178 protein-coding genes, 3 pseudogenes and 1 riboswitch (1 of these 182 cut by a window edge) are annotated in these 230,686 nt (G+C 72.8%); of the genes and pseudogenes, 129 read left to right on the top strand and 52 right to left on the bottom strand.

Translation table 11 applies throughout. The features are described 5' to 3' along the window. A protein-coding gene (locus ACIA8F_RS11330) for a glutamate ABC transporter substrate-binding protein (protein WP_399378045.1) crosses the window boundary here: on the bottom strand, positions 1-82 show its beginning. The gene continues 773 nt to the left of window position 1, outside the view; only the first 82 of its 855 coding nucleotides appear in the window; its start codon is at positions 80-82; its stop codon lies beyond the left edge, outside the window. A gap of 103 nt (positions 83-185) precedes the next feature. After that, the gene (locus ACIA8F_RS11325; protein ID WP_399378044.1) at positions 186-971 is read right to left on the bottom strand and encodes an amino acid ABC transporter ATP-binding protein; all 786 of its coding nucleotides are present in this window, start codon (positions 969-971) and stop codon (positions 186-188) included. A gap of 284 nt (positions 972-1,255) precedes the next feature. Between ACIA8F_RS11325 and ACIA8F_RS11320 the strand changes: the two genes are divergently transcribed. The 3 genes from ACIA8F_RS11320 to ACIA8F_RS11310 all read left to right on the top strand — a co-directional run bounded on the left by ACIA8F_RS11320 (position 1,256) and on the right by ACIA8F_RS11310 (position 4,728). Next, a complete protein-coding gene (locus tag ACIA8F_RS11320) occupies positions 1,256-2,029 on the top strand; it encodes a response regulator transcription factor (protein ID WP_399378043.1) in 774 nt (257 codons plus the stop codon). Between the two features lie 12 nt (positions 2,030-2,041). After that, positions 2,042-3,460 (top strand): ATP-binding protein, encoded by a 1,419-nt coding sequence (locus ACIA8F_RS11315; protein ID WP_399378042.1) that lies wholly within the window; start codon positions 2,042-2,044, stop codon positions 3,458-3,460. A 350-nt stretch (positions 3,461-3,810) separates the two neighbouring features. Beyond that, complete coding sequence (locus ACIA8F_RS11310) at positions 3,811-4,728, top strand: ROK family protein (protein WP_399378084.1); 918 nt, start codon at positions 3,811-3,813, stop codon at positions 4,726-4,728. Positions 4,729-4,737: 9 nt separating this feature from the next. Here ACIA8F_RS11310 and ACIA8F_RS11305 read toward each other — a convergent pair whose 3' ends face one another. Beyond that, positions 4,738-5,733, bottom strand: a complete 996-nt coding sequence (locus ACIA8F_RS11305; RefSeq protein WP_399378041.1) for a TAXI family TRAP transporter solute-binding subunit — start codon at positions 5,731-5,733, stop codon at positions 4,738-4,740. A 112-nt stretch (positions 5,734-5,845) separates the two neighbouring features. On the opposite strand from ACIA8F_RS11305, the gene miaB reads away from it, so the two are divergent. Next, positions 5,846-7,357 carry a tRNA (N6-isopentenyl adenosine(37)-C2)-methylthiotransferase MiaB gene (miaB, locus tag ACIA8F_RS11300; protein WP_399378040.1) on the top strand — a complete coding sequence of 504 codons (1,512 nt, stop codon included), beginning with the start codon at positions 5,846-5,848 and terminating at the stop codon, positions 7,355-7,357. A 261-nt stretch (positions 7,358-7,618) separates the two neighbouring features. After that, positions 7,619-8,332, top strand: coding sequence for a hypothetical protein (locus ACIA8F_RS11295; RefSeq protein WP_399378039.1), 714 nt, complete (start codon positions 7,619-7,621; stop codon positions 8,330-8,332). 96 nt (positions 8,333-8,428) lie between these two features. On the opposite strand, the gene ACIA8F_RS11290 is transcribed toward ACIA8F_RS11295, so the two are convergent. After that, entirely contained in the window at positions 8,429-8,674 is a 246-nt protein-coding gene (locus ACIA8F_RS11290; protein ID WP_399378037.1) for an antitoxin, read from the bottom strand. A gap of 22 nt (positions 8,675-8,696) precedes the next feature. Next, positions 8,697-8,915, bottom strand: a complete 219-nt coding sequence (locus ACIA8F_RS11285) for a gliding motility protein (RefSeq protein ID WP_399378036.1) — start codon at positions 8,913-8,915, stop codon at positions 8,697-8,699. A 173-nt stretch (positions 8,916-9,088) separates the two neighbouring features. Here ACIA8F_RS11285 and miaA point away from each other — a divergent pair, with 173 nt between their 5' ends. The 6 genes from miaA to hflX all read left to right on the top strand — a co-directional run bounded on the left by miaA (position 9,089) and on the right by hflX (position 17,128). Continuing rightward, the gene (miaA, locus tag ACIA8F_RS11280; protein WP_399378035.1) at positions 9,089-10,027 is read left to right on the top strand and encodes a tRNA (adenosine(37)-N6)-dimethylallyltransferase MiaA; all 939 of its coding nucleotides are present in this window, start codon (positions 9,089-9,091) and stop codon (positions 10,025-10,027) included. A 132-nt stretch (positions 10,028-10,159) separates the two neighbouring features. Further along, complete coding sequence (locus tag ACIA8F_RS11275; RefSeq protein ID WP_399378082.1) at positions 10,160-10,681, top strand: hypothetical protein; 522 nt, start codon at positions 10,160-10,162, stop codon at positions 10,679-10,681. A gap of 48 nt (positions 10,682-10,729) precedes the next feature. After that, complete coding sequence (gene dapF / locus ACIA8F_RS11270; RefSeq protein ID WP_399378033.1) at positions 10,730-11,605, top strand: diaminopimelate epimerase; 876 nt, start codon at positions 10,730-10,732, stop codon at positions 11,603-11,605. A 140-nt stretch (positions 11,606-11,745) separates the two neighbouring features. Further along, positions 11,746-13,836, top strand: a complete 2,091-nt coding sequence (locus ACIA8F_RS11265; protein ID WP_399378032.1) for a RelA/SpoT family protein — start codon at positions 11,746-11,748, stop codon at positions 13,834-13,836. Between the two features lie 134 nt (positions 13,837-13,970). Beyond that, positions 13,971-15,419: a M1 family metallopeptidase gene (locus tag ACIA8F_RS11260; RefSeq protein ID WP_399378031.1), complete on the top strand. Its 1,449-nt coding sequence runs from the start codon at positions 13,971-13,973 to the stop codon at positions 15,417-15,419. Between the two features lie 200 nt (positions 15,420-15,619). Next, on the top strand, positions 15,620-17,128 hold the full coding sequence (hflX, locus tag ACIA8F_RS11255) for a GTPase HflX (RefSeq protein WP_399378030.1): 1,509 nt from the start codon (positions 15,620-15,622) through the stop codon (positions 17,126-17,128). A gap of 80 nt (positions 17,129-17,208) precedes the next feature. Here the strand turns inward: hflX and ACIA8F_RS11250 are convergent, their stop codons facing one another. Beyond that, positions 17,209-18,378: a hypothetical protein gene (locus ACIA8F_RS11250; protein WP_399378029.1), complete on the bottom strand. Its 1,170-nt coding sequence runs from the start codon at positions 18,376-18,378 to the stop codon at positions 17,209-17,211. A 535-nt stretch (positions 18,379-18,913) separates the two neighbouring features. On the opposite strand from ACIA8F_RS11250, the gene ACIA8F_RS11245 reads away from it, so the two are divergent. From ACIA8F_RS11245 to ACIA8F_RS11225, 5 genes are all read left to right on the top strand, one after another. After that, positions 18,914-20,230 (top strand): diaminobutyrate--2-oxoglutarate transaminase family protein, encoded by a 1,317-nt coding sequence (locus tag ACIA8F_RS11245; protein ID WP_399378081.1) that lies wholly within the window; start codon positions 18,914-18,916, stop codon positions 20,228-20,230. Between the two features lie 4,619 nt (positions 20,231-24,849). Continuing rightward, complete coding sequence (locus tag ACIA8F_RS11240; RefSeq protein WP_399378028.1) at positions 24,850-26,655, top strand: IucA/IucC family protein; 1,806 nt, start codon at positions 24,850-24,852, stop codon at positions 26,653-26,655. 31 nt (positions 26,656-26,686) lie between these two features. Beyond that, entirely contained in the window at positions 26,687-27,418 is a 732-nt protein-coding gene (locus ACIA8F_RS11235; protein ID WP_399378027.1) for a GNAT family N-acetyltransferase, read from the top strand. 143 nt (positions 27,419-27,561) lie between these two features. Beyond that, positions 27,562-29,442, top strand: a complete 1,881-nt coding sequence (locus tag ACIA8F_RS11230; RefSeq protein ID WP_399378026.1) for an IucA/IucC family protein — start codon at positions 27,562-27,564, stop codon at positions 29,440-29,442. Positions 29,443-29,494: 52 nt separating this feature from the next. Continuing rightward, positions 29,495-31,465 (top strand): ATP-dependent DNA helicase, encoded by a 1,971-nt coding sequence (locus tag ACIA8F_RS11225; RefSeq protein WP_399378025.1) that lies wholly within the window; start codon positions 29,495-29,497, stop codon positions 31,463-31,465. A 108-nt stretch (positions 31,466-31,573) separates the two neighbouring features. On the opposite strand, the gene lexA is transcribed toward ACIA8F_RS11225, so the two are convergent. Continuing rightward, on the bottom strand, positions 31,574-32,365 hold the full coding sequence (gene lexA, locus ACIA8F_RS11220; RefSeq protein ID WP_356514215.1) for a transcriptional repressor LexA: 792 nt from the start codon (positions 32,363-32,365) through the stop codon (positions 31,574-31,576). Between the two features lie 484 nt (positions 32,366-32,849). Between lexA and nrdR the strand changes: the two genes are divergently transcribed. From nrdR to ACIA8F_RS11170, 10 genes and pseudogenes are all read left to right on the top strand, one after another. Next, positions 32,850-33,359, top strand: a complete 510-nt coding sequence (nrdR, locus tag ACIA8F_RS11215; RefSeq protein WP_250748823.1) for a transcriptional regulator NrdR — start codon at positions 32,850-32,852, stop codon at positions 33,357-33,359. 144 nt (positions 33,360-33,503) lie between these two features. After that, complete coding sequence (locus ACIA8F_RS11210) at positions 33,504-36,398, top strand: vitamin B12-dependent ribonucleotide reductase (protein WP_399378024.1); 2,895 nt, start codon at positions 33,504-33,506, stop codon at positions 36,396-36,398. Between the two features lie 156 nt (positions 36,399-36,554). Further along, positions 36,555-37,379 (top strand): arylamine N-acetyltransferase, encoded by an 825-nt coding sequence (locus ACIA8F_RS11205; RefSeq protein ID WP_399378023.1) that lies wholly within the window; start codon positions 36,555-36,557, stop codon positions 37,377-37,379. Positions 37,380-37,411: 32 nt separating this feature from the next. Beyond that, positions 37,412-38,017, top strand: a complete 606-nt coding sequence (locus tag ACIA8F_RS11200) for a YdbC family protein (protein WP_250748831.1) — start codon at positions 37,412-37,414, stop codon at positions 38,015-38,017. 95 nt (positions 38,018-38,112) lie between these two features. Further along, the gene (locus ACIA8F_RS11195) at positions 38,113-38,772 is read left to right on the top strand and encodes a histidine phosphatase family protein (protein WP_399378022.1); all 660 of its coding nucleotides are present in this window, start codon (positions 38,113-38,115) and stop codon (positions 38,770-38,772) included. Between the two features lie 11 nt (positions 38,773-38,783). Beyond that, on the top strand, positions 38,784-39,698 hold the full coding sequence (locus ACIA8F_RS11190; RefSeq protein WP_399378021.1) for an ADP-ribosylglycohydrolase family protein: 915 nt from the start codon (positions 38,784-38,786) through the stop codon (positions 39,696-39,698). Positions 39,699-39,916: 218 nt separating this feature from the next. Continuing rightward, a complete protein-coding gene (locus tag ACIA8F_RS11185; protein ID WP_399378020.1) occupies positions 39,917-41,647 on the top strand; it encodes a DUF4173 domain-containing protein in 1,731 nt (576 codons plus the stop codon). A gap of 298 nt (positions 41,648-41,945) precedes the next feature. Then, a pseudogene (locus tag ACIA8F_RS11180) lies at positions 41,946-42,546 on the top strand (TetR/AcrR family transcriptional regulator). 122 nt (positions 42,547-42,668) lie between these two features. Next, complete coding sequence (locus ACIA8F_RS11175; RefSeq protein WP_399378019.1) at positions 42,669-43,379, top strand: ribonuclease HII; 711 nt, start codon at positions 42,669-42,671, stop codon at positions 43,377-43,379. 59 nt (positions 43,380-43,438) lie between these two features. Then, a complete protein-coding gene (locus tag ACIA8F_RS11170; RefSeq protein ID WP_399378018.1) occupies positions 43,439-44,044 on the top strand; it encodes a hypothetical protein in 606 nt (201 codons plus the stop codon). Positions 44,045-44,215: 171 nt separating this feature from the next. Here the strand turns inward: ACIA8F_RS11170 and ACIA8F_RS11165 are convergent, their stop codons facing one another. After that, on the bottom strand, positions 44,216-44,845 hold the full coding sequence (locus ACIA8F_RS11165; protein WP_399378017.1) for a hypothetical protein: 630 nt from the start codon (positions 44,843-44,845) through the stop codon (positions 44,216-44,218). A gap of 374 nt (positions 44,846-45,219) precedes the next feature. Here ACIA8F_RS11165 and ACIA8F_RS11160 point away from each other — a divergent pair, with 374 nt between their 5' ends. The 9 genes from ACIA8F_RS11160 to ACIA8F_RS11120 all read left to right on the top strand — a co-directional run bounded on the left by ACIA8F_RS11160 (position 45,220) and on the right by ACIA8F_RS11120 (position 59,650). Beyond that, on the top strand, positions 45,220-47,370 hold the full coding sequence (locus tag ACIA8F_RS11160) for a RecQ family ATP-dependent DNA helicase (protein ID WP_399378016.1): 2,151 nt from the start codon (positions 45,220-45,222) through the stop codon (positions 47,368-47,370). Positions 47,371-47,457: 87 nt separating this feature from the next. Further along, a complete protein-coding gene (locus ACIA8F_RS11155) occupies positions 47,458-48,483 on the top strand; it encodes a hydroxymethylglutaryl-CoA synthase (RefSeq protein WP_399378015.1) in 1,026 nt (341 codons plus the stop codon). 129 nt (positions 48,484-48,612) lie between these two features. Further along, positions 48,613-49,962 (top strand): DUF4192 domain-containing protein, encoded by a 1,350-nt coding sequence (locus tag ACIA8F_RS11150; protein WP_399378014.1) that lies wholly within the window; start codon positions 48,613-48,615, stop codon positions 49,960-49,962. Positions 49,963-50,492: 530 nt separating this feature from the next. Further along, positions 50,493-52,493 carry a glycogen debranching N-terminal domain-containing protein gene (locus ACIA8F_RS11145; RefSeq protein ID WP_399378013.1) on the top strand — a complete coding sequence of 667 codons (2,001 nt, stop codon included), beginning with the start codon at positions 50,493-50,495 and terminating at the stop codon, positions 52,491-52,493. Between the two features lie 95 nt (positions 52,494-52,588). After that, positions 52,589-53,335: an NUDIX domain-containing protein gene (locus tag ACIA8F_RS11140; RefSeq protein WP_250748883.1), complete on the top strand. Its 747-nt coding sequence runs from the start codon at positions 52,589-52,591 to the stop codon at positions 53,333-53,335. 206 nt (positions 53,336-53,541) lie between these two features. Continuing rightward, positions 53,542-55,383, top strand: a complete 1,842-nt coding sequence (locus tag ACIA8F_RS11135) for an ATP-binding cassette domain-containing protein (protein ID WP_399378012.1) — start codon at positions 53,542-53,544, stop codon at positions 55,381-55,383. Between the two features lie 225 nt (positions 55,384-55,608). Continuing rightward, positions 55,609-56,475: a FadR/GntR family transcriptional regulator gene (locus ACIA8F_RS11130; RefSeq protein WP_399378080.1), complete on the top strand. Its 867-nt coding sequence runs from the start codon at positions 55,609-55,611 to the stop codon at positions 56,473-56,475. 477 nt (positions 56,476-56,952) lie between these two features. Then, complete coding sequence (locus tag ACIA8F_RS11125) at positions 56,953-58,560, top strand: RNA polymerase sigma factor (RefSeq protein ID WP_399378011.1); 1,608 nt, start codon at positions 56,953-56,955, stop codon at positions 58,558-58,560. Positions 58,561-58,690: 130 nt separating this feature from the next. Next, positions 58,691-59,650, top strand: coding sequence for a serine protease (locus ACIA8F_RS11120; RefSeq protein ID WP_399378010.1), 960 nt, complete (start codon positions 58,691-58,693; stop codon positions 59,648-59,650). Between the two features lie 107 nt (positions 59,651-59,757). On the opposite strand, the gene ACIA8F_RS11115 is transcribed toward ACIA8F_RS11120, so the two are convergent. Continuing rightward, the gene (locus tag ACIA8F_RS11115; RefSeq protein WP_399378009.1) at positions 59,758-59,994 is read right to left on the bottom strand and encodes a hypothetical protein; all 237 of its coding nucleotides are present in this window, start codon (positions 59,992-59,994) and stop codon (positions 59,758-59,760) included. Positions 59,995-60,440: 446 nt separating this feature from the next. On the opposite strand from ACIA8F_RS11115, the gene ACIA8F_RS11110 reads away from it, so the two are divergent. From ACIA8F_RS11110 to ACIA8F_RS11100, 3 genes are all read left to right on the top strand, one after another. Then, positions 60,441-62,561, top strand: coding sequence for a type IIA DNA topoisomerase subunit B (locus ACIA8F_RS11110; RefSeq protein ID WP_399378008.1), 2,121 nt, complete (start codon positions 60,441-60,443; stop codon positions 62,559-62,561). 177 nt (positions 62,562-62,738) lie between these two features. Next, positions 62,739-63,287 carry a DUF485 domain-containing protein gene (locus ACIA8F_RS11105; RefSeq protein WP_399378007.1) on the top strand — a complete coding sequence of 183 codons (549 nt, stop codon included), beginning with the start codon at positions 62,739-62,741 and terminating at the stop codon, positions 63,285-63,287. After that, complete coding sequence (locus ACIA8F_RS11100) at positions 63,284-64,876, top strand: cation acetate symporter (RefSeq protein ID WP_399378005.1); 1,593 nt, start codon at positions 63,284-63,286, stop codon at positions 64,874-64,876. Before ACIA8F_RS11105 ends, ACIA8F_RS11100 begins: the two co-directional genes overlap by 4 nt. A gap of 25 nt (positions 64,877-64,901) precedes the next feature. Here ACIA8F_RS11100 and ACIA8F_RS11095 read toward each other — a convergent pair whose 3' ends face one another. Together ACIA8F_RS11095 and ACIA8F_RS11090 are read right to left on the bottom strand one after the other, a co-directional pair. Further along, on the bottom strand, positions 64,902-65,663 hold the full coding sequence (locus tag ACIA8F_RS11095; RefSeq protein ID WP_399378004.1) for a response regulator: 762 nt from the start codon (positions 65,661-65,663) through the stop codon (positions 64,902-64,904). After that, a complete protein-coding gene (locus ACIA8F_RS11090) occupies positions 65,660-67,291 on the bottom strand; it encodes an ATP-binding protein (protein ID WP_399378003.1) in 1,632 nt (543 codons plus the stop codon). The genes ACIA8F_RS11095 and ACIA8F_RS11090 overlap by 4 nt, the downstream gene beginning before the upstream one ends. 215 nt (positions 67,292-67,506) lie before the next feature. Here ACIA8F_RS11090 and ACIA8F_RS11085 point away from each other — a divergent pair, with 215 nt between their 5' ends. The 6 genes from ACIA8F_RS11085 (at position 67,507) to ACIA8F_RS11060 (ending at position 78,220) form a co-directional block, all read left to right on the top strand. Next, positions 67,507-71,799, top strand: a complete 4,293-nt coding sequence (locus ACIA8F_RS11085; RefSeq protein WP_399378002.1) for a discoidin domain-containing protein — start codon at positions 67,507-67,509, stop codon at positions 71,797-71,799. A 182-nt stretch (positions 71,800-71,981) separates the two neighbouring features. Beyond that, complete coding sequence (locus ACIA8F_RS11080) at positions 71,982-73,001, top strand: LacI family DNA-binding transcriptional regulator (RefSeq protein WP_399378001.1); 1,020 nt, start codon at positions 71,982-71,984, stop codon at positions 72,999-73,001. Positions 73,002-73,235: 234 nt separating this feature from the next. After that, positions 73,236-74,636: an ABC transporter substrate-binding protein gene (locus ACIA8F_RS11075; RefSeq protein WP_399378000.1), complete on the top strand. Its 1,401-nt coding sequence runs from the start codon at positions 73,236-73,238 to the stop codon at positions 74,634-74,636. 110 nt (positions 74,637-74,746) lie between these two features. Beyond that, the gene (locus ACIA8F_RS11070; protein ID WP_327304170.1) at positions 74,747-75,655 is read left to right on the top strand and encodes a sugar ABC transporter permease; all 909 of its coding nucleotides are present in this window, start codon (positions 74,747-74,749) and stop codon (positions 75,653-75,655) included. A gap of 15 nt (positions 75,656-75,670) precedes the next feature. Then, positions 75,671-76,546: a carbohydrate ABC transporter permease gene (locus ACIA8F_RS11065; RefSeq protein WP_399377999.1), complete on the top strand. Its 876-nt coding sequence runs from the start codon at positions 75,671-75,673 to the stop codon at positions 76,544-76,546. 66 nt (positions 76,547-76,612) lie between these two features. After that, positions 76,613-78,220 carry a glycoside hydrolase family 13 protein gene (locus ACIA8F_RS11060; protein ID WP_399377998.1) on the top strand — a complete coding sequence of 536 codons (1,608 nt, stop codon included), beginning with the start codon at positions 76,613-76,615 and terminating at the stop codon, positions 78,218-78,220. Between the two features lie 70 nt (positions 78,221-78,290). On the opposite strand, the gene ACIA8F_RS11055 is transcribed toward ACIA8F_RS11060, so the two are convergent. Next, positions 78,291-79,616 carry a citrate/2-methylcitrate synthase gene (locus tag ACIA8F_RS11055; RefSeq protein WP_399377997.1) on the bottom strand — a complete coding sequence of 442 codons (1,326 nt, stop codon included), beginning with the start codon at positions 79,614-79,616 and terminating at the stop codon, positions 78,291-78,293. A 55-nt stretch (positions 79,617-79,671) separates the two neighbouring features. On the opposite strand from ACIA8F_RS11055, the gene ACIA8F_RS11050 reads away from it, so the two are divergent. Next, positions 79,672-80,847: a citrate synthase gene (locus ACIA8F_RS11050; RefSeq protein WP_399377996.1), complete on the top strand. Its 1,176-nt coding sequence runs from the start codon at positions 79,672-79,674 to the stop codon at positions 80,845-80,847. A 20-nt stretch (positions 80,848-80,867) separates the two neighbouring features. Continuing rightward, positions 80,868-81,962, top strand: coding sequence for a CobW family GTP-binding protein (locus ACIA8F_RS11045; RefSeq protein WP_399377995.1), 1,095 nt, complete (start codon positions 80,868-80,870; stop codon positions 81,960-81,962). 18 nt (positions 81,963-81,980) lie between these two features. Here ACIA8F_RS11045 and ACIA8F_RS11040 read toward each other — a convergent pair whose 3' ends face one another. Together ACIA8F_RS11040 and ACIA8F_RS11035 are read right to left on the bottom strand one after the other, a co-directional pair. Beyond that, on the bottom strand, positions 81,981-84,041 hold the full coding sequence (locus ACIA8F_RS11040; protein ID WP_399377994.1) for a restriction endonuclease: 2,061 nt from the start codon (positions 84,039-84,041) through the stop codon (positions 81,981-81,983). 115 nt (positions 84,042-84,156) lie between these two features. After that, the gene (locus ACIA8F_RS11035; protein ID WP_399377992.1) at positions 84,157-86,613 is read right to left on the bottom strand and encodes a DNA topoisomerase (ATP-hydrolyzing) subunit A; all 2,457 of its coding nucleotides are present in this window, start codon (positions 86,611-86,613) and stop codon (positions 84,157-84,159) included. A 253-nt stretch (positions 86,614-86,866) separates the two neighbouring features. Here ACIA8F_RS11035 and ACIA8F_RS11030 point away from each other — a divergent pair, with 253 nt between their 5' ends. The 4 genes from ACIA8F_RS11030 to ACIA8F_RS11015 all read left to right on the top strand — a co-directional run bounded on the left by ACIA8F_RS11030 (position 86,867) and on the right by ACIA8F_RS11015 (position 91,708). Further along, the gene (locus ACIA8F_RS11030; RefSeq protein ID WP_399377991.1) at positions 86,867-88,234 is read left to right on the top strand and encodes a M16 family metallopeptidase; all 1,368 of its coding nucleotides are present in this window, start codon (positions 86,867-86,869) and stop codon (positions 88,232-88,234) included. 32 nt (positions 88,235-88,266) lie between these two features. Continuing rightward, positions 88,267-89,634, top strand: a complete 1,368-nt coding sequence (locus ACIA8F_RS11025) for a M16 family metallopeptidase (protein ID WP_399378079.1) — start codon at positions 88,267-88,269, stop codon at positions 89,632-89,634. A gap of 248 nt (positions 89,635-89,882) precedes the next feature. Next, positions 89,883-90,042, top strand: a riboswitch (cyclic di-AMP (ydaO/yuaA leader). A gap of 12 nt (positions 90,043-90,054) precedes the next feature. Further along, entirely contained in the window at positions 90,055-90,861 is an 807-nt protein-coding gene (locus tag ACIA8F_RS11020; RefSeq protein ID WP_399377990.1) for a M23 family metallopeptidase, read from the top strand. 181 nt (positions 90,862-91,042) lie between these two features. Next, positions 91,043-91,708: a GntR family transcriptional regulator gene (locus tag ACIA8F_RS11015; RefSeq protein ID WP_399377989.1), complete on the top strand. Its 666-nt coding sequence runs from the start codon at positions 91,043-91,045 to the stop codon at positions 91,706-91,708. Positions 91,709-92,015: 307 nt separating this feature from the next. Here the strand turns inward: ACIA8F_RS11015 and ACIA8F_RS11010 are convergent, their stop codons facing one another. Next, positions 92,016-92,297 carry an HPr family phosphocarrier protein gene (locus ACIA8F_RS11010; protein ID WP_383938072.1) on the bottom strand — a complete coding sequence of 94 codons (282 nt, stop codon included), beginning with the start codon at positions 92,295-92,297 and terminating at the stop codon, positions 92,016-92,018. A gap of 184 nt (positions 92,298-92,481) precedes the next feature. On the opposite strand from ACIA8F_RS11010, the gene ACIA8F_RS11005 reads away from it, so the two are divergent. From ACIA8F_RS11005 to ACIA8F_RS10950, 12 genes and pseudogenes are all read left to right on the top strand, one after another. Continuing rightward, on the top strand, positions 92,482-95,490 hold the full coding sequence (locus tag ACIA8F_RS11005; protein WP_399377988.1) for a GNAT family N-acetyltransferase: 3,009 nt from the start codon (positions 92,482-92,484) through the stop codon (positions 95,488-95,490). A 52-nt stretch (positions 95,491-95,542) separates the two neighbouring features. Then, positions 95,543-96,151 carry a DUF5998 family protein gene (locus tag ACIA8F_RS11000; RefSeq protein WP_383938079.1) on the top strand — a complete coding sequence of 203 codons (609 nt, stop codon included), beginning with the start codon at positions 95,543-95,545 and terminating at the stop codon, positions 96,149-96,151. Then, positions 96,151-97,359 (top strand): alkaline phosphatase family protein, encoded by a 1,209-nt coding sequence (locus ACIA8F_RS10995; RefSeq protein ID WP_399377987.1) that lies wholly within the window; start codon positions 96,151-96,153, stop codon positions 97,357-97,359. Before ACIA8F_RS11000 ends, ACIA8F_RS10995 begins: the two co-directional genes overlap by 1 nt. A gap of 57 nt (positions 97,360-97,416) precedes the next feature. Continuing rightward, positions 97,417-98,067 carry a thymidine kinase gene (locus ACIA8F_RS10990; protein WP_399377986.1) on the top strand — a complete coding sequence of 217 codons (651 nt, stop codon included), beginning with the start codon at positions 97,417-97,419 and terminating at the stop codon, positions 98,065-98,067. Between the two features lie 92 nt (positions 98,068-98,159). After that, the gene (locus ACIA8F_RS10985) at positions 98,160-98,345 is read left to right on the top strand and encodes a hypothetical protein (RefSeq protein ID WP_399377985.1); all 186 of its coding nucleotides are present in this window, start codon (positions 98,160-98,162) and stop codon (positions 98,343-98,345) included. Next, positions 98,345-98,893, top strand: a pseudogene (locus ACIA8F_RS10980) (putative T7SS-secreted protein); the annotation flags it as partial. The gene ACIA8F_RS10985 and the pseudogene ACIA8F_RS10980, both read left to right, overlap by 1 nt. Before the next feature lie 10 nt (positions 98,894-98,903). Beyond that, positions 98,904-99,047, top strand: a pseudogene (locus ACIA8F_RS10975) (putative T7SS-secreted protein); the annotation flags it as partial. Positions 99,048-99,059: 12 nt separating this feature from the next. Beyond that, complete coding sequence (locus ACIA8F_RS10970; protein WP_399377984.1) at positions 99,060-102,992, top strand: RHS repeat-associated core domain-containing protein; 3,933 nt, start codon at positions 99,060-99,062, stop codon at positions 102,990-102,992. Next, on the top strand, positions 102,989-103,816 hold the full coding sequence (locus ACIA8F_RS10965) for a hypothetical protein (RefSeq protein ID WP_399377983.1): 828 nt from the start codon (positions 102,989-102,991) through the stop codon (positions 103,814-103,816). The genes ACIA8F_RS10970 and ACIA8F_RS10965 overlap by 4 nt, the downstream gene beginning before the upstream one ends. Before the next feature lie 282 nt (positions 103,817-104,098). Continuing rightward, positions 104,099-104,506: an SseB family protein gene (locus ACIA8F_RS10960; protein ID WP_399377982.1), complete on the top strand. Its 408-nt coding sequence runs from the start codon at positions 104,099-104,101 to the stop codon at positions 104,504-104,506. After that, a complete protein-coding gene (locus tag ACIA8F_RS10955; RefSeq protein ID WP_399377981.1) occupies positions 104,506-105,072 on the top strand; it encodes a hypothetical protein in 567 nt (188 codons plus the stop codon). Before ACIA8F_RS10960 ends, ACIA8F_RS10955 begins: the two co-directional genes overlap by 1 nt. Before the next feature lie 186 nt (positions 105,073-105,258). Next, a complete protein-coding gene (locus ACIA8F_RS10950) occupies positions 105,259-105,774 on the top strand; it encodes a hypothetical protein (RefSeq protein ID WP_399377980.1) in 516 nt (171 codons plus the stop codon). Here the strand turns inward: ACIA8F_RS10950 and ACIA8F_RS10945 are convergent. Next, a complete protein-coding gene (locus ACIA8F_RS10945) occupies positions 105,737-106,333 on the bottom strand; it encodes an ankyrin repeat domain-containing protein (RefSeq protein ID WP_399377979.1) in 597 nt (198 codons plus the stop codon). The genes ACIA8F_RS10950 and ACIA8F_RS10945 overlap by 38 nt on opposite strands. Before the next feature lie 312 nt (positions 106,334-106,645). On the opposite strand from ACIA8F_RS10945, the gene ACIA8F_RS10940 reads away from it, so the two are divergent. The 4 genes from ACIA8F_RS10940 to ACIA8F_RS10925 all read left to right on the top strand — a co-directional run bounded on the left by ACIA8F_RS10940 (position 106,646) and on the right by ACIA8F_RS10925 (position 110,909). Next, positions 106,646-108,277, top strand: a complete 1,632-nt coding sequence (locus tag ACIA8F_RS10940; protein WP_399377978.1) for a DHA2 family efflux MFS transporter permease subunit — start codon at positions 106,646-106,648, stop codon at positions 108,275-108,277. 114 nt (positions 108,278-108,391) lie between these two features. Beyond that, positions 108,392-109,018 (top strand): TetR/AcrR family transcriptional regulator, encoded by a 627-nt coding sequence (locus tag ACIA8F_RS10935; protein ID WP_399377977.1) that lies wholly within the window; start codon positions 108,392-108,394, stop codon positions 109,016-109,018. A gap of 40 nt (positions 109,019-109,058) precedes the next feature. Then, positions 109,059-109,493: an ester cyclase gene (locus ACIA8F_RS10930; protein ID WP_399377975.1), complete on the top strand. Its 435-nt coding sequence runs from the start codon at positions 109,059-109,061 to the stop codon at positions 109,491-109,493. Positions 109,494-109,607: 114 nt separating this feature from the next. Further along, positions 109,608-110,909 (top strand): sensor histidine kinase, encoded by a 1,302-nt coding sequence (locus ACIA8F_RS10925; RefSeq protein ID WP_399377974.1) that lies wholly within the window; start codon positions 109,608-109,610, stop codon positions 110,907-110,909. 91 nt (positions 110,910-111,000) lie between these two features. Here the strand turns inward: ACIA8F_RS10925 and ACIA8F_RS10920 are convergent, their stop codons facing one another. The 5 genes from ACIA8F_RS10920 to ACIA8F_RS10900 all read right to left on the bottom strand — a co-directional run bounded on the left by ACIA8F_RS10920 (position 111,001) and on the right by ACIA8F_RS10900 (position 118,964). Continuing rightward, positions 111,001-111,447: a hypothetical protein gene (locus tag ACIA8F_RS10920; protein ID WP_399377972.1), complete on the bottom strand. Its 447-nt coding sequence runs from the start codon at positions 111,445-111,447 to the stop codon at positions 111,001-111,003. A 169-nt stretch (positions 111,448-111,616) separates the two neighbouring features. Next, complete coding sequence (locus ACIA8F_RS10915; RefSeq protein ID WP_399377971.1) at positions 111,617-113,707, bottom strand: DUF11 domain-containing protein; 2,091 nt, start codon at positions 113,705-113,707, stop codon at positions 111,617-111,619. 89 nt (positions 113,708-113,796) lie between these two features. Then, the gene (locus ACIA8F_RS10910; RefSeq protein WP_399377970.1) at positions 113,797-115,938 is read right to left on the bottom strand and encodes a hypothetical protein; all 2,142 of its coding nucleotides are present in this window, start codon (positions 115,936-115,938) and stop codon (positions 113,797-113,799) included. A gap of 80 nt (positions 115,939-116,018) precedes the next feature. Beyond that, entirely contained in the window at positions 116,019-117,380 is a 1,362-nt protein-coding gene (locus ACIA8F_RS10905) for a DUF11 domain-containing protein (RefSeq protein WP_399377969.1), read from the bottom strand. Positions 117,381-117,578: 198 nt separating this feature from the next. Then, positions 117,579-118,964: an MFS transporter gene (locus ACIA8F_RS10900; protein WP_399377968.1), complete on the bottom strand. Its 1,386-nt coding sequence runs from the start codon at positions 118,962-118,964 to the stop codon at positions 117,579-117,581. A 200-nt stretch (positions 118,965-119,164) separates the two neighbouring features. On the opposite strand from ACIA8F_RS10900, the gene ACIA8F_RS10895 reads away from it, so the two are divergent. The 3 genes from ACIA8F_RS10895 to ACIA8F_RS10885 all read left to right on the top strand — a co-directional run bounded on the left by ACIA8F_RS10895 (position 119,165) and on the right by ACIA8F_RS10885 (position 122,862). After that, entirely contained in the window at positions 119,165-119,524 is a 360-nt protein-coding gene (locus tag ACIA8F_RS10895) for an ArsR/SmtB family transcription factor (protein ID WP_399377967.1), read from the top strand. Between the two features lie 184 nt (positions 119,525-119,708). Continuing rightward, a complete protein-coding gene (locus ACIA8F_RS10890; RefSeq protein ID WP_399377966.1) occupies positions 119,709-120,215 on the top strand; it encodes an MgtC/SapB family protein in 507 nt (168 codons plus the stop codon). Positions 120,216-120,372: 157 nt separating this feature from the next. Continuing rightward, complete coding sequence (locus ACIA8F_RS10885; RefSeq protein ID WP_399377965.1) at positions 120,373-122,862, top strand: bifunctional serine/threonine protein kinase/MFS transporter; 2,490 nt, start codon at positions 120,373-120,375, stop codon at positions 122,860-122,862. Between the two features lie 12 nt (positions 122,863-122,874). Here ACIA8F_RS10885 and ACIA8F_RS10880 read toward each other — a convergent pair whose 3' ends face one another. Next, positions 122,875-123,669 (bottom strand): VOC family protein, encoded by a 795-nt coding sequence (locus ACIA8F_RS10880; RefSeq protein WP_399377964.1) that lies wholly within the window; start codon positions 123,667-123,669, stop codon positions 122,875-122,877. A gap of 185 nt (positions 123,670-123,854) precedes the next feature. Between ACIA8F_RS10880 and ACIA8F_RS10875 the strand changes: the two genes are divergently transcribed. Beyond that, positions 123,855-124,715, top strand: a complete 861-nt coding sequence (locus ACIA8F_RS10875; protein ID WP_399377963.1) for a sulfurtransferase — start codon at positions 123,855-123,857, stop codon at positions 124,713-124,715. 58 nt (positions 124,716-124,773) lie between these two features. On the opposite strand, the gene sepH is transcribed toward ACIA8F_RS10875, so the two are convergent. Beyond that, positions 124,774-125,793 carry a septation protein SepH gene (gene sepH / locus ACIA8F_RS10870; protein WP_399377961.1) on the bottom strand — a complete coding sequence of 340 codons (1,020 nt, stop codon included), beginning with the start codon at positions 125,791-125,793 and terminating at the stop codon, positions 124,774-124,776. A 538-nt stretch (positions 125,794-126,331) separates the two neighbouring features. Between sepH and ACIA8F_RS10865 the strand changes: the two genes are divergently transcribed. Beyond that, positions 126,332-127,165: a hypothetical protein gene (locus tag ACIA8F_RS10865; RefSeq protein ID WP_399377960.1), complete on the top strand. Its 834-nt coding sequence runs from the start codon at positions 126,332-126,334 to the stop codon at positions 127,163-127,165. 32 nt (positions 127,166-127,197) lie between these two features. On the opposite strand, the gene ACIA8F_RS10860 is transcribed toward ACIA8F_RS10865, so the two are convergent. Both ACIA8F_RS10860 and ACIA8F_RS10855 read right to left on the bottom strand, forming a co-directional pair. Continuing rightward, positions 127,198-128,532, bottom strand: a complete 1,335-nt coding sequence (locus ACIA8F_RS10860) for a D-arabinono-1,4-lactone oxidase (protein WP_399377959.1) — start codon at positions 128,530-128,532, stop codon at positions 127,198-127,200. Next, a complete protein-coding gene (locus tag ACIA8F_RS10855; RefSeq protein WP_399377958.1) occupies positions 128,477-129,739 on the bottom strand; it encodes an MFS transporter in 1,263 nt (420 codons plus the stop codon). The genes ACIA8F_RS10860 and ACIA8F_RS10855 overlap by 56 nt, the downstream gene beginning before the upstream one ends. 181 nt (positions 129,740-129,920) lie before the next feature. Here ACIA8F_RS10855 and ACIA8F_RS10850 point away from each other — a divergent pair, with 181 nt between their 5' ends. Beyond that, the gene (locus ACIA8F_RS10850) at positions 129,921-131,096 is read left to right on the top strand and encodes a ferrochelatase (protein WP_399377956.1); all 1,176 of its coding nucleotides are present in this window, start codon (positions 129,921-129,923) and stop codon (positions 131,094-131,096) included. A 45-nt stretch (positions 131,097-131,141) separates the two neighbouring features. Further along, positions 131,142-131,945, top strand: a complete 804-nt coding sequence (locus ACIA8F_RS10845; RefSeq protein ID WP_399377955.1) for an inositol monophosphatase family protein — start codon at positions 131,142-131,144, stop codon at positions 131,943-131,945. Between the two features lie 109 nt (positions 131,946-132,054). Here the strand turns inward: ACIA8F_RS10845 and ACIA8F_RS10840 are convergent, their stop codons facing one another. Further along, positions 132,055-132,228, bottom strand: a complete 174-nt coding sequence (locus ACIA8F_RS10840; protein WP_204357838.1) for a hypothetical protein — start codon at positions 132,226-132,228, stop codon at positions 132,055-132,057. A gap of 258 nt (positions 132,229-132,486) precedes the next feature. Here ACIA8F_RS10840 and ACIA8F_RS10835 point away from each other — a divergent pair, with 258 nt between their 5' ends. The 4 genes from ACIA8F_RS10835 to ACIA8F_RS10820 all read left to right on the top strand — a co-directional run bounded on the left by ACIA8F_RS10835 (position 132,487) and on the right by ACIA8F_RS10820 (position 136,031). After that, positions 132,487-133,140 (top strand): response regulator transcription factor, encoded by a 654-nt coding sequence (locus tag ACIA8F_RS10835; protein WP_112451148.1) that lies wholly within the window; start codon positions 132,487-132,489, stop codon positions 133,138-133,140. A 5-nt stretch (positions 133,141-133,145) separates the two neighbouring features. Continuing rightward, the gene (locus tag ACIA8F_RS10830) at positions 133,146-134,390 is read left to right on the top strand and encodes a sensor histidine kinase (RefSeq protein WP_399377954.1); all 1,245 of its coding nucleotides are present in this window, start codon (positions 133,146-133,148) and stop codon (positions 134,388-134,390) included. Positions 134,391-134,774: 384 nt separating this feature from the next. Next, positions 134,775-135,071, top strand: a complete 297-nt coding sequence (locus tag ACIA8F_RS10825) for a DUF4193 domain-containing protein (protein WP_112451146.1) — start codon at positions 134,775-134,777, stop codon at positions 135,069-135,071. A gap of 12 nt (positions 135,072-135,083) precedes the next feature. After that, the gene (locus ACIA8F_RS10820; protein ID WP_399377953.1) at positions 135,084-136,031 is read left to right on the top strand and encodes a hypothetical protein; all 948 of its coding nucleotides are present in this window, start codon (positions 135,084-135,086) and stop codon (positions 136,029-136,031) included. 42 nt (positions 136,032-136,073) lie between these two features. Here the strand turns inward: ACIA8F_RS10820 and ACIA8F_RS10815 are convergent, their stop codons facing one another. Beyond that, the gene (locus tag ACIA8F_RS10815) at positions 136,074-136,535 is read right to left on the bottom strand and encodes a DUF3093 domain-containing protein (protein ID WP_399377952.1); all 462 of its coding nucleotides are present in this window, start codon (positions 136,533-136,535) and stop codon (positions 136,074-136,076) included. A 58-nt stretch (positions 136,536-136,593) separates the two neighbouring features. On the opposite strand from ACIA8F_RS10815, the gene ACIA8F_RS10810 reads away from it, so the two are divergent. The 7 genes from ACIA8F_RS10810 to ACIA8F_RS10780 all read left to right on the top strand — a co-directional run bounded on the left by ACIA8F_RS10810 (position 136,594) and on the right by ACIA8F_RS10780 (position 143,366). Beyond that, entirely contained in the window at positions 136,594-137,178 is a 585-nt protein-coding gene (locus tag ACIA8F_RS10810; RefSeq protein WP_365919584.1) for a PaaI family thioesterase, read from the top strand. Beyond that, complete coding sequence (dut, locus tag ACIA8F_RS10805; protein ID WP_399377951.1) at positions 137,178-137,711, top strand: dUTP diphosphatase; 534 nt, start codon at positions 137,178-137,180, stop codon at positions 137,709-137,711. Before ACIA8F_RS10810 ends, dut begins: the two co-directional genes overlap by 1 nt. Before the next feature lies 1 nt (position 137,712). Further along, positions 137,713-138,504, top strand: a complete 792-nt coding sequence (locus ACIA8F_RS10800; RefSeq protein ID WP_399377949.1) for a DUF3710 domain-containing protein — start codon at positions 137,713-137,715, stop codon at positions 138,502-138,504. Positions 138,505-138,820: 316 nt separating this feature from the next. Next, positions 138,821-141,469, top strand: coding sequence for a DUF4118 domain-containing protein (locus ACIA8F_RS10795; protein WP_399377948.1), 2,649 nt, complete (start codon positions 138,821-138,823; stop codon positions 141,467-141,469). After that, the gene (locus ACIA8F_RS10790) at positions 141,466-142,152 is read left to right on the top strand and encodes a response regulator (protein WP_383938266.1); all 687 of its coding nucleotides are present in this window, start codon (positions 141,466-141,468) and stop codon (positions 142,150-142,152) included. The genes ACIA8F_RS10795 and ACIA8F_RS10790 overlap by 4 nt, the downstream gene beginning before the upstream one ends. Positions 142,153-142,176: 24 nt before the next feature. Then, positions 142,177-142,605 carry an OB-fold nucleic acid binding domain-containing protein gene (locus ACIA8F_RS10785; RefSeq protein WP_112451269.1) on the top strand — a complete coding sequence of 143 codons (429 nt, stop codon included), beginning with the start codon at positions 142,177-142,179 and terminating at the stop codon, positions 142,603-142,605. 2 nt (positions 142,606-142,607) lie between these two features. Beyond that, a complete protein-coding gene (locus ACIA8F_RS10780) occupies positions 142,608-143,366 on the top strand; it encodes a DUF3159 domain-containing protein (RefSeq protein ID WP_399377947.1) in 759 nt (252 codons plus the stop codon). A 193-nt stretch (positions 143,367-143,559) separates the two neighbouring features. Here the strand turns inward: ACIA8F_RS10780 and ACIA8F_RS10775 are convergent, their stop codons facing one another. After that, positions 143,560-144,222 (bottom strand): potassium channel family protein, encoded by a 663-nt coding sequence (locus ACIA8F_RS10775; protein ID WP_383938273.1) that lies wholly within the window; start codon positions 144,220-144,222, stop codon positions 143,560-143,562. Continuing rightward, the gene (locus tag ACIA8F_RS10770) at positions 144,219-144,887 is read right to left on the bottom strand and encodes a potassium channel family protein (RefSeq protein ID WP_399377946.1); all 669 of its coding nucleotides are present in this window, start codon (positions 144,885-144,887) and stop codon (positions 144,219-144,221) included. Before ACIA8F_RS10770 ends, ACIA8F_RS10775 begins: the two co-directional genes overlap by 4 nt. A gap of 241 nt (positions 144,888-145,128) precedes the next feature. Here ACIA8F_RS10770 and ACIA8F_RS10765 point away from each other — a divergent pair, with 241 nt between their 5' ends. The 3 genes from ACIA8F_RS10765 to ACIA8F_RS10755 all read left to right on the top strand — a co-directional run bounded on the left by ACIA8F_RS10765 (position 145,129) and on the right by ACIA8F_RS10755 (position 149,068). Further along, a complete protein-coding gene (locus ACIA8F_RS10765; protein WP_399377945.1) occupies positions 145,129-147,183 on the top strand; it encodes an APC family permease in 2,055 nt (684 codons plus the stop codon). 129 nt (positions 147,184-147,312) lie between these two features. After that, positions 147,313-148,647, top strand: coding sequence for a class I SAM-dependent RNA methyltransferase (locus ACIA8F_RS10760; RefSeq protein WP_399377944.1), 1,335 nt, complete (start codon positions 147,313-147,315; stop codon positions 148,645-148,647). A 124-nt stretch (positions 148,648-148,771) separates the two neighbouring features. Next, positions 148,772-149,068: a hypothetical protein gene (locus ACIA8F_RS10755; RefSeq protein ID WP_399377942.1), complete on the top strand. Its 297-nt coding sequence runs from the start codon at positions 148,772-148,774 to the stop codon at positions 149,066-149,068. Positions 149,069-149,086: 18 nt separating this feature from the next. On the opposite strand, the gene ACIA8F_RS10750 is transcribed toward ACIA8F_RS10755, so the two are convergent. Continuing rightward, positions 149,087-149,371, bottom strand: a complete 285-nt coding sequence (locus ACIA8F_RS10750) for a LuxR C-terminal-related transcriptional regulator (RefSeq protein WP_399377941.1) — start codon at positions 149,369-149,371, stop codon at positions 149,087-149,089. A 130-nt stretch (positions 149,372-149,501) separates the two neighbouring features. After that, positions 149,502-150,449, bottom strand: a complete 948-nt coding sequence (locus ACIA8F_RS10745; RefSeq protein WP_399377940.1) for a methionyl-tRNA formyltransferase — start codon at positions 150,447-150,449, stop codon at positions 149,502-149,504. A 264-nt stretch (positions 150,450-150,713) separates the two neighbouring features. Here ACIA8F_RS10745 and ACIA8F_RS10740 point away from each other — a divergent pair, with 264 nt between their 5' ends. The 8 genes from ACIA8F_RS10740 (at position 150,714) to ACIA8F_RS10705 (ending at position 170,944) form a co-directional block, all read left to right on the top strand. Next, positions 150,714-152,081 (top strand): lysine N(6)-hydroxylase/L-ornithine N(5)-oxygenase family protein, encoded by a 1,368-nt coding sequence (locus ACIA8F_RS10740; RefSeq protein ID WP_399377939.1) that lies wholly within the window; start codon positions 150,714-150,716, stop codon positions 152,079-152,081. A 103-nt stretch (positions 152,082-152,184) separates the two neighbouring features. Then, on the top strand, positions 152,185-153,273 hold the full coding sequence (locus ACIA8F_RS10735; protein WP_399378078.1) for a FecCD family ABC transporter permease: 1,089 nt from the start codon (positions 152,185-152,187) through the stop codon (positions 153,271-153,273). Beyond that, positions 153,270-154,343, top strand: coding sequence for a FecCD family ABC transporter permease (locus ACIA8F_RS10730; protein ID WP_399377938.1), 1,074 nt, complete (start codon positions 153,270-153,272; stop codon positions 154,341-154,343). The genes ACIA8F_RS10735 and ACIA8F_RS10730 overlap by 4 nt, the downstream gene beginning before the upstream one ends. A gap of 40 nt (positions 154,344-154,383) precedes the next feature. Beyond that, entirely contained in the window at positions 154,384-155,244 is an 861-nt protein-coding gene (locus ACIA8F_RS10725) for an ABC transporter ATP-binding protein (RefSeq protein WP_399377937.1), read from the top strand. Positions 155,245-155,350: 106 nt separating this feature from the next. After that, positions 155,351-156,412, top strand: coding sequence for an iron-siderophore ABC transporter substrate-binding protein (locus tag ACIA8F_RS10720; protein WP_399377936.1), 1,062 nt, complete (start codon positions 155,351-155,353; stop codon positions 156,410-156,412). Positions 156,413-156,414: 2 nt separating this feature from the next. Then, positions 156,415-158,202 carry an ABC transporter ATP-binding protein gene (locus tag ACIA8F_RS10715; RefSeq protein ID WP_399377935.1) on the top strand — a complete coding sequence of 596 codons (1,788 nt, stop codon included), beginning with the start codon at positions 156,415-156,417 and terminating at the stop codon, positions 158,200-158,202. Between the two features lie 57 nt (positions 158,203-158,259). Then, positions 158,260-169,254 carry an amino acid adenylation domain-containing protein gene (locus tag ACIA8F_RS10710; RefSeq protein ID WP_399377934.1) on the top strand — a complete coding sequence of 3,665 codons (10,995 nt, stop codon included), beginning with the start codon at positions 158,260-158,262 and terminating at the stop codon, positions 169,252-169,254. Further along, entirely contained in the window at positions 169,241-170,944 is a 1,704-nt protein-coding gene (locus ACIA8F_RS10705; RefSeq protein WP_399377933.1) for an ABC transporter ATP-binding protein, read from the top strand. Before ACIA8F_RS10710 ends, ACIA8F_RS10705 begins: the two co-directional genes overlap by 14 nt. Positions 170,945-171,053: 109 nt before the next feature. Here ACIA8F_RS10705 and ACIA8F_RS10700 read toward each other — a convergent pair whose 3' ends face one another. After that, positions 171,054-172,169, bottom strand: a complete 1,116-nt coding sequence (locus ACIA8F_RS10700; protein WP_399377932.1) for an alpha/beta hydrolase-fold protein — start codon at positions 172,167-172,169, stop codon at positions 171,054-171,056. A 186-nt stretch (positions 172,170-172,355) separates the two neighbouring features. On the opposite strand from ACIA8F_RS10700, the gene ACIA8F_RS10695 reads away from it, so the two are divergent. The 5 genes from ACIA8F_RS10695 (at position 172,356) to ACIA8F_RS10675 (ending at position 177,112) form a co-directional block, all read left to right on the top strand. Next, positions 172,356-172,568 carry an MbtH family protein gene (locus ACIA8F_RS10695; RefSeq protein ID WP_399377931.1) on the top strand — a complete coding sequence of 71 codons (213 nt, stop codon included), beginning with the start codon at positions 172,356-172,358 and terminating at the stop codon, positions 172,566-172,568. Between the two features lie 203 nt (positions 172,569-172,771). Next, entirely contained in the window at positions 172,772-173,809 is a 1,038-nt protein-coding gene (gene argC / locus ACIA8F_RS10690) for an N-acetyl-gamma-glutamyl-phosphate reductase (RefSeq protein WP_399378077.1), read from the top strand. Next, entirely contained in the window at positions 173,806-174,957 is a 1,152-nt protein-coding gene (gene argJ, locus ACIA8F_RS10685; RefSeq protein WP_399377929.1) for a bifunctional glutamate N-acetyltransferase/amino-acid acetyltransferase ArgJ, read from the top strand. The genes argC and argJ overlap by 4 nt, the downstream gene beginning before the upstream one ends. An 11-nt stretch (positions 174,958-174,968) precedes the next feature. Continuing rightward, positions 174,969-175,931: an acetylglutamate kinase gene (argB, locus tag ACIA8F_RS10680; protein WP_399377928.1), complete on the top strand. Its 963-nt coding sequence runs from the start codon at positions 174,969-174,971 to the stop codon at positions 175,929-175,931. Beyond that, positions 175,928-177,112, top strand: a complete 1,185-nt coding sequence (locus tag ACIA8F_RS10675; RefSeq protein ID WP_399377927.1) for an acetylornithine transaminase — start codon at positions 175,928-175,930, stop codon at positions 177,110-177,112. The genes argB and ACIA8F_RS10675 overlap by 4 nt, the downstream gene beginning before the upstream one ends. A 65-nt stretch (positions 177,113-177,177) precedes the next feature. On the opposite strand, the gene ACIA8F_RS10670 is transcribed toward ACIA8F_RS10675, so the two are convergent. From ACIA8F_RS10670 to ACIA8F_RS10650, 5 genes are all read right to left on the bottom strand, one after another. Next, the gene (locus ACIA8F_RS10670; RefSeq protein WP_399378076.1) at positions 177,178-177,663 is read right to left on the bottom strand and encodes a GNAT family N-acetyltransferase; all 486 of its coding nucleotides are present in this window, start codon (positions 177,661-177,663) and stop codon (positions 177,178-177,180) included. A 124-nt stretch (positions 177,664-177,787) separates the two neighbouring features. Continuing rightward, positions 177,788-178,420 carry a 4'-phosphopantetheinyl transferase family protein gene (locus tag ACIA8F_RS10665; RefSeq protein ID WP_399377925.1) on the bottom strand — a complete coding sequence of 211 codons (633 nt, stop codon included), beginning with the start codon at positions 178,418-178,420 and terminating at the stop codon, positions 177,788-177,790. An 83-nt stretch (positions 178,421-178,503) separates the two neighbouring features. Then, the gene (locus tag ACIA8F_RS10660) at positions 178,504-178,734 is read right to left on the bottom strand and encodes a hypothetical protein (protein ID WP_399377923.1); all 231 of its coding nucleotides are present in this window, start codon (positions 178,732-178,734) and stop codon (positions 178,504-178,506) included. Continuing rightward, on the bottom strand, positions 178,731-180,332 hold the full coding sequence (locus ACIA8F_RS10655) for an amidohydrolase (protein WP_399377922.1): 1,602 nt from the start codon (positions 180,330-180,332) through the stop codon (positions 178,731-178,733). Before ACIA8F_RS10655 ends, ACIA8F_RS10660 begins: the two co-directional genes overlap by 4 nt. Before the next feature lie 245 nt (positions 180,333-180,577). Next, entirely contained in the window at positions 180,578-181,027 is a 450-nt protein-coding gene (locus ACIA8F_RS10650; protein ID WP_399377921.1) for an Lrp/AsnC family transcriptional regulator, read from the bottom strand. A 136-nt stretch (positions 181,028-181,163) separates the two neighbouring features. Between ACIA8F_RS10650 and ACIA8F_RS10645 the strand changes: the two genes are divergently transcribed. Further along, entirely contained in the window at positions 181,164-182,174 is a 1,011-nt protein-coding gene (locus ACIA8F_RS10645) for an asparaginase (protein WP_399377920.1), read from the top strand. Positions 182,175-182,190: 16 nt separating this feature from the next. On the opposite strand, the gene meaB is transcribed toward ACIA8F_RS10645, so the two are convergent. From meaB to ACIA8F_RS10625, 4 genes are all read right to left on the bottom strand, one after another. Further along, complete coding sequence (meaB, locus tag ACIA8F_RS10640) at positions 182,191-183,174, bottom strand: methylmalonyl Co-A mutase-associated GTPase MeaB (RefSeq protein WP_399377919.1); 984 nt, start codon at positions 183,172-183,174, stop codon at positions 182,191-182,193. 5 nt (positions 183,175-183,179) lie between these two features. Then, the gene (scpA, locus tag ACIA8F_RS10635; RefSeq protein WP_399377918.1) at positions 183,180-185,366 is read right to left on the bottom strand and encodes a methylmalonyl-CoA mutase; all 2,187 of its coding nucleotides are present in this window, start codon (positions 185,364-185,366) and stop codon (positions 183,180-183,182) included. Further along, positions 185,363-187,219 (bottom strand): methylmalonyl-CoA mutase family protein, encoded by a 1,857-nt coding sequence (locus ACIA8F_RS10630; protein ID WP_399377917.1) that lies wholly within the window; start codon positions 187,217-187,219, stop codon positions 185,363-185,365. The genes scpA and ACIA8F_RS10630 overlap by 4 nt, the downstream gene beginning before the upstream one ends. 62 nt (positions 187,220-187,281) lie before the next feature. Then, the gene (locus tag ACIA8F_RS10625; protein WP_399377915.1) at positions 187,282-188,478 is read right to left on the bottom strand and encodes an ROK family protein; all 1,197 of its coding nucleotides are present in this window, start codon (positions 188,476-188,478) and stop codon (positions 187,282-187,284) included. Between the two features lie 956 nt (positions 188,479-189,434). Between ACIA8F_RS10625 and ACIA8F_RS10620 the strand changes: the two genes are divergently transcribed. From ACIA8F_RS10620 to ACIA8F_RS10585, 8 genes are all read left to right on the top strand, one after another. Continuing rightward, positions 189,435-190,373 (top strand): TauD/TfdA dioxygenase family protein, encoded by a 939-nt coding sequence (locus ACIA8F_RS10620; RefSeq protein WP_399377913.1) that lies wholly within the window; start codon positions 189,435-189,437, stop codon positions 190,371-190,373. Between the two features lie 110 nt (positions 190,374-190,483). Further along, complete coding sequence (ssuE, locus tag ACIA8F_RS10615; protein ID WP_399377911.1) at positions 190,484-191,041, top strand: NADPH-dependent FMN reductase; 558 nt, start codon at positions 190,484-190,486, stop codon at positions 191,039-191,041. Between the two features lie 124 nt (positions 191,042-191,165). Beyond that, positions 191,166-192,200, top strand: coding sequence for an ABC transporter substrate-binding protein (locus ACIA8F_RS10610; protein ID WP_399377910.1), 1,035 nt, complete (start codon positions 191,166-191,168; stop codon positions 192,198-192,200). 6 nt (positions 192,201-192,206) lie between these two features. Then, positions 192,207-193,046 (top strand): ABC transporter ATP-binding protein, encoded by an 840-nt coding sequence (locus ACIA8F_RS10605; protein WP_399377909.1) that lies wholly within the window; start codon positions 192,207-192,209, stop codon positions 193,044-193,046. Beyond that, the gene (locus ACIA8F_RS10600; protein ID WP_399377908.1) at positions 193,043-194,017 is read left to right on the top strand and encodes an ABC transporter permease; all 975 of its coding nucleotides are present in this window, start codon (positions 193,043-193,045) and stop codon (positions 194,015-194,017) included. Before ACIA8F_RS10605 ends, ACIA8F_RS10600 begins: the two co-directional genes overlap by 4 nt. Positions 194,018-194,154: 137 nt before the next feature. After that, the gene (locus ACIA8F_RS10595; RefSeq protein ID WP_399377907.1) at positions 194,155-195,504 is read left to right on the top strand and encodes an LLM class flavin-dependent oxidoreductase; all 1,350 of its coding nucleotides are present in this window, start codon (positions 194,155-194,157) and stop codon (positions 195,502-195,504) included. Then, positions 195,501-197,081, top strand: coding sequence for an FAD-dependent oxidoreductase (locus tag ACIA8F_RS10590; RefSeq protein WP_399377906.1), 1,581 nt, complete (start codon positions 195,501-195,503; stop codon positions 197,079-197,081). Before ACIA8F_RS10595 ends, ACIA8F_RS10590 begins: the two co-directional genes overlap by 4 nt. Then, positions 197,078-197,446: a 4Fe-4S binding protein gene (locus ACIA8F_RS10585; RefSeq protein WP_399377905.1), complete on the top strand. Its 369-nt coding sequence runs from the start codon at positions 197,078-197,080 to the stop codon at positions 197,444-197,446. Before ACIA8F_RS10590 ends, ACIA8F_RS10585 begins: the two co-directional genes overlap by 4 nt. Before the next feature lie 142 nt (positions 197,447-197,588). Here ACIA8F_RS10585 and ACIA8F_RS10580 read toward each other — a convergent pair whose 3' ends face one another. Further along, positions 197,589-198,509 carry an NADP-dependent oxidoreductase gene (locus ACIA8F_RS10580; protein WP_399377904.1) on the bottom strand — a complete coding sequence of 307 codons (921 nt, stop codon included), beginning with the start codon at positions 198,507-198,509 and terminating at the stop codon, positions 197,589-197,591. Positions 198,510-198,607: 98 nt separating this feature from the next. Continuing rightward, a complete protein-coding gene (locus ACIA8F_RS10575) occupies positions 198,608-199,327 on the bottom strand; it encodes a DUF2470 domain-containing protein (RefSeq protein WP_399377903.1) in 720 nt (239 codons plus the stop codon). A 194-nt stretch (positions 199,328-199,521) separates the two neighbouring features. On the opposite strand from ACIA8F_RS10575, the gene ACIA8F_RS10570 reads away from it, so the two are divergent. The 4 genes from ACIA8F_RS10570 to ACIA8F_RS10555 all read left to right on the top strand — a co-directional run bounded on the left by ACIA8F_RS10570 (position 199,522) and on the right by ACIA8F_RS10555 (position 202,453). Then, the gene (locus tag ACIA8F_RS10570) at positions 199,522-199,917 is read left to right on the top strand and encodes a cell division protein SepF (RefSeq protein ID WP_250742110.1); all 396 of its coding nucleotides are present in this window, start codon (positions 199,522-199,524) and stop codon (positions 199,915-199,917) included. Between the two features lie 265 nt (positions 199,918-200,182). After that, positions 200,183-201,454 carry an ATP-binding protein gene (locus ACIA8F_RS10565; RefSeq protein ID WP_399377901.1) on the top strand — a complete coding sequence of 424 codons (1,272 nt, stop codon included), beginning with the start codon at positions 200,183-200,185 and terminating at the stop codon, positions 201,452-201,454. Then, on the top strand, positions 201,451-201,843 hold the full coding sequence (locus ACIA8F_RS10560) for a nucleotide pyrophosphohydrolase (RefSeq protein WP_399377900.1): 393 nt from the start codon (positions 201,451-201,453) through the stop codon (positions 201,841-201,843). Before ACIA8F_RS10565 ends, ACIA8F_RS10560 begins: the two co-directional genes overlap by 4 nt. Positions 201,844-201,967: 124 nt before the next feature. Then, the gene (locus tag ACIA8F_RS10555) at positions 201,968-202,453 is read left to right on the top strand and encodes a DUF6099 family protein (RefSeq protein WP_399377899.1); all 486 of its coding nucleotides are present in this window, start codon (positions 201,968-201,970) and stop codon (positions 202,451-202,453) included. A 49-nt stretch (positions 202,454-202,502) separates the two neighbouring features. Here ACIA8F_RS10555 and ACIA8F_RS10550 read toward each other — a convergent pair whose 3' ends face one another. Next, complete coding sequence (locus tag ACIA8F_RS10550; protein WP_383949611.1) at positions 202,503-202,790, bottom strand: hypothetical protein; 288 nt, start codon at positions 202,788-202,790, stop codon at positions 202,503-202,505. A gap of 200 nt (positions 202,791-202,990) precedes the next feature. Between ACIA8F_RS10550 and ACIA8F_RS10545 the strand changes: the two genes are divergently transcribed. After that, on the top strand, positions 202,991-203,914 hold the full coding sequence (locus ACIA8F_RS10545) for an LLM class F420-dependent oxidoreductase (RefSeq protein WP_399377898.1): 924 nt from the start codon (positions 202,991-202,993) through the stop codon (positions 203,912-203,914). 13 nt (positions 203,915-203,927) lie between these two features. Further along, the gene (mmuM, locus tag ACIA8F_RS10540; protein ID WP_399377897.1) at positions 203,928-204,839 is read left to right on the top strand and encodes a homocysteine S-methyltransferase; all 912 of its coding nucleotides are present in this window, start codon (positions 203,928-203,930) and stop codon (positions 204,837-204,839) included. Here mmuM and ACIA8F_RS10535 read toward each other — a convergent pair. Then, a complete protein-coding gene (locus tag ACIA8F_RS10535) occupies positions 204,826-205,248 on the bottom strand; it encodes a hypothetical protein (protein WP_399377896.1) in 423 nt (140 codons plus the stop codon). The genes mmuM and ACIA8F_RS10535 overlap by 14 nt on opposite strands. Positions 205,249-205,378: 130 nt before the next feature. After that, positions 205,379-206,323: an SDR family oxidoreductase gene (locus tag ACIA8F_RS10530; RefSeq protein ID WP_399377895.1), complete on the bottom strand. Its 945-nt coding sequence runs from the start codon at positions 206,321-206,323 to the stop codon at positions 205,379-205,381. A gap of 103 nt (positions 206,324-206,426) precedes the next feature. Here ACIA8F_RS10530 and ACIA8F_RS10525 point away from each other — a divergent pair, with 103 nt between their 5' ends. The 7 genes from ACIA8F_RS10525 to argF all read left to right on the top strand — a co-directional run bounded on the left by ACIA8F_RS10525 (position 206,427) and on the right by argF (position 215,164). Then, positions 206,427-207,050, top strand: coding sequence for a TetR/AcrR family transcriptional regulator (locus ACIA8F_RS10525; protein WP_399377894.1), 624 nt, complete (start codon positions 206,427-206,429; stop codon positions 207,048-207,050). A gap of 104 nt (positions 207,051-207,154) precedes the next feature. Continuing rightward, a complete protein-coding gene (locus tag ACIA8F_RS10520) occupies positions 207,155-207,790 on the top strand; it encodes a VOC family protein (protein ID WP_399377893.1) in 636 nt (211 codons plus the stop codon). A 104-nt stretch (positions 207,791-207,894) separates the two neighbouring features. Continuing rightward, positions 207,895-209,400 carry a 3' terminal RNA ribose 2'-O-methyltransferase Hen1 gene (locus ACIA8F_RS10515; protein WP_399377892.1) on the top strand — a complete coding sequence of 502 codons (1,506 nt, stop codon included), beginning with the start codon at positions 207,895-207,897 and terminating at the stop codon, positions 209,398-209,400. Continuing rightward, on the top strand, positions 209,397-211,988 hold the full coding sequence (locus ACIA8F_RS10510; protein WP_399377891.1) for a polynucleotide kinase-phosphatase: 2,592 nt from the start codon (positions 209,397-209,399) through the stop codon (positions 211,986-211,988). The genes ACIA8F_RS10515 and ACIA8F_RS10510 overlap by 4 nt, the downstream gene beginning before the upstream one ends. A gap of 208 nt (positions 211,989-212,196) precedes the next feature. Then, positions 212,197-212,664: a hypothetical protein gene (locus ACIA8F_RS10505; protein WP_399377890.1), complete on the top strand. Its 468-nt coding sequence runs from the start codon at positions 212,197-212,199 to the stop codon at positions 212,662-212,664. 95 nt (positions 212,665-212,759) lie between these two features. Next, the gene (locus ACIA8F_RS10500; protein WP_399377889.1) at positions 212,760-213,989 is read left to right on the top strand and encodes an arginine deiminase; all 1,230 of its coding nucleotides are present in this window, start codon (positions 212,760-212,762) and stop codon (positions 213,987-213,989) included. 164 nt (positions 213,990-214,153) lie between these two features. Further along, positions 214,154-215,164 (top strand): ornithine carbamoyltransferase, encoded by a 1,011-nt coding sequence (argF, locus tag ACIA8F_RS10495; RefSeq protein ID WP_399377888.1) that lies wholly within the window; start codon positions 214,154-214,156, stop codon positions 215,162-215,164. Positions 215,165-215,237: 73 nt separating this feature from the next. On the opposite strand, the gene ACIA8F_RS10490 is transcribed toward argF, so the two are convergent. After that, positions 215,238-215,657, bottom strand: coding sequence for an ATP-binding protein (locus ACIA8F_RS10490; RefSeq protein ID WP_399377887.1), 420 nt, complete (start codon positions 215,655-215,657; stop codon positions 215,238-215,240). Positions 215,658-215,887: 230 nt separating this feature from the next. On the opposite strand from ACIA8F_RS10490, the gene ACIA8F_RS10485 reads away from it, so the two are divergent. After that, a complete protein-coding gene (locus ACIA8F_RS10485; protein ID WP_399377886.1) occupies positions 215,888-216,715 on the top strand; it encodes an enoyl-CoA hydratase family protein in 828 nt (275 codons plus the stop codon). 34 nt (positions 216,716-216,749) lie between these two features. Further along, a complete protein-coding gene (locus tag ACIA8F_RS10480) occupies positions 216,750-219,068 on the top strand; it encodes a bifunctional salicylyl-CoA 5-hydroxylase/oxidoreductase (protein ID WP_399378075.1) in 2,319 nt (772 codons plus the stop codon). Positions 219,069-219,086: 18 nt separating this feature from the next. On the opposite strand, the gene ACIA8F_RS10475 is transcribed toward ACIA8F_RS10480, so the two are convergent. The 4 genes from ACIA8F_RS10475 to ACIA8F_RS10460 form a co-directional block, all read right to left on the bottom strand. Next, on the bottom strand, positions 219,087-219,554 hold the full coding sequence (locus ACIA8F_RS10475) for a hypothetical protein (RefSeq protein ID WP_399377885.1): 468 nt from the start codon (positions 219,552-219,554) through the stop codon (positions 219,087-219,089). Then, positions 219,551-220,393 (bottom strand): GNAT family N-acetyltransferase, encoded by an 843-nt coding sequence (locus ACIA8F_RS10470; protein ID WP_399377884.1) that lies wholly within the window; start codon positions 220,391-220,393, stop codon positions 219,551-219,553. Before ACIA8F_RS10470 ends, ACIA8F_RS10475 begins: the two co-directional genes overlap by 4 nt. Positions 220,394-220,498: 105 nt before the next feature. Beyond that, positions 220,499-221,308, bottom strand: a complete 810-nt coding sequence (locus tag ACIA8F_RS10465) for a PaaX family transcriptional regulator C-terminal domain-containing protein (RefSeq protein WP_399377883.1) — start codon at positions 221,306-221,308, stop codon at positions 220,499-220,501. Positions 221,309-221,312: 4 nt separating this feature from the next. Continuing rightward, the gene (locus tag ACIA8F_RS10460; RefSeq protein ID WP_399377882.1) at positions 221,313-222,968 is read right to left on the bottom strand and encodes an AMP-binding protein; all 1,656 of its coding nucleotides are present in this window, start codon (positions 222,966-222,968) and stop codon (positions 221,313-221,315) included. 162 nt (positions 222,969-223,130) lie between these two features. Between ACIA8F_RS10460 and ACIA8F_RS10455 the strand changes: the two genes are divergently transcribed. The 3 genes from ACIA8F_RS10455 to ACIA8F_RS10445 all read left to right on the top strand — a co-directional run bounded on the left by ACIA8F_RS10455 (position 223,131) and on the right by ACIA8F_RS10445 (position 225,289). Next, entirely contained in the window at positions 223,131-224,309 is a 1,179-nt protein-coding gene (locus ACIA8F_RS10455) for an acyl-CoA dehydrogenase family protein (RefSeq protein WP_399377881.1), read from the top strand. Then, on the top strand, positions 224,306-224,704 hold the full coding sequence (locus ACIA8F_RS10450; RefSeq protein WP_399377880.1) for a RidA family protein: 399 nt from the start codon (positions 224,306-224,308) through the stop codon (positions 224,702-224,704). Before ACIA8F_RS10455 ends, ACIA8F_RS10450 begins: the two co-directional genes overlap by 4 nt. A gap of 189 nt (positions 224,705-224,893) precedes the next feature. After that, positions 224,894-225,289: a hypothetical protein gene (locus tag ACIA8F_RS10445; protein ID WP_399377879.1), complete on the top strand. Its 396-nt coding sequence runs from the start codon at positions 224,894-224,896 to the stop codon at positions 225,287-225,289. Between the two features lie 80 nt (positions 225,290-225,369). Here ACIA8F_RS10445 and ACIA8F_RS10440 read toward each other — a convergent pair whose 3' ends face one another. Then, a complete protein-coding gene (locus ACIA8F_RS10440) occupies positions 225,370-226,761 on the bottom strand; it encodes an aminopeptidase P family protein (RefSeq protein WP_399377878.1) in 1,392 nt (463 codons plus the stop codon). A gap of 203 nt (positions 226,762-226,964) precedes the next feature. Here ACIA8F_RS10440 and ACIA8F_RS10435 point away from each other — a divergent pair, with 203 nt between their 5' ends. Continuing rightward, entirely contained in the window at positions 226,965-229,358 is a 2,394-nt protein-coding gene (locus ACIA8F_RS10435; protein ID WP_399377876.1) for a collagenase, read from the top strand. Between the two features lie 59 nt (positions 229,359-229,417). Continuing rightward, positions 229,418-230,569, top strand: coding sequence for an NAD(P)/FAD-dependent oxidoreductase (locus ACIA8F_RS10430; RefSeq protein ID WP_399377875.1), 1,152 nt, complete (start codon positions 229,418-229,420; stop codon positions 230,567-230,569). The last annotated feature ends 117 nt before the right edge of the window (positions 230,570-230,686 follow it).

The following is a 230,686-nucleotide window of genomic DNA, read 5'->3' as shown; positions in this document are numbered from 1 at the left end:
CGCTGTCGCCGCCGCAGGCGGTCGCGGTCAGGGCGAGAGCAACGGCGATGGCGGCGGCCGCGCCGACCTTGGAGAGCTTCATGGTGGACTTCCCTCGAAGTGAGACGTGAGAAAGCAGTGAAGTGGGACGTGCGACGTGCGTGCTGGACGACGATCCGTCACCGGATCACTACCAGATGCGAAGGTCAGTGGTGCAGGATCTTCGAGAGGAAGTCCTTGGCGCGGTCGCTCCGCGGGTTGCTGAAGAACTGCTCGGGCGCGGCCTCTTCGACGATCTTTCCGTCGGCCATGAAGACGACCCGGTTGGCGGCGGAGCGGGCGAAGCCCATCTCGTGCGTGACGACGACCATCGTCATGCCCTCCCGGGCGAGCTGCTGCATGACCTCCAGCACCTCGTTGATCATCTCCGGGTCGAGGGCCGAGGTCGGCTCGTCGAACAGCATCACCTTCGGGTCCATCGCCAGGGCGCGGGCGATCGCCACGCGCTGCTGCTGGCCGCCCGAGAGCTGCGCCGGGTACTTGTCGGCCTGCGAGCCGACGCCCACCCGGTCGAGGAGGGACTTCGCCTTCTCCAGCGCCGCCGCCTGGTCCGCCTTGCGGACCTTGAGCTGGCCCAGCATCACGTTCTGCAGCACCGTCTTGTGCGCGAAGAGGTTGAACGACTGGAAGACCATGCCCACATCGGCACGCAGCTTCGCCAGCGCCTTGCCCTCCGACGGCAGTTGCTTGCCGTCGACGGTGATGCTGCCCGAATCGATCGTCTCCAGGCGGTTGATGGTCCGGCACAGCGTGGACTTGCCCGACCCCGAAGGGCCGATCACCACGACGACCTCACCGCGGGCAATGCTCAGATCGATGTCCTGAAGCACGTGCAGCGCGCCGAAGTGCTTGTTGACGTTGCTCAGCACGACCAGGTCGTCCGCGGCACCGGCCGCGTCCCGCACGTCCTTGGTCACTGATACTCCGCTCATCGGCTTGTGGCTCCGTCCTCCTCGGTTGGGAGGACAGTAGTGACGTGGCGCGCACAGCGTCAGTACATCTGAGGGAGAATTGAGCATAACGATCCGGCCTCGCGCCGATACGCTCCGTACGCACGGGCCCCGCGCACCGGCCGCGGCCGTACCGGGTCCATAACGGAACCCCCGACGGGCCGGAACCGCCTTGACGTGGGAGACGGCATCGGCGTGGATGCTTGGTGGCCCATGATGTCCGCCATGCGAACGCGAAGAGATCGAAAGATGGAGAGGGGGACGACATGAGACTGCTGCTCGTCGAGGACGACGACCACGTCGCCGCCGCCCTGTCCGCGATCCTCGCCCGGCACGGCTTCAAGGTCACCCATGCCCGCAGCGGCGAGGAGGCCCTGCAGGCCCTGCTGTCGGCGGGCGCCCCGCCGCTGGCCCCTCCCTACGGGGTCATCCTGCTCGACCTCGGCCTGCCCGACCAGGACGGCTACGAGGTGTGCGGCAAGATCCGCAAGCGCACCAGCACGCCCGTCATCATGGTCACCGCGCGGGCCGACGTGCGCTCCCGGATCCACGGGCTCAACATGGGCGCCGACGACTACGTCACCAAGCCCTACGACACCGGCGAACTCCTCGCCCGCATCCACGCGGTGGCCCGCCGCACCGGCGCCCCCGAGGAGACCGCCGCCGCCGGCCCCGCGGGCACGCCCGGCGTGGTCCGCCTCGGGACCGTCGGCATCGAGCTCTCCACCCGCCGGGTCAGCGTGGACGGCGTCGACGTGGCGCTGACCCGCAAGGAGTTCGACCTGCTGGCGCTGCTCGCGCAGCGCCCCGGCGTGGTCTTCCGCCGGGAGCAGATCATCAGCGAGGTGTGGCGCACCAGTTGGGAAGGCACCGGCCGGACCCTCGAGGTGCACGTGGCCTCGCTGCGGTCCAAGCTGCGCATGCCGGCGCTCATCGAGACCGTGCGCGGCGTGGGGTACCGGCTCGTCGTACCGCCCGCGCCGGCGGCTCCCGCCCCGCCCGCCGCCCCGCCCGCTGCCCCCGCCCCGCCCGCCGTCTAGCGGCCACCCCCCGTGCGCGCCCGGCTGCTTCCGCTGCTCGTCGTCCTGATGGCCGGCGTCCTGCTCGCCTTCGGCTTCCCGCTCGCGGTGGCCCTCGCGGCCGGGCAGCAGCAGCGGGTGGTCGTCGACCGGATCGACGACGGGGCCCGCTTCGCCGCGCTCGCCCAGTTCGTCATCGACGCCGAGAGCTCGAAGTCCAGCGGGGCCGGGGAGCGCCGCGAAACCCTCCAGCACGAACTGGCCCGCTACCAGGAGCTCTACGGGATCCGCGTCGGCATCTTCCGCCGGGACGACAACGCCATCGCCCGTTCGCCCAGCTGGTGGGAGCTGCCCGAGAAGGGGGAGGGGCGCGAGGCCTTCATCCAGGCGCTCGCGGGCCGGCGCAGCCACGACCCCGGCCAGGTGTGGCCCTGGCAGACCCACGGAAAACTCCTCGTCGCCTCCCCCGTCGTCCTCGACGGGGACGTGGTCGCCGTGGTCGCCACCGAGTCGCCCACCGACCAGATGCGGGCCCGGATCCTGCGGGGCTGGCTGGTCATCGCCGCCGGGCTCGGCGCGGCCATGCTCGTGGCCTTCGGCGCCGCCCTGCGGCTGACCAGCTGGGTGCTCAAGCCCGTGCAGACCCTGGACACCGCCGCCCACGGCATCGCCACCGGCCGGATGAACTCCCGCGTCGCGGCGGGCGGCGGCCCCCCGGAACTCAGGCGCCTGGCCCGCTCCTTCAACGAGATGGCCGACAACGTCGAAGAGGTGCTGGAACAACAGCGCGCCTTCGTCGCCGACGCCTCCCACCAGCTGCGCAACCCCCTCGCCGCGCTGCTCCTGCGGATCGAGCTGCTCGCCCTCGAACTCCCCGAGGGCAACGAGGAGATCGCCTCGGTACGGACCGAGGGAAAGCGCCTGACCCAGGTCCTGGACGACCTGCTCGACCTTGCACTGGCCGAGCACGCCGCCGCCGAGATCAGCCTGACGGACATCGCGGGGCTGGCCGCCGAGCGGGTGACCGCCTGGCGTCCGTTCGCCGAGGAGAAGGGTGTGCGGCTCACCGGGACGGGGCGCAGCGCCGCCACCGGCTGGGCCGATCCGATCGCGCTCTCCAGCGCGCTCGACGCCGTCATCGACAACGCCCTCAAGTTCACGCCGGAGGGCGAGGACGTCGAGGTGGCGCTCTCCGTGGCGGGCGACCGGGTGCTGATCGTGGTCGCCGACCGCGGCCCCGGGCTCACCGAGGAGGAGCTGCTGCGGATCGGGGACCGGTTCTGGCGCAGCGGACGCCACCAGAACGTCAAGGGTTCCGGACTCGGCCTGTCCATCTCCCGCATCCTGCTCGCGGCGGGCGGCGGGTCCCTCTCCTACGAGACGAACCCGCCGCACGGGCTGCGCGTGACGCTGGCCGTCCCGCGCACCGATCCCGCCGCGCTGCCCGACTGAAGCTGACGGCCCCCGCCGTCCTGCCCGTCGAGGTACCGGCGGACGGCGGGACCGAAGCCGTCCTCGAGCTGCGACCGCCGCTCGGCGCCCCCGGCGGGGAGGACCGGATCGTGGTCGAGGCGGTCTGCCAGGGCAGGATTGGCTGCGGTCCGGCCATTGCCGGCCACGTCAGCGAGGGATGAGGCCCCGTCCCGGGCGCGGCTGGAGCCCCGCGAGAGTGCGGCGCCGCCACCGGCCGCATACTGAAACCGACCCCTTCCTGGAGCGCCCCCGTGACCACTCCCACCCCCACCTCCGCATTCCCCGCCCCCCGCGCCGGTGCGCCGGCCGACGCCGGCCCGACGGTCGCGATCGACATCGGCGGTACGAAGGTCGCCGGAGCGCTGGTGGACTCCGACGGCGCCATGACGGCCACCACCCGCCGCCCCACCCCGCACGGAGCCGACGGCGACACCGTGTTCGCGGCCGTCGCCGAGGTCGTCGCGGAGCTCGCGCGGTCCCCGCTGTGGGACTCCGCCGTCCGGTGCGGGATCGGCAGCGCGGGCCCGGTGGACACCGCGCGCGGCACGGTCAGCCCGGTCAACATCGGCGCCTGGCGGGGCTTCCCCGTCCAGGCCCGGGTCGAGGCCGAGCTCGCCCGGCACGGCGCACGGATCCCGACGGTGCTGGCCGGCGACGGGGTGGCCATGACGGCCGCCGAGCACTGGCTGGGCGCCGCCCGCGGGCACGCCAACGCCCTCTGCATGGTGGTCTCCACCGGCGTCGGCGGCGGACTCGTCCTGAACAACCAGCTGCACGCCGGCCCCACCGGGAACGCCGGACACATCGGCCACATCAGCGTCGCCTTCGACGGGGAGCCCTGCGCGTGCGGAGGCCGCGGCTGCGTGGAGTCCCTCGCCTCCGGCACCGCGATCGCGGCCTGGGCCCTGGCCCAGGGGTGGGTCCCGGCCGGGGACGCCAGCGCGGCCGGGGTGGCCGTGGCCGCCGCCGCGGGCGACCCCGTCGCCCTGGCCGCCTTCGACCGCGCGGGGCGGGCCCTGGCCGCAGCCATCGCGGCCACCGCCACCCTCGTCGAGACCGACATCGCCGTCATCGGGGGCGGCGTCGCCGCCTGCGGGGACACCCTCTTCGGGCCGGTCCGCGCGCACCTGGCCTCGTACGCAACCCTGTCCTTCGTGCAGGACCTCCAGGTCGTCCCGGCGACGCTGGGCACCCACGCGGGCCTGATCGGGGCCGCCGCCGCGGCGACGATGCTGCTGCGGTCGTGAGGGGTCGGCTCAGGGCTTGACGGAGCGGTAGTAGCGGGCCGCGCCCTCGTGCAGCTGCAGGGGATCGGTGTAGATCGCCGTCCGCAGGTCCACGAGCTGGGCGGCGTGCACCTCGCCCCCGATCGTGTCCCGGCTGTCGATCACCGTGCGCGTGAACTGCTCGGTCAGCTCGGCGCCCGCGTCGTCCCGGGTCACCAGCAGGTTCGGCACCGCGACGGTGGACACGGCCGTGTTGCTGCGGGCGCGGTCGTAGGCGTCCGGGGGCATCACGGCCGCCCGGTAGTACCGCGCGGGGCTGCCGCTGGCCTGGAGCGCCTCCACCAGGTCGCCGAGCTGCACGAGCCGGATCTCGAACCGCTCCGAGAGCTCCTTCACGGCCGTGGTGGGCAGCCCGCCCGACCAGAAGAAGGCATCGATCCGGCCGGCCTCCAGCTCCGTCGGCACCGTGTCGATGCCGATGGCCACCGGGGTGATGTCGCGCACCGGGTCCAGCCCCGCCGCCGTGAGCATCCGCTCCGAGATCAGCCGTACCCCCGAGCCCTCCTGGCCGACGGCGACCCGCTTGCCCCGCAGGTCCCGGGTGGACTGCACGGGCGAACCGGCGGGCACCACGAGCTGGACGTAGTCGTCGTAGAGCCGGGCCAGGCCGCGCAGCCGTTCCGCCCCGGGCTTCCGGTCGACCTGGTACTTGGCCACCGCGTCGGCCGTCGCCACCGTGAAGTCCGCCTCGCCCGCGGCCACCCGCTGCAGGTTCTGCTGCGAGCCCTCGCTGGTCTCCAGCCGGACCCGCAACCCGGGCACGTCCTTGGCGAGCGCCTGCTCCAGCAGCTGGCCGTAGCGGTGGTAGACCCCCTTCTGGACACCGGTGCTGAAGGTGATCCCGCCCGTGAGCTCCGGCCGGCCGAAGGGCCGCAGCCACCAGACGAGGGCACAGAGCACCGCCACGACGGCCACCAGGGCCCGCAGGGCACGGCGCCTGCTGATCCGGGGCGGTACGAGAGGCATGGCCGCGATCCTGCCACCGACCAGCCCTCCTGTCACGGCCCGCCCGGCCCCGCGGACCCGCTCCGGCCCGCACCCGGACCGGGCCGCCACGCCCGACCCGTACCCTTGCTGGGTGAGTACCGAGAGCGGCGAGGCGACTGTTGTGAAAACGTACGAGGTCCGGACGTACGGCTGTCAGATGAACGTGCACGACTCCGAGCGGCTGTCCGGCCTGCTGGAGGACGCCGGGTACGTCCGCGCGCCCCAGGGCTCCGACGGTGACGCCGACGTCGTCGTGTTCAACACGTGCGCCGTCCGCGAGAACGCCGACAACAAGCTCTACGGCAACCTCGGCCGGCTCGCGCCCATGAAGACCAAGCGCCCCGGCATGCAGATCGCCGTCGGCGGCTGCCTCGCCCAGAAGGACCGCGACACGATCGTGGACCGCGCCCCCTGGGTCGACGTGGTCTTCGGCACGCACAACATCGGCAAGCTGCCCGTCCTGCTGGAGCGCGCGCGCATCCAGGAAGAGGCGCAGATCGAGATCGCCGAATCGCTGGAGGCCTTCCCCTCCACGCTCCCGACCCGGCGCGAGTCCGCGTACGCCGCCTGGGTCTCGATCTCCGTCGGCTGCAACAACACCTGCACCTTCTGCATCGTCCCGGCGCTGCGCGGCAAGGAGGAGGACCGCCGCCCCGGCGACATCCTCGCCGAGGTCGAGGCGCTCGTCGCCGAGGGTGTCTCCGAGATCACCCTGCTCGGCCAGAACGTCAACGCCTACGGCTCTGACCTGGGCGACCGCGAGGCCTTCTCCAAGCTGCTGCGCGCCTGCGGCGCCATCGAGGGCCTGGAGCGGGTCCGCTTCACCTCCCCGCACCCGCGCGACTTCACCGACGACGTGATCGCGGCGATGGCCGAGACCCCCAACGTCATGCCGCAGCTGCACATGCCGATGCAGTCCGGTTCGGACACGATCCTGCGCGCCATGCGCCGCTCGTACCGCCAGGACCGCTTCCTCGGCATCATCGAGAAGGTCCGCGCCTCCATCCCGCACGCCGCGATCTCCACCGACATCATCGTGGGCTTCCCCGGCGAGACCGAGGAGGACTTCCAGCAGACCATGCACGCGGTCCGCGAGGCGCGCTTCGCGAACGCCTTCACCTTCCAGTACTCCAAGCGCCCCGGGACCCCGGCCGCCGACATGGAGGGGCAGATCCCCAAGGAGGTCGTCCAGGAGCGGTACATGCGCCTGGTCGCCCTCCAGGAGGAGATCTCCTGGGACGAGAACAAGAAGCAGGTCGGCCGGACCCTGGAGGTCATGGTCGCCGAGGGCGAGGGCCGCAAGGACGGAGCCACGCACCGGCTGTCCGGGCGGGCCCCCGACAACCGCCTGGTCCACTTCACGAAGCCGGACGAAGAGGTCCGCCCGGGCGACGTGGTGACGGTCGAGATCACCTACGCGGCCCCCCACCACCTCCTCGCGGAGGGGCCGACGGGGGCGGTACGCCGTACCCGTGCGGGCGATGCCTGGGAGAAGCGCAACGCGGCACCGGCGCAGCCGAAGGGCGTCCTCCTCGGCATCCCGACCCTGGGCGTCCCGGCCCCCCTCCCGGCCGCCGCATCGGGCTGCGCCAGCCCCTCCTGACGCCACGGCCGGCCCGGCGCGGGGTCCGGTGGGCGGGTGCGGCCGGGTCGGCCCTGCGGGGCGAGGTCCCCTACCCGCCCTTCCACCGTTCCCCGGGCTGCGCCCGGACCCTTCCTGGGGCTCCGCCCCAGACCCCGCGCCCCAGACCCCGCGCCTCACATGCCGGCGAGGCTGGATCCAAGGGCGGGCAGGGGACGGCCCCGCAGGGCTCGACGACCGATCGAGGCACGCGCCGGAGGCTAGGCGACTAGGCTGCGGATCATGCTCGTAGCCGCCGCCGTCTGCCCCGCCCCGCCGATGCTCCTCCCGGAGCTCGCCGCGGGAGCCGCCGCCGAACTCGGCCCCGCCCGGACCGCGTGTTCCGACGCGCTGTCCGTGCTCGCCGCCTCCCGGCCCGATCTGCTCGTCGTCGTCGGAGCCTGCGATCCCGACCACCACGGCGCCTACCCCCAGGGCGCCCGCGGCACCTTCCGCGGATTCGGCGCCGGGGCCGGGGCCGACGTACGGCTGGGCGAGGGCGAGGAGGGGCCGCGGCTGCTGCCGGCCCCGCTCGCCGTCGGCGCCTGGCTGCTCGGCCGGGCGGGCTGGGGCGCCGCGCCCCTGGAGGGTTTCGGGGTCGCCGGGCCGCTGGACACCGAGCGGTGCCTGGAGGCCGGCCGGCAGCTCGCCGCGCGCGAGGACCGGGTCGCCCTGCTCGTCATGGGTGACGGCAGCGCCTGCCGCTCCCTCAAGGCCCCGGGCTACCTGGACGAACGCGCCGCCGCCTTCGACGCCGAGGCCGCCCGCGCGCTCGGCGCCGCCGACCTGCCCGCCCTGGCCGCCCTCGACGCGGAACTCGCCGCCGAGCTCCAGGCGGCCGGACGGGCCCCCTGGCAGGTGCTCGCGGGCGCCGCCGAGGGTGCGGGGCTGGACGGGCGGCTGCTGTACGAGGACGCCCCGTACGGGGTCGGGTACTTCGTCGCCGCCTGGTCGTAGCCGGAGCGGCGGCCGGACCGCACGCAGAAGGGGCGCGGCACCGAGTGGTGCCGCGCCCCTTCCGTCATGCCGGGGGTCCGGGGTCCCGGGACCGCGTCAGGAAGCGGCCGGCGGCGTCGGCCCGCCGGGCGCGTCCTTGTGCGCGATCTTGCCCAGGGCGTCCTTGGCCTTGTCCGCGCCGGTGGAGATCTGGCCGCTGTACTTGCCCTTGGTCTTGGAGTCGACGGCCTTGGCCACCTTCTCCAGATTCTGGCTGATCTTGCCCTCGTGCTGTGCGGCGAGGTCGCCGACCTTGTCCTTGGCGGGCGCGAGCTTGGCCTTCAGATTGTCCAGCAGGCCCATGGGTCACCTTCCAATAGCGAGGCTACGTGCGGGCACCCTCTGCGGCCTCGGTGTCCGCGGTGGCCTCCGCCGACTGCTGCTTCGGGATCCCGACGGCTTCCACCGCCGCGCTCTCCTCCGCCACAGCCTGCTCGGTCCCGGCCTCGTCGGCCGTCGCGGACTCCACCGTCGGATCCGCGGAAACGGCCTCTTCGGTCGTCTCCGGGGTCTTGCGGCCGAGAAGCCGGTCCAAAATGCCCATGTCTACTCCTATAACGTTACTCGTGTGAGTGAAGTTCCGCCGTGGGCGGGCCGCCGTACGGCAGGCGCGCGCCCGCCGGAACCCCGCCAGGGCAACGACCCCGGGCCGGTCGCGTCACGTCGCTCGATCGGGTACATGGCAGCGCCTTGACGTGGGGCTGCGAGACTGGTGCGGTGAGGAAAGCAGCCCCCGCCCCGCGGGTCATCGCCGTCGTAGGACCCACCGCGGCCGGAAAGTCCGATCTGGGCGTAGCCCTGGCCCGTCATTTCGACGGCGAAGTCGTCAACGCCGACTCGATGCAGCTGTACCGGGGGATGGACATCGGTACCGCCAAACTGACGACCGAGGAGCGCGGAGGGGTCCCGCACCGCCTCCTCGACATCTGGGACGTCACCGAGACGGCGAGCGTCGCCGAGTACCAGCGCCTCGCCCGCGCCGAGATCGACAAGCTGCTCGCCCAGGGCCGTACGCCGGTCCTCGTCGGCGGTTCCGGCCTCTACGTGCGCGGCGCGCTCGACGCCATGGAGTTCCCCGGCACCGACCCCGAGGTCCGGGCCCGCCTGGAGGCCGAGGTCACGCTGCGCGGCCCCGGCGCCCTGCACGCCCGCCTCGCGGCCGCCGACCCGGCCGCCGCGCAGGCCATCCTGCCCAGCAACGGCCGCCGCATCGTGCGCGCCCTGGAGGTCATCGAGATCACCGGGCGCCCGTTCACCGCCAACCTGCCCGGCCACGAGTCCGTCTACGACACGGTCCAGATCGGCGTGGACGTGGCCCGGCCCGAGCTCGACGAGCGGATCGCGCTGCGCGTTGACCGGATGTGGGAGGACGGGCTGGTGGACGAGGTCCGCACGCTGGAGGCCGCGGGCCTGCGGGGCGGAGTCACCGCCTCCAGGGCGCTCGGCTACCAGCAGGTGCTGGCCGCCCTCGCCGGGGAGTGCACGCAGGAGGAGGCGCGCGCCGAGACGGTCCGCGCCACCAAGCGGTTCGCCCGCCGCCAGGACTCCTGGTTCCGCCGCGACCCGAGGGTGCACTGGCTCAGCGGGGCGGCCGAGGACCGCGCGGAACTCGCCGGACTCGCGCAGTCGTTGGTCGAACGAGCGGTCACAGCCTGATCACGTGATGGCATCGGGACGCCCCGCACGCCCGTCCGGGGCCTGACGGCGTGCCATCATCAAACTTCCGACGGTGCCGTCACCGGCGGTGAACGGCGGCGTACGAAGTCCAAGTGGGGAGGGCGCGTGGCGATGGAGGCCGGCCCTCGTGACACCGGTCGGGACGACACCCGACGGGAAACGGACCCGACGCTTCACCAGGCACTCGCGGACGCCGACGCCGGTCTCGGACTGGGACTGCCCGCGGATCCCGCGCGGCTGACCCCCGACGGCCCGGACGCGCCGGACACCGCCGAGGCGGAGGCCGCCGCCGCCCCCGCGTTCGAGGTGGAACTGCGCCCGCAGCGCAGGCTGAGGCTGTGGCAGATCGCCCCCATCGTCATGCTGGCCGCGGCCGGATCCCTGATGTTCGCCTTCCCGCTCGCCTTCGAGTTCGGCGACGGTGGAGCGGTCGTCGCCATGCTCGGATTCCTCATCAGCTGCTGCGCGGGCGGCTGGGGCATGATGGCCGCGCGCCGCGTGGGCTACGCCCTGCCGGGCCTTCCGGCCCGCGGCTCGGGGCAGCGCCCCGACTGGCGCCTCGCCCTGCTGTACGCGCTGGTCGCCCTGGGTGTCGTGGCGCTCGCGGTGTACCGGGTGGCCCGGCTCCGCTAGTGCTGGGCGGCCCGGCTCCGTCCGTCGCCGGCTCGGTACCATGGGCGGGTGACGCAGACCAGCCTTTCCTTCCTCAAGGGCCACGGCACCGAGAACGACTTCGTGATCGTCCCGGACCCGGACAACGCCATCGAGCTGCCGGCCTCCGCCGTCGCGCGGCTGTGCGACCGGCGGGCCGGGATCGGCGCGGACGGCGTGCTGCACGTCGTGCGCTCCGCCGCGCACCCCGAGGCGGCGCACCTGGCCGGCGAGGCCGAGTGGTTCATGGACTACCGCAACAGCGACGGCTCCGTCGCCGAGATGTGCGGCAATGGCGTCCGCGTCTTCGCCCGCTACCTCCAGCACGCCGGGCACGTGGAGCCGGGCGACCTGGCCGTCGCCACGCGCGGCGGGGTCAAGCGGGTGCACCTCGACAAGACCGGCGACGTGACCGTCTCCATGGGCCGCGCCGAACTGCCCGAGGGCGAGGTCACCGTCTCCGTGGGCGACCGCTCCTGGCCCGCGCGCAACGTCAACATGGGCAACCCGCACGCGGTGGCCTTCGTCGACAGCCTGGACGACGCCGGGAACCTGCTGGACGCGCCCCCGTTCCACCCGGCCTCCGCCTACCCGACGGGCGTCAACGTCGAGTTCGTCGTCGACCGCGGCCCCCGTCACGTCGCCATGCGCGTCCACGAGCGCGGTTCCGGCGAGACCCGCTCCTGCGGCACCGGCGCCTGCGCGGTCGCCGTGGCCGCCATCCGCCGGGACGGCGCGGACCCGGCCGTCACCGGCGCGCCCGCCACGTACACCGTCGATCTGCCGGGCGGCACGCTGGTCATCACCGAGCACCCCGACGGGCGGATCGAGATGACCGGACCCGCCGTGATCGTGGCCGAGGGCGAGTTCGATCCCGCCTGGCTCACCGAAACGGCTTTCGTCTGAAGCTTCCCTCTAATGGGTGATCCGTTTCACGCTGAGCGAGAGGTGGACTGCGCCACGTGGTGGGGTCGGTAGCATCAGGCACCGGCCCTGCGGGCGCACCCCATGCCCACCACCGCCGGTCGAAGCCGTCGGAGGTGCCCATGAGTGCAGAGGCCACGAACCCCGAAGCACGTCCCGAAGCGCTCCCCGAACTTCGCAGACGCGGCCGGACCAGGCTTGACCTGCGACGACTCGGACGCGCTGCGCTGCTCGGGCCCACGCCCCGCGACCGGCTGCCGGACGCGATCGGCCATGTCGCCGAAGCGCACCGCGCCCATCACCCCGACGCGGACCTGTCGGTCCTGCGCCGTGCGTACCTCCTCGCGGAGACCTCGCACCGCGGTCAGATGCGCAAGAGCGGTGAGCCGTACATCACACATCCGCTCGCGGTCACGCTCATCCTGGCCGAACTGGGCGCCGAAACGACGACCCTGACGGCCTCGCTCCTGCACGACACCGTCGAGGACACGGACGTGACCCTCGATCAGGTCCGCGAGGAGTTCGGCGACGAGGTCTGCTTCATCGTCGACGGAGTCACCAAGGTCGAGAAGATCGACTACGGCGCCGCGGCCGAGCCCGAGACCTTCCGCAAGATGCTCGTCGCCACCGGCAACGACGTCCGCGTCATGTCCATCAAGCTCGCCGACCGGCTGCACAACATGCGCACCCTCGGGGTGATGCGGCCCGAGAAACAGGCCCGCATCGCCAAGGTCACCCGCGACGTGCTCATCCCGCTCGCCGAACGGCTCGGCGTGCAGGCCCTGAAGACCGAGCTGGAAGACCTCGTCTTCGCGATCCTGCACCCCGAGGAGTACGAGCACACCCGCGCCCTCATCGCGGCCCACGCGGGCGAGCGCGACCCGCTGCCCGCCATCGCCGACTCGGTACGGGCCGTCCTGCGCGAGGCGGGCATCGCCGCCGAGGTGGTGGTGCGGCCCCGGCACTTCGTCTCCGTGCACCGCATCTCCCTCAAGCGCGGGGAGCTGCGCGGCTCCGACTTCGGCCGCCTGCTGGTCCTCGTCGGGGAGAACGCGGACTGCTACGCCGTGCTGGGGGAGCTGCACACCTGCTTCACCCCGGTCATCTCCGAGTTCAAGGACTTCATCGCCTCCCCGAAGTTCAACCTTTACCAGTCCCTGCACACCGCCTTCGCGACCCCCGAGGGGTACGTCGCCGAGGTCATCGTCCGGACCCGGCAGATGCACCGGGTCGCCGAGGCGGGCGTGGTGGCCCTCGGCAATCCGTACACGGGCCCGCCCGCGGCAGACCAGATCGCCGCGGCCGACTGCGAGGAGGAGCGGGTCGACCCGACCCGGCCCGGCTGGCTCTCGCGGCTGCTCGACTGGCAGCAGTCGGCGCCCGACCCCGACACCTTCTGGAACGTCCTGCGCTCGGAGCTGGCCCAGGACCGCGAGATCACCGTGTTCCGGGCCGACGGGGGCACGCTGGGCCTGCCGGCCGGCGCCAGCTGTATCGACGCCGCCTACGCGCAGTACGGCGAGGCGGCCCACGGCTGTATCGGCGCCCGGGTCAACGGGCGCCTGACCTCCCTGTCCTCCCGGCTCGCCGACGGGGACACCGTCCAGCTCCTGCTCGCGCACGACGCCTCCTCGGGGCCCACCGCCGACTGGCTGGACCACGCCAAGACCCCGGCCGCCCGGATCGCCGTCAGCAGCTGGCTGGAGGCCCACCCCGACGGGGCCCGGCCCGCCGACGCCGCGCCCAGGGCGCCGCTGTCGGTGATCGGCCTGCGCAGCGGCGGGGGCAACGCCGTCGCCGACCTGCCGGACGCCACCGTGCGGCTCGCGGGATGCTGCACCCCGGTACCGCCGGACGCCGTCGAGGGGTTCGTCGTACGGGGCGGGGCCGTCACCGTGCACCGGGTGCACTGCGCGACCGTGGCCCAGATGCGGGCGGTGGGGCGCACCCCCGTCGCCGTGCACTGGCGGGCGACCGCGGACTGCCGGGTCACCCTGCTCGCCGAATCGTTCGGCCGCCCGCACCTGCTGGCCGATCTGACCGAGGCCATCGCCCGCGAGGGGGTCGAGGTGGTCTCCGCGACCGTGGAGCCGCCCGTCGAACAGCGGGTCCGGCACAGCTACACCCTGCAGCTGCCCGATGCGACGGGCCTGCCGGCCCTGATGCGGGCCATGCGGGACGTGCCGGGCGTCTACGACGTCAGCCGGGCGTAGGACCTCCCCGGGGGACCGGGGCCCGCCTCCGCGCCCCCGCTTCCCCGGGGAAACCGGCCCGCCCTACCCCCTTTCGGGTGGCCCCGTCGCGCGCCGTTCGCGGGCGCGTGCCGGGCGCTGATAAGCGGTGGGGGATGCAGCTCACCTCCCCGCGCCTGCGCGCCGCCCTGCTGGCCGCGGCCTCCCTCACCCTCGTCGCCGCCGTCGTGCCCCCGCCCCGGGCGCTAGGCATCGGCGACGTGCTGTTCCCCGAGCTCGGGAACCCCGGGTACGACGTGCTCTCGTACGACCTGTCCTTCAGCTACAAGGACAACAAGACCCCCCTCGACGCGGTCACCGTCATCGACGCCCGCAGCCTCACCCGGCTCGACACCGTCAACCTCGACTTCACCCACGGGAAGGTGGCCTCCGCCGAGGTCAACGGGGAACCGGCCGCCTTCGCGAGCGTCGGCGAGGACCTCGTGCTGACCCCCGCCCGGCCCGTGGAGCCGGACCTGCCGCTCCACATCACCGTCCGGCACACGAGCGACCCGCGCGGCCGCGGCGACGGCGGCTGGGTGGTCACCGACGACGGGCTGGCCATGGCGAACCAGGCCGATGCCGCCCACCGGGTCTTCCCGTGCAACGACCACCCCGCCGACAAGGCCTACTTCACCTTCCGGGTGAGCGCCCCGGCCGGGATGACGGCCGTGGCCAACGGGGTGCCGGGCGCACTGCCGGCCGGCCGCGCGGGCGCCGCCACCACGTGGACGTACCGGACGCTGCACCCGATGGCCACCGAGCTCGCCCAGGTCTCGATCGGCGACTCGGCCGTGATCCACCGCACCGGCCCGCACGGACTGCCGCTGCGCGACGTGGTCCCCGCGGCGGACCGGGAGCGGCTGGAGCCCTGGCTGAAGAAGACCGCCGGGCACGTCGCGTGGATGGAGGCGCGGGTCGGCCACTACCCCTTCGAGAACTACGGGGTGCTGATCGCGAAGGCCCGTACCGGCTTCGAGCTGGAGACGCAGACCCTCTCGCTGTTCGAGAGCGCCCTGTTCGCGGGCGGCGGCGGATACCCCGAGTGGTACGTCGAGTCCGTCATGGTCCACGAGCTGGCCCACCAGTGGTTCGGCGACAGCGTGAGCCCGCGCACCTGGTCCGACCTGTGGCTCAACGAGGGGCACGCCACCTGGTACGAAGCCCTGTACGCGGACGACCTCGGGAAGTACTCCCTGGAGCGGCGCATGCGCGAGGCGTACCAGCGCTCCGACCAGTGGCGCGCGGCCGGCGGCCCCCCGGCCGCACCCAAGCCGGCCGCCCCGGGCGAGAAGATCGGGCTGTTCCGGCCGGCGGTCTACGACGGGGCCGCGCTGATCCTGTACGCGCTGCGGCAGGAGATCGGGGTCAAGGCCTTCGACCGGGTGGAGCGGCGCTGGGTGGGGGAGCACCGGGACGCGATCGCCGGCACGGCGGACTTCGTACGGCTGGCCTCGCAGGAGGCGGGGCGGGACCTGGGGCCGTTCCTGGAGCCGTGGCTGTACGGGAAGAAGACCCCCGCCATGCCCGGGCACCCGGAGTGGAGCGCCCCGAAAAGCGTGTGACGCCCGTGGAACGGGCATGCCACCATCGACGAGGCCGTTGCGCCGGCGCCGGGCGTCACCGGGGGATCTCCGAAGTCAGGGGAATCCCAGGGGAGTGTCACGCGTTGGACGTGACAGTGTTATGTCACGCGCGGGAGTAGCTTTGGCCTTGGCTCCGCTTCACCTGACGCGGACGCATTCGAAAACGACGTAAGGATCCAATGACCTCCTCTTCTTCCCCTTCCCAGGACGCGCGGGACGACGCACAGGGTGCGCCGGATCCGCAGAGCTTCACCGAGAGCCTTCGGGCCGACGCCCTGATGGAAGAGGACGTCGCCTGGAGCCACGAGATCGACGGAGACAGGGACGGCGCCCAGTACGAGCGCTCCGAGCGCGCGGCCCTGCGCCGCGTGGCCGGCCTCTCCACCGAGCTCGAGGACGTCACCGAGGTCGAGTACCGCCAGCTCCGCCTGGAGCGGGTCGTCCTCGTCGGCGTGTGGACCTCCGGCACGGTGCAGGACGCCGACAACTCCCTCGCGGAGCTCGCCGCCCTCGCCGAGACCGCGGGCGCACTCGTGCTCGACGGAGTGATCCAGCGCCGTGACAAGCCCGACCCGGCCACCTTCATCGGTTCCGGCAAGGCCCGCGAGCTGCGCGACATCGTGATGGAGAGCGGCGCCGACACCGTCGTCTGCGACGGCGAGCTCAGCCCCGGCCAGCTCATCGCCCTCGAAGACGTCGTCAAGGTGAAGGTGGTCGACCGGACCGCCCTCATCCTCGACATCTTCGCCCAGCACGCCAAGTCCCGGGAGGGCAAGGCGCAGGTCGCGCTCGCGCAGATGCAGTACATGCTGCCGCGACTGCGCGGCTGGGGTGCCTCGCTGTCCCGGCAGATGGGTGGCGGCGGCGGTGGCGGCATGGCCACGCGCGGTCCCGGTGAGACCAAGATCGAGACCGACCGGCGGCGTATCCGCGAGAAGATGGCGAAGATGCGCCGGGAGATCGCGGAGATGAAGACCGGCCGCGACATCAAGCGGCAGGAACGGCGCCGCAACAAGGTGCCCTCGGTCGCCATCGCCGGATACACCAACGCCGGCAAGTCCTCACTCCTCAACCGCCTCACGGGCGCGGGCGTCCTGGTGGAGAACTCCCTGTTCGCCACCCTCGACCCGACCGTGCGCCGGGCCGAGACCCCGTCCGGCCGGATCTACACCCTGGCCGACACGGTCGGCTTCGTCCGGCACCTGCCCCACCACCTCGTCGAGGCGTTCCGCTCCACGATGGAGGAGGTCGGCGACTCCGACCTCATCCTGCACATCGTGGACGGCTCGCACCCGGCGCCGGAGGAGCAGCTGGCGGCGGTCCGCGAGGTCATCCGCGAGGTCGGCGCCGTCAAGGTGCCCGAGATCGTGGTGATCAACAAGGCGGACGCGGCCGACCCGCTGGTGCTCCAGCGTCTGCTGCGCATCGAGAAGCGCTCCATCGCCGTCTCGGCGCGCACGGGCCAGGGCATCGAGGAACTCCTCGCGCTCATCGACGACGAGCTGCCGCGGCCGGCGATCGAGATCGAGGCCGTGGTGCCGTACACGCGCGGCGGGCTCGTCGCCCGGGCGCACGCCGAGGGCGAGGTGATCTCCGAGGAGCACATCGAGGAGGGCACCCTGCTCAAGGCACGGGTACACGCCGAACTGGCCTCGGAGTTCGCTCCGTACGTACTCGCCAAGCACTGACGCCGACGCGCACCGGATGAACGACCGAGGGCCCCCGCAGCAGCGGGGGCCCTCGGTCGTGTGGTGGTGTACCGGTGCGGCTACTTGAACTTGCCGCTCACCGCGTCGAAGACGCCCTTCGCCTCCGGACCCAGCCGGGGCCCGGCCAGCCAGCCCGCCTTGGCGGGGCCGATGGAGGTGTTCGACACCAGCGCCGGCTTGCCGTCGGCGCCCGCCGCGACCCAGCCGCCGCCCGAGGAACCCCCGGTCATCGTGCAGCCGATGCGGTACATCGTCGGGTCCGTCGCGTTCAGCGACAGCCGGCCCGGCTTGTCGGCGCACTGGAAGGTCTTCTGGCCGTCGAACGGAGCAGCCGCCGGGTAGCCGGTGGCCGTGATCTTCGCGATCTTGGGCGCGGCCGCGGCGTTGAACTCCACCGGGAGCGCCGTACCGACCGTCTCCTCAAGGGACTTGCCGCCACCCTTCTCCGGGGTCACGTGCAGCACCGCGAAGTCGTACGGGGCACCCGCGCCGCCGGTCGGACCGCCGGTCGCGATCCACTGGTCGGAGGTCTGCGCCCAGTCGCTCCACCACACGCCGTACGGGGCGACTTCCTCGCGCGACGCGCCCTTGAGCGCGGCCGCGGACTTGCCGCTGTTGTTGTACGACGGGACGAAGGCGATGTTGCGGTACCAGCCGCCGGCCTTGCCCGCGTGCACGCAGTGGCCGGCCGTCCAGACCATGTTGGACTTGCCGGGGTGCGCGGGGTCCTTGACCACGGTCGCCGAGCAGACCATCGATCCCTCGGGCCCGTCGAAGAAGACCTTGCCGGAGGCGGGGACGCTCTGGTGGTAGGGCGGGGTCGCGGCCTTGGCGGCCACCGGCGCCGGGGTCGGGTCGGTGACGCCCTGGTCCTTGCCCGCGTCCGGGTCGACGGCGGGCGGCTGCGGCGTCTTGTCGGCGTCGCGCATCCGGTCCGGGTCCCAGAGGTCCTCGATGATTGGGTTGATGTAGTCGCCCGCCTCGCGGAGCCAGTCCTCCTTCTTCCAGTTCTTCCACTCACCCCCCTTCCACTTCTCCAGGTCTATGCCGTGCTCCTTGAGCTTGTCCTTGAGCCCGTCCGGGATCTTCACCCCGTCGAGGCTGGTGGGCAGGCTCGCCGCCACGGTCGGCTTGGCGTCGGTCTCACCGTCGCCGGGCCCGCACGCCGCGGCGGTCAGCGCGAGCGCGGCCGAGCACAGGATCGCGGTGACCGGTCGGATCGGTCGCATGTCGTGAATCCCCCTGGATGGTTCTTGGTTCGGGACGGTGCCTGGGCAGGCGGGCGCCTGGGTTGCAGCACCCCACTATGCCGCTGCCGTGGGGGACGGCACAGCCCGGGGCACCGGTTCCCTGCGGGCCGGAAGGGGATCCCCCGGGACCGGGGCGCGGTACTGCGGGTGTGGAGGGCCGTAGCCCGGGCGCGGGGCGCCGTACACCGGGCGGGGATTGCCGTACACCGGGCGGGGAGCGCCGTATACCGGGCGGGGAGCGCCGTATACCAGGCGGGGAGTGCCGTATGCCAGGCGGGGAGTGCCGTACCCCCGGGCCGGACAAGGATCTTGGGCCCACCCGTGATCCGTCGCCGCCACCGTCGTTGGTACGTACGGGGGATGGGGGAGCAGCGTGGGTGTTCGAAGCGCACCCCGGAAGGGCAACCGTGCGGGAGGAGCGACACTCGTGCCTTTGAGGGCTTGGACGGGCGAGCAGGCCACGGCAGGGGAGCAGGTCCCGGGGCAGGGGGACCGGGCCTGGGACGACGGGCAGTTGGCGGGGGCGGCCCCCGGCCCGGGTGCGGCCGCGGGCGAGGGGATCCTGCGCAGGCAGGCCCAACGGGAGTCCGCGGCGCGGACGTACGCGCGCTCCCTGCCCATCGTGCCCGTACGCGCACGGGGGCTGACCATCGAGGGGGCGGACGGGCGCCGCTACCTCGACTGCCTCTCCGGCGCCGGAACCCTCGCCCTGGGCCACAACCACCCGGTGGTACTCGAAGCCATCCGCGGGGTCCTCGACTCGGGGGCTCCGCTGCACGTGCTGGACCTGGCGACCCCGGTCAAGGACGCCTTCACCACCGAGCTGTTCGCCAACCTGCCCGCGGAGCTGGCCGCGGACGCCCGCATCCAGTTCTGCGGACCGGCCGGAACGGACGCGGTGGAGGCCGCGCTCACCCTCGTCCGCACCGCGACCGGCCGGTCCGGGATGCTCGCCTTCACGGGCGCCTACCACGGAATGACGGCGGGAGCGCTGGCCGTCTCCGGCGGGGCCACGGACGTACGGGTGACCCGGCTGCCGTACCCGCAGGACCACCGCTGCCCGTTCGGAGTCGGCGGGGCCGAGGGGGCGGAGCTGTCGGCCCGTTGGACGCGGAACCTGCTCGACGACCCCAAGAGCGGGGTGTCCGCGCCCGCCGCGATGATCGTCGAACCCGTCCAGGGAGAGGGCGGCGTCCACCCCGCCCCCGACGCCTGGCTGCGCAGGATGCGGCAGATCACGGCGGAGCGGGGGATCCCGCTGATCGCCGACGAGGTCCAGACGGGGGTCGGGCGCACCGGTGCCTTCTGGGGGGTCGATCACGCGGGGGTCGTCCCCGACGTCATGGTGCTCTCCAAGGCCATCGGGGGCAGCCTGCCGCTCGCGGTGATCGTGTACCGGGCGGAGCTGGACCAGTGGGCCCCCGGCGCCCACGCCGGCACCTTCCGCGGCAACCAGCTCGCCATGGCGGCGGGCACCGCGACGCTGGCCTACGTCCGGGAGAACGGCCTCGCGGAGCGCGCCCGAACCCTGGGCGCGCACATGCTCGCCGCCCTGCGCGGCCTGATCCCGTCGCACCCGTGCGTGGCGGACGTACGGGGCCGCGGGCTGATGATCGGCGTCGAACTGGCCGACCCCGAGACCGGGGAAGCCTCGCCCGAGGTGGCCGTGGCCGTCCGCCAGGCCTGCCTGGACCGCGGCCTGATCGTCGAACTCGGCGGCCGCCACTCCAGCGTCGTCCGCCTCCTCCCCCCTCTCACCCTGACCGACGAACAGGCCGCGGCCGTCCTCGACCGCCTCGCCGACGCCCTCACCGCCGCCACCCGCCGCTAAGGACCCCAATGCCCGCCCCCCTCCACCCCACCTCCCCACCCCCGCCCACCAACGCCCCGACACCGGGCACGGGGGCTTCCGGCCCCGCGGTTTCCGGTGGTCTGATGTCCGGCACCGCGGTTTCCGGTGGTCTGGCTTCGGGCGCCGCGGTTTCCGGCACTGGGGCTTCCGGCACGGCGGCTCCCGGCCCCGCGGTCTCTGGCGGTCTGGCTTCCGGCCCCCCGGCTTCGGGCGCCGCGGTCTCTGGCGGTCTGGCTTCCGGCCCCCCGGCTTCGGGCGCCGCGGTCTCTGGCGGTCTGGCTTCCGGCCCCCCGGCTTCGGGCGCCCCGGTCTCCGGCGGTCTGGCCTCCGGCACTCCGGCCTCGTCCCTCCCCCCGACCGCCCCCGATGCGCTTCCGCCCGGCGGCCTGGGCCCGACCGTCCGGTCGAGCCCGCCAGACACCTCGGGCCCGGCGCTCCCGGCGACCGCCCCCGAGGTGCTGCCGCCCGGCGCGCCGGGCCCGGCTCTCTCAGCGACCCCGGCCCCGGCCCCGCCCGGCGCCCCGGACCCGGCTGCCCGGTTGGCCGCGCCTACGGTGCTGCGGCCCGATGCCTCGGCCTCGTCCCTTCCGCTGGCCGCCCCTGCGGTGGTGGTGTCCGGCGGCGGGGGACCGGCTCTCTCGGCGGCCCCGCCCGCGTCGGGCATCTCGGCTCCGGCCCTCTCACCGACCGTGCCCAGTGTGTTGCGGCCCGACGCCCAGACCGCAGCCCTCCCGGCGGCCGCCCCCGTGGTGGTTGCGTCTGGTGGCTTGGGCCCGTCCGTCTCGTCGACCCCGCCAGGGACCTCGGGCCCGGCGCTCCTGTCCGACGCGCCGACGGCGATGTGGCCCGGTGGCCTGGACCCGGTCTTCCCGTCGCCCCCGCCCCCTTCCGGCATCTCCGGCCCGGCTTGCCCGACGGACCCGCCTACTGCGCTGCCGCCCGGGGCCCTGGGCGCTGACCTCTCGCCGGCCCCGGCGCCATCCGGCGCCTCGGGCCAGGCCTTCCCGGCGGCGGTTCCCACACTGCTGCGGCCCGGTGTCTCGGATCCCGGCCTGCCCGCGGTCCCGCCGCCCTGCGCACCGAGCTCCGCCCTTCCGGCGGCAGCCACGGCGCCGCCGCATGGGGCCTCGGCCCCGGCACACCGTTCGACCTCGTCCGCAATGCCTACGGTCCCGCTTCCCCCAGCACGGGACTCCGCCCTCCCCACGGTGGCCTCCGCAGTGCCGTCGCCCGGGGCCCCGGGCTCCAACCTTCCCGCGGCCTCGCCGCCTTGCGCCTCGGACTCCGCTATCTCGCCTGGGGCCACCCCTGTGCCGCCGCCCGGCGTCTTGGACCCCACCCTCCTGTCGCAGACCCCGACGGTGCCGTTGCCCGAGGCCTTGGGTCCCACCCTTCCTGTGGTTCCGCCGCCCAGCGGCTTGGAATCCGGTCTCTCGCGGGGGCTTCCCGAGGTGTCCTCGCCTGGCGTCTCGGGCCTCACTGAAGCCTCGGCCTCGTCCAAGGTGCAGTCGGTCCTGCCCTCCGATGCGTTGGACCCCGCGCTCCCGATGTCCACTCCGAGGGAGCCATCGCCCAGCGCCTCGGGTCCCGTCCTTCCTGCGGCCCCGCCGCCCCGCAGCTTGGACTCGGCCCTCTCGTCCGGGGCCACTGTGATGCCGTCGGCTGGTGGCTCGGGCTTCTTTCAACCGTCAGTCCCGTCCACCATGCCGACGCTGCTGCCGTCCGCTGCGCTGGACCCCACCCTTCCGCCGACGGTGCTCCCACCCAAGTCCTCTGGCCCTGAGCGCCCGTGGGCGCCGTCCGCGGTGTCACCGCCCGGAGCTTTGGACGCCGGCCTTCCTCCCCTTACCCCCACGGCGCCGTCGGCCCCGTCCGTCACTCCCATGGGGTCCGCCCTCCCGCCGCGCTCCTCCGTGCAGCCACGTGTCAACCCGCCACAGTTGCCACAGACTCCAGCCGCCGCTGCCACGGCCCCGCCCCCGGCTCCGTTCGGCTCCCCACCACCGTCGGCCTCCGCTGCGGCCGCGCCCGATCCGCTCGCCACTTCGCCCGGGTCCCCACCCCCTCAGGCCGCGTCCAACCCGCCGCCGGTGCCCACCTCACCGCCTCGTTCCCCGCGGGCTCCCGCCGAGCCCGCGCCGATGCCCGTCGACCCATTGGCCTCTCCCGGCTTCCGGGCAGCCCCTGTCCCTGCGGCGGCTTCAGCGCCCCCCGCGTCGGTGGCTGCCGATCCGTTGGGGCCGTCCCCCTTCGCTCCGGCCGGCCCCACGCCGCCGCCGATGCGACCCGGGCCGATGGCGCCAGCGGCCTCTCCGATTGCCCCCGCCCCTCCGCAGACGGAGGCCACTGACCGCCCGGGCTCGTCGCTCCCTGCGCCCGCCGCCGATCCGGTACGGCCGCCGCTCGCCTCCGCGGAGTCCGCCCCTCTGGCACCGGATGGGGAGCCTGCCTCCGTGCTGCCGCGGTCGGAGCCGGCTGACCGGCCGGCTTCGTTGCATCCGTCGGCTGTTCCCGTGCCCCCCGCTTCGGCGGCCGCTGAACCGCCACGGTGCGCTCCGGCTGGACCCCTGCCGTCGATCCCGGTGCGCACTGATCCACTCGCGTCATCGGCTTCCTCGCCCGCCGCCGTGCTGCCGCAGCCGGTGCCCGTCGCTCCATCGGCGAAGTCGCCAGCGGCCCCGGGCACGCCACCCGGTGCAGGGGGCGGTTCGGTGGCCTCTTCGGACGCCCAGGCCTCGGCCTCCGCCCCCGGGTACGGGCACGCGCCCCTCCCCGTCGGCGCCCCACCACGCCTCGTACCGGAGGAGACCGCCGGGCCCCGCTCAGCGGAGTCAGTCGTTGCTCCCGCGGAGCCTTCCATGGTCGCGGCACCCTCAGGGGCCGCCCGGAGTTCGACTGCGGTGACCGGGCACTGGCCTTCGCTGCTCCCCATCGCCTCCACTGGGCTCCCAGAGCCATCCCCGGCCGCCGTTCCCGGAACCCCGTCCGCCGCCGAGAGCGTGCCGGCGCCAGCTCCAGTAGACCCAGCCCGGCCCACATCGCCGTCAGCCCCGACCCTAGGATCCGCGCCCATGCCGCCGTCGACCCCGACCCTGGGATCCACCCCTACGCCTCCGTCCGGCCAGACTCCCGGAGCCGGGCCGACGCCGCCTCCGTCCGGCCTCCCGTCACCGTCCCTGACAGCCTCCACCGGCAATCCACGGACCCGGCTGGCGGACCCTTCCGGTACCGAGCCCACTGCTCCCAGTCCGAGCCCGGCCCCGGCCTCAGAACCGTCTCCGGCCCCACAAACGGCCCAGGCCACGACGGTCCAGGCTTCCTTGGCGGCCCCGGCCCCGGCGGTCCAGACCTCCCCGGCGGCCCCGGCCCCACAGGCGGCTTCAGCCGTGCAGCCCCCGGTCAGCCCCGACCCCGCTGCTTCCGCCCCCGCTCCTTCCCTCGCCTCGACCGTCAGGCCGGACCCGGCGCCTTCCGTTGCCGCGCACCGAGCCGAGTCGCCCGCTTCGCTCGTGGCCCCGGGCGGCCGGCCTCTGCCCGCCGCCCCGGCATGGCAGCCGCCACTCGCTTCAGCGGAACGTTCTTCCCCGCCCTCCGCCGATCCGGCCGTGCCTGGTGGAACCTCGCCCGCCCCCACTGCGTGGCCGCCCCTGCACGCTGCGGCGGACCGCTCTCCTCAGCCCTCCGCCGATCCGGCCATGGCCGCAGGGCCGACGCCCCTTCCTGTTCCGATGGACGGTTCCCCGCAGCCTTCCGTCGATCCGGCCGTTGCCGCAGGACAGATGTCTCCTCCCGCCGCAGGGCCGCCGGTGCTCTCCACCGCGGACGGTTCCCCCCGACCTCCCTCTGAGACCACTCCTGCCGCGCGGCCCCCGTTGCTCGCTGCGGCGGACGGTTCTCCCCGGCCTTACGCCGATCCGGCCATCCCCGCCGGGGCGACGCCTCCTCCTACTGCGTGGCCCCCGTTGCTTGCTCCGGCGGACGGTTCCCGCCGGCCTTCCGTCGATCAGGTCGTCGCCGGTGTGCCGACATCTCCTCCCACCGCGTGGCCGCCCTTGCTCGCTGCGGCAGACGGTTCCCCCCGGGCTTCCGCCGATGCGGTCGTGCCGGGTGGGGCTTCAGCCGCGGCCACCGCGTGGCCCCCGTTGGCCGGTGCTGTGGCGGGGCCCGGGGTGACGGTGCTCGGTGGGGCCTCGGGGGCTGGGGCTGCGCAGCCGGATTCCGGGGCTGACCTCGGCGGTGGTCCGGCGGGGCCGGGCGAGGGGCTGCCGGGCGGGGACTCCTCGGGGGGTTCTGCCGGGTGGCCCGGGGTGGGGGTTCCGGGAGCGATGGCCGGGTCCGGGTCTTCGGCCGACCCGGCACGGCCGGGCCCGGGGCGTGCGGGCGAGCTGTCCTCCGGAGGGCAGGGCGAGGTCGTGTCGACCGGGCCTTCCGAGGGGGCGCCTTCCGGCCCGGGTGCCATGGGTACGCCCCCCGCCGCCCAGGACGCCGTGGCCCCGTGGCGCGGCGCAGCCGAAACGGGGGAGCGGGCCGCGGCGCCGGGGTCGGGAGACGGCTCCGCCGGTCCCGCGGGTGGGCTTCAGGGCATGCCGACTGCGGGCATGCCCTGGCCGCCGGCCGAGCAGCCGCCTGCCGCGGTGCCACGGCAGAAGGACGGCACCGTCCGGCCCCGCGCGGGAGCGGCCGACCCGCTGGACCATCCCGACCCAGGGGTTGCCGCCGAGGCGGCCTCGGTGGAGAACCTGCTCCGCTGCTGGGTCCGCGAGACCGGACTCGAACAGCCCGCCGGTTCCGTCCTGCGCATCCCCCTCCCCGCTTCGGGCACGGCCCTGCTCGTCGCCATCTGTTACTGGTCGGCCGCCGGCTGGCACCGCTTCGGCCCAGCCCGCATCCAGGGCGTGCCCGCCGACGCCCCCGCCGTGGACGCGGTCACGCTCGCCTCGCTGATCTCCCGTGAAGGCGGGAGCGCCCACGCTGGGGCCGACCTCGTCGGGCGGGTCGCCGACTCGGTGCGCAGGACCGCCGAGTTCATCACCGACCGCCGCCAACGCCCGGCCGCGCCGGGCCCCGTCGCCGCGGACCTGTTCCTCACCGCCGAACAGTCCCTCCTCCTCGGCCACCCGCTGCACCCGACGCCGAAGAGCCGCGAGGGGCTCTCCGAAGCCGAGGTGCGCCGCTACTCACCCGAACTGCACGGCTCCTTCCCCCTGCACTGGGTGGCGGTCGCCCCCGCCGCCCTCGCCAGCGACTCCGCCTGGACCGAGCGCGGCCGGCCCGTCTCCGCCGCCCGGCTCCTGGGCCGGCTCGCACCCGGGCTTCCGGTGCCCGACGGCGCCACCCCCCTTCCCCTTCACCCCTGGCAGGCTCGCGACCTGCTCCAGCGCCCCGCGGTCGCCGCCCTCAGCGACGCGGGACTCCTGCACGACCTGGGCCCGTACGGCGCCCCCTGGTATCCGACCTCCTCCATCCGCACCGTCCACCGGCCCGGCACTCCCGCGATGCTCAAGCTCTCCCTCGGCCTGCGCATCACCAACTCCCGGCGGGAGAACCTCCGCAAGGAACTCCACCGCGGCATCGAGGTGCACCGGCTGCTCCGCACCGGGCTCGCCGAGCGGTGGCAGTCCGCCCACCCCGGCTTCGACATCGTCCGCGATCCCGCATGGGCCGCCGTCGACGCCCCGGACGGTGCACCCGTCCCCGGACTCGACGTCCTGCTCCGTCACAACCCCTTCCGACCGGGCGACGATGCCCTCTGCATCGCCGCACTCACCGCACCCCGCCCGTGGCCCGGGCGGACCACGATGAGCTCCCGGCTCGCCGAGACCGTCTCGCGGCTCGCCGCCACCACCGGACGGACGACCTCCGCCGTCGCCGCCGAGTGGTTCCTGCGTTACCTCGAACACGTCGTCCTGCCGGTCCTCGCCTTCGACGCGCTCGCCGGCATCGCCCTCGAAGCGCACCAGCAGAACACGCTGGTCCTCCTCGACCCGGCCGGCTGGCCGGTCGGCGGCCGCTACCGCGACAACCAGGGCTACTACTTCCGCGCATCCCGCCGCGCGGAACTGGAGCGCCGGCTCCCCGGAATCGGCGCCACGAGCGACACCTTCGTCTCCGACGCCGTGACCGACGAACGCTTCGCCTACTACCTCGGCATCAACAACGTGCTCGGTCTCATCGGGGCCTTCGGATCCCAACGGCTCGCCGACGAAAGCGTCCTGCTGGCCGCCTTCCGTCGTTTCCTCGGCAAGGCCAGGGACCTCGGCCCGCTCCCCGAGCGGCTGCTCGACTCGCCCACCCTGCGCTGCAAGGCGAATCTGCTCACCCGCCTCGGAGGCCTGGACGAGCTCGTCGGCCCCGTCGACACCCAGTCCGTCTACGTCACCATCGCCAACCCCCTTCACGACTGACGCGTCAGCACCGAAACGGAGAAGAGCCCCGATGCCCTCCACCGACTTCCACACCGGCGTGCTCCTCGCCGATATGGCCCGCACCGATGCGGCCTGGAGCGATACGGCCCGCACCGATGTGCTCGGCTCCGAGGCGTACCGCACGCCCCCGCCGCGGCTCAACGCCGAGTCGCTGCCCCGGCTCGCCGAAGCCGATCTGCTCGACTCCCCGGCGGCCTGGGGCGGCGTGACGACGAGGTCCGGTGTCTTCCACCTCGAACCGGTACGGCTCGACCGGGACTTGGACCTGCTCACCGGCTGGATGAACGACCCGCAGGTGGACGCCTATTGGGAACTCGCCGGCCCGGCCGGGGTCACCGCCGCCCACGTATGGGCGCAGCAGGCCGGAGACAGCCGCAGCATCCCGTGCCTCGGCCTCCTCGACGGCACGCCGATGAGCTACTGGGAGATCTACCGGGCCGACCTCGACCCGCTCTCCGCGTACTACCCGGCGCGCCCCCACGACACGGGTATCCACCTGCTCATCGGAGACGGCATGAACCGAGGCCGCGGTCTGGGCACCGCGCTCCTGCGCGCCGTCGCCGACCTGGTGCTCGACAACCGTCCCCGCTGCATGCGCGTCATCGCCGAACCGGACATCCGCAACACCCCCTCCGTATCAGCCTTCCTGAACTCCGGCTTCCGCTGCCCCGCCGAGATCGAACTGCCCGGCAAACGAGCCGCCCTGATGGTCCGCGAACGGGCACTGCGCAATCTCCTCTGAGCACCGCACCGCACCGCACCGCACCGCCGCCCGGCCCCCCGTCCAGCCCGACCCGCCCGTTCCAGTACATCCCTTTACTTCCCGTACCTCTCACCTCGAAAACTCTGCGTCACGCAGGAAAGTTCCCGAACCTGAGGAGTCCCGTGCAGAACTTCCCCGCAGCCCCCGACTCCCCAGGCCCCCACCTCCCGGACTCCGTGCCCCCGTCGCCCCAGCACCCCTGCACGCCGCCCGAACTGAACCGGCTTACCTGGGACTTCGCTGCCCGCCGCCTGCTCGCCAAGATGCTCGGCGAGTTCGCGTACGAGGAGATCATCACCCCGGTCCCCGTTCCCGCCGCCTCCGGTGACGCCTGGACGCTGACCCTCGACGACGGCAGCAGTCTCGGCTTCCGGGCCCGCCGCCGCTCGTACGGCAGCTGGCACGTCACACCCGACACGATCACGCTCACCCCGCAGCCCGGCCCCTCCGGCCCGCCGACCGCGGCCCCGACCGCCTTCGGGGATCCGTACGCCTTCCTCATCCGCGCGCGCACCCTCCTCCGCCTCGACGGCGCCACCCTCGGCCACCTCGTCCGCGAGCTCAGCGCCACGCTCGCGGCCGACGCCCGCATCGACCACACCGCACTCACCGCGGACGTCCTGGCCGACCTCGACTACGCGTCCCTCGAAGGCCACCAGACCGGACACCCCTGGCTCGTCCTCAACAAGGGGCGGATCGGCCTCTCCGCCTCCGACACCGCGGCCTGGGCGCCCGAGGCCCGCACCGCGCAGCGCCTGCCCTGGCTCGCCGCCCACACCTCCCTCGCGCACTACCGGGGCACCGCCGGCCTGGAAGACCCCGCCCGCCTCTACTCGGCCGAGCTCGACCCCGTCACCCGCGCCCTCTTCGACCGGACCCTGCGCGACCGCGGCCTCGACCCGCTCGGCTACCTCTACCTCCCCGTCCACCCCTGGCAGTGGGACGAGGTCCTCCTGCCCCTCTTCGCCCCGGCCCTCGCCGACGGCACCCTGGTCCCGCTCCCCGCGGACCCCGACCTCCGCCTGCCGCAGCAGTCGATCCGCACCTTCCTCAACCTCACCCGCCCCGACCGTCACAGCGTGAAACTGCCGCTCTCCGTCCTCAACACCATGGTCTGGCGCGGCCTGCCCTCGGACCTGGCCCTCGCGGCGCCCGCCGTCACCGCCTGGATCCACTCCCTGCGCGACGGCGACCCCTTCCTCCGCGAGGAATGCGGAGTGGTCCTGCTCGGCGAGGTCGCCTCCGTCACGGTCCGCCACCCCGTCTACGACGCGCTGCCCGAAGTCCCGTACCAGTACAAGGAGCTCCTCGGCGCGATCTGGCGCGAGCCGCTGAGCCGGCACCTCGCCCCCGGCGAGCGGGCCCGCACCCTCTCCTCGCTCCTGCACACCGATCCCCGCGGCCGGTCCTTCACCGCCGAGCTCGTCGCCCGCTCCGGTCTGACCCCCGCGGTCTGGCTCCAGCGGCTCTTCGCCGCCCTGCTGCCGCCGCTGCTCCGCTTCCTCTACCGCTACGGCACCGTGTTCTCCCCGCACGGCGAGAACACCATCGTGATCTTCGACGAGCACGATGTCCCGGTCCGGCTCGCGGTCAAGGACTTCGTGGACGACGTCAACATCAGTGCCGAACCGCTGCCCGAGCTGGCGGACGTGCCCGACGAGGTCCGCGCGGTCCTGCTCACCGAGCCCGCGGACTTCCTGCCCCAGTTCATCCACTCCGGGCTCTTCGTCGGCGTCTTCCGCTACCTGTCCGCGCTCTGCGAGGACCGGCTCGGGGTCCCGGAGGACACGTTCTGGTCCCTCGTACGGGCGGAGATCCTGCGCCACCAGGCCCGCTTCCCGGAGCTCAAGGAGCGCTACGAGCTCTTCGACCTCCTCGGTGAACGCATCGAGCGGCTCTGCCTGAACAGGAACCGGCTCTACGAGGACGGCTACCGCGACCGGCCCGACCGCCCCCACGCCGTGCGGTACGGCACCGCGGCGAACCCCCTCCACCGGCCATGACCGCTCGCCGGTGCGGTCACTGTCGGCGGCGCCCCGTAGGGTTGGCACTGCTATGACGAAGCCCTCCCTCCCCGACCTGCTGCACGCCGCCGTCTCCGCCGTCGGCGGCACGGAGCGGCCCGGCCAGGTGGCCATGGCCGAAGCCGTCGCCGAAGCGATCGACGACAACTCCCACCGCCTCATCCAGGCCGGTACCGGCACGGGCAAGTCCCTCGGCTACCTGGTGCCGGCCCTCGCGCACGGCGAGCGCGTGGTCGTGGCCACGGCGACGCTGGCCCTCCAGCGCCAGCTCGTCGAGCGCGACCTGCCCCGGACGGTGGAGGCGCTGCATCCGCAGCTCCGCCGCCGCCCGCAGTTCGCCATGCTCAAGGGCCGCTCCAACTACCTCTGTCTGCACCGTCTGCACGAGGGCGCGCCGCAGGACGAGGAGGAGGGCCTCTTCGACCAGTTCGAGGCGGCCACCCCGACCAGCAAGCTCGGCCAGGACCTGCTGCGGCTGCGCGACTGGGCGGACGAGACCGAGACGGGCGACCGCGACGACCTCACCCCGGGCGTCTCCGACAAGGCCTGGGCGCAGATCTCCGTCTCCTCCCGCGAATGCCTTGGTGCCACGAAGTGCGCGTACGGCGCGGAGTGCTTCGCGGAGGCCGCCCGCGAGCGGGCCAAGCTCGCGGACGTGGTCGTCACCAACCACGCGCTCCTCGCCATCGATGCCATCGAGGGGGCCCCGGTCCTCCCGCAGCACGAGGTGCTGATCGTCGACGAGGCCCACGAGCTGGTGTCCCGGGTGACCGGCGTCGCCACGGGGGAGCTCACCCCGGGGCAGGTCAACCGCGCCGTCAAGCGCGCGGCGAAGCTGGTCGACGAGAAGACCGCCGACTCCCTGCAGACCGCGTCCGAGACCTTCGAGCGGGTCATGGAGCTGGCCCTCCCCGGCCGCCTCGAGGAGATCCCCGAGGACCTCGGCTACGCGCTGATGGCCCTGCGGGACGCCGCGCGCAGCGTGATCTCGGCGATCGGCACCACGCGGGACAAGTCCGTCCACGACGAGGACGCCGTCCGCAAGCAGGCGCTCGCCGCGGTGGAGAGCGTGCACGGGGTGGCGGAGCGGATCACGCAGGGCTCCGAGTACGACGTGGTCTGGTACGAACGCCACGACCGCTTCGGCGCCACCCTCCGGGTGGCTCCGCTGTCGGTGTCCGGCCTGCTGCGGGAGAAGCTGTTCGCGGAGCGCTCGGTGGTCCTGACCTCGGCGACCCTCAAGCTCGGCGGCGACTTCAACGGGGTGGCGGCGTCGATGGGCCTGTCCCCGGAGGGCGTCGAGGGCGAGGACGTGCCGCAGTGGAAGGGCCTCGACGTCGGCTCGCCCTTCGACTACCCCAAGCAGGGCATCCTCTACGTCGCCAAGCACCTGGCCACCCCCGGCCGCGAGGGCACCCGGGGCGACATGATGGACGAGCTCGCGGAGCTGATCGAGGCTGCGGGCGGCCGCACCCTCGGGCTGTTCTCCTCCATGCGCGGGGCGAAGGCCGCCGCGGAGGAGCTGCGCGGCCGGCTCGAGAACCCGATCCTGCTCCAGGGCGAGGAGACCCTCGGCGAGCTGATCAAGGCCTTCGCCGCGGATCCGAAGACCTGCCTGTTCGGAACCCTGTCGCTGTGGCAGGGCGTGGACGTGCCGGGGCCCAGCTGCCAGTTGGTGATCATGGACAGGATTCCGTTCCCGCGTCCCGACGACCCGCTCATGAGCGCCCGGCAGAAGGCGGTCGAGGAGCACGGCGGGAACGGCTTCATGTCCGTCGCGGCGACGCACGCGGCCCTGCTCATGGCCCAGGGTGCGGGGCGGCTCGTCCGGGCCACCGGAGACAAGGGCGTCGTGGCGGTCCTGGACCCCCGGCTGGCCACGGCCCGGTACGGGAGCTTCCTGCGGGCCACACTGCCGGACTTCTGGTACACCACGGACCGCAATCAGGTCCGTCGCTCGCTGGCCGCGATCGACGCCGCGGCGACGGCCGAGGACAAGTAGAAGGAAGCAGAAGGAAGAGCGAAGGCGGGCAGTGCGAGGGCCCGTCAGACACGAAGCAGCTCCGGGACCGGCGCAGTAGGTCCCGGAGCTGGATGGGGGCGCGGGCAGTCAGAGCCGGCGCAGTACCGCCACGACCTTGCCGAGGATGGTGGCCTCGTCGCCGGGGATCGGCTGGTAGGCGGCGTTGTGCGGGAGCAGCCAGACATGGCCGTCCTCGCGCTTGAAGCGCTTGACCGTGGCCTCGCCGTCGAGCATGGCGGCGACGATGTCGCCGTTCTCCGCGACGGGCTGGCGGCGGACGGTGACCCAGTCGCCGTCACAGATCGCGGCCTCGACCATCGAGTCGCCGACGACCTTGAGGCAGAACAGCTCTCCGTCACCCACGAGCTGGCGGGGGAGGGGGAACACGTCCTCCACCGATTCCTCGGCGAGGATCGGGCCGCCGGCCGCGATCCGGCCGACCAGGGGCACGTACGAGGCCGCGGGCTTGCCCGTGGTGTCCGTGGGCTGCGAGCTGGGCTGGTCGGAGCCGCGCACCTCGTACGCCCGGGGGCGGTGGGGATCGCGGCGCAGGAAGCCCTTGCGCTCCAGGGCCATCAGCTGGTGCGCCACCGAAGACGTGCTGGACAGGCCGACCGCCTGGCCGATCTCCCGCATCGACGGCGGGTAGCCGCGCCGCTGCACCGAGTCGCGAATGACCTCGATGACCCTCCGCTGCCGGTCCGTGAGCCCGGAGCTGTCGGCGCGGATGCCTGGAGGTCGCCCTGGCAGCGAGCGTGCGGGGCGTACGGGCTCCGCCTCCGGGTTCAGGCTTGCGTCATTCATGGCATGCACCGGCTCAAGTCGGCTCTGGGAGCGGTTCTGGGCAGTGATGGTGGCACTGTCTGCGGTGGTGGTCACGTCGTCGGCCCCTCTCGAAATGTTCTCCCTAGCTGGACAACGGTAGTTGCTTTCGAAAGGTTGCGCCAAACACACGTTCGAGTGAAAAATCGGAGATAACCCACCGTGGTCAATTCGCGGGGTGTATGGAACGAGCGCCGGCGGGCCCTCCGGGCCGAACGGGGGTTCGGCTGCGGAGCCACTGCTTACGGTACCCTTCCGGGTCGGGTCGCCACCGTCCGGGTCAGCGCCCAGTGTGGCACCGCAGGGCCTGTTATCCGGCCATCGGACGCCGCGACACGCGGAGCGGTGTAAATCCACCACAACCCAAGATCTAGTGGTTGGATGAGCGCTGCCACCCAGAAGTTGTGGTCCTCGGTCTGCCGGGGCCCTCGACATCGCATATGCTTGTGGCTGCTTCGAGAGCCTCCGATAGAGCTTCGACTCTGCCGTTCAGGGGTCTCACGAGGTGATTCAGTCGTGCCAAGAGGAGGGTGAGGGAACCATGCACTGCCCCTTCTGCAGGCACCCCGACAGCCGTGTCGTCGACAGTCGCACCACCGACGACGGTACGTCGATCCGCAGGCGCCGCCAGTGCCCCGACTGCTCCCGTCGCTTCACGACGGTGGAGACGGCCTCACTGATGGTGATCAAGCGCAGCGGGGTGACCGAACCCTTCAGCCGTACCAAGGTCATCTCGGGCGTGCGCAAGGCGTGCCAGGGACGACCGGTCACCGAGGACGCCCTCGCCAAACTCGGCCAGCGGGTCGAGGAGGCGCTGCGCGCCACCGGGAGCGCCGAGCTGACCACCCACGACGTGGGTCTGGCCATACTCGGCCCCTTGCAGGACCTCGATCTGGTCGCGTACCTCCGGTTCGCGTCCGTTTACAAGGCGTTCGACACACTCGAAGACTTCGAGACCGCCATCGCGGAACTCCGCGTGCCGCGGCCTCACGAAGAGTGCGAGCCCGGTGGGACCGCTCCGGTCCCCGTGCCCGCCTCCGCCGCCGACTGACCGGCCTGCCCGTTTCCCGTCGCATGTGAGGCGTGGAACGGCCGGTGGGTCCGGCGAAGAAGACGTAGATACAAGACACACAGCACCGTGCCGCGGAATAGCGCTGGCACTTTAGGGCGTTTTGCCCGCATTGGGAGGAACGGCATGACAGAGACGGCGAGCAGCTCGGCACGAGGTTCCCGCGCCAAGGGCACCAAGACTGCCAAGAGCGGCCTGCGTATCGAGCGCATCCACACCACCCCGGGCGTGCACCCGTACGACGAGGTGACCTGGGCGCGCCGCGACGTCGTCATGACCAACTGGCGCGACGGCTCGGTGAACTTCGAGCAGTACGGCGTCGAGTTCCCCGACTTCTGGTCGGTGAACGCGGTCAACATCGTCACGAGCAAGTACTTCCGCGGTGCGGTCGGCACCCCGCAGCGCGAGACCGGTCTGAAGCAGCTCATCGACCGGATCGTGAAGACGTACACGAAGGCCGGCGAGGACTTCGACTACTTCACCTCCCCCGCCGACGCGGAGATCTTCGAGCACGAGCTGACCTACGCGCTCCTGCACCAGATCTTCAGCTTCAACTCGCCGGTGTGGTTCAACGTCGGCACGGCCCAGCCGCAGCAGGTCTCCGCCTGCTTCATCCTGGCCGTCGACGACTCCATGGAGTCGATCCTCGACTGGTACAAGGAAGAGGGCATGATCTTCAAGGGCGGCTCCGGCGCCGGCCTGAACCTCTCCCGCATCCGCTCCTCCAAGGAGCTCCTCTCCTCCGGAGGCAACGCCTCCGGTCCGGTCTCCTTCATGCGCGGCGCCGACGCGTCCGCCGGAACGATCAAGTCGGGCGGCGCCACCCGCCGCGCGGCCAAGATGGTCGTCCTGGACGTGGACCACCCGGACGTCGAGGACTTCATCGCCACCAAGGTGAAGGAAGAGGAGAAGATCCGCGCCCTGCGCGACGCGGGCTTCGACATGGACCTGGGCGGCGACGACATCACGTCCGTCCAGTACCAGAACGCCAACAACTCCGTCCGTGTGAACGACGAGTTCATGACGGCCGTCGAGAACGGCACCGAGTTCGGCCTGCGCGCCCGCATGACCGGCGAGGTCATCGAGACGGTCGACGCCAAGTCGCTCTTCCGCAAGCTGGCCGAGGCCGCGTGGGCATGTGCCGACCCGGGCATCCAGTACGACGGTGTGATCAACAACTGGCACACCTGCCCCGAGTCCGGCCGCATCACCGCGTCCAACCCGTGCAGCGAGTACATGCACCTGGACAACACCTCCTGCAACCTCGCCTCGCTGAACCTGATGAAGTTCCTCGACGACGACGGCAAGGGCAACCAGTCCTTCGACGCCGAGCGCTTCTCCAAGGTCGTCGAGCTGGTCATCACCGCGATGGACATCTCCATCTGCTTCGCGGACTTCCCGACGCAGAAGATCGGCGAGAACACCCGCGCCTTCCGCCAGCTGGGCATCGGCTACGCCAACCTCGGCGCCCTGCTGATGGCCACCGGCCACGCGTACGACTCCGACGGCGGCCGCACCCTCGCCGCGTCGATCACCTCGCTGATGACCGGTACCGCGTACAAGCGCTCCGCCGAGCTGGCCGCGATCGTCGGCCCGTACGACGGCTACGCCCGCAACGCCGAGTCGCACAAGCGCGTCATGAAGCAGCACTCCGACGCCAACGCCGTCGCCCCGCGCACCGAGGACCTGGACAACGTCATCTGGGCCGCGGCCACCGAGGCCTGGCAGGACGTGATCCGCCTCGGCGAGAAGAACGGCTTCCGCAACTCGCAGGCCTCCGTCCTCGCGCCGACCGGCACCATCGGTCTCGCGATGTCCTGCGACACCACGGGCGTCGAGCCGGACCTGGCCCTGGTCAAGTTCAAGAAGCTCGTCGGCGGCGGCTCGATGCAGATCGTCAACGGCACCGTTCCGCAGGCCCTGCGCCGCATGGGCTACCCGGAAGAGCAGATCGAGGCGATCGTCGAGCACATCGCTGAGCACGGCGTGGTCGTCGGTGCCCCGGGCCTGAAGCAGGAGCACTACTCGGTCTTCGACTGCGCGATGGGCGAGCGTTCCATCTCCGCGATGGGCCACGTGCGCATGATGGCCGCGATCCAGCCCTGGATCTCCGGCGCGATCTCCAAGACGGTCAACATGCCGGAGACGGCGACCGTCGAGGAGATCGAGGAGATCTACTTCGAGGCCTGGAAGCTGGGCGTCAAGGCGCTCGCGATCTACCGCGACAACTGCAAGGTCGGCCAGCCCCTCTCCGCGAAGAAGAAGGAAGAGGAGAAGGCCGAGGTCACCGAGAAGGCCGAGGAGACCATCCGCACGGCGGTCGAGAAGGTCATCGAGTACCGCCCGGTCCGCAAGCGCCTCCCGAAGGGCCGCCCGGGGATCACCACCTCCTTCACGGTCGGTGGCGCCGAGGGCTACATGACCGCGAACTCCTACCCGGACGACGGTCTCGGCGAGGTCTTCCTGAAGATGTCCAAGCAGGGCTCGACCCTCGCGGGCATGATGGACGCCTTCTCGATCGCCGTCTCGGTCGGCCTGCAGTACGGCGTCCCGCTGGAGACGTACGTCGCGAAGTTCACGAACATGCGCTTCGAGCCGGCCGGCATGACGGACGACCCGGACGTGCGGATGGCGCAGTCGATCGTCGACTACATCTTCCGCCGCGTGGCGCTCGACTTCCTGCCCTTCGAGACCCGCTCGGCCCTCGGCATCCACTCCGCCGAGGAGCGTCAGCGCCACCTGGACACCGGTTCCTACGAGCCCCTCGACGAGGAGCTCGACACGGAGACCCTGACCCCGGCGGCCCCGCTCGCCGCGGTCCAGACCGTCCCGGTCGTCAAGCCGGTCGCGGTCGTCCCGGCCCCGGCCGCCAAGACGGCGCACTCCAACGCCGAACTGGTCGAAATGCAGCTCGGCGTCTCCGCCGACGCCCCGCTGTGCTTCTCCTGCGGTACGAAGATGCAGCGCGCCGGCTCCTGCTACATCTGCGAGGGCTGCGGCTCCACCAGCGGCTGCAGCTGACGAGGCTGAAGGCTGCCACTGAGCAGCCGAACGGGCGGGGACCGGCGTGTGCCGGTCCCCGCTTTTTCGTGCCGTCCCGATTCGTCATGATGACCGTGCAGCGGGGCGCCCCGACAGGGCGTCCCCGAAGATCGTGGCGCGCCGAGCGGGGGACACATGTGGAGCGGTGAAGAACTGGACCTGGACGCCTATCTGGCGCGGATCGGCTGGAGCGGCGGGGAACTCCGGGCGGATCTGGAGACGTTGAAGGCAGTGCACCGGGCGCACACCGGTGCGATCACCTTCGAGAGCCTGGACGTGCTGTTCGGCCGCCCCGTCGGGCTGGACGTCAAGGCGGTCGAGGGCAAGCTCGTGCACGAGCGCCGCGGCGGCTACTGCTACGAGCAGAACACCCTGCTGGCCGCCGCCCTGGAGCGGATCGGCTTCGAGGTCTCCGGGCGCGGCGCCCGCAACCGCTCCCGGGGGGACGCCCTGACCCCGGTGACGCACGCCGTGCTCGTCGTCACCGTCGAGGGGCAACCGTGGCTCTGCGACGCCGGGTTCGGCTGGCAGGGGCCGCGCGAGCCCGTGCCGCTGGCGCGCCCCGGCGCCGAAGTGCGGCAGGGGGAGTGGCTGTTCCGCGTCCGGGAGGAAGCGGACGGGGTCCTCGTGCTGTGCGTTCCGCGCGAGGGCGCCTGGAGGGACCTGTACGCCTTCTCCCCGCAGCCCTACCACCCCGTCGACTACATGGTGCTGAACCACTACAGCTCCTCCCACCCCCGCTCCGCCTTCGTCGGCCGGGTCGTCGTCCAGCGGCAGGGCGACTCCGATCGCCTGGCCCTCGTGGGGCGGGAGCTGTCCCGGCTGCTCCCCGACGGGCGGACCGAGCGGCGGGAGGTGCCGGCCGGGGAGCTGCTCGCCCTGCTCGGGCGGGAGTTCGGCCTTCGGCTGTCCGAGCGGGATGCGGCGGAACTCCTTCGGATGTACCGCGCCGAGGACTGACCCGGGCCCTGCCGGGACCGTACGATGGCGCAGTGCTGGTCAAGTGGATTCGCTGCACGGTGACGGACCGACGCGGGTTCGAGCGCGGGCAGCGCAAATGGGCGGGGCTGCCCGGCGAACCCGGATTCCGGGGGCAGGGCGGCGGCTGGAGCCGGGGCCGGCAGGGGGTGGCGCACGTCTTCACCTTCTGGGAGAGCCGTTCCTTCTACGACTCCTTCATGGCCCGCTCCCACGACCGGCTGGCCGCGTCGCAGAACGGCACCTACACCGACGCGCGGGTCACGCTCTTCGACCACCGCTTCGACGTGAAGACCGGCTTCGAACCGCGCTTCACCGACGCCGACGTCGTCCGGGTCGCCCACACCCGGGTGCGGGAAGGGCGCGTGGACCATTTCGCGCTCATGCAGGAGAAGGTCTGGAATCCGGCCATGGCGGGCTCGCCCGGCATGGTCCGGGGCCTCTTCGGCGAGGCTCCCGGCCGCGAGTTCCTGGTGCTGTCGATGTGGCACGCGGCGGCCGAACACGGCAAGTACCGGCAGGAACGGGTCGAGCGGCTGTCGCTGCGGGCCCAGATCCAGGCCGACGTGGAAGCCCTCACCGGAGACGTCGTCGACCTCGAACCGTCCTGGACGGTGTGACCGGGCGGGTCCGACGACCCGACTGTATGGTCGCAGCCGTGTCCGACCGGCGAGCCCGGTCGGCGTGCCCGGCGGTGGCCGAATAGGGTCGTGGAATGGTTCGACCACGGCGCATCGTCCTTGTCCGGCACGGGGAATCGGAGGGTAATGCCGATGACACGGTGTACGAGCGGGAGCCCGACCACGCCCTGAGGCTGACCCGCACCGGCCGCGAGCAGGCGGCGCAGGCCGGCGTGCGGCTGCGCGAGCTCTTCGGGGACGAGCACGTCAGCGCGTACGTCTCCCCGTACCGCCGCACCCTGCAGACCTTCCGCGAGCTGCGCCTGGACCCGACGCGCGCACGGATGCGCGAGGAGCCGCGGCTGCGCGAACAGGACTGGGGGAACTGGCAGGAGCGGGAGGACGTACGCCTCCAGAAGGCCTACCGCGACGCGTACGGGCACTTCTTCTACCGCTTCGCCCAGGGGGAGTCGGGCGCCGACGTGTACGACCGGGTCGGGGCCTTCCTGGAGAGCCTCTACCGCAGCTTCGAGGCCCCGGACCATCCGGAGAACGTGCTGCTCGTGACGCACGGCCTGACGATGCGGCTCTTCTGCATGCGCTGGTTCCACTGGTCCGTGGCCGAGTTCGAGGCCCTCTCCAACCCGGGGAACGGCGAGTACCGGGTGCTCATGCTGGGCTCCGACGGCCGGTACCGGATGGACCGCCCGTTTGAGCGGTGGACCACACCCGAGCCTTATGACCTGGACGGCTAAAGTGGCGCGGGATGACCTCTGACTCCTCTCCCGAACGGCGCTACGCACGCGCCATGGCCAGCCTCCGGGGGCTGGCCCTGGGTGACGCCCTGGGTTCCCAGTACTTCGTCCCCGTGAACTACCCGCTGCTCAAGCGGCGCGAGCTGCCCGAGGGCAGCGATCCGTGGCAGTGGACCGACGACACCGAGATGGCCTGCTCGGTGGTGGCCGTGCTCGCCGGGCACGGCCGGGTGGACCAGGACGCGCTGGCCGCCTCCTTCGCCGCCCACCACGACTTCGACCGCGGCTACGGACCCGCCGTGAACCGGATGCTGCGCCTGGTCCGCGAGGGCGCGGACTGGCGCACGCTCGCCGCGGAACTGTTCAACGGGCAGGGTTCCTGGGGCAACGGCGCGGCCATGCGGGTCGCCCCGCTGGGCGCCTGGTACGCCGACGACCCGGAACAGGCCACCCACCAGGCGGAGATCTCCGCCTACACCACCCACCAGCACCGCGAAGCGGTGTGCGGCGCGATGGCCGTGGCCGCCGCGGCCGCGCTGGCGGCCGATCCGGCCGGGCCGCCGAAGGCCGCCGACCTGCTGGACGGGGTGATCGCGCTCGTCCCGCGCAGCGCGGTGGGCGCCGGAGTGCGGCGGGCGCGCGACATGCTCGACTACGGCGACGCCACGACCGTCGCCGCCGTACTGGGCTGCGGGCGGCGCACCAGCGCCCACGACACGGTGCCGTTCGCGCTGTGGTCGGCGGCGCGGGGTCTGGACGACTACGAGCGGGCCTTCTGGACCACCGCCCAGGTGGGCGGGGACGTGGACACCACCTGCGCGATCGTCGGCGGGGTGCTGGGTGCCCGTGGGGACGCGGTGCTGCCGCAGGCCTGGCTGGCCCGCACCGAGGCGCTGCCGGCCTGGCTTCCGGAGACGGCGCAGTAGCCGCCGGCGCTGGTGGCCGTCCGCTCTGGTAGCCGCCTGCTCCGATAGCCGTGCGCCTTGATAGCCGCCTGTTCTGGTGGCCGTCCGCCCCCGCCGTTTGTCACGGTCCTGCCACAGGCATCTTTTGAGCCTGTTCAAAACCGTGACCGCCCGGCCTACTCTGTCGGCTTCGCCACCCCCGCCCGACGGCAGGGGAGGCCGACAGGGGAGGGGACCCGATGTCAGCAGGGAACACCGGAGCGGAGAACGCCGGAGCACGGAACACCGGTGCGGAGAGCGCCGGGACGGCAGCCGCGGCGGACGGTGCCGCCGCAGACGCGGCCGCACCCTCCGCGGCCGCACCCTCCGCGCCCGTGCCGCCCGCGCCCGTGCCACCCGCGCCGCCCGGCTGGGAACCCAAGGCCTGGCAGGCCCATCAGGTGCGCAAGGAGCGCGCCGCCTCCGGTGCCTGGTCCCTGGCCCCGCTCGCGTGGGCCGAGGCCGCGCGCCCGGCCGCCGTCGGACCGGTGCCGGCCGTGGTGCTGGGCGCCGCGCTCGCCTCCGGCATCGCCGCCTGCCTGCTCCTCGGCGACGGGCTGGGCCCGGGGCTGCTCCTCGCGGTGGTGCCCGCGCTCGTCGGCGCCCACGCGGCCGCCCGCACGGCCGGCCGCACCCTGCGCCCGTGGACCGCGCTCTGGGCGCTCGGCTGTCTCGCCCTGCTCGCCGTGCCCGCCCTGCGGTCCTCCGCCTGGCCCGCCGTGACGGCCCTGTCCGCGGCCCTCCTGACGGGCGCCCTGGCCCTGCACGGCAGCCGCAGCTGGCCCGGCATCCTGCTCGGTCCGGTCGGCCTCCTGGACTCCGCCGTCCTCGGCGTGCGCTGGGTCTGGACCGGCCTGCGCTCGCGCGGCGAAGGGCGCCGCGAGCGCTTGCTGCCGGTGCTGAAGGCCGTCGTGGTCGCGGTGGTCCTGCTGGCCCCCTTCGGCACCCTGTTCGCCTCCGCCGACGCCGCCTTCGCCGACCTGCTGAGCGGACTGACCCCCGACATCAGCGGCATGGGCGGCCCGGTCCGCTTCCTGCTCTTCGCGGTGGGCCTGCTCGTCGCGGTGGCCGTCGCCCGCGCCGCCGCCGCCCCCTCCCGCTGGGACCGCATCCGGGTGCGCCCCGGGAAGGCGCGCTCGCGGGTGGAGTGGGCCTTTCCGCTCATCGTGCTGAACCTGCTCTTCGCCGCCTTCAACGCCGTCCAGCTCGCCGTCCTCTTCGGCGGGTACCGCAAGGTCCTGGAAGCCACCGGCCTCACCTACGCCGCCTACGCGCGCCAGGGCTTCTGGCAGCTGCTCTGGGCCACCCTGCTCACCCTCGCCGTCATCGCGCTGGCCCTGCGCTGGGCCCCGCGCGGCGGAGCCGCAGACCGCAGGCTCGTGCGCATCGTCCTCGGCACGCTCTGCGCGCTCACCCTCGTGGTCGTCGCCTCGGCGCTCCGCCGCATGGACCTGTACGTGGACGCGTACGGGCTGACCAGGCTGCGGCTGTCGGTCGCCGGCGTGGAGCTGTGGCTCGGGCTGGTCATCGTACTGATCATGGTCGGCGGGCTGTTCGGCGCGCGATGGCTGCCCCGCGCGGTGGCGGGGAGCGCCGTGGCGGCTGTCCTGGCCTTCGGGCTGATGTCCCCGGACGGGGTGATCGCGGAGGGCAACGTCACGCGGTACGAGCAGGACGGCAAGATCGACCTGGCCTACTTCCAGTCGCTGTCGGCGGACGCGGTTCCCGCCCTGGACCGGCTGCCCGAGCCCCAGCGCTCCTGCGCCCTGCGCGGGATCGCCCGGGAGCTGGCGGCGGCGGGCCGGAAGCCCTGGTACGCGACGAGCCTGGGGGAGCGCCGGGCCCGGGAGATCCTCGGCGAGCGCGGGGTTGGCGCCTCGTACGAGCAGTGCCGGAGCCTGGGGACCTTCTCCAGCCGCATCGAGTACTAGGCCGCTGCGTACCAGGCCGGCGCGTGCGAGGCCGCTGCGTACGAGGCCCTGAGGGCGGGGCGAAGGCGAGTGTGTAGGCGCTGATCACCCAGGACAGGTCGGTGGTGGAGATGGCCAGGTCGGTCTGGATGTGCGGGAGCGCGATGTTCACGCTCGTCGCGTCGAGGACGACCATGAGCTGAACGCATTCACGTTCACGGCGGTTCCACGGTGGGGGAGCAGTCTTAGGGAACGCAAGCGTTCCCTAAGACTGAAAATACGTGCGGTGGACGTATGAGCCCGGTCGGAGGTGACGGGAGTGGTGGGTTCGCGCCGGGCGGCGGCCCCGGGGCGCAGGCGCGGACCCGAACTCGAACGGGCGATTCTCGACGCCGCGTTGGAGCAGTTGAGTGCCGCGGGATGGAGCGCCCTCACGATGGAGGGCGTCGCCTCGGGAGCGCAGACGGGCAAGGCCGCGCTGTACCGGCGCTGGCCCTCGAAGGTGGACCTGGTGGCCGAGGTGCTGGGGCGGCGGCTGCCGCCGCTCGGACGGATTCCGGACCTGGAGTCGGCGCGCGAGGACCTGTACGCGGTGTGCGTGCGGATGCGGGACGTCATGCGTTCGCGGGCCGGGCAGGCGTTGAGGGCGGTGCTTCACGAATGCGATCACGCCCATGCGGAGCGGTTCCGCGACCTGGTCCGGGCCGGACTGTACGAACCGGCGCACAGGCCTGATCGGTGAGCTGGTGAGCCTCGGAATCGAGCGGGGTGACGTCCGTCCGGATGCGGGGGGTGCGCTTCTCGTCGAGGTCGTTCCGGCGCTGATGATGTACCGCGCGAAGGTGTGCGGGAGCGAAGGGGTGGACGCGGAGATCGCCGAGATGGCCGACGGGGTGATGGTGCCGCTGCTCCGGGTGTGAGACGGGGCGGGGTGGGCGGCACGGCGCGGAGGTGGCCGGAGTGCGACGGGCGGGGGCGGCGGCGCGGCCGGGAGGGGGCGGGGTGTGCAGGCGGCCCGGGGCGGCGTAACCTTGCTGGCGCCATGCCGTACGAAGCACCCACTCACACCGTCGAACGCTCCCTCCGGGCGACCACCGGCGCCAAGGTCATCGCCGGGGTCGACGAAGTCGGACGAGGGGCCTGGGCCGGTCCCGTCACCGTCTGCGCGGCGATCACCGGTCTGCGCCGGCCGCCCGCGGGACTCACCGACTCCAAACTGCTCACCGCCAAGCGCCGTGACGCGCTCGTCGGCGTCCTGGAGGACTGGGTGACGGCCTACGCCCTGGGCCACTCGTCCCCCGAGGAGATCGACGAGCTCGGGATGACCGCCGCCCTGCGCCTCGCCGCGGTACGCGCCCTGGAGGCGCTGCCCGTGCGGCCCGACGCGGTGATACTCGACGGCAAGCACGACTACCTCGGTGCGCCCTGGCAGGTCCGGACGGTGATCAAGGGCGACCAGTCCTGCGTCGCCGTCGCCGCGGCCTCGGTGATCGCCAAGGTCCGGCGCGACCGGATGATGGCCGAAATCGGCGAACAGGGCGGCGGGATCAAGGAGTTCGCTTTCGCCGCCAACGCCGGATACCCCTCGCCCGTGCACCGGGCCGCACTGGAGGAGCAGGGTCCGACGGCGTACCACCGGCTCTCCTGGTCCTACCTCGACGCGCTGCCCCGCTGGAGCCACCTCAAGAAGGTGCGCCGCAGCGAGGAAGCGATGGAACTGGAAAACGGAGGCCAACTCGGCTTCGATTTCTGATCGCACGCACGTGCCACCAACCGGTACGTTTCGCACCGGTGTTTGATAGATGTCAGCTCATGCCTCTCACCCCCGCCCCCGAGGAGCCTCAGATTCACGAGAGTGCCCAGGGTCCCCGCGTCACGCCGGCCGCGAGCCGCACCGCGCAGACCCCCCGCCCCGTACCCGGTCCCCGTCCCGCCCCCAGGCCCGCGCCGCCGGCACCGCCCGCGCCGCGCAAGCCGCAGGCCGCCCGCGTTCCCGCGGCCTCCACCACCCCCTCGGTCTCGGCATCGGTCCCGCAGGTCCAGCTGATCCCGGCATCCGCCGAGGGTGCGCTGGACGCGGCCGAAGAGGCCGTGGACCTGCTGCTCGACACCGGGCGGGCGCCCGGTGACATCCTGGTGCTCACCACCGGCGACCCGCACCCGTGGGCCGCGCACGAGCTGTCCTTCGGCGAGGCCGCGTACTGGGCCCTGCACGATGCCGGGGACGACGTCTTCTACGCCGACGCCGCGCAGGTGAAGCGCGCCGCCGGCCGTCCCGTCGTGGTCTTCGCGGCCAACGGCGGATCCGTCGACGCGGCCACCGGAGCCCTGCCGGTCGCCCTCGCGCGAGCCGGTGCGCTCCTGATCGTGTGCGGCGAGCCGCAGCAGATCAACTCCGTGCTGGGGGCGGGCGTCTGACGCCCCGTACTCCGTCACGGTCGAGGGGCGGGGCGGGCCGGTGGCCGGCCCTGCCGAAGTCCGAGGCCTGACCAGCCGTACGCCCGTTCCGGGTGTACGGCCGTTGGCCGTTCCCGGGTACGAGGCCCTGCGCGCTCCGTGCGCGGGGGCCCGGGGTTCGGCAGAGGCGGCTCAGCGCGCCGCGGTGCGGCGCAGGGCCTCCGCGGCTCCGCCACCGCTGCGCAGGGAGAGCGGGGCGAACTCGGACGGCGCATCGCCGAGGCGCTCGGGCCGGGACTCCGAGCTGGGGCTCCGGCCGCCGCGGCCCTCGCCCAGCACCTGCCAGCCGCCCCGGGTCAGCGTGATGTAGGCGCCGCAGCGCAGCCCGTGCAGGGTGCAGGCGTCCCGCAGCCCCCACATCCAGGCCCCGTCCTCCTCGGTCCAGCGCTCGTCCCCGTCGCGGCAGAACAGCAGCACGGCGGTCCGTACCGGGGTCCGCCGCCGCAGGTCGTGCGGAATGACCCGGCGCAGCCGGGAGAGCAGGGCGTTGCGGTACTCCCAGCCGTCGGCGGTGGTGGAGCGCTGCACGAAGGAGGCGCTGGCCACGAGCCGCTCCTCGGGCCCCAGCACGGCGATCACCGCCGTGGACGAGACGGGGCCGTGCCGTGAGTGCAGTCCGCTGACGACCTCGCGCGGGTTGCGCAGCAGGGGGACGCCCGACGCCGTCCACTCGGAGGGTTCCAGCAGTCTGCCGTGCCGGCTGGCGCCGCCGGTGGCCGTTCTCAGGGACGTGGTCGAGGGCGGGGCGAATCCGAAGGTCACGGTCCTCCCTTCGGGTACACGCCCGCGTACGGGCACAGCTGGAGTGCGGGCGCGCCGCGGCACGGCCCAGGGAGGCGCCGTCGAGCCGAACGGGAGCAAGACAATTCTCGCGTGGCCCGTGAGCATGCGGCAACGAGCAATTGGAGCCGCCGACCGGAATTCGCCGGTATGCCGTTCATATCCTTGCCCCGCCACGCCGAGGATGACGCATTCGGACGCTGCCGGAACGCGGGCACCAGCGGAAACACCCCCGCGGAGGCCGGTCCGGCGCGGCGGCCGCGCGGCCGGGCGGACGGCGGGGCGGACGGCTCGTGGGCCCGGTGTCACGCTGGGTGAATTGGCCGATTGTCCTAGGCATCGGGTTGCATGGGGGCATGGACAACCTGGAGCTCCGCGCTGAAGCCGATGCCATCCTCGCTGAGCTGGTCGGTGCCCCGGGGGGTTCGGCCCGGCTCCGTGAGGACCAGTGGCAGGCGGTGTCCGCCCTCGTGGAGGAGCGCCGGCGGGCGCTGGTGGTGCAGCGCACGGGGTGGGGCAAGTCGGCGGTGTACTTCGTGGCCACCGCCCTGCTGCGCCGCCGCGGGGCGGGCCCCACGGTGATCATCTCGCCGCTCCTCGCGCTGATGCGCAACCAGGTCGACGCGGCGGCGCGGGCCGGAATCCGGGCACGGACGATCAACTCGGCCAACCCGGAGGAATGGGAGACGATCTACGGGGAGGTCGAGCGGGGCGAGACCGACGTCCTCCTCGTGAGTCCCGAGCGCCTGAACTCGGTGGACTTCCGCGAGCAGGTGCTCCCCAAGCTCGCGGCCACGACCGGCCTCCTGGTGGTCGACGAGGCCCACTGCATCTCCGACTGGGGCCACGACTTCCGCCCCGACTACCGCCGGCTGCGCACCATGCTCGCCGAGCTGGCCCCCGGCGTGCCCGTGCTCGCCACCACCGCCACGGCCAACGCCCGGGTCACGGCGGATGTGGCCGAGCAGCTGGGCACGGGAGGCGGGGGCGCCCTGGTCCTGCGCGGCCCGCTGGACCGGGAGAGCCTGCGGCTGGGCGTGCTGGAGCTGCCGAACGCCGCGCACCGGCTGGCCTGGCTGGGGGAGCGGCTGGGGGACCTGCCCGGCTCGGGCATCATCTACACGCTGACGGTGGCGGCCGCGGAGGAGGTCGCCGCGTTCCTGCGCCAGCGCGGCTATCCGGTGGCTTCGTACACGGGCAAGACGGAGAACGCCGACCGGCTGCAGGCCGAGGAGGACCTGCTCGCCAACCGGGTGAAGGCCCTGGTGGCGACCTCCGCCCTGGGCATGGGCTTCGACAAGCCGGACCTCGGATTCGTGGTGCACCTGGGCTCCCCCTCGTCCCCGATCGCCTACTACCAGCAGGTGGGACGTGCGGGGCGCGGCGTGGACCACGCCGACGTGCTGCTGCTGCCCGGGCGCGAGGACGAGGCCATCTGGGCGTACTTCGCCTCCGTCGGCTTCCCTCCCGAGGAGCAGGTCCGGCGGACCCTGGACGTGCTGGAGCAGGCGGGCCGCCCGTTGTCGCTGCCCGCGCTGGAGCCGCTGGTGGATCTTCGGAGGTCCCGGCTGGAGACGATGCTCAAGGTCCTGGACGTGGACGGCGCGGTCAAGCGCGTGAAGGGCGGCTGGACCTCCACCGGACAGCCCTGGGCCTACGACGCCCAGCGGTACGAATGGGTGGCCCGGCAGCGGCAGGCCGAGCAGCAGGCCATGCGCGACTACGTGACCACCACGGGCTGCCGCATGGAGTTCCTGCAGCGGCAGCTCGACGACGAGAAGGCGACCCCCTGCGGCCGCTGCGACTCCTGCGCCGGTCCCTGGCTCGACCCGGCGGTGTCCCACGGCGCCCTCGACGCGGCGACCGGCGAGCTGGACCGGCCGGGCGTCGAGGTCGAACCCCGCCGCATGTGGCCCTCGGGCATGCCCGCGGTCGGCGTCGACCTCAAGGGCCGCATCCCCGTCGGCCAGCAGGCGGCCACGGGACGCGCGCTGGGACGGCTGTCGGACATCGGCTGGGGCAACCGGCTGCGCCCGCTCCTGGCGGAGCAGGCCACGGACGGCCCGGTTCCCGACGACGTGCTGGCGGCCGTGGTGACGGTCGTGGCCGACTGGGCCCGTTCGCCGGGCGGCTGGGCCGGCGGCGCGACGGCCCGGCCCGTGGGGATCGTGGCCATGCCCTCCCGCTCCCGCCCGCAGCTGGTGGGATCGCTCGCCGAGGGCCTGGCCCGGGTCGGCCGGCTCCCGCTGCTGGGCAGCCTCGCCTACACCCCGCAGGCCGGCGAGTACGGCGCACACCGCAGCAACTCCGCCCAGCGGCTGCGCGCCCTGGCCGCCTCCTTCGCCGTGCCCGCCGAACTCGCCGCCGCCCTGGCCGCCAACCCCGGACCGGTCCTGCTCGTCGACGACTACGCCGATTCCGGCTGGACCCTCGCCGTGGGCGCACGCCTCCTGCGCCAGAGCGGCGCCGACCAGGTGCTCCCCCTGACGCTCGCCCTGGCGGGCTGACGGCGGCGCCCGCAGCGCTCGTAGGCCCGGACCTGCCGGGCGGCCACCCCCGGCCGCCGGGCAGGTGGACGGCCCATTGACGGGGGAGTGCGTGGCTCACATCGTGACGCCGGGGGCCGCCGCTGCCGCCCCCTCCTCGCCCGACACGGAGCCGACCGGATCCGCACGGTCGTCTTCGCCACGGAGTCCTCCGTCGACCAGGCGAAGGCGGCCGGCATCCACGTGCACTCGCTGCTGTCGAAGCCCTCCGCCACCCGCGTCGTCGAGCTCAAGCAGGCCTGCTACGGCGGGACCGCGGCCCTGCAGTTCGCCGTCGGGCTCGTCCACCGCGATCCCTCGCAGCAAGTCCTCGTGATCGCGAGCGACGTCTCGAAGTACGAGCTGGACCAGCCGGGCGAGGCCACCCAGGGGGCCGCGGCGGTGGCCATGCTGATCAGCGCGGATCCCGCGCTGGTGCGCATCGAGGACACCTCCGGGGTGTTCACCGCCGACAGCATGGACTTCTGGCGCCCGAACTACCTCACCACCGCCCTGGTCGACGGGAAGGAGTCCGTCTCGGCGTACCTGCAGGCGATGGACGGTGCGTGGAAGGACTACACCGAGCAGGGCGGCCGGGCTTTCGAGGAGTTCGCGGCCTTCTGCTACCACCAGCCGTTCACGAAGATGGCCCATAAGGCGCACCGCGCCCTCCTCGAAAGCTGCGGGCGGGAGGTCGACGAGGCCGAGGCCGTCCGGGCCATCGGACGGAGGACGGCCTGCAACGAGGAGATCGGCAACAGCTACACCGCATCCGTGTACCTCGCGCTGGCCGCGCTGCTCGACACCTCCGACGATCTGACCGGCCGGGCCATCGGCCTGCTCAGCTACGGATCCGGCAGCGTCGCCGAGTTCTTCGCTGCGGTCCGCGTCCCGGGCTACCGGTCCCAGCTGCGGTCCGGGCAGCACCGTGAGGCGATCTCGCGGCGCCGGGAGATCGGCTACCCCGACTACCGGGAACGCCACGAGCAGGCCTTCCCGGTCGATGGCGGCGACCATCCCGCGCCGAAGGAGACCACCGGGCCGTACCGGCTGGCCGGGCTGTTCGGGCACAAGAGGGTCTACGAGCCGCGCTAGGGCGCGGCGCTGTCCTGTGCCGGCGGCGGCGCGTTGTGCGGCGCCGGCGGCATGGTGCTGTCGGCGGCAAGGTGCCGCGGGTTATCCACAGGGGTTTCCGGATCCGGGCGGACACGGGACCTTCGGGACATGACGAACAACAACCACGAAGCGGTACACGGTCCGTCCGATCCCTCGTCGACCTCCTCGACCTCCTCGACCTCGCACTCCTCGTCCAGCGGTCTGTCCGGCGGTGTCGACGCGTCCCGGATCACCCTGCGCAGCCCGGCCGAACTGGCCGACGCGCTGCCCTACATGCTCGGTTTCCATCCGACCGACTCCCTCGTCATGGTCGCCGTCCACGGGGAGGCCGGCCGGTTCGGCGGCCGGCTCCGGGTGGGCATTCCCGCGGCTCCCGAGGAATGGGAGGACACCGCCCGGCAGGTCGCCGACTGTCTGATCCGCGGCAGCGTGCGGCGAGGTGCCAGGCCCGACGGCATCATCGTCTTCCTCTGCCGGGACCCGCAGCGCGGCGGGAGCGCGCAGCGGGTGATGACCGCGCTGCGCCCGCTCGCCCAGCGGATCCGGCTGGCCTGCGGGGCCCTGGACGTGCCCGTACTGGAGGCCCTGTGCCTGTCCGCCGGGCGGTACTGGTCCTACTGCTGCCCGGACGAGCGGTGCTGTCCCGCCGAGGGCACGGCACTGGCCGCGCCGGGCACGTCGGTGATGGCGGCCGCGGCCACCTTCGCGGGGCTCCAGGTCCGCGGGTCCCTCCGGGAGATCGAGCGCAGGCTGACCCCGCTGCGCGGGAGGGTGGCCGGCGAGATGGAGGAGGCCCTGGACCGGGCGGCCGTCGCGCTGGTCCCGAAGATCCTCGACGGGACCACCCGGGAGGAGGTGGGGGCCGAGACCGTTCTGCTCGCCCGCGCGCTCATCCAGCGCATGACGCTGGCACCGCCCACCGAAGGCGGCTCCGGGGCCGATGCCTGGGACGACGGCCTCCTGGGCCACGACGAGGCCGCCTCGTTGATCCTCGGGCTCCAGGACCGCGAGATCCGCGACATCGCCGCCGAGTGGATGGAGGGCGAGGAGGCGGCCCCCGCCCTGCGGCTCTGGCGAGCACTCGCCCGGCGCTGTGTCGGGGCCTACGGGGAACACGCGGCGGCTCCCCTCACCCTGGCGGGCTGGGTCTCCTGGTCCACCGGGGACGAGCCGACGGCCAGGATCGCCCTCGGGCTGGCACTGCGGGCCGACGACGGCTACCGCTTCGCGCAGCTGCTCCACCATGCGTGCAACGAGGGGATCGACCCGGAGGGGCTGCGGGAGTGCCTGCGGGAGGAGCGCCGGCGCCGGGAGCCGCGCCGGGGACGCCTGCCCGCAGGATCCCGCCGGGCGGACTCCGCCACCGGGCCGCCGGGCAGGCCGGGCCGGGGGATCGACCGCCAGGGCAGGACGAGCGGCCGCCGCGGGTCCGGCAGCACCGCGGGGAGCGAGCAGTGATGCGCGGGTGGAGCGGGGACGGCACGGCCGCGGGGAGCGGCGGGGGCGTGGTCCGGGTGGTGAGGCCGGGTCCGGGGCGGGTGGCGAGCCCGGGTGCGGGCCGGGCCGTGGACCGCAGGCTGGCTCGGGTGCGGGGCCGGGGCGGAGGAGGCTGGGTGGGCCGGGGCCGGGGCCGGGGCTGGGGTTGGGGTCGGGCCGGAGGCTTTCGTGTGGGCCCGGTGCGGGGCCGGCCCGGAGGGGGCTGCGGCGGCGGGCTTCGCGGCTGGTTCCGCGGTGTGGGCGGAGGCGGCTGTGCGGGTCGGCTCCGGGGGCGGGGCGAGGCCTGGGGATCCGTGCTCCGGGGGTGGTTGTGGGCCGGGGCGGGCGCGGTCCTGCGGCGGGTGCCGCCGCGGAGGCCGGTGCTCCGCCGGGCGCAGCCACCGCCGGGGCCCGTGACCCGGGCGGGGGCGAGGACGTTGCGCTGGGGGGTGGTGGGGATCCGGCCGCGCCGCCGCCCAGCCGATCCACCCGGAGCGCAGACAAGGCGACCCATGTCTCACCCCGTACCCCCTGCCCGCGTAGCCCCCGCCCTCGGCGCCCCCACCCGCCGGGCCGACCTGCCGCCCGTGCACGGCGCCGTCATCTGTGTCTCCGCGCCGTGCCTGGTCATCTCGCCCGAGCACGGCCAGCTCACCGGGAGGGGGGTCGACGGGATCTACCGGGCCGGGCTGCGGTTGCTGTCCCGCTGCGTGCTGCGCGTCGCGGGCCGGGACCCGGTCGCCGTACAGGGGCGCAGCCTCGGCGCCGACCGGGCCTCCTTCACCGCGACCGTCCGGACCGGAGCGGAGCCCGGGCCCGACCCCGACGTCGGAGTCGAGCGGATCCGGCACGCCGACGGCACCGAGCGGATCACCCTGCGCAGCTTCGCCGGCCGGCTCCTGCGGATCCCGGTGGAGGTCTCGCTCGGCACCGACCTGGCGGAGCTGGCCGACGTGGCCGCCGGCCGGGCCGGGCCGGAGCTGCCCGCGGCGGTGCACGCCGCCGGGCTGCGGTGGACCGACGGCGACGCCCAGGCCGTCACCGCGGCCGAGCCGCCTCCGGACGACGCACTGGCCTCGGCGGGGCTGCTGCGCTGGCAGCTCGAACTGCGCCCCGGCGAGTCGCGCACCATCGAGCTGCGGACCACCCGGGACCGGGGCGCGCGTGCCCCCGCCGGACAGGTGGCCAATCCGCTGTCCGACGACGCCCGCGCGGAGGGCGACGACCCGCGGGCCGAGGCGTGGCTGCGCACGAGCGTGCAGGACCTGGGCGCCCTGCTGCTCAGGGACCCGAAGCAGCCGGCCGACGGGTACGCGGCGGCCGGAGTGCCGTGGAGGCTCGGGCTGGCCCCGGCGGAGTCCCTGTGGGCCGCCCGCATGGCGCTCCCGCTCGGCACCGGACTGGCCGCCGCGACCCTGCGCGTCCTGGCCCGGACCCAGACCGGGGGGCGGGGCGCCGGCGCGGGGAAGATCCCCGGGCCGCTCCGGGGAGCGGGGCCGCAGCTGCCCCCGGGGTGCACCGGGACCGAGGCGACGCTCGCCTTCCCCGCGGTGCTCGCCGAAGCCCGGCTCTGGGGAATGCCCGAGGCGGAGGTGGCCCAGCTGCTCCCCGCAGCCGAGGGGTGCCTGGAGTGGCTCCGGGCCGCCTTCGGGGAGGACGGCTTCCTGGCCGATCCCGATCCGGGACCCCGGCGCTGTGAAACCCAGGCCCACGCCCACCGGGCCCTGCTCCTCGGGGCCGACCTGCTCGCGGGGTGCGGCAGGCCCGGAGCCGAGGAGTGGCGGGACCGGGCGGCCGGGCTGCGGGAGCGGTTCGCAGCCCGCTTCTGGGTCGACGGCCCGGACGGCGGGCGGCCCGCGGCGGCACTGCATCCCGACGGGCGGCCCCTGCCCCGGCTGACGGGGGCCGCCGCCCACCTGCTCGACACCGGGCTGCTCGGCGGCGGCCGGCTCGCGCCCGGGCTGCTCGACCGGGTCCGTACCGAGCAGCTGGCCCGGCTGCTGGGAGCCCCCGCCATGGATTCCGGCTGGGGGCTGCGCAGCATGGCGCTCCGTGAGCCGGGGCACAACCCGTTCGGGTACCGCTCGGGCGCGGTACGGCCGTACGAGAGCGCGGTCGCCATGGCCGGCCTGGCCCAGGCGGGCTTCGAGAAGGAGGCCACCGGGCTGCTCATGGGCCTGCTGGACGCGGCGGAGTGCTTTGGGTACCGCCTCCCGGAGATGTACGCGGCCGAGCAGCGCACCGCGGGCAGCGCTCCGCTTCCGCATCCGGCGGCCTGCCGGCCGGCGGCCGTCGCGGCGGCGGCGGGGATCCACGTACTGACAGCGCTGGCCGGCATCCGCCCGGACGCCCCCGCCGGCACGGTCGCCGTCGTACCGCTCCCCGGTGCTCCGCTCGGCGGGCTCCGCCTCTCCGGGCTGCGGGTTTCGGGGGAACCCTTCGCCGTCCGGGTCAGCCGGCTGGGCCTGGGCATGGTGGAGGAGGCCGCCGATGCGCTTCAACTGGGCGGTTAGGCGTCGCCCTGCCGATCGGGCCGGAGCGTCCGGTTCCCGGGTCCGGAGATCCGCAAAGCTCTGTTTATCGTCAGGCAGACGACTATGATCGCGGCATGTCGCCCTACGACCCGTCGGCCTTTCCGCCCTTCGCCGTCACCGTCGACCTGGTCGTGCTCACCGTGCGGCGCCATGCGCTCTGCGCGCTGGTCATCCGACGGGGTGAGCAGCCGTTCCAGGGCCGCTGGGCGCTGCCCGGCGGCTTCGTGCGCGGGGACGAGGACCTCTCGGCCGCCGCCGCCCGCGAGCTCTCCGAGGAGACCGGCCTCTGCGCCCACGACCCGGCCGCTCCGGACGTGGGCAACGGCGCACACCTCGAACAGCTGGCTACCTACGGTGATCCGAAGCGGGATCCGCGCATGCGCGTGGTCAGCGTCGCGCATCTGGTGCTGGCTCCGGACCTGCCCGCCCCGCGGGCCGGCGGCGATGCCAACAGCGCGCGCTGGGCCCCCGTCGACGAGCTCCTCTCCACGGACGGCCAGACCGGCGCCGGGCTCGCCTTCGACCACGAGCAGATCCTCGCCGACGGGGTCGAGCGGGCCCGCTCGAAGATCGAGTACTCCTCGCTGGCCACGGCCTTCTGCCCGCCCGAGTTCACCGTGGGCGAGCTGCGCCGGGTCTACGAAGCGGTCTGGGGGGTCGCCCTCGACCCGCGCAACTTCCACCGCAAGGTCACCGGCACCCCGGGGTTCCTGGTGCCCGCCGGAGGCACGACGACACGTCAGGGCGGCCGTCCCGCCCAGCTGTTCCGGGCCGGAGGGGCGACCCTGCTCAACCCGCCGATGCTGCGCCCGGAAGTCTGACGCACGGGCGCCCCGCACCAGCTCCGGGGCGCCGGCCGGGCCGACGGCCCGGCCGGTGTCCGGGCAGGCGCGGCCACGGGCAACGGCTCCGGCGCCGACACGGGCGAGATGTATGCCGCCCTACGTCGTAAATCGGACATATCGCGTTATCTTGTTAGCGGTATTCACCCTGCCGCAGAGCGGTCTCACCCCCCGCGAGAGAAGCGATGCTCCAGGCCATCGGACTCACCAGCACCCCCCGCCGAAACCAGCCGCCCCTCGTGGACGACCTCACCTTCGAGGCCCGCCCCGGGAGCGTGACCGCCCTGCTCGGCGAGCCCGGATCGGGCAAGACCACCGCGCTGCGGCTCATGCTCGAACTCGAACCGGGCCGCGGAGTCACCTACTTCCGCGGGCGCCCCCTGCACCGGATCCCGCATCCGGGCCGCGAGGTCGGCGTGCTCCTCGGCGATCTCCCCGGCAACCCCTCGCGCACCGTGCGCGGCCAGCTGCGGATGCTCTGCGCCGCCGCAGGCGTGCCGGCCGCGCGGGCCGACACCATGCTGGAGGTCGTCGGCGTCGCGGGACTGCGCGACCAGCGGCTCGGCTCGCTCTCGCTCGGCATGGAGCGCAGGGTCGCGCTGGCCGCCGCCCTGCTCGCCGACCCCTGCACGCTCCTCCTCGACGAGCCCGCCGCCGGCCTCTCGCCCCGTGAACGGAGCTGGCTGCACGGGCTGCTGCGTGGCCATGCCTCCCTCGGCGGCGCGGTGCTCTTCACCACCGACGACGCGAAGGAGGCCGCCCGCAGCGCGGACCGGGTCGTGAGCATCGAGGCGGGCCGGCTCGTCGCCGACCAGGACGCCGTCGAGTTCGCCCGGACGCGGCTGCGGCCCCGGGTCGCCGTGCGCACCCCGCACGCCGCCCGGCTGGCCGACGTACTGGGCCGGGAGGCGCGGGCCGCCCAGCGCACGGTGGAGATCGTGGAGGAGAGCGGCAGCCGGCTGTCCGTCTACGGCAGCAACTGCGCGGAGGTCGGCGAGGCCGCCTTCCGCAACGGCGTGCTCGTCCACCAACTCGCCGACGAGACCGGCGACGCGGGAGCACAGCCGTCGCTGCCGCGCGCCCGGGACCGCGCCGGATCCGGGACCGCGACCCCGGCCGCCGACGGAACGCCGGCCGCGTCCGGAGCGGGCGGCGGCGACCGGCCCGGCTCCGCGGGATCCAACGGCTCCGCGCGATCCACCGGCTCCGCCCGCTCCGCCCGATCGGGCCGGCCCGCCTCGTCGGTGCGCCGGCTCGGCGGCCCGGTGCGGCCCCTGCGCTACGAGCTGCACCGGGTCTTCGGCACCGCCACCCCCGTGCTCACCGCCGCCTTCGTCGTCGCCGTGTCCGTCGTCACCGCGCTGGTGCTGGCCCGGGCCGGTCACACCCCGCAGAACCGGTTGCTCGCCGCCTGGCCGGAGTTGCTCCCGCTGCCGCCCGCCGCGCTCGGGGCCGGACTGCTCGGATCCCTGGCCTTCGGCGAGGAGTACCGCTACCCCGCGCTCGCCGCCGACCGCGGCACCGTCCCTCGCCGGCTCGGGCTGCTCACGGCGAAGCTCGGCGTCAGCGCCGCCCTGGCGCTGCTGCTCGGCGCCCTCGCGGTGACCGCCGATGCCGCCGCCCTGACCTTGGTGTTCGGCAGCGGGCCGCTCCGTACGCCCGCGGAATGGGTCTCCCCGGGCGCGAGTTGGGCAGGGCTGCTCATCGGCTGCGCCTGGTCCGGGGTGCTGGCCTCCGGTGTCTTCCGGTCCGCCGCCGCCGGCCTGGCCGCGGTGCTCGCCGTACCGGTCATGGTCGTACCGCTGGTGCGCAAGGCCCTTGACGGCCCGTCCGCGTACCCGGTCACCGGACTCGCGGAGCGGCTGCGCGGCCTGGCCTGGGCGCAGTGGCCGCCGGAGGCGGACCGCCTGGTCCTCGGGGCGATCCGGGTGATGGCCCAACCGGTCGGCACCGCACTGGTGTTGTCGCTGATGGTCCTGTTGTGCGCCTATGGGTTCACAGGACTGCGGGGGCGCGTCCGTTTGTGAGGGATCGTTGGTGATCGTTCCGGTGCCGGTCCGGACCCATCGGGACCGTTGTGGTTCACATCAGACCCGGCGGACCGCAACTCCCCGCAAAAGGCCCGGTTCTTTACGATAAGTCGTCAATTGCGTAGGTGGCACCGATCACCCTTTCGTGTGCTTTTCACCAAAGACCTCAAGGGTCACGGAGACACGGCCGACAAAAGATTCGTGAGTACCCTTGCGCACACCATGATGACCGCCGCCCGCCATGCCGATTCCGGCCTCGCCGGCGCGGGCGAACTCGACCGCTACCCCTACCCGGAGGCCTCGGGGGCCGACCGGGTGGGAGTGCCCCACTGGGACGGATCCGACGTCGAGTTGAGCCGGGTCGGCCGCCGCGCCGCAGGCAGCCGCGGCCGCGGACTGCACGGCCAACTCGTCCAACAGCTCGGCCAGATGATCGTTTCCGGTGACCTCGGTGCGGACCGCCCGCTGGTCCCCGAGGAGATCGGCCAGCGTTTCGAGGTCTCCCGCACCGTCGTCCGCGAATCCCTGCGGGTCCTCGAGGCCAAGGGCCTCGTCAGCGCCCGCCCCAACGTCGGCACCCGGGTCCGCCCGGTCGCCGACTGGAACCTGCTCGACCCCGACATCATCGAGTGGCGCGCCTTCGGCCCGCAGCGCGACGACCAGCGCCGCGAGCTGGGCGAGCTCCGCTGGACCATCGAGCCGCTGGCCGCCCGCCTCGCCGCCGGCCACGGCCGCCCGGAGATCCAGCAGCGCCTCGCCGACATGGTCGAGATCATGGGACACGCCCTCGGGCAGGGTGATTCGATCACCTTCGCGCGTGCGGACAACGAGTTCCACGCCCTGCTCATCCAGGTCGCGGCCAACCGCATGCTGGAGCACCTCTCCGGCATCGTCTCCGCCGCCCTGCAGGTGTCCGGCAGTCCCATCACCGCCTGCGACCGCCCCAGCGAGACCTGCGTCGCGCACCACGCGCGCATGGTCGAGTGCCTCGCCGCCGGCGACGCGGTGGGCGCGGAGAACGCCATGCGCCAGCTCCTGACGGTGCATCCGGAGGTCGAGCGCGTGGTCCCCGCCCCGCGCGAGCACTGACGGACCGCAGCGCGAGGGCGTGGGCGGGCCGGTGGGCTGCCGGTCCCGGGCGCCACGCCCGGACGGGGTCCGGGCAGGGCCCGGCGGCAGCGGAGTCCGGCTTCCCGCCGGGGTTCTGAGCGCCCCGGCCGGTTGCCGGCTCCGCGCCGCGGCCGCCGGGACGCCGATTCCGGGGAGCTGTCCGGCCCGCGAAACGGGGCGTGTTCGGGCACACCGGACGTGCAGAAATAACGGGATGACCGGCATGGCATCGATCGGGGTGTGACTCGGGCCACGAAGATTGGGCGTAACGCTCAGCGAGGTCACGCGATGACCTAAGAGGTGATGGCCGACGGAGGGAAGACAGCAGCCCTTGGGGGTGCTGTGCAGCTCCCCGGCCCCTGCCCGCGCCCCCGGCCCATCCCCAGTCGGTGGTCGTCGGCTCCGGTCCAGCACCACCAGGCCGGGGTCGGAAGCCGTTTCCATCGTTCCGAGAGGTTGTTCGTGTCGGCCAGCACATCCCGTACGCTCCCGCCGGAGATCGCCGATTCCGAGTCTGTGATGGCGCTCATCGAGCGGGGCAAGGCCGAGGGGCAGATCGCCGGCGATGACGTGCGTCGGGCCTTCGAGGCTGACCAGATTCCTGCGACCCAGTGGAAGAATGTTCTGCGCAGCCTCAACCAGATCCTCGAGGAAGAGGGTGTGACGCTGATGGTCAGTGCCGCGGAGTCGCCCAAGCGCGCCACCCGCAAGAGCGTCGCAGCGAAGACCCCCGTCAAGCGGACGGCCACCGAGCCCGTCGCCAAGAAGGCGGCGGCCGGGACGACGGCCGCGCCCGCCGCGGCCGCACCGGACGCGGTGGCCGGGGCGGCGGAAGCGCATCCCGTCGGTTCCGACACCGCCGACGCCCTCGCGGAGGGGACCGCGACCGAGCCCGCCGCCAAGAAGACGGCGGCGAAGAAGACGGCTGCGAAGAAGGCCGCGCCCGCCAAGAAGACCGCGGCGAAGAAGACGGCGGCGAAGAAGACCGCCGCCAAGAAGGACGCCGACGACGCGGGCGACGAGGAGTCCGGGGAAGACGGTCCCGCGGCCGCCAAGGCCGAGTCCGAGGACGAGGAGGAAGGCGCCGAGAGCAAGGGCTTCGTCATCTCGGACGACGAGGACGACGCTCCGGCCCAGCAGGTCGCCGTGGCCGGCGCCACCGCCGACCCCGTCAAGGACTACCTCAAGCAGATCGGCAAGGTTCCCCTCCTCAACGCCGAGCAGGAGGTCGAGCTCGCCAAGCGCATCGAGGCCGGACTCTTCGGCGAGGACAAGCTCGCCAACTCCGACAAGCTGGCGCCCAAGCTCAAGCGCGAGCTGGAGATCATCGCCGAGGACGGCCGCCGGGCCAAGAACCACCTGCTGGAGGCCAACCTCCGCCTCGTGGTCTCCCTGGCCAAGCGCTACACCGGCCGCGGCATGCTCTTCCTGGACCTGATCCAGGAGGGCAACCTGGGTCTGATCCGCGCCGTGGAGAAGTTCGACTACACCAAGGGCTACAAGTTCTCCACGTACGCCACCTGGTGGATCCGGCAGGCGATCACCCGCGCCATGGCCGACCAGGCCCGCACCATCCGCATCCCGGTGCACATGGTCGAGGTCATCAACAAGCTGGCCCGCGTCCAGCGCCAGATGCTCCAGGACCTGGGCCGCGAGCCCACCCCGGAGGAGCTGGCCAAGGAACTCGACATGACCCCCGAGAAGGTCATCGAGGTCCAGAAGTACGGCCGCGAGCCGATCTCGCTCCACACCCCGCTCGGCGAGGACGGCGACAGCGAGTTCGGCGACCTCATCGAGGACTCCGAAGCGGTCGTCCCGGCCGATGCCGTGAGCTTCACGCTCCTGCAGGAGCAGCTGCACTCGGTCCTCGACACGCTGAGCGAGCGCGAGGCGGGCGTGGTCTCGATGCGCTTCGGCCTCACGGACGGCCAGCCCAAGACCCTCGACGAGATCGGCAAGGTCTACGGGGTCACCCGTGAGCGCATCCGCCAGATCGAGTCGAAGACCATGTCGAAGCTGCGCCACCCGTCCCGGTCCCAGGTGCTGCGCGATTACCTCGACTGATCCCGGCTGATCCCGGCTGATCCCGACCGGGGCGCGGCGACGGGTCGCCGCCGGTGGCCGCGCGGGTGCGCACGGCCACCGGGCGTCCCACTCTGAGTGGAGTCATGCACACTCGGAGTCAGGAGGCCTCATGCGTCGTCCCTTTGCCCGTGTTCTGGCGGGAGCGCTGACCCTGGCGGCAGGAGCGGCGGCGGCGCCGCTCTTCCAGGCGCCGCGAGCGGCCGCGGACAGCGTGGTGATCGGCGGAACGCCGGTGAAGGTGGCCGACGCCCCGTGGGTGGTGGCCCTCGCCAGCCGTGACCGGTTCGGGGGTACGCGCGGCGGCCAGTTCTGCGGAGGCGTCCTCGTCGCCCCGACCAAGGTGGTGACCGCGGCCCACTGCCTGGGACGCCAGGTGCTCGGAGGTCCGGTCGACTCGGTCCGCGACTTCCGGGTGATCACCGGGCGTACGGAGCTGCGTGCCGGCGAGGGCCGGGAGATCGCGGTGCGGTCCGCCCGGGTGAACCCGGCCTACGACCCGGGCAGCAATGCCGGGGACCTCGCGGTGCTGGAGCTGGCCGAAGCCGTGGCCGCGCAGAACGTGCTGCCGATGGCCGGCTCCGGGCACCCGGCGTACGGGGCCGGCACCGAGGCCGCCGTATACGGGTGGGGCGACACCAGCGGCTTCGGCGACTACGCCTACGCACTGCGGGCCGCCAGGGTGACGGTGCTCGCGGACGAGGTGTGCGGGCGGGCCTACCCGGGAGACGCCGACGGTCAGTACCGGGCCGACTCCATGGTGTGCGCGGGGGACCGCGAGGGCGGCAAGGACGCCTGCCAGGGGGACAGCGGCGGCCCCCTGGTGGCCCAGGGGCGGCTGATCGGGCTGGTGTCCTGGGGGCGCGGCTGCGGGCGCGCGGACAGCCCCGGGGTGTACACCCGGATCGCACCGCTGATCGGTTTCGTCGCCGACTCCGTCAGCGGCCCGGAGGCGGCCCGCGGGGAGCTTGGCCGTCCTGGTGCCCGTGGAGAGCTGGGGGTGGGCGTACGCCCCGCTCAGGGGCCCGGGAGGGGCCTCGCGGCGGGGGACCGGACCGCGCCGCGGCGCTGAACCCCGTCCGGACATGAGGACGGGCGGTCCCTCTGGGTCTCAGAGGGACCGCCCGTCGACCGGCTGCGCCGGTCCTGGCTCGTCGGATGCGAGGTCTAGGCCTTGTGTCAGCGGTCCTCGTGGTCGGCGGCACTGGCCGCCGGAGCGGACGTAAGCCGCTCGGTCTCATCCTGTATTTCCGCGGCGATCTTCTTGAGTTCCGGCTCGAACTTGCGTCCGTGGTGGGCGCAGAAGAGCAGTTCACCGCCGCTCAGCAGGACGACGCGCAGATATGCCTGGGCGCCGCAACGGTCGCATCGGTCAGCGGCCGTCAGCGGGGTCGCGGGTGTCAGAACAGTAGTCACGTCGCCTCTTCTCTAGCTCGACGAGCTGTCGTACCAGGGTCAACATCCAACCAGGCCGAAAACGTTCCCGCTCGCGGCTTTTCCTCGAAACTTCCTTCCGAAGCTGGCCGGCCGTTGCCGGTTGGCGGCGAAGGAGCCGTATTGCGTTGCTTTACGGTTTCGCGTTGTCAGGTCGTTCGCTTGTCGCAGTTCTGCCCTCTCCGGCTGAGTGCCGGTTGTTCATGAGGACGTGCCCGAACACTAAATGGTTCATGCGCGGAAGGGAACGTGATGTTTGCTTCACCCTCACGGGGGATCGAACATGCGTGCGGACCTGCACTAGGCTGGTGAAGGGGCTGGGATGGCGTTGCATCGGCTCTACCAGGCCTCGGTACCCTTCCAACGGCAACCGAGCCACCACTGCGCCCGACCGGGCCAGAAAAGAAATTCAGCGAGGAGCGAACTGCGTGACCGCCGACACGTCCGTGCCTTCCAGCGCACTGCTGACCGGAGCAGACCGGGACGGCTCCAACTACACCGCGCGGCACCTGCTCGTCCTCGAGGGCCTCGAGGCCGTCCGCAAGCGCCCCGGCATGTATATCGGCTCCACCGACAGCCGGGGCCTCATGCACTGCCTCTGGGAGATCATCGACAATTCCGTCGATGAGGCCCTGGGCGGCTACTGCGACCACATCGAGGTGATCCTCCACGAGGACTCCTCCGTGGAGGTCCGCGACAACGGCCGCGGCATCCCCGTGGACGTCGAGCCCAAGACCGGCCTCTCAGGCGTCGAGGTCGTCATGACCAAGCTGCACGCCGGCGGCAAGTTCGGCGGCGGCTCCTACGCGGCCTCCGGCGGCCTGCACGGCGTCGGCGCCTCCGTCGTCAACGCCCTCTCGGCGCGTCTGGACGTCGAGGTGGACCGCGGCAGCGCGACGCAGGCCATCAGCTTCCGCCGCGGCGTCCCCGGCATGTTCACCGAGCAGGGCCCCGACAGCCCCTTCGACCCCGCCAACGGCCTGCGCAAGGGCAAGCGGATCGCCAAGGGCAAGACGGGCACCCGCATCCGCTACTGGGCCGACCGGCAGATCTTCCTCAAGGACGCCAAGCTCACGCTGGACACGCTCTACCAGCGCGCCCGCCAGACGGCCTTCCTCGTGCCCGGCCTGACCATCGTGGTCCGCGACGAGCGAGGCCTGGAGGGGGCCGGCAAGACCGAGGAGACCTTCCGCTTCGACGGGGGCATCAGCGAGTTCTGCGAGTACCTCGCCCAGGACAAGGCGGCCTGCGACGTCCTGCGCCTGACCGGCACCGGCACCTTCAAGGAGACCGTCCCGGTCCTCGACGACCGCGGCCACATGACCCCCACCGAGGTCACCCGCGAGCTCGGCGTGGACATCGCCCTGCGCTGGGGCACGGGGTACGAGACGAACGTGAAGTCGTTCGTGAACATCATCGCCACCCCCAAGGGCGGCACCCACATCTCGGGCTTCGAGCGCTCGGTCACCAAGACCGTGAACGAGGTGCTGCGCTCCGCGAAGCTGCTGCGCGTCGCCGAGGACGACGTGGTCAAGGACGACGCGATGGAGGGCATGACGGCCGTCGTCACCGTCCGCCTCGCCGAGCCGCAGTTCGAGGGGCAGACCAAGGAGGTGCTCGGCACCTCGGCGGCCACCCGGATCGTCGCGGCCGTCGTCGCCAAGGAGCTCAAGGCCTTCCTGACCTCCACCAAGCGGGACGACAAGCAGCAGGCCCGCTCCGTCATGGAGAAGATCGTCGCGGCCGCCCGGACCCGGATCGCGGCCCGCCAGCACAAGGAGGCGCAGCGCCGCAAGACCGCGCTGGAGTCCTCCTCGCTGCCCGCCAAGCTGGCGGACTGCCGCAGCGACGACGTGGAGCGCAGCGAGCTCTTCATCGTCGAGGGCGACTCGGCGCTCGGTACGGCCAAGCTAGCCCGGAACTCGGAGTTCCAGGCACTGCTGCCCATCCGCGGCAAGATCCTCAACGTCCAGAAGTCCTCGGTCTCGGACATGCTCAAGAACGCCGAGTGCGGGGCGATCATCCAGGTCATAGGAGCCGGGTCGGGCCGGACCTTCGACCTCGACGCCGCCCGATACGGGAAGATCGTCCTGCTCGTGGACGCCGATGTGGACGGCGCGCACATCCGGTGCCTGCTGCTCACGCTCTTCCAGCGCTACATGCGCCCGATGGTCGAGGCGGGCCGGGTCTTCGCCGCGGTGCCGCCGCTGCACCGGATCGAGCTCGTCCAGCCGAAGAAGGGCCAGGACAAGTACGTCTACACGTACTCGGACAACGAGCTGCGCCAGACCCTTCTGGAGTACCAGCGCAAGAACATCCGGTACAAGGACTCGATCCAGCGCTACAAGGGCCTCGGCGAGATGGATGCCGACCAGCTCGCGGAGACCACGATGGATCCCCGGTTCCGTACGCTGCGCCGGATCAACATCGGCGACCTGGACTCGGCCGAGTCGGTCTTCGACCTGCTCATGGGCAACGAGGTGGCCCCGCGCAAGGAGTTCATCACCAGCTCCGCCGCCACCCTGGACCGCTCGCGCATCGACGCCTGACCGGACCGGGAGACCACCGGGGGATCCCCGGTGGCACTTCCGTGGCACTGGCACACCGGTGCTCTTCACTCCATCACCTGATGGAGTGAAGAGCACCGGGACACCAGTCCGGAAACCGTTTCTCCCGCACATCCTTGTGGGCACGCGGCCACTGCGGCGGCGGACAAGGAGAGTTCGGTGGACAAGCACGAAGGTCGTGATGCCGGAACGATCCGGCTGGACGACCCCTGGTACGACGCACTGGCCGTCGGTTGGGGCGAGGGCGAGAGTGCCGGCGCAGGCGAGGGGCCCGGTGGAGCCGCGGGCGGCGGAGCGGAATCGTCACCGCCGACTTCGTCCCCGGACGGGGCGCCCGCGCGAGCGGCGTCCGACATCTACCTCGAAGTGCAGCGCAGCGCCGCCTTCCAGGAGGTGCGCGGCCGCTACCGGAGGTTCGTCGTCCCCGCCACCCTCGGATTCTTCCTCTGGTACGTCGCCTACGTGATCGCCGCCACCACGGCGCCCGGCATGATGGCCCGGCCCGTGTTCGGCTCCGTCAACGTGGCCCTCCTCGCGGGCCTCGGCCAGTTCCTCAGCACCTTCCTCCTGACCTGGGCCTACGCCCGCCACGCCCGGCTGCGGCGCGACCGCGCGGCGCTGGACCTGCGCTGGACGGTCTTCGAGCAGGAGCAGGTCCGCAGGGCGGACGCCGGGGAGAACACCCGGGGACGGGGGGCGGGCCGGTGACCACCGAGCACCAGACGCTCGCGCTGCTCCTGTTCAGCGTCTTCATCGCCGTCACCCTGGGCATCACCACCTGGGTGAGCCGCAACCGGCACGGTTCGGCAGAGGAGTTCTACGCGGGCGGGCGACTGTTCTCCCCGATGGAGAACGGATTCGCCATCGCGGGCGACTACATGTCCGCCGCTTCCTTCCTCGGGATCTCCGGGCTCATCGCCCTCTTCGGCTACGACGGCCTGCTGTACTCGGTGGGATTCCTCGTCGCCTGGCTGGTCGTCCTGTTCCTCGTCGCCGAACTCGTCCGCAACTGCGGCCGGTTCACCCTCGCCGACGTGGTCGTCGCCCGCATGAAGGAGCGGCCGGTGCGGATCGCCGCCGGGACCTCCTCGGTGGTCGTCTCCGTGCTCTACCTCGTCGCGCAGATGGTCGGCGCCGGCAGTCTCGTGGGGCTGCTGCTCGCCGATTCCGGCCGCTCCGCGCGGACGCTGACCGTCATCGGGGTCGGCGCGCTCATGGTGATCTACGTGTCCTTCGGCGGCATGCGCGCCACCACCTGGATCCAGATCGTCAAGGCCGTGCTGCTGATGGGCGGGGCGATCACCCTGACGCTGCTCGTGCTGCTGCGCTTCCACGGGAACTTCGACCAGCTGCTGAGCAGCGCCGCCGAGCGCAGCGGACACGGCGACCGGTTCCTGGGCCCCGGGCTCAAGTACGGCGGCGACTGGACGGCCCGCTTCGATTTCATGAGCCTCGGGCTCGCCCTGGTCCTGGGGACGGCCGGGCTGCCGCACATCCTGTCCCGCTTCTACACCGTGCCCACGGCGCGGGCGGCCCGCCGGTCGGTGGTGTGGGCGATCGGGCTGATCGGCTGCTTCTACTTGATGACCATCGTGCTCGGATTCGGCGCGGCGGCGCTGCTCGGACCGGAGGAGGTCCGGGCCTCCAACGCCTCGGGGAACACCGCGGTTCCGCTGCTCGCGGCCTTCCTGGGCGGCGGGGCCGACTCGACCGGCGGCGCCGTGCTGTTCGCCTTCGTGGCGGCCATCGCCTTCGCGACCATCCTCGCGGTGGTCGCGGGGATCACCCTCGCCTCCTCGGCCTCCGTCGCCCACGACCTGTACGCCTCGCTCAAGCGCCGGCACGCCCGGCAGCGCAGCGAGGTGGCGGTGGCCCGGGCGGCGGCCGTCGGGATCGGGGCGGTGGCGATCGCGCTGGGTCTGCTCGCCCAGGACCTGAACGTGGCCTTCCTGGTGGGGCTGGCCTTCGCGGTGGCGGCCTCGGCGAACCTGCCGGTGCTCCTGTACTCGCTGTTCTGGCGCGGGTTCACCACGCGGGGGGCCGTCTGGTCGGTGTACGGGGGGCTGCTCCCGGCCGTGCTGCTGGTGGTCCTGTCCCCGGTGGTCTCCGGCAGCCCCGAATCCCTTTTCCCGGGCGTGGACTTCCAGTACTTCCCGCTCCAGAACCCGGGCATCGTGTCCATCCCGCTGGGCTTCCTGGCGGGCTGGCTGGGCACCGTGACCTCGGCGGAGGAGCCGGACGAGCGGCGGCACGCGGAGACCGAGGTCCGTGCGCTGACGGGCGCCGGGGCGGTGTAGGGCCGCGCCGGCCGGGCGGCCGGAGTCAGCCGGTCGTGGGCGGCCGCCAGGCGTAGCGGTGTTCCGGGCGGCCCGTTTCGCCGTACCGCAGGGCGAGGACGACGCGGCCGGCGCGGTCGAGGAGCTTGAGGTAGCGCTGGGCGGTCTGGCGGCTGATGCCCGCGCGGTCGGCGACCTGCTGGGTGGAGAGCGGGCCTTCGGCCGTGCGCAGGATTCCGCGGACCAGGTCGGCGGTGGTGGGGGAGTGGCCCTTGGGAAGGTCGGTCGGGGCGTCGGCGCCCGCCGCGGCGAGGGCGCCGAAGATCCGGTCCACCTCTGCCTGTTCGGCCTCGCCGCCCGTGTCCAGGGTGCGGCGCAGGGCCCCGTAGGCCTCCAGGCGGGTGCGCAGGCCGGCGAAGGTGAAGGGCTTGACCAGGTACTGGAGGGCCCCGAGGCGCATCGCGGTCTGGACGGTGGCCAGGTCGCGGGCGGCCGTCACCATGATCACGTCGGTGTGGTGGCCGCGCTCCCGCAGGCGCCGGACCAGGTCGAGGCCGTTCTCGTCCGGGAGGTAGTGGTCGAGGAGGATCAGGTCCACGGGGCGGGAGTCGAGGAGCGCCAGGGCCTGCGCCGCCGAATGGGCCCGGGCCGATACGCGGAAGCCCGGCACCTTGGCCACGTAGGCGGCATTGATCCGGGCGACCCGCACGTCGTCGTCGACGACCAGCACGTCGAAGTCGCCGGGCGTGCCGGGCGTGCCGGGCGTGGTGACGGTGCTGAAGGCGCCGGAGGCGTCGGCGGCGCTCATCGCAGGGCCTCCGGGAGGACGACCGAGAATTCGGCCCCGCCGTCCGCGGCCTCGCCGGCCCGGACCGTGCCGCCCTGCCGTTCGGCCAGCCGCCGCACCAGGGCGAGGCCGAGCCCGCGTCCGCGGTGGGCCCCGGCCCGGGGCTGCTTGGTCGACCAGCCCTCGGTGAAGATCTCCTCGCGGCGCGCCACCGGGACGCCGGGGCCGCTGTCGCGGACCCGGAGCACCGCCGTGCGGCCGTCGGCCCGGATGTCGACCTCGACCAGCGGCGCGGAGGAGCCGACCGCGGCGTCCAGCGCGTTGTCGACCAGGTTGCCGAGGATGGTGACCAGACCTCCCGGGTCGACGAGGCGGTCGGGCAGCAGAGCGGAATCGGCCAGCCGCAGGGGTACCCCGCGCTCGGCCGCGACAGTGGCCTTGCCCATCAGCAGGGCGGCGAGGAGTGGGTCGTGCACCCGCTCGGTGACCTGCTCGGTGGTGCTGCGGTGCACCCCGACCACCTCCGTGACGAACTCGGCGGCCTCCTCGAACAGGCCCAGTTCCAGCAGGCCGAGGAGGGTGTGGAGCCGGTTGGCGTGCTCGTGGTCCTGGGCGCGCAGGGCGTCGATCAGGCCCTTGGTGGAGTCGAGCTCGCGGCCCAGGTGCTCCAGCTCGGTACGGTCGCGCAGGGTGGCCACGGCTCCGCCGTCCTCGGTGGGCATCCGGTTGGCGACCAGGACCCGGGTGCCCTGGACGGTGAGCAGATCGCGGCCGGTGACCCGGCCGGTGAGGACCTCGGTGGTGCGGCCCGGGCCGAGCACCTCGTCCAGGGCGCGCCCCGTGGCGGCGCCGGCCGCCTCCGGCGCGAGGCCCAGCAGCCGGGCCGCCTCGTCGTTGACCAGCCGGATCCGGCCGGCCGGGTCGAGGGCGATCACGCCTTCGCGGATGGAGTGCAGCATCGCCTCGCGCTCGGCGAGGAGGCCCGCGATATCGGAGAAGGCCAGGTCGCGGGTCTGCCGCTGGATCCTGCGCGAGAGGAGATAGGCGGCGAGCGCGCCCGCCGCGAGGGCGCCGCCGGCGTACGCGAGCAGGCCCGGGATGGCGCCGAGCAGGCGGCCCTGGACGCTGTCGTAGGCGATGCCGACGGACACGGCGCCGACGATCTCGCCGTCGGCGGCGAGCAGGGGGACCTTGCCGCGCGCCGAGCGGCCCAGGGTGCCCTCGTCGATCTCCATGACCTCGCGGCCGGCCAGCACGTCGCCGGGGTCGGTGGAGACGTGCCGCCCGATGCGGTCGGGGCTCGGGTGCGAGCGGCGGATGCCGGCCAGGTCCAGGACCACCACGTACTCGGCGCCCGTGGCCGAGCGGATCCGCTCCGCGGAGGCCTGGACCGGGCTGTCCGGGGAGGGGGCCGAGCCGAGGAGGCCGGCGGCCAGGGAAGGGTCGGCGGCGGCGCTCTGGGCGATGGCCAGGGCGCGCCGCATGGCCTGGTCGTCGAGCTGCGCGCTGAGCGGGGCCAGGAAGAGACCGGTGGCCAGCGCGAGGACGCCGGCGGCGATGGCCAGCTGCGTCAGCAGGATCTGGGAGGCGGCCCGCCGGGGCAGCCCGAGGCGCCGCTTGCTGGTGGGGAGGAACCGCAGGGACCGCATGAGTAGGAACGGTAGGCCGGTTCGGACGTAAGCGGAATGTGGCCCCCTCACGCAAATCGCTTGCGTTATTTGCGCCCAGCTTGCGCAAGCAATGACGGCATGAAAGTGCTGTCAGGGATGTAGACGACTCGGCAAAGCTCTGCAACTCTCGCACCGAACATCGCAAATTCCTATCTCCCATGGTTCAGAAAGTTCATGTCGAGGGACGAGGACATATGAGAAGGCACAACTGGAGATGGCGGACCCTGGCCGCCTTGATCAGCACGGCCCTGCTGATGCTGGGCTGGCCCGCTCTGACCGCCGTGGCCGCCGGCGGACCGAGCGTCTCGGCGGGCAGGCCCGCCACGGCGAGCAGTACCAACGGCGCCTACGCGCCCGGCAACGTCACCGACGGCAACCAGTCCTCGTACTGGGAGAGCGCCGGCAGCACCTTCCCGCAATGGGTGCAGACCGACCTCGGAGCCACCACCCGGGTCGACCAGGTGGTGCTCAAGCTCCCCGCCTCCTGGGAGAGCCGCAACCAGACCCTGTCCGTGCAGGGCAGCGCCGACGGCACCAGCTTCAGCACCCTGGTGAGCTCGGCGACCTACACCTTCGGCCAGGGCGCCGGAAACGTGGTCACCATCGGCTTCCCGGCCACCCAGGCCCGGTACGTGCGGATCGACATCACCGCCAACACCGGCTGGCAGGCCGCCCAGCTCTCCGAGCTGGAGGTCCGCGCCCCCGGTGACTCCGGGACCAACCTGGCCCTCGGCAAGACGCTGACCGCGAGCAGCAACACCCAGGTCTACGTGCCGGGCAACGCCAACGACGGCAACACCGCCAGCTACTGGGAGAGCGTCAACAACGCCCTGCCCCAGTGGCTCCAGGCCGACCTGGGCTCCTCCGTCCGCGTGGACCGCGTGGTCCTGAAGCTCCCCGAGAACTGGGGCGCCCGCACCCAGACCCTCAAGATCCAGAGCAGCGCGAACGGCACGGACTACCTCGACCTGACCGCGTCCAAGGCCTACGACTTCAACACCGCCGGCGCGAACACGGTGAGCATCACCTTCGACGCCACCACCACCCGCTACGTGCGGGTGTGGATAGCGTCCAACTCCGTACAGCCCGGCGGGCAGCTCTCCGAGCTGGAGATCTACGGCCCGACGACGGGTGACACCCAGCCCCCGACCGCCCCGACGGCGCTCGCCTACACCGAGCCCGCGACGGGCCAGATCAAGCTCACCTGGAACGCCGCCACCGACAACACGGGCGTCACCGGGTACGAGATCTACGCCAACAACCAGCTGCGCACCAGCGTCGCGGGCAACGTCACCACCTACACCGACACCCAGCCGGCCTCCGCGAGCGTGACCTACTTCGTCCGGGCCAAGGACGCGGCCGGCAACCAGTCGGGCAACAGCAACAGCGTCACCCGCGCCGGCGACACCGGTGACACCCAGGCGCCGACCGCCCCGGGTTCCCTGGCCTTCACCGAGCCGGCCGCCGGCCAGATCAAGCTCACCTGGCAGGCCTCGACCGACAACGTCGGCGTCACCGGCTACGAGGTCTTCGCCAACAACGTGCTGCTCACCACGGTCGCGGGCAGCGCCACCGGCTACACCGACACCCAGCCGGCCACCGCCACCGTGAGCTACTTCGTCCGGGCCAAGGACGCGGCGGGCAACCGCTCCGGCGACAGCAACTCCGTGACGCGCAACGGCAGCGGCGGCACCGGCGGCTCCAACCTGGCCGTCGGCAAGCCCATCGAGGCCTCCTCCGTGATCCACACCTTCGTCGCGGAGAACGCCAACGACAACAGCACCTCCACCTACTGGGAAGGGGCCGGCGGCGCCTACCCGAGCACCCTGACCGTCAAGCTCGGCGCCAACGCCGACCTCGACCGCCTGGTCCTCAAGCTCAACCCGGACAGCAGCTGGGGCACCCGCACCCAGAACATCCAGGTGCTCGGCCGCGAGCAGAGCGCCTCCGGCGTCACCGGCCTGGTGGCCGCCAAGGACTACGTCTTCAATCCGGCCTCCGGCTCCAACACGGTCACCATCCCGCTGACCGCCCGCGTCGCCGACGTGCAGCTGCGCTTCACCTCCAACACCGGTTCCTCCAACGGCCAGATCGCCGAGTTCCAGGTCTTCGGCGTCGCGGCGCCCAACCCGGACCTCCAGGTCACCGCGGTGAGCGCCAGCCCGGCCGCCCCGGTGGAGTCGGACTCCGTCACCCTGTCGGCCACCGTCAAGAACACCGGCCCGGCTCCGGCCCCGGCGACCTCCGTCTCCTTCCAGCTCGGCGGTTCGAAGATCGCCTCCGCCAACGTGCCCGCGCTGGCCTCAGGCGCCTCGGCCACCGTCACGGCCGGCATCGGCCCGCGCGACGCGGGCAGCTACCCGCTGAGCGCGATCGTCGACGAGGCGAACACCGTCGTCGAGCAGAACGACACCAACAACAGCCTCACCGGCTCCCCGCTGGTGGTCCGCCCGGTCGACAGCTCGGACCTGGTGGCCTCCTCCGTCGGGTGGTCGCCGGGCGCACCGTCCGCCGGCCAGTCCGTGAACTTCTCCGTCACGGTCAAGAACCAGGGCACCGTGGCCGCGGCCGCGGGCACCCACAACGTCACCCTCACGCTCCAGGACGCGGGCGGCGCCACCATCCGTACGCTGACCGGATCCTTCAGCGGCGCCCTCGCGGCGGGTGCCTCCTCCGCACCGATCGCGCTCGGCAACTGGACGGCGGCCAACGGCAAGTACACCGTCAAGGTGGTCCTCGCCGACGACGCCAACGAACTGCCGGTCAAGCGCGTCAACAACACCTCCACCAAGTCCTTCTTCGTCGGCCGCGGGGCGAACATGCCCTTCGACACCTACGAGGCGGAGGACGGGGTGGTCGGCGGCGGAGCCAATGTCGTCGGGCCCAACCGGACCGTCGGCGACATCGCCGGCGAGGCCTCGGGCCGCAAGGCCGTGAACCTGGACGCGACGGGCGAGTACGTCGAGTTCACCACCCGGGCCGCGACCAACACCCTGGTCACCCGCTTCTCCATCCCGGACGCCCCGGGCGGCGGCGGCATCGACTCCACCATCAACGTCTACGTCAACGGCGTCCTCAAGAAGGCAATGCCGCTGACCTCGAAGTACGCCTGGCTCTACGGGGCCGAGGCCGGTCCGGGCAACGCCCCCAGCGCTGGAGCCCCGCGGCACATCTACGACGAGGCCAACATCCTCCTCGGCGAGACCGTCCCCGCGGGCAGCAAGATCCGCCTGCAGAAGGACCAGGCGAACACCACCACCTACGCGATCGACTTCGTGAGCCTGGAACAGGCCACGGTGATCCCCAACCCCGATCCGGCCACCTACACGGTGCCCGCCGGCTTCTCCCACCAGGACGTGCAGAACGCCCTGGACAAGGTCCGCATGGACACCACGGGCAAGCTCGTGGGCGTCTACCTGCCGCCGGGCGACTACGACACGGCGAGCAAGTTCCAGGTGTACGGAAAGGCCGTGCAGGTCGTCGGCGCCGGACCGTGGTTCACCCGCTTCCACGCCCCGTCCTCGCAGGACAACACCGACAACGGCTGGCGTGCGGAGGGCACCGCGAAGGGCTCGTCCTTCACGGGCTTCGCCTACTTCGGCAACTACACCTCGCGCATCGACGGTCCCGGCAAGGTCTTCGACTTCGCCAACGTGACCGACATGACCATCGACAACGTCTGGAACGAACACCAGGTGTGCCTCTACTGGGGCGCCAACACCGACCGGATCACGATCAAGAACTCGCGGATCCGGGACACCTTCGCCGACGGCATCAACATGACCAACGGCAGCACGGACAACCTCGTGGCCAACATCGAGGCGCGTTCCACGGGTGACGACAGCTTCGCGCTGTTCTCCGCCATCGACGCGGGCGGCGCGGACATGAAGAACAACGTCTACGAGAACCTGAGCGCCATCCTGACCTGGCGCGCGGCCGGTGTCGCCGTCTACGGCGGCTTCAACAACACCTTCCGCAACATCTACATCGCCGACACCCTCGTCTACTCGGGCATCACCATCAGCTCGCTGGACTTCGGGTATCCGATGAACGGATTCGGGACCGACCCGACGCTCTTCGAGAACATCTCGATCGTCCGGGCCGGAGGCCATTTCTGGGGGGCGCAGACCTTCCCCGGAATCTGGATCTTCTCGGCTTCCAAGGTGTTCCAGGGAATCCGCATCAACAACGTGGACATCGTCGATCCGACCTACAGCGGAATCATGTTCCAGACGCAGTACGTCGGTGGCCAGCCGGTCAATCCCATCAAGGACACCATCCTGAAGGACATCACCATCACGGGGGCGAAGAAGAGCGGTGACGCCTTCGACGCCAAGTCCGGGTTCGGTCTCTGGGCGAACGAGATGCCCGAGGCGGGACAAGGGCCGGCGGTGGGTGAGGTCACCATCCAGAACCTGCGGATGAGCGACAACGCCGTGGACGTGCGCAACACGACCTCGACGTTCAGGATCAACCAGCTGCCGTAGCGGGCGGCCGGCACAGCGGATCGAGGGCGGCGGGGCATCCCTTCGGGGTGCCCCGCCGCTCCCACCCCTGGGCTCCACCGGGGTTGGTGGGACACGGGGGGTTCCGCGCCGGTTTCCGATGGGCCAAACTGGCCGTAATCGAACTGCAAGGAACTTGCATTGTTTGCGCTACTCTTGCGTTCATGACGCGACGACTTGCTCAAGTGGCGAAGAAGGTGGGGGTCAGCGAGGCAACGGTCAGCCGGGTGCTCAACGGCAAGCCGGGCGTCTCGGAGGCGACCCGCCAGTCCGTGCTCACCGCCCTGGACGTCCTCGGCTACGAGCGCCCCACCCAGCTGCGCGGCGAACGGGCCCGGCTGGTCGGCCTGGTCCTGCCGGAACTCCAGAACCCGATCTTCCCGGCCTTCGCCGAGGTGATCGGCGGCGCGCTGGCCCAGCAGGGGCTGACGCCGGTGCTCTGCACGCAGACCACCGGCGGGGTCTCCGAGGCCGACTACGTCGAGCTCCTGCTCCAGCAGCAGGTGTCCGGCGTCGTCTTCGCCGGCGGGCTCTTCGCGCAGGCCGACGCCCCGCACGAGCACTACCGGCTGCTCCACGACCGCAAGGTCCCGGTGGTGCTCATCAACGCCTCGATAGAGGACCTCGGCTTCCCGTGCGTCTCCTGCGACGACGCCGTCGCGGTCGAACAGGCCTGGCGCCACTTGGCCTCCCTCGGTCACGAGCGCATCGGGCTGGTGCTGGGCCCGCCCGACCACATCCCCTCCCTGCGCAAGCTGGTGGCCGCCCAGGCGGTCGCCGCGGCGGCCGGAACCGAGCTGCCCGCCGCGCACGTGGAGCGCGCGCTGTTCTCCCTGGAGGGCGGCCACGCGGCCACGTCGAGGCTGCTGGACCGCGGGGTGACCGGCATCATCTGCGCGAGCGACCCGCTGGCCCTGGGGGCCATCCGGGCGGCCCGCCGGCGCGGGCTGGACGTGCCCGGCCAGGTCTCCGTCGTCGGGTACGACGACTCGGCCTTCATGAACTGCACCGAACCCCCGCTGACCACCGTCCGGCAGCCCATCGAGGCCATGGGCAGGGCGGCCGTGGAGCTGCTCACCGCGCAGATCCAGGGGGCCGCCGTACAGCCCGGAGAGCTGCTCTTCGAGCCCGAACTCGTCGTGCGGGGCTCCACCGCGCAGGCCCCGCGCCCCCGTCCGGAGTAACGCCCCGCCGGGCTGCACCGAGTCCGGCCCCCGCCCTCAGGGCCCCGAAACGTCCCGCTGACGTTTCGGGGCCCTGTTTTGCGTTCGCCCCTCGCAGTGCCCGGCGCTTCGCTGCCAATGTCTTGCGAAATCTGCGCGAGATATTGCGTTCATCTGTCGGTGGTGGTTGAGTGTGCCGCGCTCGCCTCCTTACACGCCCCACGCCTCCTGCTCGATGCTCGAAGGGGACCACCGATGAGAACCAACATCCGCCGCACCACCGCGACCGCCCTCGTGTCGGCGCTCGCCCTCACCGCCCTCGCGGCCTGCGGCACGAGCAGCAACGGAGACGACCCCAAGGAGCAGCCGTCCGGCGGTTCCTCGGACGTCTCCGCGCCGCTCGACCCCAAGACCAAGGTCACCATCTCCATGGACTGCATGCCGCCCGCCGCGAAGAAGGCGGAGCTCAAGCAGTGGAAGGAGGACGTGGCGGAGTTCAACAAGACCTACCCGAACGTCACGATCGACGGCCGCTCCACCCCCGGCCAGTGCCTGGAGCCCCCGCGGTTCACCGCGATGCTCAAGGCCAAGTCGCAGCCGGACGTCTTCTACGCCTACTTCACGGACCTCAAGCAGGTGCTGGACAACGACGGTGCCGAGGACATCTCCGCGTACGTCACGGCCAAGACGGTTCCGGGCATCGACGACATCGACAAGAACGTCGTCAACACCCTCAAGCAGGACGGCAAGCTCTACGGGCTGCCCACCAGCAACTACACGATGGGCCTGCTGATCAACCGCAAGCTCTTCACGCAGGCGGGCCTCAACCCCGACCAGCCCCCGCGCACCTGGGACGAGGTCCGCGCGGCCGCCAAGAAGATCGCGGCGCTCGGCAACGGCACCGCCGGCTACGGCGAGTACAGCGTCGACAACACCGGCGGCTGGCACTTCACGGCGGCCATGTACGGCATGGGCGGCGACGTCGTCGGAGCCGACGGCAAGGCGGCCTTCAACAACGCGACCGGCAAGCAGGTCGTCGACAACCTCAAGGCCATGCGCTGGGAAGACGACAGCATGGGCAAGACCCAGCTGCTCAAGTGGGGCGACCTGCAGAAGCAGATGGCCTCGGACAAGCTCGGCATGTTCCTCGCCGCGCCCGACGACATCACCTACATGGTCCAGCAGCTCGCCGGCAAGTACGAGAACTTCGGCATGGGCCCCATTCCCGGCGGCGCCGCGACGCTGGCCGGCGGCAACGGCTACATGATCAAGAAGGGCAGCTCGCCGGACAAGATCAAGGCGGCCATCGCCTGGCTCAACTTCAAGACGCTTTCGGTCGGCAAGGGGCAGTTCCAGTACGACCGTTCCAAGACCGACGGCCTGCCGGTCGGGCTTCCGCAGCCCGCCTTCTTCACCGGTGCCAGCAAGGCCAAGGACGACGAGCTGAAGGCCGCCAGCGCCACCATGCCGGTCGTCAACTTCAAGCCCTTCCTGGACAGCCCGGTGGCCGGCAAGGCCGAGCCGGCGAAGGCCCAGGAGGTCTACAAGGTCCTCGACAAGGTGATGTCGGGGGTCCTGACGAACAAGGACGCCGACTCGGCGCAGCTCCTCGCGGAGGCCGAGAAGGCCGTCAACCAGGTGCTGGCCAACCAGTAGCGGCACCGGCCGGGGGAGGTCCGGGCGGCCTCCCCGGCCCGGACCCGCCCGCAGGCCCCGTACCCCCGCACACCGATGGCGACGACCCACCCACCAAGGAGCGAGCGGCGATGTCGGCTCCCACCCTGCCCGGTACCTCTCGTGAGGAATTCCTCCGGGCGTTCAAGCGGAACCTTTCGGCGCACGGCTTTCTGATCGGCGCCGTCCTCTGCTTCTCCTTCTTCTCCTGGTACCCGATGGTCCGGGAGTTCCTGCTGGCCTTCCAGAAGACCGAGGGCGGAGCCGTCCACTGGGTCGGCTGGGACAATTTCCGCTACGTCTTCAACGACCCGACGTTCTGGCAGGCCTGGCGCAACACCCTCCTCTTCAGCGGGCTCGCGCTGGTACTCGGCTTCGCCGTCCCGTTCGTGGTCTCGATCGTGCTCAACGAATTCCGGCACGCCCAGGGTTACTTGCGCCTGCTGGTCTACCTCCCGGTGATGATGCCGCCGGTCGCCTCGATCCTGCTCTTCAAGTACTTTTACGACCCCGGTTACGGGGTCTTCAACAGGATTCTGGAATTCCTGCACCTGCCGGCGCAAGACTGGCTGCAATCCACCGATACCGCGATGCTCTCCGTCGTCATCGCTTCCACCTGGATGAACATGGGCGGCGCGACCCTGATCTACCTCGCGGCCCTCCAGGGCATCCCCGGGGAGCTCTACGAAGCGGCGGAGCTCGACGGAGCCGGGGTGCTGCGCAAGATCTGGTACGTCACGATCCCGCAGACCAAGCTCATCCTCTCGCTGATGCTGCTCATGCAGATCATCGCGACGATGCAGGTGTTCGTCGAGCCGTTCATGCTCACGGGCGGCGCCGGCCCCGAGGGATCGACGACCACGGTCGTCGTCCTCATCTACCAGTACGCCTTCAGTTTCAACCAGTACGGCGGCGCCGCGGCCCTGGGCCTGTGCCTGCTCGTCCTGCTCGCCGGCTTCTCCGCCGTGTACGTCCGGCTGAGCCGCGACAACGAGAACTGACGGGAGCACCCTCACATGTCAGAGCGCACGCTCATATCACCGGCCCAGCTCGGCCGCCCCCGGGGCAAGGCCGTCTACTGGACCGTCCTGGCCCTGGTGGTCATCGGCTTCACGGTCGTCTTCCTCGGGCCCCTCTACTGGATGGTCGTCAACGGCCTCAAGAGCACCGCGGAGTTCACCCAGGTCCCGCCGACCGTGGTGCCGGACTCCCTGCACCCCGAGAACTACTCGGCGGCCTGGAAGGTCATGGACCTCGCCAAGCTGCTGTTCAACACCCTCTACTACGCGTTCGGCGCCCTGGTCTTCCAGCTCGTCCTCGACGTGGCCGCCGCCTACTCGCTGTCCAAGCTCCGACCCGTCTTCGGCAAGGCCGTCCTCGGCATGATGCTGGCGACGCTGATGATCCCGGCCACCGTCCTCGTCGTACCGCAGTACCTCACGGTCCTGGACATGCCGCTGATCCAGCGGAACCTGCTCAACACGCCCTGGGTGATCTGGCTGCCCTCGGTGACGAACGCCTTCAACATCTTCCTTCTGAAACGGTTCTTCGACTCCATCCCCGGCGAGATCCTCGATGCCGCCTCCATCGACGGAGCCTCCTCCCTGCGCACCCTGCGCTCCGTGGTCCTGCCGATGTCCCGGCCGATCCTCGGCGTCGTGTCGATCTTCGCCATCGTCGGGGTCTGGAAAGACTTCCTCTGGCCCATGCTCACCCTCCCCGACCCGGCCCTGCAGACGCTCAACGTCGGCATCTACTCGCTCTCCAGGGGAGTGCCCGAGAACCATCTCGTCGCCGCACTCGCGATGGCCTCGGCGCCCACGCTCATCATCTTCCTGATCTTCCAGCGCAACATCATGAGCGGCCTGACGGCAGGCTCCCTCAAGGGGTGAGCACCACCCCGCACCGCCGCCGTGCCCGGTCGCCCCCTGAAAAGAACGCCGTGAAAGGACCCCTCCGTGGCTGACTTTCCCCTGCCCGAAAACGCCGCCGACTGGTGGCGCTCGGCCGCCATCTACCAGGTGTACGTAAGGAGCTTCGCCGACGGCGACGGGGACGGCACCGGTGACCTCGTGGGCGTCCGGGCCCGCCTCCCCTACCTCGCCGAACTGGGCGTCGACGCCCTGTGGTTCACCCCCTGGTACCTCTCCCCGCTCGCCGACGGCGGCTACGACGTCGCCGACTACCGCACCATCGACCCCGCCTTCGGCACCCTCGCCGAGGCCGAGAAGCTCATCGCCGAGGCCCGTGAACTGGGCATCCGCACCATTGTCGACATCGTCCCGAACCACGTGTCCGACCAGCACGCATGGTTCAAGGCCGCCCTCGCCGCCGGCCCCGGCAGCCCCGAGCGGGAGCTCTTCCACTTCCGCCCCGGCCGCGGGGAGAACGGCGAACTGCCCCCGGGGGACTGGCCCTCGCAGTTCAACGGGGCCGCCACCTGGACGCAGGTACCGGACGGGGAGTGGTACCTGCACCTCTTCACCCCCGAGCAGCCCGACCTCAACTGGGACCACCCCGCCGTCCGCAGGGAGCACGAGGAGGTCCTGCGCTTCTGGTTCGAGCGCGGGGTGTCGGGCGTACGGATCGACTCAGCGGCCCTGCTCGCCAAGGACCCGGCCCTGCCCGACCTGGCCGGCCGCTCGCCCGAACCCTGGCCCGGCGAGGTCCACCCGTACATCGACCGCGACGACCTGCACACCATCTACCGCTCCTGGCGGGCCATCGCCGACGAGTACGGGGCCATCTTCGTCGGCGAGGTCTGGCTGCCGGACTCCGAGCGGTTCGCCCGCTACCTGCGCCCCGACGAGCTGCACACCGCCTTCAACTTCTCCTTCCTCAGCTGCCCCTGGGACGCCGGCCGGCTGCGCACCTCCATCGAGGAGACCCTCGCCGAGCACGCTCCCGTCGGAGCCCCCGCCACCTGGGTGCTGTGCAACCACGACGTGACCCGTACGGTCACCCGCTACGGGCGCGCCGACACCGGCTTCGACTTCGCCACCAAGGCCTTCGGGACCCCCGCCGACCTGGCGCTCGGCACCCGGCGGGCTCGCGCCGCCGCGCTGCTCACCCTCGCCCTCCCCGGCGCCGTCTACGTCTACCAGGGCGAGGAACTGGGGCTTCCCGAGGCCGAGATCCCGCTCGGCCGCATCCAGGACCCCATGCACTTCCGCTCCGGCGGCACCGACCCCGGCCGGGACGGGTGCAGGGTGCCGCTGCCGTGGACCGCGGAACCGTGGAACGAGCCCTGGCTGCCCCAGCCCGCGGACTGGCCGGCCTACGCCGCGGACCGCCAGGCCGGGGATCCGGACTCGATGCTCACCCTCTACCGGACGGCCCTGGGCCTGCGCCGCGCCGCCGGCGGGTTCGGCGGCGGATCGCTGGAGTGGCTGACCGCCCCGCCCGGGGTGCTCGCCTTCCGCCGCCCCGACGGGCTGGTCTGCGTGGCCAACCTGTCTCCCGAGCCGGTCGCGCTCCCGGCCCACACGAGCCTCCTGCTGAGCAGTTCCGCCCTGGATGCGGAGGGGCTGCTCGGGCAGGACACGGCGGTCTGGCTGCGGACCTGACGCCGCAGCCGGACCGCCCGTACCGCCGGGATCGCCCGGGCTGCCCGGACCCGCTGGACGTCCCCGCCCGTCACGGCAACGGCTGTGGCGGGCGGGGTCCGTGGTACTGCCCGCTCGGTCGCATCCGCAGCGGGCGCTCCCCGTACTCCTCCAGCGCGTGGGCGATCCACCCGGCCGTACGGGCCACCGCGAAGACGGTCTCCCCGGCCTCCGGGGCCATCCCGCAGGAGACCGTCAGCACCGCCAGCGCCAGGTCCACATTGGGGTGGAGGCCGCGGCCGTGCCGGGCCATCACCCCGGCCACCTCGCGGGCCGCGCCCTGCGCCGGACCGGCCTGCGCCAGCGGCTCCAGCCGTGCGAACAGCGCCGTCGCCCGCGGATCCTCGCCCGCGTACAGCCGGTGCCCGAGCCCGGGCACCCTGCGCCCGGCCCGCAGGTACTCCGCCACCACCGGGGCCGCGCCGCCCCGCTCCAGCACCTCCACCAGCATCCGGTGCGCGAGCCGCCCGGCCGCTCCGTGCAGGGGGCCTTCGAGCGCGCCGAGCCCGGCCGAGACCACCGCGTACGGATGCGCGCGCGCCGACGCGGCCACCCGTACGGCCAGGGTCGAGGCGGCCAGGTCGTGGTCCGTCAGCAGGGCCAGGGCCAGGTCCAGGACGGCCAGCGCGTCCGGATCGGGATCCAGGGCGGAGAGCCGGGGCCACAGCTGCCGGGCGAGGCGGCCGTCCCCGCCCCACTGCGCGGGGCCCACCTCGGGCAGGGCGCCGACCAGGGTGGGGATCAGGGAGCGGGCGGAGCCCAGTACCGACGGGGCGGACAGGTCGAAGCGCAGCGGGTCCGCGACCGCCGCGGCGGCGACGGCCACCCGCAGCCGGTCGATCGGACCGCTGTGCTCGGGCAGCGCGGCGACCGCCCGGCGGGCCGCGGCGAGGGACTCCGGGGGAGCGGTGAAGCGGGCCCCGCGCACCAGGGTGCCCGTCCAGAGCCACTCGGCGACCTCCTCGTAGGGGTGCCGCGAGGCCAGTTCCACGGCGTCCACGCCACGGAAGTAGTACCGGTCGGACTCGATCAGGGTGAGCGCGGTGCGCACCGAGAGCTCCCCGGCGGAGGCGGTGGAAGCGGAGGGCCCCGCCGCCTCGCGCCGGCTGCGCAGGGCCAGGGCCTCCACCTCGCGGGCGTCGAAACTGCTGGAGCGTCCGACCGGATCGCGACGGCTCGTGAGCTGGCCGCGGCTGACGTACGCGTACACGGTCGCGGGCTTCACGCCCAGCAGCCGGGCCGCTTCCCGGGTGCCGATCCTTCGCTCACCGGGCTCAAGGGCCTCACCGGGCTCAAGGGCCTCGCCGGTCTCAAGGGCCTCACCGGACCCGCCGGGCTCACCGTTCCTGCCGTTCATGACGCACACCCTACATATATTGATCCAATCAATATTTACAGTGATTGAGTCCATCATGGATGGTCGATCCATGAACACCACCGTCGCACCCGCCGAAAGCCCCCGCGGACTCGCGGGCGTCGTGGTCACCGACACGCAGCTCGGTGACGTCCGAGGCCGTGAGGGCTTCTACCACTACCGCCAGTACTCGGCCGTCGAGCTCGCCGGGAGCCGCACCTTCGAGGACGTGTGGCACCTGATGTTCCGCGGCGCGCTCCCGGCCGGCGCCGCCGAACGGGCCGCCTTCACCGCCGAGACCGTCCCGCTGCGCCGGCTCCCCGCCGAGGTGCGGGACGCCCTGCCCGCCCTGGCCCGCGCCACCGCCCTGTCCGGCCCGCTCGCGGGGCTGCGCACGGCGCTCTCGCTGCTCGGCGCCTCCGCCGGCTTCCGCCCGGTCTACGACCTGACCCCCGAGCGCCGGGCCGCCGACGCGCTGGCCGCCTGCGCCGCCGTACCGACCCTGCTCACCGCCCTGTACCGGCTGGGCCAGGGGCTGGAGCCGGTGGAACCGCGGGACGACCTCCCGTACGCGGCCAACTACCTCTACATGCTGACCGGGCGGGAACCCGAGCCGGTCCGGGTCCGCGCCGTCGAGCAGTACCTGATCTCCACGATCGACCACGGTTTCAACGCCTCCACCTTCACCGCCCGCGTGATCGCCTCCACCGGAGCCGACGTCGCGGCCTGCCTCACCGGGGCGATCGGCGCGCTCTCCGGCCCGCTGCACGGCGGCGCCCCCAGCCGGGCCCTGGACACCCTCGACGCCATCGGCACGGCGGACCGGATCGATCCGTGGATCCGCGAACGGGTCCTCGCGGGCGACCGGATCATGGGCTTCGGACACCCCGTCTACCGCACCGAGGACCCGCGCTCGCGGATGCTGCGCGAGATCGCCCTGCAGTTCGGCGGCCCGCTCGTGGACTTCGCCGTGGAGGTCGAACGGCACGTCGAGGAGATCCTCGCCGAGCTCAAGCCGGGCCGGGAACTGCACACCAACGTGGAGTTCTACGCGGGCGTGGTCATGGAGCTGTGCGGGCTGCCGCGCGAGATGTTCACGCCGACCTTCTGCGCGGCCCGCGTGGTCGGCTGGAGCGCCAACGTCCTGGAACAGGCCGCCGACTCGAAGATCATCCGCCCGGCGGCCCGCTACACCGGCCCCACCCCGCCCCGGCCGGTCCCCGCCCTCGGCTGACGCTGGCTACGATCGACCGGGTGAACAGCATCCCCGTCATCGTCCTCGCCGGATTCCTCGGATCCGGCAAGACGACCGTCCTCAACCACCTCCTCGGCAACCGCGGCGGCACCCGCATCGGGGTCGTCGTCAACGACTTCGGCTCCATCGAGGTCGACGCGATGTCGGTGGCCGGCCAGGTCGGGGACTCGATGGTCTCCCTCGGCGGCGGCTGCCTGTGCTGCGCCGTGGACGGCAGCGAGCTGGACGCGTACCTGGAGAAGCTCGCCGACCCCGTCCACCGCATCGACGTGATCGTCATCGAGGCGAGCGGGCTGGCGGAGCCGCAGGAGATGGTCCGGATGCTCGTCGCCAACGAGAACCCGGCCGTCCGCTACGGCGGCATGGTGCAGATCGTCGACGCGGCGGAGTTCGACGCGACCCGGGCCAGGCACCCCGAGACCGACCGGCACCTGGCCGTCGCCGACCTGGTGGTCCTCAACAAGACCGACCGGACCGACGCCGCCGAACGCCGCCGGATCGAGGCCGCGCTCGCCGGGCTCTGCGCCCCGGGCATCCCGGTCGTCGGCGCGGACCACGGGCGGATCGACCCCGAGCTGCTCTTCGACCGCCGTCCGTGGACCGAGACGCGCGGCCAGCTGTCCTTCGAGGACCTGCTGTCCGAGGCCGGGGACCACACCCACGACGGCGATCACACCGGGCACGTGCACGCCGCCTACGCGAGCACGGAGTTCGTGTCCGAGCAGGCCCTCGGCCCGCGCCGGTTCATCGAGTTCCTCGACCGCCGGCCGGCCGGGCTCTACCGGATCAAGGGCTCCGTCTACTTCGGCGTCCCCGGCCACGAGGAACGCTACGAGGTCCACGCGGTCGGCCGCTTCCTCCGCTTCGCCCCGCACCCCTGGGGCCGGGGCGAACCGCGCCGGACGCAGCTCGTCCTGATCGGCTCGGGCACCGACGGCCCCGCCCTGCTCCGCGAGCTGGAGGCCTGCCGCGAACCGGAGCCGTGGCACGGGACCCCGGAGAGCATGTGGGGCGTCCTGCGCTACGTAGACCGGCCGGCGCAGCCGGCTCCGGAGCCGGAGTTCGAGTCGGACGCCGGCCCCGAAGACCTGTAGGATCCGCCCCGCGCGGAGTCAGGAGACCTCGACGCCGAAGTCGCCGAGGAGGGGTGCCAGGCCCCCCGGGTAGCCCTTGCCGCCGACGACGAAGTCCCAGTCGCCGCCCGGGCGGCGCCGGAAGGAACCGAGGACCAGGGCGGTTTCGCCGGCCCGGCCGTCGGAGACCTCCAACTGGCCGAGCTCCCCGTCCCTGGTGTCCAACAGCCGGATCCGGGCATCCGTGAAGCCGGCCAGGTCGGCGTCCGGATTGGCTTCCGGGTCGACCGCCGCGACGATGACCAGCCGGTCGGCCTGCTGCGGCAGCTCCTCGAAGGCGACCAGCAGAGCGGCCTTGTCCGGTGCCGAGTGCGGGTGGGTACGTACCGAACCCTCCGGACTGCCGGGGTTGTTGAAGAACACGAAGTGGTCCTCGCTCAGCACCCGGCCGCCTTCGCAGACCAGCGCGCACACGTCCAGCGCGACCGGACCGGCCCAGGACATGCCGAGCACGTTGTACTCGGCGGGGAGGGGCGGCCCTGCCGTCCGCTGCGCGGGCACGGGGGCCGCCGTGGGGCCCCCGCCGAGGCGTCCGCGCAGTCCGTGCTGGTGCAGCAGGTCCACGAGTACCGCCCCGTCGACCAGTTCCAGGGGCTTGTCCTCGATGAAGGCGTACGAGGTGGGACCGAAGCCCGCGGTGGTGACCAGGACGCCCTTGTTCGCCCCGCGGTCCTGGACCGTTCCGTACAGGTCCCGCACGGCCGTCGGCGGGACCGTGTTCCGGTAGCGCTTGACCTGCACCACGATCCGGCCGCCCCGGATCGGCGTGGGGTCCAGCGCCTCGACGTCCACGCCGCCGTCGCCCGACCGCTGGGTGGTCACCGCCTCCATGCCCATGGCACGGAACAGTTCGGCCACCAGGTTCTCGAAGGCGATCGGGTCCATGGAGAAGAGGTCCGGCTCCTCCGCGTGCCCGCCGTGGCCGACCACCGTGCCGACCTCCTCGGGCCGGCGCCCGGGCCGGACCGCGGTCAGCTGGTCGGGCCGCGCCGACAACTGGCCGCGCAAGCCCTCGACCAGGCAGTCCACCGCACTGACCTGCTCCAGGCGCAGCCCCGAGAAGGCGGAGCGGCCGGCCTGCACGGTGGCGAGGACGAACTGTGCGTCCTGTCCCGTCACCGGATCGTGGGACTCCACGAGGCCGTTCACCACGACCGAGTCCACCACCGAGAACTCGTCCGCCGCGTACACCTCGCGCACCACCAGCAGGAGGCACTGCGCCAGCACGTCCCGGTACAGCCCCCGGCGTTCCGTGGCCGGGCGGGGCTTCACCCGGTACTGGCCCGTGCTCGGCAGGTACTGCACCGACCTGGCTTCGGGCACGACCGCGTAGCCGGGCAGCTCCCAGTCCAGCACCAGCTGGCGCGCGGCCCCGTCGTACGCGGCCGCCACCTGCCTGGGCAGAGCCTCGGGCCAGGCGGTGGAGGCGAAGAGAGCGGCCGAGAAGTACTCCACGACGGCCTCCGGATCGCCGGCCCGCAGCTGCCGGCCCAGCTCGTCGAGCCCGCCGTTGTGCGCCCGGATCCCGGCGATCTGATCCGCCGCCCATACGTCGTACTGCTGCCGGTACGACGCCAGTTGCTGCTGCCGCTGCGCTTCCGCGGAGTGCGCGGCCTGCCAGGCCCGGGTGTACCGGGCGTGCGCGTCCCGCTCCGCCTGCGCCCGCTGGCCCGAGCCGAGGGTCCACCCGGCGCTCTGCTGCTCGAACTGCTCGATGCGCGGCATCGGTACCGGGTGTGCGAGATGGCCGGGATCGAACGGCTCCGGCCGCTCCGGCCGGATCAGGGTCGACATCCGGAACGCCGGCGTCCGGCACCCCGCGACCAGCAGCCCCTGGAGGGCATCGACTTCGGCGTCGAGCCGTGCGGACCGCCGACGTGCCTCGCCCTCGTGATGCTGCCGTTCGGTCGCCTGCTCCCGCCGGTCGCCCAGCACGGCGGGTACGGGTGCGGGGGGCTCGGGCTCGTACTGCATCTGCTGTGTCCGGCGCTGGGCCTCGGCCCAGTCCCTGATCGATCCGCCCGCCCGAAGACCCGTCACTTCTCTGTCTCCCCGCCCCACCCGCCAGTGCCAAGAGGGAAAACACTAGTCGCCATTCGGGTGGTACGTCCCTAGGACGTACCACCCGAATGAGCGCGTACCGTCTGCGGCGCTCCTACAGCGTCGCCCCCGCCAGCGCCCCGACCACGGCCGGCAGGGCCGTGCCCGAGCCGTCGCGGCGCGGGTCGACGGCCGGCAGCAGGGCCGGGGTGCCGTTCGTCGCCGCCGCGCGGACCGGGGACGTGCCCGCCCAGGCCAGCAGCAGGATGTCCTCGCCCTTCAGGAACCGCTGGCAGCGCACGCCGCCGGTGGCCCGGCCCTTGCGCGGGTACTGGTCGAACGGGGTCAGCTTGCCGGACTGCATCGAGTCGTCCAGCGTCCCGTGCGAGCCCGCCACCGTGAACACCACGGCCTCGCGGGCCGGGTCCACCGCCGAGAAGTGGATCACCTTGGCGCCGTCCGCGAGCTTGATGCCCGCCATGCCGCCCGCGGGGCGGCCCTGCGGGCGGACCTGGCCCGCCGGGTAGCGCAGGAGCTGGGCGTCGTCGGTGATGAAGACCAGGTCCTCCTCGCCCGTGCGCAGCTCGACCGCCCCGATGATCCGGTCACCGTCCTTGAGGGTGATGACCTCCAGCTCGTCCTTGTTGGCCGGATAGTCCGGCACGACCCGCTTGACCACGCCCTGCTCGGTGCCGAGCGCGAGGCCCTGGCCCGACTCGTCCAGCGAGGTCAGGCAGACGACCTTCTCGTCGGCCTCCAGTCCGGAGAGGAACTCCGAGACCGGGGCGCCGCCCGCCAGGTTCGGCGCGGCATGGGTGTCGGGCAGCTGCAGCAGGTCGATCACCGACAGGCGCAGGAGCCGGCCGTACGAGGTGACCACGCCGATGTCCGCCCGTGCGGTCGCCGCGACCTGCGAGACGATCAGGTCGTGCTTGGCGCGCGCTCCGCCCTCCTCCTCGGGAAGCGGATCGGCGTTCGGCGTGCGGGCGAGCAGGCCGGTGGAGGACAGCAGCACCCGGCACGGGGTGTCCTCGACCTCCAGGGGGACCGCCGCGACGGCCGTCCCCGCCGACTCCAGCAGCACCGTACGGCGCTCCGTGCCGAACTTCTTCGACACCGCGGCCAGTTCCGCCGAGACCAGCTTGCGCAGCTCGGAGTCGGAGTCCAGGATCCCGGTCAGCTCGTCGATCTCGCCGGCCAGGCGGTCGCGCTCGGACTCCAGCTCGATCCGGTCGAAGCGGGTCAGCCGGCGCAGCGGGGTGTCCAGGATGTACTGGGTCTGGATCTCGCTCAGGGAGAAGCGCTCCATCAGGCGCTCCTTGGCCTGCGCGGAGTTGTCGCTGTCCCGGATGATCCGGATGACCTCGTCGATGTCGAGCAGGGCCACCAGCAGGCCCTCGACCAGGTGCAGCCGGTCGCGGCGCTTGCCGCGGCGGAACTCGCTGCGCCGGCGGACTACCTCGAAGCGGTGGTCGAGGTAGACCTCCAGCAGCTCCTTGAGGCCCAGCGTCAGCGGCTGGCCGTCGACCAGCGCGACGTTGTTGATGCCGAAGGTCTCCTCCATCGGCGTCAGCTTGTACAGCTGCTCCAGCACGGCCTCCGGGTGGAAGCCGTTCTTGATCTCGATGACCAGGCGCAGGCCGTGCGAGCGGTCCGTGAGGTCCTTGACGTCCGCGATGCCCTGGAGCTTCTTCGAGCCGACCAGGTCCTTGATCTTCGCGATGACCTTCTCGGGGCCGACCGTGAAGGGCAGTTCGGTGACGACCAGGCCCTTGCGGCGCGGGGTCACGTCCTCCAGGGCCACCGTGGCGCGGATCTTGAAGGTGCCGCGGCCGTTCTCGTAGGCGTCCTTGATGCCCGAGAGGCCCACGATCCGGCCGCCGGTGGGCAGGTCGGGACCCGGGACGAAGCGCATCAGCGCGTCCAGGTCCGCCTCCGGGTAGCGGATCAGGTGGCGGGCGGCCGCGATGACCTCGCCGAGGTTGTGCGGGGCCATGTTGGTGGCCATGCCGACCGCGATCCCGGACGCGCCGTTGACCAGCAGGTTCGGGTAGGCGGCCGGGAGGACGACCGGCTCGCGCTCCTGGCCGTCGTAGTTCGCGGCGAAGTCGACGGTGTTCTCGTCGATCCCGTCCGTCATCAGCGAGGCGGCGTCGGCCATCTTCGACTCGGTGTACCGCATCGCGGCCGGCGGGTCGTCGTTGCCGAGCGAGCCGAAGTTGCCGTGGCCGTCGACCAGCGGGAGCCGCATGGAGAAGGGCTGCGCCATGCGCACGAGGGCGTCGTAGATCGACGCGTCTCCGTGCGGGTGCAGCTTGCCCATGACCTCGCCGACGACCCGGGCGCACTTCACGTAGCCGCGGTCGGGGCGCAGGCCCATCTCGTTCATCTGGTAGACGATGCGCCGGTGCACCGGCTTCATGCCGTCGCGGGCGTCGGGCAGGGCGCGGGAGTAGATCACCGAGTACGCGTACTCGAGGAAGGAGCCCTGCATTTCGTCGACGACGTCGATGTCGAGGATCTTCTCCTCGAAATCCTCCGGCGGCGGGGTCTTCGTGCTGCGGCGGGCCATCGCTGCGCGGCTCCTTAACCAAGAATCGGGATGAGCTGAGCTCTCACGGGGTGGGGCGGGTACGGGACGGGGACGGGGCTGGGACGGACGGGCGGGCGGTTTCGGACAGGGGTGACGCGGACCATTGTGGCCCGAGGCACCGACAACGCCGACTCCGACCCAGGACTGGGCCGGGAACTTCTCCGCCTGCCGACACGCTTGCATACAGTGGCAGGTCTGACAGGAATCTCTGCATCGCGATCGAAGGGACCACATGCCCATGGGTCACACGGCCACAGCTCACGCCGGCTCCGGCGGCCTCACAGCGACCGAGCACCGGCTGGCCAACGGCCTGCGCGTGGTGCTGTCCGAGGACCACCTGACCCCGGTCGCCGCGGTCTGCCTCTGGTACGACGTCGGTTCGCGCCACGAAGTCAAGGGACGTACGGGCCTGGCTCACCTCTTCGAGCACCTGATGTTCCAAGGCTCGAAGAGCGTCTCCGGCAACGGCCACTTCGAACTGGTCCAGGGGGCCGGCGGTTCCCTCAACGGAACCACCAGCTTCGAGCGGACCAACTACTTCGAGACGATGCCGACCCACCAGCTGGAGCTCGCGCTGTGGCTGGAGGCGGACCGGATGGGCTCGCTGCTGGCCGCCCTGGACGACGAGTCCATGGAGAACCAGCGCGACGTCGTCAAGAACGAGCGCCGCCAGCGGTACGACAACGTCCCGTACGGCACGGCCTTCGAGAAGCTGACGGCCCTTGCCTACCCGGAGGGCCACCCGTACCACCACACCCCGATCGGTTCCATGGCCGATCTGGACGCCGCATCCCTGGAGGACGCGCGCGCGTTCTTCCGTACGTACTACGCGCCCAACAACGCGGTGCTCTCGGTCGTCGGCGACATCGACCCCGAGAAGACGCTCGCCTGGGTCGAGAAGTACTTCGGCACCATCCCCGGCCACGACGGCAAGCAGCCGCCGCGCGACGGCTCGCTGCCCGAGATCATGGGGGAGCAGCTGCGCGAGGAGGTCGTCGAGGAGGTCCCGGCCCGCGCACTCATGGCGGCCTACCGGCTCCCGCACGACGGCACCCGCGAGTGCGACGCCGCCGACGTGGCGCTGACCGTCCTGGGCAGCGGCGAGTCCTCCCGGCTCCACAACCGCCTGGTGCGCCGCGACCAGAGCGCCGTCGCGGCCGGTTTCGGCATGCTGCGCCTCGCCGGTGCGCCCTCGCTGGGCTGGCTGGACGTCAAGACCTCCAGCGGGGTCGAGGTGCCCGCCATCGAGGCGGCCGTCGACGAGGAGCTCGCGCGGTTCGCCGCCGAGGGCCCGACGGCCGAGGAGATGGAGCGCGCGCAGGCGCAGCTGGAGCGCGAGTGGCTGGACCGGCTGAGCACGGTGGCCGGCCGCGCCGACGAACTGTGCCGCTTCGCGGTGCTGTTCGGCGACCCGCAGCTCGCCCTGACCGCCGTCCAGCGCGTCCTCGACATCACCGCCGAGGAGGTGCAGGCCGTGGCCGCGGCCCGACTGCGCCCGGACAACCGCGCGGTGCTCGTCTACGAGCCGATCGATGCGGACGGCGCCGAAGAGACCGAAGAGACCGACGCGAACGACCAGAACGAGGGGGCGGAGCAGTGAGCGACACCGCAGCCGACACCGCAGCCGTCACGATGACCTTCCACCCGCGCCCCGAGGCCGGCGAGCCGCAGCCGTGGGCCTTCCCGGCCCCCGAGCGCGGGGTACTGGCCAACGGCCTGACCCTGCTGCGCTGCCACCGCCCGGGCCAGCAGGTGGTGGCGGTCGAGATCAACCTCGCCGCCCCGCTCGACGCGGAGCCCGAGGGCCTCGACGGCGTGGCCACGATCATGGTGCGCGCCCTGACCGAGGGCACCGACAAGCGCTCCGCCGAGGAGTTCGCCGCCGAGCTGGAGCGCTGCGGCGCCACCCTCGACGCGCACGCCGACCACCCCGGCCTGCGGGTCTCCCTGGAGGTTCCGGCCTCCCGCCTGCACAAGGCGCTGGGGCTGGTCGCCGAGGCCCTGCGCGCGCCGGCCTTCGCCGACGCCGAGGTCGACCGGCTCGTGCGCAACCGGCTCGACGAGATCCCGCACGAGAGCGCCAACCCGCAGCGCCGCGCCGCCAAGCAGCTCTCGAAGGAGCTCTTCCCGGCCTCCCTGCGGATGTCGCGCCCGCGCCAGGGCACCGAGGAGACGGTCGCCCGCATCGACTCCGGGGCCGTACGCGCCTTCTACGAGGCCCACGTGCGCCCCGCGACCGCCACCGCGGTGGTCGTCGGCGACCTGACCGGCATCGACCTGGACGCGGTCCTGGCCGACACCCTGGGCGCGTGGACCGGTGACACCACCGCCCCGCGCCCGGTTCCGCCGATCACCGCCGACGACACGGGCCGCGTCGTCATCGTGGACCGGCCCGGCGCGGTCCAGACGCAGCTGCTGATCGGCCGCATCGGGGCCGACCGCCACGACCGGGTCTGGGCGCCCCAGGTGCTCGGCACGTACTGCCTGGGCGGCACGCTCACCTCCCGGCTGGACAAGGTGCTGCGCGAGGAGAAGGGGTACACGTACGGCGTGCGCGCCTTCGGCCAGGTGCTGCGCTCCACCGCCGACGGCAAGGGTGCCTCGATGCTCGCCATCAGCGGCTCGGTGGACACCCCGAACACCGGCCCGGCGCTGGACGACCTCTGGACGGTGCTGCGCACCCTCGCGGAGGGCGGCCTGACCGATGCCGAACGGGACGTGGCCGTGCAGAACTTGGTGGGGGTGGCCCCGCTGAAGTTCGAGACGGCGGCCTCCGTCGCGGGCACGCTCGCCGACCAGGTCGAGCAGGAGCTGCCGGACGACTACCAGGCGCAGTTGTACGCGCGGCTCGCCGAAACCGGCACGGTGGAGGCCACTTCGGCGGTCGTCAGCGCCTTCCCGGTGGACCGTCTGGTCACGGTCCTGGTGGGTGACGCCTCGCAGATCGAGGAGCCCGTGCGGGCCCTCGGCATCGGCGAAGTGACCGTGGTCGCCAACTGATCGTCAGGTGGTCTCCGGCCGTTGTCCGGTCGATCTCGGGCGGGCCGTCAACTGGCCTGTCGCTCAAGGGGCTCCGGCGGCTTGTCCGCCGGGGCCCCTTTTGTCCTTATTTTCCCTTTAGTGGTGTGGTTGCTTGTATGTGGTGTGGCGTACGCAACAAAAGGGCGCGTCTGTTTGGTGATTACCTGATGATCCGCCTAGCGTCGGCCGTGCTGTTCGTCAGGTGTAACCGCCGCGCCCGCGGCACCGGACAGCGATCGCCGAGTCCCCGTCAGGCGCGAGCCTGGGGAGCCGGGGACCCACTTGTGTCCCTGGGGTGAATCGGACCGCCTCGCAAGAGGAGGCCCGTAGGAGACCTTCCTGCTCCGAACCCGTCAGCTAACCCGGTAGGCGAGAGGGAAGGAAAGGATCAGCCCCTTCATGGCGTTTGGCAGTCGTGCAGCCGGTTCCGGTTCCGGCAAGCACCGTGGTTCGAGCCGTCTCAGCCGCAGGACCGCCGGCTATGCCGGCATAGCCGCCCTCGCCACCACTGGTGTCGTCGGCTCCCTGGCCGGTCCCGCGTTCGCCGCGGACCACTCGCCCTCCATCGAGGACACCGGCACCCTCAACACCATCGTGGTCGCCGACGAGCTCGCCGGCGACGTCGAGGCCCAGGCCCAGTCCCAGCAGCGGGCCGCCGAGGCCGCCGCCGCCAAGGCGCAGGCCGAGGCCGACGCCAAGCAGCGCGCCGCCGAGGCCAAGGCGAAGGCCGAAGCCCAGGCCAAGGCCGAGCGCGAGGCCGCCGAGCGCGCCGCCCGCGAAGAGGAGCGCAAGCGCCTCAACACCTTCGTCGCGCCGGTCGACGGCTCCTACGTCAGCACCCAGTACCACGCGGGTGGCGGCATGTGGTCCTCCGGCAGCCACACCGGCATCGACTTCCACGCCGCCTCCGGCACCTCCGTGCACGCGGTCGGCCTGGGCACCGTGGTCGAGGCGGGCTGGGGCGGGGCGTACGGCAACAACGTCGTCATCAAGCACGCGGACGGCACGTACACCCAGTACGGCCACATGTCCTCGCTGAACGTCTCCGTCGGCCAGCAGGTCGCCGCGGGCCAGCAGATCGGCCTGTCGGGCTCCACCGGCAACTCCAGCGGCCCGCACCTGCACTTCGAGGCCCGCACCGGCGCCGACTACGGTTCGGACATCAACCCGCTCACGTACCTGCGCTCGCACGGCGTCAGCGTCTGACCGCTCGCCCCACCGCACGTCTTCCGCGAAGGCCCCGGCTCCCTGAGAGCCGGGGCCTTCGTCGTGTTCCGCGCCTCGCCTTGTGTGAATGTTTCGTATTTCCGGCCGTCCTCGGAAATTATCGTGTGTTGCAATAGAGTCGCAACGCGCACAGCCATACGAAAAAGGCGGAGGTCCGGTCTTGCGTATTCCCGCGCACACGGTATGCACAGCGATCCGCGACGACATCGTCTCCGGGGTCTTCGGGCCCGGCGCCCGGCTGACCGAGGAGGTGCTGGCCCGCCGGTACGGAGTCTCGCGCGTCCCCGTGCGCGAGGCGCTGCGCACGCTGGAGTCCGAGGGCTTCGTGACCACCCGCCGGCACGCGGGTGCCTGCGTGGCCGAGCCGACCGAGCAGGAGGCGGCCGACCTCCTGGAGCTGCGGATGCTCCTGGAGCCCCTCGCGGCCGCCCGGGCGGCCCGGCGGCGCAGCGAGGCCCACCTCAAGGTGCTGCGCGGCCTGGTCAGGCTGGGCCAGGAACGGGCCAGGAGGGGACAGGGGGAGGACCTGCGCTCCCTGGGCGGCTGGTTCCACGAGACGCTCTCCCAGGCCTCGGGCAGCCCCGGGCTCATCGCACTGCTCACCCAGATGCGGCACAAGGTGGCCTGGATGTACGTGGTGGAGGCCCCGGTGCGGCCCGCGGAGTCCTGGGCGGAGCACGGCGCGATCGTGGACGCGGTGGCCCGGGGCGACGCCGAGCGCGCCCGGGCGCTGACCGCGGTGCACGTGGACCGGGCGGCGGGGGCGCACCGGCTGCGCGTGAGGACTTTGCAACCTGCCGTAAACACGGCAAGCGTTCCGCATTAACAAACGGCGTATACAAAGAGGGGATATCCGGGCCGGGTGATCCGGCTCGCACGCCCGGTGCCTCGTACGGCTTTTATGGCCGGAATTCCGGCCGCCCGAATTGACGTGCGTCGGAATTGAGGTGCGCCGGAATGCGCGCGCGCTGGAATGGTGATGCGTGCCTTTCGGGCCGGGCCCGGCCGGGCCCGGCCGGAGTCCCCGAAAGCAGCGAAGCCGTTGCCCTCGACCGTGGTGGCGGTCGGGGGCAACGGCTTCGCCGTGCAAGTCCTGCGGATCCTGCGAGTCCTGCGGGTCGAACCCGAAGGGGTCAGACGGTCTCGGGGAGCTCCTCGAGGCCCTCGGCGACCAGCTTCGCGAGGCGGTCCAGTGCGGCCTCGGCGCCGTCGGCGTCGGACGAGAGGACGATCTCCTCGCCACCCTGGGCGCCCAGGCCCAGAACCGCCAGCATGGAGGCGGCGTTGACGGGGTCGCCGCCGGCCTTCGCGATGGTCACCGGGACGCCGGAAGCGGTCGTCGCCCGGACGAAGATCGAGGCGGGACGAGCGTGCAGGCCCTCGGCCCAGCCGACGTTGACGCGGCGCTCTGCCATGGTGATGCCCTTCAGGTTCTTACGGTTGTCTAGACCAGTCTCTCACGACGCCCGGAATGGTCGAACCGACCTTCGGCCCGATTTTCCCGCCGTTCGACCTACCCCAGCTTGCCCTGATTCGAGACAGCTTGCCCGATGCGCCGCGCCCAGGCCAGTCGACGCGTTCGCGCCTTAAGGTGACCCCATGACGACCGAGTCCGACCCCTCGTACCCGGACCACTGGGAAGCCGACGTCGTCCTTCGGGACGGCGGGACCGCCCGGATCCGGCCCATCACCACCGACGACGCGGGCCGGCTGGTCAGCTTCTACGAGCAGGTCTCGGACGAGTCGAAGTACTACCGGTTCTTCGCGCCCTACCCCCGGCTCTCCGACCGCGACGTGCACCGCTTCACGCACCACGACTACGTGGACCGGGTCGGCCTCGCCGCGACGATCGGCGGCGAGTTCATCGCCACCGTCCGCTACGACCGGATCGGCGCCGACGGCCGTTCGGCCACCGGGCCCTCCGACGAGGCCGAGGTCGCCTTCCTCGTGCAGGACGCCCACCAGGGCCGCGGAGTCGCCTCCGCCCTGCTCGAACACATCGGCGCGGTCGCCCGCGAACGCGGGATCCGCCGCTTCGCCGCCGAGGTGCTGCCCGCCAACAGCAAGATGATCAAGGTGTTCACCGACGCCGGCTACCAGCAGAAGCGCAGCTTCGAAGACGGTTCCGTCCACCTCACCCTCGACCTCGAACCGACCGCCGAGTCCCTCGCCGTCCAGCGCGCCCGCGAGCAGCGCGCCGAGGCCCGCTCCGTCCAGCGGCTGCTGTCCCCCGGATCGGTGGCGGTGATCGGCGTCAGCCGCTCCCTCGCGGGCGTGGGCGCGGCGGCCCTGCGCAACCTGCGCGACAGCGGCTTCCACGGCCACCTCTACGCCGTCAACGAGGCGGTCACCCGCGATCTCCTCGACGGCGTACGGGCCTACCCCACGCTCGGCGCCGTCGGCGCCCCGGTCGACCTCGCCGTCATCGCGGTCCCGGCGGACCGGGTCCCGGACGCGGTCGCGGCCTGCGGCGAACACGGGGTGCAGGGCCTGGTCGTCCTGTCCGCCGGATACGGGGAGAGCGGGATCGAGGGCATGGCCCGCCAGCGCGAACTGGTGCGGCAGGTGCGCTCGTACGGGATGCGGCTGATCGGACCGAACGCCTTCGGGGTGATCAACACGGCCCCCGAGGTGGAGCTGAACGCCTCCCTGGCCCCCGCTCCGGCCCCGGCGCGGGGACGGGTCGGGCTCTTCACCCAATCCGGGGCGATCGGCATCGCGCTGCTCTCCGGGCTGCTGCGGCGCGGGGAGGGGCTGTCCTCCTTCGTCTCCGCCGGGAACCGGGCCGACGTCTCCGGCAACGACATCCTCCAGTACTGGTACGACGACGAGGCCACCGACGTCGCGCTCCTGTACCTGGAGACCCTGGGCAACCCGAGGAAGTTCACCCGGCTCGCCCGGCGCACCGCGGCCGTCAAGCCGGTGGTCGTCGCCAGGGGCGGCCGGCACACCCCCGCCGGGCACGTGGTCCCCGGCACCCGGCTGCCCGAGGCGACGGTCTCGGAGCTGCTGCGGCAGGCGGGCGTCATCCGGGTCGACACGGTCACCGAGCTGGTGGACGTCGGCCTGCTGCTGGCCTCGCAGCCCGTACCGGCCGGGCCGCGGGTGGCCATCCTCGGAAACTCCGAATCGCTCGGCGTGCTCACCTACGACGCCTGCCTGACGGAGGGGCTGCGGCCGCTGCCGCCGCTCGACCTGACCACGGCCGCCTCGCCGGAGGACTTCCGCACGGCCGTCTGTGCCGCGCTGGCCTCGCCGGACACCGACGCCGTCGTCGTCACCGCGATCCCCTGGGTGAGCGAGCACGCGCTCGCCGACGACCTGGCGGAGGCCCTGCGGGCGGCCGCCGCCGCGCACCCCGGCAAGCCGGTGGCCGTGGTCCACGTGGAACTCGGAGCCCTCGCCGAGGCGCTCTCGGCGGCCACGGCGCCGACCGCCGCGGCGGAGCCCGCGGACGCACTCCCCGCGACGCGGCCGACGGCCGCGACGGCCCTGGCGGCCCTGGCCTCCGGGCCCGACGCGGGATCCGGTGCCGGGGCCGATGCCGTGCCCGGTGCCGGCCCCCATGCCGGAGCCGGTGCCGGAGCCGTCGGCGGATCCGGCGGCGGACCCGGTGCCGTGCGCGCCTCCGGGACCGGGGCCCCGCCCTTCTCCGTGCCCGTCGCCGCGGGCGCGCCCTTCCGGCCGGAGCCGGGGTCCGACGCCGCGGGGAGCGCGGCCGTGCCCGCTCCCGGAGTCGCCCGGATCCCCAGCTATCCGGCCGCCGAGCGGGCGGTCAAGGCCGTCGCCGAAGCCGTCCGGTACGGGCAGTGGCGCCGGGGCATCGCCGAGGTCGGGCAGGTGCCCGAGTTCGAGGACATCGACGAGAGCGGCGCCGCCGGACAGCTCTCCCGCCTGCTGGCCGGGGTGGGGGAGGAGCAGGTGGTCACCCTGGACGACCCCGCTGCCCGCGAGCTGCTCGCCCGGTACGGCATCCGGGTGCTCTCCACGCTCCCGGCCCCGAGCCCCGATGCCGCGGTCCGGGCCGCCCAGGTCCTCGGCTACCCCGTCGCGCTCAAGACCACCGCCCCGCACCTGCGCCACCGCGCCGACCTCGGCGGAGTCCGCCTCGACCTCACCACCGAGGCCGAACTGCGCCGCTCGTACGAGGAGCTCACCCACGCGCTGGGCAAACCGCAGGAGCTCCTCCCCGTGGTCCAGTCGATGGTCCCCCGGGGCGTCGACACGGTCATCCGTTCGGTCATCGACCCGGCCGCCGGAGCCGTCCTGTCCTTCGGGCTCTCCGGGGTCGCCTCCGAACTCCTCGGCGACACCGCCCACCGGCTGGTTCCCGCCACGGACAAGGACGCGGCGAGCCTGATCCGCTCCATCCGCACCGCCCCGCTGCTCTTCGGCTGGCGCGGCAGCGACCCCGTGGACACCCCCGCCCTGGAGGAGCTGCTGCTGCGCCTCTCGCGCCTCGTCGACGACCACCCCGAGGTGGTCGGCGTGGCCCTGGAGCCCGTCGTCGTGGCCACCGAGGGGCTGTCCGTGCTCAGTGCGACGGTCCGCGTCGCCCACCCGCCCGCCCGCGGCGACCTCGGCCCGCGGACCCTGCCCAGCTACTGAGGTCCGGGGGACGGGCTCCGGGGCGGCCGTGGTGCCCCGTACGGGCCTTAGGATGGACCTCATGGCGAAATCCGGTACGACGACCCAGGGGCTGCGCACGGCGATCGAGCGCAGCGGCTACTACCCGGCCCTCGTGGCCGAGGCCGTGGAGGCCGCGGTGGGCGGCGAGCCGATTTCGTCGTACCTGGTCCACCAGGAGACGACCTTCGACTCCAACGAGGTGCGCCGGCACGTCACCGTGCTGGTCCTGACCGGCAACCGCTTCATCGTCAGCCACACCGACGAGCAGGCCGCCGACGCCGGTTCCCCGTCGCCGTACGCGACCACCTCCACCGAGTCGGTCAAGCTGGCCAGCATCTCCTCCGTGGTGCTCAGCCGCGTCGTCGCCAACCCGGAGTCCTACACCCCGGGCACCCTGCCCCGCGAGGTCGTCCTGACCATCGGCTGGGGCGCGGTCTCGCGCATCGACCTGGAGCCCGCCGCCTGCGGCGACGCGAACTGCGACGCCGACCACGGCTACACCGGCAACTCCACCGCCGACGACCTCAGCCTGCGCGTCAGCGAGGCCGGTGACGGCCCCGAGGCGGTCCGCCAGACCCTGGTCTTCGCGCAGGCACTCAGCGAAGCGACAGCGGCCACTTCCGCCACCCCCGCCCGCTGATGGCGTCGTACTCCGCCGCGCAGAGCTGGCAGGACGAGCCCGAGCTGCTGGACCTGGCCGGAGCCCCGGTGCCGCACTACGGCACCGGCTCGCTCGCCGACCTGCTGCCCACCCTCGTGGCGGGCCAGGGCGTGCCCGGCTTCGAGGCCTCGATCGCCGAGCTGACCCCGGCCGACCGCAACTGCGTGTTCCTGGTCGACGGCATGGGCTGGGAGCAGATCAAGGCCCACCCGGACGAGGCCCCGTACCTCACCTCCCTGCTCGCCACCTCGCGCGGCGGCACCGGCCGTCCGATCACCGCGGGCTTCCCGGCGACCACGGCGACCTCGCTGGCCTCGGTCGGTACCGGCCTGCCGCCGGCGCGGCACGGCCTGCCCGGCTACACCGTGCGCAATCCCGCCACCGGCGAACTGATGAACCAGCTCCGCTGGCACCCGTGGACCCCGCCCAAGCCCTGGCAGCCGTATCCGACGGTGTTCCAGCAGGCGGACGCGGCCGGGGTGGCCACGGCGCAGGTGTCCTCGCCCGCCTTCCAGACCACCCCGCTCACGAAGGTGGCGCTGAGCGGCGGCACCTTCCTCGGCCGGATGACCGGCGAGGAGCGCATGGACCTCGCGGCCGAACGGCTCGCGGCCGGCGACCGCTCGCTCGTGTACACGTACTACAGCGAGCTCGACGGGGCCGGCCACCGGCACGGGGTCGACTCCGACGCCTGGCGCGGCCAGCTCATGTACGTGGACCGCCTCGTCCAGCGCCTGGCCGGGCAACTGCCGCCGCGCACCGCGCTGTACGTGACCGCCGACCACGGCATGGTGGACGTCCCCTTCGACGAGGACTCCCGCATCGACTACGACGACGACTGGGAACTCGGCGCCGGCGTGGCCCTGCTGGGCGGCGAGGGCCGGGCCCGGCACGTGTACGCCGTACCGGGCGCCGAAGCCGACGTCCTGACCGTCTGGCGCGAGGTGCTCGGCGACCGCTTCTGGGTCGCGAGCCGCGCGGAAGCCCTGGAACTGGGCTGGTTCGGGGCACCGGGCGAGTGCGACGAGCGGGTCCTCGGCCGCATCGGCGACGTGATCGCGGCCGCCCAGGCCGACGTGGCGATCACCGCCTCGCGCGCCGAGCCCAACGAGTCGGCCCTCGCGGGCATGCACGGCTCGATGACCCCGGCCGAGCAGCTCGTCCCGCTGCTCGAAATCCGCTCCTGAGGCTCCTCCCGCCCCCACCCGCCCTCCCCTCCTCCATCGAAAGGCGCTGTACTCCCCATGCCCGAGCTGGTGTTCTTCTCCGGAACCATGGACTGCGGAAAGAGCACGCTGGCGCTCCAGATCGCCCACAACCGCGATGCGCGGGGCCTGCAGGGCGTGATCTTCACCCGTGACGACCGGGCGGGCGAGGGCAAGCTCTCGTCCCGGCTCGGTCTGGTGACGGAGGCGGTCGAGGCGCCGCAGGACATGGACCTGTACGCCTACGTGGTGGCCCAGCTGTCGGCGGGCGGCAAGGCGGACTACGTGATCGTGGACGAGGCCCAGTTCCTGGAGCCCGCCCAGATCGACCAGCTGGCCCGCATCGTGGACGACCTCGGCATGGACGTCTTCGCCTTCGGCATCACCACGGACTTCCGCACGAAGCTCTTCCCCGGCTCCCAGCGCCTGATCGAGCTCGCGGACCGGCTGGAGCAGCTCCAGGTCGAGGCCCTGTGCTGGTGCGGTGCCCGCGCCACGCACAACGCCCGCACGGTGGGCGGCGAGATGGTCGTCGAGGGCGCGCAGGTCGTGGTGGGTGACGTGAACCGCCCGGCGGAGGAGATCGGCTACGAGGTACTGTGCCGCCGCCACCACCGCAAGCAGATGACGAGCGCCTCGGCCCGTGCGGGTGCCCTCTCCCCGGACGTCCTCCCGGTCAACCACGCCTGACCGGGCCTTCGCGGGGGGCCTGAGGGAACCAGTGGGGTCCCCGGTAGCGTGTTGTTCCAGGACGCCGGCCGGCGCTGGAGGGGATGCAGCCCATGGAACTGACCGCAGAGATCGCGGCGATACGGAGCGGGGCGGGTGATTCCGGCCGCCTGTTGGGGGAGTTCCGGCGGGCCGTCCTGCTGGTTCCGCTTCCGGACGGCCCCGACGCCGGCCTGATGTCGGCGGTGTCCGGTGGCATCCTGCTGGAGCAGGCGAAGCGTGACGGGGGCGGCCACTGATGGGTTGGCGGGATTTCGTACCGGACGTCATCGAGGACGGTGTCGAGAAGGGTGCGGAGAAGGTCGGCGACGCCGTCGAGTGGGCTGGCGACAAGACGGCCGACCTCGCTGAGGGGGTGGGTCTGGACGGTGCGGGTGACTGGATCCGTGACAAGAGCCGCTCGGCGGCGAACCAGCTCGGTGCGGACGTCTCCGAGCTGGAGCTGGGGCAGACCGACGATCCCCACAAGCTGGTCTACGGAAGCGTGTCGAAGATCCGCGCGCAGGTGTCCCATCTGAACGACTTCAAGGCGGCCTTCGACAAGGTCGGCAACGGTCTGAAGGGCATGGGCGAGCCGGACGGCCTCAAGGGCGCGACGGCCAACTCGTTCCGGGAGGCCGTGGCGAAGGAGCCGCCGCGCTGGTTCAAGGCCTCGGACGCCTTCGGGAAGGCCGCGGACGCGATGGGCCGGTTCGCGGAGACGGTGGAGTGGGCCCAGGGCCAGGCCAAGGAAGCGCTGGAGGAGTACAACCGGGCGAAGAAGGTCTCCACCGACGCCCGCAACGCCCACAAACAAGCTGGTCGACACCTACAACGACGCGATCAAGGCGAAGAAGGACCCGCTGCCACCGCGTCCCTCGGAGGATTTCACCGACCCCGGCACGTCGATCGCCAAAGCGGCGCAGGAGAAGCTGGATACGGCCCGCAAGCAGCGCAACGACGTCGCGGAGACGGTGCGTACGGCGGTGCGTGCGGCCCGCGACGCGGCTCCGCCGAAGCCCTCGTACGCCGAGCAGCTCGGCGACGGGATGGACTACCTGGACCTGGCCAAGACGCACCTGGCGGGCGGTGTTCTCAAGGGCACCGCCGGCATGGCGAACTTCGCGCGGGCGCTGAACCCGATGGACCCGTACAACCTCACGCACCCGGCCGAGTACGTGACGAACCTGAACTCGACGGCCGCGGGTCTGGTCACGATGGCCAACGACCCCATGGGTGCGGGCAAGCAGATGCTCGACGAGTTCATGAAGGACCCCTCCGAGGGCATCGGCAAGATGATCCCGGAGCTCATCGGTTCCAAGGGCCTGGGCTCCCTCAAGAAGATCGGATCCGCGGCCAAGCACCTCGACGACCTCAAGGGACCCGGCCGCAGGGCCCTCGACGGCGACGGCCCCGATGCGCACAAGACCCCCGACGGGGAGAAGCAGTCCAAGGGCACCGACCCGGTCGACCTCGCCACCGGCCGGATGTTCCTGCCCCAGACCGATGTCGACGTGCCCGGCATCCTGCCGCTGGTCTTCACCCGCCGTACTGAGTCGGGCTGCGCGGTCGGCCGCTTCATGGGACCCGCCTGGACGTCGACCGCGGACGAGCGGCTGGAGATCGACGGGGCCGGAGTCGTCCACGTCACCGCCGACGGGCTGATCATCGCGTACCCGCATCCGGCCCCCGGCCTGCCCACCGGACCGCAGGGCGGCGGCGCCCGCAGCGTGCTGGCCCGCGATGCCGTCGGCGACTACACGGTCTCCGACCCCGACAGCGGTCTCACCAGGCACTTCGCCGCCCCCTCCGGCGGCGGACCGGACGGCGCTGGTGGCCGTGACGGTGAGGCCTGGCTGTCCGGCATCACCGAACGCAACGGCCACACCATCACCGTGGACCGCGGCCAGGACGGTGTGCCACTGGCCTTGGTCCACTCGGCCGGCCACGAAGTGAAGCTGTCCGTCACCGACGGCCTCGTCACGTCCCTGGCCCTGGTCGGCGGGGGTGAGGGCGGCGCGGATCTGCCGCTGATGGACTACGGCTACGAAGACGGCAACCTCACCGCGGTCACGAAGCCTTCGGGTGCCACCACCGCCTTCGTGTACGACGACCGTCGCCGCGTCACCGCCTGGATCGATTCCAACGCCAGCCGCTACGACTACGTCTACGACGACCGCGACCGTGTGGTGGCACAAGGCGGCGAGGCCGGCCACATCCAGATCACCCTGGCGTACGGCGAGCCGGACCCACGGACAGGCCACCGCACCACCACGCTCACCACCCCCGACGGGCAGGTGACCCGCCACCTGTTCGGCCCTGACTGCCGTGTCCTGGCAACCACGGACCCGCTCGGTCACACCACCCGCTTCACGTACGACCGGCGCGGCAACCTCCTGACCCGCACGGACCCGCTGGGCCTCACCACCGGCTTCTCCTACGACGAGGACGGTCACCCCGTCCGCGTGATCTGCCCCGATGGTGGGGAAATCCACGCAGTGCGCGGCCCGTTCGGCCTGCCCGTGGAGATCGTCGGACCGGACGGCGCACGCGTGCTCCACGCGTACGACGCACGCGGCAACCGGACGGCGGTGACCGATCCGGCCGGTGCCACCACCCGTTACACCTACGACGATGCCGCCCGCATCACGTCGCTCACCGACGCCGAGGGCGCCACGACCCGCGTGGTGTGCGACGCGGCGGGGCTTCCCGTACAGGTGAGCGACCCGGGCGGCGGCGTGACCCGTACGGAGCGGGACGCCCTGGGCCGACCGGTCCGCATCACCGATCCGGTGGGTGGTGTCACCCGCCTGGAATGGGACGCCGACGGGCAGCTCGCCCGGCGCACCGGCCCCGACGGCGCCACGGAGACGTGGACGTACGACGGCGAGGGAAACCTCCTCACCCACACCGACGCGTCCGGTGGGGTCACCCGCTCCGAGTACACCCACTTCGACCTGCCGGCCGCCCGTACCGGACCCGACGGCGCACGCTACGAGTTCGAGCACGACTCCGGGCTGCGCCTCACCCGCGTCACCAATCCGCACGGGCTGACCTGGACGTACACGTACGACGCCGCCGACAACATCGTCTCCGAGACGGACTTCGACGGCCACACCCTCACCTACCAGCTGGACGCCTCCGGCCGGCTGGCCGCCCGCGTCGACGCGCTCGGCGGGACCATCTCGTACGAGCGCGACCGGCTCGGCCAGCCGGTTCGCAAGGACGTCGACGGCCAGGTGACGGCCTACGCCTACGACAGGGCCGGACGTCTGCTGGAGGCGGTCGGACCGGACGGGGAACTGCGCTACCAGTACGACCGCCGCGGCCTCATCAAGACCGAACTGGTCGACGGCCGCCCCATCAGCTACGCGTACGACGCCCTGGGCCGCCGTACGCGCCGCACCACTCCCAGCGGTCACGTCACCTCCTACGTCTACGGCGCCGACGGACGGGCAAGCTGTCTCACCACCGGCGGGCAGCGCGTCGAGTTCACCCACGACGCCGCCGGACGCGAACTGGCCCGGGTCTTCGGCGACGCGGTCACCATGACCTCGGCCTGGGACGAAGCCGGGCGCCTCTCGGAGCAGCACATCACCGCGGGAAGACGGGCGGTCAACAGCCGTGCATACGCCTACCGCGCCGACGGCCGCCTGCTGTACGTCACGGACCGACTGGCGGGCGCGCGCACCTTCGACCTGGACCGGGCGGGCCGGGTCACCGCCGTCCACGCCCGGGGCTGGACCGAGCGCTATGCCTACGACGCCTCGGGCAACCAGACCTCGGCGTCGTGGCCGTCCGGCCACCCGGGCGGGGAGGCCAACGGAACGCGTACCTACACGGGCACCAGCCTCACCCGGGCCGGCGACGTCCGTTTCGAACCCGACGCCCTGGGCCGGGTCACGCTCCGCCAGAAGACCCGCCTCTCCCGCAAGCCGGACACCTGGCGCTACACGTGGGACACCGAGAACCGCCTCATTTCTGTGACCACCCCTGACGGGACACGGTGGAGGTACCGCTACGACCCGCTCGGCCGCCGCACCGCGAAGCAGCGCCTGGGGGCCGACGGCGAGAGCGTGTCGGAGGAAGTGCGGTTCACCTGGGACGGCATGACGCTGTGCGAACAGACCAGCAGTCAGCCGGACGTCCCGCACACGGTCGCCCTCACCTGGGACCACCGCGGCGACGTCCCCCTGGCCCAGACCGAGCGCATCCTTACGGCCGATGACCGCCAGGATGAGATCGACCGCCGCTTCTTCGCCATCGCCACCGACCTCATCGGCACCCCCACGGAGCTGATCGACGAATCCGGCGACATCGCGTGGCGCAACCGGTCCACCCTGTGGGGCACCACCACCTGGTCCCGCGACAGCAGCACCTACACCCCGCTCCGCTTCCCGGGCCAGTACTACGACCCTGAGACCGGCCTCCACTACAACCTCTTCCGGCACTACGACCCCGAAACGGCCCGCTACCTCACGCTCGACCCGCTGGGACTGGGGCCCGCGCCCAACCCCTCCACCTACGTCGAGAACCCGCACTCCTGGACCGACCCTCTGGGTCTCGCCCCGTGCCCGAGGGGTGGGTGGGAGAGCAAAGCCGACTTCTCCAGCCAGAAGGTCATGAGCAAGAAGTTCCACGCCCACGCGGGAGACTTCCTCGACACCCCCGGAAACCTGAACAAGGCCAACTTGCAGCGGTTCGAACAGGCCATGCGCGACCACATGACGGGGGACGGGACGAAGATCTACCGCTTCGACTACAGAAATCAGGGTCAGGCAGTCGGGTTCATCGACCCGGCATCGCAGAAGATGGTGATGCTGCACGCCGATGGTACGTTCTGGTCGGCCTGGAAGCTGGGCGACAAGCAGTTCCAGGGAATCATCGACAAAGGGTTTTTGTGGTGACCGGTTCGGAATACGAGGACGCGGAACGCGACGGCGCACCGGACGTGCGGGCCGTGCTCGGCCGGGACGGCACCTTCGCCCCGTCCTGGCTCCGCGGTAAATCGGTGACCCCGGTGCCCGCGGGCACCCGGCTCGACGCGGAGCTGGGACGCCGGATCGCAGCCGGCTGCCGTGCGGTCGGGTCCCCGTACGTCCTCGCCACTGACCTCGCCGACGCCTCCGGCGCGATCGCCGGTACGCGGTCCCTGTCAGCCACGGGTACGGAGGGCATGGACGTCCACCCGCCGTTCCTGCTGTGCGCGCCCGGCCTGCAAGGGGCTGTCCTCTTCCCCGGACCGGGCTACGCGCTGATCGCGGGAACGGCCGCGTTCATGGCGGCAGCGGTCGGGGAAGGGGTCGACACGGCACGCGCGCGCTTCGGCCGTCACGCGCGCGCCCTGGCGGACCGCCAACCCGCGCTGCCGACCGTGGCAGCCGCGTACGGGCCCGTGCACCGGGCATGGTCCCGGCCCGAGGACATCGACCCGCAGAGCGCTGCGGCCCGGCAGCTGGCGCTGCTCGACGCGTTCGCCGAAGGGACCTGCGCGGCAAGCGACTTCGCAGCCGGCTGGTGGGAAGCCCGTCGTGCGTCCCAGACGAACGGCGAACGGCTCCAGGGGCCGCTCGGCACCCTCTTCGACCAGGTGTTCATGATCCTCGAGGACTACGAAGTCGATCCCGCGTTCGCCGAGCCCGGGGACCTCGACGACGCCGGGCTCGAGGCCGCGGTGCGTGCTGCCCGGGACGCCTTCCGGAACCAGGAAACCGGACGAAGCGGGAGCTGAGACGCGGTGGCCGCACCCGACCCGGAAGCAGAGGCCATACGGTTGTGGGACCTGGCCGGACGGCTGACGGAGGCGGTCGAGGCGCCGCAGGACATGGACCCGGTACGCCTACGTGGTGGCCCAGCTGACGAGCGCCTCGGCCCGTGCGGGTGCCCTCTCCCCGGACGTCCTCCCGGTCAACCACGCCTGACAGGGCCTTCGCGGGGGGCCTGAGGGAACCAGCGGGGTCCCCGGTAGCGTGTTGTTCCAGGACGCCGGCCGGCGCTGGAGGGGATGCAGCCCATGGAACTGACCGCAGAGATCGCGGCGATACGGAGCGGGGCGGGTGATTCCGGTCGCCTGTTGGGGGAGTTCCGGCGGGCCGTCCTGCTGGTTCCGCTTCCGGACGGCCCCGACGGCGGCCTGATGTCGGCGGTGTCCGGTGGCATCCGGTGGATCTACGCGTTCACGGACGAGGAGGCGCTCGCCCGGTTCGCGGCGGCGCGCGGCGAGGCGGACGCCGGCCGGGAGTGGGAGTACCTCTCGATACTGGGCGCGCGGCTGGTGGACGCGGTGGTCCCGACGGCGGACCGTCCGGCGGGCGTGGCCGTGAACGTGGCGGACGAGGACGGGTCGATGTTCTTCCCGCCGGTGGTGGGGATCGTTCCCGACGGCAGTGCCGTGGACCTGGACCGTGGGGAAGTGGCCTGATGGCGGGTGACGGGGACCTCGAGGTATCGCCGGCGGCGGTCAAGAACATCCGGGACGGTCTGCGGGCGGCGATCGGTGAGCTGCGGGAGTCGGGGGACGCGGCGGGTGCCTCGCAGGGTGCCGGCTTTTCCGATCTGTCGATGACGGGGATGGAGGCCGGTCACGCCGGGCTGGCGACCGACTTCGAGGATTTCTGTGAGCGTTGGGAGTGGGGGGTGCGGAGTCTGGTGCAGAACGCGAGTGCGCTGGCCGGGAACCTCGGGATCGCTGCGGGCACGGTGTGGGAGGAGGAGCAGTACGTCCAGGGCGCGTTCAAGGTGGTGGTGAACGCGGCCGCGTTCGGTAATCCGCACGCGAGTGAGGACGAGATCGAGCAGAAGTCGTGGGGCGACATGTTCTCCGCGGACGCCTACAAGCCCGACTACAGCGCCGAGTCGTTCGAGAAGAGTGCCCAGGACATGGGGAAGACCTGGTCGGACACGGGCGAGAAGCTGGCGTCGACGGGGAAGATCGGTTCGTTGAACGATCTGCTGGAGCAGGCGAAGCGTGACGCGGGGGAGGGCTGATGGGTCTGGGGGACTTCGTACCGGACTTCATCGAGGACGGGATCGAGAAGGGCACCGAGAAGGTCGGCAACGGTCTGAAGGGCATGGGCGAGCCGGACGGCCTCAAGGGCGCGACGGCGAACTCTTGGGTTCCTGACGGGGATCAAGGACGCCCTGAACGGCGACCGGTCCTTCTCGCTCGACGCGATGGGGCGCGTCACCACAGTGGACGCGGATGGCTGGTCGGAACGCTACGGCTATGACGAGACGGGCAACCAGACGTCGGCCTCCTGGCCGGACGCCCATCCTGGACAGGATTCCTGTGGCGAGCGCACGTACACGGGTACCCGGATCGCCAGGGCGGGCCGCATGCGCTACGAGCACGACGAGCGGGGCCGGGTGGTGCTCCGACAGCGGACCAGGCTGTCCCGCAAGCCGGACACCTGGCGCTACGAGTGGGGCGCCGAGGACCGGCTCGCGGACGTCGTGACCCCGGACGGCCCCCGCTGGCGCTACCGGTACGACGGACTGGGCCGCCGCACGGCGAAACAGTGCCTCGCGCCGATCGGTGTGGTGCCAGAGGTCGTGGAGGAGACCCTCTCCACCTGGGACGAAACGACGCCGTGCAGGAACCGAGCTGAAATGTGGTGGATGCCCAAGCCAAACTGGGACGGGGCGGCCGTTCCTACCGTACGGACCCGAGCAGGGCGGCGATGCGGGTGAATCCGCGGTGTTCCGCGTGCTCGAGGGCGGTCACGCCGTCGCCGTCCGGGAGGTGCGGCGTGGCGCCGGCGGCGATGAGCAGTTCCACGATCTCCTGATGCGCGCGGCCGCCGTCGCCGAGGATGACGGCTTCGAGCAGTGCGGTCCAGCCGAGCCGGTTGACGTGGTCGACGTCGATGTCGGTTTCCCGGAGCAGCGCCCGCACGTAGTCGACGTGGCCGCGTTCGGCGGCGGGGATCAGGGCGATGCCGCCGAAGCGGTTGCGCAGGGTGAGGTCGGGGCGGGCCGGGAGCAGGGTGCGCATCATGCGGACGCTGCCGGTGACACCGGTGACCAGCCAGGGGCTGTCGTCGCGGTCGTCCTGGGCGTCCGGGTCGGCGCCGGCGGCGACGAGGACCTCGGCGGCCGCCACGTGGTCGCCCAGGGAGGCGAGCAGGAGCGGGGTGCGGCGGTGTTCGTCACGGGCCTCGATGTCGGCGCCGGCGGCGAGGGCCGCGCTCACGGCGTCGGCGTCGCCCGTGTCGGCGGCGGCCAGCAGGGTTCGGTCGGCAGGGTCCATGGAGGTCCTCCTCAGGTGGGGCGGGGTGGGCCGTGTCGTCGGGCCCACTCTGCCACTCCCGGGTCAGCGGCCGGCTCGCCCGCACAGACCGCGGCCTCTACAGCGGCGCGGTGCTCAGCGTGGGCAGCGACGGGTCCCTGGATGCCGCGCTCGTGCTCCGCACGGTCTTCCGGCAGGGCGGCCGCACCTGGCTGCGGGCGTGGCCGGAGGGCCTCCCGGCCACGCATGAAACTTTACAGTGTTGTTCGATATGGGTCCGGCTCGGCGCTACTCTGAACCCGAACGGTAGTGTTCAACTTAAGGAGTTCCGCCGTGCCTTCCGTGCCGTCCCCGTCACCCGCCGCGGCCCCACCCGGCGCGGCAGGCCATCCGCTGCGCTGGCCGATCCTGGCGGTGCTGTGCCTCAGCCTGCTGATCGTGGGGCTCGACGTCACCGTGGTCAACGTCGCCCTGCCCACGCTCGTCGGCGAACTCGGCGCGTCCACCAGCGAACTGCAGTGGCTGGTGGACATCTACAGCCTGATGGCGGCCGGCCTGATGCTCTTCGCGGGCAGCCTCGCCGACCGGTACGGCCGCAAGCCCGTCTTCCTGTCGGGACTGGTCCTCTTCGCCGGCGCCTCCGCCGTCGCCGCCTTCTCGGACAGCACCGCCCAGCTCATGACCGCCCGCGGGGTGATGGGCGTCGGCGAGGCACTGATCATGCCCGCGACCCTCTCGATCATCGGCACGGTCTTCACCGATCCCGTCGAGCGGATGAAGGCCATCGGGCTCTGGTCCGCCATGATCGGCGTGGGTCTGGCCATGGGGCCGCTGGTCGGCGGCTGGCTGCTCGGCCGGTTCTGGTGGGGCTCGGTCTTCCTCATCAACGTGCCCATCGGCATCATCGCGCTGGCCGCCGCGATCAAGACGGTGCCGAACTCCCGGGCCGCCGTGGCCCGGAGCCTGGACCTGCCGGGCGCGCTGCTCTCCGTACTCGGGGTCGGCACCCTCCTCTGGGCCGTCATCGAGGGCCCGGCCGAGGGCTGGACCAGCGCGAAGGTACTGGCCGGGTTCGCCGTCGCGGCGCTGCTGCTGGCCGGGTTCGTCGTCCGCGAGTGCACCGCGCGCGAACCGATGCTCCCGCTCGGGATCTTCGCCCACCGGCGGCTGGCCATCGGCAACGTCCTGGTCTTCCTGGGCCTGCTGTCGCTCCTCGGGGCGCTGTTCGTGCTGGTCCAGTACCTCCAGTTCGTGCTCGGCTACGACGCCGGCGCCACCGGGCTGCGGATCGCCCCCACCGCGCTGATCATCCTGCTGGCCGCCCCGCTCGCCTCGTTCCTCGGCCAGTACGTGGACACCCGCCGGCTCGCCGCCGCGGGGCTCGCCTTCGCCGCGGTCTCCCTGCTGATCCTCGCCACCACCGGGGACGGCGACGGCTACGGCCGGGCCCTGGCGGCCATGCTCTTCCTCGGCTTCGGCGCGGGCTTCATCATCGGCCCGACCAGCGACGCCATCGTGGGCTCCCTGCCCGAGGACGACCTGGGCGTCGGCTCCGCCACCAACAGCGCGGCCGTGCAGCTGGGTTCCGCGCTCGGGGTCGCCGTACTGGGCAGCCTGCTCGCCGGCACGTACCGCGAGGAGCTGGCGGCCGGCCAGGCCGCCGCCGGTCTGCCGCAATCCGCGCTGCACGCGGCGGGGGACTCCGTGGGTGCGGCCTTCGCGGTCGCCGCCCAGCTGCCGGCCCAGGCGGGGCAAGCACTGGCCGAGGCGGCGCGGTCCGCGTACGTCTCCGGCATGGCGCCCGCGATGTTCACCGGTGCGGGCGTCGCCATCGCCGGCATCGCCGTCGCCCTGTTCCTCTTCCCCCGGGGCAAGGCGGGCGACGGCGCGGCCCCGGCGAAGACCGGGGGACAGCCGGTACGGACGCCCGCGCAGGCACCGGCCCCCGGCCGGGTCGGAGCCTGACCGGGACCCGCCCCGATGCTCCTGCGTGCCGGGCCGTACACCCCCGTCGGCCCGGCACGCAGGGTGAGAAACCGATCTGGCGCACCGCGAAGGAGGTGACATACGCTCCCACCCATGTCCACGCCGTCTCAAAAAGCCCGCCGCGCCCCTGCAGCAGAGCGGGAGGAACCCCGCCGCCGCGCGGATGCCGAGCGGAGCATCGCGGCCATCGTCGCCGCCGCGATCGACTGCTTCCGACAGGACCCCAACGTCAGCCTGACCGCCGTCGCCAGTGCGGCCGGGGTCAGCCGGGTCACGCTGTACGCGCACTTCCCCTCCCGCGAGGCCCTGATCGGCGCGGTACTGGACCACTCCGTCGGACAGGCGGACGCCGCCCTCCAGGCGCAGGGGCTCGACGAGGGCCCGGCGGACGAGGCGTTCTCCCGCCTGGTGCGGTCCGGCTGGCGGATCCTGGAGCGCCACGCCTTCCTGCTCGCCGCCTCCGAAGGGGTCATCACCCCGGCCCGCCGCCGCGCCCACCACGAGAAGGTCCTCGCGCGCGTGGAGCGGGTCCTGGTCCGCGGCCAGGCGGAGGGCGTGTTCCGCACCGACCTCCCGCTCTCCTGGCTGGTCACGACCTTCTACAGCCTGCTGCACGCGGCGAGCGCCGAGACGGACGCCCGCCACCTCAAGGTCAAGGACGTCCCCGACATCCTGGACCGCACGCTCTCGTCCATCCTGCGGGCCGCACCACCCTCCTGACGCTCCGTACGGGGCGTCCCGTACCGAAGCCGGAGCACCCATGCACCGCAACGAAGCACTCGTCCGCACCTGTCTGGCCGCGATCAGCGGGGCCGACGCGGACGGCTGGCTCGCCTGCTACACCGACGACGCCGTCTCCTGGGACGTACCCCTCGACTCCTTCTGGCGCGGACGCGAAGGACTGGAAGCGGGCGTGCGCTCCTGGGTGGCCGCGATACCGGACACCCGGATGGAGATCCGCACCCTCTTCGCGGACGACCGGTCCGGCGCCTGCGAGTGGACCATGTCGGGCACCCTGGAGAGCTCCCTCGACGGACTGCCCCCGCAACTCGCCGCGCTCGCCGAGGGAAAGTCCTTCACCATGCCGGGATCGACCGTCTACCGCTTCTCCGCGGACGGCCGGATCCAGCAGGAGTCCCTGTACTGGGACCTCGCCGGCGTCCTCGGACAGTTCGGGCTGCTGCCTCCCCTGTGACCGTCGGGCGGGAGGGGTGACACGCGGTCGGCCGATCGCTTTTATCCTGATATAGGCCTGCTCGGCGACAATATGGCTGTTCGTCCATTCCAGGGAGCCAGCCAGGAGGCGCACGTGCGGCCCGACCCCAGCGGCCCCTCCGGCCCGCCGTGTCCCGCCGCTGAGGACGCGGCCGAGGGGAGGGGCGGGGCGCGCGGAGCAGCGGTTCCCGGCACCGACCCCGACGACCGGCGGCTGGCCCTGGTCATGCGCGTCACGTTCTTCGTGCTGGTCGGCACGTCGATGGTCCGGTTCGTCCAGCGGCACACCCAGGAGGCCCGCGCCCCCTGGGTGATCGCCCTCGCAGTGGTGCTCGCCGTCCTCTACGCGTTCGGCCCCTCCCTTGCCGTCAAGGCGACGCCCACCGGCCGTGGCCGTACGCCGTGGCCGCCGGCCCCCCTGTCGGCCTGGCTGGGAGCGGTCGTCACGGCGTGGGCCGTCCTCGTCCTCCTCGCGCCCAGCTTCGCCTGGGTCGCGGTTCCCCTCTTCTACTCCGCGCTGCGCACCCTGCCGCCCGTCGCCGCCTACGTCCTCGTCGCGTTCCTCACCCTCTTGGTGATCTTCGCCCAGCTGACGCTGGCCCCCCGCTTCAACCTCGACCTGGTGATCGGACCGGCCGCCGTCGCCGCGCTCACCACCTCGGTCTTCCTCCACATGCAGCGGCAGGCGGCCCGCCAGCACGCCCTCATCGACGACCTGGTCCGCACCCGCCGCGAGCTCGCCGCGACCGAGCGCCGCGAAGGAACCCTCGCCGAACGCCAGCGCCTGTCGATGGAGATCCACGACACGCTCGCCCAGGGCCTGTCCAGCCAGCGGATACTGCTCCAGGCCGCCGAGCGGACCTGGGACGCCGACCCCGCCAAGGCCCGCAGCCACGTCCGGGCCGCCGCGTCCATCGCCGAGCTCAACCTCGCCGAGGCCCGCCGTTTCGTGCACGACCTCGCACCCGCCGACCTCGCCCGCGGCGGCGGCCTCGAAGCCGCCCTGCGGGCCCTCGCGGACCGCGAGTCCGGCGCCGGGCTCACGGTGCGCGTCCACGTCGACGCGGGAGGGCACACCGCTCCGCTGCCCGAACGCGTGCAGTCCGCACTGCTCCGCATCGCCCAGGGCGCGCTGGCCAACGTACGGGAGCACTCCGGCGCCACCACCGCCGCGCTCACGCTCACCCGCCTCGACGACCAGGTCGTCCTCGACGTCGCGGACAACGGACGGGGATTCGACCCCGGCGCCCTCCCCGAGGACCCGTCCGGCCTGCGCGGACACGGGGTCCCGGCGATGCGGGTCCGGATGCGGCAGCTCGGTGGAACCCTGACCGTCGAGTCGGCCCCCGGAGAGGGAGCCGTCCTGACCGCCGCCGTCCCGCTCCCCGCGCCCTGAGGGCGCCGGACGCGGACGGGGCGTCCTTCCCGTCCGTCCCGCCCGGCCGGCTGCCGGTGCGGGGAGGAGGGAAGGACGCCCGGTAGGCCGTTCAGGAGGCGGTGGAGCGGGACGAGGCCCTGTCCGTGCACAGGGCCCAGATGATGAAGACGCCGATGGCGATGGAGATGAGGCCCCAGAGCGGGGTGTAGGGCAGCCACAGGAAGTTGAGGATGATGTCCAGTGCGACGATCACCACGCCCGTGACCTTGGCCCAGGCCGCGCCCTTGAGGATGCCCGCGCCGACGACCACGAGCACGATGCCGAGGACGAGGTGGATCCACCCCCACGCCGTGACGTCGAACTTGAAGGTGTAGTCGCCCACGCTCGCGTAGACGTCGTCGTTCGCGATGCCGACGATGCCCTTCAGGATGCCGAGGACGCCCTCCACGAGCATCAGCACTCCGGCGAACACGGTGCCGCTCGCCGCCCACGGACTCGGCCCGTCGGTGGTGTACCTGCTGTTGGGGGCCCTGCTGGGGGGCGTTGCCTGTGCCACGAGAGGCTCCTTCGTCGGGCGGGACGCCGAGGGTCCTGCGTTGCGCCCAGCGTCGGCGCCCGGGGCGTACGGGGACATTCGAGCGCGGCCGTTCGGGTGAATTCCGGGTACGCCGGAAGGCCGGCCGCGCGGGGTGCGCGGCCGGCCTTCCGTGGGCGGGGGTGCGGGGTCAGGGGGTCGTCTTGCCGACCTCCAGGTCGGCCGTCGGGTCCTTGACCGTGCCCCCGGGCGGGCCGGCGGCCGCGCTCGTGTTGTTCGCGGGCTTGGGGTCGTGGGTGAGGGAGTCGACGGTCGCGGTGTTGCGGATGTCGGATCCGTTCCCGGTGTACTCCGGGTCCAGCTTCACCTTGATCACCCAGGTCATCGAGGCTCCGGGCGCCAGCCGCGGCAGCGCGCCGCAGGTGACGGTCCGCCCCGAGGTGCACGTGGCGTCGCCGGACACGAAGCTCAGCGCGGTCGGCAGCGTGTCGGAGACCGTGATCTGCTCGGCCTGGGAGGGGCCGTTGTTGGTGACGGTCAGGGCGTAGTCGAAGCTCTCGCCCGGGGCCACGGGGGCGGTCTGGACGGCCTTCTTGACGATGGCCAGGTCCGCGGCGGGATCCGTGACGTGCCCGCCGGGCACGGTCGCGGTGCTCTTGTCGTTCCCGCTCGCCGGGTCGATGTTGTCGGCCGTCACCTGGGCGGTGTTCTTCAGGTCGCTGCCGTCTCCCGCGTAGGCGGGATCCACCTTCACGGTGAGCAGGTACTCGACCGTGTCACCGAGCTTGAGCGGGCTGGTGCGCTTGCACGACACCAGGTGTCCGGCGACGGTGCACCCGGCCGGGGAGGACGCCACGTACGAGAGGCCCTCGGGAAGGGCGTCGGTGAGCTTGACGTTGAAGGCGTCGGCCGACGGGCCGTTGTTGGAGACCCGGATGCGGTAGTCGAAGGTCTCGCCCGGCACCGGGGGCTTGGTGCCGACGGCCTCCTTGACCACTTCCAGGTCCGCGGTCGGCTTGTTGACGGTGCTGCCGGGCAGGCCCGCCGGGCTGCTCGTGTTGTTCTCCGGCCTGGGGTCCTTGGTCCGGGAGGTGGCGGTCGCCGTGTTGCGGATGTCGGATCCGTTGCCGGTGTAGTTGCCGTCCAGGCGGACGGTGAACCGCCAGGTCCGGGAGGCCGAGGGCTCCAGTACGGCCACCGGGCCGCAGCTGACCGTACCGTCGGTGACCGAGCAGCCGTCGGGGGAGGAGACGAAGGCGAGCTGCGCGGGCAGCTTGTCGGTGACGGTGGTGCCCAGGGCCCGGGACGGCCCGTCGTTGGTCGCGCTCACCACGTACGCGAAGGTCTGCCCGGGGGCGATCGGGGTGTCGTCGGCCGGCCGCTTGGTCGTCCACACGTCGGCCTGCGGGGCGGTGACCCCGCCCGGCGGCAGCACGGCGTGCGAGGTGTTGTCGGCGGGCTCGGGATCCTTGGACGCGGAGGCCGAGGTCGCCGTGTTGTGCAGGTCGCTGCCGTCACCGGAGTAGGCGGCGTCCAGCTTCACCTTGAAGGTCCACACCACCTCGCCGCCGGGGACGAGCCGGGCCAGCGGACCGCAGGTGACGGTCCGTCCGGACACCGTGCACGGGTCGGCGGAGGACACGAAGGCCAGTGCGACGGGCAGGGCGTCGGTCACCACGACGTTGCGTGCGTCGGAGGGTCCCTTGTTGGTCGTACGGACCTCGTACTCGTACTCCTGGCCCGGCACCGTCGGCCCCGCGCCCAGCGGGGTCTTCACGGTGGCCAGGTCCGACACGGGGTCGAAGGGCCCCGGAGGCAGCACCGGGTCCGGCTTGTTGTTCGCGGGGTCGGGATCGGTGGCCTCGGAGCTGCCCGTGGCGCTGTTGCCGAGGTCGGAACCGTCGCCCTGGTACGAGGGGCTCAGCCGGGCCTGGAAGCTCCAGCTCTTGGTCTCCCCGGCGGAAAGCTGCGGTTCGGGCCCGCACGTGACGGTCTGGCCGACGGCGGTGCAGCCGTCGGAGGAGCCCACGAAGGAGATCCCGGTGGGGAGCCTGTCCGTCGCGGTGACCTTGCGGGCCACCGACGGGCCCTTGTTCTTCGCGGTCAGCGTGTAGGTGATCAGGTCACCGGGGGCCTTGGCCCGCTGTGCCGTCACCTCGATCCTGGGCCCTCCGCCGGTCAGGGCGGCGGCCCCGGGGACCGGTCCGGCCCACAGGGCCGCGGCGCAGAGCAGCGGAGCCAGGGCCCGCACCGCCGGCCGCCGGCCTGGTGTCGTCGTCATCGCGCATCGTTCCGTTTCGTGCGGGAGAGGACCGTACAGGGAGAGCTGTACGGGAGTTCGGGGGGAGGGCGGGCCGCGGGAGGCGGCCGTCAGCCCGCCGTCGCGCGCTTGGCGAGCTCGATGTCGGCCGTCGGTGCGCGCACGCGTCCGCCGGGCACACCGGCGGAGCCGCTGTTGTCGAGCGGGTTCGGATCGGCCGTGTCCGCGCGGGCGGTCGCGGTGTTCCGCAGGCCCGTCCCGTCACCGGTGTGGGCCGGGTCGAGGCGCACGGTGAAGGTCCACGACCGTTCCGCGCCCGGGTCCAGCGTCGCCGCCGTACCGCAGGTGACGTCCCGGCCGACGGCGGTGCAGCCACCGGCCGAGGAGACGAACGCGAGCGCCGCCGGCAGCGGGTCGGCGACCGTGACCTTCCGGGCCACCGACGGGCCGCCGTTGCGTACGGTCACCGTGTACGTGAAGGTCTCCCCGGGCGCCACGGGGGAGCGGGTCTCGACGGCCTTCACCAGCGACAGGTCGGCCTGGGCGGCCGCCACTCCGCCCGGCGGGGCGGCGGCCGCACTGGAGTCGTTCGCGGGCTGCGGATCGGGCAGGGCGTGCCGGACGGACGCGACGTTGCCGAGGTCCGAGCCGTCACCCTGATAGGCGGGGTCCAGCCGTACGCGCAAGGTCCACGAGGCGCTCGACCCGGCGTTCAACTGGTCGCGGACCGGGCAGGACAGCTGCTGTCCCGAGGCCGTGCACCCGTCGGCGGAGGAGACGAACCGCAGCGGCGTAGGAAGGGTGTCGGAGACCCGGACGGCGCTCGTGTGGGAGGGCCCCAGGTTGCGTGCGGTGATCCGGTACGCGAACTCCTGCCCCGGGACCACCGGTCCGGAGCCGGCCCCCTCCTTCTCCGCGGCCACGTCGGCCCGCGCCGTCACCACCGTGGCCGGGGCCGTGGAGCTGTTGTCCGCCGGATTGGTGTCCGTACGGTCCGCCGGGGCGGTCACGGTGGCCGTGTTGGACAGGGTGACGGGCTGGGCCGGGGCCGTGCCGGTGACCGTGTAGGTGACGGAGCCGCCCCGCAGGAAGTCGGCCGTGGTGTTCAGGACGTTGCCGCTGCCGGAGGCCCGCCCGCAGGTTCCGCCGGTGCCGGCCCGGCAGGTCCAGGTCACGTCGGTCAGTCCGGGCACGGTGTCGCGCACGGCGGCGCCGGTGACCTCGTTGGCCTGGCTGTTGGAGACGGCCAGGGTGTAGGTCACCGGTCCGCCGCCCGCGGGCACGCTCGCGGGGGAGCCGGTCTTCGCGATGGTCAGGTCGGCCGGCACGTTGATCCGCAGGGCGTCGATCTCGTGCACGTTGGTCGCCCCGCCGGTGCTGCCGGAGAATCCCACCTTGAGGGTGGCCGGAAGCTTCGGCTGGCCGGTGATGCCCGTGACGTCGAGGTCGGTGACGAGCTTGGTCATGGCCGTGTCGGGGCCGCTGTCGGACCACACCGACAGCAGCATCTTCGTACCGCTGGGCAGCAGGGACACGCGCACCGTGCGCTCCTTGGCGCGGCTGCCGGTCTCCACGGTCTTGCCCGGCCCGTCGGCGGACGTGGCGAAGCGGTACCCGGTCCGGCCGCTGCCGCCGCCGCGCACCACGATCTTGTTGGGCTGGGCGCCCGGGCCGCCGTTGCCGACGGCGCTGGAGGAGAAGTTGCCGAACTCGTCCAGCCCGATGCCGAGGTACGCGCCCGGTACGCCCGCGACGGCGCAGAGGTCCGCCGCGCCGGTGCAGGCGTAGCCGAGGGATCCGCCGGACGGACCGACCCCGTCGGCCGCCGCTCCGTCGGCGAGGTAGAAGGACAGCCCGTCACCGCGCTTGCCCTCGAAGGCGGTTCCCCCGTAGCCGGCGTAGCTGAACTCGGCGAGGATGCCGAGGCTGGAGGGGAAGGAGTCCTTCAGCTTCCAGGTGCCGGCCTGACCGGAGCTCGCGGACGTGAGCCGCAGCCAGCCGCCGCCGTCCGGGTAGCTCGCGTTGCCGCTGGTGCTGCCCAGGTTGGTGGAGCTGTCGAAGGTCTCGTTGACGGGGAAGGCGAGCGCCCGCGGCCGGGGGCCGGCGGCCGGGTCGCCCCCGGCGGCCGGGTCGGCCGGGGCCGCCGGGGCCGCCGTCCCGGGCGTGGCGAAGGCCGCGGGCAGGACCAGCGCCGCCGTGCACAGCAGGGCGGCGGCGGCCCTGCGCCACCGGGCTCTCCGGGGCATCGTCATACCGGAACGTTCCTCGTCTTCTCGCGCTGCGGTGGGGCGTACGGGGGACGTCCGCCGCGGGGTCCGCGGCGAACCGCCGGTCACGGGCGCCGCACCCGGAACGCCGTCCGCAGCGCCGCCCCGGCGGCCACCAGCGCGGTGGAGGTCCACAGCAGCCAGGGCGGGACCGTGGCCCCGGAGTCGGCCAGGTCCCCGCGGCCGCCGTGCTGCTCCCGGCCGCCGTGGTGGTCCTCGTCGCGGCCGTCGTCGCGGCCGTGATGGCCGTCCTCCCGGCCGTCGTGCCCGTCGTGCCCGTCGTGATGCTCTCCGCGCCCTTCGGACACCAGGCACAGCCGGCCGCCGCCCGGCCCCGTGGTCCCCGGCCGGTTGGTGTTGTCCGACAGGTCGGGGTCGAAGCTCGCCGAGGTGACCCGGGCGACGTTCTCGATGGGCGTGCACCGGCCGCCCGGCGGCTGTGCCGCCCGGTCCCCGGTGACGGCGCGCACCGTGATCCGGTACTCCGCCTGCTCGCCGGCCGCCAGGCGGTCCAGCGGCGGACAGACCACCAGCCGCTCCCCGTCCTTCGCGACCGCGCAGTCGTCGGGGGAGGAGAGCAGGACCAGCGAGGCCGGCAGCCGGTCGGTGACCTGGACCTGCCGCGCCGTCGCCGGGCCCTCGTTGCGCACCGTGATCAGGTAGGTGAACTTCTCGCCCGGCCTGACGTGCTCCCGCCCCTTCGCGAGCACCGCGGTCTTCCGGAGCGACAGATCGGCCGTCCGCGCACTGGGCGGAACCTCCAGGCCGGTCAGGGAGGAGGTGTTGTTCCGGGAGTCCGGGTCGGGGGTGGCCGAGTCGACGACTGCTTCGTTGACGATGTCCGTGCCGTCTCCGCCGTAGCCGGCGGCGAGCCGTACGGTGATCACCCACGCGTGCGAGGCGCCCACCGCCAGGGTGGCCAGCGGACCGCACACCGCCGTCCGTCCGCTCGGCGTACAGCCGTCGCGGGACGAGACGAACTCCAGGGAGGGCGGCAGCCGGTCGGTGACGCGCACCTGCCGGGCGGTGGACGGCCCCCGGTTGGTCACCGTGACGACGTAGTCGAAGGTCTCCCGCCCCGCCGGGGCGCCCTCCCGGCTCTCCGGGGCGTCCTGCCCGGCGGTCTCCGCCGGCCGCAGGGTGCCCGACACCGCCAGGTCCGCGCTCTCCGGGAGCCGCGAGGTGCCGGCTCCGGTGGTGCTCTCCCCGGACCCGTCCGCCACCCGTACGGCGTCGCCGTCGGGTCCCGTTCCGGGGGACGGCTGCCCCGTACCGGCGCCGGACGCCACCGGCCCGGCGGAGGCCGGGGCACTCGGGGACCCGGACGGGGCGGCGCCCGGGTCCGCCGGTGCCGGTGCCGATGCGGATGCCGCGGACGGGGCCGCGGAGAGGAAGCAGCAGGCCGCCACCGCGGAGAGCGCGGTCACGGTGCGCCGACGCCGGTACGGGCCACCGGCACGGCTTCTCACGACACGTCGCATCGGCTGCCCTTCGGGGAGGAGACTCGCCCAAGGAGGACCAGTGCGGTGATCTATTCACACAAATACTGAGGAGGGGTGCGTCTCGTTTGTCCGCTTCTGCCTCATGGGTGATCGAATTCAGTCCGTCGGTCGTACGGCGTCGGCTCAGCCGTGTGCGGCGTGCAGTTCGTCCGTGAAGTGGGGGTGGCTGTGCCGCCATCCCGCCCCGGCCCGGCGCGCTCCATGCAGGTGCGGATGCCCGGGAGTCAGCCCCGTGTGCTCGTGCTCGTGTACGTGTACGTGCCCGCGGCCCGTCCGCGCCACCGCGGCGCGCGGCTGCCCGGCACCGGCCGGCCACAGGCGGGCGGCGAGGGCCGCCGCCGCGAGGGCGATCGCGCCCAGGGCGCCCGTCGCCCACCCGAGCCCGGCCCGCGCCCCGACCCAGCCCGCGAGCGGATAGGTCAGCAGCCAGGCGGCGTGGGACAGGGAGAACTGGGCGGCGAACACCGCCGTGCGGTCCCCCTCCGGCGCGGCCCGCCGGAGCACCCGCCCGGCGGGCGTGAGCACCATCGAGCACGCCGCCCCGAACCCGGTCCACGTGACCAGCAGCGCGGGCCGGCGCCAATCGCCCCCGTGCGCCGCGGTGATGACGCCGAGGGCGCCGAACCCCGCCGGCAGCAGCAGGGCGCCGGTCAGCATCACCCGCCGCTCCGGGCGGTTGTCCAGGATCCGCGGCAGGACCAGCGCCACGGACATCGAGCCGGCTCCGTACGCGCCGAGGGCCAGGGCGACCGACTCGGCGGAGAGCCCCAGGACGTCCCGTACGTAGACGACGGAGTTGACCGTGACCACGGCTCCGGCGGCCGCGACCGCCAGGTTCATGGCCAGCAGGGACCGCAGCTGCGGGGTGCGGAGGAACAGCCGCGTCCCCGCGGTGGCCTTGGCGTACGCCCCGGGCCCGGGCCCGGTGGAGGCCCGCGCCCGCCGGGGCAGTACGGCGGACATCACGAGTGCGGAGGAGCCGAGGAACCCGGCCGCGGTACCGAGGAACAGCCGGTCGTAGGAGACCACCGACAGCAGTGCGGCCGCGAGCGCGGGACTGAAGAGGCTCTCCAGGTCGTAGGCGAGCCGCGACAGGGACAGGGCCCGCGTGTAGGCGCGCTCCTCCGGCAGGACCTCGGGGATCAGGGCCTGGAAGGCCGGGGTGAAGGCGGCCGAGGCGGTTTGCAGCAGGAAGATCAGGGCGTAGACCTGCCACACCTGGTCCACGAACGGCAGGAGGAGCGCGACCCCCGCCCGGACCAGGTCGGAGCCGGCCAGCAGGGCCCGGCGCGGCAGCCGGTCGGCCACCGCCGCGACCGCGGGGGCGACGGCCACGTACGCCACCATCTTGATCGCGAGCGCCGTGCCGAGCACCGAACCGGCGTCGGCGCCCGCGAGCTCGTACGCGAGCAGGCCGAGGGCCACGGTGGCCAGGCCCGTGCCGGTCAGGGCGATGACCTGGGCACCGAAGAGGCGGCGGTAGGTACGGTCGCGCAGCACGCTCGGCATGCGGCTCCTCTCCGGGCGGGCCGGTGGCGGGGGGTGCGGTGCGGGGGTGGTCCGGGGCAGCCCCGGGGTGTCCCGGACCACCAATGTATCCACACATGCGCACCTGCGCACATGTCTGAAGGATTACGGCCCCGCACTCACCCCCGCCCTCGCCCCCGCCCTCGCCCCCGCCCTCCCCGGAGCGACCTACCCTGTGGGGTATGCCAGCTCGCGAACCCCAGCCACCTGCACCCGATGCGCACCTACGGGATCCCGACAGGGCGCGCCTCACCGAGGCGACCGAGGTCTTCGCGATGCTGTCGGACGTCACCCGGCTGCACCTGCTGTGGCTGCTTGCCCAGGAGGAGTCGGACGTCGGCTCGCTCGCCGACCGGTGCGACGCGTCGAGGACCGCGGTGAGCCAGCACCTGGCGAAGCTGCGGCTGGCCGGCCTTGTGGACACCCGCCGCGAGGGCCGGCGCATCCACTACAGCCTGCGCGACGGCCATCTGCGCCGGCTCGTCCTGGAGGCCCTCAGCCACGCCGACCACCGGGTCAGCGGAACGGCCCCGCACAACTGACCCCGGCGGCGGCGCGCCCGGCGCCCCGCGCGGCCCCCACGCGTTCTACTGGCACGGACAGCCGGTGGCACGGACAGCCGGTGGCACATGGACAGCCGATGGCACGGACGCCCGGCGGCATGGCACCCGGTGGCCGGACAGGCGTGCCACCGCGCGCGGAGGACTCCGGAAGGGCGGGCGGCCGATGGACTACCGGCAGGGGGACACCTCCACCCTCGTCACGATCGGCCACCTCGCGGTGGCCTTCGTCCTCACCTACGTCCTCGGCCTGGAACGCACCCTGAGGGGGGCCGCCGCAGGCAACCGGACCTTCTCCATGATCGGGGTCGGCGCCGCCCTCGTGGCGGTCCTCGCGCTGGACGGCGCCCCCAACGCCCTCGCGGGAGTCGTCACCGGTGTCGGATTCATCGGGGGCGGCCTGGTCTTCCGGCAGACCCGCACCGAGGGCGATCTCGTCCACGGGGTGACCACCGCCGGAGCCATCTTCGCCGCGGCCGCGATCGGAGCCGCCGCCGGCCAGGGGCGACTCGCCCTGGCCGTGGCGGCGACGGCCTTCGTGATCCTGGCCCTGGAGACCCGCCACATCCCCGGCCTCAGCTTCTTCGACGGCCGCCGCTGGGCCCACCGCTTCCGCAGCGACGCCGACGTCCTGCGCCTGCACGGGGAGCGCAGCCCCAGCGCCGAGGACTGACACCGGCGCGGGACGGCGGGCCCGGTCCCGGAGTCGCGGACCGCGGACCGCCTGGTGAGGGTATGTCGCCATACGGCCGGTTCCGCCGAGTTCGTTGGTTCCATCCATTGCGCCGATGGGCTCCCGTGCGCCGGGCGGCCCCCACTATCCTCAGCGGGTGGATCAGCTGATCGTCGAAGACCCTCCCCGTATCGGCCCGTACCGCCTGATCGCCCGGCTGGGTGCCGGCGGCATGGGTCTGGTCTACCTCGGCCGCTCCGAGGGCGGGCGCACCGTAGCCGTCAAGGTCGTGCAGGCCGAATACGCCGGGAATCCGGAGTTCCGCAGGCGCTTCGCCCGGGAAGTGGCCGCCGCGCGGCGGGTGGGCGGGAGCTGGACCGCGGCCGTGCTCGACGCCGACCCCGAGGCCGCCGTGCCCTGGGTGGCGACCCAGTACATTCCGGGGCCCGACCTGCACACCGTGGTCGCCAAGGACTTCGGGCCGCTGCCCGAGTACTCCGTGCGCACCCTCGCCAACCGGCTGGCCCTCGCCCTGCGGGCGGTCCACGAGGCGGGCCTGATCCACCGTGACCTCAAGCCGTCCAACGTCCTGGTCACCGTCGACGGCCCGCGCGTCATCGACTTCGGCATCGCCCGCGCGATGGACAGCCTCGCCGGGGACAGCCTGCTCACCCACACCGGCATGCTGATCGGATCCGCCGGGTTCATGTCGCCGGAGCAGGTCCGCGGCCTCGAACTCACCCCCGCCAGCGACGTCTTCTGCCTGGGGGCCGTCCTCGTCTACGCCGCCACCGGACGGCTCCTCTTCGGCGCCGGGAGCACCGGCCTGAACGCCCACCTCTTCCGCGTCGCCGAGGAGGAGGCGGACCTGACGGGTGTTCCGGAGAGCCTGGCCGGGCTCGTGGGCGCCTGCCTGCACAAGGATCCGGCCCGGCGGCCCACCCCCGCGCAGGTGGCCGAACGCACGGCCGCCGAGCAGACCGGGGAGTGGCTGCCGGGCACGGTCCTCGCCCAACTCGGCCGCCATGCGGCGCAGTTGCTCGACTTCGCGCCCGCGGCCCGGGAAGAGCCCGCCCCCGAGCGGGCGGATCCCCGGGTGCCCGCGCCCCGGCCCCACCCCCTGCCGCCCGCGTACGCTCCGACGGCCGGGGCGGCCGCGGCGGCCGCTGAAGGGTTCGGACCGCCTCCCGGCCCGGCCACGGGAGCGGCGGCCACGGCTCCTGCGGACGCGGCTCCTGCGGACGCGGCTCCCGCGGTCCCGGAGCCCGCCCGCCCTCCCGCGGCCCCGGCTCCCCGGCCGCGACGGGCCCTCGCGGTGGTCTGCCTCCTCCAGCTGATGCTGGCGCTCGTGGCGGCGGTCTCCGCACTGGCGGCTCCGGCCGTACAGAGCGACCTGGGCGCCGATCACGAGACCCTGAACCTGCTGCTCAGCATCTACTGGGTCGCCTTCGGCGCCCTGCTGCCGCTCGGCGGCCACTTCGCGGACCTCGTCGGACGCAAGCGGGTGCTGATCATCGGTCTGGCCGGTTTCGGTGCGGCATCCGTGTTCGCCGCGCTGGCCCCGGCACCGGGCCTGCTGATCGCTGCCCGTGCGCTGCAGGGAGCCTTCGCGGCGCTGCTGGCCCCGGCGACGCTGTCCCTGCTCGTCACCGGCCACACCGACCCGAGGAAGCGCGGTACGGCCTTCGGGATCTACGTCGCGCTCACGAGCGGCGGCCCGGCCCTCGGGCTGCTCCTGGCCGGCCCCCTCGTCCAGTACCTCGACTGGCGCGCCTGCCTGTTCGCCCTCGTCCCCTTCGTCGTCGTCGGCCTGTTCCTCGTCGCGGCCCTGCCCGGCGAACCCGCGCACCCCGGCGCCCGCTCCGATCCGGCCGGGGCCCTGCTCGGATCCGGCGGACTCGCGCTGGTGCTCTACGGGCTCTTCGGGGTGGGGCAGTCCGCGGCGTTCACTCCCCTGGACACCCTCCTGCTCGCCGCCGGAGCCCTGCTGACCGGCACGTACCTGTGGCGGCTGAGCCGGGGGGCCGGCCGGGCGTCCGCCCGCTACGGCATCACGGTCCGCCACCGGGCGGGCGCCGCCCTGGCCCTGCTCCTGGCCGGCGCCGCCACCCTGATCCTGTCCTCGTACCTGTCCTACTACCTGGCGAACGGGATCGGATACGCCCCGGACCAGGCGGGACTCATGCTCCTCCCGATGGTCGCCGCGATGCTCGTCGGCGCCACCCAGGTGTCCGCCCGGCTGGCCCACCGCGCCGCACCCGGGGTGCCGGCCGCCGCGGGCCTGGTCCTCGTGGCCGTCGGGCTGTTCCTCCTGATCCGCACCGGCGGGGACTACTCCTACGCGGCCGGCGTGCTGCCCGCCACGCTCCTCACCGGCCTCGGCACCGGCACGGCGCTCGGCCCGCTCCTGGCCACCGCGACCACCGGGGCCGCCCTGCGGGGGGCGGGGGCCCTGTCGGCCGCCGCCGTCGCGGCCCAGCAGGTGGGGGAGACCCTCGCCACCCTGCCCCTCGTGCAGTCCGGCTACCCCCACGTCCTGTGGTGGGCCTTCGGCGCGGTCCTGCTCGCGGCGGCGGCCGCGGCGCTGATGATCACCGCCGGGCCCGCCCGCGGGAACTCCGCGGGCGCCCCGGTGCAGGGACGGTAGCCGCCGTCCCGCTCAGCCCCTGCCGCGTACGAGCGTGAACACCGCGCCCTCCGGGTCCGTGACCACCGCGAGCCGGCCGCTCAGGCCCTCGCGCGGCGGCTGCACGACGGCGCCGCCGAGCCGCTGGACCCGGGCGGCGGCCGCATCGGTGTCCTCCACCTCGAAGTACGTCATCCAGTGCGGCCCCCGGTCGTGGGGCAGGGAGCGGCCGACCCCGTGCACGGCCGCCACCGGCCGGTCCCCCAGCGACAGCGTGAGGTAGTCGAATTCGTCGGCGGCATCGCCCGTGCCGGAGTGCGCACGGGCCTCGTGGCCGAAGACGTGCTCGTAGAACTTCCCGACCGTCGAGGTGTCCTGCGTGACCAGCTCGTGCCACACCGGAGTGCCGGGCCCCCCGGCCAGCCGGGTCCCGAGGTGGGACGCCGCCTGCCAGAGCCCGAAGATCGCCCCCAGCGGGTCCGAGCAGATCGCCACCCGTCCCGCGACCCCGGCGTCCAGCGGGCCCACCGCCACCGTGCCGCCGCAGGAGCGGATCGACTCGGCCGTCGCGTCGGCGTCGTCCGTGGCGAGGTACGTGGTCCAGGCCACCGGGAGCTGCCGGTCCGGCGGCAGCTCGCCGATGCCGGCCACCTCCCGGCCGCCGAGCATGGCCCGGACGTACGGGCCGAGCTGCTCGGGGCCGGGCTCGTACTCCCAGCCGAACAGATCGGCGTAGAACTCCTCGGTGGTCCCGAGGCCGTGCACCATCAGGCTCGCCCAGCACGGCGTGCCGGGCGTGCGCCGCGTTGCTTCCGATGCCTCGGTCATGTCAGCCGTCTCCTCCGTCGTCACGCTCCTGACCCTTCCCGGAGCTGATGCTTCCACTCCCTCGGGCCCGGCGCGCCCCGACCGGCCGGGTTTCGCGGGAGCCGCGAGAGATGACCGGATCAGTGCGCCCCGTCGATGTCCGACTTGTTACACGGGGTGCGGAGCGGGGGAGCAAAATGACCCGCATGACTGCGAACCCGCCCCGTTCCCCGCTCGTCTCCGCCGCCGACCTGAAGGAGGAGCTGGCCGGCCCGCTGCCCCCGGTGCTCCTCGACGTCCGCTGGCAGCTCGGCGGCCCGAACCTGCGGCCCGAGTACGAGGCCGGACACCTCCCGAACGCGGTCTACGTCGACCTCGACGCGGAACTGGCAGGCCCGGCGGGCTCCGGCGGCCGCCACCCGCTGCCGGATCCCGAGGAGTTCGGGGCGGTGATGCGGCGGGCCGGCGTCTCGGCGGACGCCCCCGTGGTCGTGTACGACGGCGGCCTGGGCTGGGCGGCGGCACGCGCGTGGTGGCTGTTGCGCTGGACGGGTCACCCGCGGGTGCGGGTCCTGGACGGAGGACTGGCCGCGTGGCAGGCGGGCGGCGGCCCGCTGTCGGCCGAGGTCACCCCGGTGAGCGAGGGTGATTTCAAGCCAAATCCGGGGGCCATCGGACTGCTGGACGCGGACGGGGCGGCGGCACTGGCCCGGACGGGTGTGCTGCTGGACGCACGCGCGGGCGAACGGTACCGGGGCGAGGTCGAACCGATCGACCCGGTCGGCGGCCACATCCCCGGGGCGCTGTCGGCGCCGACCACCGAGAACACGGGAGCCGACGGCCTGCTCCTGGACCGGGACGCCCTGCGGGCCCGCTTCGAAGGCCTGGGCGTGCACGCCGACACCGCCACCCCGGTCGGGGTGTACTGCGGTTCGGGCGTCTCGGGAGCCCACGAGGTCCTGGCCTTGGCGGCCGCGGGCATCCCGGCGGCGCTGTACGCGGGCAGCTGGTCGCAATGGTCCGCGGACCCCACGCGCGAGGTGGCGGTCGGCGAACTGCCCGGCTAGCCGAGAAGAAAAGGGGGCCGTTCCCCGGCGACGGTGTCCGCCGCCGGGGAACGGGCCGCTACTCCTGCTTCTTGCGGCGGGTGCCGAAGACGATCTCGTCCCAGCTCGGCACCGCCGCGCGGCGGCCGGGCCGCACTCCGTCGGCCTCCGCCTGCCGGTCGGTGGTGCCCGTCAGCCGGTCCCGGTGTCCCGCCACGGTGCGCGGCATCAGGACGTCGGCGTACGCGGAACCCGCACCGGCCGACGCCGAGGCGGCGGCGGGCGGCTCCTCCACCTCCGGCTCGCTCACCGGCTCGGGGACCACCAGGTCCCCGCGGAAGCTCGGTACCGCCTCCAGCAGGGCCGTCAGCGTGTCCCGCTCTTCCTCGGGCTCCGGCTCCGGCGGGGGAGGGGGCGCGGTCGGCCGCTCCATCTGGCGGTCGAGCGCGCGGTCCAGCGGCCGGTCGCGGGGCAGCCGCGCGATCCTCGGCACGAACGGGAAGCTCGGCTCCGGGGTCGCCGGCAGGTCGTCCGACTCGCCGATCAGCGAGCGGGCCTCGTCGTCCACGGCCACGACCAGCCGGCGCGGCGGGTCGTACGTCCAGCTCGCCGAGTGCGGTTCGCCCGCGACCCGGTACACCAGGAGGACCTCCCAGGTGCCGTCGTCGCGGCGCCAGGAGTCCCACTGGACGGATTCCTTCTCGGCCCCGCGCAGCGAGAGCCTCTCCTGCACGGCCTCGCCGAGCTGGGGTCCGGTGTTCTCGCCGGGCCGGCGCACGGGGGTCTTGCGGGCCCGCTCCGCCATGAACGCGCGCTCGGCGAGCACGGGGCCCTCGAAGCGGCGCACGCGGTCGACGGGGATGCCCGCCAGCTGGGCGACCTCCTCCGCGGAGGCACCGGCTCGTATGCGGGCCTGGATGTCGCGGGGGCGGAGGTGGCTCTCCACCTCGATCTCGATCTGGTTCAGGCGCGCACGGTCGTTGCGCACGGCAGCCCGGAGACGCTCGTCGATCGGAAGCGTGTACTCCGTGCTGTCCGCAGCCTTGAGCACCAGTCGTGTGCCGTCATTTGAGACGGCCACGACACGCAGTTCGGGCATGGGGACCTCCCGGGTGGTGCCTGCCGACGTCACGTGCGTCGCTGCTTCCGCTAGTCGAGTGTGGCCTGCCCGGGTGCAGCCTGCCACTACCTTGCCGAGTTAAACCGGCGTGTCGGGCATGCGCCCTTGATCGCTGTTATGGCACGGTTACCTGTTGGGTACGCACAGTGACCGAACGATTACTGTGCGCAGCAGGATCCCGAGCAATACCGCGGCATCGCCGGTCTCGAGTGCCGTTTTTCCATCAGCCGGCCCCCTCTCCCGAGTCCGGACATCCGAAAGGAAGGACGGCCCCAGGGCTCGCCACAGTACTCCATTCGGGCCACCTGGGTGGACCGCCGCGCCGCCGAACTTGTCCCGGACGGCGGGAGTTGGGCTGCCCTGGATCGGGTCCCCATCGGGGCGGACCTGCGTGTGCGCCCGATTTCGGGTGTCTTGCTTCACAGAATCTCCGGAAACGGAACTATCCGTTTCGCTGACGTGTCAGTAACGGGAGAAGGCGTTGGAGCGCGAGGGGCAGGACACGCAGGGGATGGCGATGGGTCAGAAGACGGTGCTGGACGTGCGGCCGGAGCAGGAGAAGGAGAAGAAGAAGCTCGATCTGAGTGCCGCTCAGGTCGCGGGCTCCTCCCTCGCCACGGTCGCGGCGGCCCTGCTGGCCTCGAAGATGGGCGTCTACGGGACCATCCTCGGCGCCGGCGTGGTGAGCGTGGTGGCCACCGCGGGCGGACCCGTCATCCAGCACTTCTTCCGCCGCACCGGCGACCAGATCCGCGAGACGGCCCGGCCGAGGGCCCGTCAGGTCCCGGTGGAGGTTCCCGGGTCCGCCCCCGCGGGGAGGGCCCCGGACGGCACGATGCTGCTGGGCACCGTATCCGGCGGAGGCCCGCTGCCCGACGAGGAGTTCGGCGCGGGCACGGTCCACGGCACCCGGATGCGGGGCTGGAAGCGCACGGCCGTGGCCTCCGGCGCGGCCTTCGCCATAGCGCTCGGCGGCCTGGGGACCTACGAGGCGGTCGCCGGCACCTCGGTGAGCGCGGACGGCAAGACGCTCCTCACCGGCGGCGTCGGCACGGCCCGCGACCACAAGCCGGAGCGGCCCGAGGCCCCGTCGGGCACCGGCACGGGCGGGAAGGGCGGGAAGACCCCGGACACCGGGACCTCCCCGAACCCCTCGCACTCGAAGGGCGGCCCGAGCCCCGAGCCCGACCCGGACACCTCGCCGTCCGCCGACCCCTCCTCCAGCCCCAGCCCGACCCCGCCGAAGCCCGACCCTTCGCCGGACACCACGCCCCCGAAGTCCCCTTCGCCGAGCAGCCCGCCCCCGAAGTCCCCGACGCCGGGCACCGGCCAGGGGTCGCCGACCCCCTGAGGCCCGGCCCCCTGAGGCCCGGCCGCCCGGGCTCAGTCGCCCAGTACGCGCCGCAGGTAGTCGTTGCCGAAGACCCGGTCCGGGTCGAGCCGGTCGCGGAGCGCGGTGAACTCCCCGAAGCGCGGGTACACCCGGGCGAAGTACTCCGCGTCCCGCGTGTGCACCTTGCCCCAGTGCGGCCGCCCGCCGTACTCGGTGAAGATCCGCTCGGCGGCCGTGAAGTAGGCCTGGTACGGGGTGCCCTTGTACATGTGCACCGCGATGTACGCGCTCTCCCGGTCCGAGGCCGTCGACAGGGTGATGTCGTCCGCCGGAGCCGTGCGCACCTCCACCGGGAAGCTGATCCGCAGGCCGGAGCGGTCCACCATGGCCTTCAGCTCCCGCAGCGCCTCCACGGCCCGCTCGCGCGGAAGGGCGTACTCCATCTCCACGAACCGCACCCGGCGCGGGCTGGTGAACACCTTGTACGGGATGTCCGTGTAGGTGCGCGCGGACAGGGCGCGGCTCGCGATCCGGGCGATGGAGGGGATGGCCGCCGGGACGGCGCGGCCGAAGGAGTTGACGGCCTGGAAGAGGCCGTTGGACAGCAGCTCGTCCTCGACCCAGGCGGAGACGGCTCCGGGCGGGGCGGCCGGTCCCTGGCTGCGGTTGTTGCGCTTGGTGTTGCAGTTGCCGGTGTGCGGGAACCAGTAGAACTCGAAGTGCTCGTTCTCCGCGTGGTGCTGGTCGAACTCGGCCGTCACCCGGTCGAAGCTCATGGGCTCCTCACGGGCGGTCAGGAAGAAGAGCGGTTCGACGGCGAAGGTGAGCGAGGTGACCACGCCGAGCGCGCCGATGCCCAGCCGGGCCGCCGCGAAGACCTCGGGATGCTCCTTCTCGGAGCAGGTCAGCAGCTCGCCGTCGGCCGTGACCAGCTCCAGGCCGCGTATCTGGGCGGCGATGGAGGCCGAGTCGCGGCCGGTTCCGTGGGTGCCGGTGCTGGTGGCGCCCGAGACCGTCTGCTCCATGATGTCGCCCATGTTGGTGAGCGACAGACCCTCCTTGGCGAGGGCCAGGTTGAGGTCCTTGAGGACCGTGCCCGCCGCCACGGTGACGGTACCCGCTTCGCGGTCGATCGCCCGGATCCCGGCCAGGGCCTGGGGGCGGATCAGTACGCCGTCCGTCGCGGCGGCCGCGGTGAAGGAGTGGCCGGTGCCGACCGCCTTCACCTTCAGCCCGTCCGCGGCGGCCCGGCGGACCGCCTCCCGGAGCTCCCCGACCGATGCCGGGGTGACCACGCGCGCGGGCGTGGCGCTGATGTTGCCCGCCCAGTTATGCCACGCGGCGGTCCGTGTCCCGCTGCTGCCTGCTGTCCCCGTCGTCGCCATCGTTGGAAGGCTCCTCCCCTTGCGCCGGCCTCGTCAGCCGGCGGTAACCCGCGAACGCAACCGCCGCCGCGGCGGCCCCCGCCGAGATGGAGACGACGTACCCGGTCCTCGCGCCGGCGGCGTCGATGACCCAGCCGGCCACGGAGGACCCGAGCGCGACCCCGACCGCGAGCCCGGTGCCCGTCCAGGTCATCCCCTCGGTCAGCTTCGCGCGTGGTACGTGCGCCTCGATCAGGGCCATCGTGGTGATCATCGTGGGAGCGATGGCGAGGCCCGAGACGAAGAGCGCCACGGCCAGAAACGGAAGGTTCCCGGCCAGTAGGAGGGGGATCATACTCACGGCCATCGCACATATGCCCAGCACCCACCTGGGTTCGGCCCTGCCCTTGAGGTGCAGCAGGCCGAAGACGATGCCGGCGAGGCAGGATCCGACGGCCCAGATCGCGAGGATGAAGCTGGCCCAGGCCTTGTGCCCCTGCTCCTCGGCGAAGGCCAGCGTGACCACGTCGATGGAGCCGAAGATGGCCCCGGTGGCCACGAAGGTGGCCACCAGCACCTGGAGTCCGGGGGAGCGCAGCGCCGAGGTCCGGTCGGCGTCCGCGCCGCGCGGGTGCGGGACGGGCTCGGTGGCGCGCTGCGCGGTCAGCCACCACACGCCCACGATCAGGCAGACCCCGGCGACCAGCGGGCCCGCCTCGGGGAACCAGGTGGTGGAGAGCCCGATGGCGAGGATCGGCCCGAAGATGAAGCAGACCTCGTCCAGGACGGACTCCAGGGAGTACGCCGTGTGCAGTTCGCGCGGCGAGTCCCGGTAGATGGCCGTCCACCGGGCCCGGATCATCGCGCCCACGCTGGGCACGCAGCCGGCCAGCGCGGTGAAGAGGAACAGGGTCCAATCGGGCGTGTGGTTGGCCGCGCACAGCAGCAGCCCGGAGATGGCCAGCACCGCGAGCAGGCTCGCCGGGCGCAGGACGCGGCGCTGGCCGTACTGGTCGACCAGGCGGGAGACCTGCGGACCGATGAAGGCGGCGGAGAGCGCGAGGGTGGCGGTGAGGGCGCCGGCCAGCGAGTACCGGCCGGTGAGCTCGGAGATCATCGTCAGGATGCCGATGCCGACCATGGAGAGCGGCAGCCGGCCTATGAGGCCGGCCGCGCTGAAGCCCCGGCTCCCGGGGGCGGCGAAGATCGCGCGGTAGGGACTGGGCAAGGTGCCCTCCGTAAGGGACGTCATTGGCCCATACAGGTTACGGCCGCGCACAAGCCGCCCGCTCGGGGAGGAACCGGACGGCGGCCGGGGTGCCCTCCGGCCCGGGCCGGACGGCCCCGCGCGGGTCCCGCCCTCCGGTCCTGTTTTCCGCCCGGCGGGCTCGGGTGGCAGGATTCGAGGCATGTCTGACCAGCTCCGCGCCACCGCCGCCGGCTCGGCCGAAGGCCCCGCCGCCCCTTACGACGCCCTCCTGCTGCTGTCCTTCGGCGGCCCCGAGGGGCCCGACGACGTCGTGCCGTTCCTGGAGAACGTCACGCGAGGCCGGGGCATCCCGCGCGAGCGGCTGAAGGAGGTCGGGCAGCACTACTTCGGCTTCGGCGGGATCAGTCCGATCAACGGGCAGAACCGTGAGCTGCTGGACGCGCTGCGCAAGGACTTCGCCGGGCACGGGCTGGACCTGCCGGTGTACTGGGGCAACCGCAACTGGGCTCCGTACCTGGACGACGTGATGCGTGAGATGGCCGCCGACGGGCACCGCCGCATCGCGGTGCTCGCGACCAGCGCGTACGCCTCGTACTCGGGCTGCCGGCAGTACCGCGAGAACCTCGCGGACGCGCTCGCCCTGCTCGTCGAAGAGGGCGTGGCCGAGGCCGATCTGCCCCGGGTCGACAAGCTGCGGCACTACTTCAACCACCCCGGCTTCGTGCAGCCCATGATCGACGGGGTGCTCGCCTCGCTGGCCTCGCTCCCCGAGGAGGTCCGTGCCGGGGCGCACCTGGCCTTCACCACGCACTCCATCCCGAACGCGGCCGCGGACACCTCCGGCCCGGCCGGGGAGCACACCTCCGGCGGCGAGGGCGGCGCCTACGTCAAACAGCACCTGGACGTCGCCAAGCTGATCGCCGACGCGGTCCGGGCCGAGACCGGTACCGAGCTGCCCTGGGAGCTCGTCTACCAGTCGCGCAGCGGGGCCCCGCACATCCCGTGGCTGGAGCCGGACATCTGCGACCACCTGGAGGCCCTGCACGCGGCGGGCGCCCCGGCGGTGGTCATGGTGCCCATCGGCTTCGTCTCGGACCACATGGAGGTGCTCTACGACCTCGACACGGAGGCGACGGCGAAGGCCGCCGAGCTGGGGCTGCCCGTCGCCCGCTCGGCCACCGTCGGCGCCGACCCGCGGTTCGCGGCGGCGGTACGGGACCTCGTGCTGGAGCGGGCCGCGGCGGAACGCGGGGAGGCCGTGGAGCGGTGCGCGCTCGGGCTGCTCGGGGCGAGCCACGATCTGTGCGCGGTGGGCTGCTGCCCGGCCCGCGGGCCCCGGCCGGCGGCCGCGGGCGCGGACAGCCCGTACGCGTAGGGCCGCGCAGTGACATCCGTACGAGTCGATGAACGGGAGCCGGGCGTGATCTCCGAAGAGCTGAAGACCGAACTGCTGGACGTGGCCCTGGAGGCGGCGGGCCGGGCGGGCGCGCTGCTGAGGGACGGGCGGCCCGCCGATCTGGCGGTCGCATCGACCAAGACGAGCCCGATCGACGTGGTGACCGAGATGGACATCGCGGCGGAGAAGCTGATCACCGGGATCCTCGGCGAGCGGCGGCCCGAGGACGGGCTGCTGGGCGAGGAGGGCTCGGACTCGGCCGGAACCAGCGGCGTGCGATGGGTCATCGACCCGCTGGACGGCACGGTGAACTACCTCTACGGGCTGCCCACCTGGGGCGTGTCCATCGCGGCCGAGTACCGCGGCGAGACGGTGGCCGGGGTCGTGGCCGCCCCGATGCGCGGGGAGACGTACCACGCGGTGCTGGGGCGCGGGGCCTGGCTGGGCGGGGTCCGCCTCACCTGCCGGCCGGCCGCTCCGCTGGACCAGGCGCTGATCGGCACCGGATTCGCGTACGTCCAGACCCGGCGGGCCCACCAGGCCGGGGTCGCGCAGCGGATCATCCCGCTGGTCCGGGACGTCCGGCGGGGAGGTTCGGCGGCGATCGACCTGTGCGACGTGGCAGCCGGACGGCTGGACGGGTACTGGGAGCGCGGGCTGAACCCCTGGGACCTGGCGGCGGGCGAGCTGATCGCGCGGGAGGCCGGCGCGGTGACGGGCGGCCGTCCCGGCGAGCCCGCCTCGGGCGGTCTCGCGCTGGCCGCGACCCCCGCGGTGTTCGCCTCGCTGCAGCCGCTGCTGGAGGAAGCCGGGGCCTGGCACGACTGAGGGCTCCGTCAGCCCCTGGGCATGAAGGAACCCCGGCGGCCGGGTGGCGGCCTCCGGGGTCCGGGGGTGGTGGGTGCCGGCGGCTGGAGCCGGCGGGCGGAGACCTGGGTCAGCAGGCGGAGACGGTGACCGGAACGCCGTGATCGGCTGCGATGCGCTGGAGGTCTTCCAGCTCCGCCTGTTCCACTTCCACGAGGAAGTCGTCGCCCGTCTCGCGAGCCTGCCTGAGGTCCGACTGCGTGCTCCTGATGCGCTGCAGGAGACCCGCGGTGAATGCGTCCATGGTGGGTTCGCCCCCTCTTCGTGGGTCGGCGGCGGCACGTGGCAGTGCGCCGTCAGGGAGGTGTTCGGGGTGTGAAGTCGTCCTCCCCGCCCGGTCGGACCCAGAAACCTCGTAAGGCCAGGGAATCCTCACTTCCGTCCCTCGCGTCACCCCGCGGGCGCCCGCGAGCGGCGTCTTACAGCCGGTTTACCGGCGAAAGGGGCAGGATGGAGGCCACATGACACCCCTGCCCTGACGGGCTCTGAGGAAGGAAACGACGTGCGCGTACTCGTCGTCGAGGACGAGCAGCTGCTCGCCGATGCGGTGGCCACCGGACTGCGCCGGGAGGCCATGGCCGTGGACGTCGTGTACGACGGTGCCGCGGCCCTGGAGCGCGTCGGAGTGAACGACTACGACGTGGTCGTGCTCGACCGGGACCTCCCGCTCGTGCACGGCGACGACGTGTGCCGGAAGATCGTCGAGCTCGGCATGCCCACCCGCGTGCTCATGCTCACGGCCTCCGGCGACGTGAGCGACCGGGTCGAGGGCCTGGAGATCGGGGCGGACGACTACCTGCCCAAGCCCTTCGCGTTCACCGAGCTGACCGCCCGGGTACGGGCGCTGGGCCGGCGCACCACGGTCGCGCTGCCCCCCGTGCTGGAGCGCGCGGGGATCAAGCTGGACCCGAACCGGCGCGAGGTGTTCCGCGAGGGCAAGGAGGTGCAGCTGGCGCCGAAGGAGTTCGCGGTGCTGGAGGTCCTCATGCGCAGCGAGGGCACGGTCGTGTCCGCCGAGCAGCTCCTGGAGAAGGCGTGGGACGAGAACACGGACCCCTTCACCAACGTGGTGCGCGTGACGGTGATGACGCTGCGCCGCAAGCTGGGGGAGCCGCCGGTCATCGTGACCGTCCCCGGTTCCGGCTACCGGATCTGACGCGGGTGGCAGCGACCCCGGCGCCACCCTCGGCGCCACCGAAACCGACCTGGGACCCCGGCCAGCCCGAGGGTCCTTTCCCTTGGCTGCGGCCGACCATCCGCATACGTCTCACGCTGCTGTACGGCGGGATGTTCCTGATCGCCGGCATCCTGCTGCTGTCGATCATCTACCTGCTGGCGGCCCAGGCACTGCGCCAGGGCAACGCGCTGCCGTTCACGATCGTGGGCGGCGGACCGATCCAGGTCACGAGCAGCTGCCCCGGCGTGAGCGGGACCGGCCAGATGCCCGACCAGTTCAACGCCGCGATCAACTCGTGCATCCTCGAACAGCGCCGGCACGCGCTGGACGACCTGCTGAGCCGTTCGCTGATGGCGCTGATGGGGCTGAGCATCATCGCCTTCGCCTTCGGCTACGCGATGGCCGGACGGGTGCTCTCGCCGCTGGGCAAGATCACCCGGACCGCCCGCCGGGTGGTCGGCTCCGACCTGACCCGGCGGATCGAGCTGGACGGTCCGGACGACGAGCTCAAGGAGCTCGCCGACACCTTCGACGAGATGCTCGACCGGCTGGAGCGGGCCTTCACGGCCCAGCAGCGGTTCGTGGCGAACGCCTCGCACGAGCTGCGGACCCCACTGGCCATCAACCGGACGCTGCTGGAGGTGCACCTCTCCGATCCCGGGGCGCCGGTGGAGCTCCAGCAGCTCGGCAAGACCCTGCTCGCCACCAACGAGCGCAGCGAGCAGCTGGTCGAGGGCCTGCTGCTGCTGGCCCGCAGCGACAACCAGATCATCGAGCGCAAGCCCGTGGACCTGGCCGAGGTGGCCTCGCGCGCCCTCGACCAGGCGCGCGGGGAGGCGCAGGCCAAGGGCGTGGAGATCCGCGGCGAGCGCGCGCTGGCCGTCGTCCAGGGCAACGGCGTGCTGCTGGAGCGGATCGCGCTCAACCTGGTGCAGAACGCCGTCCGCTACAACGTGCCCGAGGACGGCTGGGTGGAGGTCACCACCGAGGCCGTGCACGGGCAGGCGGTCCTGCTGGTATCGAACACGGGTCCCGTGGTTCCCGCGTACGAGGTGGACAACCTCTTCGAGCCCTTCAGACGGCTGCGTACGGAGCGCACGGGCAGCGACAAGGGTGTCGGGCTGGGCCTCTCTATCGCGCGCTCCGTGGCACGCGCACACGGCGGGCGGATCCAGGCGGTCCCCCGCGAGGGCGGTGGCCTCGTGATGCGCGTCACTCTGCCCTTGTGAGCCGAGGCACCCCGTGTTCGCTGTTGGCTGAATGCTTGGGTAGTGAAGACAGTGACTTCTGTGCGATCGATCACAGTGTCGAGTGTCCGTCCCTATGCGCTCAGTGACCTTGGGGCGGCCGGAAAGCCCGGGAAGTCCGGGTTTCCGGCCCCCCTAGCGGCGGGAAATACATGGGGTGGCGTTTGTGCAAGACGGGCCCCGGACCGTGTACGGTCCCGGTCGTCATCCCAGCCAATCGCTCTTCTGAATGTGCGGCTGGGTGTCGATTGAGTAACAGACCTTGATGTGAGGCAAAATCTCCGCCTCAGGTCGGGCACAAGTCCGGCCTCTCGCGCGTTACGTGCGCTGAGACACCCGCTAAATCCCAGAGGGGGAGAGCGAACTATGGCAACGGACTACGACACCCCGCGCAAGACCGACGACGACGTAGACAACGACAGCATCGAAGAGCTGAAGGCCCGGCGCAACGAGAAGTCGTCCTCGAACGTCGACCTGGACGAAATCGACAACGCGGAGGGCCTCGACCTGCCCGGCGCAGACCTCTCCAACGAGGAACTGGCCGTACGGGTCCTGCCGAAGCAGGCCGACGAGTTCACCTGCACGAGCTGCTTCCTGGTGCACCACCGCAGCCAGCTCGCGCGCGAGAAGAACGGTCAGCCGATCTGCCGCGAATGCGACTGAGAGGCATCGGCCGTGACTGGCTCGACACCATTTCGGAAGCGCCGCTTCCGAAAAGCTGGTGATCCGGCGGAGACGCGCGAGGGAACCGAAGGCCTGGTAACGGGCCCTGGAGCCCCCGGCGTACCCGCCGTGCTCCCCGACACCGCCGAGGCGGTGCCGTCGGCCTCCGAGGCCGGCGAGGGGCCCCGGAAGCACTCCGGGGTCCGTCGGCTGCAAGCCGTCAAGAACGGTGTGCGCAAGGGCGGCGAAAGTGCCAGGGCCGCCGCCCTTTACCTCACCGACCGAGTCATCGAGAACGCCCCGCGCGTTCCGGTTCGGGACCTCGCGACCCTGCGCGCGCAGTTCCCGGGCCTCGGGCCCGATCAGCTGGCCGACAAACTGATCTCGGGCGCCGCCAACGCCACCTCCACGGTCGGAGCCGGGATCGGCGCCGCCGCCATGCTGCCGGTGCCCCCGGCCATGCCGGCCGAGCTGGCCGCCGAGATCACCGGGGTCGCCGCGATCGAGCTGAAGCTCATCGCCGAACTCCACGAGGTGTACGGCCAGCGGCCGCCCGGCAACCTCAAGGACCGCAGCGTCGCCTACCTCACGTCGTGGACGGAGGAGCGCGGGGTCGACCTGACCAAGCCGACCACGCTGAACGCGGCGCTCGGCGGCCAGATGAAGCGCGAACTGCGCCAGCAGATCATGAAGCGGATGTTCCGCAACCTGCCGAACCTGATGCCGTTCATGGTCGGCGCCGCGGTCGGAGCGGTCATGAACCGCCGCGACACCCGCAAACTCGCCGAGAAGGTGCGTACGGACCTGCGGGCCCGCGCCGTGCCCTGGAACGCGCTGCCGCAGCTCCCGCCCCTTGAACGGCCCGCCGAACCCCTTCCCGGGCCGGCCAGGGCCGCGGTCGAGGGCTGGATGTTCGACCCGCGGGCCATCGACCCCGGCGCCGTCGACCCGCGGGACTGAGCCCGGCGCCGCCACCGGTCCGCGGGACCGGGCCCGGCCGGGTCAGTCCCGGCCCTGCGCCGCACGGATGGCCGCCACCAGGGCCTGCGGCTCGCGGGTGGAGACGTAGACGTACGGGGTCGGGTCGGCCGGGTCGGTGACCTCGACACGCACCGCCGTCGGCACGTAGCTGCGCATCAGCATGAAGGCGCGGGTGTCTGCCTTGTACGTGCGCCAGGCGCGCGCCTCCTCGGCGTCCAGCGCCTCCGGGTCACCGAGGGCCGACACCGGGATCCGCGCCTCCCCGGCGGCCAGCGCGCCGCCCACCACGCGGACCCGCTGGGAACCGTACGAACTCACCATCAGCCCCGTCAGCGCGGTGCCCCCGACCAGCCCGGCCAGCAGCGGCAGCGTGCCCAGCGGGAGCAGCATCAGCGCGCAGGCCAGACCGGTGAGGGCGGTGATGGCCCACCAGGAACGGGGGGCTGTCAGACGTTCGTCGTGGTGCGCGGGGGAGAGCTGCATGCGGCCAAGCCTGCCACGAGGCGACCGGCGGGTAGCCGCGCGGGTAAGGTCTGCGGCTGTGAGTGGACGAAACACAGCGTTGACGCCCCCCGCCGACGCCACGGCGCCGGTGCGGCACCCCGATGCCCCGGCCCCCGGCGAACTCCTCGGCGCGCACTACGAGCACTGCTTCGGCTGCGGCGACGGCCAGCCGCACGGACTGCACCTGGCGGCCCGCGCGGGCGAGGGCGTGCGCGTCACCGCCGAGTTCACGGTCAAGGCCGCCCACCAGGGTGCGCCCGGCCTCGCGCACGGCGGCGTCCTCGCCACGGCGCTCGACGAGACCCTCGGCTCCCTGAACTGGCTGCTGCGCGTCATCGCGGTGACCGGCCGGCTGGAGACGGACTTCGTCCGGCCGGTACCGGTGGACACCGTGCTGTACCTGGAGGCCGAGGTCACCGCCGTCGCCGGCCGGAAGATCTACTCCAGCGCGGTCGGCCGAATAGGCGGACCGCAGGGCCCGGTCGCGCTGCGCGCCGACGCCCTCTTCATCGAGGTGAAGGTCGACCACTTCATCGACAACGGACGGCCCGAGGAGATCCGGGCGGCGATGGCCGACCCGGACCAGGTCAGGCGCGCACGCGCCTTCGAGGTGAACCCCTGATGTCTGAGAACAACACCGGCGTGGACGTGGCCATCCGGCGCGTGGACCCGGAGGTGCCGATTCCGGCCTACGGGCACCCCGGCGACGCCGGCTGCGATCTGGTCACCACCGTGGCCGCGGAGCTGGAGCCGGGGGAGCGGGCGGTCCTGCCCACCGGGATCTCCATCGCGCTCCCCGAGGGGTACGCCGCCTTCGTGCACCCGCGCTCGGGCCTGGCCGCCCGCTGCGGGCTCGCACTCGTGAATGCCCCCGGGACGGTGGATGCCGGGTACCGTGGGGAGATCAAGGTGATCGTGGTCAACCTCGACCCGCGCGAGAGCGTCAAATTCGAGCGTTTCGACCGCATTGCCCAGCTGGTTGTCCAGCGAGTCGAGCAGGTGCGCTTCCACGAGGTGGCGCAGCTTCCCGACTCGGCGCGGGCCGAGGGGGGTTTCGGCTCCACCGGTGGTCATGCGGCCGTGGCCGGATCCGGCGCTGGTCAGCAGGGTGGGAATGGCTACGCTTCGGTCGTATCCGACCGGGAAGGACAGTGACGTGTTCGGACGTCGCAAGAAGAACGACTCCGTCAAGGACGGCGGCGCGGCCGAGCAGGTCGTCGACGGCGTCGGTGCCGATGAGCAGGACGGCACGGAGGAGACCGACGCGGCCTCGCCGCGCAGGGTGAACCTGCCGCCGGCCCCGCGTCCCGACGGCCCGTGGGACCTCTCGGAGGTCCCCGGCAACCCCGAGGAGGGCCGGGTCGACCTCGGCGGCATCCTCGTACCGGGTGTCGAGGGCATGGAGCTGCGCGTCGAGGTCGCCGGAGACGCGATCGTCGCCGCGACCGTGGTGCTCGGCGACAGTGCCGTGCAGCTGCAGGCTTTCGCCGCGCCCCGCAAGGAAGGCATCTGGGGCGAGGTCCGCGAGGAGATCGCCGAGGGCATCACCAAGCAGGGCGGCATCATCGACGAGGTCGAGGGTCCGCTGGGCTGGGAGCTGCGCGCGCAGGTACCCGTACCGCTCCCGGACGGACAGACCGGCGCCCAGCTGGTCCGCTTCGTCGGGGTGGACGGCCCGCGCTGGTTCCTGCGCGGTGTCATCTCCGGCCAGGGCGCGGTGCGTCCCGAGTCGGCCGGCGTGCTGGAGCGGATCTTCCTGGACACCGTCGTGGTCCGTGGCGAGGGCCCGATGGCCCCGCGCGACCCGATCGTCCTGAAGCTGCCGAACGACGCGCAGATGGTGCCGGACGGCGTGCAGACCGAGGAGGCCGGGGACCAGGAAGGCTCCCGCTTCGGCGGTGGCATGGGCCAGCTGGAGCGCGGCCCGGAGATCACCGAGGTCCGCTGAGGTCCGCCGACCGCGGCACGATCCCGTACGGCCGTGGGGGGGGGGGGGGGGGGGGGGGGGGGGGGCCGCGCGGGGGGGGGGGGGGGGGGGGGGGGGGGGGGGCCGGGGGGGGTGGGGGGGGGGGGGGGCCCCCCCCCCCGGCGCGCCGCCCCCCCCCCCCCCCCCCCCCCCCCCCCCGCGCCGCCCGCCCCCCCCCCCCCCCCCCCCCCCCCCCCCACGGCCGTGTCCGGGCCGGGGGTGTCAGGGAAGCGTCAGAGATCCGCCCACAGCGGCCCATCGGCGCGAGAACGGGGCGGGCGTCCCGGAGAATGGCCCCATGGGACGCGGCAAGCTCAGGATCTATCTCGGCTCGGCCCCCGGTGTGGGCAAGACGTACGCCATGCTCTCGGAGGGCCACCGCCGGGTCGAGCGCGGTACCGACTGCGTCGTGGGCTTCGTCGAGCACCACGGGCGGCCGCGCACCGAGGTCATGCTGCACGGCCTGGAGCAGGTGGAGCGCAAGGAGCTCGTGTACCGGGGCGCAGCCTTCACCGAGATGGACGTGGACTCCCTGCTGGCCCGCAAGCCCGCCATAGCCCTGGTGGACGAACTGGCCCACACCAACGTGCCGGGCTCGCGCAACGCCAAGCGCTGGCAGGACGTCGAGGAGCTGCTGCGCGCCGGGATCGACGTGATCTCCACCGTCAACATCCAGCACCTGGAATCCCTGGGCGACGTGGTCGAGTCGATCACCGGGGTGCGGCAGCGCGAGACCGTCCCCGACGAGGTCGTGCGCCGCGCCGACCAGATCGAGCTCGTCGACATGTCCCCGCAGGCCCTGCGCCGCCGCATGGCCCACGGCAACATCTACAAGTCCGACAAGGTCGACGCGGCCCTGTCCAACTACTTCCGCCCCGGGAACCTGACCGCGCTGCGCGAGCTCGCGCTGCTGTGGGTCGCCGACCGGGCCGACGAGTACCTCCAGCAGTACCGGGGCGAGCACAACATCCGCTCCACCTGGCAGGCGCGCGAGCGGATCGTCGTGGGCCTCACCGGCGGGCCCGAGGGGCGCACCCTGATCCGGCGCGCCTCCAGGGTCGCGGCCAAGGGCTCCGGCAGCGAGATCCTGGCCGTCTACATCGCCCGCAGCGACGGGCTGACCGCGGCCTCGCCCAAGGAGCTCGCGGTCCAGCGGACCCTGGTCGAGGACCTCGGCGGAACGTTTCACCATGTGATCGGCGACAACGTCCCCGAGGCGCTGCTCGAATTCGCCCGCGGGGTCAACGCCACCCAGATCGTGCTCGGCTCCAGCCGCCACCGCTCCTGGCGGTACGTCTTCGGCCCCGGGGTCGGCGCCACCGTCGCCCGCGACTCGGGGCCCGACCTCGACGTGCACATCGTCACGCACGAGGAGGTCGCCAAGGGCCGCGGACTGCGGCCCGTGGCCCGCTCGGCGGCCCGGCTCGGCCGGACCCGGCTGCTGGCCGGCTGGGCGGTCGGGGTGGCCCTGCCGCTGGCGCTGGCGACCCTGCTGACGCACATCGACAACGACCCCGGCCTCGCCAACGAGATGCTGCTGTTCCTGGCCCTGACCGTGGGCGCGGCCCTGCTCGGCGGGCTCTGGCCGGCGCTGGCCTCCGCCGCCGTCGGCTCCCTGCTGCTGAACTACTACTTCGCCCCGCCCCTGCACCGCTTCACCATCTCGGACCCCAAGAACATCGTCGCCATCGCGGTCTTCTTCGGCGTCGCGGGCTCCGTGGCCTCCGTGGTCGACGCCGCCGCCCGCCGCACCCACCAGGCCGCCCGGCTGCGCGCCGAGTCCGAGATCCTCTCCTTCCTCGCCGGCAGCGTGCTGCGCGGCGAGACCACCCTGGACGCCCTGCTGGAACGGGTGCGCGAGACCTTCGCCATGGAATCGGTGGCCCTGCTGGAGCGGGAGAGCGACGTCGAGCCCTGGCGGCCGGCCGGCAGCGTCGGACCCAACCCGGTCGCCCGCCCCGAGGACGCCGATGTCGACATGCCGATCGGCGACCACATGGCGCTGGCCCTGTCCGGACGGGTGCTGCCCGCCGAGGACCGCCGCGTGCTCGGCGCCTTCGCCGCCCAGGCCGCCGTCGTGCTCGACCGGCAGCGGCTGGTCGGAGAGGCGGAGGAGGCCCGCCGGATGGCGGAGGGCAACCGGATCCGGACCGCGCTGCTGGCCGCCGTCAGCCATGACCTGCGTACGCCCCTGGCCTCCATCAAGGCCTCCGTGAGCTCCCTGCGCTCCGACGACGTGCAATGGTCCGAGGAGGACCGGGCCGAGCTGCTGGAGGGCATCGAGGACGGCGCCGACCGGCTCGACCACCTCGTGGGCAACCTGCTCGACATGTCGCGGCTCCAGACCGGCACCGTCACCCCGCTGATCCGGGAGATCGACCTCGACGAGGTGGTCCCGATGGCGCTGGGCGGCGTACCCGAGGGCAGCGTGCTGCTGGACGTCCCGGAGACCCTGCCGATGGTGGCCGTGGACCCCGGGCTGCTGGAGCGGACCGTGGCCAACGTGGTGGAGAACGCGGTGAAGTACAGCCCGCCGGAGGAACAGGTCCTGGTGGCAGCCAGCTTCCTCGGCGACCGGGTCGAGGTACGGGTCGTGGACCGCGGGCCGGGCGTGCCCGACGAGGCCAAGGACCGGATCTTCGCCCCCTTCCAGCGGCACGGCGACGCGCCGCGCGGCGCCGGGGTCGGGCTCGGGCTGGCGGTCGCGCGCGGCTTCGCCGAGGCCATGGACGGCACGCTGGAGGCCGAGGACACGCCCGGCGGCGGGCTCACGATGGTGCTCACGCTGCGCGCGGTGACCGGCGGGCGGCCGCAGCTCCCCGTCAGCGTCGACGGCGAGGGACGCAGCGCGCCCGGCGGGGCCGCGGGCCCGGAGCCGGGAGATGCCGGGGGACACCCGGCGGATTCCGATCTCGATTCGATACGACAGAAGGCAGGACCCCGATGACCCGGGTGCTCGTGGTGGACGACGAACCCCAGATCGTCCGGGCCCTCGTGATCAACCTGAAGGCACGCAAGTACGAGGTCGACGCGGCCGCCGACGGGGCGAGCGCCCTGGAACTGGCGGCCGCCCGCCACCCCGACGTGGTCGTCCTCGACCTCGGCCTGCCCGACATGGACGGAGTCGAGGTGATCAAGGGGCTGCGCGGCTGGACCCGGGTCCCGATCCTGGTCCTCTCCGCCCGGCACAGCTCCGACGAGAAGGTCGAGGCCCTGGACGCGGGCGCCGACGACTACGTCACCAAGCCCTTCGGCATGGACGAGCTGCTCGCCAGGCTGCGCGCCGCCGTCCGGCGGGCCGAACCGGGCGCCGGGGCCGGCGAGGACGAGGTGGTCGTCGAGACCGACACCTTCACGGTGGACCTCGCGGCGAAGAAGGCGGTGCGCGCCGGACGCGACGTACGCCTCACGCCCACCGAGTGGCACCTGCTGGAGGTGCTGGTCCGCAACGGCGGGAAACTGGTCAGCCAGAAGCAGCTCCTCCAGGAGGTCTGGGGGCCCTCGTACGGCACCGAGACCAACTACCTGCGGGTCTACATGGCCCAGCTGCGGCGCAAGCTGGAGGCCGACCCCTCGCATCCGCGGCACTTCATCACCGAACCGGGCATGGGATACCGCTTCGAGAGGTAGTGGGGGCGCCGGTACGCTTCCTGTATGAGTGCTGAACCGCGTCCCGAGAAGCCCGCGAAGCCGGCGAAGCCCGCCAGGCCGGCGGGCCGGTTCCGCCGGATGATAGAGCGGCTGTCCACCTCGCAGGAGGAGCTGCATTCGGCTGAGCTGCAGGAGGACGCAGAAGCCGCGGGGTGCACGCGGATCTGCGACTGCCACGACCGTCAGATAGTGAAGGTGACCGGGACCCTGAGGACCGTCACCCTGCGGCCGCGCGCGGGCGTCCCCGCCCTGGAGGCCGAGCTGTTCGACGGCTCGGCCGCGCTGGACGTCGTCTGGCTCGGACGTCGCTCGATCGTGGGAATCGAACCCGGCCGTCGCATGATCGCCTCCGGGCGGATCTCGATGAGCCACGGCCGTCGGGTGCTCTTCAACCCGAAGTACGAACTCCGACCGCTCGGACAGGAGCACTGACGGTGACGTCACTCGACAAACCGACCACCCCGGACGCGCCGGACGCGCGACCCGTGGATCCCGCCGCGGAACCCTCGGCGGACCAGAAGGCCGTCACGCAGGCCGCCCTCTTCGACGCCTTCGGCGGCATCCGGGGCACCGTGGAGACGATGCTCCCCGGCCTGCTCTTCGTCATGATCTACACGATCAACAAGGACGTGAAGCTGTCCGCCATCGCGGCGGGTGCGGTCGCGGTCCTGCTCGTGATCGTGCGGCTGCTGCGCAAGGACACCGTCAAGCACGCCTTCAGCGGGGTCTTCGGCGTGGGCGTGGGCGTGGCCTTCGCCCTGTTCACGGGCAGCGCGAAGGGCTTCTACCTGCCCGGCATGATCTACGGCGCCGGTCTCGGCGTCGCCTTCACGCTCTCCGCGCTGGTGGGCTTCCCGCTGCTGGGGGTGATCCTGGGGCCGGTCTTCAAGGAGAACCTCTCCTGGCGCACGCGCAACCCGGGGCGCAAGAAGGCGTACGTCAAGGCCAGCCTGGCCTGGGGCCTGATCTTCCTCGCGAAGTACGCGATCCTCTTCCCGCTGTACTGGTGGGGCGACGCGACGCAGCTCGGCTGGGTGCTGATCGCGCTCAAGCTGCCGCCGATGGTGCTCGCGGTGTACTTCACCTGGCTCTTCCTGGCGCAGGCGCCGCCGCCGATCAACGTGATCGAGGAGTGGGAGGCCGAGGAGGCCGCGGAGAAGGCGGCGAAGGCGGCGAAGGCCGCGGGGAGCTGAATCAGCCCCGCCGGCGTGTGAGGCGGGGGTCCGGGCGCAGCCCGGGGAACGGTGGAGGGGACGGCCCCGCAGGGGCACCGCCGCCGCGGACCGGCCCGGCCGCGCACGCAGGCTCGTACGCCCTGGGATGCACGAAGGGGCGGCTGACCGTGACGGTCGGCCGCCCCTTCGGCGGTTCGGCGGGACCCGCAGGTCAGTCCGCGGCCTGGAGGAGGTCCTCCAGCTGCTCCTCGCGGGCCTGGGCGGCCACGAAGAGGAGCTCGTCGCCCGGCTCCAGGGTCTCCTCGCCGTGCGGCGTGAGCACCCGGTTGCCGCGGATGATCGTGACCAGCGAGGTGTCCTCGGGCCAGGTGATCTCGCTGATCTGCTTGCCTGCGACCTGGGAGTCGGCGGGCAGGGTCAGCTCGACGAGGTTGGCGTCGCCGTGGCTGAAGCGCAGCAGCCGGACCAGGTCGCCGACGCTGACGGCTTCCTCGACCAGTGCCGACATCAGGCGCGGCGTGGACACGGCCACGTCCACGCCCCAGGACTCGTTGAAGAGCCACTCGTTCTTCGGGTTGTTCACCCGCGCCACGACCCGGGGCACCCCGTACTCGGTCTTGGCGAGGAGGGAGACGACCAGGTTCACCTTGTCGTCGCCGGTCGCGGCGATGACCACGTTGCAGCGCTGGAGCGCGGCCTCGTCGAGCGAGGTGATCTCGCAGGCGTCGGCCAGCAGCCACTCGGCCTGCGGGACCCGCTCCACCGAGATGGCGGTCGGGGCCTTGTCCACGAGGAGCACCTCGTGGCCGTTCTCCAGCAGCTCGGCCGCGATGGAACGCCCCACCGCGCCGGCTCCGGCGATCGCGACCCTCATGCGTGTGCCTCCTCAGGCCCCTCGGCGAAGGAAGCCTCCACCTTGTCGATCTCGTCCGTGCGCATCATCACGTGGACGAGGTCGCCCTCCTGGAGGACGGTCGCCGACGTCGGCAGCATGGCCTCGCCCAGCCGGGTGAGGAAGGCCACGCGGACGCCGGTCTCCTCCTGGAGCCGGCTGACCTTCTGGCCGATCCAGGCGGGGGAGGTGTGCACCTCCGCGAGCTGGACACCGCCGCTCGGGTCGCGCCACAGCGGCTCGGCGCCCGAAGGCAGCAGCCGGCGGAGCATCTGGTCGGCCGTCCAGCGCACGGTCGCGACGGTGGGGATGCCCAGACGCTGGTAGACCTCGGCGCGCTTGGGGTCGTAGATGCGGGCGGCGACGTTCTCGACGCCGAACATCTCACGGGCCACCCGGGCGGCGATGATGTTGGAATTGTCACCACTGCTCACCGCGGCGAAGGCGCCCGCCTCCTCGATGCCGGCCTCACGCAGCGTGTCCTGGTCGAACCCGACCCCGGTGACGCGACGGCCGCCGAATCCGGCGCCCAGCCGGCGGAATGCGGTGGGGTCCTGGTCGATGACCGCGACCGTATGCCCCTGCTGTTCCAGGGTCTGCGCGAGGGCGGAGCCCACTCTTCCGCAGCCCATAATGACGATGTGCACGGCCGTCCTTCCGGCTGTCAGCGGCTCGCTGGGTTCCAGCCTCATTGCTGCTCTGGCTTAACAGGGTCTCAGACCATGGCCCAAGCTACACACGGGCGGTCACCAGTGTGACCATTTGGACCGCAGGCGGGGCTCGTATGCCCTGGATGCGGGGCTCCTTTGCCCTGGATGCGGTGGGACTTCCCGCCGTATAGGGGTGGGGGGTTCGTCAGGCTGATTTCGAACGCTTACGATCCTCTGCGTGTCCAAACTGACCGACGTGCCCAAACGGATCCTGATCGGCCGGGCGCTACGCAGCGACCGCCTCGGGGAAACCCTCCTTCCCAAGCGGATCGCCCTCCCCGTGTTCGCGTCCGACCCGCTCTCCTCGGTGGCATATGCCCCTGGCGAGGTTCTGCTGGTCCTGTCGATCGCGGGCGTGTCGGCGTACCACTTCAGCCCCTGGATCGCCGTCGCGGTCGTCGTGCTGATGTTCACGGTGGTCGCTTCCTACCGGCAGAACGTCCACGCCTACCCCAGCGGTGGCGGCGACTACGAGGTCGCGAACACCAACCTCGGACCCCGGGCCGGCCTCACCGTCGCGAGCGCCCTGCTCGTCGACTACGTCCTCACGGTCGCCGTGTCGATCTCCTCCGGGGTCGAGAATCTCGGCTCCGCCGTCGATTTCGTCATCGAGCACAAAGTGCTCTCCGCGATGATCATGATTCTGCTGCTGACGCTGATGAATCTGCGCGGCATGAAGGAATCCGGGAAGCTCTTCGCCATCCCGACCTATGTTTTCGTGGGCGCCGTTTTCGTCATGATCGCGTGGGGCGCCTGGCGCGGCATCGTCATGGGCGACACCATGGAGGCCCCCACGGCCGCCCTGGAGATCAAACCCGAACACCAGGGTCTGGCCGGATTCGCCCTGGTCTTCCTGCTGCTGCGGGCCTTCTCCTCCGGCTGCGCCGCCCTCACCGGCGTCGAGGCCATCAGCAACGGCGTGCCCGCCTTCCGCAAGCCCAAGAGCAAGAACGCGGCCACCACCCTCGCCCTCATGGGCCTGCTGGCCGTCACCATGTTCTGCGGGATCATCGGCCTCGCCATGGCGACCGACGTCAAGATGGCCGAGAACCCCGCCGCGGACCTGCTGGCGAACGGCACCCCGGTCGGCCCCGGCTTCGTCCAGCACCCGGTCATCTCCCAGGTCGCCGAGGCCGTCTTCGGCAACGGCAGCTTCCTCTTCATCGTGCTCGCCGCGGCCACCGCGCTGGTCCTCTTCCTCGCCGCGAACACCGCGTACAACGGCTTCCCGCTGCTCGGCTCGATCCTCGCCCAGGACCGCTACCTGCCGCGCCAGCTGCACACCCGCGGCGACCGGCTCGCCTTCTCCAACGGCATCGTGCTCCTCGCGGGCGCCGCGATGCTGCTGGTGTGGATCTACGACGCCGACTCTACGAAGCTGATCCAGCTCTACATCGTCGGCGTCTTCGTCTCCTTCACACTGAGCCAGATCGGCATGGTCCGGCACTGGAACCGCCACCTGCGCGCCGAGCGCGATCCCGCGGCCCGCCGCCGGATGCACCGCTCCCGCGCGATCAACACCTTCGGCGCCTTCTTCACCGGCATGGTGCTGGTGGTCGTCCTGGCCACCAAGTTCACCCACGGCGCCTGGGTCGCCCTGCTCGGCATGGTCATCTTCTACGGAACGATGACCGCGATCCGCAAGCACTACGACCGGGTCGCCAGCGAGATCGCCGCCGCCGAGGGCCCCAGCGACGACAGCGTGCGCCCCTCCCGGGTCCACTCCATCGTCCTGGTCTCCAAGGTCCACAAGCCCACCCTGCGCGCCCTGGCCTTCGCCAAGCTGACCCGCTCGGACCGGCTGGAGGCGCTCAGCATCAGCGTCGACCCGGTCGAGACCAAGGCCCTGCGCGAGGAGTGGGAGCGGCGCGGCATCAACGTCCCGCTCAAGATCCTCGACTCCCCGTACCGCGAGATCACCCGCCCGGTCGTCGAGTACGTCAAGGGCCTGCGCAGCGAGAACCCGCGCGACGCCGTCAGCGTGTACATCCCCGAGTACGTGGTCGGACGCTGGTACGAACACCTGCTGCACAACCAGAGCGCGCTGCGCCTCAAGGGCCGGCTGCTCTTCACCCCCGGGGTGATGGTCACCTCGGTGCCCTACCAGCTGGAATCCTCCGAGCTTGCGAAGAAGCGCGCCAAGAAGCGCGCGGAGTGGAACGCCCCGGGCGCGGTGCGCCGCGGGCCGGTCGACACCCCGCGACCGCGTCCGAAGGACCCGGCGGGGAAGTAGCCCCGCAGCCCGTCCACCGGGTGGCGAACGGCCGGACGAGATCCACGTAAACTGGTGGGTCGGCCGTCCGGCCGTTCCTTTTGATCCGATCCGATCTTCTGATCCACATCTCCTTGGAGTCTCCCCACCATGACGAGCGAGCAGAACGAGAAGCAGTCACTGGTCGGGGAGGAGTACGAGGTCGAGGTCGGCCCCGTCGCACACGGCGGGCACTGCATCGCCCGGACCGCCGAGGGCCGCGTCCTGTTCGTCCGGCACACCCTGCCCGGCGAGAAGATCGTCGCGCGCGTGACGGAGGGCGACACCGACTCCCGCTTCCTGCGCGCCGACGCCGTGACCGTCCTCGACCCCTCCAAGGACCGCGTCGAGGCCCCCTGCCCGTACGCCGGCCCGGACAAGTGCGGCGGCTGCGACTGGCAGCACGCCAAGCCGGGCGCCCAGCGCCGGCTCAAGGGCGAGGTCGTCGCCGAGCAGCTGCTGCGCCTCGCCGGACTCACCCCGGAGCAGGCCGGCTGGGACGGTACGGTCATGCCGGCCGAGGGCGACAAGGTGCCCGCCGGGCAGGTCCCCCAGTGGCGCACCCGCGTGCAGTACGCGATCGACGTGGACGGCGTCGCGGGCCTGCGCAAGCACCGCTCGCACGACATCCAGCCGGTCGACCACTGCATGATCGCGGCTCCGGGCGTCACCGAGCTGGGCATCGAGCAGCAGGACTGGCCGCAGATGGCCACCGTCGAGGCGATCGCCGCGACCGGCTCGGGCGACCGCCAGGTCGTCCTCACCCCGCGCCCCGGCGGCCGCCTCCCGCTGGTCGAGCTGGACAAGCCGGTCTCGGTCCTGCGCGTCGAGGAGAAGGACGGCGGGGTCCACCGCGTCCACGGCCGCCCCTTCGTGCGCGAGCGCGCGGACGGCCGCACCTACCGCGTCGGCATGGGCGGCTTCTGGCAGGTCCACCCGCAGGCCGCCGACACCCTGATCAAGGCCGTCATGCAGGGCCTGATGCCGCGCAAGGGCGAGATGGCCCTCGACCTCTACTGCGGCGTCGGCATCTTCGCGGGCGCCCTGGCGGAGCGCCTCGGCGAGACGGGCGCCGTCCTCGGCATCGAGTCGACGAAGCGCGCGGTCGAGGACGCCCGGCACAACCTGACCGACTTCCCCCGCGTCCGCATCGAGCAGGGCAAGGTCGAGGCGATCCTCCCGAAGACCGGCATCACGGAATGCGACCTGGTCGTCCTGGACCCGCCCCGAGCGGGCGCCGGCAAGCAGACGGTCCGCCAGGTAGCCGGCCTCACCCCGCGCCGCATCGCCTACGTGGCCTGCGACCCGGCCGCCCTCGCCCGCGACCTGGCCTACTTCCAGGAGGCCGGCTACAAGGTCCGCACCCTGCGCGCCTTCGACCTCTTCCCGATGACGCACCACGTGGAGTGCGTGGCGATCCTGGAGCGCGTGGCGAAGGACGCCTGACCTACGGGCAGATGGCGGGGGGCCGGAGTCGTCACTCCGGCCCTGAGCTGCGGAGGATGACCAAGTAGCCCCCGGGGGTACGTGGCCTGTGGCAAGCTCGTCTCCCTTGGGGAGGGGCTTGCTGATGACGCTTTACCAGTGCGGATCGTGCTCGTTTCGGAGCGAAGAGCTCGGCGAGGCTCAAGAGCACTCGCGCCGGACGGGCCACGTGACCGTCGGCAAGGACATCGGCGAGGATGCTGCCGGGACGGCCGACGGTAAATTCGGCCGAGCGAGGGCCGTGGCCAAGGCCGGCGCCGGCGTTCTGGCCGCCACGGCCGCCGGGGTCCTCGCCTGGAAGTTCAAGGAGCTTCAGGGGGAGAACGACTACCTGAAGTCGGCCACCGGTGCTGCGAAGACGCTCAAGAGTTACGACTGCTGAGTGCGGGCCGGCCAGCCGTCAGAGCCAGCCGCGTTGGGCGGCCTTGGTGCCGGCTTCGAAGCGGCTGGTGGCGCCCAGGCGTTCCATGATGGAGGCGACCTGGCGGCGGATGGTGCGGTCGGTGAGGCCCAGGCGTTGGCCGGCGGCCTCGTCGGTGAGGCCGGTGCCGAGCAGGCGCAGGAGTTCGCGTTCGTGGTCGGTGAGGCCGTACTGCGGGTCGTCGGGCGGGTGGTGCCGAGGTGACCGCGATGTTCCAGTCTCCTGAACGAGACCGTCACCCTTGCGGAAAGGGCGGGTCCGCATGTGCCTGCCCCTGTCGCACACCACCCTCGCGGCGTGCATGGCGGGGGAAGAGGGGAGAAGGAACCGGCCCGCCCGGGGACCGTCCGGGGCGGGCCGGCGTTTCAGGGGGCGGCGGGGGCCGCCCGTCCGGTCAGGGGCGGGGTGTGAGGTAGCCGCCCATGGCCTTGAAGTACTCCGCCGCGGGGAGTTCGCGGCCGTCCTCGGTGCGGACGCGGGTGATGGCCAGGCCGTGGTTGCGGCCCGTACGGGCGTCCGCGCCGGCGACGATGACCACGCCCTCGCCCTCGCGGTAGAAGATGCGGCCGGGGGTGCCGCCGTAGCGCCCTTCGGAGACGACGGCCGTGAGGATCTCCAGGCGCTTGCCCTTGTGGAAGGTGAAGGCGGCCGGGTACGGGGCGGACTGGGCGCGGACCAGGCGCTCCAGGGTTTCCGCGGGCCAGGACCAGTCGATGCGGATGTCCTCCTCGGCCCTCTTGTGGAAGAAGGTGGCCTGCGAGCGGTCCTGCTTCGTGAACTCCGTCTGGCCCGAGGCGATCAGGTCGAGGGCGCCGATGGTGACGGGCGCGATCAGGTCGACCGTCTTGTGGAACAGGTCGGTGGTCGTGTCCGTCGGGCCGACCGGTATCGAGTGCTGCATGACGATGTCGCCGGCGTCGAGCACCTCGTCCATCATGTGGGCCGTGACGCCGACTTCGGGCTCGCCGTTGATGAGCGCCCAGATGAGGGGGGAGAAGCCCGCGTACTTCGGGAGGAGGGAGTCGTGGATGTTCAGCGTGCCGTGGCGCGGCAGGGTGTAGATGCGCGGGGGGATCCAGGTGCGCCAGTTGTTCGCGACGAGGATGTCCGCGTCGGCTTCCTTGAGCTGCTGGAACAGTTCCTCGTCGTCGGGGCGGTTGCGGATGACGACCGGGACGCCGTGTTCCTCGGCGAGGTCGGCGACCGAGTCGCTCCAGATCTTCTCGTAGGCGTGCTCGCTCTTGGGGTGGGTCACGACCATCACGACGTCGTGCTCGGAGTCCAGGAGCGCCTTCAGGGTGCGATGGCCCCAGGTCTGATAGCCGAACATGACGACCCGCATCGGGGTTCCTCCTCAGAAGAGCAAAATGACCAGGAGTAAGTAAAGCAAGCCTTACCTAACGACGCAACAACCCCGATTCTGGGCTCGATTGACCCGAGTGCGAGGGTGTTGTCCGGTTTGTCTGGTCGACAGCCTGCCTGGATCAGGTTAGCTTTACCTAAGTTCCACTCGGCTGCCGGTCACCGGTGCGCCTGGACGCCCCCCCCTTTCCCCACCCCTGACACGACGCCTGGCAGGCGGCTGTCCCGCACCAATGGGAGTGACATGTCACAGGCTCTTCCTGGCGACGCACCACTGATCCACGACCTGATCGGTATCGGCTTCGGGCCGTCGAACGTCGCCATGGCGATCGCGCTCAGCGAGCACAACGTGCGCGTCGGAAGGCAAGAGGCGGTCACCGCCCACTTCTTCGAGCAGCAGCCCCGGTTCGGGTGGCACCGCGGCATGCTCATCGACGACGCGACGATGCAGGTGTCCTTCATGAAGGACCTGGTGACGCTCCGGAACCCGACCAGCGAATACAGCTTCCTCTGCTACCTGCAGGAGAAGGGCCGGCTGATCGACTTCGTCAACCACAAGAACCTGTTCCCGCTCCGGGTCGAGTTCCACGACTACCTCGAGTGGGCCGCCGCCAAGGTCGACGACATGGTCTCGTACGGCCACCAGGTCGTCTCCGTGGAGCCCGTGGTGCGGGACGGCGTCGTGGAGTACCTCGACGTGACGGCGCGCTCCGGCGACGAGGTCGTCGTCCACCGCGCCCGCAACCTCGTCATCTCCACCGGGCTGCGCCCGGTCATGCCGGAGGGCGTCGGGCGGACCGACCGCGTCTGGCACAACACCGACCTGCTGAAGAAGATCGACTCCCTCGAAGGCAGCGAGCCCACCCGGTTCATCGTGGTCGGCGCCGGCCAGAGCGCCGCCGAGAACGTGGCCTACCTGCACCGCCGCTTCCCGCAGGCCGAGGTCTGCGCGGTCTTCTCCCGCTACGGCTACAGCCCGGCGGACGACAGCAGCTTCGCCAACCGCATCTTCGACCCCCAGGCCGTGGACGAGTATTTCTCCGCCCCGGAGGACGTGAAGCAGCGGCTGATGGGCTACCACGGCAACACCAACTACTCCGTGGTGGACATCGACCTCATCGACGACCTCTACCGGCAGTCGTACCAGGAGAAGGTGCTCGGCACCGAGCGCCTGCGCTTCCTGAACGTCTCGCGCCTGACGGGCGTGGAGGAGACGGCCGACGGGGTCCGCGCCGCCGTCACGTCGCTCGTCACCGGCGAGGAGAGCGTGCTCGACGCCGACGTCGTGGTGTGCGCCACCGGGTACCAGCAGGCCGACGGCCTGGGCCTGCTCGGCGAGGTCGCGGACCGCTGCCACCGCGACGACCAGGGCCGGGTCCGGGTCGAGCGCGACTACCGGGTGGCCACCGACCTCGACGTGAGCTGCGGGATCTACCTCCAGGGCGGAACCGAGCACACGCACGGCATCACCTCCTCCCTGCTGTCCAACACCGCGGTACGGGTCGGCGAGATACTCGACTCGATCCTCGACCGCACCCTCAAGGCCCTGCCCGACCAGGCCCGTCCGGTCGCCGGGGGAGCCGGCGGCGGAGCCCGCCAGCCGGCCGTCTGACCGGTCCCCGCCCAGCCCACTGCCGTGCCTCCCGGACGCTCGCGCGTCCGAGGCACGGCAGTAGTGTTCACCCAGTTGCCCCATACGAGAAGGATCGTCCGTGCTGCCCACTGGTACTCGCCGCCCTGCCGGCGGCCCGCCCGCGGTCGAGCGCCCGGCGCCTTCCCGGGTCGTCGTACAGGCCCGGCGACGGCGGATCCTCGGTCTGGGCGCCCTCCTCGTGCTCCTCGTGGCCGCCGCGCTGGTCTCCCTCGCCGTCGGCGCGCGGGCGCTCAGTCCCGCCGAGGCCTGGCACGGGCTCTTCGCCGGTCCGGACCCCGACCAGAAGCTCTCCGAAGCCCGGCTCATCATGCGGACGGTACGGGTGCCCCGGACGGTCCTCGCGATCGTGGCGGGCATCGCGCTGGGCGTCGGCGGGGCGCTGATCCAGGGGTACACGCGCAACCCCATCGCGGACACCGGCCTGCTCGGGGTGAACACCGGCGCCTCCTTCGCCGTGGTGTCGGCGATCGCCCTGTTCGGGTTCACCGACCCCTTCCAGTACGTGTGGTTCGCCTTCCTGGGCGCCGCGCTCGCCGGAGTCGTGGTCTTCGGACTGTCGAGCATCGGCCGGGGCGCGGGCAATCCGCTGACGCTCGCCCTGGCCGGGCAGGGGGTCACGGTGTTCCTGATGGCGATGACGACGGCCGTCGCGCTGTCGGACAAGGCGGCGCTGAACGCCCTGCGGTTCTGGAACGCCGGCTCGGTGGCCGGCGTCGGGTTCGACGTCATCTGGCCGGTGACCGCCTTCATCGCGGTCGGGCTGGTGCTGGCGCTGGCCACCCTGCCGTCGGTGAACCTGCTGAACCTCGGCGACGACGTGGCGCGCGGACTGGGCGTGAACATCGCGCTGATCCGCACCGTCGGCATCATCGCCATCACGCTGCTGGCGGGCGCGGCCACGGCGGCGTGCGGGCCCATCGCCTTCCTCGGCCTCATGGTCGCGCACGTGGCCCGCCACCTGGCCGGGCCCGACTACCGCTGGCTGGTGCCGTACGCGGGTCTGCTCGGCGCGGTCATCCTTCTGATCTGCGACATCGTGGGACGCGTCGTGGTGCGGCCGGGAGAGCTGGACGCGGGCGTCCTCGTCGCTCTCCTCGGCGCCCCGTTCTTCGCGGTCCTCGTGTGGCGGGGAAAGTTCAAGAGCGCATGAACGTGACAGTGGAGAAGCCGTCGGCGAAGCCCTCGGTGGCGCCGGGCGTACGGCTCGCCGGCATGTCCTTCGTCTGGCGGCCCAGGATCGTGCTGGTCACGCTCCTGCTGGCGGCGGCGGCCTTCCTGATGTTCTGCCTGTCCATCGCGGTGGGGGACTTCCCCATCGGCCTGCCGCAGGTGGTGAGCACCCTCTTCGGCGGGGGCGAGCAGGTCGACCAGTTCGTGATCATGGACCTGCGCATGCCGCGGGCCCTGGCCGGGCTCGTCGTGGGCGTCGCGCTGGGCATGTCCGGGGCGATCACCCAGTCCATCGCCCGCAATCCGCTGGCCAGTCCGGACATCCTGGGCATCACCGGGGGTGCAAGCGCGGTCGCGGTGTGCCTGGTTACGGTGTCGGGCGGGGCCTCGGCGGCCGTGATCAGCTCCGTCGGGCTGTCCGGAGCGGCGCTCGCGGGAGGCCTCGGCACGGGACTGCTCGTGTACTTCATGGCCTGGCGGCGCGGGGTCGACGGCTTCCGGCTCATCCTCATCGGCCTCTCCGTGAGCGCCGTGACGGAGGCCCTCACGACCTGGCTGCTGGTCACCGCCGACATCAGGGACGTGGCGCGGGCCCAGGCCTGGCTGGTCGGCTCGCTGGACAACCGGTCGTGGGACGAGGTGGGGGTGGCCCTCTGGGGGACCCTCGCCCTCGCGGTCGTCGTGACCTGCGTCGCCTTCCAGTTCAAGCCGCTGCACTTCGGTGACGACGTGGCTGCCGGTCTCGGCGTCCGGTACGCGCGGGTACGGGCCGTCCTGCTCCTGTGCGCGGTCCTCCTGGCCGGCTTCGCGGTGAGCGCGGCCGGACCGGTCCCGTTCGTCGCGATGGTGGCTCCGCAGGTGGCGATCCGTCTGACGAAGTCCCCCACCCCGCCGTTGGTGGCCTCCGCCGTGGTGGGGGCGCTGCTGCTGATCGGCTCGGACCTGGTCGCCCGTACGGCGCTGCCGGTCACCCTGCCGGTCGGCGTGGTCACCGCCGCGATCGGCGGCCCCTTCCTCATCTACCTCCTGGTGCGGGCGAACCGCCGCTAGGTGATAGAAAGGTTAGGCAAGCCTAAATAGAGGGGGAGCCGTGGTCGCTCAGTACATCACCGAGATCCAGTCCGGGGCCGATGAGGTCCCGCGGCTGGCGGCCCGGGGTGTCACGGTCGGGTACGGCGACCGCACGGTCATCGACGCGCTCGACGTGACGATTCCGTCGGGGGTGGTGACCACGATCATCGGCCCCAACGGGTGTGGCAAGTCCACCCTGTTGCGGACCCTGTCGCGGCTGCTCAAGCCGACCAGCGGATCCGTGGTCCTGGACGGCGAGGACATCGCCCGGCTGCGCACCAGGGACGTGGCGAAGAAGCTCGGGCTGCTGCCCCAGGCGCCGGTCGCGCCCGAGGGCCTGACCGTGGCCGACCTGGTGGCCAGGGGCCGGCATCCGCACCAGAGCTGGCTGCGCCAGTGGTCCTCGGACGACGCCTCCGTGGTGGAGCGGGCGCTGGCCATGACCGGGGTGGCGGAGCTGGCCGACCGCCCCGTGGACGCGCTCTCCGGGGGGCAGCGTCAACGCGTGTGGATATCGATGACCCTCGCTCAGGGCACCGACCTCCTGCTGCTCGACGAGCCCACCACCTACCTGGACCTGGCGCACGCCGTCGACGTGCTCGACCTGGTCGACGACCTGCACGAGTCGGGATGCACCGTGGTCATGGTGCTGCACGACCTCAACCTGGCCGCGCGCTACAGCGACAACCTGATCGTGATGAAGGACGGTTCGGTCCTGGCGCAGGGTCACCCGCGCGAGGTGCTGACCGCCGAGCTGCTGCAGGAGGCCTTCGGCCTGCGTGCCATGGTGATCGACGATCCGGTGGGCGACCGTCCGCTCGTGGTGCCGATCGGTCGCACCCACGTCCAGAGTGCGGGAAGCCGGAGTGCGGGCAGCTGAGACGAGATACTCGTAACTTAGGCTAGGCTTACCTCACTTCCCCGGGGTACGGTTTGCCTGCCCTAAGTGGGGCCGCAGTGGACAGCACGAAAGCAAGGGATCCCGCATGCTCCTCGACCGACCGACACGAATGAAGCCCTGGCGGCAGCTGGCGGCAACCGTGTCCGCCGCGGCCCTCGGTGTAGGCCTCCTCGCTGGGTGCGGTTCCGACTCCGCCGACAAGGACGCGAAGAAGGACGACAACGCGAGCGCCCCGGCTGCCACCGGCGCCTTCCCCGTCACCGTCGAGCACTTCTTCGGCTCCACCGAGGTCAAGAAGGCCCCCCAGCGGGTCGTCACCGTCGGCTACACCGACGACCAGAACGTCCTCGCCTTCGGCATCAAGCCGGTCGGCATGGTCGACCAGTACCCGAACCCGGCCGGTCAGAGCCCCGACATCAACACCCAGTGGCCCTGGGTGAAGGACAAGTGGGGCGAGACCAAGCCCGAGGTCATCATGAGCAACGGTGACGCCGGCCCCAACTTCGAGAAGATCGCGTCCCTGCGCCCCGACCTGATCATCGCGGTCTACTCCGAGATCGACCAGGCCGCCTACGACAAGCTCTCGAAGATCGCCCCGACGGTCGGCCGCACCAAGACGGAGAAGGAGCCCTTCAGCGCTCCGTGGCAGGACAACGCCCTGCAGATCTCCAAGGCCGTCGGCAAGGAGACCGAGGGCAAGGCGCTCGTCCAGGGCATCACGGACAAGCTCGCCGCGGTGAAGAAGGCGCACCCCGAGTTCGCCACCCAGACCGCCGTCGCCCTGTCCTGGTACAAGGACGCGGTGAACCCCTTCACCACCACCGACGTGCGCGGCCAGCTGCTGACCGGCATGGGCTTCAAGGGCGCGACCGAGATCGACAAGATCTCGGACGGCAAGTTCTCCTTCGCGCTCTCCCCGGAGCGCATGGACCTCATCGACGTCGACCGCGTCTTCGTCGTCAACGACAAGGCCGACACGGACGCGCTGAAGAAATTCGACCTCTTCGCCAACCTGAAGGTCACCAAGGCCAACAAGGTGTCCTACCTGCTGGACAGCGAGGGTGCGGCGGCCGGTGCGGCCATGTCCCAGGCCACCCTGCCCGCCCTGCCCTTCGCCATCGACGAGCTCGTCAAGTCGGTCGGCTAGGTGTGAGCACCACGGACATTCGGGTCGCCCCGGCAACCCTGCGTACGACGACCGGACGTGAAGCGGCCCGATGGGTGGCGGCCAACTGCCGCACGATGCCCTGGCTGACGTCCGCCGCCGTACTCAGCACGGTCGCCGGGGCGGCTCTCCAGATGCTCCCCGTCCTGCTGCTCGGCAGGGTGGTCGACGGAGTGACCCAGGGCGAACCGCGGTCGGTCCTGATCACGATCGGGGCATGGATGGTGGCCGCCGCGCTCCTCGGCGCGGCGGCCACCGCCCTGTCCGCGTACCTGATCGGGCGGCTCGGCGCCGATCTGCTCGCGGATCTGCGCGAAGGCGCCGTACGGGCCGTCCTGGGCATGCCCAGCGCCCGGGTCGAGCAGGTCGGCCGCGGGGACGTGCTCTCCCGGGTCGGCGACGACGTCGCCGTCCTGTCCAAGGGCATCCGCTCGGCCATCCCCACGGTGTTCTCCGCGGGGATCCTGGTGGCCATCGCCACGGTCGGCATGTTCGGCCTCGACTGGCGGCTCGGCCTGGCCGGCGCCTGTGCGCTGCCGGCCTACGCGCTGGCCCTGCGCTGGTACCTGCCCCGCTCCGCCCCGCTCTACCGCAAGCGCGCGGTGGCCCAGGCCGAGCGCGCCCAGGCGCTGATCAGCGGGCTCAACGGCATCGAGACGGTACGGGCGCACCGCCTGGAGGAGGCCTTCCGCGAGAAGGTCTCCGAGGATTCCCGGCGGGTACGGGACCTCGGCATCGAGGTGTTCCACTTCTTCGGCCGGTTCGTCGGCCGGGAGAACCGCGCCGAGTTCATCGGGCTGTCGCTGATCCTGATCGTGGGCTACGCCCTGCTGGAGACCGGCTCGGCCACCCTCGGCGAAGTGGCGGCGGCGCCGCTGGTGTTCCACCGGCTGTTCACCCCGCTCGGCGCGATCATGTTCACCTTCGACGAGGCCCAGAAGTCGGGCGCGAGCCTGACCCGTCTCGTCGGAGTGCTGGGGGAGTCCACGCAGGACCGGCTGGTGGGCGACGCATCCGCCCAGGCGGCGGGCGAGGAGCCGTACGGGGTGACCGTGAAGGGACTGACCTTCCGTTACCCCGGGTCCGGGGAACCGGTCCTGAGCGACGTCAGCCTGACGATCCCGGCGGGCGGCTCCCTGGCCCTGGTGGGTGCGACGGGCGCCGGCAAGACGACCCTGGCCGCGCTCATCGCCGGCATCGGGACCCCCGAAGCCGGGTCGGTGCGGATCGGTCCGACCGATCTCGCCGATCTGGACGAGGCCGCGGCGAGGGCGCTGGTGAGCATCCTGACCCAGGAGACGCACGTGTTCTCCGGGCCGCTCGCCGACGACCTGCGGCTGGCCGCGCCGGAGGCGACCGACGCCGAACTGCTGGCCGCGCTGGGCACCGTAGGGGCGGCCGAGTGGGTCGACGCGCTGCCCGAGGGCCTGCACACCGAGGTCGGCGAGGGCGGTGCCCGGCTGGACGGCACCAAGGTGGCCCAAGTGGCCCTGGCCCGGCTGGTGCTGGGCCGCGCGCCCGTGGTGGTGCTCGACGAGTCCACCGCGGAGGCGGGCAGCGAGGGCGCCGCCGAGCTGGAACGGGCCGTACTGGCCGCCTGCGCCGGGCGCACCACGCTGTTCGTGGCCCACCGGCTGACCCAGGCGGTGGCCGCGGACCGGATCGCCGTGCTGGATGCGGGACGCGTCGTGGAGCAGGGCACCCACGAGGAGTTGGTGGCCCTGGGCGGCCGCTACGCGCGACTCTGGCGGGCCTGGAGAGACGCTAGTTAGGTCACCCTAATTTAGGTTAGGCTAGCCTTCGTACCTTGGAAGGGTGTTGAGTCTTCAATGATGGAACCGAGCGCTCGTCTCGTGCTGATCTCTCCTACGCGCCTGGCAGACGTGCGCCGGCGTACCGGCGGATACTCCGACCGGACCATCGCCGAGGCCTGTGCCATCGGACTGTCGTACTGGGCGACGGGCGAGAGCCCCGACGGAATCGACCTCGTCCCCGGCACGCTCTTCGCGGACGTCCTCGGATGGACCGACAACGGCGGCAGCGCGCCCGGCGGTTGGGAGACCGGCGAAGCGGCCCCGGACGGCTGGGCCATCGCGGTCCCCGCCGGAGTCCCGCAGGCCGACGCCCAGCTCGCGCTGGACGACCTCGCGGACTTCCCCGACCGGCCCCTCGGCACCATCGGCCCGTCCTCCGTGGCGGAGCGGCTCACCACCCTGGCCGGGTGGAACGACAACGCGGCGGACCGGGTCCGGCCGACCATCGTGGAGATGTTCCGCGAACAGGCGCGCCTGCGGCCGGACGCGGTCGCCGTCATCGACGAACACCGCTCGCTGACCTACCGCCAGGCGGCGGAGCTGTCCGCGCAGCTGGCCCACCACCTGATCGGCCGCGGACTCGGCGCCGAGCAGGTCGTGGGCATCTCGCTGGGCCGCTCCGCCGACATGGTGATCGGCCTCCTCGGCGTCCTCCAGGCCGGCTGCGCCTTCGTCCCGCTCGACCCGCAGTGGCCCGCCGCGCGCCGCGCCGTCGTCATCGACGACGCCCGCGTCGTGCTCCAGCTCAACGACTCCGGCGCGCACGACCCCACGGAACCGGCCGCCGCCGCCGTCGACCTCGACGACTGGCGCTACGCCGACCAGCCCGCCGGGGACACCGGAATCACCGCGCACGGCAACTCCCTGGCCTACGTGATCTTCACGTCCGGTTCCACCGGCCGCCCCAAGGGCGCGATGATCCGCCACGAGGCGATCAGCGAGCGCCTGCTGTGGCAGGTCGAGGAGATCCTGGGCTTCGGACACGACGACGCCTCCCTGTTCAAGGCGCCGCTGTCCTTCGACATATCCATCAACGAGATCTTCCTCCCGCTGGTGTGCGGCGGCCGCCTCGTCGTCCTGCGCCCCGGTGGCGAACGCGACCCGCACCACCTGCTCGGCGTGATCGCCGAGCACCGCGTCACCTTCACCTACCTCGTCTCCTCCATGCTGGACGTCCTGCTGGAGATCGCCGGGGACTCCGACCGCCTCGACAGCATGCGCCACGTGTGGTGCGGCGGCGAGGTGCTCACCCCCGAGCTGTACGAGCGCTACCGCACCCGGCTCGACATCCCCATGTACCACGGCTACGGCCCGGCCGAGACGACCATCGGCGTCTCCCACGTCATCTACCGCGGCGAGGCCGAACGCCTCTCGACCTCGATCGGCAAGGCCAACCCCAACACCCAGCTGTACGTCCTCGACGACGAGCTGCGCCCCGTCCCCGTAGGCGTCGGCGGCGAGCTCTACGTCGGCGGCTTCCTCCTGGGCCGCGGCTACGTCAACGCGCCCGGACTGACCGCCTCCCGGTTCGTGGCCAACCCCTTCGCCACCGACGGCTCCCGCCTCTACCGCACCGGCGACCTCGCCCGCTTCGCCCCCGACGGCTCGCTGGACTTCCTCGGCCGCGCCGACAACCAGATCAAGATCCGCGGCATGCGCCTCGAACTGGAGGACGTGGAGGCCGGCCTCGCGGAACACCCCCGGGTGCGGCACACCTGCGTCATCGCGAAGAAGAACAGCGCGGGCGGCACCTACCTGGTCGGCTACGTGATCCCGGCCGCCGGAGCCGCACAGCTGCGGGCCGACGAGGTCAAGGCCTGGGCCACGGAGCACATGGTCGAGTACATGGTGCCCGCCCACATCGTCGTGATGACCGAGTTCCCCCTCACCGCGAACGGCAAGCTCGACCGGCGCGCCCTGCCCGAGCCCGAGATCGTCACCGGCACGTTCGTCCGCCCCTCCACCGACGAGGAGCGCGCCGTCTGCGCGGCCGTCGCCTCGGTGCTGCGGCTGGAGGAAGTCGGCGTCGACCAGGACTTCTTCCAGCTCGGCGGAGACAGCATCCTCGCCATCTCGCTGCTCAGCGCGCTGCGCGAAGCCGGCCTCTACGTCACCGCCGGGCAGATCTTCGCCAACAGCGTCCTGGGCGCCCTGGCGGCCGTCGCCGGCCGCGAGGACCTGACCCGCGCGGACCACGCCGACGTCGCCACCGGCCCCGTCGTGGGATCGCCCGTCGTCCAGTGGCTCGGCCGGACCACCGACGCGATCGACGGCTTCGTCCAGGCGGTCGTACTGAACACCCCGGCGGACCTCACCGCCGACGCCCTCGGCCCCGTCCTCGACTCCGTCGTCGCCCGGCACGACATGCTGCGCGCCCGGCTCGTCCGCGGGGACCGCTGGAGCTTCGACATCCCGGCGGCCGAAGGGATCTCCGCGGACTGGCAGGAGAGCGACGCGCCGCTCGACGCGTGCGTGGCCCTGGCCACCGAAGGACTCGACCCGGACGGCGGCGTGATGCTGCGCGCCGTCTGGCGCCCCGAGGCGCGCCAGCTGGTCCTGGTCGCCCACCACGTGGTCGTCGACGGAGTGTCCTGGCGCGTGCTGATGGAGGACCTGGCCACCGCATGGCGCCAGCTCTCCGCGGGTCAGGAGATCGAACTGCCCCCGGTGGGAACCTCGTTCCGCCGCTGGACCCAGCTGCTGGCCGGCGCCGGCTTCGACGCGGACCGCGCCCACTACGAGCGCCCCCTGCCCGGCCCCGACGCACCGCTGGGCCGGCGGGCCCCGTCCGAAGAGGACACCGTCGAACGGGAGCGGACCCGGATCTTCACCGTCGGCTCCGAAACGACGGCCGCACTGCTGGGCGAGATCCCCGCGAAGTTCCACGCGGGCGTCAACGACGTGCTGCTGACCGCACTCGCCGTCACCCTCGCCCGGTGGCGGCAGGGCCGCGGCCAGGAGCAGACCTTCGCGCACATCGAGCTGGAGGGCCACGGCCGCGAGGTCCGCCACGTGGCCGCCGCCGCCGGCATCGAGCCGGAGCTGTCGCGGACCGTCGGCTGGTTCACGACCCTGTTCCCCGTCACCGTGGACCCCGGCGCGACCGGCGACTTCACCGACCCCCGCTACCTCGCCGCCGCCCTCAAGGCGGTCAAGGAGGACCTGGCCCGCGTCCCCGGCAACGGCGTCTCCTACGGCGCCCTGCGCTACCTGGCCGGCACCCCCTTCACGGCCCCGGCCCCCCAGGTCCTCTTCAACTACCTGGGCCGCTTCGACGCCGGCGCCTCCGGCGACTGGCAGCTCTCCGGCACCACCGGGCAGCTCGGCGAGAAGCGCGACCCGAGGATGCGCCTGCCGCGCGCCCTGGAGTTCAACGCCATCGCCGAACCCTCCGCCACCGGCGCCTACGAGCTCGTCACCACCCTCTCCTGGCCCGACGGGATGTTCACCGACGAGGACATCGAGGCCATCGGCGGCTACTTCGGCGCGGCCCTCACCGCCCTGGCCGCACTCGACGAGGGCGGCCACTCGCCCAGCGACTTCCCGCTGGTGCGCCTCACCCAGGCCGACGTCGACGCCCTGGACGGACCCGACCTGCGCGCCGTCCTGCCCCTGACCCCGCTCCAGGAAGGCCTGTACTTCCACTCGGTCTTCGACGACGACTCCGCGGGCAGCTACGTCGAACAGCAGCTGCTGACGCTGGAGGGCGAGCTCGACCCCGACCGGCTCCGGGCCGCCGCCACCCGGCTGCTCACCCTGTACCCCAACCTGGCCGCCCGGTTCACGGCCCTCGCCGACGGCCGCGTCGTCTCCGTCCTGGAGAGCGGCGCCGAGGCGCCCTTCGCGGTCCTGGAGCGCCCCGGCATCACCGACGCGGAACTCCACGCACTCGCCGAGCGGGACCGCCGCGCCGGATTCGACCTGGCCACCGGCCCGCTGATGCGGTTCACGCTGGTCCGCGACCCGGAATCCGGCCGCACCGTCCTCGTGCAGACCGTGCACCACATCATCGCCGACGGCTGGTCGGTGCCCCCGATGCTGCGCGCGCTCCTCGCCGAGTACCACGCGCCGGGCAGCACCTACCCGCTGAGCGGCTTCCCCGACTACGTCGGCTGGCTCGCGGAGCGCGACGCCGACGAGAGCGACCGGGTATGGGGCGCCGAGCTCGCCGGGCTGCCCGGCCCCTCGCTCGTCGCCAGGGACCACACCCCGTCCGACCGGTTCGCCGACACCTCCGCCCTGTCCGCCCTCGACGTCGACGCCGCCGTCCGCTCCGCCGGCGTACCGCTCAGCGTGGCCGTGCACAGCGCCTGGGCGCTCACCCTCGGCGGCATCCTGCACTCCGACGACGTGGTCTTCGGCTCCACAGTCTCCGGCCGCGACGCGGACGTCCCCGGCATCGAGGACATGGTCGGCCTGTTCATCAACACCGTCCCGCTGCGCGCCCGCTGGAACTCCGCCACCACGGCGCACGACCTGCTCACCTCGGTGCGCGAGCACCAGGGCGCGGTCCTGCCGCACCAGCACGTCTCGCTGGCCCGGATCGGCCGGCTGGCCGGGGTCGGCTCCCTCTTCGACACCCTCGTGGTCTTCGACGTGGCCACCGACGTGGCCGCGCTGCGCCGCACCGGCGACACCCTCGCCGTCACCGCCCTCGTCAACGAGGGGGCCCCGCACTACCCGCTGACCCTGGTCGTGGAGCGGTCCCTCGACGGCCGCCCGAGCTTCAACCTGATCTACGACGGCGAACTCCTCCGCGAGAGCAGCGCCCGGGACATCCTGGACCGGTTCACGCACACCCTCACCGGCCTGCTCACCCGGCCCGACGCCCCGGTCGCCGACCTGGCGCCCGAGGCCGGCCGCACCCCCGCCCGGATCACCCCGACCACCCTCGGCGCCCTCTTCGACGCCGCCGCGGACCGGGACCCGGCGGCCACCGCCGTCACCCAGTGCGCGCTCGACGGCACCACCCGCTCGCTGACCTACGGCGAACTCGCCGCCGCGAAGAACGAGCTGGCCGCCGCCCTGCGCGCGGCCGGTGTCGGGCCCGGCCGCCGCGTGGCCGTGGCCGTACCGCGGACCATCGAGCAGGTCGTCGCCCTGGTGGCGATCGTCAGCGCGGGCGGCGCGTACGTCCCGCTCGACATGGCCTACCCGGACGAGCGGCTGGAGTACGTCCTCGGCGACGCCGCCCCGCAGGCCGTCCTCGTCGACCCCGGTCAGCGCGCACGCTTCACGGCGCTGCTGGAGCGGGCAGGAGTCCCCGCCCGGGTCCTCGTACAGGGCGACGAACTGCCGCAGGAAGCCGCCGGGTCCACGACGCAGGAGGTGACCTGGCACGACCCCGCCTACGTGATCTACACCTCCGGGTCCACCGGCAAGCCCAAGGGCGTCGTCGTCCCGCACTCCAGCGTGGTGGCGCTGCTCGCCAACACCCAGCCCGACATGGACTTCGGCCCCGACGACGTCTGGGTCCAGTTCCACTCCTACTCCTTCGACTTCGCCGTCTGGGAGCTGTGGGGCGCCCTGGCGCACGGCGGCGAGCTCCTCGTCCCCGACTACGCCCTGACCCGCTCCCCGCTGGACTTCCACCGGCTGGTCCGCGAGCGCGGCGTGACCGTGCTCAACCAGACGCCCTCGGCCTTCTACCAGTTCGCCGAGGCCGACCGGCACGCCGCCCCGTCGCTCACCGGGGACTCGCTGCCCGCCCTGCGCCGGGTCATCTTCGGCGGCGAGGCACTCGACCTCGGACGGCTGCGCGGCTGGGTCGAGCGGCACGGCGCCGCCTCGCCCGAGCTCGTCAACATGTACGGGATCACCGAGACCACGGTCCACGTCACCCACCGGGTGCTGACCGAAGGGGACTTCGCCTTCGGCGACGACGTGAGCCCCATCGGCGGACCCATCCCGGGCCTGGTCACCCACCTGCTCGACGACCGGCTGCGGCCGGTGCCGCCGGGCCAGGTGGGCGCCATCTACGTGGCCGGCGACCAGGTCTCCCTCGGCTACCTGGGGCGCCCGGGCCTCACCGCGGGCCGGTTCGTGGCGAACCCCTTCGCGAACGACGGCTCCCGGATGTACCACACCGGTGATCTGGCCGTCCGTACCCTCGACGGGGAGCTGGAGTTCACCGGCCGCGCCGACGACCAGGTCCAGCTCAAGGGCTTCCGCATCGAGCTCGGCGAGGTCGAGTCCGCGCTGCGCGACCTCGACGGCGTCGTCGACGTGGCCGTCACCGTGGCCGGCAGCGGCGACCACCTGGTCGCGCACCTCGTGGGCCGGATCGACGGCGACCTCTCCGCCCTCCTCGCGGAGAAGCTGCCCGTGCACATGGTCCCCGGCCGGGTCCTGCCGGTCGACTCCCTGCCGCTGACCGTCAACGGCAAGCTGGACCGCAAGGCCCTGATCGAGCGCGCCGCGCAGGACGACACCCCGGCGGACGGCGCTCCCGGCACCGGCACCGGCGCCGGCGGCGGCACAGGGGAGGCGCTCGCCTCACTGGTCGGGATCTTCGCCGACACCCTGTCCCACCCGGCCGCCGACGCCGACACCGACTTCTTCGGCGCGGGCGGCGACAGCATCGTCGCCATCACCGTGGTCAACCGGGCCAGGGCGCTCGGCCTGCCGATCGCCCCCCGCGACGTGTTCCTCCTGAAGACGCCGCGCGCCCTCGCCGAGCTCCTGGGCACGCGCGCACCGCAGACCCGGGCCTCCGCTCCGGCGCCCGCCCGCCGCGCGGACGGCCCGCTGGCGCCCACCCCGATCATCCTGCGCCAGCGCGAACTGGGCGGCTCCCTGGCCCGGTTCGCCCAGGCCCGGACCGTGGCCGTGCCCGACGGCACCGCCCTCGCCGACATCGGGCGCGCCGCCGGCGCCGTACTGGCCGCCCACCCGGCCCTGCGGATGCGGCTGAACACCGAGCACGGCGTGTGGACCCTGCGCACCGAACCGGCCGGCGCGGCCACCGTCCTCGTCTCGGACACGGCCGACGCCACGGCCGCCGCCAACGAGGCCGCGGACCGCCTCGACCCCGAGACCGGGGAGGTCGCCGCCTTCACCTGGCTCGCGGCCACCGGCACCCTGGTGGTCACCGTGCACCACATCGCGGTGGACTCGGTGTCCTGGCTGATCCTGCTGGACGACCTGGCCGCCGCCCTGCGCGGGGAGACCCTCGCACCGGCCACCACCTCCTACGCCGAATACGCCGACGCGCTGACCCTGCGCTCCGCCTCCGGAGCCGAGGACCTCGGGCACTGGGCGGACACCCTGCGGGCACCCCTGCTGCTTCCCGCCTCCGGCGCCCTGCCCGCCTCCGGCACGCTGCCCTCCTCCGCCAGGCTGCGCGACACCACCGTGGTCCTCGGCCCCGAGGCCAGCGACCGGGTGACGCGCACCGCCCCCGCCGCGCTCGGCGTCGCCCTCACCGAGCTGCTGTGCGGCGCCCTGCGCACCGCGCTGACGCGGATCCAGCCGACGCCCACCGATCTCGCGATCGAGCTGGAGCGGCACGGCCGGGTGGCCGTGGAGGAGCACCACGACTACACCCGTACGGTCGGCTGGTTCACCGCCATCGCGCCCGTCCGGCTCACCGCCCACACCGACCCCGTCGCGGCGGCCCGCGAACTCGCGGCCCGCCAGCCCGACGAGTCCGGACACCTGGCCTACGGGCGGCTCCGCTACCTCAACCCGCAGACCGCCCCGCTGCTCACCGCCCGCCCGCAGGTGCTCTTCAACTACCTCGGCCGCGGCAGCGAGTCCCAGGCCCTGCACATCTCCGGCGGGGACCAGGGCAGCCCGTACGCCGTCGAGGTCAACGCCTGGACCGACGCGGCCACCGGCAGCCTGCACGCGGCCTTCACCCTCGCCGAGGAGATCCCCGACGAGATCACCGCGCACTGGCTGGACGCCCTGGAAGCCCTCGCGGAGGCCTCCGTGACGGCCGAGCGCACCGCGCCGGTCACCGCCCTGCAGCGCGGCCTGTTCTTCCAGGCCCAGCTGGCGGGCACCGCCGGACACTACGTCGCGCAGAGCTACTTCGCCCTCGACCACCGCCTCGACACCGGCGTGCTGACCGAGGCCATGGCCGTGGTCATGGCCCGCCACCCCGTCGTCGGCGCCGGCTTCACCACCGACGAGGACGGCGACCCGGTCCAGATCCTCAAGGCGGGCCGCCGCGTCGGCGTCCACACGGTCGAGCTGTCGAGCGACGAGGAAGTCGAAGCGCTGCGCGTCCGGGACCGCAACACCGGCTTCGACCCGGCCGAGCCGCCGCTGATCCGGCTGACCGTGGTCCGGCTGCCCGACGGCCGCGACGGCCTGCTCCTCAGCTACCACCTGCTGCTGTGGGACGGCTGGTCCCGCGCGATCGTGCTCCGCGACCTCTTCGAGGCCTACCGGGCCCTGCTCGCCGGCGAGCAGCCGTCCACGGCCCCGGCCGTGCCGTCCTTCGAGGACCACGCCCGCGCGCTCGCCGCCAAGGACCCGGCCCTCTCGGAGCGGTTCTGGGCCGGGCACCTGACCGGGCTCTCCGGCCCGACCCTGCTCGCCGGACCGGCGCCGGCCCTCTCGGACGACCTGCCGCCCGCGCTCCTGCACACCCTGACCGCCGAACAGTCGCAGCTGCTGCGCGAGACGGCCAAGGCCCACGGAGTCACCCTCAACTCGGTCCTCACCGGAGCCTTCGGCCTGCTCCTCGGAGCCCACACCGGCCGCAGCGACGCCGTGTTCGGCGTCACCGTCTCCGGCCGCGACGGCGAGGGCCTGTCCGACATCGTCGGCGTGCTCCTCAACACCGTGCCCCTGTGGACGCGGGCCCGGCCCGCGGACACCGTCGGGGAGTACCTGGCGTCCGTCCAGGCCGCCCGGGTCGAGGCGATGGAGCACGAGCACCTGGGACTCGGCGAGATCCAGCGGGCCAGCGGCCACGACACCCTCTTCGACAACCTGTTCGTCCTCCAGAACTTCCTGGACCTCGACGGGCTCGCCGAGATGAACGCCCGCCACGGCATCACCGAGGTGAAGTCGGACGACTCCACCCACTACCCCTTCACCTGGGTCGTCACCCCGGGGGACCGGCTCACGGTCAAGCTCGAGCACCGCCACGGCGACTCCGCCGACGCCCGCCGCCTCCTCGACGACTACGTCGGCCTGCTCCAGGACCTGGCCCGCTCCACCGGACCGGTGGGCGCCCTGCCCGGCCTCGGGCCGGTGCCCGCCCCGGCCGCCCGCACCGACATCGGCACCGACACGGTCGTCGACCGCTTCGACCGGGCGGCGGACCGCGCACCCGGGCGGGTCGCGCTCGTCGCGCAGGGCCGGAGCATGACCTTCGCCGAACTCCGGGACCGCAGCCGCCTGCTGGCGGGCGTGCTCGCCGGCCGCGGCATCGGCCCGGAGAAGACGGTGGGCCTGGCGATCCCGCGCACGCTCGACTGGATCGTCGCGCTGTTCGCCGTACTGCGCACCGGAGCCGCGTACGTACCGCTGGAGCTGGACCACCCGGACGAGCGGATCGCCACGATCGTCGCGGACGCCCGGCCCGAGGTGATCCTCACCGTCAGCGCCGTGGCGCCCCGGCTGACCGGCGGCCTGATCGAACTGGACGGACCCCTCCCGGAGGCCGAGCCGCTCGTGACGTTCACGCCGGACGACCCCGACCGGCTGCGGCACCCCGCGTACACGATCTACACCTCCGGTTCCACGGGCAAGCCCAAGGGGGTCGTGACCGAGTACGCCGGACTCACCAACATGCTGATCAACCACCAGCGCCGGATCTTCGAGCCGGTCCTGGCGGAACACGGCAACCGGATCTTCAAGATCGCGCACACCGTGTCCTTCGCCTTCGACATGTCGTGGGAGGAGCTCCTGTGGCTCGCCGACGGACACGAGGTGCACATCTGCGACGAGGAACTGCGCCGCGACGCGCCCGCACTGGTCGCCTACTGCCGTGAGCACGGGATCGACGTCGTCAACGTCACCCCGACCTACGCGCAGCAGCTGGCGGCCGAAGGCCTCCTCGACACCCCGGACCGGCGCCCCGCGCTGGTGCTGCTGGGCGGCGAGGCGGTCACCCCGACCCTGTGGCAGCGGCTCGCCGACACCGAGGGGACCGTCGGGTACAACCTGTACGGACCCACGGAATACACCATCAACACCCTGGGCGTCGGCACCTTCGAGTGCCAGGACCCGGTGGTGGGCGTGGCCATCGACAACACCGAGGTGTTCGTCCTCGACCCGTGGCTGCGGCCGCTGCCGGACGGGGTCCCCGGTGAGCTCTACGTCTCCGGCATCGGCATCGCCCGCGGATACCTGGGCCAGCCGGCCCAGACCGCGCACCGGTTCGTGGCCTCCCCGTTCGGAGCGCCGGGCGAGCGCATGTACCGTACCGGCGACCTGGTGGTCCGCCGGCCCGACGGGAACCTGATGTACCTCGGCCGCACCGACCAGCAGGTCAAGATCCGCGGTCACCGCGTCGAACTCGGCGAGGTGGAGGCCGTGTTCGCCGCGCACCCCGCGGTACGGTTCACCGCCGCGGTCGCCCAGCCCGACCCGCAGGTCGACGGCGCCCACCGGCTCGCCGCGTACCTCGTGCTGGCGGACGGCGCCGATCTGGCGGCGGTCGCCGCCGAGGTGGGCGCCGCACTGCCCGACTACCTGCGCCCGACGCACTACGCCCAGGTCGACGCCATCCCGCTCACGGTGAACGGGAAGGCCGACACCAAGGCCCTCCCGGAACCCAGGCCGCTGGGTGCGCTGAGCACTTCGGGCGAGCGCGGCCCGGAGACCGAGACCGAGGAACTGGTCTGCGAGTTCTTCGCGGAGGCCCTGGACCTGGACGACGACGAGGTGAGCGCCGTGAGCGATTTCGCATCCCTCGGCGGACACTCCATGCTGGCCGTACGCCTGGTCGGACTCCTGCGCCGTGAATTCGGCCCGACCATCACCATCCGTGACCTGCTCACCCTGCGAACCCCCGAAGCGATTGCCCGGCACCTTGATGACAACTCCTGACGTCCAGAGATCCCGCCGCGCGGGATCCGACATCCTGCGGACCGCCATACGGCGCAATGTCGGCGCCATGGTCTGGGGCACCGTCCTCATGGGCCTGTACCAGGCCGGCGAGACGGCCTTCCCGATCGCGCTGGGCCTGATCGTCGACCACACGATGAAGGAGCGGAGCCCCGGGGCGCTCGCCCTCTCGATCGGCGCGCTCGCCGTGATCATCACGACGGTGTCGCTGTCGTGGCGGTACGGGATGCGCATCCTGCAGAAGGCCAACACGACCGAGGCCCACCACTGGAGGGTGCGGGTCGCGTCCTGCGGCCTCCAGCCGGTGGCCCGGGACGTGGACCTGAAGTCCGGCGAGGTCCTCACCATCGCCACCGAGGACGCCGACCAGACCGCCGACATCGTCGAGGTCGTACCGATGCTGATCAGCTCCTCGGTCGCCGTGCTGGTGGCGGCGGTCGCGCTGAGCCTGGCGGACCTGCGGCTCGGCCTGCTGGTCATGGTGGGAACGGCGCTGATCCTCTCCTCCCTCAGCGTGATGTCGAAGCGCATCGGCAGCAGCACCCAGGAGCAGCAGGCCCGGGTGGCGCGGGCCGGTGCGAAGGTCGCCGACCTGATCACGGGTCTGCGCCCGCTGCACGGATTCGGCGGCAACCAGGCGGCCTTCCGGTCCTACCGGAAGGTCAGCACGGAGGCCAAGGAGCAGGCGATCACCGTCGCCCGGGTGAACGGGGTCTACACGGGCACCGCGCTCGGCCTGAACGCGATCCTCGCGGCCTCGGTGACCCTGACCGCCGGCTGGCTGGCCTTCGACGGGCAGATCAGCATCGGTGAGCTGGTCATGGCCGTGGGCCTGGCGCAGTTCATCATGGAGCCGCTCCGGCTGTTCTCGGACATGCCCAAGTACGTGATGATGGCGCGCGCTTCGGCGGAGCGGATGGCCCTGGTGCTGTCCGCCCCGCCGGTGGCGGACCTCGGGACGGCCCGCCCGGCACCCGGCGGGGACCTGGAGATCGACTGCGTCCGCTACGAATCCCTCCAGGGCCTGAAGTTCCACGTCCCGGCGGGCCAGTTCACGGCGATCGCGGTCTACCAGCCGCGTGCCGCGGCCGAACTCGCCTCCATCCTGGCCGTGAACGTGCCGCCGGCCGCGTACGGCGGCACGGTGCGGCTCGGCGGGCAGGACCTCGCGGAGCTGTCGGTCGAGGCGGTCCGCGAACTGATGCTGGTGAACCCGTACGACGGGGAGATCTTCGCGGGAACCCTCCGGACGAACATCGACCCGTCGGGCACCAGCCGGACGGTGCCCGAGGCCGTCGAGGCGTCCATGCTGACCGATGTGGTCGCCCTGCACCGGCAGGGACTCGACTACGAGGTCCGCGACCGCGGTTCGAACCTCTCCGGCGGCCAGCGCCAGCGGCTCTCGCTGGCCCGGGCGCTGGCCGCGGACTCCGACGTGCTGGTGCTGCGGGACCCGACCACGGCCGTGGACGCGGTCACCGAGCAGCTCGTCGCCCGCAAGATCGCCGAGCTGCGCCGGGGCCGCACCACCGTGGTCATCACCAGCAGCCCGGCCCTGCTCGACGCGGCCGACCGGGTCCTCGTCCTGGACGACGGGGTGGTCACGGCCGAAGGGACGCACCGTCACCTGATGGCTTCCGACCCGGCGTACCGCGCGGCGGTCACGCGCTGAGTCCGTGAGCCGGTGAACGGAAAGGGGGCCTGGCCGCCCGGCGGATCGCCGGGCGGCCAGGCCCCCTCGTCGTGCGGCCGGCCTGTCTGCCGGTCCTGCGGTCGGCCGGTCAGGCCAGCGCCCAGGCGACGTCCCTGAGCAGGGCGTGCCGCCAGCCGGCCCGGTCGTGGCCCGACGGCGACCGGGAGACCCGCACGGTGGCGCCGGCCTGTTCCGTGAGGGCCTCGACCAGTTCGCAGTGGGGGTGCATGCGCGTCTCGTGCTCGCCCAGGTCGAAGGCGATCCGCAGGCCCGGCGGGGCGGGGCGCTCGCGCAGGCGTGCGGCGGTGGTGCCGCCGCGCGGACCGCCCAGCGGGTCCGGCAGGTCCGAGGCCTCCGGGGTCCACCAGAACGACCCCGACTGGCAGGCGACCCGGGACACCAGGTCCGGGAACTCCGTCGCCGCGTACAGCGCGCTCAGCCCGGCGAGGCTCTGCCCGGCGACGACCAGCCGGCCGAGGTCGGCGGTCACCCCGCTGTCCGCGACCAGCGGCAGCAGTTCGTCCCGTACCGCCTCCCACAGCTCGGGCCGGCAGCCGAACTCCGCCTGCCGGTCCTTGGCGGGCAGGAACACCAGCGTGGCCGGGGGCATCTCGCCGGCCTCGAAGGCGGCGTCGAAGGCCGTCATGGCCGGGTGGAGGTACAGCCAGTCGTCCCCGTCGAGCAGCAGGACCACCGGTCCGCCGCCGCCGACCGGGTGGATCCGTACGGTGCGCTTGCCGCCGAGCCGTTCGCTCGCCCAGCGGATCCGGGTGCGCGGCAGGGGCAGTACGTCGTCGGCGCCCACGGCCGGCCAGTACGGCTGGGGCGCGAGGTCCGGGGTGGCGACGACGGAGCGTTCGCCGCCGGCCCGGGCCGGGTTGAGGGGATCGGGGTACGACGATCCGTCATCGGCGAGGAACCGGTAGGTCACTCGGAGCCGGGCGGGCATGCGGACCTCGGCGTACCAGCAGTCCGTGTCGCGCCACCGGAGCAGCGCCACCGGGTCCGACCAGCTCTCGAAATCGATGACCGTCGGGCTGCCGCGCCAGAGGAACAGGGTGACCCAACCGCCGTCGCCGGAAGGCGCGGACGCGGGAGCCGCGGCCGCCCAGAACTCATCGGTGCCGGGCGTGCCGGGCAGGTCGAACGCGGCGAAGGGGCTCTCGGAGCCGTCCTCGGCCAGGATCCGTTCGAGTGCACGCATCGGTGCCTCCTTGTGAGGGGGAAGGGGAAACGTTAAGCTCTATAATTAGGCGAGCCTAACCTAAGTGAACGGCTCTCTTCATTCCCGATCGACCTTCCCCACGGGCACGGCGCCCGCTGTCGGACTGCGCGCGCCGCACGCCGACGTCACCCGCCGGTCCCACCGGGCTCCTGGAGGAACCCCAGTATGAGCACCAACCCGTTCGACGATGCCGACGGCCGCTTCCTGGTCCTGGTGAACGACGAGGGTCAGCACTCCCTCTGGCCCTCCTTCGCCGAGGCTCCCGGCGGATGGACGGTCGCCCTCGCCGAGACCACCCGCGAGGCGTGCCTGGAGTTCATCGAGTCGAACTGGACCGACCTGCGCCCCCGGTCCCTCGCGGCGGCCGTCGAAGCCTGACCGGTCCGGCCCCGGACCCGCCGCGCCCGCGGCGGGTCCGGGGCCGGCCTGTGTCCGGGCGGCGGCCCTCGGCCGCCCCGGATCCAACGGGCCGCCGGGGGTGGCCGGTTGGCGGCGGAGGGCCCGGACGGGATGCGGCCAAATTAGGTTAGGCTAAGCTAAGTTTGTAGGGGGGATCGTGTGACATGAGAGAGCGGAAGAACATGACCGTACGGGTCGCGGTGGCCGGTGCCAGCGGCTACGCCGGCGGGGAGCTGCTCCGCCTGCTGAGCTCGCACCCCGCCGTGGAGATCGGCGCGCTCACCGCGCACAGCAGCGCGGGCCGTCCACTGGGGGCCGTACAGCCCCAGCTTCCCGAGTTCGCCGACCGGATCCTCCTGGACACCTCCGCCGCCTCCCTGCGCGGCCACGACGTGGTCTTCCTCGCCCTGCCCCACGGCCAATCGGGCGCCCTGGCGGCCGAGTTGGAACCCGGCACCCTGGTGGTGGACTGCGGCGCCGACTTCCGGCTGCGGGACCCGGCCGCCTGGGAACGGTTCTACGGCTCCGCCCACGCCGGCACCTGGCCCTACGGCCTGCCCGAACTCCCCGGAAGCCGGGACGAGTTGAAGGGCGCCACCCGGATCGCCGTCCCCGGCTGCTACCCCACGGCCGTCACCCTGGCCCTGTACCCCGCCTACGCGGCCGGGCTGGTCGAGCCCGAAGCCGTCATCGTCGCCGCCAGCGGAACCTCCGGCGCGGGACGCGCGCTCAAGACGCACCTCCTCGGCACCGAGGTGATGGGCTCCATGAGCCCGTACGGGGTCGGCGGCGGGCACCGGCACACCCCCGAGATCGCTCAGAACCTGTCCCGCGCGGCGGGCACGCCCGTGACGGTCTCCTTCACGCCCACCCTGGCGCCCATGCCCCGGGGCATCCTCGCCACCTGCTCGGCCCGCCTGCACCCGGCCGCGGAGCTGCCCGCCGAGAGCGAGGTGCGCGCCGTGTTCGAAGCCGCGTACGCCGACCAGCCGTTCGTCCGGCTGCTGCCGCCCGGCCAGTGGCCCACCACCGCGGCCGTCCTCGGTTCGAACACCGCCCAGGTGCAGATCGCCGTGGACCCCGACGCCCGCCGGCTGATCTGCGTGAGCGCCATCGACAACCTGACCAAGGGCACCGCCGGTGGCGCGGTGCAGAGCATGAACATAGCCCTCGGCCTGCCGGAACGGCAGGGCCTGCCCCTGAATGGAGTGGCTCCGTGAGTGTGACCGCCGCCCGCGGATTCCTTGCCGGCGCCGTGCGCGCCGGCATCAAGGAGTCCGGTGACCCGGACCTGGCCCTGGTGGTGAACCGGGGGCCCTCGCGCGCCGCCGCCGGTGTCTTCACCTCGAACCGCGTGCAGGCCGCGCCCGTACGCTGGTCCCGCCGCGTGCTCGCCGACGGGCGGATCTCCGCCGTCGTCCTCAACTCCGGTGGTGCGAACGCCTGCACGGGACCGGGCGGCGCCGAGGACACCCGGGTGACGGCGGAGCGCACCGCGCTCGCCGTGGGGAGCACGGCCGACGAGGTCGCGGTGTGCTCCACCGGACTCATCGGCGTCCGCCTCCCGATGGAGCGGGTGACCTCCGGCATCACCATGGCCGCGGAGCGGCTGTCGCCCGAAGGCGGCGAGGAGGCTGCCGTAGCGATCAAGACGACGGACTCCGTCCACAAGACGGCGGTGGCCTCCGGCCCCGGCTGGACGGTGGGCGGCATGGCCAAGGGCGCGGGCATGCTCGCCCCCGGCCTCGCCACCATGCTGGTCGTCCTGACCACGGACGCCGACGCGGGCGCCGAGGCGCTCGACTCCGCCCTGCGCGAGGCGGTGCGCACCACCTTCGACCGGGTGGACTCGGACGGCTGCATGTCCACCAACGACACCGTGCTGCTGCTCGCTTCGGGCAGCTCCGGCATCACGCCCGGCCCCGCGGAGCTCACCGCGGCCGTGCACGCCGTGTGCCGGGACCTCGCGCTCCAGCTGGTGGCGGACGCCGAGGGCGCCTCCAAGGAGATCGAGGTGGCCGTCGTCGGCGCCGCCACGGAGGCGGACGCCGTGGAAGTGGGCCGCTCGGTGGCCCGCAACAACCTCCTCAAGTGCGCCCTGCACGGCGAGGACCCGAACTGGGGCCGCGTGCTGTCCGCGATCGGCACCACCGCGGCCGCCTTCGACCCGGACCGGCTGGACGTGGCGATCAACGGCGTCTGGGTGTGCCGGGACGGCGCCGGGGCAGAGGCGCGGGACAAGGTGGACCTGTCCGGCCGCGATATCGTCATCACCGTGGACCTGCGCTCCGGTGACTCCTCGGCCGTCATCTGGACCAACGACCTCACGGCCGAGTACGTGCACGAGAACAGCGCCTACAGCTCGTGAACGGGGCCGAGATGACGCGGACGAAGACCCCGGACCCGGCGGTACGGGCCACGGCGACGGCCACCGTGCCCGCGCCCGTGCCCGTGCCCCGGGACCTGCCCTGGCTGGAGCAGCTCCAAGGCCGCACGGTCGTCGTCAAGTTCGGCGGCCACGCCATGGTGGACCCCTCCGCCCACCGGACCTTCGCCCAGGACGTCGTGGAGCTCTGGCACGCGGGCCTGCGGCCCGTCGTCGTCCACGGCGGCGGGCCCCAGATCAGCGCCCTGCTCGACCGGCTCGGCCTGGAGGTCCGCTTCGAGGCCGGGCTGCGGGTGACCACGCCCGAGACCATGGACGTGGTGCGCATGGTGCTCACCGGCCAGGTCCAGCGCGAACTGGTCGGCGCCATCAACGCCCACGGGCCCTTCGCCGTAGGCCTGTCGGGGGAGGACGCCCACACGATGACCGCCGTCCGGCGCCCGGCCTGGGTGGACGGCCTGCCCGTGGACATCGGCCAGGTCGGCGACATCGTGGACGTGGACGCCGGCGCCATCGCGGCCCTGCTGGAGCAGGGCCGCATCCCCGTGGTCTCGCCCGTGGCGCGCGGGGAGGACGGCCAGGTCTACAACGTCAACGCCGACCTCGCGGCCTCGGCGCTGGCCGTGGCCCTCGGGGCCGACCGGCTCGTGGTGATGACCGACGTCGAGGGGCTGTACGCGGACTGGCCGCACAGCACCGAGGTGATCGACCGCCTCACGGCCGGCGAACTGGACGCCCTGCTCCCGGAACTCGCGAGCGGCATGCTCCCCAAGATGGAGGGCTGCCTGCGCGCCGTACGGGCCGGCGTCGCCCGGGCCCAGGTCATCGACGGCCGGGTGCCGCACGCCCTGCTGCGCGGGGTGTTCACCGAGGACGGACCCGGCACCACGGTGGTGCCGGACGAGGAGCCAGGGCCCGAGGGGTCCCGCGGCACGGGCGAGGAGGACGGCGCGTGACCGCCGACAGCACCAGGACACCGCTCGCCGACCGCTGGCGCGCGGTGATGATGGACACGTACGGCACGCCCCCGCTCGCCCTGGCCAGGGGCGAGGGCAGTACGGTCTGGGACGAGGACGGCCGCGCGTACACGGACTTCACCGGCGGGATCGCCGTCAACGCCCTGGGGCACGCCCACCCCGCCCTGGTCGCGGCCGTCCAGGACCAGGTCGCCCGGCTCGCCCACGTGTCGAACCTGTTCGTCTCGGAGCCGGCCGTCGCGCTCGCCGAACGGCTGCTGGCCCTGCTGGACCGGCCGGGCCGGGTGTTCTTCGCCAACTCGGGCGCGGAGGCGGTCGAAGCCGCCTTCAAGATCGCCCGCCGGACCGGCCGCCCGCACCTGGTCGCGACGGAGGGCGGGTTCCACGGACGCACCATGGGGGCGCTGGCCCTGACCGGCCAGCCGCCCAAGCGGGCCCCGTTCCTGCCCCTGCCCGGGGAGGTCACGCACGTTCCCTACGGGGACGCGGAGGCGCTGCGCGCGGCCGTCACGGAGCACACGGCCGCGGTCCTCCTCGAACCCCTGCAGGGCGAGGCCGGAGTGGTTCCGGCGCCCCCGGGCTACCTGCGGGCGGCCCGCGAGATCACCCGCGCCACGGGCACCCTGCTCGTCCTGGACGAGGTGCAGACCGGGATCGGCCGCACCGGCCACTGGTTCGCGCACCAGGCGGAGCCGGGCGCGGAGCCGGACGTGATCACCCTGGCCAAGGGGCTGGGCGGCGGCCTGCCGATCGGCGCCACGGTCGCCTTCGGCGCCGCCGCCGGACTGCTGACCCCCGGTCAGCACGGATCCACCTTCGGCGGCAACCCCGTCGCGTGCGCGGCGGGGCTCGCCGTCCTGGACACCATCGAGAAGGAAGGGCTGCTCGCGCACGCCACGCGGGTGGGGGAGCGGCTGAGGCGCGGCATCGAGGCACTGGAACACCCCCTGGTCCGCGAAGTGCGGGGTGCCGGGCTGCTCCTGGGCGTCGTCCTCGCCGAGCCGGTCGCCGTGCGGGTCCAGCGGGCCGCGCAGGACGCCGGGTTCCTCGTGAACGCGGCCGGCGCGGGCGTCGTACGGCTGGCTCCCGCCCTGACGCTGCCGCAGGAGCGGGCCGACGCCCTGGTGGCGGCGCTGCCCGCGATCCTCGACGCCGGGTAGGCCCGGCGGGCGGTACGGCTCGGGGCGGGTCCCTCAGGGGCCCGCCCCTTCGTCGTCTGCGCCGTCTACAGGGTGCGGGACAGGACCCGCGCGCCCCGGGCCGGGTCCAGGGACTGCGCCCAGCCGGCCGGAGCCAGGCTCGGGGAGGCCGGGAGGAACCCGTGGCGCAGGAAGAGGCGGCCGCTGCCGGTCGTGGCCGTGAACAGTGTGGACAGGGGGCGGGTACGGGCCCTGGCGAACGCCGCGTGCAGCAGGCGGGCGCCCATGCCCGTGCCCTGCCGGTGGGCCGCGACGCAGAAGTTGTACAGCACGCCCGCCGCGGGGTGTTCGCGCAGGGCGAGGCAGCCTTCGAGGGTTCCGTCGGGCGCCTGCGCGACGAGGAAGTCGGTGGCCTGGGAGAGGTAGACGGAGACCGGGCGTTCGCGGAGCGCCCCCGCGTGGACGAACGGCCGGGAGAGGGCGGCGAGCGCCGGGCCGTCGTCCCGGCGGGCCGGGCGCACCGAGAACTCGGGAACCCCGTGCCACCGGGTGGCGGGGGTGCGGGGCGACAGGGTGGCGTGCGCGGCGGCAGGGTGCAGCGTGGCCGTGGTCAAGGTGTTCCTTCCTCGGTTCCGCCGTGTGCGGGTGCGGGGGCGAGGCCTCCCGGCGGAACGATCGAAGTAAGGTTAGCCTTACCTACTCTACGGAGCCAAGTCGGCCCGTACGGACGGCGCGTGCGGCCACGTAGCCGGGGAAGGCGGGCACGTCGGCGAGGGTCCATCCCGGCGGGGCGGAGGGGGCGTCCCCGGTGCCCACGTAGGTCAGGGCCGGGTTCCCGCCGAGGCCGATACCGACTCCCTTGAGGTAGGCCTCCTTCCGCGTCCAGCAGCGCGCCACCGCCGCGGGGCGCTCGCCGGCCGCCAGCACCGACAGCTCGGCGCGCTCGGCCGGATGCAGGACCTCGGTCAGCTCCGAGGCCACCTGGGCCGCCACCGCGGGGTCCGGCCGCCGCTCGATGTCGACACCGACCGGAGCGTCGGCGAAGGCCACCAGCACGGCGTCCCCGGCGTGGGACAGCGAGAAGTGCAGCGGCAGGCCGGGCAGGGCGGGCCGGCCGTGCGGCCCGCCGCAGCCGGGGCACGGCTCGCGGAAGAAGCGCACCTGCGCGGGGTCCCGGCCGAGCCGCTCGCCCAGCAGCCGGCGCAGCACGACGTGCGCGACCCGGTACTGGTCGCGGTCCGCGGCGCGCCTGAACCCCTGGAGCCGGGCCCGCTCGGCCTCGTCGAGCATCCCTTCCAGTTCCCGCGCCCGGTCCGCGTACAGGCTCACGCGCACCGCCCACAGCCCCGGCCCGGGCGAGCTGAGCCAGGGCCGTGCCGGGCCGTCGGTCCCGCTGCGGTCGGCTGCGGCCGTCACCCGCACGGGCGGCCCGGGTAATCGGCGCCCTCCGGGGCGCCGGCCTCGCGCATCCGGCACAGGACTTCCCCGAGGAGCCGGTCGTCCACGTCGACGGGCATGTTGAACTCCCGGTCGAAGACGAAGGAGTCGCCCGCGCCCGCGTGCCAGATCACCCAGCGCGGCGGCATCTCGGGCGCCTCCCACAGCGGGGAGAACCGTTCCAGAACGTTGACCTGAGTGCTCACAGCTTTCCTTCGTCCGTAGTGTCCGTAGCGTCCGTAGCTTGCTTTCCGTCGACCCACGTCGCCACGACCTCGACGGCGGCGATCCGGGAGGGATCGACGTACCGCGGGTCGTCGCCCAGCACGACGAGGTCGGCGCGCTTGCCGGGGGTGAGGCTGCCGGCACTGTCGTCCCACCGGCAGGCGTACGCACCGGCGACCGTGTAGGCGCGCAGCGCCTCCTCGACGGTGACCGCCTCGTCCGGCCCGATCGGCCGCCCGGAGGCGGAGGCCCGCTCGACCATGAACTGGATCGCCCGGAGCGGGGCCCCGTCCGTGACGGGCCGGTCGGAACTCCCCACGAGGGTCACCCCGTGGTCGAGGAATCCGCGCCCCCGGTACATCCAGGGAGCCCGCTCCGCACCCATCACGTCCGCGTAGTCGTCCCCGAACGAGTGCAGGAAGGTCGGCTGGACGACCGCACTGACCCCCAGGCGCGCGAACCGCGGGAGCTGGTCGGGGCGGATCAGCCCGGCGTGCTCGATCCGGTGCCGCGCGTCCGGCCGGGGCAGCAGCCGCTGCGCCCGCTCCAGCGCGTCGAGCGCGAGATCGGCGGCGCGGTCCCCGATGGCGTGCACGGCGAGCTGCCAGCCCGCGAGGTGACCGTCCACGATCAGCCGGGTGAGGCGCTCGGGGTCGTCCTGGAGCTGGCCGGTGTGGTCCGTGCCCGCGTACGGGGCCGTCAGCGCCGCGGTACGGGCCATCATCCCGCCGTCGGTGTAGATCTTGAGCGCGCCGAGCGACAGCCAGTCGTCGCCGAACCCGGTGCGCATGCCCAGGTCCAGGGCCCGGGGGATCCCGTCCTCCCGATGCGCCTCGCGCGGCCGCAACGTATCGCCCGCGGGCATGAGCTGCACCCGCAGCGGCAGCCTGCCCCGGTCCCGCAGCAGCTGGTACGCGCCGAGCTCCACCGGGCTGTGGCCGAGCAGCCCGCCCCCGATGCCCGCCTCCGCGACGGCGGTCACCCCCTCGGTGAGGCAGGTCCGGGCCGCACGCTCGACGGCGTCGGCGATCTCGGCCTGCCCGTACGGCAGTCGCAGCCGCCGGGCGGCGGTCATGGCCCCCTCGGCCAGGAAGCCGTCCTGATGCGGGACATCGGCGGGCAGCAGCCTCAGCACGGCACTGTTCACCACGCACCCGTGCCCCGAGTCGTGCATCAGGAACACCTTGCGCCCGCGGCTGACCGCGTCCAGCTCGCCGGCGGTCAGATGCCGCCCGAGCGCCCGCTGGTCGTACCCCATGACATCGACCCAGGCCCCGTCCCCGCCGCCCGAGCGGGAGACCGCTTCGGCCACCACCGCCAGCACGTCCTCGACCCGCTCGCACGGGGCGACGCTCGGGGTGCTCTGCTTCAGCCCGGTCCAGGCCAGGTGCACATGACTGTCGATGAACCCGGGCAGCACGGTGGCCCCCTGCAGATCGACGACCTCCCGGGCGGGCAGCGAGGCCACGTCCTCGTCGAGCCCCACGATCCGCCCCCGCCAGATCCCCAGCACGTGGGCGACGGGCCGGTCGGGATCCATGGTGATGATGTTCGCGTTGATCAACCTCGAACACAGCATGGGTAGTACGACTCCCCCTGAGGGCAACGCGCGTGTACACGGGGTGGGGCGGACGGCCATGGGGCGCCCACAGGCAGCTTAGGTAAGCCTAACCGTACGTTTGTCAGCGGGTCAACGTGCGGCGAGCGCCCCGGAAGGCGGAGCTGCCCTCCTGCTTCGGGGTGGAGCCGGAGTGGATGTGCGTCGAGCCGACCCGGTGCACCTTCTCGTACGAGGGCCTTCCCGAGGGCGGCTGACCCCCGTCGTCACACCGGCAGGCCCGTAGGGGCCTTGATGCGCTTCATGATGATCTGCGAGTTGACCTCCGTGACGCCCGAGAGGGCCGTGAGCTGCTCGATCCAGAGGCGTTCGTACGCGCGGAGGTCCGCGACGGCGATGCGCAGGAGGCAGCCGGGGCTGCCGAAGAGGCGGTAGGCCTCGATGACGTCGGGGATGTCCTGGAGTGCCGCTTCGAAGGCTTCGACGGCCTCGCGGTCGCGTCGGACCTCCACCGAGACCAGGACCTCGAAGCCGCGGCCCACGGCTTCGGGGGAGATCACCGCGCGGTAGCCCTGGATGATCCCCTCCTCTTCCAGCTGGCGGACCCGGCGCATGCAGGGGGAGGGGGTGAGGCCCACGCGCTGGGCCAGCTCCTGGTTGCTGAGCCGGCCGTCGGCCTGAAGCTCGCGCAAGATTTCTCTGTCGATCGCGTCCATCGCGCAATTATCGCGCATGTTTTATTGCGGGGCGGGGCTAAATCGCAATCGTGTTGCGCGTAGATCGGCCTACCATTGCCGATTGTAGAAAATCTGTGCGGGCCGTTTCGGGCTGTGTGAAGGAAGGGTCGTGGTCATGGGACGCATCGTCGTGATCAGTACGGGCGGGACGATCGCCAGCCGCTGGCAGGGTTCCGGTTTCGCTGCCGACGCCGACGGGGCCGAGGTCATGGCGACCGCGCCGCTTCCGGAGGGCGTGAGCATCGAGGTCGTCGACCTGTTCAGCGTCAACAGCCCCCGGCTCACCACCGCGCACCAGCTGACCCTGCTGCGGACCGTGCACGAGGTGCTCGCCGACCCGGACGTGGACGGGGTCGTGGTCACGCACGGCACCGACACGCTGGAGGAGTCGGCGTTCCTGGTGGATCTCCACCATCACGATGCGCGGTCCGTGGTCTTCACCGGGTCGCAGCGGCCCATGGGGGCGGCCGACGGGGACGGTCCCGGCAATCTCTACGATGCCCTGCTCACCGCGTCCAAGACGCGCGGGCTCGGCGTCCTGATCACGTTCGCCGGCCGGGTGCACGCGGCCCGCGGAACCGTGAAGGCGCAGGCCGTGGCGCTGGACGCGTTCGCCGACCCGTCGAAGGAACTGCTGGGGAAGGTCGGCTTCGGCAAGGTCACCGTGCTGCGCACGCCGGTGCGGCCGGAGCCGCTGCCGCTGCCCGCGATGCCCGAGGCGCCGGAAGGGCCGCCGCGGGTGGACGTCGTCGTGCACCACGTGAGCGGCGACGCGGTGCTGCTGAACGCCGCGGTGGCGGCCGGGGCGCAGGGAATCGTGCTGGTCGGCACGGGCGCGGGCAACGCGACGCCGGAGGTGGTGGACGCGGTGAAGGCGGCCGTCGCGCAGGGCGTGCTGGTGGCGCTGACCACGCGGGTCGCGGCCGGGCCGGTGACGGAGATCTACACCCACGGCGGTGCGGTGGACCTGGTCGCGGCCGGGGCCGTGCCGACGGGAACGCTGCGGGCGCCGCAGGCGCGGGTCGCCGTCCTGGCCGCGCTGCTCGCCGAGGAGGAGCCGGAGGAGCGCGTACGGGTGCTCCGGCGGATGCTCGCCACCGGCGGGCCCGTACTGGTCGCCGCCTGACCCTGCCGGGGGGACCTCAGGACTCCGTGAAGGCCGCCAGGAGGCGGTCCGCCGCCAGGGTGGGGGTCAGGGTGCCGTCCCGGACCGCCGATTCCAGGGCGGGGGCGAGGTCCCGTACCGCCGGGTTCGAGCGGAGGCGCTCCAGGAGCTCGTCGCGGACCATCGACCAGGTCCACTCCACCTGCTGGGCCGCCCGCTTCGACGCCAGGCGGCCGCCCGCCTCCAGGAGCAGGCGGTGCTGTTCCAGGCGGTTCCAGACCTCCTCCAGGCCCGTGGATTCCCGGGCGCTGCACGTCAGGACCGGCGGGGTCCACGCGGCGTCGGCCGGGTGCATCAGGCGCAGGGCGCTGGACAGTTCGCGCGCCGCGGACTTCGCGTCGCGCTCGTGCGGGCCGTCGGCCTTGTTGACGGCGAGGACGTCGGCCAGTTCCAGGACGCCCTTCTTGATGCCCTGGAGCCCGTCGCCCGTGCGGGCCAGGGACAGGAGCAGGAAGGAGTCGACCATGCCGGCCACCGTCGTCTCCGACTGGCCCACGCCCACCGTTTCGACGAGGACCACGTCGTAGCCCGCCGCCTCCATCACGATGATCGATTCCCGGGTGGCCTTCGCCACCCCGCCCAGCGTCCCCGCCGAGGGGGACGGGCGGACGAAGGCCGCGGGGTCCACGGAGAGGCGTTCCATCCGGGTCTTGTCACCCAGGATGGAGCCGCCCGTACGGGTGGAGGACGGGTCGACGGCCAGGACCGCCACCCGGTGGCCCAGCCCCGTCAGCATCGTGCCGAAGGCGTCGATGAAGGTGGACTTCCCCACGCCCGGCACCCCGCTGATGCCGATCCGGCGCGCCCGGCCCGCGTGCGGGAGGAGGTCCGTCAACAGCTGCTGCGCCAGTACCCGGTGCGCGGGCAGGGTGGACTCGACGAGGGTGATCGCGCGCGCGACGAACGCGCGCTTCCCGTCGAGCACGCCCTTCGTGTAGGCGGTGATGTCGATCCGGGGCACGGCGGCTACAGCTCGTGGCCCAGGTCCGCGGCGAGCCGCGTCACCAGGTCGTGCGCCGCGTCCGGGATGACCGTGCCCGGCGGGAACACCGCCGTCGCCCCCATCTCCAGGAGGGTCGGGACGTCCGCGGGCGGGATGACCCCGCCCACGACGATCATGATGTCCTCGCGGCCCTCCGCGGCGAGGGCCTCGCGCAGCGCGGGCACCAGGGTCAGGTGACCGGCCGCGAGGGAGGAGACGCCGACCACGTGCACGTCGGCCTCGACGGCCTGGCGGGCCACTTCCTCCGGCGTCTGGAACAGCGGGCCGACGTCCACGTCGAAGCCCAGGTCGGCGAAGGCGGTCGCGATCACCTTCTGGCCGCGGTCGTGCCCGTCCTGGCCCATCTTGCAGACCAGGATGCGCGGGCGGCGGCCCTCCGCCTCCTCGAACCGGTCGACGAGCGTGCGGGTGCGCTCCAGGGACGGGGACTCGCCTGCTTCGGTGCGGTACACACCCGAGATCGTACGGATCTGGCTCGCGTGCCGCCCGTACACCTTCTCCAGGGCGTCCGAGATCTCGCCGACCGTGGCCTTCGCACGTGCCGCGTCCACCGCCAGGGCGAGCAGGTTGCCCTCCCCGCGCTCGGCCGCGTTCGTCAGCGCCCGCAGGGTGTCCTGGGTGACCGCCTCGTCGCGCTCCGCCCGCAGCCGGCGCAGCTTCTCGATCTGCTGGGTGCGCACGGAGGAGTTGTCGACCTTGAGGACGTCGATCTGCTCGTCGGTCGCGACCCGGTACTTGTTGACGCCGATCACCGGCTGGCGGCCCGAGTCGATGCGGGCCTGCGTGCGGGCCGCCGCCTCCTCCACCCGGAGCTTGGGGATGCCCGCGTCGATGGCCTGCGCCATGCCGCCGGCCGCCTCGACCTCCTGGATGTGCTGCCAGGCCCGGCGCGCCAGGTCGTACGTCAGCTTCTCGACGTACGCGCTGCCGCCCCACGGGTCGATGGACCGGCAGGTGCCCGACTCCTGCTGGAGCAGGAGCTGGGTGTTGCGGGCGATGCGCGCGGAGAAGTCGGTGGGCAGGGCGAGGGCCTCGTCGAGGGCGTTGGTGTGCAGCGACTGGGTGTGGCCCTGGGTGGCGGCCATGGCCTCGATGCAGGTGCGGGTGACGTTGTTGAAGACGTCCTGCGCCGTCAGCGACCAGCCCGAGGTCTGCGAATGGGTGCGCAGGGAGAGGGACTTGGCGTTCTTCGGGTCGAACTGCTTGACCAGCTTCGCCCACAGGAGGCGGGCCGCGCGGAGCTTGGCCACCTCCATGAAGAAGTTCATGCCGATCGCCCAGAAGAAGGACAGGCGCGGGGCGAAGGCGTCCACGTCCAGGCCGACGGCCTGACCGGCCCGCAGGTACTCCACGCCGTCGGCGAGGGTGTACGCCAGCTCCAGGTCGGCCGTGGCCCCGGCCTCCTGGATGTGGTAGCCGGAGATGGAGATGGAGTTGTAGCGGGGCATCTTCTGCGAGGTGAAGGCGAAGATGTCGGAGATGATCCGCATCGAGGGCTTCGGCGGATAGATGTAGGTGTTGCGGACCATGAACTCTTTGAGGATGTCGTTCTGGATGGTCCCGGCGAGCTTGTCGGGGGAGACGCCCTGCTCCTCGGCCGCCACGATGTAGAGGGCGAGGACCGGCAGCACCGCGCCGTTCATCGTCATCGACACCGTCATCTTGTCCAGCGGGATGCCGTCGAAGAGCTGGCGCATGTCGTAGATCGAGTCGATGGCCACGCCCGCCATGCCGACGTCGCCCGTCACGCGCGGGTGGTCGCTGTCGTAGCCGCGGTGCGTGGGCAGGTCGAAGGCGATCGACAGGCCCTTCTGGCCGGAGGCGAGGTTGCGCCGGTAGAAGGCGTTGGACTCCTCGGCCGTGGAGAAGCCCGCGTACTGCCGGATCGTCCAGGGCTGGTTGACGTACATCGTCGGGTACGGGCCGCGCAGGTACGGGGCCACGCCCGGGTAGGTGTGGAGGAAGTCCAGGCCCTCCAGGTCCCGGCCCGTGTACAGGGGCTGTACGCCGATCCCCTCGGGGGTCTCCCACAGCAGCTCGGCGGCTCCCGAGCCGGTGGCCTCCTTCAGCGCGGTCCGCCACTGGTCCTCGGACCCGGCGGCCGGGGCGGCGCCGTCCAGCGCGAGTTCGGTGAAATCGGGGATGCTCAAGACGCGACTCCCGTCCGGTCGAGTACGGAGGACAGCACGGCGACCGCGTCGCAGCCGGCGAAGACGTACTCGTCCACGGCCGCCGCGGCGGTGCCGGGCCTGCCCGCGAGGAACACGGTCGTCGCGCCGGCCGAGCGCAGGGCCGCGGCCACCGCCTCGGCCTGCTCCTCGTACAGCGCGTCACTGGAGCACAGCACGGCCATGCCGTCGGCTCCGCTCGCCGCGTAGGCCGCGGCGGCCGTCTGCGGGGTCACCGACACCGGGTCGTGGACCGGGGTGATGCCGCCCGCCTGGAACAGGTTCGAGGCGAAGGTGGCGCGGGCGGTGTGCGCGGCCGCCGGGCCCAGGGCCGCCAGGAACACGGTCGGCCGCTTGCCCGTCGCCGCCAGGTGTACGTCGCTGCGGGCGCGCAGTGCCTCGTACGCCTCGTCCCGCCGCACGCGCGGCAGTCCGCCGGTGAGCGGGGCCGGGGCGGGTTCGCGTGCCACCGGCTTCTCGGAGAGGTGCGGGAACTCGCTGACTCCGGTGACGGGTTCGCGCCGGGTGGCCAGCTTCTTGGAGCGCGCGGCCCAGGTGGCGGCGAGGCGCTCGGCGACCAGGCCGGAGCGCAGGGCGGCGGCCTGACCGCCCGCCTTCTCGACGACCTGGAAGAACTCCCAGGCGGCGTGCGCGAGTTCGTCGGTGAGCTGCTCGACGTAGTACGAGCCGCCCGCCGGGTCGATCACCCGGGCCAGGTGGGACTCCTCCAGCAGGATCGTGGAGGTGTTGCGGGAGATGCGGCGGGCGAACGCGTCGGGCAGGCCCAGCTCCTGGTCGAAGGGGAGCACGGTGACGGCGTCGGCGCCGCCCACGCCCGCCGCCATGCAGGCGACGGTGGTGCGCAGCATGTTCACCCACGGGTCGCGCCGGGTCATCATCACGGGCGAGGTCACGGCGTGCTGGCGCTGGGCGCCGGCCCCCGGAGCCCCGCAGGCCTCGGCGATCCGGGCCCACAGCCGGCGCGCGGCGCGCAGCTTGGCGATGGTGAGGAACTGGTCGGCGGTGGCGGCGTAGCGGAACTCCAGCTCGCCGAGGGCCGCTTCGGTGCTCACGCCCGCTTCGGTGAGGGCGCGCAGGTAGGCGACCCCGGTGGAGAGGGAGAGCCCCAGCTCCTCGGCGGCGCTGCCACCCGCCTCGTGGTACGGCAAGGCGTCGACGGTCAGGGCGCGTACGTGGGGCCAGGCGGCCGTGTCCGCGGCGAGCGCGGCGGCCTGCGCCAGGTCCAGCGCCACACCGGTCCGGGCCTCGTGCCCCAGCGGATCGGCGCCCAGCGAGGCGTGGGCGGCCTCCGGGGCCACCCCGCGCTCGGCGTACAGCGCGAGCAACGCCCGGGCGGCCTCGGCGAACTGGGCGCCGGGGTCCAGGGAGACGGGCGCGAGGTCGAGGTAGACCCCCTCCAGCGCGCGGCCCAGGCCCTCCGCGGGCAGGCCGGCGTCGCCGACGGCCAGCCACAGCGAGGTGGTGCCGTTCTCCAGGTCGGCCAGGGCCGCGTCGTTCACCCGTACGGGGTCGGTGCCCGCGATCCGCTGGCGCACGTCCCAGCCCGAGGCGGCGCCGCCCTCGGCGCGCCCGCCCCGTACGAAGGGCGCGAACCCCGGAAAACCGGTGTCCGGCGCGGCTTCGGGCGCGGTGTACAGCGGGCGGGTGGTGAGCCCGTCCTCGAGCTTCGTGGACAACGCTTCTTCCGCTGCCTCGCCGGAAACTTCCTTGCCCGACTTGCGCAGTACGCCCTCTACCAGGCGCTGCCACTGCTCATGCGTCGCGTCAGGGAATTCGGCGGCCAAGGAGAGCCCGTCATCAGGCAGGACCGTCATGGCTCGAATGGTAGGGGGGTCCTTGTGCACGACCTATAACCACCGGATGTGATCTCGCCCTCTCATGTGAGTCGGGAGGGGTCACGAAAGAGCGGGGCCAGCAGGACGGTCGCGGAGGCTACCGGGAGTACGGCGGGCCCCGCGTGCGGGGCGACGATCCGCCGCCCGTACCGGTCCTGGTCACCGGCCGCGTCGCGGATCTCGTCGAGGTAGCCCTCGTCGAGGATGCTCGCCAGCTCGGACACCACCATGACGGCCGGATTGAACACGTCGAGGAGCAGTGCGGCGGCCCGGCCCACGGTACGGGCGCGTTCGCGCAGCAGCCGGTCGGCGCGGGGGTCGCCGGTGGCGGCGGCGTCGACCAGGAGGTTGACCGCGTTGGCTGCGGGGCCCGGGACGATGCCGAGGCGCACGGCCTCCGCGCCGAGCACCCCGTCGGAGACGCTCGCCTGGAGACACCCCGTACGGCCGCACGCGCAGGGGGTCGGCGAACCGGGCACCGGGAGGTGCGCGACGTCACCGGCGGCGGCGCCCGGGCCCTGGTGCACGGTGCCCTCGATGCCGAAGGCGGCGTCGACGACGTTGCCGATGAAGAGGTGGAGGAGGCTGGAGCGGGCCTCCGGGCGGCCGAAGAGGATCTCGGCGTGGGCGATGGCGCGGGCGTGGTTGTCCACGGAGACGGGCAGCCCGAGGCGCTCGGAGAGCCCGGCGGCGAGGGGTAGGTCGCGCCAGCCGAGGGCGTCGTGGCGCACCACGGTGCCGTCGGCGGGGCGCACCCAGCCGCCGAGGGCCGCGCCGAGGCCGAGCAGGGGGCGGTCGGCGGGGTTGGAGTCCCGGAGGAACCGGCCGAGTTCGGCGGCGATCTCGTCGGGCAGGCGGCCGGGGGAGCGGCCCGCGTGCGGGAAGGCCCGGCGGGCCACGACGCGGCCGCGCAGGTCGACGAGGCTGAAGGTGGAGAAGGGCACGCCGATGTGCAGACCGGCCGCGAGGGGGCCGCCGAGGGGCCCGGTGTGCAGGTCGAGGGGGATGCGGGGCCGACCGGGGCCGGGCCCGCCCGCCGCGGCCGGCGGCTCCGGCTCGGGAAGCTCGTGCAGCAGCCCGGCGCGCAGGAGGGCCGTGGTCTGCCGGGACACGGCGGCCGGGCTGAGACCGCAGAGCTTCGGGATGTCGCTCCGCGCGAGCGGGCCGTGGGCCAGGACGGCACGGAGCACGGAGGCGGCATTGGCGGCGGCCCGGCCGTCACCGGGGGTGGGGGGCACGGGCGGGCTCCTCGGGGGTGGGGTACGGGCCTGATCATGCCGTGTCGCCACACCCGACGGGGGCGGGTGGGCCACGCGGGGTGTGGCGCCGCACCCGGGGCCCGGCCCTGGGGCCCGGGCCTCGCACGCCGGCGGGCTGAGGTGCGGGGCCGTTGCCGGGGCTCCGCACCTCAGCCCGCCCCCGGAGCCCGCGCGCGCACGCCGACCGGGCCGATCGTGGTGATGACCGGGTGGGGCCGGATGCGGCGGGGTGGGGCCGGGCACGGGCCGGGTGCGGGCCGGGCCGGGAGGGGGCGGTGCGTGGCGGGTGCGTTGCGGGGGCGTGAAATCAGGCCATGGGTTTCGGCCGTTCCGGGAGTGGCGGGAAATGGCGTAAGTGCAGGTGGCGGGGGGTGTGCGCGGGTGGTCGGGGGTGGGGGCGGAGGGCGCTCGGCAGGGTTGACCGGGGGTGGGGGTGCTGGCAGTCTCCGGGACATGTCCGCGACCGAGTTCCTCGCCCCGCGGCTCCACACCCCCGGCCTCTGTACCGCGCCGGGCGAGTGTCAGGGCCGTCGCTGTACGGCCCCGCGCTGTTCCTGAGCGTCCGGGCCTCCGAGTCCCGCACTGCCGAGTTGCTGAGCCGCTGAGCCGCTGAGTTCGACCTCCCGGATCCTCGGGTGCCGGGGTGCTCGCGCCCCGCAGGGGGAGGCCGCTCGCCACCGCCAAGGCCGGCAGCCCCTCCGGGCGCCGCCCGCCCGGCTCCGGCACCGCCCGTCGGCTGCCCGCAGCACCGTGCCGTCCGCCGACCCCGCCCCTCGCACGCCGCACGCCGCAGCCCGACCGTCCGGCCGCCGCACCTCGGCCCCCGCCCCCGCCTCCGCCCCACCCGCTTTCCGAGGTCCGTCTTCCCCGGCCGGACCCCCGTCGCCTTCGCTTCGCTCATTTCTTCCTCTGCGGAAATAAACAAGGAGCCTCTCATGTCCACTGCCACCCGCACCGAGCTCACCGTCACGAAGATCGGCGGCCGCATAGGCGCCGAGATCGGCGGGGTCCGCCTCGGCGGCGAGCTCGAAGCCGAGGCCGTCGCCGGGATCCGGGCCGCGCTGCTCGCCCACAAGGTCGTCTTCTTCCGCGGTCAGGACCACCTCGACGAAGACGGCCACGAGGCCTTCGCCGAGCTGCTCGGCGCGCCCGTCGCCCACCCCACCGTGCCCTCCGCCGACGGCCGTTACGCCCTCGGCATCGACTCCCACCACGGAGCCCGCGCCAACCAGTGGCACACGGACGTCACCTTCGTCCCCGCCTACCCGGCCTTCTCCATCCTGCGCGCCGTCACCATCCCGCCCTACGGGGGCAACACCCTCTGGGCGAACACGGCCACCGCCTACGCCGGTCTGCCCGAGCCGCTGCGCGTCCTCGCCGACAGCCTGCGCGCCGTGCACTCCAACGAGTACGACTACGCGGCCCTGCGGCCCGACGCCCTGCCCGAGGCGCTCGCCCAGTACCGCGAGGTGTTCACCTCGACCAAGTTCCTCACCGAGCACCCGGTGGTGCGGGTCCACCCCGAGACCGGTGAGCGCACCCTGCTGCTCGGCAACTTCGTCCAGCGGATCAACGGGCTCACCGGCCGCGACTCGCGCCTCCTCCAGGACCTCTTCCAGGCCCACATCGAGCTCCCCGAGAACACCGTCCGCTGGCAGTGGCAGGCCGGTGACGTCGCCATCTGGGACAACCGCGCCACCCAGCACTACGGCGTCGACGACTCCGACGACCACGAGCGCACCCTGCGCCGCGTGACCGTCGACGGCGACGTCCCGGTCGGGCCCGACGGGGTCCCGTCCCGGCTGATCAGCCCGGAGACCGTGCCGGACCCGGCCTTCGGCATCGCCTCCGGAGCCTCCACCTCCGAAGCCTGAGCCGCCGGGCCCCGTCCGGCCCGGCCCTGCCCGCCCCGTCCGGCCGCCCCGTCCGGCCCCGAACGAACCGTCCCGCCCCACCACCGCCCCCGTCAGCCAAGGAGCGCTCCGTGCCCAAGCTGCTCGCCCTCACCGGCAGCCCGTCCGTCCACTCCCGTACCGAGGTCGTCGCCGACCACGTGCTGCGCCGCCTGAACCACGCCGGGTTCGAGACCGCGCAGCTCGCCGTCCGGGAACTCCCCGCCGCCGACCTGCTCGCCGCACGCCGCGGCGAGCCGGAGATCCGCCGGGCCCTGGAAGCCGTCGCCGAAGCCGACGGGATCGTCATCGCGACGCCCGTCTACAAGGCCTCGTACACAGGACTCCTCAAGGCCTTCCTCGACCTGCTCCCGCAGGACGGCCTGGCCGGGAAGACCGTCTTCCCGCTGGCCACCGGAGGCAGCCTCGCCCACGTCCTGACCATCGACTACGCCCTGCGCCCGGTCCTCGCCGCGCTCGGCGCCCGGCACGTCACCGCCGGCCGCTTCGTCCTGGACTCCTCCGTCGAGCGCGGGGACGGCCCCGACCGGCTGCGCGCCGAGGCGGAGCTGGACCTCTACCAGGCCGTCGACGAGTTCGCCGAGGCCCTGCGCGCCGCCCAGGCCGCCGCGCTCGCCACCGTGCGCTGACCTTCGTACGACGACGGGACCGACGGGACCGACGGGACCGACAGGTCCCGCCCCCGCCGACCGCTCCGCCCGCCCGACCGTCCGCCCCGCCCGACCGACCCGCCCGGATCGACAAGGAATCGCCATGTCCGCAGGCTTCACCAGCACCCGTACCTCCCGACGCCAGTTCCTCACCCTGCTCGGCATCTCGGCGGCCGCGGTGAGCTGCGGGACGGCGACCGCCACCGGCGGCTCCAAGGGCGAGCAGATCACCTCCCTGAAGTACCAGGGAGCGGTCGGATCGGTCACGCTCCCCGAGCTCGCCGCCGAGCTCGGCTACCTCGGGAACGTCACCCTGGACTGGGTCGGCAACACCATCAGCGGCCCCCAGGACATCCAGTCCGCCGCCACCGGCCAGACCCACTTCGGCAGCGCCTTCAACGGGGCGGTCATCAAGCTCGCCTCCACCAAGGCCCCGATCAAGGCCGTCATCTCCTCCTACGGCTCCGACCAGTACTCCTACGGCGGCTACTACGTACTGGAGGACAGCCCGATCCGCTCGGCCCGCGACCTGATCGGCAAGAAGGTCGGCATGAACACCCTGGGCGCCCACTACCAGGCCCTGCTCGACATCTACCTGAGCCGCGGCGGGCTCTCCAAGGAGGACGCGGGCAAGGTCGAGCCCCTCGTGGTTCCGCCCGTCAACACCGAACAGTCGCTGCGGCAGAAGCAGATCGAGGTCGGCGTCCTCACCGGGGTCCTGCGCGACAAGGCCCTCGCGGCCGGCGGCATCCGCCCGCTGTTCACCGATGTGGAACTGCTCGGGCCTTTCAGCGCCGGGACCTACATCATGACCGACCGGTTCATCAAGCAGAACCCGGACACCGTACGGACCTTCGTGACCGGCGTGGCCAAGGCCATCGAGTGGTCCCGCACCACCCCGCGGGAGGAGGTCGTCGCGAAGATGACGGAGATCGTCAAGAAGCGCGGCCGCAACGAGGACACCGCGACCCTGCAGTTCTGGCGCTCCTACGGAGTCGCCGAGACGGGCGGCCGGATCGAGGACAAGGAGTTCCAGCTCTGGCTCGACTGGCTCGGTGACCGCGGCGAGATCAAGAAGGGCCAGCTCAAGGCGGCCGACCTCTACACCAACGAGTTCAACGGATTCGGGAAGGGCTGATCCGGCATGGCGAAGATCGTGTTCGAGTCCGTGACGAAGACCTTCCCGACGAAGGGCAAGAGCAAGGGCAAGGGGGGCGGTCCGAAAGAGGAGTTCACCGCCCTCGACGGGATCGACCTGGAGATCGGGTCGGGGGAGTTCGTGGTCGTCGTGGGCCCCAGCGGCTGCGGCAAGTCCACCCTCCTCGACCTCCTCGGCGGCCTGACCCCGCCCACCTCCGGCCGGATCCTGCTCGACGGCAAACCGGTCACCGGGCCCGGGCTCGACCGGGGCATCGTCTTCCAGCAGTACGCGCTGCTGCCGTGGCGCACCGCGCTCGGCAACATCGAGTTCGGACTGGAGGCCACCGGCGTACCGCGCCGCCAACGCGCCGCCAAGGCGCGGGAGTTCCTGGACCTCGTCGGTCTCACCGGCTTCGAGGACCGGCACCCGCACGAACTGTCCGGCGGCATGCGCCAGCGCGTCGCCATCGCACGCTCGCTCGCGTACGACCCGGACGTGCTGCTGATGGACGAGCCGTTCGCGGCCCTCGACGCGCAGACCCGCGAGTCCCTCCAGGACGAACTGCGGCGCATCTGGCAGAGCACCGGCAAGACGATCGTGTTCATCACGCACGGCATCGAAGAGGCCGTGTACCTCGGGCAGCGGGTGGCCGTCATCACCTCCCGCCCCGGCCGGGTCAAGCAGGTCGTCCCGGTGTCGTTCGGCGACCGGGCCACCGGCGCCACCGGCGAAGACCTGCGCTCCAGCCCGGAGTTCGCCCGCTACCGCCACGAGATCTGGACCCTGCTCCACGACGAGGTGGCCCGCGCCCAGCAACTGGAGAAGGAGGAGGTCGCCGTATGAGCACCACGGTGGAAGCGGCGGTGAAGGCCGGGACGGAGACGGCGCCGGAGACACGGACGGCGCCGGAATCGCAGGCAACGGAAACGCAGGCGCCGCAAACGCAGGCGCCGGAGTCGGAGTCGACGGCGGTACGCGGCCCCGCGGCCCCGGCGGTACGGACCCCCGCGCAGGCCCCCGTACGGGGGCGGGGCGCGGCCCTGGCGCTGGGCGTCCTGCGGGTCCTGCGGGCGGTGGCACTGCGGTCGGCGGCGATCCTCGCCCTGCTGGCGCTGTGGGAGACGGCCCCGCGGCTGGGGCTGGTCGACGCGACCTTCCTGCCGCCGGTCAGCGAGGTCGCCAAGGCCTGGTGGGAGCTGCTGGGCAACGGGCAGCTCGCCGAACACAGCAAGGCGAGCCTGGCCCGCTCCTTCGGCGGCTTCGGCATCGCGGTGGCCGTCGCGGTCCCGCTCGGGCTGCTGATCGGCTGGTACCGGCCGGTGGCGGCGCTGCTCGGGCCGCTGCTGGAGGTGTTCCGCAACACGGCGGCGCTCGCGCTGCTGCCGGTGTTCGTCCTGCTGCTGGGCATCGGGGAGACCTCGAAGGTCTCGATCGTCGTCTACGCCTGCGTCTGGCCGATCCTGCTGAACACCATCAGCGCCGTGGGCAACGCCGATCCGACGCTGGTGAAGCTGGCCCGCTCGATGGACCTGTCCACGCCGAAGCTGTTCCAGAAGGTGATCCTGCCGGCGTCGGTGCCGGTCATCTTCACCGGTATCCGGCTGGCGGGGGCCGTCTCCATCCTGGTCCTGGTAGCGGCCGAGATGATCGGCGCGAAGGCGGGCCTCGGCTACCTGATCAACGCCTCGCAGTTCAACTTCGCGATCCCGCAGATGTACGCGGGCATCGTCACGATCTCCGCGATCGGACTCGCCTTCAACCAGATCCTCGTCGCGATCGAACGCCGCCTGAGCCTCTGGCGCGTTCCGTCCTGAGGCCCTGAGGCCCTGAGGCCCTGAGGCCCTGAGGCCCTGAGGCCCTGAGGCCCCGGGCCCCGGAGGCCCGCCCCGCCCACTTCCCACGGGCGCGCCGCTCGCACCGCCGCGCCGCCCGATTCCACCGAGGACACGACATGACCGCACCCCGGACCCTCCACCTCAACGCCTTCCTCATGAACGCCGGGCACCACGACGCCGCCTGGCGCCACCCCTCCAGCAGCCCGGAGCGGATCACCGACCTGCGCTACTTCCAGGAACTGGCCCTCACCGCCGAGCGCGGCCGGCTCGATTCGATCTTCTTCGCCGACGGGGTCGCCCTCTGGGGCAAGGCCCGCTACAACGCCGTCGGCGGCTTCGAGCCGCTCACCCTGCTCTCCGCGATCGCCGCCGTCACCGAGCACATCGGGCTCATCGCCACCGTCTCCACCACCTTCAACGAGCCCTACAACCTGGCCCGGAAGTTCGCCTCCCTCGACCACATCAGCGGCGGCCGCGCCGGCTGGAACATCGTCACCTCCGGCAGCGCCGACGAGGCCCGCAACTTCAGCCGCGACGAGCACCTGGAGCACAACCTCCGCTACGAGCGGGCCCGCGAGTTCCTCGACGTGGCCACCAAGCTCTGGGACAGCTGGGAGGACGACGCGATCGTCCTCGACAAGGAGCGCGGCATCTACGCCGACATCGACAAGCTGCACCCCGCCGCGCACCGCGGCGAGTACTTCGGCGTCGCCGGACCGCTCAACGTGCCCCGCTCCCCGCAGGGCCACCCGCTGCTCGTCCAGGCCGGATCCTCCGAGGACGGCAAGGAGTTCGCCGCCCGGTACGCCGAGGCCGTCTTCACCGCGCAGCAGACCCTCGCCGACGGGCAGACCTTCTACAAGGACCTCAAGTCCCGCCTCGCCAAGTACGGCCGCTCCGAGGACGACCTGCTGGTCCTGCCCGGCATCGCCCCCGTCATCGGGTCCACCGAGGCCGAGGCCAGGGCCCTGGAGCAGGAGCTCACCGACCTCCAGGCACCGGAGTACGGCCTCGCGCAGCTCTCCGGCATGCTGGGCGTGGACCTCGGCGGGCTGCCGCTCGACGGCCGGCTGCCCGAGCTGCCCGAGGAGCGGGACATCAACGGCAACAAGAGCCGCTTCACGCTGGTCGCCGAGCTCGCCCGCCGCGAGGACCTCACCCTGCGCGAGCTGATCGCCCGCCTGGGCGCCGGCCGCGGCCACCGCGTCTTCGCGGGCACGCCCGAGCAGATCGCCGACCAGCTGGAGGAGTGGTTCACCCAGGGGGCCGCCGACGGCTTCAACATCATGGCCCCGGTGCTCCCCACCGGGCTGACCGACTTCGTCGACCAGGTCGTGCCGATCCTCCAGCGCCGCGGGCTGTTCCGCACCGAGTACACCGGCCGGACCCTGCGCGAGAACTACGGCCTGGCGCGCCCCGCCAACCGGTACACCACCGCCGCGGCCGGGCAGGGAGCCGGAGCGTGAGCGAGCACGTCGCCGACGTGCTCGTGGTCGGCGGGGGCCCCGCCGCCGCCTGGGCCGCCCTCAAGGCGGCCGGGGCCGGGGCCTCGGTGGTCCTCGCCGACAAGGGCTACTGCGGCACCAGCGGGGCGACGGCCGCCGGCGGCACCGGCGTCTGGTACGTCCCGCCGGAACCGGCGGCCCGCGAGGCCGCGATGGCGAGCCGCGAGGCGCTCGGCGGCCACCTCGCCGACCGGCGGTGGATGTCCCGGGTCCTCGACGAGACGTACCACCGGATGAACGAGCTGGCGGACGAAGGGCGCTACCCCTTCCCGACCGGCCCCGACGGCAGACCGCTGCGGGGCGGCCTCCAGGGGCCCGAGTACATGCGGCGGATGCGCATCCGGATCCGCCGCGCCGGGGTCCGCATCCTCGACCACAGCCCGGTCACCGAGCTGCTCACCGACGCGGACGGCGCCGCCGCGGGCGCCGCCGGCTACCGCCGCCAGGCCGGCGAGCCCTTCCGGGTCCGGGCCGGGGCCGTCGTCCTGGCCACCGGGGGCTGCGCCTTCCTCAGCGGCGCGCTCGGCACCAACACCAACACCGGGGACGGCGCGCTGTTCGCCGCCGAGGCGGGGGCCGAGCTGTCCGGCATGGAGTTCTCCAACGCCTACGGGATCGCCCCCGAGGGCACCTCCGTCACCAAGACGGCCTTCTACGCCTTCGCCACCTTCTACCGGGAGGACGGCGAGGTCCTGGAGGGCGCCGCCAGCCAGGGCGGCCGCTCCGCCATCGCCCGCGAACTCCTCACCGGAGCCCGGGTCTACGCCCGCCTGGACCGGGCCGACGCCACCGCGCAGGCCGCGATGCGGCGCGCGCAGCCCAACTTCTTCCTCACCTTCGACCGGCTCGGCATCGACCCCTTCACCGAACGCTTCTCCGTCACGCTGCTGGCCGAGGGCACCGTCCGCGGCACCGGCGGGATCCGGATCACCGGGGCGGACTGCACCACCTCCGTCCCCGGGCTGTACGCCGCCGGGGACGCGGCCACCCGGGAGGAGATCTGCGGGGGCTTCACCGGAGGCGGCAGCCACAACGCCGCCTGGGCGATGTCCTCGGGCAGCTGGGCAGGGGCCGGCGCGGCCCGGTACGCCCGCTCCCTCGGCTCCGGCCGGGCCGCCTTCCGGCCGGTCACCGGGGCCGGCGGGGCGGGCCTGCGCCCGACCGGGGACGCCGGGTCCGCGGCCGGGCCCGGCGAGGCACGGGAACTCGTACGCCTCGTCCAGGAGGAAGTGCTGCCGTACGACAAGAACTACCTGCGCAGCGGCTCCGTCCTCACCGGCTCGCTCGGCGCCCTCGACGCACTCTGGGCGCAGCTGCGCTCCCTCCGCGGGGAGGGCGCCGGGCTGGTCAAGGTCCGCCAGGCGGCGGCCATGACGGCGCACGCCCGCTGGATGTACGCGTCCGCGCTGGCCCGTACGGAGAGCCGCGGGATGGCCCGCCGGCTCGACCACCCGGGACAGGATCCGGCGCAGCACCACCGCATCGTGACGGGCGGGCTCGACCGGGTGTGGACGCGGCCGGCGGAGCTGGTCGCATGATCGAACTGGTCTCGGCCGAGCGCTGCATCGCCTGCGACAAGTGCGTGGAGGTCTGCCCGACCGACGTCTTCGAACGGGGACCGGAGGGGATCCCGCTGCTCGCCCGGCAGGTGGACTGCCAGACCTGCTTCCTGTGCGAGGCCAACTGCCCGGTGGACGCGCTGTTCGTGTCCCCGCTGACCCGGCCGGTCCCGGAGGACCCGGCCGTACGGGACGAGGCCGGCCTCGCCGGCCGGGGGCTGCTCGGCAGCTACCGGCGGGAGATCGGCTGGGGCGAGGGGCGCACCCCGGGCGCCCTGCGGGCTATCGGCCCCTCGCTCGGAGCGGCGGTCGGCGGCGGGACGGCGCCGCCGGTCATCTCCTGAGCGAGGGACCGGGTTCGTGTGCCCGGCCCGTCCGGCGGTCGCACCGTCGGACGGGCCGGACAGGCCGGACAGGCCGGACAGGCCGGACAGGTCGGACAGGTCGGATGGGTCGGACGGGCCGGCCGTGAGACGGGCGGACGGGTCAGACGGTCAGGACGATCTTGCCGCGGGTGCGGCCCGCGGCGCTCAGTTCCCAGGCCTTCGCCGCTTCGGCGAGCGGCAGGGCGTGCTCCACGTTGACGGTGAGCCCGCCCTCGTCCGCGAGCCGGCCCAGGAAGGTCAGGTCGGCGGTGTCCGGGCGGACCCACAGCTGGTGCGCGCCCTGCTCGGCCGCGGTGTAGTCGGCGATGGACACCACCCGGTGCTCCTCCTTGACCAGGGACCGGAGCGCCGGGATCACGCCGTCGCCGAAGAAGTCCAGGGCCGCGTCCACCCCTTCGGGCGCCAGCGCGCGGACCCGGTCGGCGAAGCCCTCGCCGTACAGGACCGGCTCGGCGCCCAGCGCGCGCAGGTAGTCGTGGTTGTGCGCGCCGGCCGTGCCGATGACGCGCAGGCCGAGCGCGACGGCGATCTGCACGCCGAAGGAGCCGGTGCCGCCGGCGGCGGAGTGGATGAGCACGGTCTCACCGGCCTCGACCCCGACGCGCCTCAGCGACTGGTAGGCGGTGAGTCCGGCCAGCGGGATGCCCGCGGCCTGCTCGAAGGTCAGGTTGCGCGGCTTGCGGGCGATGGTGCGGACGGGGGCGGAGACGAGCTCCGCGTACGTGCCGAGCTCCACCCACTCCTTGCGGACGTAGCCGTACACCTCGTCGCCGACGGCGTAGTCGAAGGTGTCCTGGCCGACCGCCTCGACGACTCCGGCGACGTCCCAGCCGGGTATGACCGGGTAGCGGACTTCGAGGATCGGGTCGAGGTAACCGGCGGCGAGCTTCCAGTCCACCGGGTTCACGCCGGCGGCCCTGACGCGGACGAGCACCTCGCCCGGACCGACCTTGGGCTCGGGAACCTCGGTGAGGGCGAGGATGTCGGGAGTTCCGTATGCGGTGTATGCGATGGCCTTCATGATCTTCCCAACGGGCTCCGGGCGGAGGGTTGTTCCGTGTTTCGGGCGCTTCTTCCGGAATGGCCCGTTCCAGGCCGCCCCGCCGCGGTGGAGGCCGCTCAGGCGGGCAGGGTGTTGCGGTGCGAGCTGCGCCGGGCCGCGCTGAACAGGGCCTGGATCTGCGCCCCGGACTGCTCCACGTCGTCGAGCGGGGAGGGGAAGGGGATCCGTACGTCGTGGTGCCCGCGCCGTTCCTCCAGGCGCAGGGTGATCCCGTACCGGTCCATGGCGAGGGGCAGCGCGCGCAGGACCGCGGCCCCGGCGCCCGTCCCCGCCGCCGGCTGCTGCCGGACCAGGCGCAGCAGGAGGGTGACGAGTTCGGCGTGGTCGTCGAGGAGGTGGGTGAGCATCCCGGCCTCGTAGGGGGCGAGCGGGTCGGGGCGGGCGGCGTCCAGCTCGTCGAGACCGACGTACGAGCGGGCGCCGTCGGGGGTTTCGAGGACGGCCCGGCCGAACTCCACGCAGGTGGAGCCGGAGCCCTCGTCCGCGTCACCGGCGTACGGGGTGAGCAGGCGGCCGACGAGGGTGACCCGGGCGCGCACGCGGTCCCGTACCGGGGTGGGCGCGACGTCCGTGAACTCCATCCGGATCGAAGGGCGGTGCTCGGCGCCGGCCCCCGGTTCGGCGGGGTGCAGGTGCAGTCGGCCGAGGGGGTCGGTGCCGTCGAGGTGGCGGATCTCCGTGCGCTGCCCGTCGGTGACGACGGTCATGGAGTGCGCGGCGGCCAGGATGGACCGGACCCGCTCGGCGTCGGTGGGCTGCAGCAGGGGCAGATGCATGTGGATCTCCGTCGTCCCGAGAGGCGAGATGGCGCGTACTTAGGTATGCCTAACCTAACCTACTCGTGGGCTGAGGGGTAGCCGGAGCCGGCTCGCAGGGGGTGTCTCAGCTGCCTCGTGTCGGTGTTGGGCTGAACGGGTGAAACGCGAGAGGATGGGGGGATGCACATGAAGCGCAAGGCCGAGGCGGCCTGGTGAGCAGGTACGACGTCACCGACGAACAGTGGGAGGGGCTCGCGCAGGTGGTCCCCCTGCGGAGTCGCAACGAGTGGCCCTCCCGGGTGGATCACCGCACGATCCCCACGGTTCCGGGGGCGTCCGCGGCGGAGCAGCGGCGCTTCGTGGTGATCCGGGTCCAGGTCTTCGCGGACGCGCGGGAGGTGGCGGAGTACCTGATCGCGCAGATCCCGGTGCTGCTGGACCTCACGGGCGCGGACGGCGAAGTGGCCAAGCGGATCCTGGACTTCAGCAGCGGCGTGGTCTTCGGCCTGGGCAGCGGGATGCACCGGGTCGACCGCAACGTCTTCCTGCTGGCACCCGTAGGGACCGAGGTGGAGGGGATCGCGGCCGCGGCCGTCCCCCGATCGTAGGAAGGTCCCGCGGGCGGAACGGTTCGCCGCACCCACGGGGGGTCCGGCGCCCCGTACCGTCCCGCGCATGACCTCCCCCCTCACGACGCCCGCCGCAGCCGTGCCCGCGTCGCCTCCCGCCGCACCGGCCACCTCCGCGGCGCCTGCGGTCGTACCCGCGGCCGTGCCCGCCGCGTCGGCCGTGCCCGCCGCCTCGGCGGGTGCCGGCGTGTTCGACGGTCCGGGCTTAGCAGTGGGCCGGGCCCCGGCTCCTCGCGCCGCTCCGTTGTCGGTTCCGGCTCCGGCCTCGGTCCAGGCCCTGACCCCGGCCCCCGCCCCGGCCCGCGTTCCGGCGCAGGTCCCGGTGCAGGGTTCGGGACCCGGCCCGGTCTCCGTCCCGGCTCCAGGTCCCGCTGCGCCCGCCGCGGGCGGCGCTTATGTGCGGCCGGCCGTGACCGAGTTGCGGCTCTCCGCCTATGGCAGGCACCGCGGGGCCCGCTTCGCGCTCGGGCCGGTCACGCTCTTCGCCGGGCCGAGCGGGAGCGGCAAGTCGCAGGTGCTGGAGGCCTACGGGGCGCTCGCCGCCCTGGGGGCCGGGGCCACCCTGGAGGAGGTGTTCCCCGACCCGCGGGCGCGGATCCCCGACCGGGCGGTGCCCGACGCCGAGCGGCGCCGGGGTTTCCGGATCGGCTGCACGGTGGACGGCCCCGCCGGGCCGGTCCGGCTCGACCTCGCCGTCCAGGCGGAGCCCGCGCTGCGGATCGTCGGCGAACGGCTCTCGGTGGACGGGCGGGTGCTCCTCGCCACCGCACTGCGCGACCCCGGACGGCGGTCCGTCCAGGCGGCCTGGCTGACCGGCGGGGCCACCGGCTTCACCCGGGCCCCCCTGCCGGACGACCGGCTCGGGACCGCACTGCTCCCGCTGCGCGTGGCCGGGGCCACCGAGGGGCAGCGGCAGGTGCTGGCCGCCGCCGAGCAAGTGGTCGTCGCGCTGCGCTCGGTGTTCCCCTGCGACCCCCGCCCGGAGCGGATGCGGGAGCCCGTCGCCGCGGGGGAGGGGCGGCTGCTGGCCGACTGCGCCAATCTGGCCGACGTACTGCGCCGGACCCGTCTGGAGTGCGGCACCCGGTACGGACTGCTGACCGGGGCCGCCCGGACCGGGTGCGCGGGGTGGGTGGCCGGGCTGGACGTACGGGCGCCCGAGGGCGGCCCGGTCACCGGCCTGCTCGACCGGGGCCCGTCGAGGCCCGCCACCGAGCTGGCCCGGCTGGGCGCCGGCGAGCTGCGCTTCCTCGCCCTCGCGCTGGTGCTGCTGACCGGGCCCGGGGTGCTGGACGTGGATCCGGCGGCCGAACTGCCCACCGCGCGCCAGGCGCTGGCCGTGCTCGCCGACGGCTTCGACCGGGACCTGGACGGCCGGCAGACCGCCGAGCTGTTGCGGCTGGCCGTACTGGCGTGCGGGCGCGGGCAGGTCAGGCTGGCCGCCTCGGCGGGCGAGGCCTGCGCGAAGGCCGCACGCGGGCTCGCGGGGGTCTCGGTGGTAGACCTGGGGGCATGAGAGAAGAGCGTGGAGTGACCGGGGGAGAGGAAGGGGCCGGCGAGCGGATCGACCGGCTCCAGCGGCGGCTCGCGGAGTTCGCGGCGGCGCGCGGGTGGGAGCCCTTCCACACGCCGAAGAACCTGGCGGTGGCGCTGAGCGTCGAGGCCTCCGAACTGGTCGAGATCTTCCAGTGGCTGACACCGGAACAGTCCGCCGCCGTCATGGAGAAGCCCGACACCGCGCACAGAGTGGCCGATGAGGTGGCGGACGTGCTCGCCTACCTGCTGCAGTTCTGTGAGGTCCTGGGGATCGATGTGCTGGATGCGCTCGCCGCGAAGATCGACCGGAACGAGCTGAGGTTCCCCGTCCCGGGCACATCGGGGGCAGACCGTCACTCTTCGGAGTGATGGCGACATCCACAACCATCTTCGGTGTCCACAATTTCCGAATACCCCTGGCTTTACCGGCCCGTTGCCCTCACTCTGGGTAGTGGAGAGAACGGCAAGATGTCGTGCGGACGGGGGACGGCATATGGACGCGGTACGGCTCATCGCAGCCGGCCGGCACGCGCTGGCGCAGAGCGGGGCTGCATGGGACATCGTGGGCGAGGCCTGGCAGGCGCAGGCCCTCGCCCAGGGCATCGGGAGCTGGCTGGCGGTCACCGGACCGCCGGAGCTGAGATCGGAGGCGCGGGGGCTGGGCGAAGCGGGCGCCAGGGGCTGCGGGGTGCTCGACCGGGCGGCTCTGCGCGGAGAGGGCTATGCGCCCGATCTCCCGCCCAGGGCTGCGCAGTTGACCGAAGTGACGGACGCCCGGCAGGCGCTGCTCGGGCTCCAGGCGCTGCTCGGTGAAGTGGGCATAGCGCTGGTCGGGGTGGCCTGCGGGACGGACGACGAGAGTCTGTACTGGCAGTGCATAGAGTCGATAGACGCGGCCGACGAGTCGAGCGACCGGGTCCGGGCGATCCTGCGCCGGATGTCCGTGCGCGAGCGGGGATCCGCTTCCGGCGTGGCCTGAGCCGGGGTGCTTCGGTGGGGTCCCGCCGCGCGCGACGGGACCCGGGCGGTCAGAAGGACCGGTAGGACGGGCGGTCTTCGCTCTCCGGGGTGCGGCCGCCCTGGGGCAGCGGAGCGGCGGGGCTGCGGTCGGTGGAGGACTGGAGGTCGGCGTCGAGCTGGGAGAGGTCGGCGTTCAGCGCCGCCATCAGCTCTTCCATCTGCTGCAGCAGGCCCTTCGGCGCGCCGCCCTGGGCGGGTACCGCGGACTCCTGGCGTGCGTGGTCGTGCGCTGCCTGTCCGGTCTGGCAGTCCTGACGCGATTGCCGGAGGGTCTCCGGTGCGGACTCCTGGGACATGGCGGCCTCCTCGGCCCTGGCCCTTCCGGGGCGGAAGGGGGCGGTGGACGCACCGGCGAAGGCCGCCGGCGCGCGGGCCGGGCGGTCCGGCTCCGTCCGAGCCAACGATCCCCATCCGGGCTGGTCACTGGCGCGGGCGGCGAGGAGCGTCCGGTTGACGCAGATTCACCCGGCCGGGGTCGAAGGGGCAGGATGGAGCCATGGATCTCCGTATCTTCACCGAGCCCCAGCAGGGCGCGAGCTACGACACCCTCCTGAGCGTCGCCAAGGCCACCGAGGACCTGGGCTTCGACGCCTTCTTCCGTTCGGACCACTACCTGCGCATGGGTACGGCCGACGGACTGCCCGGTCCCACCGATGCCTGGATCACCCTGGCCGGCCTGGCCCGCGAGACCAAGCGCATCCGGCTGGGCACGCTGATGACGGCCGGTACCTTCCGGCTGCCCGGCGTGCTCGCCATCCAGGTTGCGCAGGTCGACCAGATGTCGGGCGGCCGGATCGAACTCGGTCTGGGCGCGGGCTGGTTCGAGGAGGAGCACAAGGCGTACGGAATTCCCTTCCCTGCCGAGCGCCTCGCACGGCTCGAGGAGCAGCTGGAGATCGTCACCGGACTGTGGGCCACCGCGCCCGGCGCCACCTTCGACTACGCGGGCGTCCACTACCAGGTGGAGAACTCCCCGGCGCTGCCCAAGCCGGCCCAGGACAAGATCCCGGTCCTGATCGGCGGCCACGGCGCGAAGCGCACCCCGCGGCTGGCCGCCCGGTACGCGGACGAGTTCAACATGCCCTTCGCCTCGATCGCGGACAGCGAGCGGCAGTTCGGCCGGGTCCGCGCGGCCGCGGAGCTGGCCGGCCGCAAGCCCGGCGACCTCGTCTACTCCAACGCGCTCGTCGTGTGCGTGGGCAAGGACGACGCCGAGGTGGCCCGGCGGGCGGCGGCCATCGGCCGGGACGTGGCGGAGCTCAAGGCCAACGGCCTGGCCGGCTCCCCGGCCGAGGTGGTGGACCGGATCGGGGCCTACGGGGCGGTCGGCTCCTCCCGCCTCTACCTCCAGCTGCTCGACCTCGGCGATCTGGACCACCTGGAGCTGATCTCCTCCCGGGTCCAGTCCCAGCTCGGCTGACGGGGCGGCCACCGTGCCCCGCGCTTCCCTGCCGCTCGCCGAGGCCCTGAACGGCCCCGGCGGGCGGACGGTGCTCCTGGACGGCGGGCTGAGCAACCAGCTCGCCGACCAGGGCTGCGACCTGTCCGGCGGCCAGTGGACGGGCCGGGTCCTCGCCGAACGCCCGGAGCAGGTGACGGCCGCCCACACGGCCTACGTGCGGGCCGGCGCCGAGGTGCTGATCACCTCCGGCTACCAGGTGGGGTACGCCGCCTCCGCCCGCCACGGCCACGGCCCGCAGCGCTCCGCCGCCCTGCTGCGGCGCAGCGTGCGGCTGGCCGCGGCCGCGGCCCGGGCCGCGGAGCACGGGGTGTGGGTCGCCGCGTCCGTGGGCCCGTACGGCGCGGTGCTGGCGGACGGCTCCGAGTACCGCGGCCGGTACGGGCTGAGCGTGCGGGAGCTGGCCGTCTTCCACCGGCCCCGGATCGAGGCGCTGCTGGCCGAGGGCCCCGACGTCCTGGCCCTGGAGACCGTCCCGGACACCCTGGAGGCCGAAGCCCTGCTCACCGTGCTCGCGGAGACCGGCGCCCGCGCCTGGCTGAGCTACACGGTGGCGGACGGCCGCACCCGGGCCGGGCAGCCCCTGCCCGAGGCCTTCGCCCTCGCCGCCGCTTCCCCGCAGGTCATCGCCGTCGGCGTGAACTGCTGTGACCCGGCGGAGGTGCTGCCCGCCCTCGAAGCGGCCGTCGCCGTCACCGGTACCCCGCTGGTGGCCTACCCCAACGACGGCTCGGTCTGGGAGCCCGCCACCGCCACCTGGCGGGCCCCCGTCACCCCGGTCCCCTGGCCCACGGACGCCTGGCGGGACGCCGGAGCCCGCCTCATCGGCGGCTGCTGCCGCATCGGCCCCGACCGGATCGCGGCCCTGGCCGCTACGCTCCGCTGAGGTCCCAGCGCACGCCCGGCGATCCGCCGCCCGAGGCGGCGAGCGTGCGGATCTCGGCTTCCACCGCCGCGAGTTCCTCCGGACGCTCCGTCAGGAGCAGCTGTTCGCGGTAGTGCACCAGCGCGGTGACGAGCAGTTGGGTCTCCTCTGGTTCCAGCACGCACATCCGGCGCGCGGCGGCCACGGACTCGGCGCGCAGGGCGAGCGCTATCCCGGGCCGGTGGGCGAATTCCTGACGGCTGTACGCGAACAACGCGGCCGCCAGCAGGGGCAGATAGGCCAACGGACTCACACGGACGAGGACGCGATAGGCGGCCACCCGCTCCCGGACGGGCAGCGTGCCCGATCCGAGGAGCGCCACCCGGGCGCGCAGCACGGCGTCGTGATTGATGTTCTCCGTGGGATTCATGAGGGAGATTCTGTGATCCGCGCAGGGCCCCGGACAAGGTTGATCGGCTGTGCCGTCCGTCCTACGAAAACCGCCTCTGACCTGTCATGATGGATACGTCATCACCCTTTGGGCCGCCCTCGCGGGGCCCTCAGGCGGCGGGGAACGACACCTTCGTCAGCTCCTCCGAGGCCTTCCACATGCGCCGGGCGTCCTCGGTGCTGCGCAGGCGGGAGTAGAGCTTCTGCTCGGCAGGGGGTCCGCCCAGGTGTCCCGGGCCGCTCGGCCCGTAGAAGCGGGCGCCTTCGGATGCGGCGGCCGTCGCCGCGTAGAGGGCCGGGAGTTGTGCGCTCTCGACGGTTCCGAGCAGGATGCCGCGGGCGGACAGGGTGCGGATCAGCTTGACGCCCACGGTGTCCTTGGCGCGGCCGATCTCGGGGCGCGCGGCGAGCAGGCTGGTCGGGGCGACGCCGGGGTGGGCGAGGTTGCTCGTGATGCCCCAGCCGCCCGCCCGGCTGCGCCGGTCGAGTTCGAGTCCGAAGAGCCCGCACGCGATCTTCGACTGGCTGTAGGCGTGGGTGCCCTTGTACGAGCGTTCCCAGTTCATGTCCTGCCAGTTGATGGAGTTGCTGTTGGCGGAGATGCTGATCTGCGAGGTCACGCGGGCCCGCCCGGCGCGCAGCAGCGGCAGCAGGTGGGCCACCAGGGCGAAGTGGCCGAGGTGGTTGGTGCCGAGCTGCAGCTCGAACCCGTCGGCGGTCGTCTGCCGGTCGGGCGGGGTCATCACGCCGGCGTTGTTGACGAGGATGTGGATCGGCAGGCCCTCTGCGCGCAGGGTCTCGCCGAGGTCCGCGACCGAGTCGAGCGCGGACAGGTCGAGGGAGTGCAGCCGGACCTTCGCCGCGGGGGCCGCCTGCTTGATCCGGGCGATCGCCCGCTCGCCCTTGGCCGGGTTGCGGACGGGCAGCAGCACGTCGGCTCCGGCCGCGGCGAGCCGGGTGGCGATCCCGAGGCCGATGCCGTCGCTGGCTCCGGTGACCACGGCGCGCTGTCCGGAGAGATCGGGGACGGTGATGCCGATGGGCTTGCGTGACATGAGTGCTCCCGGGGGAAAGGGTGGAGTCCTCCCCCCAATGTATGCGCTGATCACAATGTAGGCAATGCTTACAATGTGATCAGCGCGCCGATAGGCTGGGCCCATGACGAAGCGCCCGTACCACCACGGAGATCTCGCCGCCGCCCTGCTCGACCGGGCCGAGCAGACGGTGCGCGAGCGGGGCGCGGGCGCGCTCTCCCTGCGGGAACTGGCCCGCGACCTCGGAGTGAGCCCCGGTGCGCCCAGCCGCCACTTCAAGAGCAAGCAGGCCCTGCTGGACGCCCTGGCGCTCGGCGGCTTCGAGCGGCTCGTCGAGTCCCTCGCCGCCGCCCGGGAAGCCGCGGGGGCGACCTTCGCCGCGCGGCTGGACGCCGTGGCCCGCACCTACGTCGGCTTCGCCACGGACAACGCGGCCCTGCTCGACCTGATGTTCTCGGCCAAGCACAGCCCGGAGGCCTCCGAGGCGCTGGGCGCGGCCGCCGAACGGTGGGGCGGGCAGATCCTGGAGCTGGTCGGCGAAGGCCAGCGCCGCGGCGAGGTCCGCGAGGGGCCGCTGGACCGGGTGACCCTGACGGTCTTCGCACCGCTGCACGGCTACATCGGCCTGGCCGCGAGCGGGGTGCTGCCGCCCGAAACCGCCGGGCAGGGACTGGACGACGTGATCGCCTCCATCGTGCGCCACTGCACACCCGAACGGGATCGCGAGGAGCCGGCCGGTCCGGCCTAGAGCCGGTCCGCCCTGCGCGGCATGCGCGCCCTGCGCGCCCTGCGCAGTCGGGGCGACGGGCGTGGCGTCGGGATTTGTGCGGGTCACCGCGTGATGATGGCGGCGTGCGCCTTGATCATGTGTCCTATGCGGTGGCCCGCGACAGCTTCGTCTCCACCGTCCAGTGGATCGGATCGGCCCTCGGCGGCGGGTTCGTCGACGGGGGTGTGCACCCGCGATTCGGCACCCGCAACTTCATCCTCCCGCTGAGCGGCGGCACCTACGTCGAGGTCGTCACCACGCTCGACCACCCCGCCGCCGACCGCGCGCCCTTCGGCCAGGCCGTCGCGCGCCGCGCCGCCGAGGGCGGCGGCTGGCTCGGCTGGGTGGTCTCCGTCGAGGACATGGCCTCCGTCGAGGCCCGCCTCGGCCGCGCCTCGTCCGAGGGCCACCGGGTCCGTCCCGACGGGTTCGACCTGCGGTGGAAGCAGATCGGCCTCCTGGAACTGATGGAGGACCCGCAACTGCCCTACTTCCTCCAGTGGGCGGTCCCCCTCGACGAGCGCCCGAGCGCCGACCCGCGCACCCCCACCACCATCCACGGGGTCTCCATCGCCGGCGACGCCGCCTCCATCGCCGAATTCCTCGGCGAACCGGCCGACCATCCCCTCGACCAGATCGACGTCACCTGGGTCGAGGACGAGGAACCGGGCCTGGTCTCGGTCGAGTTCGCCACCGCCCGCGGACCGGTCACCATCTGACCGGTCCGCAAGCAGCAAGGGGCACACCGCGTCGGTGCGCCGACGGGAGGCGCCCCCGGAAAATAGGGCGCGGGCAACACCGGTGACCAGCAACAATCGCCCGTGTGTTCCTGACGATCTCCACCACCGGTTCCCCCGAGCGCCCCGCCACCGACCTGGGCTTCCTGCTGCACAAGCACCCCGGCAAGGCGCAGGCGTTCTCCACCTCCCACGGCACCGCCCACGTCTTCTACCCCGAAGCCACGGACGAGCGGTGCACGGCGGGTCTGCTCCTGGAGGTGGATCCCGTCGCGCTCGTGCGGCGGGGCCAGGGCAAGGGCCAGAGCGGCACCCCGGACGCCGCGCTCGCGCAGTACGTCAACGACCGCCCCTACGCCGCCTCCTCGCTGCTGGCCGTCGCCCTGAGCGGCGTGTTCCGCAACGCGCTGAAGGGGCAGTGCGCGGCCCGCCCCGAGCTGCCCGACGAGGTGCGCCCGCTGCGCATCGAGATCCCGGTCCTGCCCGCCCGGGGCGGCGCCGAGCTCGTGCGCCGGCTGTTCGCCCCGCTCGGCTGGGCGTCGGTCACCGCCACCCCGCTCCCGCTCGACGAGACCTTCCCGGAGTGGGGCGACTCCCGCTACGTACGCCTCGTCCTGGAGGGCGAGCTGCGCCTGTCCGACGCGCTGCGCGGCCTGTACGTCCTGCTGCCGGTCCTGGACGACTCCAAGCACTACTGGATCGCCTCCGACGAGGTGGACAAGCTGCTGCGCGCCGGAGAGGGCTGGCTCGCCGACCACCCGGAGAGCGGACTGATCACCTCCCGCTACCTGGCCCGCCACAAGCGGCTGACCCAGGACGCCCTGGAGCGCCTCGAACTGGTACGCCTCGCGGAGGCGGACGGCAGCGAGGTGGAGGAGCTCGACAACGCGGTCGACGAGACGAGTGATACCGAGGACAAGCCCGTCCCGCTCGCGGTGCTGCGCCGCGAGGCGATCCTCGCCGCGCTGGGCGCCGCCGGCGCCGCCCGCGTCCTCGACCTGGGCTGCGGCCAGGGCCAGTTGGTGCAGGCGCTGCTCAAGCAGCCCGCGTACACCGAGATCGTCGGCGTGGACGTGTCCGTCCGGGCGCTGAACGTCGCCGCGAAGCGGCTGCGGCTGGAGCGGATGGGGGAGCGCCAGAGTTCCCGCGTCCGCCTGATGCAGGGCTCGCTCGCCTACACCGACAAGCGGCTCACGGGTTACGACGCGGCCGTGCTCAGCGAGGTCATCGAGCACCTGGACCCGGAGCGGCTGCCCGCCCTGGAGTACGCGGTGTTCGGCTCGGCCCGCCCCCGCACGGTCCTCGTGACCACCCCGAACGTCGAGTACAACGTCCGCTGGGAGTCGCTGCCCGCCGGGCACGTCCGGCACGGCGACCACCGCTTCGAGTGGACCCGCGAGGAGTTCCGGGCCTGGGCCGGCGACGTCGCCTCCCGGCACGGCTACGGCGTCGCGTACCTGCCCGTCGGCGACGACGACCCGGAGGTCGGGCCGCCGACCCAGATGGCCGTCTTCACCCTGAACACCGGCACCACGGAAACCACCAGCACCACCGAGGCCACCGACACCCCGAAGGAGGGCGAGGCAGCATGACCACCGACACGACCGACACCACGGACACCACCGACGCGACCGGCACCACGGGCCGCAAGCGCGTACTTCCCGTCACCGACCTGTCCCTCGTCGTCCTGATCGGCGCCACCGGTTCGGGCAAGTCCACCTTCGCCCGCACGCACTTCAAGCCCACCGAGGTCATCTCCTCCGACTACTGCCGGGGCCTGGTCGCCGACGACGAGAACGACCAGGGCGCCAGCAAGGACGCCTTCGAGGTCCTGCACTACATCGCGGGCAAGCGGCTCGCCGCGGGCCGCCTCACCGTGGTCGACGCCACCAGCGTGCAGGCCGAGTCCCGCCGGCAGTTGGTCCAGCTCGCCCGCGCGTACGACGTGCTGCCCATCGCGATCGTCCTCGACCTGCCCGAAGAGGTCTGCGCGGAGCGCAACGCGGCCCGCCCCGAGCGGGCGAAGCTGCCGCGCGCCGTCATCCAGCGCCACCGCCGCGACCTGCGGCGCTCGCTGCGCGGGCTGGAGCGCGAGGGCTTCCGCAAGGTGCACGTGCTGCGCACGCCCGAGGAGGTGGAGTCGGCCGAGGTGGTCCTGGAGAAGCGCTTCAACGACCTCACCCACCTCACCGGCCCCTTCGACATCATCGGGGACATCCACGGCTGTGCCTCCGAGCTGGAGACCCTGCTCGCCAAGCTCGGCTACCAGGACGGCGCCCACCCCGACGGCCGCACCGCCGTGTTCGTCGGCGACCTCGTCGACCGCGGCCCGGACAGCCCCGGCGTCCTGCGCCGGGTGATGGGCATGGTCGGCTCCGGCAACGCCCTGTGCGTGCCCGGGAACCACGAGAACAAGCTCGGCCGCTATCTCAAGGGCTCCAAGGTCCAGCACACCCACGGCCTCGCCGAGACGGTCGAGCAGCTCGCCGGGGAGCCGGAGGAGTTCGTCCAGGAGGTCCGCACCTTCATCCAGGGCCTGGTCAGCCACTACGTCCTGGACGGCGGCAAGCTCGTGGTCTGCCACGCCGGGCTGCCCGAGAAGTACCACGGCCGCACCTCCGGCCGGGTGCGCTCGCACGCCCTGTACGGGGAGACTACGGGGGAGACCGACGAGTTCGGGCTGCCCGTGCGCCACCCGTGGGCCGAGGACTACCGGGGCAAGGCCGTCGTGGTCTACGGCCACACACCGGTCCCGAACACCGCCTGGATCAACAACACCATCTGCCTCGACACCGGAGCCGTCTTCGGCGGGAAGATGACCGCCCTGCGCTGGCCCGAGCGCGAGCTCGTCGACGTACCGGCCGAGAAGGTCTGGTACGAGCCGGTCAAGCCGCTCGTCACCGAGGTGCCGGGCGGACACGACGGCCGCCCGCTCGACCTGGCCGACGTCCACGGCCGCCGGATCGTCGAGACCCGGCACCTGGGCAACGTCAACGTCCGCGAGGAGAACGCGGCCGCCGCCCTGGAGGTGATGAGCCGCTTCGCCGTGGACCCGCGCCTGGTGCCGTACCTCCCGCCGACCATGGCGCCGACGGCCACCTCCGCGGAGAAGGGTCACCTGGAGCACCCCGCCGAGGCCTTCGCGCAGTACCGCAAGGACGGCATCGCCCAGGTCGTCTGCGAGGAGAAGCACATGGGCTCCCGGGCCACCGTGCTGATCTGCAAGGACGCCACCGTGGCCCGCGAGCGGTTCGGGGTCGACGGCCCCACCGGCTCCGTGTACACCCGCACCGGCCGGCCCTTCTTCAAGGACCCCGAGGTCACCGAGGAGGTCCTCGCCCGGCTCCGCTCGGCGGTCACCGACTCCGGGCTGTGGGAGGAGCTCGACACCGACTGGCTGCTCGTCGACGGCGAACTGCTGCCCTGGTCGCTGAAGTCCGGCGGCCTGCTGCGCAACCAGTACGCCGCCGTGGGCGCGGCCTCCGGTGCCGTCTTCCCGGACGCCCTCGCCGCCCTGGAGGCGGCCGCGGCCCGGGGCGTGGACACCGGGGAGCTGCTGGAGCGCCAGCGCGGGCGGGCCGCGGACGCGGCGAAGTTCACCGAGGCGTACCGGCGCTACTGCTGGAGCACCGACGGGCTGGACGGCGTACGGTTCGCCCCGTTCCAGCTGCTGGCGGCGGCCGGGCGCTCGCTGGCCGCCGTACCCCACGACGAGCAGCTGTTCTGGCTGGACCGGCTCGTCGCGGCAGACGAGGCCGCCGGGACCGGACTGCTGCGCCGCACCGGCCGGATCCTGGTGGACACCGCCGACGAGGCCTCGGTACGGGCGGGCACCGACTGGTGGCTGGAGCTGACGGCCGCCGGCGGCGAGGGCATGGTCGTCAAACCGCTCCAGGCGTACGCCAAGGACGGCAAGGGCCGGCTCGTGCAGCCCGGGGTGAAGGTGCGCGGACGCGAGTACCTGCGGATCATCTACGGTCCCGAGTACACGCGTCCGGACCACCTGGAGCGGCTGCGCGGGCGCCACCTCGGGCACAAGCGCTCGCTCGCGCTGCGCGAGTACGCGCTGGGCCTGGAGTCCCTGGACCGGCTGGCGGCCGGGGAGCCGCTGTGGCGGGTCCACGAGGCGGTCTTCGCCGTCCTCGCGCTGGAGTCGGAGCCGGTGGACCCGCGGCTCTGACGGCGCGGGGGCGTCCCGGCCGCACCGCCCGGCGTCAAGGAAGGGCCCCCGTACGGCCGCGCATTAGGTCGTATGGGGGAACTTTCGCGGAGAACTCCGGGAAAACCACCGGCGGGATCGTTCATCCAGGGCAGCGGAATGTCCGCGACCCTGGAAGGACGGAACGTCACCTATGAAGATGACCGCGCGCGGAAGCATTGCGGCACTCATGACCTGTATGGCCGCGGCAGGCGCGGCCACCCCGGCCATGGCCGACGCGGTGCCGGTGGGAGTCCCCCTGGACGCGGTGCGGACCACGCTCGGCGTGGACGTCCCGCACGTGGCCACCGGAGTGCCGGTGCCGGTGGTCGGAGCACCCGAGGCGCCCCGCTTCCACAAGGGCGACATGCTGCCGACCCCCCTGCTCCCGGCGGTGCCGATCGGCACCGAGCTCGGCGACACCGTCCTCACCTCCCCGGTGCCGAACCTGGCCGGAAAGCCCGAGACGGACGGCGAGGGCTCGCTGGACGCCCCCGCGACCACGATGCGCACCCGCACCCCGGGACTGCTCGTCGGCTCCCCGCTGTCCATGCCCGACGGGTCCAACTACGGGCTGCCGAACGTGACCGCCCCCGCGCTGGGCGTCATCGCCCCGGACGTCACCGGCACCCCGGAGGCCCTGCTCGGCCTGCGCTGAACCGGCGGGCCCCCGCCCGCCGCCGGATGCGGCGGTCCGAACCCGCTGAGCCGACGCCACGTCAAAAAGCCGCCCGGTCTGCGAACGTGTACGGCATGGGATTCCATGTCGATTCCGAGACCGGGCGGCTTCGCCGCGTCATCCTCCACCGGCCCGACCTGGAGCTGAAGCGCCTCACACCGAGCAACAAGGACGCGCTGCTCTTCGACGACGTGCTGTGGGTGCGCAGGGCCCGCCAGGAGCACGACGGCTTCGCCGACGTCCTGCGCGACCGGGGCGTGGAGGTGCACCTCTTCGGAGACCTGCTGGTGGAGTCCCTGGAGATCCCGGAGGCGAGACACCTCGTCCTGGACCGGGTCTTCGACGAGAAGGAGTACGGTCCGCTCGCCACCGGCCACCTGCGGGCGGTCTTCGACGGACTGTCCTCGGCGGACCTGGCCGAGGCGCTGATCGGCGGGATGACCAAGCGGGAGTTCCTGGAGCGGCACGCGGAGCCGGTGTCGGTCCGCTTCCACGCCCTGGACCTGGACGGTTTCCTGCTGGGGCCGCTGCCGAACCACCTCTTCACCCGGGACACCTCCGCCTGGATCTACGACGGGGTGTCCATCAACGCGATGCGCTGGCCGGCCCGGCAGCGCGAGACCGTGCACTTCGAGGCCATTTACAAGCACCACCCGCTCTTCACCGGCTCCGGGCCCTTCCACACCTGGTCCCAGGGGCAGGCCGACTACCCCTCCACCATCGAGGGCGGCGACGTCCTGGTCATCGGCAACGGCGCGGTGCTGATCGGGATGAGCGAGCGGACCACCCCGCAGGCGGTGGAGATGCTGGCGCGCGGACTGTTCGCCGCCGGGTCGGCGAAGACGATCGTGGCGCTCGACATGCCCAAGCGGCGTGCCTTCATGCACCTGGACACGGTGATGACGATGGTCGACGCCGATACGTTCACCCAGTACGCGGGCCTGGGCATGCTGCGCTCCTACACGATCGAGCCGGGCGACGGCGCGAGCGAGCTGAAGGTGACCGACCACCCGCCGGAGCACATGCACCGCGCCATCGCCGCCGCCCTCGGGCTGGACGCGATCCGGGTGCTCACGGCCACCCAGGACGTGCACGCCGCCGAGCGCGAGCAGTGGGACGACGGCTGCAACGTGCTGGCCGTGGAGCCCGGGGTGGTCGTCGCGTACGAGCGGAACGTCACGACCAACACCCACCTGCGCAAGCAGGGCATCGAGGTGATCGAGATCCCGGGCAGCGAGCTGGGGCGGGGGCGGGGCGGCCCGCGCTGCATGAGCTGCCCGGTGGAGCGGGACGCGGTCGGCTAGCCGGCCAGGCCGGCCGGAAGGAGGGGTGGGCCAGGGGGTGCGGGGCGGGCGGGGGAGGCCAGGAAGGCCGGGCCCCGGGTCCGTACGGGAAGGCTCTGTATATCAATACAGGCCGTCGTATAGACTTCCAGCATCCCCTGTCACCGTGACTCTGGAGCGCCCCCATGGCCACCGATCTTGTCGGCCGCAGTTTCCTCAAGGAGCTCGACTTCACCGCCGCCGAGTTCCGCGGCCTGGTCGAGCTGGCCGCCGAACTCAAGGCGGCGAAGAAGGCCGGGACCGAACGGCGCCGGCTCCAGGGCAAGAACATCGCCCTGATCTTCGAGAAGACCTCCACGCGCACCCGCTGCGCCTTCGAGGTCGCCGCCGCCGACCAGGGCGCCCACACCACGTACCTCGACCCCTCCGGCTCCCAGATGGGCCACAAGGAATCCGTCAAGGACACGGCGCGGGTGCTGGGCCGGATGTTCGACGGCATCCAGTACCGGGGCGACGCGCAGGACGCCGTCGAGCAGCTCGCCACCCACGCCGGCGTGCCCGTCTTCAACGGCCTCACCGACGACTGGCACCCCACCCAGATGCTGGCCGACGTGCTCACGATGACCGAGCACTGCACCAAGCCGCTGGAGCGGATCGCCTTCGCCTACCTCGGCGACGCCCGATTCAACATGGGCAACTCGTACCTGGTGACGGGCGCGCTGCTGGGCATGGACGTACGCATCGTGGCGCCCGAGCACTACTGGCCGGCCGCGCCCGTGGTGGCCGCGGCGCGTGAGCTGGCGGCCGCCAGTGGCGCCCGGATCACGCTCACCGAGGACCTGGACGAGGGCGTCGGGCAGGCCGACTTCGTGGTGACCGACATCTGGGTGTCCATGGGGGAGCCCAAGGAGGTCTGGGACGAGCGCATCGAGGCGCTGAGTCCGTACGCCGTCACCATGGACGTGCTGCGCGCCACCGGGAACCCGCAGGTGAAGTTCATGCACTGCCTGCCGGCGTTCCACGACCTCGGCACCAAGGTGGCCCGGGAGATCCACGAGCGGCACGGGCTGGATTCGCTGGAGGTGACGGACGAGGTGTTCGAGTCCGAGCACTCCGTCGTCTTCGACGAGGCCGAGAACCGGCTGCACACCATCAAGGCCGTGCTCGTCGCTACCCTCGCGGAGCCGGCCGCATAACCGGGCGTACGACCAGCCGCACAACCGGCCGCATAGTCATGCGGCGGAGCCGGGGCGGCGGGGTCCGGGCGTCCTAGCGCGGCGGCCGGGACGGCAGGGTGAACCACACGGCCTTGCCGTGCGGGGTGGATCGGTGGCCGCAGGCCGAGCTCAGGGTCCGGATCAGCAGCAGGCCGCGGCCGTGCTCCTGCCAGGGGTCGGGGTGGGCGTCGTCCGGGCCGGGGGCGGTCAGGTCGGCGGGGGGCTCCGGATCCCCGTCGTGGACCTCGACCTGGCAGCCGTTCGCCAGCAGTTCCACGACGAGCTCGATGGGGGCGTCGCCGGGGGTGTGCTCCACGGCGTTGGCGACCAGCTCGGCGGTGAGCAGTTCGGCGGTGTCGCTGTCGGCGGGCGCGTCGATGTCGGCGAGGGCCGTACGGACGAGGGCGCGGGCGATGGGCACGGCCGCAGTCGTGTGCGGCAGGGCTATCCGCCAGGCGCAGGGGTCGGGCAAGGCAGACCGTCCGTTCCGTGGGGTTCGCAGGGGCAGTACGCGGGGGAAATCCTGCTTTCAACGATACGAAGTAGAAATGTCCGGCTGTAGGGCACCCCGCCGTGACCGCAAGGGACGTCGGCCACGGCGGCTCGGGACGTTCGGCGCGTGTGGTCCTCCCGGCCGGACGCGGACCCACAGTTATCGCGCTTCCCTGACGACAGTCATGGACCGGTGATACCTTCGGGAGGGTGAGTCCCTTCCTCGGTTCCACACGCGCGACCGAACGCTGGAGCCACCTCCGGGTGGACCTGCGGGACGGCGTCGCCACCGTCACCCTCGACCGCCCCGAGAAGCTCAACGCGCTCACCTTCGGCGCCTACGCCGACCTGCGCGACCTGCTCGCCGAACTGTCCAGGGAGCGCTCCGTACGCGCCCTCGTGCTCGGCGGCGAAGGGCGCGGCTTCTGCTCCGGAGGCGACGTCGACGAGATCATCGGCGCCACCCTCTCGATGGACACCGCCCAGCTCCTCGACTTCAACCGGATGACCGGACAGGTCGTGCGCGCCCTGCGCGAATGCCCCTTCCCCGTCATCGCCGCCGTCCACGGGGTCGCCGCCGGCGCCGGGGCGGTCATCGCGCTCGCCGCCGACTTCCGCATCGCCGACCCCACCGCCCGCTTCGCCTTCCTCTTCACCCGGGTCGGCCTCTCCGGCGGCGACATGGGGGCCGCGTACCTGCTGCCACGGGTCGTCGGGCTCGGCCACGCCACCCGGCTGCTGATGCTCGGGGAACAGGTCAGGGCGCCCGAGGCCGAGCGGATCGGCCTGCTCAGCGAGGTCACCGAGGAGGGCAGGGCCTCCGTGCGCGCGGCGGAGCTCGCCGCGCACCTCGCCGCCGGTCCGGCCCTCGCGTACGCGCAGACCAAGGCGCTGCTGACCGCCGAACTGGACATGCCGCTCGCGGCCTCGGTGGAACTCGACGCGAACACCCAGGCCCTGCTGATGAACGGCGAGGACTACCGGGAGTTCCACGCGGCCTTCACCGGGAAGCGGCCGCCCCAGTGGAAGGGCAGGTAGTCCGATGGGCACGGGCGCGATCGGCACCGGCGCGATGGGCACCGGCGCGATGGGCACCGGCCGGGAGGACACCGCCCTGCGGGTCGCCGTGGTCGGCGGGGGACCGGGCGGGCTCTACGCCGCCGCGCTGCTGGCCCGGCAGGGGCACGCGGTGGACGTGTGGGAGCGCAACGCCCCCGACGACACCTTCGGCTTCGGAGTGGTCCTCTCCGACGAGACGCTCGGCGGCATCGAAGCGGCCGACGCCGTGGTCTACGCGGCCCTGAGCGCCGAGTTCGTCCGCTGGGACGACATCGACATCGTGCACCGCGGCCGGCTGCTGACCTCCGGCGGCCACGGGTTCGCCGCGCTCGGGCGGCGCCGCCTCCTGGAGATCCTGCACGAGCGCTGCGCGGGCCTCGGGGTCCGGCTGCGCTTTCGCACCCCGGCCCCCGAGCCGCAGCTGCTCGCGGCCTCGTACGACCTGGTGGTCGCGGCGGACGGGGTGCACAGCCGGATCCGGGAGGCCGGGGCCGGGCACTACGGGCCCGCGCTGACGGGCGGGCGGTGCCGGTACATCTGGCTGGCCGCCGACTTCGCCCTCGATGCCTTCCGCTTCGAGATCGCGGAGACCGAGCACGGGGTGATGCAGCTGCACGCCTACCCCTACGCGGCGGACTCCTCGACCGTGATCGTCGAAATGCGCGAGGAGGTCTGGCACGCCGCGGGCTTCGACCTCTGCGACGAGGCGGAATCCGCGGCCCGCTGCGCGAAGACCTTCGCCGAGGCCCTGCGCGGACGGCCGCTGCGCGGGAACGGCTCCGCGTGGACGCAGTTCCGTACGGTGGTCAACGCGCGCTGGTCGCACGGCAACACGGTGCTCATCGGCGACGCCGCGCACACCGCGCACTTCTCGATCGGCTCCGGCACCAAACTGGCGGTGGAGGACGCGCTCGCACTGGCCCGGGCGGTGGAGGCCGAGGCGGACGTCCCGGCCGCGCTGGCCGCGTACGAGGCCGCCCGGCGGCCCGCCGTGGCCTCCACCCAGCGGGCGGCGGCCGCCAGCATGCGGTGGTTCGAGGAGCTCGCCGGGTACGTGGAGCAGCCCGCCCGGCAGTTCGCCTTCAACCTCCTCACCCGCAGCCTGCGGGTCACCCACGGCAACCTGCGGCTGCGCGATCCTCGGTTCACGCGGGCCGTGGAGCGCGACTTCGGCTGCCCGCAGGCCCCGGACGGGGCTCCGGAGGATGCGGGAACCCCGCCGATGTTCACGCCGTTCACGCTGCGGGGACTGACGCTGCGCAACCGGGTCGTGGTGTCCCCGATGGACATGTACTCGGCTTCCGCCGCGGAGTCGTCCGGCGACGGCGTGCCGGGCGACTTCCACCTGGTGCACCTCGGCGCCCGCGCCCTGGGCGGGGCCGCCCTGGTGATGACCGAGATGGTCTGCGTCAGCCCCGAGGGCCGGATCACCCCGGGCTGTACGGGCCTCTACACCGCCGCCCAGGCGGCCGCCTGGGCGCGGATCGCCGACTTCGTGCACACCTCGGCGCCCGGCACCGCCCTCGGCGTCCAGCTCGGCCACTCGGGCCGCAAGGGATCGACCCGGGTGATGTGGGAGGGCATGGACGCCCCGCTGCCCGAGGGGAACTGGCCCCTGATGGCCGCCTCCGCGCTGCCCTACCGCCCCGGGGCCTCGGCCGTCCCCCGGGCCATGGGCGCCGCGGACCTCGCCGCCGTCCGCTCCGACTTCGCCGCCGCGGCCGTCCGGGCCGCACGCAGCGGCTTCGACCTGCTGGAACTGCACTGCGCGCACGGCTACCTGCTCTCCGGTTTCCTCTCCCCGCTGACCAACCACCGCACCGACGCCTACGGCGGCCCGCTGGAGAACCGGCTCCGCTTCCCGCTGGAAGTATTCGACGCCGTCCGCGCCGTCTGGCCCGAGGACCGGCCGATGACGGTCCGCCTCTCCGCCACCGACTGGGCACCCGGCGGCACCTCGCCCGAGGAGGCGGTGGCCATCGCCCGGGCCTTCGCGGCCCACGGGGCCGACGCCATCGACGTCTCCACGGGCCAGGTGGTCGCGGAGGAGACCCCCGAGTACGGGCGCGCGTACCAGACCCCCTACGCCGACCGGATCCGCAACGCACTGAACGTGCCGGTGATCGCGGTCGGGGCGATCTCCTCCTGGGACGACGTCAACTCCCTGCTGCTGGCGGGCCGGGCGGACCTCTGCGCGCTCGGCCGCCCCCACCTCTACGACCCCCACTGGACCCTGCACGCGGCCGCCGACCAGTCCTACGCCGGCCCCGCCGCACCCTGGCCCCCGCCCTACCTCGCCGGCAGCCGCAAGCCGCCGACGGGGCGGGGGTAGGGCCCGCGCTCGCCCCGCCTACCGGTGGGGCCGCAGGGCCAGGCACTCGTGGCAGTGGCAGGGCTCCGGATGCGGCCAGTCGGGCCAGCCGCCGGAGCGCAGCTCCCAGGCGAGGCGTTCCATGACCGCGGCCGCCTCCTGTGCGGCCGCCTCGTCCCGGAAGGCCGAGAACTCGGCGAGCCGCAGCACGGCCGGGGAGCGTACGAGCGTGGCCCGGAATCCGTGCAGGTGGCGGGTGGCCACGTACGCCCAGCGGTACCCCCGGTCGTGCCGCGGCCGGCCGATCGCCTGGCAGTCCTCCCACCCGTTCACGCGGTCGTGGACGTACACCTTGGAGTTGCCCTTGAACATCTTCGTGCCGGGACGCTGCCCCTGGCCGCCCTCGCCGTAGCGGCGCCACAGGACCACGTTGGCGGCCAGCATCCAGAGCGGTTCGAGCGGTTCGAGCGGTTCGGCCGGTTCGGCCGGCTCCTCGCGCGCGGTCATGTCAGCGCGAGCTCCACCCGGTCCTCGACCGGGGTGTAGCCCAGGCGCTGGTACACACCGTTGCTGGTGGGGTTGGTCAGGTCCGCGAAGAGCAGCACCTCGCGTGCACCGGCCGCGTGCGCCGCCTCGGTGACGGCGTGGGTGACGCCCGCCGCGTAGCCCCGGCCGCGCAGCGCCGGCGGGGTGTACACCGGCCCGATCCGGGAAACGGCGCCGATCGGGCGGAAGAAACCGGCCAGGGAGACCGGGGTACCGGCGTCGTCCACCCAGAGCAGCATGCCGCCGTACGAGAGCCGGTCGCGCAGGGCGGCTTCGGAGGCGGCCCCGCCCTCGCCGGCCTCCTGCCTGAAGGCGGTGACCCAGTCCAGGAGCAGCGGGAGGTCCGCCTCCCCGGCGGTGCGGGCCCGTCCGGCCGGGGCGGGATCGGGGGCGATGAGCCCGGCGAGCCGGTAGAGCCGGTCCTCCTCCGCGACCTCGGTGGGCCTGCCCCAGGCGTCGGCCAGCACGTGCGCGTCCTCGCGGCGGACGCTGAGTGCGTCGACCCCGGCCAGCAGCGGCTCGGTGGCGAGCGCGGTCCCCAGCTCCCGGACGGCCTCCGGGGGCACTGCGCCGATCAGCAGCGGGTACGGCGGGGTGTGCACCAGGGCGCCGGCGACGGCCGCGTCCTCGTCGGTCCACCACCCGTAGAGCGGGGCGGCGGAGCCGTAGGCGTCCGGGCCCCGCCGCTCCAGGGCGTCGATCACGGTCAGGAGGGACGTGTTGACGACGGGCTCGGCGGCGATGGCCGGGCGGGCCGCGGCCAGATAGGCCGGCAGGTCGGAAGTGAAGGTCCAGGGCATGGGGCATCCTCGCCCGTGCCGGGCCCACCGCGCAGCAGGTTTTCCCGCCCGCGCGGCCCGCGCCGTCCGCGGGGCTCGGCCGGTCAGGGCGGCCGTGGAGACGGGCTACGGCTCCACGAAGCCCGCCCCCAGGTCCCGCAGGCGCTCGTGCAGTTCCGCGAAGACCGCTGCCGAGCGGTCGCCGGGCCAGTCCGCGGGGAGCAGGGCGCGCGGCAGGCCCGGGTCGGCGTACGGGAGGCGGCGCCAGGTGTCCAGGGCGAGGAGGTAACCGCGGTAGGCGGCCTCCGGGGTGGGGTCGGCCGCGCCCGTCTGCAGGGCGCGCAGGGCGGGCTCGTGGAGGTCGAGGAACTCCTCGTGCTGCTTGGCCAGCGCCGCCAGGTCCCACCAGCGGGCCACCGACTCGGCCGTCGGGGCGAAGCCCAGGTGGGCGCCGCGGAAGAGCTCCACGTACCCCGTCAGGTGCAGCCGCTCCAGGGTGTGCCGGGTCTCCCCGTCCCACTGCGCCGGGGCGATCCACACGCCGGGCGCCACCGCGCCGAAGCCGAGCCCGGCGAGCCGGGAGCGCAGCAGGTGCCGCTTCGCCCGTTCCTGCTCCGGGACGGAGAAGACGGCCAGCAGCCAGTCCTGGGACTCCGCCGGGCGGGCGGCTCCGTAGATCCGGCGGTCGCCGTGCTCCAGGAGCCGGCGCGCCTCGCCCGACAGCTCGTACCCCGCCGCGCGGTCCCCGGTCCGCGCGGGCAGCAGGAAGCCGCGCCGCTTCAGCCGGGACACCGACGAGCGGACGGACGGGGCGTCCACCCCGGCCGCGCCCAGCAGGCGGACCAGCGCGGACACCGGGACCGGGCCCGGGAAGGCCCGCCCGTAGGCGCCGTAGAACGTGACGATCAGGGATCGCGGAGTGTGCTGCTCGACCACGGCTTCACTCTAGATCGTGTCCTCGGCGGGGAGCCTGCGGATCCTCCTGATCGCGCAGCCGGAAGCGTTGCAGCTTGCCCGTCGCCGTCCGGGGCAGGGCGGGCAGGAAGACGAAGGTGCGCGGGCATTTGTGCGGGGCGAGCTCGGTCCGCATGAAGGTGCGCAGGGCGTCCTCGGTCAGGACCGCGCCCTCCCGCAGGACCGCGTACGCGACCACGACCTGCCCGCGCCGCTCGTCGGGGCGGCCGACCACGGCCACCTCCAGCACGTCGGGATGGCGCAGCAGGGCCTCCTCGACCTCCGGGCCCGCGATGTTGTACCCCGCGGAGATGATCATGTCGTCTGCCCTGGCCACGTAGCGGAAGTAGCCCTCCGCGTCGCGGACGTAGGTGTCGCCCGTGAGGTTCCAGCCGTCCCGTACGTACTCGCCCTGCCGCGGGTCCGCCAGGTAGCGGCAGCCCACCGGCCCCCGTACGGCCAGCAGCCCGGGCACCTCGTCCGCGACCGGCAGCCCCGCCTCGTCCACCACCCGGGCCTCCCAGCCCGGCACCACCCGGCCGGTGGTGCCGGGCCGGATGTCCTCGTCGGCCGCCGAGATGAAGATGTGCAGCAGCTCGGTGGCGCCGATCCCGTTGATGATCCGCAGGCCCGTGCGCTCGTACCAGGCCTGCCAGGTGGCGGCCGGCAGGTTCTCGCCCGCCGAGACGCAGCGGCGCAGCGCGGACAGGTCGTAGGCGCCCGTGTCGTACGGGCCCAGCGTGTCCAGCATCGACCGGTACGCGGTGGGCGCGGTGAACAGCACCGACACCCGGTGCTCGGCCAGCGCGGGCAGCAGCAGGCGCGGGGAGCCGTCCGCCAGCAGCAGCGCGGAGGCGCCGGCCCGCAGCGGGAAGACCACCAGCCCGCCCAGGCCGAAGGTGAAACCGAGCGGCGGACTGCCCGCGAAGACGTCCTCGGGGCGGGGCCGCAGCACCTCTTGGGAGAAGGTGTCGGCCACCGCGAGGAGATCGCGGTGGAAGTGCATGCAGCCCTTGGGGCGCCCGGTCGTGCCCGAGGTGAAGGCGATCAGCGCCACGTCGTCGGCCGAGGTCTCCACCGCCGGGAAGGGCCCGGCATGCCGCTCCGCCAGGCGCAGCAGGTCGTCCGGTTCCGCACCGCCGTACGCGGTGATCCTCAGACCCGGCACCCCCGCCTTCACCAGGTCGTCCACCACCTCCGCCTGGCACAGCGCGTGGCTCACCCGGGCCATCGAGCAGACCGTGGCCAGCTCCTGCGCACGCTGCTGGGCCAGGACGGTGACGGCCACGGCGCCCGCCTTCATCACCGCCAGCCAGCACGCGGCGAGCCACGGGCCGGTCGGGCCGCGCAGGAGCACGCGGTTGCCGGGGACCACGCCCAGGTCGGTGGTGAGCACGTGGGCGAGGCGGTCCACGCGGGCGTGCAGTTCCCCGTACGTCCACACCGCGCCGTCCGCGCCGCGGAAGGCGGGGCGGTCGGGGCCCAGCCGGGCGATGGTGGCGTCGAGCAGCTCCACGCCGCAGTTGAGCCGGTCGGGGTAGGCCAGCCCGGGGAGTTCGAAGAGGAGCCGCGGCCAGGCGTGCGCGGGCGGCAGGTGGTCGCGCGCGAAGGTGTCTCGGTGAGCGGAAGGCTTGAGCTCCAAGGCGGGTTCGCCCCCTTGCGACGGCCCGCGCCCCGGGTGGGGGCCGGACCCTGCGTATGGACTGTGGACCGAAGTGGAAGAGCCGGGCCGTACGAACGCAGCACGAGCGTATCGTCATGGTGACGGGAGTCAACAGGACGCGATAGAGGCTGGGGCATACGGATGACCCGATTCACGGGATTCGCGCTCGGGGCGGACCAGGAGGAGTGGTGCGCGCGGCTGCGCGCACTGGCGGCGCAGCGGCTGCGGCCGCTGGCGGAGAAGGGGGAACCGGGCCGGGTCAACCGGCCGCTGCTGGCCGCACTGGGCGAAGAGGGGCTGCTGGAGCGGGTGTTCACCTCGGGCGCGCTGGACCTGTGCCTGCTGCGCGAATCCCTCGCCTACGGCTGCACGGAGGCGGAGACCGCCCTCGCCCTCCAGGGGCTGGGCGCGTACCCGGTGCTGCGCTCGGGCAGTGAGGCGCAGCGCGAGCGCTGGCTGCCCGGGGTGCGGGCCGGACGCACGGTGGCGGCCTTCGCGCTGAGCGAGCCGGGGGCCGGATCGGACGCGGGGGCGCTGGCGCTCGAAGCGGCGCCCGAGGGAGGCGGTGGCGGTGACGGCGGGAGCGGCGGCGGGGGCTGGCGGCTCAGCGGGGAGAAGTGCTGGATCTCCAACGCCCCCGAGGCGGACTTCTACACCGTCTTCGCCCGCACCGGAGAGGGCCCCGGAGCCCGGGGCGTCAGCGCCTTCCTGGTCCCGGCCGACCGGCCGGGGCTCTCGGGGGAGCCCCTCGACATGCTCTCCCCGCACCCCATCGGCGCGCTCGCCTTCGACGGGGTCCCGGTGGGCCCGGCCGACCTGCTGGGGGAACCGGGCCGGGGTTTCCGGGTGGCCATGGACACCCTGAACCTCTTCCGCCCCAGCGTGGGTGCCTTCGCCGTCGGGATGGCCGGCGCCGCCCTGGACGCGACGGTGGCGCACACGGCCGCCCGTACCGCCTTCGGCGGGGTGCTGGGCGACCTCCAGGCCGTGGCGCACCGGGTGGCCGAGATGGCGACCCGGACCGAGGCGGCCCGGCTCCTCGTCTACGCGGCGGCGGCGGCCTACGACGCGGACGCGAGCTCCCCGCAGGTGCCGAGGCGGGCGGCCATGGCGAAGCTGCTGGCCACCGAGACGGCCCAGTACGTCGTCGACCACGCGGTACAGCTGCACGGGGCGGCCGCCCTGCGCCGGGGCCACCTGCTGGAACACCTGTACCGGGAGGTGCGGGCGCCGAGGATCTACGAGGGGGCGAGCGAGGTGCAGCGCACGATCATCGCCAAGGAGCTCTACCGGGAGGCGCGGGAGGTGGGGCGGGCATGAGCCTGGAGCGGATCAACCCGGAGGAGCTGTCCCCGGCGACGGGCTTCTCGCACGCCGTCGTCGCGAGCGGGGGCCGGCTGGTCTTCCTGGCCGGGCAGACGGCGCTCGACGGCGCGGGGAAGGTGGTGGGGGCGACGCTCCCGCAGCAGTTCGAGCAGGCGCTGGCGAACCTGCTGGCCGCACTGGCGGGGGCGGGCGGTGCGCCGGCCGATCTGGCGCGGGTCACGGTCTATGCCGCGGACGTGGCCGACTACCGGGCCTGTGCCCCCGAACTGGGCCGGATCTGGCGGCGGTTGGCAGGCCGGGACTATCCGGCGATGGCGGTCGTGGGCGTGGTCCGGCTGTGGGACGAGGAGGCGCTCGTGGAACTGGACGGGCTGGCGGTGCTCCCGTAGGCCTTTTTGCTGGTGAGCGCGGGTGCGGTGCGGGTGCCTTTGACAGTGGGCAAGGGCTGAGGGAGGGTGTAAATGCCTCATAAGCGGAGAAATCCGCGTATTCACCCTTCCTCTCGGAGGTGTATGACGATGCGCCGTGGGTTCATTGCGGCAGCCGTGACAGGGGCCGCCGGGATCACGCTCGGTCTGATGCCCGTGGGCAGTGCCTTTGCCTCCAGCCTTCCGCAGACGTACGACCGGTGTTCGAACTGGCGCGGCAGTGACTGGCGCGGGGACGACTGGTGGCGCTACTGCTGCGACACCTCCCGCGGGGACCGCCCCAGTTGGTGCTGGGACAACAACGACTGGGGCAACGACAGTTGGAACAGCAGTTGGGACAACAGCAACTGGAGCAACGACAACTGGCGCGACAGCGGGCACGACAGCCGGAACAACAACTGGAACGACGACAACGGCAACTGGAGTCACGACCGCGACAACGGCAACTGGAACCACGACAACGGCAACAACTGGCGTGACGGTGGCGGTGGCTGGAACGGCGGCGGCGGTGGCGGAGGCTGGAACGGCGGTGGCCACCGCAACTGACCGGGCGGCGACCGGCTGAGCGGTGAGGCGCGAACCCCGGACGCGGTGGACCGCGCCGGGGGCCTCGCCCCCCCGGCGCCTCAGCGCCCGCCGCCCTCCAGCAGGTTCCCCATCCACTCCTCGATGCCCGCCACCGTGCGCGGCAGGGCGCCCGACATCAGCCGGGCGCCCTCGGCCGTGATGACCAGGTCGTCCTCGATGCGGACGCCGATGCCGCGCAGTTCCGCCGGGAGGGTCTCGTCGTCGGGCTGGAGGTAGAGCCCCGGCTCCACGGTGAGCACCTGGCCCTCCTCCAGGACCCCGTCCAGGTACGTGTCCGCGCGCGCCTGCGCGCAGTCGTGCACGTCGAGCCCGAGCATGTGCCCGCTGCTGCACAGGGTGTAGCGCCGGTGCAGGTCGCCCTCGGCGTTCTTGAGCACCCCCCACTCCGCGAGCCCCTCCGCGATCACGCGCATCCCGGCCCGGTGGAAGTCGCGGAAGCTCGCGCCCGGCCGCAGCGCCGCCATGCCCGCGTCCTGTGCGGCCAGGACCAGCTCGTACACCTGCCGTTGGACGGGGGAGAACCGGCCCGACAGCGGGAGGGTGCGGGTGATGTCCGCCGTGTAGAGGCCGTCGGTCTCCACGCCCGCGTCCATGAGGAGCAGATCGCTCGCGTTCAGCCGGCCGTCGTTGCGGATCCAGTGCAGCACGCAGGCGTGCGCGCCGGAGGCGGCGATCGTCTCGTAGCCGGTCCCGTTGCCCTCGGCGCGGGCGCGGCGGTTGAAGACCCCCTCGATCCACCGCTCGCCGCGCGGGTGCGCCAGCGCGTACGGGAGCTCCCGTACGACGTCCTCGAACCCGGCGGCGGTGTGGTCGACGGCGAGCTGCAGCTCGGCCACCTCCCAGGCGTCCTTGACCAGGCGCAGTTCGGAGAGGGCGACCGCGAGCTCCGGGTCGGCGGCGGCGTTGCGCCCCGAGGGGGAGCCCAGTGCGTCCAGGTGGGCGCAGCGGATGCCGGAGAGGCGCTCCGCCTCCGCGAGGTCGGGGCGGCGGCCGACCCAGAACTCCCCGTAGCGGCGGTCGCGGTAGAACTCCTCGTTGCCGCCGGTGCGCGGTGAGCGCGGGCGCAGGTAGAGGACGGCCTCGTGCCCGTGCGGGCCGGCCGGCTCCAGGACCAGGACGTGGCCGACCTGGTCCTCGCCGGTGAGCCCGGTCAGCCAGGCGTATGCGCTGTGCGGGCGGAAGCGGTAGTCGCAGTCGTGGCTGCGGACCTTCAGCTCTCCCGCGGGGATGATCAGCCGCTCCCCGGGGAAGCGGGCGGAGAGGCGTGCGCGGCGGGCGGGGGTGACGGCGCACGCGGGGACGCGTGCGGCGTCCGGCAGGGGGGAGGCCGCCCAGTCCGAGGCCATGAAGCGGGACAACTCGGCTGATACGGGCAGGTCGTGGCTGCCGATGTTGAGCCCGGCGGTGGGGCGGGAGGGGGTGTCGGTCACAGGGGCTCCCTCAAGAAGATGCGAACTGGTGGGCGCACAGGTCTTGTCAGTGCAATTTCACATTACTATGTTACAGCTCACACCGCGCCCCGTTGATCCCCGCCAAACGCCGTGTGAAGCAGGGCAGTTCAGCGGGCGGGCGGTTCCGCAAGCAGGGCAGTTCCGCACTTTCCCCCACCGCCCCTCCCAGCCAGGAGTTCTTGGTGCCCCAGCACAGAGTCGTGCGCACGTCCCTCCTCTCCGCCGCCGTCGCGGTCACCCTCCTCGCCACCGCGGGCCAGACCGTGACCCAGGCCGCCGGGACCGGCGCCCGCGCCGACGCCCCGGGTGTCACCGCACCCGGCATCTTCGCGGGGGGCGCGCCGGGCGCCGAGGCCGGTGCGCACCCGTTCGACGAGGTCGAGCACCTCGCCGACGCACGGCAGGCCGCCCCCGCGCCCGCCCCGGCCCCCGGCGGCCGGGCCCCGGGCGGGCAGGCCGTCGCCGAGGGCAAGGTACCCGGGGCGGTCACCGCCCCGAAGGGCGGCAGGCTCGCCGCCTCGGTGCAGGGCGCCGCGGCGGGCGTCCCCTGCACGCTCGACGGGATCACCGGGCTCACCCCGGAGCAGTTCGCCGACTTCCTCGCCGACCCGGCCGTCACGGCGGCCAAGGGCGGCTGCCTCCCGGGCTTGATCTGGACCTGGGACGCCCGGCTGGCCCCCGTCATGTCGGACGCCCACGTCCAGGCCGTCTCCCGCCGGATATCCGCCCTGGCCGCCTCCCACGACGGCCTGAACTCCTCCCACCTGGAGGAGATGTTCACCTACCTGCACGCCGTGGCCTACCACGACCACTCCCGCGCCGAGATCGACGTCACCGACGCCCCGACCGTCGAGGCCATGCGCCAGGCCATCGCCGCCTTCGCGGGCGCCGCCCGCACCTTCGACGTCACCGGCTCCAACGCCCGCACCCTGCGCGAGGCCCTCTACGCCGGCAGCGCCCCGGGCCTGCGCCACCACCAGCTCGGCCTGATCAGGAACGTCCTGGCCACGATGGACCCGTCGCACACCGCGACCAACCTGGACACCGCCTGGGCGGGCGCGGCGCTCGCCGCCCTCTCCGTCAACTACCTCGGCGTGTACAACAACGACACCGCGTTCCACGCGGCGGCCGCCGCCGACGCCCCGTACCGCGCCACCTTCAAGAACTTCGCGACGTACGCCCACCTCAAGGGCACCGCGAACGCCTGGGTGGCGCGCGACGCCCTCGCCGAGTTCGGCCGCTTCGGCCAGATCGCGGGCCTGAAGGACGGGATCACCGCCGACCTCGGTGCGCTCCTCGCCCCGGCCCGGGCCGCCTTCGGCGACGGCAGCGAGCCGTGGGTGAAGGCCGTTTCCTGGCTCACCTTCTACCAGGCGTGCAAGCCGTACGGGGTGTGCAAGGAGGACATCGAGCGGGAGCTCTTCCCGAACACCTTCACCTACGACGGCGGGGCCAATGGGGCCATCAGGGTGCGCACCGCCCTCGACCGGGCCGTCGTCGACCAGCTGTACTACGCGAGCAAGCAGGTCAGGAACCAGTTCCACCGGGTCGTGGGCACCGACCAGCCGCTCGCCGGAGACGTCAACACCACCCTCAGCATCGTGCTGTACGCCTCCCGCGCCGACTACGTGAACTACCAGCCGCTCCTCACCGGCTACGGGACCGACAACGGCGGCATGTACATCGAGAACGGCGCCACCTTCTACACCTACCAGCGCCGCGTCCCGCAGGACTCCCAGCTCACCCTGGAAGAGCTCTTCCGGCACGAGTACACGCACTACCTCAACGGCCGCTTCGCCGTCCCCGGCACCTTCGGTCAGGGCGCCTGGTACGAGGGCGACCGCACGACCGCCATGGACGAGGGCACCGCCGAGTTCTTCGACGGCGCGACCCGCGACAACGGCATCGCCGTCCGCAAGTCCCTGATCAAGAGCATCATCGGCGACACGGCCGGCGGCGGCCCCCGCATGACGGTGGACCAGCTGCTGCACGCCACGTACGCCAAGGACGGCTTCCGCTTCTACGGGTACTCCGGCGCCTTCTTCGAGTTCCTGTGGACCGAACAGCCCTCGAAGCTACGGGAGATGTACGGCCACCTGCGCGCGAACGACCCGGCGGGCTTCGACGCCTGGCGCACCCGGATGGGCGGCGACGCGGCCGTCCAGAGCGGCTACGACCGGTTCCTGGACGCCCAGATCGCCAAGGTCGACCAGCTGTACGTGCCGAACACTTCGTTCACCCCGAACGCGCAGCTGCGCGACGCGGCGCTCGCGGACGTGAAGTCGGCCTTCGCCACGGCCACGTACAACACGCCGGACTGCGTGGAGAACGGCGAGCCGGGCAAGCGGCGGTTCACCTGTACCGGCAGGATCACGGCGAACCTGAAGGACTGGCGCAGCGACGACCAGAACTTCAAGGACATGTCCGAGACGGTCGACTACTTCATCCTCGACCGGGCGGGCGCGGCCTCGAACAACCTGGCCGACATGAACTGCTCCTTCGGCGTGCTGGACATCTGGAGCAACCGGGTTGCGGGTACCTCGAGTTACAGCTGCGAGGGGCCGCTGCGCGGGTGACCTCGGCCATCCGGGGCCGCCCTCTGTTCCCCTCTAGAGATATGTGACATATTACTGCCGTGCCCAAGAGACACCCCCTGGACCTCGTGATCATCGGCGCGGGCGTGGTCGGAGCCGCGTGCGCGTACTACGCGGCGCGCGCCGGACTCCGCGTGGCCGTCGTCGACCGCGGCCCGGTCGCCGGCGGTACGACCGGCGCTGGCGAAGGCAACCTGCTCGTCTCCGACAAGGAGGCGGGCCCCGAGCTGGACCTCGCACTGCTCTCGGCGCGGCTCTGGCGCGAGCTCGCGCTCGAACTCCCGGGGGAGATCGAGTACGAGGCCAAGGGCGGCCTGGTCGTCGCCGCGCAGGAGGCCACCGTGAAGGCCCTGCGGGGCTTCGCCGACGGCCAGCGCGCGGCGGGGGTCGACGCGGTCGAGGTGGGCCCGGAAGAGCTGCGCGCCCTGGAGCCCCACCTCGCCCCGGACCTGGCGGGCGGCTTCCACTACCCGCAGGACGCCCAGGTCCAGCCCGCCCAGGCGGCGGCGCAGCTGCTGGCCGCGGCGCCGGACCTCGTGCTGCACCTCGGGGAGGAGGTCACGGAACTCCTGCGGGGCCCGGCGGGGGAGATCCGCGGGGTCCGCACGGCGCGCCGCGACCTCCACGCCCCGGCGGTGGTCAACGCCGCCGGCACCTGGGGCGGGGCGGTGGCCGCGCTGGCCGGAGCCGTCCTTCCGGTGCTGCCCCGGCGGGGCTTCGTCCTGGTGACGGAGCCGCTGCCGAGGGTGGTGCGGCACAAGGTATACGCCGCGGACTACATCGCGGACGTCGCCAGCGGGTCGGCGGCGCTGCAGTCCTCGGCGGTGGTCGAAGGCACCCCGGCGGGGCCGGTCCTGATGGGGGCCACGCGGGAACGGGTCGGCTTCGACCGGTCGTTGTCGACGGAGGCGCTGAGGCGGTTGGCGGTGCAGGCGGCCGTTCTCTTCCCGGTGCTGGCGGATGTGCGGGTGCTGCGGGTCTATCACGGGTTCCGGCCCTACCTGCCGGACCATCTTCCGGCGATCGGGCCGGATCCGCGGGTCCCGGGGCTGTTCCACGCCTGTGGGCACGAGGGGGCGGGGATCGGGCTGGCGCCGGCTACGGGCGTGCTGATTGCGGCTTCGCTGACGGGGGTGGTTCCGCCGCTGGACCCTGCTCCCTTTGCTCCGGCGCGGTTTGCGGGGCCGCCGTGAGGGTCGCCCGCCCTGTGCGGCGCCGTTGCCGGGGACTCTGTCCCCGGGCCCCTGCGCCTCAAGCGCCGGCGGGGCTGGGGTGTTGTCGGGGCTCGGTGGCTGCGGGTGGGGGGCGGT

It is taken from the genome of Streptomyces sp. NPDC051563 (assembly GCF_044454225.1).
In the GTDB taxonomy this organism is placed as follows: domain Bacteria; phylum Actinomycetota; class Actinomycetes; order Streptomycetales; family Streptomycetaceae; genus Streptomyces.
Note: the sequence above shows the minus strand (reverse complement) of the source record. Positions and strands in the feature narration are given on the sequence as shown.

Coding starts and splice junctions, on each gene's coding strand:
- ACIA8F_RS10760 (WP_399377944.1), top strand. CDS start 147,313: ATGACGAGCGAGCAGAACGAGAAGCAGTCACTGGTCGGGGAGGAGTAC.
- ACIA8F_RS10740 (WP_399377939.1), top strand. CDS start 150,714: ATGTCACAGGCTCTTCCTGGCGACGCACCACTGATCCACGACCTGATC.
- ACIA8F_RS10775 (WP_383938273.1), bottom strand. CDS start 144,222: ATGAGGGTCGCGATCGCCGGAGCCGGCGCGGTGGGGCGTTCCATCGCG.
- ACIA8F_RS11225 (WP_399378025.1), top strand. CDS start 29,495: ATGACGAAGCCCTCCCTCCCCGACCTGCTGCACGCCGCCGTCTCCGCC.
- ACIA8F_RS10545 (WP_399377898.1), top strand. CDS start 202,991: ATGGATCTCCGTATCTTCACCGAGCCCCAGCAGGGCGCGAGCTACGAC.
- ACIA8F_RS10895 (WP_399377967.1), top strand. CDS start 119,165: ATGCCAGCTCGCGAACCCCAGCCACCTGCACCCGATGCGCACCTACGG.
- ACIA8F_RS11305 (WP_399378041.1), bottom strand. CDS start 5,733: ATGCCTCTCGTACCGCCCCGGATCAGCAGGCGCCGTGCCCTGCGGGCC.
- ACIA8F_RS11090 (WP_399378003.1), bottom strand. CDS start 67,291: ATGCGGTCCCTGCGGTTCCTCCCCACCAGCAAGCGGCGCCTCGGGCTG.
- ACIA8F_RS11025 (WP_399378079.1), top strand. CDS start 88,267: ATGACCTTCCACCCGCGCCCCGAGGCCGGCGAGCCGCAGCCGTGGGCC.
- argC (WP_399378077.1), top strand. CDS start 172,772: ATGACCGTACGGGTCGCGGTGGCCGGTGCCAGCGGCTACGCCGGCGGG.
- ACIA8F_RS10955 (WP_399377981.1), top strand. CDS start 104,506: ATGGCGGGTGACGGGGACCTCGAGGTATCGCCGGCGGCGGTCAAGAAC.
- ACIA8F_RS10470 (WP_399377884.1), bottom strand. CDS start 220,393: ATGCCCTGGACCTTCACTTCCGACCTGCCGGCCTATCTGGCCGCGGCC.
- ACIA8F_RS10650 (WP_399377921.1), bottom strand. CDS start 181,027: ATGGACGCGATCGACAGAGAAATCTTGCGCGAGCTTCAGGCCGACGGC.
- ACIA8F_RS11080 (WP_399378001.1), top strand. CDS start 71,982: ATGACGCGACGACTTGCTCAAGTGGCGAAGAAGGTGGGGGTCAGCGAG.
- ACIA8F_RS10505 (WP_399377890.1), top strand. CDS start 212,197: ATGACCTGTATGGCCGCGGCAGGCGCGGCCACCCCGGCCATGGCCGAC.
- ACIA8F_RS11050 (WP_399377996.1), top strand. CDS start 79,672: ATGGATGGTCGATCCATGAACACCACCGTCGCACCCGCCGAAAGCCCC.
- ACIA8F_RS10985 (WP_399377985.1), top strand. CDS start 98,160: ATGGAACTGACCGCAGAGATCGCGGCGATACGGAGCGGGGCGGGTGAT.
- dut (WP_399377951.1), top strand. CDS start 137,178: ATGTCTGAGAACAACACCGGCGTGGACGTGGCCATCCGGCGCGTGGAC.
- ACIA8F_RS11145 (WP_399378013.1), top strand. CDS start 50,493: ATGTCTCACCCCGTACCCCCTGCCCGCGTAGCCCCCGCCCTCGGCGCC.
- ACIA8F_RS11235 (WP_399378027.1), top strand. CDS start 26,687: ATGCCCTCCACCGACTTCCACACCGGCGTGCTCCTCGCCGATATGGCC.
- ACIA8F_RS11250 (WP_399378029.1), bottom strand. CDS start 18,378: ATGCGACCGATCCGACCGGTCACCGCGATCCTGTGCTCGGCCGCGCTC.
- ACIA8F_RS10850 (WP_399377956.1), top strand. CDS start 129,921: ATGTCTGACCAGCTCCGCGCCACCGCCGCCGGCTCGGCCGAAGGCCCC.
- ACIA8F_RS10880 (WP_399377964.1), bottom strand. CDS start 123,669: ATGACCGAGGCATCGGAAGCAACGCGGCGCACGCCCGGCACGCCGTGC.
- ACIA8F_RS11265 (WP_399378032.1), top strand. CDS start 11,746: ATGAGTGCAGAGGCCACGAACCCCGAAGCACGTCCCGAAGCGCTCCCC.
- argB (WP_399377928.1), top strand. CDS start 174,969: ATGACGCGGACGAAGACCCCGGACCCGGCGGTACGGGCCACGGCGACG.
- ACIA8F_RS10825 (WP_112451146.1), top strand. CDS start 134,775: ATGGCAACGGACTACGACACCCCGCGCAAGACCGACGACGACGTAGAC.
- ACIA8F_RS10595 (WP_399377907.1), top strand. CDS start 194,155: ATGACCGCACCCCGGACCCTCCACCTCAACGCCTTCCTCATGAACGCC.
- ACIA8F_RS10815 (WP_399377952.1), bottom strand. CDS start 136,535: ATGCAGCTCTCCCCCGCGCACCACGACGAACGTCTGACAGCCCCCCGT.
- ACIA8F_RS10750 (WP_399377941.1), bottom strand. CDS start 149,371: ATGCGGACCCGCCCTTTCCGCAAGGGTGACGGTCTCGTTCAGGAGACT.
- ACIA8F_RS10790 (WP_383938266.1), top strand. CDS start 141,466: ATGACCCGGGTGCTCGTGGTGGACGACGAACCCCAGATCGTCCGGGCC.
- ACIA8F_RS10915 (WP_399377971.1), bottom strand. CDS start 113,707: ATGACGACGACACCAGGCCGGCGGCCGGCGGTGCGGGCCCTGGCTCCG.
- ACIA8F_RS10445 (WP_399377879.1), top strand. CDS start 224,894: ATGCCCGTGGGCAGTGCCTTTGCCTCCAGCCTTCCGCAGACGTACGAC.
- ACIA8F_RS11210 (WP_399378024.1), top strand. CDS start 33,504: ATGACAGAGACGGCGAGCAGCTCGGCACGAGGTTCCCGCGCCAAGGGC.
- ACIA8F_RS10560 (WP_399377900.1), top strand. CDS start 201,451: ATGAGAGAAGAGCGTGGAGTGACCGGGGGAGAGGAAGGGGCCGGCGAG.
- ACIA8F_RS10620 (WP_399377913.1), top strand. CDS start 189,435: ATGTCCACTGCCACCCGCACCGAGCTCACCGTCACGAAGATCGGCGGC.
- ACIA8F_RS11130 (WP_399378080.1), top strand. CDS start 55,609: ATGATGACCGCCGCCCGCCATGCCGATTCCGGCCTCGCCGGCGCGGGC.
- ACIA8F_RS10840 (WP_204357838.1), bottom strand. CDS start 132,228: ATGGACGCATTCACCGCGGGTCTCCTGCAGCGCATCAGGAGCACGCAG.
- ACIA8F_RS11205 (WP_399378023.1), top strand. CDS start 36,555: ATGTGGAGCGGTGAAGAACTGGACCTGGACGCCTATCTGGCGCGGATC.
- ACIA8F_RS10535 (WP_399377896.1), bottom strand. CDS start 205,248: ATGAATCCCACGGAGAACATCAATCACGACGCCGTGCTGCGCGCCCGG.
- ACIA8F_RS10860 (WP_399377959.1), bottom strand. CDS start 128,532: ATGGCGACGACGGGGACAGCAGGCAGCAGCGGGACACGGACCGCCGCG.
- ACIA8F_RS10645 (WP_399377920.1), top strand. CDS start 181,164: ATGGGACGCATCGTCGTGATCAGTACGGGCGGGACGATCGCCAGCCGC.
- ACIA8F_RS11275 (WP_399378082.1), top strand. CDS start 10,160: ATGGAGGCCGGCCCTCGTGACACCGGTCGGGACGACACCCGACGGGAA.
- ACIA8F_RS10865 (WP_399377960.1), top strand. CDS start 126,332: ATGGGTCAGAAGACGGTGCTGGACGTGCGGCCGGAGCAGGAGAAGGAG.
- ACIA8F_RS11285 (WP_399378036.1), bottom strand. CDS start 8,915: ATGGGCATTTTGGACCGGCTTCTCGGCCGCAAGACCCCGGAGACGACC.
- ACIA8F_RS10610 (WP_399377910.1), top strand. CDS start 191,166: ATGTCCGCAGGCTTCACCAGCACCCGTACCTCCCGACGCCAGTTCCTC.
- ACIA8F_RS10910 (WP_399377970.1), bottom strand. CDS start 115,938: ATGACGATGCCCCGGAGAGCCCGGTGGCGCAGGGCCGCCGCCGCCCTG.
- ACIA8F_RS11190 (WP_399378021.1), top strand. CDS start 38,784: ATGACCTCTGACTCCTCTCCCGAACGGCGCTACGCACGCGCCATGGCC.
- ACIA8F_RS11075 (WP_399378000.1), top strand. CDS start 73,236: ATGAGAACCAACATCCGCCGCACCACCGCGACCGCCCTCGTGTCGGCG.
- ACIA8F_RS10995 (WP_399377987.1), top strand. CDS start 96,151: ATGGCGTCGTACTCCGCCGCGCAGAGCTGGCAGGACGAGCCCGAGCTG.
- ACIA8F_RS10580 (WP_399377904.1), bottom strand. CDS start 198,509: ATGAAGGCCATCGCATACACCGCATACGGAACTCCCGACATCCTCGCC.
- hflX (WP_399378030.1), top strand. CDS start 15,620: ATGACCTCCTCTTCTTCCCCTTCCCAGGACGCGCGGGACGACGCACAG.
- ACIA8F_RS10600 (WP_399377908.1), top strand. CDS start 193,043: ATGAGCACCACGGTGGAAGCGGCGGTGAAGGCCGGGACGGAGACGGCG.
- ACIA8F_RS10550 (WP_383949611.1), bottom strand. CDS start 202,790: ATGTCCCAGGAGTCCGCACCGGAGACCCTCCGGCAATCGCGTCAGGAC.
- ACIA8F_RS10900 (WP_399377968.1), bottom strand. CDS start 118,964: ATGCCGAGCGTGCTGCGCGACCGTACCTACCGCCGCCTCTTCGGTGCC.
- ACIA8F_RS10510 (WP_399377891.1), top strand. CDS start 209,397: ATGACCACCGACACGACCGACACCACGGACACCACCGACGCGACCGGC.
- ACIA8F_RS10480 (WP_399378075.1), top strand. CDS start 216,750: ATGGGCACCGGCGCGATGGGCACCGGCCGGGAGGACACCGCCCTGCGG.
- ACIA8F_RS11120 (WP_399378010.1), top strand. CDS start 58,691: ATGCGTCGTCCCTTTGCCCGTGTTCTGGCGGGAGCGCTGACCCTGGCG.
- ACIA8F_RS10950 (WP_399377980.1), top strand. CDS start 105,259: ATGGGGCGCGTCACCACAGTGGACGCGGATGGCTGGTCGGAACGCTAC.
- ACIA8F_RS10720 (WP_399377936.1), top strand. CDS start 155,351: ATGCTCCTCGACCGACCGACACGAATGAAGCCCTGGCGGCAGCTGGCG.
- ACIA8F_RS10730 (WP_399377938.1), top strand. CDS start 153,270: ATGAACGTGACAGTGGAGAAGCCGTCGGCGAAGCCCTCGGTGGCGCCG.
- ACIA8F_RS10960 (WP_399377982.1), top strand. CDS start 104,099: ATGGAACTGACCGCAGAGATCGCGGCGATACGGAGCGGGGCGGGTGAT.
- ACIA8F_RS11320 (WP_399378043.1), top strand. CDS start 1,256: ATGAGACTGCTGCTCGTCGAGGACGACGACCACGTCGCCGCCGCCCTG.
- ACIA8F_RS11005 (WP_399377988.1), top strand. CDS start 92,482: ATGACGACCGAGTCCGACCCCTCGTACCCGGACCACTGGGAAGCCGAC.
- ACIA8F_RS10555 (WP_399377899.1), top strand. CDS start 201,968: ATGGACGCGGTACGGCTCATCGCAGCCGGCCGGCACGCGCTGGCGCAG.
- ACIA8F_RS10700 (WP_399377932.1), bottom strand. CDS start 172,169: ATGCGTGCACTCGAACGGATCCTGGCCGAGGACGGCTCCGAGAGCCCC.
- ACIA8F_RS10585 (WP_399377905.1), top strand. CDS start 197,078: ATGATCGAACTGGTCTCGGCCGAGCGCTGCATCGCCTGCGACAAGTGC.
- ACIA8F_RS11325 (WP_399378044.1), bottom strand. CDS start 971: ATGAGCGGAGTATCAGTGACCAAGGACGTGCGGGACGCGGCCGGTGCC.
- ACIA8F_RS10795 (WP_399377948.1), top strand. CDS start 138,821: ATGGGACGCGGCAAGCTCAGGATCTATCTCGGCTCGGCCCCCGGTGTG.
- ACIA8F_RS10705 (WP_399377933.1), top strand. CDS start 169,241: ATGACAACTCCTGACGTCCAGAGATCCCGCCGCGCGGGATCCGACATC.
- ACIA8F_RS11160 (WP_399378016.1), top strand. CDS start 45,220: ATGGACAACCTGGAGCTCCGCGCTGAAGCCGATGCCATCCTCGCTGAG.
- ACIA8F_RS11085 (WP_399378002.1), top strand. CDS start 67,507: ATGAGAAGGCACAACTGGAGATGGCGGACCCTGGCCGCCTTGATCAGC.
- ACIA8F_RS10785 (WP_112451269.1), top strand. CDS start 142,177: ATGAGTGCTGAACCGCGTCCCGAGAAGCCCGCGAAGCCGGCGAAGCCC.
- ACIA8F_RS11070 (WP_327304170.1), top strand. CDS start 74,747: ATGTCGGCTCCCACCCTGCCCGGTACCTCTCGTGAGGAATTCCTCCGG.
- ACIA8F_RS10710 (WP_399377934.1), top strand. CDS start 158,260: ATGATGGAACCGAGCGCTCGTCTCGTGCTGATCTCTCCTACGCGCCTG.
- ACIA8F_RS10875 (WP_399377963.1), top strand. CDS start 123,855: ATGACTGCGAACCCGCCCCGTTCCCCGCTCGTCTCCGCCGCCGACCTG.
- ACIA8F_RS11185 (WP_399378020.1), top strand. CDS start 39,917: ATGTCAGCAGGGAACACCGGAGCGGAGAACGCCGGAGCACGGAACACC.
- ACIA8F_RS10990 (WP_399377986.1), top strand. CDS start 97,417: ATGCCCGAGCTGGTGTTCTTCTCCGGAACCATGGACTGCGGAAAGAGC.
- ACIA8F_RS11030 (WP_399377991.1), top strand. CDS start 86,867: ATGCCCATGGGTCACACGGCCACAGCTCACGCCGGCTCCGGCGGCCTC.
- ACIA8F_RS10930 (WP_399377975.1), top strand. CDS start 109,059: ATGCACCGCAACGAAGCACTCGTCCGCACCTGTCTGGCCGCGATCAGC.
- ACIA8F_RS11240 (WP_399378028.1), top strand. CDS start 24,850: ATGCCCTGGCCGCCGGCCGAGCAGCCGCCTGCCGCGGTGCCACGGCAG.
- sepH (WP_399377961.1), bottom strand. CDS start 125,793: ATGCCCGAACTGCGTGTCGTGGCCGTCTCAAATGACGGCACACGACTG.
- argF (WP_399377888.1), top strand. CDS start 214,154: ATGGCCACCGATCTTGTCGGCCGCAGTTTCCTCAAGGAGCTCGACTTC.
- ACIA8F_RS10525 (WP_399377894.1), top strand. CDS start 206,427: ATGACGAAGCGCCCGTACCACCACGGAGATCTCGCCGCCGCCCTGCTC.
- ACIA8F_RS10945 (WP_399377979.1), bottom strand. CDS start 106,333: ATGGACCCTGCCGACCGAACCCTGCTGGCCGCCGCCGACACGGGCGAC.
- ACIA8F_RS11295 (WP_399378039.1), top strand. CDS start 7,619: ATGCTCGTAGCCGCCGCCGTCTGCCCCGCCCCGCCGATGCTCCTCCCG.
- nrdR (WP_250748823.1), top strand. CDS start 32,850: ATGCACTGCCCCTTCTGCAGGCACCCCGACAGCCGTGTCGTCGACAGT.
- ACIA8F_RS11000 (WP_383938079.1), top strand. CDS start 95,543: ATGGACCTCATGGCGAAATCCGGTACGACGACCCAGGGGCTGCGCACG.
- ACIA8F_RS10605 (WP_399377909.1), top strand. CDS start 192,207: ATGGCGAAGATCGTGTTCGAGTCCGTGACGAAGACCTTCCCGACGAAG.
- ACIA8F_RS10450 (WP_399377880.1), top strand. CDS start 224,306: ATGAGCCTGGAGCGGATCAACCCGGAGGAGCTGTCCCCGGCGACGGGC.
- ACIA8F_RS11195 (WP_399378022.1), top strand. CDS start 38,113: ATGGTTCGACCACGGCGCATCGTCCTTGTCCGGCACGGGGAATCGGAG.
- ACIA8F_RS11035 (WP_399377992.1), bottom strand. CDS start 86,613: ATGGCCCGCCGCAGCACGAAGACCCCGCCGCCGGAGGATTTCGAGGAG.
- ACIA8F_RS10455 (WP_399377881.1), top strand. CDS start 223,131: ATGACCCGATTCACGGGATTCGCGCTCGGGGCGGACCAGGAGGAGTGG.
- ACIA8F_RS10530 (WP_399377895.1), bottom strand. CDS start 206,323: ATGTCACGCAAGCCCATCGGCATCACCGTCCCCGATCTCTCCGGACAG.
- ACIA8F_RS11020 (WP_399377990.1), top strand. CDS start 90,055: ATGGCGTTTGGCAGTCGTGCAGCCGGTTCCGGTTCCGGCAAGCACCGT.
- ACIA8F_RS11010 (WP_383938072.1), bottom strand. CDS start 92,297: ATGGCAGAGCGCCGCGTCAACGTCGGCTGGGCCGAGGGCCTGCACGCT.
- ACIA8F_RS11150 (WP_399378014.1), top strand. CDS start 48,613: ATGACGAACAACAACCACGAAGCGGTACACGGTCCGTCCGATCCCTCG.
- ACIA8F_RS10890 (WP_399377966.1), top strand. CDS start 119,709: ATGGACTACCGGCAGGGGGACACCTCCACCCTCGTCACGATCGGCCAC.
- ACIA8F_RS10755 (WP_399377942.1), top strand. CDS start 148,772: ATGACGCTTTACCAGTGCGGATCGTGCTCGTTTCGGAGCGAAGAGCTC.
- ACIA8F_RS11065 (WP_399377999.1), top strand. CDS start 75,671: ATGTCAGAGCGCACGCTCATATCACCGGCCCAGCTCGGCCGCCCCCGG.
- ACIA8F_RS10500 (WP_399377889.1), top strand. CDS start 212,760: ATGGGATTCCATGTCGATTCCGAGACCGGGCGGCTTCGCCGCGTCATC.
- ACIA8F_RS10655 (WP_399377922.1), bottom strand. CDS start 180,332: ATGCTGTGTTCGAGGTTGATCAACGCGAACATCATCACCATGGATCCC.
- ACIA8F_RS10575 (WP_399377903.1), bottom strand. CDS start 199,327: ATGCATCTGCCCCTGCTGCAGCCCACCGACGCCGAGCGGGTCCGGTCC.
- ACIA8F_RS11140 (WP_250748883.1), top strand. CDS start 52,589: ATGTCGCCCTACGACCCGTCGGCCTTTCCGCCCTTCGCCGTCACCGTC.
- ACIA8F_RS11170 (WP_399378018.1), top strand. CDS start 43,439: ATGCCTCTCACCCCCGCCCCCGAGGAGCCTCAGATTCACGAGAGTGCC.
- ACIA8F_RS11260 (WP_399378031.1), top strand. CDS start 13,971: ATGCAGCTCACCTCCCCGCGCCTGCGCGCCGCCCTGCTGGCCGCGGCC.
- ACIA8F_RS11095 (WP_399378004.1), bottom strand. CDS start 65,663: ATGAGCGCCGCCGACGCCTCCGGCGCCTTCAGCACCGTCACCACGCCC.
- ACIA8F_RS10695 (WP_399377931.1), top strand. CDS start 172,356: ATGAGCACCAACCCGTTCGACGATGCCGACGGCCGCTTCCTGGTCCTG.
- ACIA8F_RS11055 (WP_399377997.1), bottom strand. CDS start 79,616: ATGAACGGCAGGAACGGTGAGCCCGGCGGGTCCGGTGAGGCCCTTGAG.
- ACIA8F_RS10475 (WP_399377885.1), bottom strand. CDS start 219,554: ATGACCGCGCGCGAGGAGCCGGCCGAACCGGCCGAACCGCTCGAACCG.
- ACIA8F_RS10745 (WP_399377940.1), bottom strand. CDS start 150,449: ATGCGGGTCGTCATGTTCGGCTATCAGACCTGGGGCCATCGCACCCTG.
- ACIA8F_RS11135 (WP_399378012.1), top strand. CDS start 53,542: ATGCTCCAGGCCATCGGACTCACCAGCACCCCCCGCCGAAACCAGCCG.
- ACIA8F_RS11290 (WP_399378037.1), bottom strand. CDS start 8,674: ATGGGCCTGCTGGACAATCTGAAGGCCAAGCTCGCGCCCGCCAAGGAC.
- ACIA8F_RS11175 (WP_399378019.1), top strand. CDS start 42,669: ATGCCGTACGAAGCACCCACTCACACCGTCGAACGCTCCCTCCGGGCG.
- ACIA8F_RS10935 (WP_399377977.1), top strand. CDS start 108,392: ATGTCCACGCCGTCTCAAAAAGCCCGCCGCGCCCCTGCAGCAGAGCGG.
- ACIA8F_RS10630 (WP_399377917.1), bottom strand. CDS start 187,219: ATGACGGTCCTGCCTGATGACGGGCTCTCCTTGGCCGCCGAATTCCCT.